This is a genomic window from Pseudomonas sp. BJa3 (genome assembly GCF_026343815.1).
GTDB classification, from domain to species: Bacteria; Pseudomonadota; Gammaproteobacteria; order Pseudomonadales; family Pseudomonadaceae; genus Aquipseudomonas; species Aquipseudomonas soli.
The window spans coordinates 109,263-335,000 of record NZ_JAOXMC010000003.1 but is presented as its reverse complement, the minus strand read 5'-3'; the positions used below and the strand labels follow the sequence as shown (position 1 = coordinate 335,000).

Genomic DNA, 225,738 nt, shown 5'->3' with positions numbered 1-225,738 from the left:
GCCTCGCGGGTGGGCTCCAGGTCCCAGACCTCGCCTTTGACCTGCGGATGTCGGCTGGCGATCTCGGCGAGGTAGGTGCCGTGGCCGCCGGCGAGGTCGATCACCCGACGGGCCTTGTCGAACAGCGGCAGGTCACGCAGCACATCCACCATGGGCTGGCTGAAACGGACCATGGCGTCGTTGAAGGCATCGCGGGCCGCCAGGTCGTGCTTGAAGCGGTTCTCCTGCTGGAAGTCCAGCGAGGCACGGCTGCGCAGGACTTCGTCCAGGCGTGGCCAGTTGTGCCACTGCAGGCGCTGGTGGTCGATGATAGGGCCGATGAACTCGGCGCTGTCGCTGACCAGGAAACGCTGGCTCAGCGGCAGGTTCTCGAAGCCTTGGGCGGTGCGCTTGAGCAGGCCCATGGCCACCAGCGCGTTGAGGAAGATCCGGCCCTTGTTCGGCACCCAACCCAGCGCATCGCTCAAAGCCTCGGCACCGACTGGCTGGCGGGTGTGGTCGAACACGCGCTGGGCCAGCGCCGAATGCAGGATGGCGGACTGGCGGTACTGGTCGGAGAGCTTCACCAGGTCGACCACGCTCTGCAGGCTGCTCACTTCATCGGCATGTTCATAGATGGTCACGGGTTTCTGGGCATTCATGCACTCACATCCCTGTCGAGTTGTTGTTGATGGGCCCATGCCCGGCATTTGCCAGCAAGGTGTTGACGCACTTGCACGCACCCCTCCCTGGGACCGGCAAGCACAGGCTCCGCAGATCAGCCTAGACGCGGATCAAATAAATACAACTAATACCTTTTATATTTTTATCGCATATAAATTTTCTTATCGATAATTGTTCCCCCTTGCACAAATCACCGCGAATCCGGGCTATCCTTCGTCCACTTGCCTGCGCAAAGGATGGCCCAGGAGAGTGCCCGATCCGCTCATTCACGCCCGGTTTCCAGCGCTCCATGACCTCGACCACCGTAGATTCGAACTGCACCGCCGACCGCATCCTGTTCCTGCTCAAGACCCGCGGGCCGCTCAAGACCGCCGACCTTGCCCAATTGCTCGCCATCACCTTCGAAGCCACCCGCCAGCAGGTGCAGAAACTGCAAGCGGCCGAACTGATCAGCGGCATCAGCGTGCCGGCCAAGGGCGCCGGGCGGCCTTCGCAGAAATGGGCGTTGACCGCCGCCGCCCAGCGCCGCTTCCCTGATTCCCACAGCGTGTTGACCCTGCAACTGATCGAGAGCGTCGAGCAAGTGTTCGGCAGCGACGGCGTCGACCGCCTGATCAGCCGCATGGAAGACAGCAACAGCCGCGAGTACCAGCAAGCCTGCGCAGGTGCCGAAAGCCTGGAAGACAAGGTGCGCATCCTTGTGCAATTGCGTGAGCGCGCAGGCTACATGGCCGAGATCCAGGCCGACGGCGACAACTGGCTGATCGTCGAGAATCACTGCCCCATCTGCATCGCAGCCACCCGTTGCCAAGGTTTCTGCCGCAGCGAGCTGCAGGTGTTCCAGGCGGCGATCGGCGAGCAAGGGCTGGTGGAACGCTGCGAGCACCTGATCTCGGGGGACCGGCGCTGCGTCTATCGCATCTCGCCGAAGTAGTCCCCCACGCAGTGCTCGTCACGCTACTCCATCAGATCCGCCGCCTGCCCTTCAGCACCGGGACGGTGGTCTGGGCGATCTCCACCTGTACCTGATCGCGCCGCGTATTGGCCGCCAGTTCCGCCAGCGTCGGCTGGCTGAACAGCAACCTCGCATCGGCGTGCAAGCCGGCCTGGCGCATGCGCGCCACCAGGCTGACCGCCAGCAGCGAATGCCCGCCCAACTCGAAGAAATTGTCGTCGCGACCGACCTGCTCGATCTTCAGCACTTCGGTCCAGATCTGCGCCAGCGTCTGCTCTAGCTCATCGCGCGGTGCCTGGTAGGCCCGGCTGATTACCGCCGCAGCGCCCGGCACCGGCAAGGCGTTGCGATCGACCTTGCCATTGGCGCTCAGCGGCAGCTCGGCCAGCAGCACGTAGGCCGACGGCACCATGTAGGCCGGCAGGCGCGCCAGCAGGTAGGCACGCAACGCTTCCAGCGCGGGCGCGGCGTGGCCATCGCGGCAGCTGGCATATGCCACCAGGCGATGATCGCGCACCAGCACAACGGCCTGGCCCAGGGCCGGGTGGCTCGCAAGTAGCGCCTCGATTTCCCCCGGTTCGATACGCAAACCATTGAGCTTGACCTGGAAATCGTTGCGGCCCAGGAACTCCAGCTCGCCATCGGCGCGGTAACGCACCAGGTCGCCGGTGCGATACAGCCGGTCACCGGCCACGAACGGGCTGGGAATGAAGCGTTCGGCCTGCAGGACCGGCAAGCCCAGGTAGCCACGCGCCACGCCTATGCCGCCGATGTGCAATTCACCAGGGCAGCCCACGGGTACAGGCCGGTCATGCTCATCGAGCACATACAGGCGCGTGTTGGCGATCGCCCGCCCGATCGGGGGAGCGTTGATGGGCAGTGGTTGCCCCGGCTCCAGCGTCCAGACGGTACTGTCGACGGTGGCCTCGGTGGGGCCATAGACATTGTGCAGGCGCACCTGGGGCAGTCGCTCGCGCACCCGCTGCGCCAGTGCCAGGGTCAGTTCGCCGCCACCGCAGAACAGATCGCGCAGGCTGGTGCAGCGCTCCACGCCCGGGGTGTCGAGGAATGCATGCAACAAGGCCGGCACGAACTTCACGGTGGTCACCCTGCGGGCCTCGATCAGTTGCGCCAGGTAGGCCGGATCACGGTGACCGTCGGGACGCGCCAGCACCAGACGCAGCCCCGCGCACAACGGCCAGAACAGCTCCCACACCGAACCGTCGAAACTGAACGGCGCCCGTTGCAGCAACGCATCATCGGCCTGCGGCGGGCACAGGTCGCTGCCCCAGCGCATCAGGTTGCACAGCCCGCGGTGCTCGACCATCACGCCCTTCGGCGTGCCGGTGGTGCCCGAGGTATACATGACATAGGCCAGGTGCCCGCCACCAAGCTCCGCCAGCGCGGGCGCCTGGTCGCTGTGCGCCTGCCAGGCGCCCTGGTCCAGGTCCACCAGCGGTGTTGGCTGGCCATCGAACAGGCCGCGGGTGGCGCCCTGCAACAACAGCGCCAGCGGTGCGCTGTCGGCGAGCAGGTAGTGCAGCCGCTCGTCGGGGTGGTCGGGGTCCAGCGGCACATAGGCGCCACCGGCCTTCAGCACGCCCAGCAGGCCGACGATCAGCGCCACGCCGCGCTCGAGGCATACGGCGACCCGGGTGTCGGGCCGCACGCCGAGGCCGATCAAGTGGTGCGCCAGGCGATTGGCCTGGGCGTCGAGCTCGCGGTAGGTCAGTTGCGTCTGTTCGGTCTGCAGCGCCACGGCATCCGGCGCACGCCTCACCTGGGCGGCGAACAGGGCAGGCAGATGCGGGTACCCAGGGTCCAGCGCCAGCTCGGTGGCGTTGACGATTTCCAGCAGGTAGCGGCGCTCGTCCTCCGGCAAGGTCGACAGCGATTCCAGCGCCACCGGGGCTTCGCTGGCCAGTGCCTCGGCCAAGACCCGCAGCGCGCACGACACATGCCCGAGCACGCGCTCGGCGCCCAGCTCACGGGGTGCGCGCACGCCCAGGCGCAAGGTATCGCCCTGCTCGTCCACGGTCAGCACCAGGGCATGGCTGTGCACCTCGCTGGCCTCAAGCAGCGTCACGCCCGGCAACGATGCAGTCTGCGCCGCGCCATGCCGATAATTGAGCAGGCTGTCGAACAGCGCCACGCCGGCCGGCAGGCCGCTGCAGCGTTGGGCCAGGACCAATGGCGCGTCCTCATGCGCAAGCAACTCCGCCAGCTGGCCGTGGATTCCAGCCAAGGCCTGGGCCACGTTGCGTTCCACCAGTGACACCCGCAGCGGCAGGCTGTTGATGAACATGCCCAGCGCTCGGTCGGCGCCCTCGCCGGCCATCATCCGGCCCAGCAACACGGTGCCGAATACCACTTCGTCACGGCCGCCCAACGCCCCCAGCACCTGCGCCCAGGCCAGATGCATCAAGCTGCCGAGGCCAACGTCATGCTGGCGCGTGCTCTGGCGCAGGGTGGCGGCCAGGGCCTCAGGCAAGTCGACGACGCAGGTTTCGACATGCGCCATCACAGCCGGCCCCTCAGCCATGCCGGCCAACCGCGGCGGCGCCTCTACCCCGGCCAAGGACTCGCGCAGGTAGCGTTCATGGCTCGCCTGCCGGCTCTCATCGCGGCTCAACGCCACATAGTTGCGGTAAGCCACCGGGACAGGCAGTGCATGACCTTCGCCTGCCATCAGCGTCGCCAATTCAGCAAACAGCACCTGTACCGAGACCGCGTCGTTAACCAGGTGGTGGAAATACAGCAGGCCCAACCATCGCGCCTGGGTACTGTCCTCCACACAGCTCAAGGCCATCATCGGCGCCTGGCGCAAGTCCAATCGCAGCCCCTGGTCGCGCAGCCGCACGGCCGCTTCGCCAGGTCCGGGCCCGAGGACGTTCACTTGCAGCCCGGCCTGGCGCCACACCACCTGCTGGGGCTGCGCCAGGCCTTCCCAGGCCAGGCTGGTGCGCAGGATATCGTGACGTTCGATGACCCCGGCCAGGGCCTGGTTGAACGCCTCCAGCGCCGCCCTGCTGTCGAAGGCGAACAGCGCCTGTTGCAGGTAGGGATCGCGCTCGTCGGTGAGATGGTGGTACAGCAATCCTTCCTGCAATGGTGCCAGGGGGTAGATCTCCTGCACATTGGCCGCGCCGCCCGGAACCGTGCCGACGATCTGGTCGATGCTGGCCTGGTCGAGGTGGGTCAAGGCCAGCATCTCGGGGGTGATGCGCTGGCAACCCGGCGGCACACGATTGGCCGGTACCGCTTGTGCGGGGGCGCTGCCCAGCGACGCGGCGAGGCTGGCCAGGGTCGGCTGGCCGAACAGCACCTGGGCATCGGCGTGCAGCCCTGCCTGGCGCATGCGCTCGATCAGGCGTACCGCCAGCAGCGAATGGCCCCCCAGTTCGAAGAAGTGATCATGCCGCCCGATCTGCTCCACCTCCAGCAATTCGGCCCACAGCGCAGCCAAGCGCTGTTCGAGGTCGCCCTGCGGCGGTTCGTGGCTGCGCCGTACCAAGGCTTCACGGTTCGGTGCCGGCAAGGCGCGCCGGTCGAGCTTGCCATTGGTGGTGAGCGGCCAGGCCGCCATCGCCACATAGGCCGTCGGCAGCAAGGCCGCAGGCAAGCGCTTGCGCAGGTGCTCGTGCAGGTCCAGCGGGTCAAGCACCTGCCCTGCTACATACCAGGCCACCAGTTGCCCGTCACGCAGCAGCACCACGGCCTCGCGCACATCCTCATGGCAGCCCAGCGCGCTCTCGATCTCGCCCAACTCCACTCGCACCCCACGAATCTTCACCTGGTCGTCACTACGGCCCAGGTATTCCAGAGTGCCCTCGGGCAACCAGCGCACCAGGTCTCCTGTGCGGTACATCCGCGCCCCGGGCTGCTGGGTGAAGGGGTCGTCGAGGAAGCGTTCGGCGGTAAGTTCCGGGCGGTTCAGGTAGCCACGGGCGACCCCCGCGCCACCAATGTACAATTCGCCGACGGCGCCCACCGGCAGTTGCCGCCCCTGGGCGTCCAGCACGTATAGCCGCGCATTGGCCACCGGCGCGCCGATATGCAGCACCTGCCCCGGGCATACCTCGCCAGCGCTGGCGACCACCGTGGCCTCGGTCGGGCCGTAGTTGTTGATGATCCGGCAACCTCGCTCCCGCGCCAGGCGCCGCAGGCGGTCGCCGCCGACCAGCAAGGTCTGCAAGGTCGGGTGTGGCTCGCCCTGGGCGAAGGCGTGTTCGGCCACGGGCGTGGGCAGGAAGCTGACCTGCAGCGGCTGGGCGCGCCACCAGCGCAGCAACGCATCGATATCCTCGCCCCCCTCGCCCACCGGCGCCAGGTGCAGCGTCGCGCCGGCGCACAGGGCTGGCCAGACTTCCCAGGCCATGGCATCGAAGCCGAAACCGGCCAGGCTGGAGGTATGGCTGCCAGAGCGCAGATCGAAGGCGGCGCAGTGCCAGTCGACCAGGTTGGCCAGCATGCGGTGCTCGACCATCACGCCCTTGGGTTGGCCGGTGGAACCGGAGGTGTAGATCACGTAGACCAGGTTGGCGCCGGACAGCCGCTCTACCTGGGGGTTGGCCAGCCCAGCCGTGGCCGATGGCAGGCGGTCCAGCTCGATAACCGGCACGTTGGTGACCGGCAGGCGGTCACGCAGGTTTGAGAGGGTCAGCACCACCGTCGGTGCGCAGTCATCGATCAGGTACTGCAGGCGCTCGCTCGGGTGCGCCGGGTCCACCGGCACATAGGCCGCGCCGGCCTTGAGCACCGCAAGCAAGCCGACCAGGGTGTCCAGGCCACGCCGGGCGAGCACCGCCACCCGCTGCTCTGGCAGCACGCCCATGGCCAGCAGCTGCACGGCAAGCTGGTTGGCGCGGTCGTTCAGCTCGCCATAGCTCAGGCTGCGCCCCTGATGCACGGCGGCCGTCGCCTCGGCGCGTGTTGCGGCCTGGGCTTCGATACGGCGGTGAATCAGGGTCGGGCCCTCGGGGTCTTGGGCGGTGGCGTTCCACTGGCGCAGGCGCTGGTGTTCCTCGGCAAGCAACAGGTCGTAGCTGTCGATGCCCGCCTGGGGTTGCTCGAGCCCTTGGGCCAGCACATGAAGCAGGCGCGTGCTGAACACCTCGACGTCCTCGGGTGCCAGCCAGCCCTGGTTGTACACCAAGTGCAGCCAGGCCTTGCCATTGTGCGGGTTACTGCGCAGGTAGAGCGACAACGGCGTGGGTTCGTGGTCGTTGCACACCTTGACGCTGTGCGCGCCGAGGCTGCCGTAACGCAAGTCGTGGCGCTCTTGCTCGTAGGACACGGTGATCTCGAACAACTGCCCGCGCGCCTCGCGGGACAAGCCCAGCGCACGGTTTAACTCGCTCAGCGGCAAGCGCTGGTGGCGCAGGTCACGCCTAAGCGCATCGCCGATGCCGCGTACCAACTCGGCGAAGCTCAAGGTCCTGCCGAAGTCCATGCGCAAGGCGTTTACCTGAACGAACAGGCCCAGCGTGGCCTTGGCCCGCGCACTTCCACGGTTGCGCACCGGCAGGCCGACCACCCAGTCGTCGCGCTGCCAGGCCCTGGCGCAGCACACATGCAAGGCTGCCAGCAGCACATGGGCTACCGACCCTTGCAGCGCGTCGGCCAGGTTCTGCATTCGGGCCAGCAGGGCACCATCGAAACTGCGCTCCAGGGCATGGCTTGGCGTGGCGCCAAGGGGCAGCCCCTGCTCTCTGGGCCGCAGCAGCGCATCCGGCAGCTGTGCGTAGCGCCCCAGCCAGTAAGCCAGATCGCGTTGTTGGCGGGCCGATCCCTGGTAGGCCTGGTCATCTTCGATGAACGCCTTGTAGGACGGTGCCGTGCCTGGCAATACCTGCCCCTGCTCAAGCAGGCCGTAGTACTGACCCAGCAGATGGAGCAGTTGCTCAAGGCCCCAGCCGTCGAGGATCAAGTGATGAGCCTGCGCCATCAGCAAGCTGCACTCGGCATCGATGTGCAGCACTGCCATGCGCAGCAGCGGCCCGGTGTCGAGGGTGAAAGGCTGCTGCAGCAAAGTCTTGGCCAGGCACTGCGCAGCTGCGAACGCCGCCGTCTGCCCGCGCAGATCGTGCTCGTCCAGTGGCACCCTCATCTGGGGCAGGAAGCGCTGGCGGGCCACGCCATCCTCCCCGGCCTCAGGCACCAGCACCATGCGCAGCCCGTCGTGCAGCCCAACCAGATGGTCCAGCGCGCGCCGCAGCAGGTCGCAGTCAACAGTGCCATCGAACGCGAGATAGCCGCCGACATTGTAGAGCGGTGAGTCGCCATGGCTGATCTGGTCGAGCCAGATGTCGCGCTGGGCGCAGGTCAGGGGGAATGTGTCGGCGGCGGACATGGCGTGGATCTTCCTTGAAACAGGGGGCGTCCACGGATTCAAGCACCCCCCCCAAGCCCATGTATGGCCCCCCAAACCCGGACAATGGCAAGGGTGCTTTTGCTCGGCCTGAGCCTGCGGAATCTTTTGTAGGACATTGACGCTACCGGGCAGCCGACAGCGGCCTACTCGCATGCGCGAACGTGGCGAACGCCGCCGATCTCGCCGCTTACCAGCACGAATTGTCCGACAATCCATTGATTCACAGGGTCTATAGGCGGCGAAACACCGACTTTTCTTATCGGATTAATTGGCATTTCCTGTCCCCGCTTTCCGCTACAGACGCAGGCTCGGAGCCTGCTATTCAATAGCGCCAAGCCCCAGCACAGAGAGGACTCGACCGCGAGACCCGCCGCGTTACCGGATCAAGGAAGACAAGCACATGAAGCTGATCGACAGCCTCGAACACTGCCACGACCCGCACTTGTACCTGCAACTGGGGGCACTGGTTGCCAGCACCGGCGATAGCACCTTCGCCGAACAGATGCTCCAGCTGATCGGCGACCAGGTGCCGATCCATCGGCTCGACCTCAGCGAGTGGACCCTCGACAGCGACCAGGCCAGCATCCGCCAGGTCAAGGTACTGGGCAGTGCCGGCCGCCCCGAGGAAACACCGGTTCAGGAGCCTCTGCGACACCCCCTGCTGCAAAGCATCATGCGCATGGAAGACCCGCTGCTGATCCAGATAAACGCCCCCGTGCACCAGTGCAACCTGGTATCGCGCAGCGGCAACCGACGTTGGGTCATCTGCTGCCAACGGTTACGCAGCGAGGGAATGTTTTCTTTGGCCGAGCTGTCGCTGCTCAAGCGCCTGTCCGACACACTGCTGCCGTTGGTCGAGCATCACGCCCAGCTGTTCCTGCAGGCGGCCAATCGCCGACCGGGCGGCCTGCTGCCCGATGAGGCCGGGTCGCTGCGCCAGGTGTTCACCGAGCGCCTGGAGCAAGACGCAATCCGCCTGTCCAGCCGCGAGCAGGAGGTGTGCATCGGCCTGCTCACCGGCGGCACGGTGCCACAGATGGCCCAGCGCCTGAACGTGAAGAGCAGCTCGATCGAGACCTACCTCAAACGCGCCACCGCCAAGCTCGGTGTCAGCGGACGCCACGGCCTGGCCCGCTGGATGGCCGGCACCTGAACCCAGAGACCCTGCCATGCCGCGAATCACCCTGCCCTTGCTTGCTCTTGTACTGTCCGGCTGCAGCCTGGCCCCCGACTACCAACGCCCTCCCTCTCCTAGCGCCGAGCAATACCCGAGCGGCCCCGCCTACAGAGGCGGACCGTCTACCACGGCGCTGCCTCGCGACTGGCCGGGAGTGTTCCGCGACCCGGTACTGCGCCAACTGCTGGACACCGCGCTGGCCAACAACCGCGACCTGCGCGTGGCCCTGCTCAATACCGAAGCGTACCGCGCTCAGTACCGCATCCAGCGCGCCGAACTGCTGCCGAAGATCGCCGCCAATGCCCAGGGCACGCGCCAGTATCTGCCCCGGCGACGTACCGGTGACGAGGGCGTGATCAGCACCCAGCAATCGGCCACCGTCGGCATCAGCGCCTACGAACTGGACCTGTTTGGCCGCCTGCGCAGCCTCAGCGACCAGGCCCTGCTGACCTACCTGGCCACCGACGAAGCCCGGCGCGGCGCCGAGCTCAGCCTGATCAGCAGCGTTGCTGGCGCCTACCTGACCTGGCGCGCCGACCAGGAGTTGCTGGCCCTGTCGCGCCAGACCTTGCAGGCCGACGAGAAAAGCCTGCGCCTGACCCAACGCCAGCGCCGCACCGGCACGCTGTCGGCGCTCGACCAGATCCAGGCCACCACCCGCGTCGACAGCACCCGCGCCGCCGTGGCGCGCTATACCCGCCTGGCCGCCCAGGATCTCAACCAGTTGCAGCGCCTGGTCGGCGCGCAGGTCGATGAGCACTTGCCGCCCCTGCCCCTGGCCGACGAGCAGATCGCCCGGGTGCCGGCCGGCCTGCCCGCCGACCTGCTGCAACGCCGGCCCGATATCCGCCAGGCCGAATACCAGTTGCAGGCCGCCAACGCCAACATCGGCGCGGCACGGGCGGCGTTCTTTCCGAGCATCAGCCTGACCGCCAACGCCGGCAGCAGCAGCCGCGAGCTGGCCGACCTGTTCGATGCCGGCACCGGCAGCTGGCTGTTCCAACCGCAAGTGAACATGCCGCTGTTCAATGCCGGCAGCCTGCGCGCCAGCCTCGACTACGCCAAGCTGCAAAAGGACATGCAGGTGGCGCGCTACGAAAAATCGATCCAGACCGCCTTCCAGGAGGTGGCCGATGGGCTGGCGGCGCGTACCACCTACCAGCAGCAACTGCAGGCCCAGCGCGACCTGGTCGAGGCTAGCCAGCGCTATCACGACCTGGCCGAGAACCGCTACCGCACCGGCATCGACAGCAGCCTCACGTTCCTCGATGCGCAGCGCTCGCTGTTCAGCGCCCAGCAAGGCCTGATCAGTGATCGCCTGGCGCAGTTGCTGGCCGAGGTCAACCTGTTCACCGCGCTGGGCGGCGGCTGGGACGAAGCACCGGGGCTGGCCTACCAGCGCTCGGCGGTCCTGCCGAAGTAGACCGATGGCGACACCCCGAGGGTACGGCGGAACATCGCGCTGAACGCGCTTGGGCTGTCGTAGCCCAGGTCCAGCGCCACCTCCAGCACCGACTGCCCGGCCGCCAGGGCATCCAGGCTGGCCAACAGGCGCATGCGCCGCAGCCACTGCACCAGGCTCAGGCCGGTCTCGCGTTGGAAGGCGCGGGTCAGGGTACGCGGGTTCAGGCCACTGTGGGCCGCTGCGCGGGCCAGGCCCCAGTCCTCGGACGGCGCCTGGCGCAGCGCCTCGCACAACCTTTGCAGATGCGCTGAATGCGGGCTTGGCACATGCAGGGCGAACACCGGGAGCACGCGGATTTCATCGAGTATGAGTTGCATGATTCGCGCCTCGCGGCCTTGCGCCGGATGATCAGGAGCTATGTCCATTGCCCGGATGATCAGCTCGCGCAGCAACGGCGAGATCTCGATCACCTGGCATTGGCGCGGCAGGTCCGGGCGCGCGCCCGGGTCGACGAACAGGGTGCGCATGCGCACCACGCCGGCCATGCGCAGTTCGTGTTCGACGGCCGCCGGTACCCACACGCCTCGCCCCGGCGGGACCACCCAGTTGCCCTCGCGGGCACTGACCGTGACCACGCCACTGATGGCATGGATCAACTGGGCGCGATCATGGCAGTGCGGGGCGATGTGCTCGCCATGGCGGTAGTTCTCGGCGAGCGGCAGGATGATCGGGCGCGGCATCGATGCGGGGCCTGGCAAATGTGGATGGAGGATTATGGCGATGCGGCGGGTAAAGGGGAAATCTGGGGATTGCAGATGAGGGAGTGTTTCGAGGTGTTCGGCGAAAGTGTTGCGGCGTTCTTGAGATCGAGCGCCGCGCGGGCGGCGCTCGATCTCACAGGCGCTGCAAGGCAGTCGCCCAATCCCCTGCACAACTCCGAATCAGCAGCCCTTCGCCGCTTCCCGCGCCGAAACCGGCACGTCGAAAACCTTGTCGAAACCCCACTGGAACACGAACGCATAGACGAAGAAGAACACGAACAACGCCAGGTTGGTCACCAGCGCCGCCCACAGGCCGATATCCAGCCAGTACGCCACCAGCGGCAGCAGGATCAGCACCAGCCCGCCCTCGAAACCCAAGGCATGCAGCAGGCGCCGCAGCAAGGTGCGGCTGCGCTGGTGCTGGCGCGCCTCCCAGCGCTCGAAGGCCCAGTTGTAGGCCATGTTCCAGCTCATCGCGATGCCCGACATGAGGATCGACAATACCGTCGACTGCGCCATGCCCGCGCCGAATGCCAGCTCCAGTACCGGCGCCACGCAGGCCACGGCGATGGCCTCGTAAAGGATGGCCTGGACGACCTTGCGCGCCTTGCCTTGCATGTTCAGCTCCCTGAAGAAAAGACCTGCAAAACTACAAGAAGAAAGCCGCAAGAAAAAGTCAGAAATACTTTATTGACTGACCGTTCAATCAAGAAAAATTAGCATAAACGTTTCCGCAACACCCACCCCTGGCGTCCGGCGCCTTCCACCACCGGCATTACCCATGCCCCGCGCCCGCTCGGCCACGGCCTGCCCGGCACTCGCCGCAGGCATGCCGCGCATTGGACAACCCTGTGATCCACTGCTTGTATCTATGACTGCAAGCAGCGACACGTCGTACAACTTCGTCCAGGGAATCGAACGAGGAACTACACGATGGCTTACACCGTGATGATGGTATTCGGTACCCGCCCCGAAGCGATCAAGATGGCCCCGCTGGCCCGCGTTCTGCGCGACTGGCCAGAGGTCGACCTGCAGATCTGCTCCACCGGCCAGCACCGCGAAATGCTCGAACAGGTCCTCACCGCCTTTGGCCTCGAGGTCGACCAGGACCTGCAGGTGATGACCCAGAACCAGACCCTCAACGGCCTGGCCCGCGACCTGCTGGACAAGCTCGACCAGGCCTATGAACAGGTCAGGCCCGATATCGTCCTGGTCCACGGCGATACCACCACCAGCTTCATCGCCTCGCTGGCCGCCTTCCACCGTCACATTCCCATCGGCCATGTCGAGGCCGGCCTGCGCACCGGCAACCTGCAGCAGCCCTGGCCCGAGGAAGCCAACCGGCGCTTGACCGGCGTGCTCGCCGACCTGCACTTCACCCCCACCCGCGACTCCGACGCCAATCTGATCCGCGAAGGGGTGCCGCCCGAGCACATCGAGGTCACCGGCAACACGGTGATCGACGCCCTGCTGTGGATGCGCGACAAGCTGAACAAGGACAACTGGCGCCCCGCCGCCGACTCCCCGCTCAATGTACTGCGCGACGACCAGCGCATGGTGCTGATCACCGGCCACCGCCGGGAGAACTTCGGCAGCGGTTTCGAACGCATCTGCCTGGCCCTGGCCGAACTGGCCCTGCGTTACCCGGACGTGCAGTTCCTCTACCCGGTGCACCTCAACCCGCAGGTGCAGCACGCGGTGTACAGCTTGCTCTCGGGCCGCGACAACATCCATCTGGTCGCGCCCCAGGACTACCCGCACTTCGTCTGGCTGATGAACCGCGCGCACATCATCCTCACCGACTCCGGCGGCGTGCAGGAAGAGGCCCCCGCGCTGGGCAAGCCGGTGCTGGTGCTGCGCAAGGTCACCGAGCGCCCCGCAGTGCTCAAGGGTGGCACGGTCAAGCTGGTCGGCACGCTCACCGAGCGCATCGTCCAGGAGACCAGCCAACTGCTCGACGACCCGGTTGCCTATGAACGCATGGCCCAGGTCTACACCCCCTTCGGCGACGGCCACGCCAGCGAGCGTATCGCCGAACGCCTGAGCCGCTGGTTCGCCGAGCAATCCGCCGCACGGGACAACGCATGAGCCTGGCCTTCATCGATTTCCTCACCTACGTCCTGTTCGGCCTGAAGATCCTTGCCATCATCCTGGCGACACTGATGTTCCTGCTGGGCCTGGACGACCTGTTCATCGACCTGTGCTACTGGGGCCGCAAGCTGATCCGACGTTTCCGCATCTACGACAAGTTCGACAAGGCCGACGAAAAGCGCCTGTTCGAAGTGCCGGAAAAGCCCCTGGCAATCATGGTGCCGGCCTGGAACGAGGTCGGCGTGGTCGGCGAGATGGCGCGCCTGGCCGCCTCGACCATCGACTACGAGAACTACCAGATATTCGTCGGCACCTACCCCAACGACCCGCAGACCCAGGCCGACGTCGACGCCGTGTGCCTGCACTACCCCAACGTGCACAAGGTGGTCTGCGCCCGCCCCGGCCCCACCAGCAAGGCCGACTGCCTGAACAACATCATCGACGCCATCCTGCGTTTCCAGCAGGACGCGCGCATCGAGTTCGCCGGCTTCATCCTGCATGACGCCGAGGACGTCATCTCGCCCATGGAACTGCGCCTGTTCAACTACCTGCTGCCGAACAAGGACATGATCCAGATCCCGGTGTACCCCTACGCCCCGGAGTGGAAGGGTTTCACCGCCGGCCACTACGTCGACGAGTTCGCCGAGAACCACGGCAAGGACGTCATCGTGCGCGAGGCGCTCACCGGCCAGGTGCCCAGCGCCGGGGTCGGCACCTGCTTCAGCCGCCGGGCGATCAGCGCGTTGCTGGAGGACGGCGACGGCATCGCCTTCGATGTGCAGAGCCTCACCGAAGACTACGACATTGGCTTCCGCCTCAAGCAGAAAGGCATGAAGTGCATCTTCGCCCGCTATTCCATCACCGACCCGGCGCTGGCCCTCAAGCAGGAGTGGCGCCCCGGCATGAGCCGCGAGTTCGCCCAGGTGATCTGCGTACGCGAGCATTTCCCCCGTGACTGGCAGCACGCCATCCGCCAGAAATCGCGGTGGATCGTCGGCATCGTGTTCCAGGGCACCAGCAACCTCGGCTGGAGCCGCAAGGGCGCGCTCAACTACTTCCTCTGGCGCGACCGCCGCGGGCTGTTCGCTTACCTGCTGAGCTTCCTGGTCAACCTGTTGCTGCTGGTGCTGCTGGCCATGTGGCTGGTCACGGTGATCGCGCCGGAGTCATGGCGGTTCATGTCGATCCTCAGCGACAGCACGCTACTCAGCACCTTGCTGTGGCTCAACGGCCTGCTGCTGTTCAACCGCCTGTTCCAGCGGTTCTGGTTCGTCACCCGCTACTACGGCGTCTTCGAGGGCCTGCTCTCGGCACCACGGATGATGTGGAGCAACTTCGTCAACTTCTTCGCCAACCTGCGCGCCCTGCGCCAGGTGATGGAGATGGGCGATTCGCGGCGGGTGGCCTGGGACAAGACCACCCACGAGTTCCCTGCCCTCGCCGCGCCGGCACGTACCCCGCTGGGCCATCGCCTGGTAGAGAAAGGCCTGATCAGCGAAGAACAGCTGGAGCAGGCCATCACCAGCCCGGTACGCCGGCGCCTAGGCCGCGAACTGCTGCTGCGCGGCTGGCTCACCAGCGAACAGCTGGTCGAGACCCTGGCCGAGCAACTGGACCTGCCCTGGGCACCGCTCAATCCGTTCAAGATCGCCCCGGCGCTGATCGCCAAGCTGCCGCGCAAGCTCGCCACCCACTACGGCGTGCTGCCGGTGGACGAAGACGGCGACACCCTGGTGCTGGCCAGCGAAAGCCCGGTCAGCCAGGTCTCGCTGGGGGTCATCAGCCGCCAGCTCAAGCGCCCGGTGCGTGCCCGCCTGGCACCGCAGGGGCGCGTGACCCTGGGCCTGCGCTATCACTACCCGAGCCCTTGGCAGAAACCCGAGACCCGCGAAATGCTCGAGGTACTCGAACGCCACCAGGACGATGCCGCGCTGCTGGAGAGGGTCGGTACCCACCAGGTGATGCTCGGTTCGCTGCTGCAAGTGCGCGGCATGGTGCCGGTGACCCTGTTCAACCAGGCCCTGATCGACTTCAACCCTGAGCAGCAGAGCCTGGGCGAACACCTGATCGCCCGCGGCATCATCACCGAGGAGGTGCTGCAGCAAGCCCTCGCCGAGCAGGCCAGCGAACAGCAGGCCGCCTACGACCTGACCCGGGAGGTGGCATGACGCCCCGTCTTTCCCTGACCATCGCAAGCCTGCTGCTGTGTTCTTCCGCCCTGGCCGCGCCGACCAAGCCGATGACCGACTTCCAGCGCTTCACCAGCTACCCGTTCATGGAGCGTGGCTATCGGGAGGCGCAGAAGGACAACTGGGCCGAGGTCGAGCGCCTGACCCGCCACGTGCTGGGGCGCGTGCCGAACAACAACGAGGCCCGCGCCTTGCTGGCCGAAGCCCTGGCCCATCAGCGTCGCTACAAGGAAGCAGAGGCCATCGCCGAAGACCTCGACGACAATCCCGAACACGCCGATGCCCTGCTGGAGCTGCGCCTGACCTGGATCGAACAGGACCCGCCGGCCGCGAGCCAGGTGGAGGCCTGGCTCGCCGACAGCCAGGGCCAGCAGCGCGTGCGCCTGTGGCAGGCCTACAGCGTCAGCCTGGCCAAGTTCGGCGGCGCGGCCAAGGCCCTGGAGTGGCTCAACCATCTGCCGGTACGCGAAGATGGCATGGTGCTGCGCATGACCCGGGCCAACTTCGCCGAGCAGTTGCGCAACTGGGGAGAGACCATCGACCAGTTGCAGCCGCTGGCCGACCAGGGCCAACTGCCCCCGCAGGACTGGCAGCGCCTGGCCAATGCGTATATCCAGCAGCTCGATGAAAAGGGCCTGAACTCACTCCTGGCCAGCGCACCTTCCCAGGACGCGGCGACCCGCGCCCGCCTGGCCATGGCCAACCGCGCCATCGCCATGGGCCACAACCAGCAGGCCGAGCGCTGGCTGCAGAGCCTGCCCGCCGAGCAACTGCAGCACCCCGAGCAGCGCCAGCAGCTGTGGGAGCTGGCCCGTGAAGGTGATGATGCGCCGCTGGTGCGCCAGCTGAGCAATGAACTGCAACGCCCGTGCCTGGAGACCGTCGACTGGCTGTCCCACAAGGACCTGAAGCTGGCCCGCGAGCAGCTCGGCCAATGCCAGGCCCGCGACAATCCGCGCAGCTATGCCATCCTCAGGCAACGCCTGTATGGCGACCCCGCGCAGCCTGCGCAACCGCGCACCGCGGCGCAGTGGGAGCAACGCTACCGACAGACCGGCGATCTCGCCGCCCTGGAACAAGCCAGCTTCATGCTGCTCGAAAGCGGCCAGAGCGAGCGCGCCCGGCAGCTGCTCGACAACGCCTACGCGCGTCATCAGGGCAGGCTGACGCCCTCGCTGCTGCAACGCCTGGGCAACCTCTACGCACGCAACGACGGCCCGCTGGACAGTCCGCGCATGCTTGCCCTGGTGCCACGAGTCGATGCCGTCACCCGTGGCCAGCTACTGGGCCGCCTGGCCGAAGCCGGCCAGTGCGACGCCGTGCGCAAGGCCATCCCGGCCACCCCGGTCGAAGCCGGGCAGTATCGCGCCCTGGGGCGCTGCGCCATGCCTGATCAGCCAGGCGAAGCGGTGGTCTACTACCAGGCAGCCGAACGCCTGGGCGATAGCGGCAGTCGCCTGCCCCTGGCCTACGCCCTGGAAGCCTCCGGCGACTCCCAGGCGGCGCTGCCGATCTGGAACAGCCTGCCGGCCAGCGCCTGGACCGACAATGCGCGCCTGACCGCCGCCCGTGGCGCGCTGAACGCCGGTGACGCCAACGCCGCCCGCCGCCACTGGGATGCGGCGGCGCACCAGAGTGCCGACGACTGGGCGCTGGGCGCCGCCATTGCCCAGCGCCAGGGCGACCCGCAGCAGGCCCTGGCCTTCCAGCGCGAAGCGCTGCGTCATGCTCCGCGCGCCGATCACTACTACGCCGCCGCCGGCACCGCCCAGCAGGCTGGCGACAGCGCCCAGAGCAGCGCCTGGCTGGCCGAGGCCGTGCGCCTGGCGCCCGACCAGCCGCGTTACCGCGCCGACTACGGCATGCGCCTGGCAGGCTCGGCGGACAAGCAGCAACGCCGCCAGTCCATACCCTACCTGGAGCGCGCCACCCGCGACTTCCCCGAGGACTACCGCCTGGGCGAGACCCTGGCCCTGCGCTACGACGAGGTCGAGGACAGTGCCTCGGCCCGCCGCGAGCTGCGCCGGGTACTGGACGTGGAGCGCAACCTGGTCGACGGCGACGATGAGTACGGCAGCCTGGAGGCGCGCAAGTACCGCCAGCGCCGCGCCCATGAATCCCTGTCGCGCCGCGACAGCATCACCCTGGCCAGCACCTGGTCGCCCGCCGGCACCTCGACCAACGACAAGTTCCTCGACACCGGCGAACGCAGCGGCACCTCGCGCCGGGCCCGCTCGCAGAACGTGCAACTGGCGATGTGGGACCACGCCCTGGGCGAAGAGCCCAGCCGCAATGGCAGCACCCTGTCGGTGTATGGCCGCGTGCTGTTCGGTGGCCAGAGCCGCACCGACTACGCGCAGAGCATGGGCACCGGTGTTGGCCTGCGCTACAAGCCGCTCGGCCAGGCCAACCTCAACCTGTACGCCGAGCTGTACCACCAGCGCCAGATCGACAGCACGCACTACAGCGGCCTGAGCCTGGGCGAACTGCTCAGCCCGGCCAAGGTCGGCGGCAACTGGGGCGACCTGCGTCACAACGCCGAATCGAGCAACGACCTGCTGCTGCGCGCCACGGCTTCGTTCCTGGATCAGGGCAAGTACCGCAACGACTGGCGTATCGACGAGGACGACTGGGACGAGCGCTTCCTCTACCTCGACGCCGCCTGGTGGACCCGCGCCGGCGACCATGCCTGGCTGTCGCGCTTCCAGCAGGGCCATGCGTGGAAACTGCCCGGCCAGTCGCCGCAGACGATCATGCCCTACGGCTTCCTCGAGTTTGCCAGCCAGGACCCAAGCAACGACTGGCGCCAGGACGCCCGCGCCGGGGTCGGCGTACGTTGGCAGTGGTGGTTCGACGACGACCGCTACAACGCCTATCGCGGCTCGCTGAAAGTACGCGCCGAGTACCAGCAGGCACTGGGCGGCAACCTCTACGAACGCGGCAACGGCGTGCTGCTGGGTGTGGAGATGAACTTCTGATGCGTAGCTTCCTGGCTCTCTGCCTGCTGATCCTGTGGCTACCCGCCCAGGCCGACCAGCGCCTGTTCTACCAACCGCTCAACCGTGACGCGAACGTCACCCCGGCGCAGTGGCAAAACCTGTGGCGAGCCACCGTGGCCCAGGGCGGCAAGACCCTGATCGTGCAGTGGAGCGCCTACGGCGACAGCGACTTTGGAGGCTCCAAGGGCTGGCTGGCCGGGAGCCTGCGCGAAGCGCGGGCCCAAGGCCTCGAGCTGGTGCTCGGCCTGTACATGGATCCGGCCTACTACCAGCGCCTCGAACAGCTCGACGGCGAAGGCCTGAACAGTTACTTCAAGGCGCAGCTGGGACGCTCGCTCACCCAATACCAGCAACTCAAGGCCGAATGGGCGCTGCCGGTGGCCGGCTGGTACCTGCCCATGGAACTGGACGACCTGCACTTTCGCGACCCGGCCAGGCGCGATGCGCTGCACACGCAATTGCGGGCTTTCAACCGGCAACTGGACAAGCCCCTGCATATCAGCGCGTTCAGCGCCGGCCAGCTGTCGCCGCGGGTCAATGGTGCGTGGCTGGAGCAGTTGGCCAGCCTTGGCCTGAACGTCTGGTGGCAGGACGGCGCCGGCACAGGCCGCCTGGCGCCGCTGGTACGCCAAGGCTACGAACAGGCCCTGCCCTGCCGGGTGGGCATCGTGCGCGAGGCATTTCGCCAGGTCAGCAAACCTGGCCAAGCGTTCCGTGCCGAGCCAGTGGAGCCGATACTGCGCGCTGATTGCCATGCCGAGGCGGTGTTCGCATTACGCTATCGGCCATGGGCGAAGGGCGTACTGCTGCTTAACTGATCGAACAATCACAATGCTGGACCGCGTTCTTTACTTCTTAATCGAGGGGAAGCCGAATCTGGTCAATCTACCAAGGTCGCCCCTACTGTAACGTTTAGGGCCCGCTGGCGGGGTGCGAGGAGGTGATTCGCTCTGGATACTCAAGAGCGGCTCTGGCGTAGGTGACCGTCTTCTGGCACGCTTCTGGGGGACAGGTGGCATTTCCCCGGCCGTGGGTGGCGCAGGAGAAATCACATGCAGCCGCATGTTTTCAGCAGGGCTCTGCTGGTTTTTCCCAAATGCGCGATTATCTTCATGTGCTTGAACACCGCCAGCCACTACAGATACAAACGTCAGGAACGCTGCCCCCGCCTTGGCATATGGCAAACTTGGATGCTCAAATCCATTATCCGACAAAAATTGAGCGACTGTACCAACGGCTCCTGAACCAATCGAAGCCAAGAAAGCAACTTTCGTCCATCCTGAAACGGGCACCCCTCGCCGAGCCATTTCAGTCCACAGCGCTAGCGGCGCTATTACACCAACACTATTAACGGCGTACGAAAATATCCTTTCAGCGGTAGCGCCAGACAGATATCCTTCACTTGAGATAGCGGTAAGCCCTTCCCCATAGCAACCACTTGGATCGCGCAACCCTATCGGGTTCCCCGTGACATATGCATAACTGTTTACTCCTGCACGTCCGAACGGGCTATACCCAAGATCCGGCGAGTGAAAGCGCATGATCACAGGGTTGTAGACACGGTAGCCGTTGCCCAGGAAATACCAACCAACATCAACTTCACAGTGCTGGCCAGTGAATCCCGTTCGCGGCGTAGCCGGCACTTCCCTCTGGCCATAAGGACTATATTGAATGTCGGTTTTATCCATCCCAGACTGAGCGAACAACACGCTTTGGAGATGATCACTGGCGAGAAGCTTTCGTATCTGCATTTTCATATCACCTGGAAGTAATGTTTACTTGCGGTGGTTCAGGTAGAAAAAAACGACATGGACTGCCTGATCAAACTCGCGAAAGTCCAACCCTCTGAGTGCTTCGACATAAATGTCTTTCGCAGATCTTGAGCACGTCGCTGGATAGTCTCCATATCCTCCGGAGACCGCGTATTAACCCACCGCGTAATATCAACCTCAAGAGCATGTATCCTGGAATCGATTTCGCTAAGCGAAAACATTTTCGGCAGAACAACGCTGGAAGCATTTTCACTTTCATTCGCTCTACGCGACCCACGCCACCAGGACATTTCGGCTGCCTGATTCAAGCTATTATTGATACTCGCCTGCAACGTGCCCCTATTTCCACCAAGCGCTTCCACTTCCTGATATAAAGCCCTTAAGTCTTTGGGCAACGCTCCTGATGGAACACTGGAAACAACCGCAATTACATCATTTGCAGGAACAAAGCGTTCATCGTAGATAGTGGCCAGTCTCGGAGGTCGACTGACCTTTGCCCGCTCCCGACCAGTAAGATCCTGCCAGTTAACCGGATCCAGACCACAGTAGGCGTAGGCATTTATCCCCCCCCCCTCAAACGGACTCAACTGGTCGGGTGAAAGAAACACCATCAATGCCGAGTTGTACGCGCGATGACCGTTACCCATCAGGTACAAGCCCGTTGCCTCTTTGCGCTGGCCATTGAACGCCAACACAGCGTGCGCTGTGCAACTTTGGTGCACCCTGGCCGGCTCGAACCCAAATACAGCGTAGCTGCAACTGGATTGCATGCTTGCGCTATGGCGACGCACCACCGAACGTTGGGCATCGACGCACAGCAATTTCGAGGTGCGGTTGCTTGGAGATCCCTCCATCCTGATCATTCACCACGCTGGGAATTGGTGTCTGTTTGCCTGACTATGGTTCTGCACCTGATGCCATGCAACTAGCAAAAATGACAGGTGATTGCCGGTCGACAAAAAACAGCTACCCTCAGCAATTGAGTCGCAGTGATGCTTGCCTGTTGCGCCAACGGTTGGTGCACAACGTGCCTCCAGCATGACTCGTCAGGCCAAGGATCCCTCCTGCAACCATGTACAAGACCCTCGAAGCCCATATCCGCCAACAGGTCGCCCCCGCCGCCCTGCGCGCCGAGTTCCGTCAGCACGAATTCGAGGCCATGCGCCGCTTCTGCCTGCTGATCTTCTGTATCGGCATCGCCATCTGGCTGGTCTTCGACCTGATCGTCAGCTACCTCGGCGGCCAGGGCTTCACCTGGCTGTCCGGGGTGTTCATCGCCTTGCTGTGCAGCCTCACCGTGGTCTTGGCTTTCACCCGCAGGAGCCAGCATTTCGACGTGCTCAACCTGCTGTTCGTGACGGTGATCACCCTGGCCATGCGCCTGGTGATCGAGGGCATCCCCATCGCCCTGCGACCGGTATGGCTGGTACTTGGGGTCTCCACCGTGCTGTACACCGTGTCGGTGCTGCCGGTGCGACGCTGGTCATTCTTCTGCGCCATGGGCATCACCTGGGTCATGCTCAACCCCTTCTTCCACACCCGTATCGAAGCCCTGGAGCTCGAAGGCGCGATGCTGGTCAGCTACGCGGTGTGCCTCAGCGGGCTGGTGATCTACAGCTACCTGCGTATCCGCCAGGCCAAGCTGCACAACTTCTACCTGACCAAGGTACTGCTGGAGCAGGCTTATATCGACGCGTTGACCGACATCCCCAACCGTCGCTCGTTCATGGCCAAGGCCGAAAAGCAGCTGCGACAGGCCGGCGAACAGTACCTGGCGATGATCGACATCGACAATTTCAAGCAGGTCAACGACCGCTTCGGCCATGACATAGGCGACGAGGTGCTCAAGCGCGTGGCGGCGCACATAAAGGCGGCGATGATCGGCTACGAGATCGCCCGGCTGGGCGGTGAGGAATTCGCGATCTTCTTCCAGGGGCTGGATGAAACAGGCGCCGAGCAGCAAGTTGCGAGGTTGTGCCAGCGGGTGCGCGAGGACCTCGGGGCACATCCGGTGACCATCAGCATCGGCCTGGCCCGGATCGATAGCGGCGATACCCTGAGCACGGCGCTGATCCGGGCGGACCAGGCACTGTACGAAGCCAAGCATACGGGCAAGGACCGCGTCGTCCGGTGGACTAACCGGCTGGCAAGCGAATCCTGAACTGCGCCCCACCCAACGCAGATTGCGCCACTGTGAGCGTACCGCCCTGCCCTTCGATGGCCCGCCGGCTGATCGCCAAGCCCAAGCCGAAACCACCCGTATTGCGATCACGGCTGCGATCCAGCCGGTAGAACGGCTGGAAGATCCGCTCACGCTCCTCGACCGGAATGCCGATGCCGTCGTCCTCGACCGTCACCAGGCAGGCGCCATCCTCTTCCAGGCGCAGGCGCAGCAGCAGGCTTTCGTCGCAGTAGCGCATGGCGTTGCGCACCAGGTTCTGTACCGCGCGGGCAGTCAGTCGCGGATCGAGGACGAAGCGTGGCAGGTCGGCGTCGCATTGCACCTCCCACTGGATGCCGCGATCGTCGAGTTCTTCGGCGAAACCACCGAGCACGCTGTCCACCAGCTCGAGCAACGACACCTCGACCCGCTCGCGGGCCTGGTCGGCGCTTTCCAGGCGGCTGTAGGACAGTAGCTCAAGCACCAACTCGTCCAGCTCGCGCACATGGCCCACCAGCCCCAGCAGGCGTTTGCGGCTGGCAGGCGGTACCTCGTCGAACAGCAGTACCAGCCCGAAGTCCAGGCGGGTCAGCGGTGTGCGCAGCTCGTGGGACACCGCGTTGAGCAGTTCGCGCTGCTGGTTGACGTGGCGCTCCAGGTCGCTGGCCATGGTGTCGAACACCCCGGCCAGCTCGCCGATGTTCGAGCGCGGCGAGATATGCGTACGCTCGGACATCTCGCCGCGCCCGAGGCGCCGGGCAGTGTCCTTCAGGCGCTCGAGGTCGCGCCAGTGCGGCCATACCCACAGCAGCAGGCAGCCGAGCATGGCCGCGCCGATCAGCACGGTCACGCCCCAGGACAGCACGTTGATGTCCAACGGGTCGTCCGGCGAGTGCAGGCGCACCAGCCAGTCCTGGTCCAGCGGCGCCAGCGCCGTTTCGTAGTAGCCCCAGTCGGCCATGCGCACCACATACAGGCCATGCTCGAGCCGGGCCTTTTCCTCGCTGCTCAGCTCGGCGTCGTCCATGCGCAGCAAGCGCACCTCCAACGGCTTGAACGCCGCGGCCAGTTCCTTTTCCACCGTCGGCCACTGCTCCCGCGGCGTCTGCTGGAACTGACGCACGATCAGGGTCTGCACGCCCTTGGCCTGGTCGAGGTTGTAGGCCATGAAGCGATCGTGAAACAAGCCGACGATGGTGTCGGGAATCAGCGCGATCGCCCCGGCATAGGCGACGATGATCACCAGGTACAACCGCACCAGGATCTTCAGCATGGCGTATCAGTACTCCCACTCGACGCGGCTGAACAGGTAGCCCTTGCCCCATACGGTCTTGATCTTGCGCGCCTCGCCGGCGCTGTCGTCGAAACGTCGGCGCAGCTTGGAGATGGCCACGTCCACCGAGCGGTCGGTGCCGTTGAACTCGATACCGCGCAATTGCTGGAGGATGCGGTCACGGCTCATCACCTCGCCGGCGTTGCGCGCCAGCACCACCAGCAGGTTGTATTCGCCGCTCGACAGTTCCACTTCTTCGCCGCGCCAGTTGACCGTGCGCTCGGCCAGGTCGATGCACAGGCCGCCGATCTGGATCAGGTCGCAGTCCAGGCGCGGCTCGTTGACGCTGCTGCGGCGCAGCAACGTGCGCACCCTGGCCAGCAACACGCGGGGCTCGCACGGCTTGGTGACGTAGTCGTCGGCGCCCATCTCCAGCCCCAGCACCTGGTCGTGGCTGTCGTCGCGGGCGGTCAACATGAGGATCGGCAGGCTCTGCGTCTCCTGGCGCAGCAGGCGGCATACCTGCAGGCCGTCCAGGCCCGGCAGCATCAGGTCGAGTATCACCAGGTCCGGCTTCTGCCGGCGGAATTCGTCCAGAACATGGTCGCCGCGGGCAATCACCCGGACATGGAAATCGTTGCGTTGCAGGTAGCTGGCGATCAGTTCGGACAACGCGCTGTCGTCTTCGACCAGGAGAATGTTCGGCATAAGGGGATTTGACGAAAGATTGAAGTAAGGCAGGATATAGAATCCCGGGCGGGCCACCGCCGATTGTTCACACTTTTTCACACACGCCCAACACAGCTTAACAGCCGCCACCCGAACGGCTGCTTTAGCATACGCTGGATCAAACCTGGAAGATCCGTATGTCCACGCTCCGTGCTTTGCGCCTGCGCCCTCTGGCGCTGCTGGCGCTGATGACCCTTTCCCTGGCCGCTTGCAACGACGCCGCCGAGCAGGAAGAAAAGGCCCCGCCCTCCCAGGTCCGGGTCGAAACCCTTGCCGTACAGCCGCTGGCCATCAGCACCGAACTCAGCGGCCGCATCCTTGCCCCTCGCACCGCCGAGGTGCGCGCCCGGGTGGCCGGGGTGGTGCTCAAGCGGGTGTACCGCGAAGGCAGCGACGTCAAACAGGGCGATGTGCTGTTCCTGATCGATCCGGCGCCGTTCAAGGCCGACTTCGACAGCGCCCGCGCCACCCTGGCCAAGGCCGAGGCGACGCTGTACCAGGCGCGCCTGCAGGAGCAACGCTACCGCGAACTGGTCGACGACAAGGCCGTCAGCCGCCAGGAGTACGACAACGCCCGCGCCGCCTTCCTCCAGGCCGACGCCGCGGTCGGCGAAGCCAAGGCGGCGCTGGAACGCGCGCGCCTGAACCTGGGCTACGCCACCGTCACCGCACCGATCTCCGGGCGCATCGGCCGCGCCCTGGTGACCGAGGGCGCGCTGGTCGGCCAGAGCGAGACCACGCCGCTGGCCACCATCCAGCAGTTGAACCCGATCCACGCCGACGTCACCCAGTCGACCCGCGAACTCAACGCCCTGCGCCGCTCGCTGCGTGCCGGCGAGCTGCAGCAGGTGGGCCGCGACCAGGTCAAGGCCACGCTGATCCAGGACGATGGCAGCGCCTACCCGCTGGCCGGCAAGCTGCTGTTCTCCGATATCAGCGTCGACCCGAGCACCAACCAGATCACCCTGCGCAGCGAGTTCCCCAACCCGGACCTCGACCTGCTGCCCGGCAGCTATGTGCGCGTGCGCCTGGACCAGGCCGTGCAGCCTCAAGGCATCAGCGTGCCGCAACGCGCCATCCTGCGCGACAGCGCCGGTGTGCCCAAGGTGCTGCTGGTCGACCAGCAGGACCGCATCAGCGAACGCCAGGTGACCCTGGGCAGCGCCCAGGGCGACCGCTGGATCGTCAGCGAGGGGCTGGCCCCAGGTGACCGCGTGGTGGTCGAGGGCCTGCAACACGTCAAGGCCGGCGACCAGGTGCAAGTCGACGAACAACCAGGCGCCACCGCAGTCGCCCAACACAACGGCCAATGAGGGCCTGATCCATGCCGCAGTTCTTCATCGACCGCCCGGTGTTCGCCTGGGTGGTCGCCCTGTTCATCCTCTTGGTCGGCGCCCTGGCCATCCCACAGTTGCCGGTGGCCCAGTATCCCGACGTAGCCCCGCCGCAGGTGGAAATCTACGCCGTCTACCCCGGCGCTTCGGCGGCGACCATGGACGAGAGCGTGGTCAGCATCATCGAGCAGGAGCTCAACGGTGCCGACAACCTGCTCTATTTCGAATCGCAGAGCAGCCTGGGCAGCGCCACCATCACCGCCAGCTTCCAGCCTGGCACCAACCCGGACATGGCCCAGGTGGACGTGCAGAACCGCCTCAAGGTAATCGAGTCGCGCCTGCCGCGCCCGGTCACCCAGCAAGGCCTGCAGGTCGAGAAGGTGTCCACCGGTTTCCTGTTGCTGGCCACCCTCACCTCCGAGGACGGCAGCCTTGACGAGATCGCCCTGTCGGACATCCTCGCGCGCAACGTGATGAACGAGATCCGTCGCCTCAAGGGTGTCGGCAAGGCGCAGCTGTATGGCTCCGAACGGGCCATGCGCATCTGGATCGACCCGGCCAAGCTGGTTGGCTTCAACCTCACGCCCAATGACGTGGCCGAGGCCATCGCCGCGCAGAACGCCCAGGTCGCCCCCGGCAGCATTGGCGACCTGCCGAGCCGACCGACCCAGGAGATTACCGCCAACGTGGTGGTCAAGGGCCAGCTGAGCACCCCAGAGGAGTTCGCCGCCATCGTCCTGCGCGCCAACACCGACGGTTCCACGGTCACTGTCGGTGACGTGGCGCGGGTCGAGATCGGGGCCCAGGAATACCAGTACGGCACCCGCCTCAACGGCAAGGCCACCAGCGCCTTCAGCGTCAAGTTGTCGCCCGGCGCCAACGCCATGGAAACCGCGACCCTGGTCAAGCAGAAGCTCGACGAGCTGGCGCGCTACTTCCCGGCCGGGGTGAAGTACGACATCCCCTACGACACCTCGCCCTTCGTCAAGGTCTCGATCAAGCAGGTGATCAACACCCTGCTCGAGGCCATGGTGCTGGTGTTCGCGGTGATGTTCCTGTTCCTGCAGAACTTCCGTTACACGCTGATTCCGACCCTGGTGGTGCCGGTGGCGCTGATGGGCACCTTCGCGGTGATGAACGTGCTGGGTTTCTCGGTCAACGTACTGACCCTGTTCGGCATGGTGCTGGCCATCGGTATCCTGGTGGACGACGCCATCGTCGTGGTGGAAAACGTCGAGCGGATCATGGCCGAGGAAGGCCTGCCGCCCAAGGAAGCCACGCGCAAGGCCATGGGCCAGATCAGCGGCGCCATCGTCGGCATCACCCTGGTACTGGTAGCGGTATTCCTGCCGATGGCCTTCATGCAAGGTTCGGTGGGGGTGATCTACCAGCAGTTCTCGGTGTCGATGGCGGTGTCGATCCTGTTCTCGGCGTTCCTCGCCCTGAGCCTGACCCCGGCCCTGTGCGCCACCCTGCTCAAACCGCTGGAGAAAGGCGAGCATCATGAGCGCAAGGGTTTCTTCGGCTGGTTCAACCGCCGCTTCGAAGGCATGAGCAATGGCTACCAGCGCTGGGTGACCCACGCCCTGGCCCGCAGCGGTCGCTATCTGCTGGTGTATGCCGCACTGGTCGCCGTGCTGGTGTACGGCTTCAGCCAGCTGCCCACCGCCTTCCTGCCTACCGAGGACCAGGGCTACACCATCACCGACATCCAGCTGCCGCCGGGCGCCAGCCAGGCACGGACCATCGAGGTCGGGCAGCAGATCGAGGCGCACAACGCCGAAGAGCCCGGCGTGGCCAACACCACGCTGATCCTCGGTTTCAGCTTCTCCGGCAGCGGGCAGAACGCGGCGCTGGCCTTCACCACGCTCAAGGACTGGTCCGAACGCGGTGGCGACGACAGCGCGCAGTCGATCGCCGAGCGCGCCACCATGGCCTTCACCCAGCTCAAGGACGCCATCGCCTATGCGGTGTTGCCGCCGCCGGTGGACGGCCTGGGCGAGTCGACCGGTTTCGAGTTCCGCCTGCAGGACCGCGGCGGCATGGGCCACACCGGGCTGATGGAAGCTCGCGACCAACTGCTGGACGCGGCGCGCAAGAGCAAGGTGCTGGTCAACGTGCGCGAAGCATCTCTGGCGGAGAGCCCTCAGGTCGAGCTGGAAGTGGACCGCCGCCAGGCCAACGCCCTGGGCGTGTCGTTTGCCGATATCGGCGCGGTGCTCGACACCGCGGTGGGGTCGAACTACGTCAACGACTTCCCCAACCAGGGCCGCATGCAGCGGGTGGTGGTGCAGGCCGAAGGCGACCGGCGCAGCCAGGTCGAGGACCTGCTGAAGATCCACGTGCGCAACAGCAGCGGCAAGATGGTGCCCCTGGGCGCCTTCGTCAGCGCCCGCTGGCAGTCCGGCCCGGTGCAGCTGACCCGCTACAACGGCTACCCGGCGGTGTCGATTTCCGGCGAGCCGGCGGCCGGCTACAGTTCGGGCGAAGCCATGGCCGAGATAGAGCGCCTGGTGGCGCAACTGCCGGCAGGTGCCGGCCTGGAGTGGACCGGCCTGTCGCTGCAGGAACGGCTGTCCGGCAGTCAGGCGCCACTGCTGATGGCGCTGTCGCTGCTGGTGGTGTTCCTGTGCCTGGCCGCGCTGTACGAAAGCTGGTCGATTCCCACCGCGGTGCTGCTGGTGGTACCGCTGGGGGTGCTCGGCGCGGTGCTCGCGGTGACCCTGCGCGGCCTGCCCAACGACGTGTTCTTCAAGGTCGGCCTGATCACCCTGATCGGCCTGTCGGCGAAGAATGCCATCCTGATCATCGAGTTCGCCAAGGACCTGGTGGACCAGGGCGTCGATGCGGCGGACGCAGCGATCCAGGCCGCGCGCCTGCGCCTGCGCCCGATCGTGATGACGTCGCTGGCGTTCATCCTTGGCGTGGTGCCACTGGCCATCGCCAGCGGCGCCAGCTCGGCCAGCCAGCAAGCCATCGGCACCGGGGTGATCGGCGGCATGCTCAGCGCCACCTTCGCCGTGGTGTTCGTGCCGGTGTTCTTCGTCGTGGTGATGCGCCTGGCCAGGCGCGGCAAGACCAAGGCGGCGCAGGTGGCCAGCCACCAGGCCTGACTGGACAAGCCCTGCGGTAAATGGGAGGGTTCCCGGCATTGACTGCCCGGAACCCTTTTTCATGCCCGACGTTCTTCCCCCCTGCTCCATCCTTATCCTCGCCGGCGGCCGTGGCCAGCGCATGGGCGGGCGCGACAAGGGGCTGGTGCCCTGGCGCGGCGAGCCGTTGGTGGCGCATGTGCAGCGCGCTGTGCGGGCGTTGAGCGATGACCTGGTGATCTCCTGCAACCGCAACCAGGCGGCCTACGCAATCTACGCCGACCAGCTCGTCACCGACGCCGAAGCGGACTTTCCCGGTCCGCTGGCCGGCGTGATCAGCGGGCTCAGGGCAGCCCGGCACGAATGGGTGGTAGTGCTGGCCTGCGATGCGCCGCGCATCGACCGGGCGCTGGTCGAGGACCTGCTGCGCCTGGCCGAGGCGCATGACAGCGCGGCCATGGTGCGCCAGGGTGGGTATTGGCAGCCGATGTTCAGTGTGCTGCCCCGGCGCGTGTTGCCATTGCTGGAGCACGCCTGGCAGGCGGGTGAGCGAAGTTTGCAGAAGGCCTTGCTGCAGGCGAATGTGCAGGGGTTGGCATGTGCCGGGGACGATGCGCGGTTGAGCAACTTCAACAGTCCGGATCTGTTGCGCGATTAACGCTCGCCTGCTCGGCCCTATCGCGGGCAAAAAAAAGGCCCCAAGGCAGGGACACCTGGGGCCAAGCGGTTGGACTTCCCAACCAAAGGAGGCATTTCAACCTTGGGCCGGCCAGCCACCGCCCAAGGCACGGAACAGATCGACCAGTGCCAGCTGGCGCTGGGTGCTGGCCTGGATGAACGCCGCTTCGTTGACATAGCCGTTGCGCTGCGCGTCCAGGTAGCGCAGGTGGTTGTCCACCCCGCCCTCATAGCGCGCCTTGGCCAGCGCCACGGTCGCCCGGCTGGTGTCGGCCAGGGCGCGCCGCGCGGCTTCCTCGCGGCGCAAGGTATCGGTGGCGGCCAGGGCGTCGGCCACTTCGCGGAAGGCGCTCTGGATCGTGCCTTCGTAAGCGGCCACCGCCGAATCCTTGCGCGCCTCGGCCAGGCTCAGGCCGGCCTTGTTGCGCCCGGCGTCGAACAGCGGCAGCGACAGTTGCGGCATGAACGTCCAGCTACGCGAGCCGCCGTCGAACAGCCCGGACATCTGCGCGCTGGAAGTGCCGAAACTGCCGGTCAGGCTGATCCGCGGGAAGAACGCCGCCCGCGCCGCGCCGATATCGGCATTGCGCGCCCGCAGCCGGTGCTCGGCGGCCAGGATGTCCGGGCGGCGCTCGATCAGCGCCGACGGCGCGCCTGGGGCGATGTCCTGCAGGACCATCGGCGCCTGCATCCGCTCGGCGGGAATCGCCTTGGCCGCCTCGGCGCTGCCCAGCAGCAGCGCCAGGGCGTTGTAGGCCTGGCGCTGCTCGCGCACGATACCTTCGAGCTCGGCCCGTGACTGCTCGACCAGCCCCAGCGCCTCCTGGTGGTCCAGCGCCGTGGCCGTGCCAGCGGCGCGCCGCTGGCCGACCAGGGCCAACGAGTCCTCGCGGCTGGCCAGGGTCTGGCGAGTCAGCGTCAGGCGCCGTTCGGCACCGTCCAGGGTCAGGTAGGCCTGGCTGACATCAGCGATCAGCGCGATGCGCGCGGCACGGCCGACTTCCTCGGTGGCCAGGTACTGCTCCAGCGCCGCATCGCTCAGGCTCTTGACCCGACCGAACAGGTCCACTTCGTACTCTGGCAGCGACAGCCCCACCTGGTAACTGCTGCTGACCCCTTCCCTGCCGTTGTTCGACAGGTCCGCCGGCAGGTGCTGGCGGTTACCGGAGGCACCGGCGTTCAGGCCTGGTACCCGATCGGCCCGCTGGATACGGTATTGCGCTCGGGCCTGCTCGATGTCGAGCAGGGTCTGACGCAGGGAGCGGTTGTTGTCCAGTGCCGTGGTGACCAGTTGACGCAAGGCCGGATCGACGATGAACGCCTGCCAGTCCAGCTGCTCCACCGACTTGCCATGATGGCCGGCGGCATCGCCCCAGGCAGCCGCCACCGGCGCCTCCGGGCGCTGGTAGGTCGGTGCCAGGGAGCAGCCGACCAGGGTAACGGCCAGCGCGAACGGGAGTGCACATTTACCCATGACCATCACTTCCTTACCTCGACAGCGTGTTGCACAGGGGCCGGCTTGCGCTTGAGCAGCTTGAGCACCCAGACGAAACAGATCGGCACGAACACCACCCCCAGCAAGGTGGCGCTGAGCATGCCGCCAATCACCCCGGTACCGATGGCGCGCTGGCTGGCCGCGCCGGCGCCAGTGGCGATGGCCAGGGGCACCACGCCGAGGATGAAGGCCATGGAGGTCATCACGATCGGGCGGAAACGCAGGCGCGCGGCTTCAATGGCGGCGTCGCTCAAGCTGTAACCCTTCTCCCACAGTTCCTTGGCGAACTCGACGATCAGGATGGCGTTCTTCGCCGCAAGGCCGATGATGGTGATCAGGCCGACCTTGAAGTACACATCGTTGGGCATGCCGGTGAGCAGTACCGCCCAGACCGCGCCCAAGGCGCCGATCGGCACGATCAGCATCACCGTCAGCGGGATCGCCCAGCTCTCGTACAGCGCCACCAGCAGCAGGAACACCACCAGGATGGCCAGGGCGAACAAGCCGGCGGCCTGGCCACTGGAGACCTTCTCCTGGTAGGACAGGCCGGTCCAGGCATAGCCAATGCCGGGTTGCAACTCGCCGACCAGGCGCTCCATCTCTGCCATCGCCTGGCCAGTGCTGTAGCCGGGTGCGGCGTCGCCGGCGATACGGATCGACGGGTAGCCGTTGTAGCGCACCAGTTGCACCGGCCCTTCCTCCCACTGGGTGGTGGCGAAGGCACTGAACGGCACTTGCTCGCCGCGGGCGTTAGGTGCGTACAGGCGCAGCACGCTTTCCGGGGTCATGCGCTCGCCCTGCTCGGCCTGCACCACCACACGCTGCTGGCGCCCGGCATTGGTGAAGTCGTTGATCACCGCCGAACCGAAGGCGGTGGCCAGCGTGCTGTTGATCGACTCGAAGTTCACCCCCAGGGCGCGTGCCTTGTCGCGGTCGATCTGGACGCGCAACTGTGGTGCTTCTGCCAGGCCTTCCATCATCGCGTACAGGAACACCGGGTTGCCGTTGGCTCGAGCCAGCAACTGGTCACGGGCCGCCAGCAGCGCTTCACGCCCCAGGCCGCCCCGGTCCATCAAGCGCAGGGCGAAACCGCCGGAGTTGCCCAGGCCGTCGATCGGCGGCGGCATGACCGCGGTGATGGCACCGTCGCCGTTGGCCGCGAAGCGCTCGTTGGTCGCGACGATTTCGTCTGCCGCCGATTGGCCCTTGCCACGTTGCGACCAGTCCTTGTAGGTCGGGAAAGCCAGCGCGGCATTCTCTCCCTGGCCCGAGAAACTGAAACCGGTCACCACGATCGAGTTGGCCACTGCCTCGCGAGACATCAGGAACTGCTCGAGCGCTTCGGCGGTATGGTCAGTGCGCACCCGGCTGGCGCCAGGCGGTAGTTGTACGTCGACGATGCCGTAGCCGAGGTCCTCAGCGGGCACGAAGGCCTCCGGGACGCGCAGGTAGGAATAACCCAGCACCACCAGGATGCCGACATAGGCGAGCATCCAGCGCCCGGCACGGGCCACCAGTGCACTGTTCATCAGCGAATAGCGCTCGGTCACACGGGCGAAGCCGCGGTTGAAGGCACCGAAGAAACCGCCCTTCTCGTGGTGCCCATGGGCCACAGGCTTGAGCAGCGTGGCGCACAGCGCCGGGGTGAAGGTCAGGGCCAGGAAGCCGGAGAACAGGATCGACACCGCCAGCGACACGGAGAACTGCTGGTAGATCACCCCGACCGAACCGGACATGAACGCCAACGGCAGGAACACCGCCGCCAGCACCATGGTGATACCAATGATCGCCCCGGAAACCTGCCCCATCGCCTTGATGGTGGCTTCCGCCGGCGACAGCCCTTCCTCGCTCATCAAGCGCTCGACGTTCTCCACCACGACGATGGCGTCGTCCACCAGGATACCGATGGCCAGCACCATGCCGAACATGGTCATCATGTTCACCGAGAAACCCAGCAGCTTCATGACCATCAGCGTTCCCAGCAGGCACACCGGCACCACGATCGACGGAATCAGGGTGTAGCGCACGTTCTGCAGGAACAGGAACATCACCAGGAACACCAGCACCATGGCCTCGATCAGGGTGTGGATCACCTTCTCGATGGCCACGTCGACGAAGCGCGAGGTGTCGTAGGGCACCGAGTATTCGACGCCGTCGGGGAAGAACTGCGACAGCTCGGCCAGGCGCTCCTTGACCAGGGTCGCGGTTTCGATGGCGTTGGCGCCAGGCGCCAGCTGCACAGCGGCGACCACGGCGGGCTTGCCGTCCAGGCGCGCCGAGAGATTGTAGTTCTCGCTGCCGATGGCCAGGCGCGCGACATCGCCAAGGCGCACGCTGGAGCCGTCCGGGTTGGCGCGCAGGACGATGCCGGCGAAGGCCTCGGGGGTTTCCAGGGTGCCCTGCACGGCCAAGGTCGCGGTCAGTTCCTGCTCGCTGGCTCCAGGCGTGCTGCCGAAACTGCCGGCGGGTACCTGAACGTTCTGGCCACGAATGGCGTTGCCGATGTCGTCGATGGACAGGCCGTAGCCCACCAGCTTCTGCGGATCGACCCAGACCCGCATCGCCGCCTCGGAGGCGAAGAACTGCAACTTGCCCACGCCGGGTACGCGCAGCAGCTCGTTGTTGATGTTGCGCGCGGCATAGTCGGCCAGGCTCGTGACGTCGTCACGGCCACCGGTGGCGCTGGTCAGGGCGTACATCAGCAGGAAGCCGGAACTGGCCTGCTCGACCTTCAGACCCTGGGTCAGTACCGCCTGGGGCATGCGCGCCTCGGCCTTCTTCAGGCGGTTCTGCACATCGACCTGGGCCATGTCCGGGTCGGTGCCGGGCTGGAACGTCACCATCACCTCGGCCACGCCGTTGGAGTTGTTGGTGGACTCGTAGTACAGCAGGCCCTTGGCGCCGTTGAGCGACTCCTCGATGATGCTGGTCACCGACTCGACCATCACCTTGGCGGACGCGCCCGGGTAGACGGCATTGATGGAAATCTGTGGCGGCGCCACGCTGGGATACTGGGCCACCGGCAACGCCGGGATCACCAGCAAACCGGCCAGGGATATGAACAGCGCCACGACCCAGGCGAAGTTCGGCCGATTGATGAAGAACTTGGACATCTCGCTACCCTCGCCTTAGTGTGCCGCGGCCTGTTGCGCCTGGGCCGGCTGCACCGGCATGCCCGGGGCAAGGCCGGCCGGGCCGCCGACGATGACCTGGTCACCGGCGCGCAGGCCCTCGGTGATCTGCCAGCGCGAGCCATGCATCCCGCCGGTGCGCACGCTGCGCGCCTCGGCCAGGTTGCCGGTGCCGACCACCAGCACCCGCGCCTCGCCATCGCTGCCGCGCTGCACCGCGCGCTGCGGCACCAGGATGGCCTGCTGGTCGGTACCCTGCGGGGTGCGCACGCGCACGTACATGCCCGGCAGCAGGATGCCGTCGGCATTGTCGAAGCGACCGCGCAAGGTGACCTGGCCGGTGCCACGGTCGACCGCCACGTCGGTGAACATCAGCGCGCCCTGGCGCTGGTAGTCGGTGCCTTCCACCTGGGCGGTCAGCGCCTTGTCGTCGCCAGCGCCGAGCGCGCCGTCCTTGAGGGCCTGACGCAGACGCAGGGCTTCGGCGGCGGACTGGGTGAAGTCGACGTAGATCGGATCGAGCTGCTGGATGCGCGCCATCAAGGTGGCCTCCCCCTGCCCGACCAGGGCGCCTTCGGTGGCCAAGGCGCGGCCGATGCGGCCGGAGATCGGCGCGGTGACCGTGGCATAGCCCAGGTTAAGGCGCGCGGTCTGCACGTCGGCCTGGGCCGAGCGCACGGCCGCCTGGGCGCTGCGCAGCTCGGCGCTGGCGCTGTCGAAGTCCTGCTGGCTGACCGCCTCGATCTTGACCAGCGGCTCATAGCGCTTGACCCGTGCCTGGGCCTCCTGCTGCACCGCCTGGGCCCGCGCAAGGTCGGCCTCGACACGCGCCAGGGCAGCCTTGAACGGTGCCGGATCGATCTGGAACAACACATCCCCAGCCTTGACGTCGGCGCCTTCCTCGAAACGTTTGTGCAGGACAATGCCGGCGACCCGGGCACGCACCTCGGCCACACGCATCGGTTCGACCCGGCCCGGCAGGGTCGAGGCCAGGGCCAGCTGTTCGCTGGCCAGCGTCACGGTCTCCACCGGAAATGCCGTTTCAGTCGCGGCCTGCTGTTCTTCAGCAGCTCCGCAGCCGGCCAGTGCTACCGCCACTGCCAGCCAGCTGACCATCCCTATTGCACGCAAATTGCTCATTAACTCACCCGAGCCGTTAACTAGAATTGGCGCGAATGGTACTTACACATTCGATTTGAGTCAATTTAGTCTCATTTGAAGTTTTTGTGAAATATTGTGATTACCGTCCAATCGTCGGCTGAGCGCAGCCCGCACCCAGTGCAGGCGTCAAATGAACACAACCCGTGAGGAGATCCCCATGACCTTCCATGCCGTGGCTAGCCTCGACCAGCTTGAACAACTCCGTCCCCTGCGCGTTCAGGTTGGTACCGAAGAAATCGTCCTGGTACGCCAGGGCGAGCGGGTGCGTGCCTACCAGGCCAACTGCCCGCATGAGGGCGCGCCACTGGAACAAGGCGCGGTCTGTGGTGGGTTGCTGATCTGCCCCTGGCACAAGGCCGCCTTCGCCGTGGACGACGGCGCGGTGTGCGAGCCGCCGGCGCTGGCCGGTCTGCGCCGGCATGCCGTGCAGGTCAGGGACGGCCAGGTATGGGTGGACGAGCAGCCACTACCCGAGGCTGAAGCGCCGCGCCACAGCGACGCGCGCACCTTTGTCGTGGTGGGCGCCGGCGCCGCCGGGGCCGCCGCCATCGCCACCTTGCTCGACCATGGCTTTGCCGGCCGCCTGTTGTGGATCGACCAGGAACAGCCGAACGCTTACGATCGCACGGCCCTGAGCAAGTTCGTCATCGCCGGGCAAATGCCGGTGGACGAAGTGTCCTCACTACTCGCGCCAGTCGACCTGCGCCAAGGCCAGCTGCAGCGCATTCACGGCAAGGTACGCGCGCTGGATGCCGGCAAGCGCATGATCAGCCTGGCCGACGGCCAGCAGTTGAAATACGACGCCGCCCTGCTGGCCACCGGCGGCAAGCCCAACCGCCCCCAGCTCCCCGGCGTGCAACTGCCCGGCATCTGCGTACTGCGCTCGCGCACCGATGCCGCGCAGTTGCTCGACCTGGCCGAGCCGGGCCAGCCGGTGGTGATCGTCGGCGACGGTTTCATCGGCCTGGAGGCCGCCAGCGCCCTGCTCAAGTACGGCCTGCAGGTGCATGTGGTCACACGCCACGCCATCCCGCTGGCCAGGCAGTTGGGCGAGCGCATCGGCCAGACCCTGCGCGAGCTGCATGAGCGCAAGGGTGTGCAGTTCCACGGGCCGACCGAGGTGATCGGCTTCGACGGCCACGAGCGCGTCGAGGCCGTGCTGCTGGCCAATGGCGAGCGCCTGGAAACCGCGCTGGTGCTGCTGGGCACCGGCGTCACCCCGGCCACCCGTTTCGTCCAGGGCCTGGCCCTGGCCGAAGACCATTCGCTCACGGTGGACGCGCACCTGCAGGCCGCCGACGGCCTGTGGGCGGCCGGCGATGTCGCCACCTTCCCCCTGGCCGGCCGCCCGGTGCGCATCGAGCATTGGCGCCTGGCCCAGCAACACGGCGTGATCGCCGCCGCCAACATGCTCGGCGAGCGGCGCCGCTACGACGACGTGCCGTTCTTCTGGACCTACCAGCACGGGCGCACCTACGAAGTGCTCGGGCATGCCAGCGGCTGGAACCGCATCGAGTACGTCGGCTCGCCGGAACAGGGCGACTTCATCGCCCTGCAGTGCCTGGACGACCAGGTCGAGGCGGTGATCGCCAAGGGCTGTTCACGGGCCATGGCCGTGCTGTCGCAGCGCATGAAGCGGCCGCTGTCGAGCCGCGAGGCGCGTGAGCTGATCGATGCCTGGCCGGATTGAGACCTGGCGTTGACCCGGCAGTGGCACCGATACGGTCCTCACCGTACAGTACGCCGCAGACTCGCCTCATCGCATGGAGATTGACCCAGTGCAACTGGACCGGCACAAAAACCAGGCCCACCTCCTCGCCAGCACCCCGGCGCTGGTAGAGACGCCACAAGTACACCCTTTGGCAGACTACTTCAGCCAGGACGACGGGACACTGCCGGAAATCGAGCTCCACTTTGCCGTAAGCGCCGACATGCCGAGCGCATTCACACGCCTGTTCACCCTCGGTGCCAGGGTGGAGCGCGGTTGCTTGTGGGACAAGACAAGCGGGCGCGAAATACCCTTTACCGGCCCACAGGATGCCTCGCGTGTCAGCGACGGTGTCGTCGAACCGTTTCATGTACTGGCGCAGGGCATCGACATCGATGGCCAGCCCCTCCCTGACCTGGGCGTGATGGTCTGTGAGCACGTCCTGACACTGGACTATTGCATGGGGCCCGACTGGGATGCGCCTCGAATCGACGCCCTGCTGTCGCTCCTGCGCCAACTTCAGCAACAAGGCGGCCAGGTTCGCATCCCTTGGTGGCAGGCAGACGGCGAACAGGAATTTCTACAGGCTCTCTGCTGCGGCGGGGTCGACGGATGAACTCGAGCTCCCCGAATATCCAGCGACTGCTCAGGAAGCGACAACTCAACGTACAGGAACAGAACCTGCTCACTGCCCATCGCATCAGAGAGTCGGCAAGGCCCTGGCTCACCCGTGAGATACCGCCTGCTCTGCTGGGCGTCGCCGAGAACCACGGGATCGACTGGGCACGCTCCTTGCTGCTGGACCTTGAGTTCGACTTCCCCGGCATGGCCAGCCTGACGGGCAGTCTGTTGACCGATACCGAACGCTTCATAGACTTCGAGATCGAAACCGACAGTAGCTACTGCCACCTGCTGTCCGTCGAGTGCTGGGAGGACGTGACGGCCCAGCATGACCACGGGTTGCGCAACCGGGGTACCGGCAAGGGTTATGCAACCATTGCCTTGGAGACAAGGCGCGAACTGCTCGGCCTGCCGACGCGCTGAGTACACGCCCTGCCTTCGCCACCGCGAGCTTTCAATACCGGGGTGAACTGTGTAAAACAAGTTCACCCACACTGTAAGGAAAGGATGACTCGCAATGATCTACCGCCCCCTTGGCCACTCCGGCCTGCAAGTCTCGGCCCTGACGCTCGGCAGCATGATGTTCGGTGAACAGACCAGCACCGAAGACTCGCTGCGCATCATCGACAAGGCCTGGGACCAGGGCATCAACTTCGTCGACACCGCCGATGTCTACAATGGCGGCCGCTCCGAGGAAATCGTCGGCGAAGCGGTGGCGCGCAACCGTCACGAGTGGATCATCGCCTCCAAGGCCGGCTATGGCCCGGTCGATGGCCTGCCGAACCGCAGCGGCCTGTCGCGCAAACACCTGTTCAATGCCATCGAGGCCACCCTCACGCGCATGGGCACCGACTATCTGGACATCTACTACCTGCACCGCGAGGACCATTCGGTACCGCTGGAAGAGACGGTGCGCGCCATCGGCGACCTGCTGGCGCAAGGCAAGATCCGCTACTGGGGCGTGTCCAACTTCCGTGGCTGGCGCATCGCCGAGATCTGCAACGTGGCGCACAGGCTCGGCGTGGCCAAGCCGGTGGTCAGCCAGCCGCTGTACAACATCGTCAACCGCCAGGCCGAGCCCGAACAACTCACCGCCGCCGCCTACCATGGCCTGGGCGTGGTGCCGTTCAGCCCGCTGGCCCGTGGCGTGCTCAGCGGCAAGTACGCGCCAGGCTCCACCCCCGACGAAGGCAGCCGTGCCGGTCGCCAGGACAAGCGCATCATGGAAGTGGAATGGCGCCAGGAATCGCTGGCCATCGCCCAGAAGATCCATGCCTATACCGAGGCCAAGGGCGTGGGCATCGTCGAGTTCGCCATCGCCTGGGTGCTGAACAACCGCCTGGTCAGCTCGGCCATCGTCGGGCCGCGCACCGAGGCGCAGTGGGACACCTATGCCGGTGCGTTGGAGGTCAAGGTCACGGCGGAGGATGAGGCCTTCATCGATTCGCTGGTGACGCCCGGCCATGCCTCGACCCCGGGCTTCAACGATGTCGCCCACTTCGTCAGCGGGCGCCTGGCACGCTGAACCGGCCTGGGCAACTTCTCTGGGAGCGGGCAAGCCGCTCCCTCAGCGGTGCCCAATGGCGGTCCGCGCCGATTACTGGCATTGTGTGTTTTTCCCAGCGCAAAGGACGCGCTCCATGGCCCTGCACCTCTGGTTGACCTTCTCCTTCGCCTACCTGCTCACCTCGCTGCTCCCCGGCCCGAATGTCCTGCTCACCGTGCGCAACGCCTTGCGCTACGGCCCGTCCGGCATGGGCATGACCCTGTTCGGCAACCTCACCGCGCAACTGCTGACGATCACCGCCGTGGCCATGGGCGTGGGCGCCCTGCTGATCTCTTTGCCCACGGCGTTCCTGGCGCTGAAGCTGGCCGGCGCCGCTTACCTGATCTACCTCGGCCTGCGCCAGTTGCTGGGCAAAGGCGCCCCCACCGCGCCGACGGCGCAGGTGGTAGCGACGCCGCCCCAGACGCAATGGCGGATCGCCGTGGAAGCCTTCCTGGTCTCGGCGAGCAACCCCAAGACCCTGGTGTTCTTCTGCGCCTTCCTGCCGCAGTTCCTCGAGCCTGGGCGGCCGATCTTCGGCCAGTTCGCGGCCATGTACCTGAGCGGCTCGCTGATCGTCTGCCTGGTGCACTCCTTCTACTGCTTCACCGCCTGGCGCTTCGGCCTGCGCCTGAAGGCTTCGCCCCTGGCGGCCTGGTTCAAGCGCGCCAGCGGCGCGCTGTTCATCGGCCTGGGCGTGCGCCTGCTCAACACCCGGGCGGTGTAGGCCTCACTCGCTCGCCAGCATGGCCAGGGTGGCGATCATCGCCAGCACGGCGAACCCGCATGCCACGTAGCCCAGGGCGCCCAGGCCCAGGACCTGGATCGACGCGCCGCCCAACGCCGCACCGGCGGCGATACCGGCATTGGCCGCCGACACGTTCAAGGTCCCGGCCAGGGCCTGGGCCTTGGCGCCGGCCTGCATCACCCGCACCTGACAGACCGGGAACAGCGCGGTGTAGGCGATGCCCCACAGCACCAGCGCGCCCCCCAGCAGCCATGCAGTGCCGAGCAACGGGGTGACCGCGCCCATGCCCAGCGCCAGCATCGCCAACAGCAGCAAGGTCGCCCGCAGCGGGCTCCGATCAACAATGCGCCCGGCCAGGCCGTTGCCGAGCATGCCGACCACGCCGAAGCCCATCAGCCACCAGCCCACTTCGCCGGCCGGCACGGCGGCCAGCTGTTCAAGCGTCTCGGCCAGGTAGGTGTAGGCAGTGAACATGGCGGTGAACACCAGCGCCGAGAGCAGCACATGGGCGATGAAGCGGCGGTCCTTGAGGATCACCGTCTGCCGCTCCCCCGGCGCACGGGCGGGTGCCGCCGGCACAGTCGGCAGCCACGCCCACATCAACAGCGCCACCAGCAGGCACAGCCCGGCGAGCAACGCGAAACTGCCACGCCAGCCGACCAGCCCGGCGGCCAGCGTGCCCAGTGGAATGCCGAAGACGAATGCGGCGGTGATGCCCAGGTACACCCGTGACACCGCCCAGCCCTCGCGCCCCGCCCCGGCCAATTGCCCGGCGCTTTCGCTGGCGGTGCCCCAATACACCGGCAAGGCCAGCGCGGCGATAAAGCGTGCCAATGCCAGCACCCAGATGTTCGGCGCCAGCGCCGACAGCGCGTTGGACGCGGCGAACACCAGCAGGATGGCGATGAACAGTCCCTTGCGCGGCACTGCCGACAGCCAGGCGGTGAGCGGCGGCCCGAACAACATCACGGTCACGGCGAACAGCGTGACCAACTGGCCCGCACCCGCAACCGAAAGGCCAAGGTCGCGGGCCAGCGCCGGCAGCAGCCCGAGAATCAGAAATTCGGTGGTCAGCACCGCGAAGCCGCCGATGGCGAAGAGGCCGATGGATAACCCCGTACGCGGCGCTGGGCGCGTGAGGGTGGCGTGGGTCAGGCTGGAAGTGGACATCCGCTGCAATCCTGGTTGAATGGAAGGTCAGCTTAATCTGGAATTTAGTTCCTATTGCTGGTAGTTATTCCTTTATCAAGTGAATCAGATTCATTAATAAAAGACCTCGCCATGTCTGCCTCGGAACGCCTCAAGGACATCGACTTCTTCGTCAGCGTGGCCAACGCTGGCAGCTTCATCGCCGCCGCCGAACGCATGAACCTCACCAGTTCCGCCGTGAGCAAGGGCGTCGCGCGCCTGGAGAAACGCCTGCAGGTGCGCCTGTTCGAACGCACCACCCGGCGCCTGGCCCTGACCGACAGCGGCGCCGACTACTACCGCGCGTGCACCCGCGTGCTGGCGGACATCGAGGAAGCCGAGCTGGCCCTCAACGATGAACACCATACGCCCTGCGGCAAGCTGCGCATCGACCTGCCAGCTACCTTCGGCCGTCTGCACGGCCTCCCTGCCGTACTCGACTTCGCTGCGCGGCATCCACGGCTGCAACCGCACATCACCCTCTCCGATCGCTTCGTCGACCTGGTCGAGGACGCCATCGACATTGTCGTGCGCATCGGCGGACCACAAACCTGGCAGCCAGGCATCGAGCACCGTTACCTGGGCAGCCAGCGCCTGGTGTTCTGCGCCGCCCCCGCTTATCTGGCTCGCCACGGCACGCCCCAAGACCTGCAGCAACTGCAGGCCCAGGGCTGCGTGCTCTATGCCTGCGCAGACGGCAGCACACCGGCCCTGCACTTTGCCGGCGCCCGCCCGGGCCTGACGCAGCTGCGCGGCATGCCCGGGCGCCTGGCCATCGGCGATGCCGAAGGCCAGGCGCTAGCTGTCAGCGCCGGGCACGGCATCGCCCAGTTGCCGACCTGGCTGGTGCAGCGCCAGCTCGATGACGGGACGCTGCAACAGATACTGCCGGCGTACGCGATGGAAGGATTGCCGATCAACCTGGCCTGGCGCCGCAACCGCGGACACCTGCCCAAGGTGAGCGCGATGGTCCAGGCCCTGGCCGAACGCCTGGGGCCGCTGATTCAGGGCTGACCCAGGTCAAGCGCCACTACCGATACTCACAGGAAGGTAAATACCTGCCCCGCCGCCAACCGCGACTTGCTCAGACCGGCATTGAAATCCTCCTCGCTGCGATAGCCCAGGCTCAGCAGCACCACGCTGGTGTAGCCCTGCTCGCGCAGGCCCAGTTCGGCGTCCAGGGCCTTGGCGTCGAAGCCTTCGATCGGCGTGGCGTCCAGGCCGTGGGCGGCGGCGCCCAGCAGCGCGGTGCCCAGGGCCAGGTAGACCTGCTTCTCCATCCAGTGCTGCAGGTCCTTGAAGTCATGGCGGTGCAGGTCGACATAACTGCGGCGGGTCTGGTCCTGGACTTCGCGGGCCTGCTCGTTACGGAAGCGGCCATCGGCGGCTTCCTGCGCCAGCACTGCCTGCAGGTGAGCTTCGGTCATGTTGGTGCGGGCGGCGAACACGATCACATGGGAGGCATCGCGCAGCTTCGGGCTGTTGTAGGCGAATCGAGCATCGGTGGCCTTGGCCAGGCGCGCCTTGCCTTCGGCGCTGTCGGCCACGACGAAGTGCCAGGGCTGCGAATTGACCGAGGACGGGCTGTGGCGCAACTGCTCGAGCAACGCGTCGATGGTGGCCTGGGGGATTTTGCGGCTGGCGTCGTAGGCCTTGGTGGTGTAACGGCGTTTGGCGAGGGCAACGGTGTCCATCTAGGGCAATTCCTCAAGGGTTCGTGAATGAATGGCATCTTATCTTCCCGACCGCAAAGAAAAACCAGCACAATGCAGCAACACTTTCATCCCTGGAGTGAAAATGCTGCGCATCAACGACCTCGAACTGTTCGCCCGTGCCAGCGCCCTGGGCAGCTTCACCGCCGCGGCCCACGAGGCCGACCTGCTGCCCGGCCAGGTGGCCGCGGCGATCAAGCGCCTGGAGCGCGAGCTCGATGTGCGCCTGTTCGCCCGCACCACCCGCAGCCTGCGCCTGACCGCCGAAGGCGAGCTGTACCTGCCCACCGCCCAGCGCGTGATCGATGCCCTGCGCCAGGGCCGCGAGGACCTGCATGGCAGCCACAGCTGCCTGCGCGGCGTGTTGCAGGTGGCGGCGCCCTCGGACATGGGCCGCAACCTGCTGCGGCCCTGGCTCAGTGCATTTCGCCGCGAGCATCCGGGGTTGGGCCTGCGCTTCTTCCTCTCCGACCAGTTGGCCGACCTGTATCGCGATCCGGTGGATGTCGCCATCCGCTACGGCCAGAACGAGGACGCCAACTACATCGCCCTGCCCCTGGCGCCGTGGAACCGCCGGGTCCTGGCGGCCTCCCCGGACTACCTGGCGCGCCATGGCCGCCCGCTGACCCCCGAGGACCTGCAGCAACACGACTGCCTGCTATACCTGCAGCAAAGCCGGGTGTACGACAAATGGCGCCTGGGCAACCGCACCGTGCAGGTGCGCGGGCCGCTGTTCAGTGACGATGCCGACGTGGTGCGGCGCTGGGCGCTGGAAGGCGAAGGCATCGTCTACAAGTCGTGGCTGGATGTCAGCGCCGATGTCGCCGCCGGCGAGCTGGAGCTGCTGCTGCCCGAATACCCCGGCGAGCTGACCCCGGTGACCCTGGTGTGCCCGCACCGCAAGCAGCTCACCCCCGCCGTGGCCCAGTTGCACCTGTGGCTGCGCGAGCGTTTCGCCGCGCTGCGCCCGGACGACATGTTGCAGCCGTTGTCGCCGGGCGTATAGTGCATCCACCCCCGACCGCAAGGAGCTGTCATTCATGCCGAGCCTGGAATTTCTCGTCACCGCGCTGATCATCGTGCTGATCCCCGGCAGCGGGGTCATCCTCACCGTATCGAGCGCCCTGGTGGCCGGGCGACGCGCCTGCCTGTGGACCGCCACCGGCTGCACCCTGGGCATCGTCCCGCACTTGCTGGCCTCGGTGCTGGGGCTCTCGGCGCTGCTGCACACCAGCGCCCTGGCCTTCCAGGGCCTCAAGTTCGCCGGCGTCGCCTACCTGCTGTACCTGGCCTGCGCCACCTGGCGCGACCGTGCGGCCTTCGCCGTGGACGCGCACGCCACCCCCGCCGCCGCCAGCCAACTGGTGATCAAAGCCTGCCTGCTGAATATCCTCAACCCCAAGCTGACGCTTTTCTTCCTCGCCTTCCTGCCGCAGTTCATCGTCCCGCAGGCCGGCTCCGCGACCGTGCAGATGCTCAGCCTCAGCGCGGTGTTCATGGCCATGACCTTCGTCGTCTTCGTCCTCTATGGCCTGCTCGCCCACCTGTTCCGCCGCGCCGTGATCGACTCGCCGAAGGTGCAGGCCTGGTTGCGCCGCGGCTTCGCCGCCTCATTCGCCGGGCTTGGCCTCAACCTGGCACTAGCCCAGCGCTGAAGGCTGCACAATCGTTCTAAACACCTGGGCCGTTTGTGCGCTAAGGTCATCCATCGACCACCCACACGGCCCGCCTCCATGAGCAACTGGATCGATCTCAGACAGGACGCCGACACCGGCATCGAGTCGGTCCGCGCCCATTTTACCGGCCACGCCTACGACCCGCACTGGCACGACAGCTTCCTGGTCGGGGTGACCGAACAGGGCGTGCAGCAGTTCAACTGCCGCCGCGAACGCCATTGCAGCACGCCCGGCCAGGTGTTCGTGCTCGAGCCTGGCGACCTGCACGACGGCCATGCGCCAACCGTGGAAGGCTTCACCTATTCGACCCTGTACCTGGACGCCAACTGGCTGGAAACCGAACTGCGCGCCCTGTTCGAGCAGGCCCCCTCAGGCGCCCTGCCCAGCTTCGGCACCCTGCTGCACCAGGATCCGCGCCTGGCCGGCGCCACCGCCCGGGCCTTCGAGACGGTGCACTACAGCGTCCTGCGCATCGTCCGCCAGACCGCCCTGGACGATCTGCTGAGCTGCCTCACAGGCCACCTGCACTGGCGCAAACGCCTGGACCCAGATCCACGCCTGCCGCTGTGCGCCCAGGTCGCCCGCGACTATCTGCATGCGCACCTGGACCAGGACATCGGCCTGGCCGAGCTGGCACAGGTCTGCGGCGTCGACCGTTTCCGCCTGACCCGGGCGTTCAAGGCAGCCTTCGGCCTGGCGCCGCATGCCTACCTGATCCAGCTGCGCCTGGCCCGCGCGCGGCGGCTGCTGGCCCTGGGCGAAACGCCGGCCAGCGTCGCCACCGCCCTGGGCTTTGCCGACCAGAGCCACCTGGGCCGCTGGTTCCGCCGCGCCTACCGGCTGACCCCGGCGGACTACCGCAAGCGCTGCTCAAACCTTCCAGACTGAAGCCGCGCTGGCCGCGACCATGGTGCCTCGATCACACGGAGCCATGACCATGTCGCACTCGCTGTTGCCCTTCATCCTGTTTGCCCTGGCCGCCAGCATCAGCCCCGGGCCGACCAACCTGTTGATCCTCGCCCACGGTGCCCGGCGCGGTTTGCGCGCCAGCCTGGCACCGATCGTGGCGGCCTGCTGCGCGGCGGCGGCGGTGGTGTGGCTGGTGGGAATGGGGCTCGGCGCGTTGCTGCTGCGCTACCCCCTGGCGCAGTTGGCCATGAGCTGGGCCGGCGCCCTGTGGCTCAGCTGGCTGGCCTGGAAGATGCTGCGCAGCGCCTGCGCCCCCTTGCTGGCGGGCAACGACAGTGGCCTTGGCCCACTGAGCGCGGCGACCCTGCAGGTGGTCAACCCCAAGGTATGGGTGACGGCGGTGGCGATGGTCGGCCTGTTCGCCACCCCGGCACTGCCGATGGGCTGGCTGGCCCTGGTGTTCCTGCTGGTCGCCCTACCCAGCATGACCGCCTGGGCATTGATGGGCATCGGCAGCGCACGCTGGTTGCGCTCGTCGCGGGCCTTGCGCCTGTTCAACCAGGGTCTGGCGGGGTTGCTGCTGGTGTCGGCCTGGTCGGCCTTGCTGGTATGAGCGCCGCTCAGGTGCGCCCGGCGCTGGCGGTGCGCAGGCGCATCCCCAGTCGTGGCCCGAACACGTTGATCAACAGGCCCAGCATCACCAGCAGCGCCCCCCAGCCTTGCGCCTCGCTCAGGCGCTCGCCCAGCAGCAGTGCCGCGGAGCTCAGGCCCACCACCGGCACCAGCAGCGAGAACGGCGCCACCTTGCCCGCCGGGTGGCGCGACAACAGTTTGCTCCACAGGCTGTAGCCGACCATGGTGGCGACGAACGCCAGGTACGCCAGGGCCAGCACCGAACTCCAGCCGATGTTGGCCAGGGCATGGCCAATGCGCTCGGGGCCTTCCAGCCACCACGACAGTGCCAGGAACGGCAGCGGCGGAATCAGCCCGCCCCAGATCACCAGGGCGACCAGGTCCACCTGGCCGAAACGCCGGGTGATGATGTTGCCCATCCCCCACATGGCGCCGCCGCACAGGGTCAGCAGCAGCGCCACCAGCGGCACGTGGCCGCTGTCCTCGCTACCGATCACCGCCAGGCCCCCGGCGGCCACCAGCAGGCCGAGCACACTGGCCAGGCGCAGCCGCTCGCCGAGAAACATGGCCGCGAAGCCCAGGGTGAAGAACGCCTGGGACTGCAGCACCAGCGAGGCCAGCCCAGGCGGCATGCCACTGGCCATGGCCTGGAAGAGGAAGGCGAACTGGCCCAGGGAAATGGTCGCGCCATAGGCGATCAGCCAGCGCCACGGCAGGTTCGGGCGCTTGATCAGGAACACCGCCGGGAAGGCCACCAGCAGGAAACGCAGGGCTCCGAGCAGCATCGGCGGCAGGCCGTCGAGCCCCACCTTGATGATCACGAAGTTGACGCCCCAGGCGATGATCACCACCAGGGCGATCAGCAGGTCCTTGAGTGGCATTGCAGGCATTCCTTCTTCAGGCTTGTTATAGACATATTTGGTTACAGCATACGGGCATCACGCCGCCGCGGACCAGCACAGTTGCGTAGCAGCCTTGTGTAACAGTCGGCTGTGATGGCCGGAGAAAGCACGCGATCACCCTGTGCAAGCTTCACTTGACCAGACTTGTATATACATGATCATATCGGGCTTCGGCCATCCGCCCTGCGTCCCGCCGATAGCCGCCGCCTTTCACAAAAACAACGAAGCGGAGCCTCCCGATGTCCAGCAAACCCGTGATCGAGCGCCGCTCGATCGACTACATCCCCGAGTCTGAGCGCCATGGACGCGTCTACAGCCAATTCACCCTGTGGCTGGGAGCCAACCTGCAGATTACCGCGATCGTCACCGGCGCCCTGGCCGTGGTGCTGGGCGGCGACGTGTTCTGGTCGTTGATCGGCCTTTTGCTCGGGCAACTGGTCGGCGGCGCGGTGATGGCCCTGCATGCCGCCCAGGGTCCGCGCCTGGGGCTGCCGCAGATGATTTCCAGCCGTGTGCAGTTCGGCGTTTACGGCGCGGCCATCCCCATGGCCCTGGTGTGCCTGATGTACCTGGGCTTCACTGCTACCGGCACGGTACTGTCCGGCCAGGCCATCGGCCAGTTGCTGAGCATCAGCGACAGCGCCGGCATCCTCATCTTCGCCGGGGTGATCGTGCTGGCGACCCTGGCCGGCTACCGGGTGATCCACTGGATCGGCCGGGTGGCCAGCGTGCTGGGGATCATCGCCTTCGTCTACCTGTTCAGCCGCATCCTGATGCTGGCCGATATCGGCCAGTTGCTCGACAACCGCCACTTCAGCTGGGCCAGCTTCCTGCTCGCGGTGTCGCTGGCCGCCTCCTGGCAGATCGCCTTCGGCCCTTACGTGGCCGACTACTCGCGCTACCTGCCCAGCCACACCTCGCCACTCAAGACCTTCCTCGCCGCCGGCCTGGGCTCGGTGCTCGGCGCCCAGGCCTCGATGATCCTCGGCGTGTTCGCCGCGGCCATCGCCGGTGGCCAGTTCTCCGGCCGCGAGGTGGCCTATATCGTCGGCCTGGGCGGTGCCGGTACCACGGCGGCGCTGCTGTACTTCTGCATCGCATTCGGCAAGGTGACCATCTCGACCCTCAACAGCTACGGCAGCTTCATGTGCATCGCCACGATCATCAGCGGCTTTCGTGGCCACCTGCAGATCAGCCGCGTGCAGCGCCTGGTGTTCGTGCTCGGCATCGTCGGCGCGGCGACCCTGGTCGCGCTGCTCGGGCAGCACTCGTTCCTCAGCGCGTTCAAGTCGTTCATCCTGTTCCTGCTGACCTTCTTCGTGCCCTGGAGCGCGGTGAACCTGGTGGACTACTACTTCATCACCAAGGAACGCTATGACATCCCGGCACTGGCCGACCCGGATGGCCGCTACAGGCGCTGGAACTGGCCAGGCATCGGCGTGTACACCTTCGGCGTGCTGGTGCAGATGCCGTTCATCGACACCAAGCTGTACACCGGGCCCATGGTCGCGCAACTGGGCGGCGTGGACGTGTCGTGGCTGATCGGTTTGGTGGTACCCAGCGTGCTGTACTACTGCGTGGCGCGCCGTCGGGCGGCCGAGGCACCGGCGAGTATCATCGTGCCGCAGACCCATTGAGCTGAAAGCCCTCAAGCCTGGGAGCGGCGCAGCGCCGCTCCCAGGCTGCATCTGGCCAAAACAGCGCTGTCATCTTTCAGTCAGATCTCTGTCGTAATCTGCGGTGCAACTCGGTGCCACAGGTCTCCGGCATGCCTCGCCTGCTTCCCCTACTGCTGTGCCTGCTTGCGAGCCTGGCTTGCGCCGAGCCGGCGCAACTGCGTATCCAGGGCTCCAACACCATCGGCGCCGCGCTTGGCCCAGCCTTGGTGCGGGGCCTGTTGCAAGCGCAGGGCGCAAGCGCCATCGAGCGCCAGCCTGGTGTCTCCGCCAACGAGACCACGCTTCACGCTGTCGATCGCAACGGCTTGCCCTTGCACATCGACATCGCCGCCCACGGCACCAGCACCGGCTTCGCCGCGTTGGCCCGGGGCGAAGCGGACCTGGCCGCGGCCTCGCGACCGATCAGTGACAGCGAGCTGCAACAGTTGCAGGCCCTGGGCAACCTGCGCGGCGCGGGCTCGGAGCAGGTCATCGCCCTGGATGGCGTGGCGGTGATCACCCATCCGGACAACCCCCTCGCGCAACTGACCACCACGCAATTGGCGCAGGTGTTTTCCGGGCAGTTGCAGCGCTGGGAGCAGCTGGGCGTGCCCGGCGGGGCGATCCACCTGTATGCCCGCGACGACCGCTCCGGCACCTTCGAGACCTTCAATGCCCTGGTGCTTGCCCCGCACAACCAGGCGCTGGCCCCCCAGGCGCGTCGCTTCGAATCAGCCGATGCGCTGGCCGCCCAGGTCATGGCCGACCGCCAGGCCATCGGCTTCAGCGGCCTGGGCACGGTCCACCAGACCAAGGTGCTGGCGGTGGCCGAGGGTGACGCGCCTGCCCTGCTCCCCAGCCGCGCCTTGGTGGCCAGCGAAGACTACCCGCTGTCGCGTCGCCTGTTTTTCTACCTGCCCGCCCACGCCACGCCCCAGGCCAGGGCCCTGGCGGAGTTCGCCCAGAGCCCCGCCGGACAGGCGATCGTCGCCGACCAGGGGTTCGTCTCCCAGCAGATCAAGCCACAGCCGGTACCGGCCCAGGCCGACATGCCGCCGCGCTACCGGGCACTGGCCAGCGAAGCGCAACGCCTGAGCGTCAACTTCCGTTTCCAGGAAGGCAGCGCCAGCCTCGACAACAAGGCCCTGCGCGATGTGCAACGGGTCGGCGACTACCTGCGTCAGGCCGGCAAGCTGCAGGGCAAGGTGGTGCTGGTGGGCTTCGGCGACCCCAAGGAAACACCCGGCCGCGCCGCCCTGCTGTCGCGGCTGCGGGCCATGGCGGTACGTCGCGAATTGGCCCGGGCCGGGGTCCAGGCCAGAGACGTAACGGGCATGGGCGACGAGTTGCCGGTAGCCGACAACGATCTGCAGCAGGGGCGCCTGCGCAATCGCCGCGTCGAGGTGTGGGTGTACTGACCCGCTCAGCGCCCATCGGGCAGTTCGACCCGGGCCACCAGCCCGCCACCCACGCGATTGCGCAGGGTCAGCTCGCCGCCTTGCTCGCGCACGCTGGCACGGGCGGCCGAGAGCCCCAGGCCGACGCCGCCGGTGTCGCGGTTGCGCGATCCTTCCAGCCGGTAGAACGGATCGAACACCCGCTGCAAGGCCTCTTCGGGGATGCCCGGCCCGCGGTCGCTTACTTCGATGACGATGAGGTGCCCGGCATGGCTCAGGGTGATCTGCGGATCACGGGCATACTTCATGGCGTTTTCCAGCAGGTTGACGATCACCCGCTTGGTCGCCAGCGGACGGCCGTCATGCACCAAGTGCGCCGGGCCCTTGAAGGTGACGGCGAGCTGCTGGTCGCGGTAGTCGTCGACCAGGGTCTGCAACAGCTCCGACAGGTCGTAGGCCGTACGCTGCTCCAGCTGCGTGCCTTCGCGAAAGAACGCCAGGGCTTCGTTGATCATGCTCTGCATCTCTTCCACATCGCGGATCAGCTTGTGCTTGTGGTCCAGGTCTTCCATGAACTCGCTGCGCAGACGCATGCGTGTCAGCGGGGCGCGCAGGTCGTGGGAAATCGCCGCCAGCATGTGGGTACGCTCGCGAATGAAGTGCTGGATCTGCGCCTGCATGGTATTGAAGGCGATGATCGCCTGGCGGATCTCCTCGGGCCCTTCGATGTCGATGGGAGGGGCCTGCAGGTCGCCACCGAAACGTCGCGCCGCGCTGGCAAAACGCTGCAAGGGAGCGGCTAGCTGACGAGTGGCGAGCCAGGCCACCAACAAGGTCGCCACCAGCCCCAGGCCGATCACCACCGCCAGGCGCGCCGTTACGCTCAGGCCCCAACTGCGCTCCGGCGGCACGAACAACAACCAGCTGTCATCAGCCAGGGCGACCAGCGCAACATAGTGAGCCTCGGGGCTGCCCTTGGGCCAGTCGTCGGGGTTGTAGACCTCGATGACGCGTGCCGGCCCCAGCAACTGCCCCATCGCCGGTACCTGACCGGAGGTAAACTGGACGCCAGGACCGGGTAGGCCGAAATCGCTGCGCTGGGTGCTCCAGGTCACCTGCAGAGTCGGCGTGCTCGCCGCCAGGGCCAGTTTGCTGCGCAGCGCCGGCGGTGCGCGCTCGATCACCCGCGTGATGACGGCGATCTGTTCGAGCAGGCCGGTGCGGTCGATGGGCGGGCGCGCCCAGCTACCCGCCAGCTGGACGAACAAGGCATTGAGCGCCAACGAGGCCAGCAACGCGACGAAGATGGTCAGGGCGATCCGTTTACGCAAGGTATCGCGGCCCAGCAGGCGACGGATCACGAGCGGCTGACCTTGGCGGTGAACAGGTAGCCGCCATTGCGCACGGTGCGAATCAGATCCGGGCGCTTGCTGTCGGGCTCGATCTTGCGCCGCAGCCGGCTGACCTGCACATCGATGCTGCGGTCGTAGGCGTCATGGCCCTGGCCACGGGTCAGGTCGATCAACTGCTCGCGGGTAAGGATGCGCTGGGGATGTTCGAGGAACACCACCAGCAGGTCGAACTCCGCGCCGGACAGCGGGATCATCACCTGCTCGGGCGAACGCAGCTCGCGGCATGTGACGTCCAGGTGCCAACCGGCGAAACCGATCACCGGCCTGGCCGCCTCGCCGCGCGAAGCCTGCTCGCCGACACGGCGCTGCACGGCGCGCAGGCGGGCCAGCAGTTCACGCGGATCGAAAGGTTTGGTCAGGTAGTCGTCGGCGCCCAGTTCCAGGCCGATGATACGGTCGCTCAGCTCGGCCATGGCGGTGAGCATGATGACCGGCACTCCGACCTGCGCACGCAGCTTCTGGCACAGACTCAGACCGCCCTCGCCCGGCAGCATCAGGTCGAGGATAATCGCGTCCGGGCGCTGGCGCTCGATGGCCGCCCACATCGCCTGGCCTTCGGCGGCCAGGTCCACCTCATACCCCTGCTGGACGAAGAATTGCTTAAGCAGGGCGAGGATTTCCACATCGTCATCGACGATCAGCAGTCTGCTCACGGTGGTACAGGTCCGGATAAAAGGCGTATCTAAAACCATTGCGGCGCCCGGGTCATTTATTTCAATCGGGCAACATTTCGTCACCCCCGACACGATTCGGACATCACCTGGCAAACATTGCCCTGCACCCTGCGGGCCTTCCACTCGCCGAGGGCTCCCCATGAAGATAGCCGACAGCCGCAACAGCACCGACGTTCAAGAAGGTTCCGCCCCCCTGATCCTCAGCCAGCGCCACACCAGCCGCGGCCAGACGGGCTCACTGATCGTGCAGCAAGAGAGCCTGAGCCTGGCGGACAACCTGGGCTACATCATCCTGCGGCGCTACTTCGAGCATTACGATCCGGGCTGTGGCGAATGGGTCGAATACAGCCATACCGTGCCCATCCGTGAGCTGGTCCACTGGCTGATGGCGCATGGCAAGTTGCAGATCCAGGCTTCGCAGGACGCGCCCCCGCCCCAGGCTTGGCAGGCCGCCGCGCAAGAGGAGCGCCGCCCATGAGTCAGCGGCATCTGCTGACGGCCATGCTGACCAGCACGCTAAGCTTATCGGCTTGCAGCAGCCACAAGCCGGCCCCGGCCGGGTTTCTCAAGGACTACGCCCTGCTCACCCCGCACCAGGCGCCGTCTGGCGGTACCCTACTGAGCTGGGCCGACCCTAAATGGCCACGGGGGCGCTACATCGAGGTCTACCTGGCGCCCAGCCGCTTCTACCCGGCACCCGAACCGAGCCCGCGTATTCCCCAGGCTACCCTCGCCTCGATCACCGACTATTACGACGCGGTTCTGCGCGAGGAAATAGGCAAGGTGATGACGGTAGTGGATGCCCCTGGCCCGAACACGCTGGTGGTCAGGCCCGCCATTACCCGTATCAGCGCCGACGCGCAAAGCCTGCGCTACTACGAGTGGCTGCCGATCACCCTGGTCGCGGCTGGAGTAAGCAGTGCCGTGGGGATGCGCGACCGGGACAGCGAGATCGCCACCGAACTGTCGTTCGAAGCCGGCACCAGCGGGAGGGTGGTGGGCGAGGCGATGCTCGCAGGCACTGGCGTGCCGCTTGAGAACGACCGCCAGGTGATGACGGCCGACAACGTCAAGGCCGTGCTCGATGGTTGGGGCGTCGACCTGCGCCAGGCATATGCGGCGCCCCTCAGGTAACGAGCCGCGTCGACTCAGGCCTTCAGCGTGGCCATGTCGATGACGAAACGGTATTTCACATCACCCGCGATCATCCGCTCATAGGCCTGGTTGATGTTGCGGATGTCGAGCATCTCGATATCGCAGCTGATTCCGTGCTCGGCGCAGAAGTCGAGCACCTCCTGGGTTTCTGCGATGCCACCGATCAACGAGCCGGCCAGCACTCGGCGCTTCATCACCAGGTTGGCCGCATGCAACGGCGGCTCGACCGGCTCGATCAAGCCGACCAGGATATGCACGCCGTCGAACCTCAAGGTTTCGAGGTAGGGGTTGAGGTCGTGCTGGACCGGGATGGTGTCGAGCAGGAAGTCGAAGCGGCCGGCCGCGGCGAGCATCTGTTCGGCGTCGGTGGAAACGATCACTTCATCTGCCCCCTGGCGCCGGGCCTCCTCGGCCTTGGCCGCCGAACGGGTGAACAGCGTGACATGCGCCCCCAGGGCCTTGGCTAACTTGATGCCCATGTGGCCCAGCCCGCCCATGCCCAGCACGCCGACTTTGTGCTCCGGGCCAACGCCATGGTGCTTGAGCGGCGAGTAGGTGGTGATGCCGGCGCAGAGGATCGGCGCCGCGCTGGCCAGGTCGAGGCCTTGGGGAATGCGCAGGACGAAATCCTCGCTGACCACGATGCTGCTCGAGTAGCCGCCCATGGTATTGCTGCCATCGACCCGGTCGGGGGTGGCGTAGGTCATGGTCGGACCTTCCAGGCAGTATTGCTCGACGCCCTGTTGGCAGGCTTCGCAGTGACGGCAGGCATCGACCATGCAGCCGACCCCGACCAGATCGCCCACCTGGTAGCGGCTGACCTGCGCGCCAACCGCGGTGACCCGACCGACGATCTCGTGGCCCGGCATCAGCGGATAGACGGCGATGCCCCACTCGTTGCGGGCCTGATGGATATCGGAGTGACACACGCCACAGTAGAGGATCTCGATGGCGACATCGTCGGCCCGCGGGCTGCGACGCTGGAAGCTCATGGGGGCCAGGGGGCTGGTGGGGGACTGGGCGGCGTAGCCGATGGCGGTGTACATGCGGACCTCTCTCAGGTGAAACGGTTCAGGCGGCGCATTTTGCGCAGCCTGGCCTGCCCCGGCCACGGCCGATTCTCCGGCATGCATGCCTGATTCTCCGGACCTGCCCGCTCCCCTCTGGCGCCAGCCAGCTAATCTGCGAAGATGACTTTGTCCGATTCTCTGCCCGGTTTCGCCATGCACCTGACTTGCCACGTGGATGCCAATGCCACGCTCTGCTCACTGATCCGCAGCCTCGCCACGCGCCCCGGGTTCGTGCCCACCGCCCTGCCCCAGGTCCAGGTCCTGACCTGGGACCACTACGTGGCCAGCAGCCCGCAGATCTACGAACCCAGCCTGATCATCGTCGCCCAGGGCAGCAAGCTGGCGCGCCTGGGCCCGCGCACCCTGGAGTACGGCGCCGGGCATTATCTGGTGCAGGCGCTGTCGGTGCCCTTCCTCTGCGAAACCTTCGCCACACCCCAGGCGCCACTGCTGGGCGTGGCGGTGGACATCGATCGCGCCATGCTCGGCGAGCTGGTGCAAGCGATGAACCTGGGGCCGGATGCCGCGGTTCAGGTACAGACCCCGCAGTCTATGACCTCGGCGGCGTTGGACACGGCCATGCGCGAGAGTGTCGAGCGCCTGCTGCGGTGCCTGCAGGACCCGCTGGACGCCAGGGTGCTGGGGCCGGCGCGAGTGCGCGAGGTGCTCTACACCGCGCTGCGCGGCCCCCAGGCCGGGGTGCTGCGGGCACTGGTCGAACAACAGGGACATTTTGCCCGGATCGCCTCGGCCCTGGCATACCTGCGCGAGCACTACGCCGAGCCGCTGGGGGTGGATGAGCTGGCCGGCCGGGCGAACATGAGCGTGTCGACCTTCCATGAGCATTTCAAGCGCTGCACCGACCTCGCGCCGATGCAGTACCTCAAGCGCCTGCGCCTGCTCAAGGCGCAACAGATGCTGATCGGCGAAGGGCTAGGCGTGGCCCAGGTTGCGCATCGCGTCGGCTACCAGAGCACCTCGCAGTTCAGCCGCGAGTACAAGCGCCAGTTCGCCCGCAGCCCAGGCGAGGAACAGACGTACCAGAGCCTGCCGGCTTGACTGCTGGCCTGCGCCGCGCCGGCAGCTACTGACGCAGGACCATCGCCACGATGGTTGCCTGCAATTCGCGCTTGGCGGCCTCGCCGGCCAATTCGCCGGCCGCCGCCGCCAGGGACAGCGCCTCCGCTGCCCCCACCAGCACCCACAGGCCGGCCACGCCGATATCGCCGGTCGGCGCGAACGGCGCCAAGGCTTCCCGGCATTTGTCCATGAAAGGCCCTTCATAGCCGCGCTTGAGCGCCTCGAGCTCCGGCGAGCCGGCCAATGCCGCACTGACACCGGGGATCTCGCGCCCTTGGGTCGCCACGCAATCCACATAGGCCTCGGCGATTACCCAGGCCCGCCCCGGCAGGTCCGCCGGACAACCGGCCAGAGCCGTGTCGAGCATCGCCGTCTGGCGTGCGTCGTACTCCTGGTACAGCGCCAACAGCAATCCGTTGCGGGTTTCGAAGTGGTCATACACCACCGGCTTGGTCACCCCGGCCTGCTCGGCCAAACGCCCCAGGCTCAGGGCATCGGTGCCTTCTTCGCGCACCAGCTGCCAGGCCACATCCAGCAGCTGCCGGCGACGCTCCTCGCGGGACAGGCGTTTGCGCGGCGCGGTCTTTTCCTCGCTTGACATCGATTACCTACCAAAAGTAACTTACTAAGCGCAACTTACTGGGAGTATATAACGCTCCCGAAGCCCCCGCATCCTGATTCTGGAGATTCTGCCATGCATGCCCTGATCGTCATCGGTCACCACGACACCGACTCCCTCACCCATGCCCTTGCCCAACAGGTTGCCGAAGGGTTGCGCGCGGCCGGTCACACCAGCGAGTTCGCCGACCTGGCCCGTGAAGGTTTCGACCCCCGTTTCAGCCTCGCCGACCACGCCGTGCACCGCCGCCTGGGGCCGCCGCCGGCCGATGTGCTGGCCGAGCAGGCGCGCATCGAACGCGCCGACACCCTGGTGCTGGTCTATCCCATCTACTGGTGGTCGCTACCGGCCCTGCTCAAGGGCTGGGTCGAGCGTGTGTTCAGCAATGGCTGGGCCTTCTACCAGGCCGCAGACGGTAGTACCACGAAGCGCCTGCACGGTTTGACCGCGCACCTGATCGGCGTTGCCGGGGCCGATGCCGGCACCTTCGAGCGCCACGGCTACGGCGAGGCCATGCGCGTGCAGATCGAGCACGGCATCTTCGATTACTGCGGCGCTCAAGTATTGAGTTCGACGTTGCTGGACGACAGCGAAGGACAGGATCCGGCACGGCATCTGCGAGCCGCGCGCACTTTGGGAGAAGGGTTGTTCACTCGCGAGGAACGGCGCGAACCGGCAAGCGTGGAATAAGCGTGGGAAGGCGCGGGCCGGCCCGCGCCAGGTGACAGCGTGCGGGCAATCAGCCGCAGTTGACGCGGGTCACCACACCCTTGTCATCGACATTCAGGTTCAATCGCTCGGAGCGGTATTCCAGGGTGATCACATCGTGCGGCTTGAGGATGCGTGCCATCTGCGAGCCGCTGGCCTTGCGCGCCTGCTCCAACAGCTCGGCGCTGGCCGGCTTGCCGACGGTGAAATCGGCGCCACTGGCTTCGCAGCGGCCGTCATTGCCGGCCGGGGCGGCAGGGGCACTGGCGCCCGAAGAGCCACCGGTGCTGCAACCTGCCAGGACGGTAGCCACCAGCAGGGTCGCCAGGGTAGCGCGGGTACGGAACATGAATCCTCCTAAATCGATCCGGGAACTGCCTTATGCGACAGTTCTTCTAACTGTTTGTTGCAAAACCGCAAGATTCTGCCTGACGCAGCCAGTGGATGCGAAACGCAATCGTCACCGGATTTTGCACCGAACCGCAGGTTCGACCAAACGCATGGCTTATGCCTAAGTCGCAGATCCTCTTGCGCCAAGGCATGATTTACTGCAAGAAGTGGCGCAGGAAACACCTCCACTTCGAACGCCAGGACGCGGTATTCGACCTATCATCCAGGCCCAAGCGAGAACCGCCCCATGAGCAGCCACAGCATCGACGCCGATATCAAGGTCAAGTGGGACGAAGGTCAGAGTGCCTACAGCCCGGGAACCCCCGAAGAGCTATTGCTGATCGCCATCGACCTGCTGGTACGCGACCGAGGCAGCGAGGCGGCGCGTAGCTTCATCGACCAGGTGTTCGAGCGCTACGCGCACCACGACACTATTTCAATCGGGCCAGGCGGGCGCTGAGCAGGTCGAAGAAGCCCTGCGCGTCACCCTCTTCGATCCACATCACATTGGCCGGCTGCTTGAGCACGCCGTACCAGTCGGCAATGGTCTGGCCGAAGGTCGGGCCTTCGCGGCTGTCGACCACCATGTGCACCTGGCGACCCTTGAACAGCTCGGGCTTGAGCAGGTAGGCGATGACGCTGGCGTCGTGCACCGGGCCGCCGGGCATGCCGTAGTTGTCCATGTCGAACTTGATGTAGGCGTTGAGGATGTCCACCACCAGCTTGCTGGCATTGTTGTTGACCGCGGCGAGCTGCTTGAGGCGCGCGTCACTGGTGAGCACCTTGTGGGTGACGTCCAGCGGCAGGTAGGTGAGTTTCACGCCACTGGCCAGCACCACCTCGGCGGCGTGCGGATCGGAAAACAGGTTGAATTCCGCCGCCGGCGTGATGTTGCCGCCGTTGAAGTGGGCGCCGCCCATCACCACCACTTCCTTGATGCCGTTGACGATCTCCGGCTTCTGGATCAATGCCAGGGCCAGGTTGGTCTGTGGGCCGAGCATGGCGACGGTGATGCTGTGAGGCTCGGCGGCGCTCAGGGTGTCGATCAGGTACTGCACGGCGTTGCCCTGGGCCAGCGGCTTTTTCGGCTCGTGGACCTGGACGCCGGTCAGGCCTTCCTCGCCGTGCACGTTGGCGGCGTAGATCGGCGTGCGCACCATCGGCCGCCCTGCCCCGGCGTACACCGGGATCTCTTCGCGGCCAGCCCACTCACGGGCCAGGCGAGCGTTGCGAGAGGTCTTCTCCAGGCGCACGTTGCCGGCCACGGTGGTGATGGCGCGGATCTTCAGTTCCTCGGGCGAGGCCATGGCCAGCAGCAGGGCGACGACGTCGTCGGCGCCGGGGTCGGTGTCGATGATCAGGTCGCGGGGCGCGGCCATGAGGGAAGTCGCGGCCAGCGCGGACATGAGGACGGCTCCTTGGAGCAGGTTCTTGAGGGACATTCAGCACTCCTTGTTGCTAGGGGGATGGATTCACAAGGGGCCGCTTCGCGGCCCTTTCGCCGGCAAGCCGGCTCCCACAGCGGCAGCCCGAGGTTGCGCCCGACCTGTGGGAGCCGGCTTGCCGGCGATCGAGGGTGCAAGCCCTCGCATTCGGTCTAGAAAGTGACGCCAGCCACCAGGGCAATATTGCAGTAGGGCTTGCACTCCCCGGTGCGCACCACGGCCCGGGCCTGGCGACACAGGGTCTTGAAGTCGGCATGGCTCAGCGCCTGGCGCTGGCCCAGCTCACCGTCCGCGTGCAAACGTTCGACCTCGGCCAACCCGGGCGGCAGGGCCTGGAACACTTCATCGGCCAGCACATGCCGTTCGACCTGCATCTCGCTCAGTACCACGCGCAACACGCTGGCAAAATCCGGGATACCCGGCGTCAGCGCCAGGTCGATCAGCTCGACGCCTGGCGGCACCGGCAGGCCGGCGTCGCCGATCACCAGGATGTCGCCATGGCCAAGCCCGGCAATGGTTCGCGACAGGGCGATGTTCAACAGCGGCGTCTTCTTCATGGCGCCAGCTCCTTCAACAGGGGAATGGACGGCTGCGCGCCGACCCGGGTCACCGACAATGCGGCGGCGCGCTGGCCGAAGCTGATCGCCTCGTCTTCCGACAAGCCCCGCGCCAGGCCAGCGGCAAAGCCGCCGACAAAGGTGTCACCGGCCGCCGTGGTGTCCACCGGCTGCACCCGTGGGGCCGGGAAGTGCCGGCTGCCGCTGGCGTCGACCAGCAAGGCACCATCGCCGCCAAGGGTGACGATCACCTTCCCCGCCCCCAGCTGGCGTAGCCGCTCGGCCGCGCGACGGGCACTTTCCTGGTCGTTGACCCGCACCCCGGCCAGGGCCTCGGCTTCGCTCTCGTTGGGGATCAGGTAATCGATGTAGGCATACCACTCCGCTGGCAACGGCCCGCTGGCCGGCGCCGGGTTGAGGATCACCGTGCGGCCCAGCTCGCGGCCGCGGGCCAGGGTCCAGGCCACGGTGGTGCTCGGCACCTCCAGCTGGCAGATGATCACTTCGGCGCGCTGCAGCAGTGCATCGAAACGGCTCACCGACTCGGGGCTGAGCAGGCCGTTGCCACCGGGGATCACGACAATGGCGTTCTGGCTGGCGGCATCCACCACGATCAGCGCCACGCCGCTGGACACACCCGGGCACACGCTCACACCCTGGCAATCGATGCCCTCGGTGAGCAGCGCCTGGCGCAGTTGCTGACCGTAGGCGTCGTCGCCGACGTTGCCGACCATCGCCACGCTGGCGCCCAGCCGGGCCACGGCCACCGCCTGGTTGGCGCCCTTGCCGCCGGGCGCGGTGAAGAAACTGTCGCCGGTCAGGGTCTCGCCTGCCCGGGGCAGGCGCTGGGCGCGGGCCACCAGGTCCATGTTGAGGCTGCCGACCACTACCACCTTGGCATCCATGGGCATTCCTTAACGGTAATCGTTGAACAGGTCCGGGCGTGGCCCGGTGGATTCGCGCAGCACGATGCGCGGGGCGACGATGCGCTGTTCGGCAGCGCCGTCGCGGCGCGGCGTGACGATGCGCGACAGCAACAGCCCGGCGGCGCTCTCGCCCAGCTCGCGGATCGACTGGCCGACCGTGGTCAGCGCCGGGTACACGTAGCGGCTCAGTTCGATGTCGTCGAAACCGATCACCGACAGCTCGCCGGGCACGTCGATATTGCGTTCGGCGGCGGCACGCAGCACGCCGAAACCGATCATGTCGTTGCCGGCGAAGATCGCCGTGGGCCGCTCGCCATCGAGCAGGCGCGCCGCGGCGGCATGCCCGCCGAGGCTGGTGAAGTCGCTGTGCAGCACATGGCCCGGGGCAACGCGCACGCCGCCCTCGGCCATCGCTCGGCGGAACCCGGCCAGGCGCAGCTGGCTGACCCCGGTGTCCACCGGGCCGCCGATGGTGGCGATCTCGCGGTGCCCGAGCTCGAGCAGGTGGCGGGTGGCCAGGTAGGCGCCCTGCTCGTGGTCTATGCGCACCAGGTCGGCCTCGACGCCTTCCAGCGCGCGGTCGACGATGACCATCGGCGTACGCACGCCGCTGAGGCTGTCGAGCAGGTCCTGGTCCTCGCCCACCGAGGCGACGATCAGGCCGTCGATGCGCTTTTCCAGCAGCACGCGCAGGTAGCTGCGCTGCTTCTGCGGGTTGTCATCGGAGTTGCACAGGATCACGCAGTAGCCGTTGCGCTCGCAGGCGTCCTCGATACCCCGGGCCAGCTCGGCGAAATACGGGTTGACGCTGTTGGGCACCAGCAGGCCGATGGTGGCGGTGCTGCGTGCCTTCAGCGAACGGGCCACGGCGCTGGGCACGTAGTCGAGCTCGGCAATCGCCGCCTCGACCTTCAGCCTCACCTGCTCGCTTACCGGGCGGGTCTTGTTCAGTACATGGGACACGGTGGTGTAGGAAATACCAGCAAGTGCCGCGACGTCTTTGATGGTTGCCATGGTTTCAGTTCCGCCGGTTCGCACGCCGGCTGCGATAAGTGTCGAGTACCACGGCGATGACGATGACCGCCCCGGTGATGATACGTTTGGTCGGCTCAGAGGCGCCGATCTGGGCCAGGCCGGCGGCCAGCACCGAAATGATCAGCACGCCGAAGAAGGTGCTGATGACCGAGCCGCGCCCGCCCATCAGGCTGGTGCCGCCGATCACCACGGCAGCGATCACCTGCAGCTCCATGCCCGAGCCGGCATTGGGGTCGGCGGCCTCCAGGCGCGAGATCTGGAACAGCGCGGCAAGACCGGCGAGCACGCCCATCAGGGCGAACACCAGGATCTTGTAGGGGCGCGGGTCGATACCGGCCAGGCGCACGGCCTCTTCGTTGGTGCCGATACCGATCAGGTAGCGGCCGAACACAGTACGGGTCAGCACCAGTTGGGCCAGCACGATCACCAGCAAGGCGATGATGAAGGCCGGGGAAATGCCGAAGGCGATCGGGTTGGAGAACCAGGCGAAGGCATCGCCGATATACGCGGTACGCGAATCGGTGAACTGGTACGCCAGGCCACGGGCCATTTCCAGCACGCCCAGCGAGACGATGAACGAAGGGATGCGCCAGGCCACGGTGATGCTGCCGGTGACGGTGCCGGCCAAGGCCGCCACGGCCATGCCGAGCAAGGCGGCGGGCAGCACGCCCCAGCCCCAGCCGAGGATCGCCACGCTGACGGCCGAGGCCGCCAGGGCCAGTACCGAGCCGACCGACAGGTCGATGCCGCCGATGATCAGCACGAAGGTCATGCCCACCGCCAGCACCATCAGGTCGGGGATCTGGTTGGCCAGGGTGCTGAAGGTGGCATAGGACAGGAAGTGGCTGCTCAGCAACGAGAACAGCACGATCATCGCCAGCAAGGCGCCGGCCAGGCCGAGGTAGGTGCCCAGGCCGAAATAGGTGCCGCTGCGGCGCACTGGCGCGGCGTCCGAGGTGTTTGTTGTGGTTTTCATGCGTCCATCCTGGGAGCTGCGTCGTGCAGCAGGGCATCACGTTTCTGGTAGCCGGCGAAGGCGGCGGCAAGCAGTTGGTCCTGGGTCCAATGATCGCGCTCGAAGGTGTCGATCAGGCGGCCGGCGCTGAGCACGGCGATACGGTCGCAGATCAGCATCAGCTCGCGCAGGTCGCTGGACACCACCACCAGGGCCTTACCTTGGCGGGCGAGCTCGGCGAGCAGGCCGTAGATGTCGAACTTGGCACCGACGTCGATGCCGCGGGTCGGCTCGTCGAACAACAGTACCTGGCAGTCGCGCTCCAGCCAGCGGCCGATCACCACCTTCTGCTGGTTGCCGCCGGACAGCTCGCCCACGGCCTGGGCGGGGCTGGCGCTGCGGATGCGCATGGCGCCGATCTGACGCTCGGCCAGCTCACGCTCGGCGTCGGCGTCGAGCACGCCGGCACGGGACACAGCGCCGAGGTTGCCCAGGGCAATATTGGCGCTGATCGACTGGCTCAGCAGCAGGCCTTCGCCCTTGCGGTCCTCGGTAATCAGCGCAATGCCAGCCTTGACCGCCGCCTTGGGCGAATCGATGGTCACCGGTACCGGCGGCTGGCCGAGGGCGACCTGGCCGCTGTCGGCGCGGTCGGCGCCGTAGATCAGGCGCAGCAGCTCGGTGCGCCCGGCACCGATCAGGCCTGAGATACCGAAGATCTCCCCTGCCCTGACCTCGAGCGACACCTCGCGGACCTTGTCGCCCCGGCTGAGCCTGTCGACCTTGAGCAGTGGCGCACCGATCGTGCGCTGGCCCAGGTCGATATGCTCGCCCAGCTCGCGGCCGACCATCAGGTTGACCAGTTGCTCGCTGTTGTAGCGCTGGATCGGCTCGGCGCACACCAGCTTGCCGTCGCGCAGCACGGCGATGCGCTGGGCCACCTGCTGCAGTTCTTCGAGGCGGTGGGAGATATACACGATGGCCACGCCGCGCTGGCGCAGGCGCTCGATCTGGGTGAACAGCAGCTCCACCTCGCGGGCGGTGAGCATGGCCGTGGGTTCGTCGAAGATCAGTACATGGCAGTCGCCGATCAGGTTGCGGGCGATCTCGACCATCTGCTGGTGGCCGATGCCCAGCTCGCCGACGGGGGTGTCCGGGTCGATGGCATCCAGGCCGACCTGGGCCATGGCTGCGGTGGCCAGCTGGCGCAGGCGCTTCTGGCTGATCCAGCCGAGGCGGCTGGGCAGGTTGTCGAGGAACAGGTTCTCGGCCACGGTCAGCGTCGGCAGCAGGTTGAGTTCCTGCATCACCATGCGCACGCCGAGACGCTCGGCCTCGGCGCGGCTGCCGGGGGCGTAGGGCTGGCCGCGATAGAGCATCTGCCCGGTGGTGGGGATCTCCAGGCCGCTGATCAGCTTGGACAGGGTCGACTTGCCCGCGCCGTTCTCGCCGGTCAGGGCCAGCACCTCGCCGCCGCGCAGCTCGAGGGTGACATCGCCGAGTACGGGCTGGGCGTAGGTCTTGCCCAGGCCGCTGACGGCTAGCACGGTTTCATTGGCCGGTACTGACATGGCCATTTTCTCCTAGGACGAAGCATGACACGTTTAGAAGGCGGGCTTTCGTGGGAGCGGGCTTGCCCCGCGAGGCGCCAGGGCAGGCTGTACCTTGCGACACCATCGCGGGGCAAGCCCGCTGCCACGCTCCCGCGAAATCACTTCACTTGGTAATCAGCTTGACTGGCGTCTGGATGACATTGTCGGCATCCACGCCGGGCTGCTCGCCCTTGAGCATCTTCAGCGCCGCTTGGATGCCGAACACCGCCTGCTCGCTGGCAGCCTGGTCGAGGGTGGCCAGCACACGGCCATCCTTGAGCATCGGTTCGATGGCCTTGATGTTGTCGTAGCCAACCACCTGCACCTGGCCGGTCTTGCCGGCGGCGCGCACGGCCGAGACCGCGCCCAGGGCCATGCTGTCGTTGCCGGCCAGCAGCGCCTTCAAATCGGGATATTCGTTGAGCATCGAGGCGGCAACGGCGTTGCCCTTGTCGATCTCCCAGTTGCCGGATTGCACCGAGACGATCTTCATCTGCGCGGCTTCCATGGCGTCCTTGAAACCAGCGGTGCGCTGCTGGGCATTGGTGGTGGTCGGCACGCCTTCGATGATGCCGACCTGGTCACCGGCCTTGAGCTTTTGCTGGGCCAGGTAGTCGCCGACCATACGCGCGCCCTTGCGGTTGTCCGGGCCTACGAACGGCACGCTGATGCCCTTGCTCTTGAGGGTTTCGGGGTCGAGGCGATTATCGATGTTGATCACGATCACGCCTTTGTCCATGGCCTTCTTCACCGCCGATACCAGCGCCTTGGAGTCGGCCGGGGCGATAACCAGCGCCTTGGCGCCCGAGTTGACCATCTGCTCGACGATACGGATCTGCTCGCCAGTATCGGTCTCGTTCTTGATGCCGTTGGCGACCAGCTGGAATTCGCTGGCATGGGTTTTCTGATAATCCTTGGCGCCGTCTTCCATGGTGCGGAAGAACTCGTTGGCCAGGGATTTCATCACCAGGGCGACCTTGGGCGCCTCCTCGGCGTGGGCGACAGGCAGGGAGAATATCAGCGACGACAGAACGGCGAGGGCCAGAGGACGGCCAGAGAACGGCAGCTTCATGGAAATGACTCCGAATCTTGTGGTTTTTATCGGATCGCAAACGTTTGCGGTGGCTAACTATGTAAACAGGCCGCAGGTTTGTCAATCCAGCGCGTAGGAAGCCGCAGCTACGCAAGAGGGATTATCCGCAATTCGTCCGAAAAACCGAACACATTTCCTACTCTCGTTCGGCCAGCCGAATGACCTCACGCAACTTGACCAATTGGTCGGATCGCGTACCTCCAGTCCAGACAAGGGTTTCAAGATGAAATACGACGAACGGTAGTTGATGGTACGAAATCTGCCTTACTGCAGTGCGACTTAACGCACATCTCACCGTGGAAGAGAGAAGCAGAAATGATGAAATCCGCTATCAAGACCTTCGCACCGAGCGCCCTGGCGCTGTTGCTGGTACTGCCGACTACCGTTTCCGCCAAGGAAGCCGCGCAACAACAGAAGCTCGCCAACGTGGTCATCCTAGCCACCGGCGGCACCATCGCCGGCGCTGGCGCCAGCGCGGCCAACAGCGCCACCTACCAGGCCGCCAAGGTAGGCATCGACAAGCTGATCGCCGGCGTGCCAGAGCTGAAAGACCTGGCCAACGTGCGCGGCGAGCAGGTGATGCAGGTCGCCTCGGAAAGCATCGGCAACGACGACCTGCTCAAGTTGGGCAAGCGCGTCGCCGAACTGGCCGACAGCAAGGACGTCGATGGCATCGTCATCACGCACGGCACCGACACCCTCGAAGAAACCGCCTACTTCCTCAACCTGGTAGAGAAGACCGACAAGCCGATCATCGTGGTCGGCTCGATGCGTCCGGGCACGGCGATGTCCGCCGACGGCATGCTCAACCTGTACAACGCCGTGGCCGTGGCCAGCAGCAAGGACGCCCGCGGCAAGGGCGTGCTGGTAACCATGAACGACGAGATCCAGTCCGGCCGTGACGTGAGCAAGGCGGTCAATATCAAGACCGAAGCCTTCAAGAGCCAGTGGGGCCCGCTGGGCATGGTGGTCGAAGGCAAGTCGTACTTCTTCCGCCTGCCGGCCAAGCGCCACACCGTCAACTCCGAGTTCGACATCAAGACCATCAGCAAGCTGCCGGCCGTGGATATCGCCTATGGCTACGGCAACGTGACCGACACCGCCTACAAGGCGCTGGCCCAGGGCGGCGCCAAGGCGATCATCCACGCCGGCACCGGCAATGGCTCGGTGTCGTCGCGCGTGGTGCCGGCGCTGCAGGAGCTGCGTAAGGACGGCGTGCAGATCATCCGCTCCTCCCACGTTAACCAGGGCGGCTTCGTACTGCGCAATGCCGAACAACCTGACGACAAGAACGACTGGGTCGTGGCCCATGACCTGAACCCGCAGAAGGCGCGGATCCTGGCAATGGTCGCAATGACCAAGACCCAGGACAGCAAAGAGCTGCAGCGGATCTTCTGGGAATACTGATCGGCGTGCACTTCGGGTTGGTATGTTGAAGATACCGACCCTATCGCGGGGCAAGCCCGCTCCCACGAGGCACACATGACCTTTGTGGGAACGGGCTGGCGCTGCGATGTCTTCGATTGAACCAATCCCTCTACCACGGTCTTATACGGCTTTCATCCTACCTGCGGTTGCGAAATGGCTTACGGTGAAATACTGTATGCGCATACAGCAAAACAAGGAACAGCCCCGTGGCCAAACCCGCCCCAGCGTCGCCAAGCAGTTATGAACTACTGGGTCAACGCATCCAGAAGATCATCAACAGCCCCACCGCCCAGCGCAGCCGCGCCGCCCTGATCTTCCGCCTGGAGCACGAATCGCCCGATGACTGGGCCACGCTGCTCGAGGAAATCGCCGAGAACGACAACGTCACCCTCGCCCACCGCGACGATGGCGGCGTGCAGGTGTTCTGGACCGTGCCCAAGGAAGACTGATTGCACATGAGAGTTTCGCTTTTCGCTGCCTGCCTGCTGCTGCTCCACCCCCTCGCCCACGCCGACGCCCCGCGTACCTTCCAGGAGGCCAAGAAGGTCGCTTGGAAGCTGTACGCGCCGCAGTCCACCGAGTTTTATTGCGGCTGCAAATACCAGGGCAACAAGGTCGACCTGGCGTCCTGCGGCTATGCGCCGCGCAAGAACCTCAACCGTGCCTCGCGCATCGAGTGGGAGCATATTGTCCCGGCCTGGCAGATCGGCCATCAGCGCCAGTGCTGGCAGGACGGCGGGCGCAAGAACTGCTCGCGCCACGACAAGGTCTACCAGCGGGCCGAGGCCGACCTGCACAACCTGGTACCGAGCATCGGCGAGGTCAATGGCGACCGCAGCAACTTCAGCTTCGGCTGGTTGCCCGAACAGCATGGCCAGTACGGCAGTTGCCTGACCCAGGTCGACTTCAAGGCCAAGAAGGTCATGCCTCGCCCGTCGATCCGCGGGATGATCGCGCGCACCTACTTCTACATGAGCAAGCAGTACGACCTGCGCCTGTCCAAACAGGACCGCCAGTTGTTCGAGGCCTGGAACAAGACCTACCCGCCGCAGCCCTGGGAGCTGCAGCGCAACCAGCAGGTGGCATGCGTGATGGGGCGCGGCAACGCCTTCGTCGGCCCGGTCAACCTCAAGGCCTGCGGCTAAAGGCCCTCAGGCCAGCGTCTGCAGGTAGGCGCTGGCCTGCTGGTACCGGCACAGCCGGGCCACATCGGCCGGGCCTGGGCAAGGGATGCGCGAAAGGTCGCTGTTGTCGGCCAGGTCCGCCAGCTTCACCTGGCGCGCCAAGGGGTCCACACCCAGGCGAATGACGAACGCCTCGTAGCTCTCGCCCTCGCGCCGGCTCAGCGCCAGCAGCGCGGCGAGGATCTTCAGCGGGAAACCTTCACGGGCGAGGTCGGCCAGGGTCAGCGGCGTGTCTTCCAGCACATCGTGCAACACCGCGACGATGCGCTGCTCGGGGGTGATCACCCGCCCCATCACCCGCAGTGGGTGAAGGATGTAAGCCGCCCCGCCTTTGTCGAACTGCCCTTCGTGTGCCTTGATGGCCATCGCGATGGCCCGCTCCAACGTCGCCATGAGGCGCTCCCCCACTCAACCCGCGCACTAGACAGCATAGCCGTTGCGCCACGGGCGTGTTCACCCAGCGCCAGCGCGTCATGCCGGCGAGCTTGCGCCGCCCACACCAAAGCGTTTGCCAGCCTTAGGTTTTTTAAGGCTCATGAGCACAAATTTACTAATTTCTCGATACCCGCCCACCCCGCATCATCGCTCCAACAAGAACGCGTCGCCCCTTGCCGGCACGCACCCGGGCCTCCCCCGATGCCCCACCTTGCCTTGGAGTCAGTCATGACCAGTGCAGCCAATTCGGCCCCCCACACACGATCGGCTATGTGCCGCCGCAAGACCGCCATGGAAAGGTAAGGGATCTGTTCACACTGTGGTTCGGCGGCAACATCGCGCCGCTGCCCATCGTCACCGGCGCACTCGGCGTGCAGCTGTTTCACCTCAATCTGGTCTGGGGCATCGTCGCGATCCTGGTCGGCCACCTGGTAGGCGGCGTGCTCATGGCCCTGCACTCTGCCCAGGGCCCGCAGATGGGCATCCCGCAGATGATCCAGAGCCGCGCCCAGTTCGGTTCGCTCGGCGCCCTGCTGGTGGTGGTCATCGCCGGGGTGATGTACATCGGCTTCTTCGCCTCCAACATCGTCCTGGCCGGCAAGTCGCTGCATGGCGTGGTCGAGACGGTGCCGGTGTCCGTGGGCATCGTCATCGGTGCATTGGGCTCGGGCATCATCGGCATCATCGGCTACCGCTTCATCCACGTGCTCAACCGCATCGGTACCTGGGTGCTGGGCATCGGCATCGTGGTCGGCTTCGGCTACATCTTCAGCCATGTGCAGAGCGACGATTTCCTCACCCGCGGCGGCTTCAACCTGGCCGGCTGGCTGGCCACCGTGTCCCTGGCGGCGCTGTGGCAGATCGCCTTCGCGCCCTACGTGTCGGATTACTCGCGCTACCTTCCGGCTGACGTGAAAGTGTCCTCGACCTTCTGGACCACCTACCTGGGCTCGGCCCTGGGCTCGAGCCTGTCATTCATCTTCGGCGCGGTGGCGGTGCTGGCGATCCCTGCCGGGATGGACACCATGGACGCGGTCAAGCTTGCCACCGGCACCCTCGGCCCGCTGATGCTGGTGCTGTTCCTGCTCAGCGTGATCAGCCACAACGCCCTCAACCTGTACGGCGCGGTGCTGTCGATCATCACCCTGGTACAGACCTTCGCCTACCGCTGGATCCCCACTGCCAAGAGCCGCGCCGTGCTGTCGCTGCTCGTGCTGGCGGCCTGCTGCGTGGTGGCGGTGTTCGCCTCGGCGGACTTCATCGGCCACTTCGTCGACATGGTGCTGGTGTTGCTGGTGGTGCTGGTGCCGTGGACGGCGATCAACCTGATCGACTTCTATGTCATCCACAAGGGCGACTACGACATCGACTCGATCTTCAAGATCGACGGTGGCATCTATGGTCGCTACAACCCCCAGGCGCTGATTGCCTACGCGGTGGGTATCGTGGTGCAGATCCCGTTCATGAACACGCCGCTGTATGTCGGGCCGGTGTCCGCACACATCAACGGCGCCGACCTGTCGTGGCTGGTGGGGCTGGCGATCACCTCGCCGCTGTACTGGTGGCTGGCCAGCCGCGACAGCGCGTATCGTCGTCGGCAGGTGAGTGCGAAGCTGGCGGCGGGGGTCTGAGTCCGCCGGGCTGAAAGTTGACGAGGGGACCCGCTGCGGCGGGTCTTCTGTCGTCAATATCAGCCACCACGACCCAGGCAGGAAACCCTAGCGCTCGCTACGGAGCATCTCCTTCGGCACATACTTGCCAATCTCATACTTGCCGATCGCCGCCCGGTGCACCTCATCCGGTCCGTCGGCCAGGCGCAGGGTGCGCTGCATCGCATACATGTAGGCCAAGGGGAAATCACCGCTCACCCCTGCCCCGCCATGGATCTGGATGGCCCGGTCGATTACCTTCAGCGCAACGTTCGGCGCCACCACCTTGATCTGGGCGATCTCGCTGCGGGCCACCTTGTTGCCGACGGTGTCCATCATGTAGGCGGCCTTGAGGGTCAGCAGCCGGGCCATGTCGATCTCCATCCGCGAGTCGGCGATCTTGTCGACGTTGCCGCCCAGCCGCGCCAGCGGCCGGCCAAAGGCGGTGCGCTCGACCGAGCGTTTGCACATCAGCTCCAGGGCGCGCTCGGCCATGCCGATCGAACGCATGCAATGGTGGATGCGCCCAGGCCCGAGGCGGCCCTGGGCGATCTCGAAGCCACGGCCTTCGCCGAGGAGCACGTTCTCGTAAGGCACTCGCACGTTCTCGAACAACACTTCGGCATGGCCGTGTGGCGCGTCGTCGTAGCCGAACACCGGCAGTGGGCGGACGATCTTCACGCCGGCTGCGTCGGTGGGCACCAGGATCATCGAGTGCTGTTGATGACGCTGGCCATCGGGGTTGGACAGGCCCATGAAGATCATCACCTTGCAGCGCGGGTCACAGGCGCCGGAGGTCCACCACTTGCGGCCGTTGATCACCCACTCGTCACCGTCGCGCACGGCGGTGGCGGCCATGTTGGTGGCATCCGAAGAGGCCACGTCCGGCTCGGTCATGGCGAACGCAGAGCGGATTTCGCCGCGCAGCAGCGGCTCGAGCCACTGGCGCTTCTGCGCCTCGCTGCCGTAGCGCACCAGCACTTCCATGTTGCCGGTGTCCGGCGCCGAGCAGTTGAACGGCTCGGGCCCCAGCAGCGAGCGGCCCATGATCTCGGCCAATGGCGCGTACTCAAGGTTGCTCAGCCCTGCACCATATTCGGATTCGGGCAGGAACAGGTTCCATAGTCCTTCCTCGCGGGCCTTGGCCTTGAGCTCCTCCATGATAGCGGTAGGCTGCCAGCGGTCGCCCTCGGCTACCTGGCGCTCGAACACCGGCTCGGCCGGGTAGACGTATGCATCCATGAATGCGCTGACGCGTTCGCGCAGTACCTGGACCTTGGGCGAATAGGCGAAATCCATCGGGGCTACCTTCCGTCAATGAAGAACATGGACCTGAGCCTAGAACAGCCACCCTTCATCCACCTAGTCTATTTTCTTCGTGTATAAACATTCATAACCAATATATGATCGATCCATAACTCCAACAAAGAGCGGCGCCCATGAACCTCAGCAAGGTCGACCTCAACCTGTTCATCGTCTTCGACGCGATCTACACCGAAGCCAACCTGACGCGCGCCGGGCAGATCGTCGGCATCACCCAGCCGGCGGTTTCCAACGCCCTGTCACGGTTGCGCGAGACATTCAACGACCCGCTGTTCGTGCGCACCGCCCAAGGCATGGTGCCCACGCCCATGGCGCAGAACATCATCGGCCCGGTACGCAACGCGCTGTCGCTGCTGCGCACCTCGGTCCAGGAAAGCCGCATCTTCACCCCGCTGCAGGCGAGCAAGACCTTCCGCATCAGCATGACCGACCTTACCGAAGCGGTGATCCTGCCGCCGCTGTTCCAGCGCCTGCGCCGGCTTGCCCCAGCCCTGGTGATCGAGAGTTTCCTGTGCAAGCGCCGCGAAACCACAAAGGAGCTGGCCGCCGGGCGCCTGGACTTCGCCGTCGACGCGCCGCTTAACACCGATCCACAGGTTCGGCACGTCAAGCTCATGCAGGACCGCTACGTCTGCGCCATGCGTCCCGGTCACCCCCAAGCCGACGATAAGCTGACTCTCGACGGCTACCTGGCCATGACCCATATCCATATCTCCAGCCGCCGCAATGGCCTGGGCTATGTGGACCTGGCCCTTGGCAAAATGGGGGTGCAACGCCGTGTCGCCCTGCGTTCGCAGCACTACCTGATGGCCTCCCAGGTGCTACAGCAGACCGACATGGTGATGACCGTTCCCGAACGTTTCGCCCGCCGCCACCAGTTGCGCCACCAGCCACTGCCAGTGGAAGTTCCGCCGCTGGAGACCCATCTCTACTGGCACGAGAGCACCGACCAGGACCCGGCCAACCGCTGGATGCGCGAGCAGATCATCGAGTTGTGCGAGCGGGTGGTGGCCCAGGACGACCAGGAACAGGCAAGCCCGGCGATCGCATCGGCCTGAGTCGCCTACACTGTCGATGATTGCCTCTGAACCCAGGAGCCACTCATGGACGACAGCCAACATGGCAAGCCACCGACCTTTTGGCAGATGCTGCAGAGCATCCTTGCCGCGGCGTTTGGCGTGCAAAGCGGCAAGAACCGCGCCCGCGACTTCACCTATGGCAAGGCCAGCCATTTCATCGTGATGGGGACAGTGTTCACGCTGATCTTCATCTTCGTGCTGATCGGCCTGGTGCAGTTGGCGATGCACCTGACGGCGCGCTGATCACAGGGCAAATCCGCCAATACTGCTTGCCAAAACGCAATCCGCCCGCGGATATCCCTTCCGCGGGCGGTTCAGGTGCTTCTCACGGTCTTGAGCAGTTATCCGCTATTGATGGCTGACCCAGTACACCGCGGTGACCACCACCAGCACGATCAGACAGAGGATCGCCCAGGCATCGACACTGCTGTCAGCTTTGCGGACCTTGGTAGAGTTTCCCATTGCATTGCCTCTTGTAGTGGTTATGGGAATGCACTTCACAAGCAGCAGTTAAGTCCAGCAATGCCCTTCGCTCAAGCAGGGTCTTTCAATACTCGACGGGTGACGTGAGAAACGGGTAGCGGAAATCTGCCGGTCGCCCTTCGGCACTGAAACGGTGGAAGTCGATACCATGGCCATCCTGCTCCAACAACTCGAGCCAGCGCCGCGCCTTGGCTGAGTCGATCAGTTGCAGAGCCGGCGCGCTGTGCTCGCGCTGGCCATCGCGGCCTACCGCCAGCCCTCGGGCGTCATCGTGCAGCATGACCATGGCCCAGCCACCCAAGGTGAAATGCCCACCCATGAGTACGCTCAAACGCCCGTCGATTCGCGCGCGCAGAGCCTCAGGCGAGCTATTGACCGCACTGAACAGGACATCGCGCCCGGGCACCTTGCCTAGTGCCTGGAACGCCTGCATGGCACCGAATGCCATCTGGTCGTTGGCTGACCATACCAGGCGGGTGTCGGGGTAACGCTCGAGCAGCATCTGCGCTTGTTCGAAGGCACGCTGGCGGCTCCAGCCGCCGTACACCACCTGGCGCAGGCGCACCTGGGGGAACTCGGCCAGTGCCCGGCGCATGCCCTGCACGCGCAACTGCGAGGCCGGCGTGGTCTTGACCCCGGCGAATACCAGCAAGTCGACCGCCCCGGGTGCGGCAGGCAGTTGCGCCGCCAGCGCCTTGAGCATCTGGTAACCAGCCTCCTCGTCGTTGCTGACCAACGAGCCGAGCACTTCAGGATATTTGTCCGGCTGCGCCTGGACACTGTGCGCCTGGCTGTCGGTGAGGCCGTTGTTGACCAGGAACAGCTTGACTCCGGTGCCTCGCGACAAGCGGATGATCTCTGGGGCAACGTACAGCTCGTTGACCAGCACCAGGTAGTCCGGGCGCTGTGGTCCTTGCAGCACCTCACGGGCCTGAGTAAGGGCCAGGTCGGCGCGACGCTCGCTATATTGCACGCGCAAGGTCATGCCGAGGTCGCTGGCGGCGGCCTGCATGAAGCGTGAATAGTCAACCCAGAACGTTTCGTTGGAGTAGCCTGGATTGAGAAACACCACCGAAGCGGCCTGTGCGCTAGCTGCCAGCGGCAGGCTCAGGCACAGGCTCTGGCACAAGGCCTTGAGCATGCTGTTACATCCCTGCGGAGCAAACCCCGGATTATAGCCCCGTGATGTACCGCAGCGGACAAATGCCAGTCAGTCTCACTTAGTCCAAATAGTTCTTTTCATATGCTAAAACATCACTTTAGCGCATAAACCCAGTCTGCTATCGTTTCCCCGCTCCGACCCGGAGTGCGCGGCCGTGCGCGCGATTAGCTGCATGCAGCCTGAGACAGGACTTATATGTACGTATACGACGAGTACGATCAGCGGATCATCGAGGACCGCGTCAAGCAGTTCCGTGATCAGACCCGCCGCTACCTGGCCGGTGAGCTGAGCGAAGAAGAATTCCGCCCTCTGCGCCTGCAGAACGGCCTGTATATCCAACGTTTCGCGCCGATGTTGCGAGTCGCCGTGCCCTATGGCCAGTTGAACGCACGCCAGGCCCGCATGCTGGCGAAAATCGCCCGCGACTACGACAAGGGCTACGCGCATATCAGCACCCGCCAGAACGTGCAATACAACTGGCCGGCGCTGGAAGACATCCCGGACATTCTCGCTGAGCTGGCCACCGTGCAGATGCACGCGATCCAGACTAGCGGCAACTGCCTGCGCAACGTCACCACCGACCAGTTCGCCGGTGTCGCCGCCGACGAGTTGGTCGACCCGCGCCCGTGGTGCGAAATCGTCCGCCAGTGGACCACCTTCCACCCGGAATTCGCCTACCTGCCGCGCAAGTTCAAGATCGCCGTCAATGGTTCGAGCGACGACCGCGCCGCCATCGAGGTGCACGACATCGGCCTGGAGCCGGTGCGTAACGCCGCAGGCGAACTGGGCTTCCGCGTATTGGTCGGTGGCGGCCTGGGCCGTACCCCGGTGATCGGCGCGTTCATCAACGAGTTCCTGCCCTGGCAGGACCTGCTCAGCTACCTGGACGCGATCCTGCGCGTGTACAACCGTTACGGCCGTCGTGACAACAAGTACAAGGCGCGGATCAAGATCTTGGTCAAGGCCCTCACCCCGGAAGTGTTCGCCGAGAAGGTCGAGGCCGAGATGGTCCACCTGCGTGGCGGCAACACCACCCTGACCGAGGCCGAAGTACAGCGCGTCGCCCGCCACTTCGTCGACCCTGAGTACCTGGCCCTGGACAACACCGACTTCAGCGCGTTGGACGCCGAGCACCCGGGCTTTGCCCGCTGGCGCTCGCGCAACACCCGCGCGCACAAGAAGCCGGGCTATGTTGCCGTGACCCTGTCGCTCAAGCCCACCGGCGTCGCCCCGGGCGACCTGACCGACAAGCAGCTCGACGCGGTCGCCGACCTGGCCGAGCGCTACAGCTTCGGCTACCTGCGCACCTCCCACGAGCAGAACATCATCCTCGCCGACGTCGAGCAGCGTCAGCTGCACGCGTTGTGGCTGGAACTGCGCGAGCAAGGCTTCGCCACCCCGAACATCGGCCTGCTGACCGACATCATCTGCTGCCCGGGCGGTGACTTCTGCTCGCTGGCCAACGCCAAGTCGATCCCGATCGCCGAATCCATCCAGCGCCGCTTCGACGACCTGGACTACCTGTTCGACATCGGCGAGCTCGACCTGAATATCTCCGGCTGCATGAACGCCTGCGGCCACCACCACGTCGGCCACATTGGCATCCTTGGCGTGGACAAGAAGGGCGAGGAGTTCTATCAGGTCTCGCTGGGCGGCAACGCTGCCCGCGATGCGAGCCTGGGCAAGATCCTCGGCCCCTCCTTCGCCCAGGACGACATGGCCGACGTGATTGAAAAGTTGATCAATGTGTACGTCGAGCAACGCACTGAAGACGAACGCTTCATCGATACCTACCAGCGGATCGGCATCGACCCCTTCAAGGAACGCGTCTATGCAGCGAATCATTAAGAACAACCAGATCGTCGACGAAACCTGGCACCTGCTGCCCAAGGACGTATCGATCGACGAACTGACCAACTGCGACGACTACATCGTGCCGCTGCAGCTGTGGCGCGACCATCCGAGCCTGCTCAAGGCCCGCGACGGCGGCCTGGGCATCTGGCTGGACAGCGACGAAGAAGCCGAGGAAATCGGCGAGCACGTCGAGCACTTCCAGGTGATCGCCCTTAACTTCCCGGCCTTCACCGACGGGCGCAGCTACTCCAATGCGCGCCTGCTGCGTGACCGCTACAAGTTCAAGGGCGAGCTGCGCGCCATTGGCGACGTGCTGCGCGACCAGCTGTTCTACATGGCCCGCTGCGGTTTCGACGCGTTCGCCATCCGTGCCGACAAGGACCCGGAAGACGCGCTGCAGAGCCTGAAGGACTTCTCGGTGACCTACCAGGGCGCCACCGACGAACCGCTGCCGCTGTTCCGCCGCCGCTGATCGTCGCTTGCAGTACTCCCGGCCCGCCTTCTGGCGGGCCGATTCGTTTCTGCGCCGGCAAGACGACCATTCCGGATAGGCCGAGGAAAAATCCGAATGTTCACTCAGGTTTGCTGATGGCATGCCGATATCAAGGCATATCCTTTTCACTCCGCAAGGAAAGCGACGATGAGCCCAATCACCTCGGCACTGCGATTCACGCCGATCCAAACTCCACCCGCTCCCACGCAGAACCTGATCGTTCGCCAGCCCACGAGCGTCGCCAGCGCCCCAGGCACCCAGGTCATCCTGGGCCAGGACACCCGCGTTCCCGACAGTGAGACCTACACCTCGCGAGGCACGCTGGACAACGCGCAGCCCAGCTACACCTGGGAACAGGACGGGCTGGACAAGCTGAGCATGTACATGTTCAGCGCGGTCAAGTCGTCCTCCACCGCCGCCCGCTTCCAGGGCCTGGGCAGCGCCCTGGTGGAGCAGCTGGCGGCCAGCGGCGGCCAGCGCGTCTCCCAGTCAGCCCTGCAGGTCAACGAGACCGACACCACCCCGCTGAACCTGCAGCAGTCACGCCTGCGCGAGTTCGCCAGCAATACCGTCACCCTCAGCCTCACCACCGCCTCCGGCGCCACGGTGAAACTGGGTTTGTACAACGGTGAGCGGGGCCTGGCGGTCGACGCCGAAGTCCAGGGCGGCGAGCTCAACGCCAACGAGCTCAAGGGCTTGGCCGCCCTGGCCGACGGTTTCCAGTCGGCGATCAATGGTTTGACCCGGCAACCGCCGAGCCTGCAGCTCGGCTCGCTGGTCAAGCTCGATCCGAACCTGTTCAGCGGCCTGCAAATGAATGCCAAGCTGGACTTGCCCAGTGGTGGGCAACAGACCTTCGACCTGCGCCTGGACGGCTCCACCCGCAGCCTGAAACTCGATGGCCCGAGTGGCCAGGTGCAGCTGGACCTCGACTCCCAGGGCGGCGCGCTGCTGGGCGGCAAGGCCCAGCGCCAGGCCGCCCTGGACAACTACCTGACCCAGTTCGACGAGGCGCAGAAGCGCGGCAAGGGCGATGCGCAACTGACCTCGCTGCTCAAGGATGCCTTCAGCCAACTGAACAGCATCGACGACAACAGCCCGCGCCCGGCGGGCCATAACGACGCGGTGAACACCTACAGCCGTGCGTTGCTCAGCGGCCTGGCCGACTTCAAGGCCTCGATCGTGCAACCGTCCAGCCGCCCGAACGCACGGCGCCTGGACGAGGAAGACCGCTTCGCCTACCAGGTGTCGCAATCGACCTCGACCAGTGGCCAAGGCACCACCATCGCCCGTCAGCAACGCCAGGAGGCCAAGCTGGATGCCGCCTGGCATTCGAGCCTGTCGTCCGCTGCCAAGCTCACCGAAGCGGATCCGTTCGACGAGAAGAACTACCGTTACCACACGCTCAGCGAAACGGCGAGCAGCACCACCGAATTGTCGTTCGTCGACAATGTGCTCAAGGAAGCCAAGGCCACCCAGGAGGCCACCAGCACCAAGCGCGTGCTCACCTACGAGGGTGGCAAGCTTGAGTCCGATGTCAGCACGCCCGAGTCGGTGAGCCGCTCGCGCAACCTGCTGAACCTGCTCGACGATCTGTTCAAGACCGATGAGAAGGCCCGGCGCAACGGCAGCCAGTACGACCTCGACGCGCAACTGGCGGCCCATGCCGGGCTGTGGCAGTTGCAAACCGACCCGGCGAAGATCCACGACTGACCGAGGCGCCGCCGCGCAGACAAGCCCCCCCCTGCAAGGACTGCAGAAGCGGGCTCGTCTGCACTCGGCCTTGGCGCTCAGCGTATCGGCACGTAGATATCCGTCTGCCATTGTTCCAGCGGCGTCTGCGGATAGATGCTCAGGTAGTGGAAGAACAGCGGATGATCGCGCAACTCCTCGCCACTGCCCGGTAGCCAATCACGATAGATCGGGTAGATCGTCTCGCCGATATGATCCGGCGAGCCGACATGCCGCACCACCGCGCAGCGCCCCGCAGGCAGGCTCGACTCCCGCACGCCCTGAACGTTCGGCACCACGGCCTCGTGGATTTCCCCGCAGATGGCAAAGCGGAAGTCTTCCGGCGCGGTAGTGTCCGGATTATTGTAGGGGATGCCGAAGCTGCGGCTGCTGGCCACGGGCGATTGCCCGCTGCTCATGCGCCAGTCGATAAACCGGCGCACGCTTTCGCTGACCTGGCTCGGCGGCCCCCGATGTTCGAGCGCGGCAAGGCGCACGGCGGCGAAATCGACGATTCGTACCTGCATGGTGATGCTCCTGGAAAAATGAGGAATGGCAAACACCGTATTCCATACCTGCCAGTCCGGCCGGCGGCGAAACGCGCTGGGCGCATGCCCAAAGGCCCGCCTGAACGCCCTGCTGAATGCCTCGGGGCTTTCGAACCCCGCCGCCAGGGCCGCGTCCAGCACCGAGTGTTCGGGCTGGCCGAGCAACCGATGCGCGGCACGGCGCAGGCGCATCAGTTGCACATAACGGGCAACCGGGACACCCACATAGGCACTGAACTGACGGTGAAAATGAAACGCCGAAAAATGTGCCACAGCGCTCAAGGTTTCCACCGACAGGTCACCTTCAAGGTTGTCCTCGATATAGGCAAGCACGGTCTCGAACCGCTGCTGGTAAAGGGCATTGACTGACAAATCAGGTTGCTCCTGGAAATACGGCAGGCCACAGCTTCGTCGATCCTGCCATGACCCCGCCTAGCCGCACTTGCTCAATCACAACATTCTCAGGTAGTCCTGGCCTGGCCGCGATCACCAGCAAAGCCGGTGCTATCCAGCGTATCTGCCGCACGCGTGTACGCCATTATTGTCACGCTCTGATCACAACCCAACCCCGCATTCATGACTCCAGCTCAAAGGACCTTGTTTTGCCGAGGCCTTAATCAATCCCGCCGAACCGCGCACACTGCAAGCATTCACTCGACAGGAGCACATCCATGAGCATTCCATCCTTTGGCCTGGGTACCTTCCGCCTCACCGGCCAGGCCGTCATCGACTCGGTCAAGTCGGCGCTGGAGCTGGGCTACCGCGCCATCGACACCGCGCAGATCTACAAGAACGAGGCCGAGGTCGGCCAGGCCATCGCCGAAAGCGGCGTGCCGCGCGACGAATTGTTCATCACCACCAAGATCTGGGTCGACAACTACGCCGCCGACAAACTGATCCCCAGCTTGCGCGAGAGCCTGGCCAAGCTGCGCACCGAGCATGTCGACCTGCTGCTGATCCACTGGCCCGCACCAGGCAATGGCGTCGAGCTGCCCGAATACATGCAGGCCCTGGCCGAGGCCAAGCGCCAGGGCCTGACCCGCCAGATCGGCATCTCCAACTTCAACATCGAACTGACCCGCCAGGCCATCGCCGTGGTCGGCCAGGGCGAGATCGCCACCAACCAGATCGAGCTCAGCCCGTACCTGCAAAACCGCAAGCTCAGCGCCTTCCTCGCGGAACAAGGCATCACCACAACCTCCTACATGACCCTGGCCTATGGCAAGGTCCTGAAGGATCCGCTGCTGGCGCAAATCGCCGCCAAGCACAAGGCCACCGTGGCCCAGGTGGCCTTGGCCTGGGCATTGCAACTGGGCTACGCGGTGATCCCTTCATCGACCAAGCGCGAGAACCTGGCCAGCAACCTGCTCGCCCAGAGCCTGCGCCTGGACGCCGACGACATGGCGCGCATCGCCACCCTGGAGCGCGACGGCCGTGAAGTCAGCCCGGACGGCCTGGCGCCGGCCTGGGACTGATATCCTTCGGGCATGGAGGCCCACCTCCCTGATTTCAACCGCTTTTTCGGAGCTCCCAATGAGCACGCTTTCCCCCGGACGGGTGCTGTTCGCCCTGGCCATCGGCGCCTTCGGCATCGGCACCACCGAGTTCACCCCCATGGGCCTGCTGCCGGTGATCGCCGACGGCGTCGGTGCCAGCATTCCCAGCGCCGGCATGCTGATCACCGCCTATGCCATCGGCGTCATGGTCGGCGCGCCGATCATGACCTTGCTGTTCAGCCGCTTCGGCAAGCGTGCCGCGCTGATGATGCTGATGGGCATCTTCACCCTCGGCAACCTGCTGTCGGCGCTGTCGCCGGACTACTACACCCTGCTTGTCTCGCGCCTGATCACCAGCCTCAACCATGGCGCCTTCTTCGGCCTGGGCGCGGTGGTGGCCGCCAGCGTGGTGCCCCGGGACAAGCAGGCCAGCGCGGTGGCCACCATGTTCATGGGCCTGACCATCGCCAACATCGGCGGTGTGCCAGCCGCCACCTGGCTCGGCCAGCAGGTCGGCTGGCGCATGGCCTTTGCCGGCACCGCAGTGCTCGGCCTGCTGGCCATCGCCGCCCTGTGGTATGCGCTGCCCAAGGGCGAGCGCGGCAACGTGCCCCATGTCCGCAAGGAGCTGGCGGTAATCGCCCGTCCCAACGTGCTGCTGGCCATGGCCACCACCGTGCTCGGCGCAGGCGCCATGTTCACCCTGTACACCTATGTCGCGCCGGTGCTCGCCGAGCTGACCGGCGCCTCCGCCAGTTTCGTCACCCTCGGCCTGGTGCTGATTGGCGTCGGCTTCACCCTGGGCAACAGCCTGGGTGGCAAGCTGGCCGACTGGTCGCTGGACGGTGCCGCAAGGATCTTCCTCGGCGCACTGGCGGCGATCATGTTGCTGATGCCGCTGGTACTGGGCAGCCATGTCGGCGCGGCGCTCGCGCTGCTGGTCTGGGGGGTATTCACCTTCGCCGTGGTTCCGCCGCTGCAGATGCGGGTGATGATCGCCGCGGCCGAAGCGCCGGGGCTGGCGTCGTCGATCAATGTCGGCGCGTTCAACCTGGGCAATGCCGTGGGCGCGGCTCTGGGTGGCGCGGTGATCAGCCTGGACCTGGGTTACGCGGCGGTGCCGATGGCCGGTGGCCTGCTGGCGGCGACCGGGTTGCTGCTGGTGTGGCTGGGCGGGCGTGGCAAGGCCACCGACGAGGCCTTGGGCAAGCCGGCCTGAGACAGCCGAAACAAATTAGAACGCCGCCATCCCCAAGGGATGGCGGCGTTCTAGCGTTGCAACCGCAGGCGGTCAGGCCGGGGCCGAAGTGCGGATCAAGTGATCGAAGGCGGCCAGCGAAGCCTTGGCGCCCTCGCCCACGGCGATGACGATCTGCTTGTACGGCACCGTGGTCACGTCACCGGCGGCGAACACACCCGGGATGCTGGTCTGGCCCTTGGCGTCGACGATGATCTCGCCGCGCGGCGACAGCTCCACGGTGCCCTTGAGCCAGTCGGTGTTGGGCAGCAAGCCGATCTGCACGAAGATGCCTTCCAGCGCCAGGTCATGCAGCGCCTCGGTGCTGCGGTCCTTGTAGCGCAGGCCGGTGACCTTTTCACCGTCGCCGACCACTTCGGTGGTCAGCGCGCTGGTGATCACCTTGACGTTCGGCAGGCTGTGCAGCTTGCGCTGCAACACGGCGTCGGCACGCAGCTTGCTGTCGAACTCGATCAGGGTCACCTGGGCAACGACACCAGCCAGGTCGATGGCCGCTTCCACGCCGGAGTTGCCGCCACCGATCACCGCCACGCGCTTGCCCTTGAACAGCGGGCCGTCGCAGTGCGGGCAGTAGGCCACGCCGCGAGCGCGGTATTGCTGCTCGCCCGGCACGTTCATTTCACGCCAGCGGGCACCGGTAGCCAAGATTACGGTCTTGGCCTTGAGCGAGGCGCCGCCGGCCAAGCGCACTTCGTGCAGGCCGCCGTCGCCGGCCGGGATCAACGCTTCGCCGCGCTGCAGGTTCATGATGTCGACGTCGTACTGCTTGACGTGTTCTTCCAGGGCCGTGGCCAGCTTCGGCCCTTCGGTTTCCTGAACCGAAATGAAGTTCTCGATGGCCAGGGTGTCGAGCACCTGGCCGCCGAAACGCTCGGCAGCAACACCGGTACGGATGCCTTTGCGCGCGGCGTAGATCGCTGCAGCGGCACCGGCCGGGCCACCGCCGACCACCAGCACGTCGAAGGCGTCCTTGGCATTGATCTTCTCGGCCTGGCGGGCGCCGGCATTGGTGTCGATCTTGCCAAGAATCTCTTCCAGGCCCATGCGGCCCTGGCCGAACACTTCGCCGTTCAGGTAGATGCTCGGCACGGCCATGACCTTGCGGGCTTCAACTTCATCCTGGAACAACGCGCCGTCGATGGCGACGTGGCGCACATTGGGGTTGAGCACCGCCATCAGGTTCAGCGCCTGGACCACGTCCGGGCAGTTCTGGCACGACAGCGAGAAGTAGGTCTCGAAGGTGAACTCGCCTTCCAGCGCCTGGATCTGCTCGATCACTTCGGCACTGGCCTTGGAGGGATGGCCACCGACTTGCAGCAGCGCCAGCACCAGGGAGGTGAATTCGTGGCCCATGGGGATGCCGGCGAAGCGCAGGCTGATATCAGACCCCGGGCGGTTCAGCGAGAACGAAGGGCGACGGGTGTCGGCGCCGTCCGCGCTGAAGGTAATCAGGTTCGACAGGCCGGCGATTTCCACCAGCAGGTCGTGCAATTCGCGGGACTTCGCGCCGTCGTCGAGGGAGGCAACGATCTCGATCGGCTGGGTGACCCGCTCCAGGTAGGTTTTCAGTTGCGATTTAAGCGTGGCGTCCAACATACGGGCGATTCCTTTTTCAAAACTCAGATACAAAAACGCCCAGGCGAGGTCGCCCGGGCGTTTTTACGGGGCGGTAACTGCTTCAGCTTTGGCGGCTGTCTACCGCCCGCGGGGTGTGCATCGACTTAGATCTTGCCGACCAGGTCCAGCGACGGTGCCAGAGTGGCTTCGCCTTCTTTCCACTTGGCCGGGCAGACTTCGCCTGGGTGAGCGGCAACGTACTGGGCAGCTTTGACTTTACGCAGCAGCTCGGCAGCATCGCGGCCTACACCACCGTCGTTCAGTTCGACGATCTTGATCTGGCCTTCCGGGTTGATCACGAAGGTACCGCGATCGGCCAGGCCGGCTTCCTCGATCAGCACGTCGAAGTTGCGCGAGATGACGTGGGTCGGGTCACCGATCAGTGGGTACTTGATCTTGCCGATGGTGTCCGAAGTGTCGTGCCAGGCTTTGTGGGTGAAGTGGGTGTCGGTGGACACGCCGTAGATTTCCACGCCCAGTTTCTGGAACTCGGCGTAGTTGTCGGCCAGGTCGCCCAGTTCGGTCGGGCAGACGAAAGTGAAGTCGGCCGGGTAGAAGAATACGACGGACCACTTGCCTTTCAGGTCGGCTTCGCTGACCTGGACGAACTCGCCGTTGTGGTAGGCGGTGGCGTTGAACGGTTTGACCTGGCTGTTGATGATAGGCATGAGAGACGCTCCTTCATGGATTGAATTTCAATGGGTTGAAATCAGTTGACGGAGAGAATCCTAACCGCTGGTCCCGTTAAAGGCTCATTGGCAAAGCTCATGCTTGCGATTGGTTTTGGCTATAAGGCGGGATTATTAATAGAAGGGATTGGGCTGAGCAAAGGATTGCGCGGGGTCAAAAGCATCGCGGGGCAAGCCCGCTCCCACGCCCGGCGGTACCTGGCGTAAGAGCGGGCTTGCCCCGCGATAAGGCGTATCAGCGAGTGACGGTACGCATGGTCACGAATTCTTCGGCGGCGGTCGGGTGCACGCCGATGGTTTCGTCGAACTGCTGCTTGGTCGCCCCGGCTTTCAGGGCGATACCCAGCCCCTGGATGATTTCACCGGCATCCGGGCCGACCATGTGGCAACCCAGGACCTTGTCAGTCTTGGCGTCGACCACCAGCTTCATCAGGGTCTTCTCCTGGATGTCGGTGAGGGTCAGCTTCATCGCCCGGAAGCGGCTCTCGAAGATCTGCACCTTGTGCCCGGCGGCCAGCGCCTGCTCCTCGGTCAGGCCCACGGTGCCGATCGGCGGCTGGCTGAACACCGCGGTCGGGATGTTCTGGTAATCGACAGGACGGTACTGCTCAGGCTTGAACAGACGACGGGCCACGGCCATGCCTTCGGCCAGGGCCACCGGCGTCAGTTGCACCCGGCCGATCACATCGCCGATGGCCAGTATCGAAGGCTCGGTGGTCTGGAACTGCTCATCGACTCGGATGAAACCACGCGGATCCAGCTCCACCCCGGTGTTTTCCAGGCCCAGGTTGTCCAGCATCGGCCGCCGACCGGTGGCGTAGAAGATGCAATCGGCCACCAGCTCGCGACCATCCTTGAGGGTGGCCTTGAGGCTGCCGTCATCGAGTTTGTCGATGCGCTGGATATCGGCGTTGAACTGAAGGTCCATGCCGCGCTTTTCCAGTTCTTCCTTCAGGTGCGTGCGCACCGAGCCGTCGAAACCGCGCAGGAACAGGTCGCCGCGATACAGCAACGTGGTAGCGGCGCCCAGGCCCTGGAAGATGCCGGCGAACTCCACGGCGATATAGCCACCACCCACTACCAGCACGCGACGTGGCAATGCCTTAAGGTAGAAGGCTTCGTTGGAGGTGATCGCCAGTTCCTTGCCGGGGATGTCGGGCACCTGTGGCCAGCCACCGGTGGCGATCAGGATGGTGGCCGCCGTGTAGCGCTGGCCCTCGACCTCCACTTCATTGGCGCCGGTGATCCGGGCATGTCCCTGCAGCAGGGTGACGCCACTGTTGACCAGCAAGTTGCGATAGATGCCGTTGAGGCGCTCGATCTCGCGGTTCTTGTTGGCGATCAGCGTACCCCAGTCGAAATGGCCCTCCTCGAGGGTCCAACCGAAGCCCGCGGCCTGTTCCAGCTCGTCGGCCACATGGGCGCCGTACACCAGCAGTTTCTTCGGCACGCAGCCGACGTTGACGCAGGTGCCCCCCAGGTAACGGCTCTCGGCCACCGCCACCCTGGCACCGAAGCCCGCGGCGAATCGCGCCGCGCGCACACCGCCGGAACCGGCGCCAATCACGAACAGATCAAAATCGTAGGCCATGCATTCAGTCTCCTAGGCAGGCGCCCAGCATAGCGCCGTTACCTGCCACAGACAAAAAAGCCACCCCGAAGGGTGGCTCCTGGACCTGCCGGGCGAACTCAGTACGCCTTGCCGGTCTTGTAGTAGTTCTCGAAGCAGAAGTTGGTCGCGTCGATGTAACCCTCGGCGCCACCGCAGTCGAAACGCTTGCCCTTGAACTTGTAGGCGATCACGCAGCCATCCTTGGCCTGCTGCAGCAGGGCGTCGGTGATCTGGATCTCGCCGCCCTTGCCAGGCTCGGTATTGGCGATGATGTCGAAGATGTCCGGGGTCAGGATGTAGCGACCGATGATCGCCAGGTTCGACGGCGCGTCTTCGGGCTTGGGCTTCTCGACCATGTTGGTCACGCGGTAGATGTCGTCACGGATCATTTCGCCGGCGATCACACCGTACTTGTTGGTTTCCTGCGGGTCGACTTCCTGAATGGCAACGATCGAGCAGCGGTACTGCTTGAACAGCTTGACCATCTGGGTCAATACGCCGTCACCCTCCGGGTTGACGCACAGGTCGTCAGCCAGCACCACGGCGAACGGCTCGTCGCCGATCAGCGGGCGGCCAGTCAGGATCGCGTGGCCCAGGCCTTTCATTTCGGTCTGGCGGGTGTAGGAGAACGAGCACTCGTCGAGCAGGCGACGGATGCCGACCAGGTACTTCTCCTTGTCGGTGCCCTTGATCTGGTTTTCCAGCTCGTAGCTGATGTCGAAGTGGTCTTCCAGGGCGCGCTTGCCACGGCCGGTGACGATGGAGATCTCGCTGAGGCCAGCGTCCAGCGCTTCTTCAACGCCATACTGGATCAGTGGCTTGTTGACCACCGGCAGCATTTCCTTGGGCATGGCTTTGGTAGCGGGCAGGAAGCGGGTGCCGTAACCGGCTGCCGGGAACAAGCATTTCTTGATCATATACGTCCTTAACAAGGGCTTTGCGTACGAAATTCGGCGCAGTCTAATCAGGCGGCGGTCACCTTACAATGCCCCCCGCGCTGGCCGATGCCATCATAGAGATATTCCAGTGTAGATAGTTCCGGACGGCCGTGAATTTTAAGCGCCTGGCGGCGTCATGGCGGGGCAAGCCCGCCCCCACGATCATCCCTTGCCGGGCGTGGGGGCGGGCTTGCCCCGCGAGGGTTTCGGCTCAACCGCCGATCCCCTGCCCGATCAACACGCCATCGACTTTCTGCCCATAGAGGTTAACCCCGTCATTGGCATGGAACTTCAGCCGGGTCTTCTCGATAGAGCCCTCGACCAGGCGCGGATCCTGCGGCCGCTCATGGCGATTGATCCAGGCTGCCACGTCCCAGGCCTGCTGGTCGCTCAGGCTACCGGGCTTGCCCAATGGCATGTTGTACTTGATGAACGACGCCGCCGTATTGATCCGGTGCATGCCAGCCCCCCAGTTGTACGAGTCCTTGCCCCACAACGGCGGCATCACGTAGTCCCCGGCCACCTTCTGCCCTTCGCCGTTACCGCCGTGGCAGATCGCGCATTGTTGGTCATACACCTGCTCGCCGCGCTTGAAGTCGTAGCCATCCTTTGGCTTCGGCACTTCCGGGTAGCCGCGACCGGCGATCTCCACCCCCGTCGGCGCCTGGGTCGACAGCCAGTAGGCATAGACGCTCAACGCGGTCATCTGCGGGCTGTCGGCCGCCGGCGGCTTGCCGTTCATGCTGAAGCTGAAACAGCCCTGGATGCGTTCGGCGAAGGTGTTGACCTTGTCGTTTTTCTTGCGATACGCCGGATACATCGGATAGGCGCCCCAAAGCGGCGCGGAATGGAACAGGCGGCCCTGGTCGAGGTGGCAGTTGCTGCAGTTCAGGCCATTGCCGACGGCTTCGGGCATCAGCCTGCGGGTATCGACGAACAGCGCATGCCCTTCACGGACCATCTTGCCAAAGGCGTTGTCCGGAATGGCGCTTTCCGCGGGCGGTACGAATTGCGGGGCCGCCTGCACGCCCGGCACCTTGAGCTGGGACTGGTCTTCCATGGCGATAGGGGTGGCCTGGGCAGCGCCCATGGCCAACAGCAACAGGCTTGGCATAAGGGTTTTCATGGCTTGGCCTCCTGGCTCGCCGGCTGTGCGAAGTAGTCGGCAACCGCCTTGACCTCGGCATCGGTCATCGCTTTGGCGACATCCACCATCAGCTGGTTGGGGTCGTTGCTGCGGCTGCCATCGCGCCAGGCGTTGAGCTGTGCCACCAGGTAGCCGGCCGGCTGCCCGGCCAACGGCGGGAAGTGCTCGCCGACACCGCTGCCACCCGGGCCATGGCACTGCACGCAACCGGGAATCTTGCGGCTCCAGTCGCCATAGAGGGCCAGGCGAGCCACCGGATTGGTGGCAATCTGCTGACGCCGCGTGTCAGGTGCGGGATCGGCTGGCAGCGTGGCCAGGTAGGCGCTGATCGCTTCGATTTCCGCATCGTCCAGGGCCTTGGCCAGTGGTTCCATCACCGCCTGCTTGCGGCTGCCACTGCGAAAGTCCTGCAATTGCTTGCTCAGATAACCGGCAGGCAAGCCGGCCAAGCGGGGAAAGCCGGCGGCGGCGATGCCTTTGCCGTCCGGGCCATGGCAGCCGAGGCAGGCCATGGCGGCGGGATTCTGCCCGCCCTGGTTGAAGATTTTCTGGCCGTCGGCAGCGTGCGCCGAGGGCCAGGCCAAGATCAGCAGGCTGCCGATCACGACATGGCTCAGGGGTTTCATCACGGAGGCTCCATTTCCTTGTTATAAGCTTAGGCTCAAACGATATAAGCCCAGAAATACTAGGCCTATTCCCCGGCCTGCGACAACGTGCCGCCGGGAAGGAAAATGGCAATACGCCAGCTAATTACCGATTAACTGAGCTGGATCAAGAACCGGAGATGCATTGGGTTGCGGCAGTGCGCACGTCGCCCAGGCGCAGCGGGAAGTTGTTCAACCGCTCGTAGACCTTGATCGCGCTGCCGCTGCCGCGCTTGTCGATATCGAGCAGCGCTGCCGGGCCGACGCCAGCCGTAAGCTTCTGCGGCACGGTCAGGCGCAGGTTTTCCCCGCGCACCTCCTCCTGCAACGGATCGCGCGTTTCAGCCAGCTTGCGCTTCACGCAGTCGGCGTATTCACGTGGCGTCTTGCCAGAGATCACGTCCAAGGTGGCGTGGGACTGCTCGAGTTCCGTCACGCTGACACAGCCTCCCAATGCCAGCACCGCTGCCGCTACTACCCATTTCATGCACACACTCTCCAACTTCAAAGTCATCCTCTGACCACGTCCAGGCGTTTTTGCTCCCACGTCTGGCGGAAATCTCCTTGGCTTGGTCAGCCCGGGCGCAAGTGTAACCTCACATCGTGATATCTTTCGCGTTTGCAGAAACAATCCTTGCGGAGCGCCCCATGAAATTCGTACACCAGCGCGAACACCTGAACGAGGACGATATCGTCGTCATCGAGTGTTCCCAGCGCTGCAACATCCGCCTGATGAACGACGCCAACTTCCGCAGCTTCAAGAATGGCGGCCGGCATACCTACCACGGCGGCCACTTCGAGAAATTCCCGGCGAAGATCACCGTTCCCAGCACCGGTTTCTGGAACATCACCATCGACACCGTGACCACCCGCCCGATCTCCGTGACGCGCAAGCCAAGCCTGACCCACAAGATCAAGATCATTCGTCGCTCGTCGTCGAAACTCGGATGAGGCCAGCATGACCCAGACCATCAAGTACGTGATCAAGTACAAGCTCGACGGCGAACGCCGCTGGGATTTCGCCCTGATGCCCGACGCCTCCCTGGAGCAGGCGCAGGAAGCCCTGCGCAAGATCCATGGCGACGACGCTGACAAGATCAGCGACATCCAGGTCAGCAAGGCCCTGTAGCTACTCTGGATCCCACCGCACTCAAGGAGTCGCCCATGAGCACCTGGCAAGACCGCCGCATCCTCGATTTGCTTGGCATCGAGCTGCCCATCCTCCAGGCGCCCATGGCCGGCGCCACCGGCTCAGCCATGGCCATCGCCGTCGGTAATGCCGGGGGCCTGGGCGCCCTGCCCTGCGCCATGCTCTCCAGCGAGCAGTTGCGCGGCGAAATCGACACCTTCCGCGCCGCCTGCCAGGGTCCGCTCAACCTGAACTTCTTCTGCCATCAACCGCCGGCGCCAGACCCCGAGCAAGACGCTCGCTGGAAACAGGCGCTAAAGCCCTTCTACGATGAAGTCGGCGCGGACTTCGAGGCGCCGACGCCGGTGTCCAATCGCGCGCCCTTTGACGAACAAAGCTGCAAGCTGGTGGAGGAACTGCGCCCGGAAGTGGTCAGCTTCCACTTCGGCCTGCCAGCGCCGGCGCTGCTGCAGCGGGTCAAGGCGGCAGGCGCCAGGGTGCTGTCCAGCGCCACCACGGTGGAGGAAGCGATCTGGCTGGAACAGCATGGCTGCGACGCGATCATCGCCATGGGCTATGAGGCCGGCGGCCATCGCGGCATGTTCCTCAGCAACGACATCACCAGCCAGATCGGCACCTTCGCCCTGGTGCCGCAGATCGTCGATGCGGTGAACCTGCCGGTGATCGCGGCAGGCGGCGTGGCCGATCACCGCGGCCTGCTCGCCGCCCTGGCCCTGGGCGCCTCGGCCGTGCAGATCGGCACCGCCTACCTGTTCTGCCCCGAGGCCAAGGTGTCATCTGCACACCGCCGCGCCCTGGACAACGCCCCCGCCAGCGATACCGCGCTGACCAACCTGTTCACCGGCCGCCCGGCCCGCGGCATCAACAACCGCCTCATGCGCGAGCTGGGCCCGATGAGCGCCCTCGCCCCGCGTTTCCCGTTGGCCGGCGGCGCGCTGATGCCGCTGCGCGCGATCACCGACCCGCAAGGCAACAGTGATTTCAGCAACCTGTGGTCCGGGCAGGCATTGCGCCTGGGAAGGCATATGGGTGCAGAGTCACTGACCCGCGAAATTGCAGGCGAGGCCCTCAAGCGGATTGTCCGGTGAACGCGCCACGTTGATAGAGAGGCCCTTGCCGCAATAAACCGGCGTGCGGCGGTATACTCGCCAGCTTTCGAACCTCGCCCGGGAAACCGCCATGCAGCAAGTCCTGCTCATCGTCGATGTGCAATCCACCTTCAGCCCTTCCGAGAAACTGGTGGACGGCATCCGCGTGTTGTCCGCGCACATCCCCACGATCGCTTCGGTCGAACTGCACGACGAGCAGGTCACACCTTTCCAGCGCCAGCTCGGTTGGCACCCGGCCAGCGAGGACGTGGCCCTGGTCGAGGCGGACAAGGTGTTCATCAAGCATGGCTACGGCCAGAGCGCCGAGACACTCGACTACATCAAAAGCCTCGGCGTCGAGCGTGTGTTGGTCTGCGGGCTGCAGACCGAGACCTGCGTGCTGGCCGCAGGCTTCGCCCTGTTCGATGCGGGGCTTACCCCGACACTGGTCACCGACCTGACCATGGGTTCCTCGCTGGACCGCTCCGGGCAGTTGGGCATCGACCTGTGGAAGCACCATTTCGGTCATGTCACCACCGCCGCCGAGGTGCTGGCCGGGCTGCACGATCAGCGAGATGTTCCAAGCCCCTCGAATACGCAGTGATCGGTGCGCAGCCAGCCCGGCCTGGTTTTCGCCCGTTATCCGCCGCGCAAGCTCGCGCCTGCCGTCTCAGGCGGCCATGGAATCAAGGGCACTCGCAGGTCGAAGGCCCGAACACGGGTCCCGCGCAAGGGTCTGTGCCCGGGCCGAACACCGGGCACGACGCCTGGGCCGTCACGGAAAAGCCCCACAGCAGCAGTACAGCCAACATGACTTTCTTCATGGGTAACCTCCTGGTCAATGATTGATGCTTCCCTGCACTTTCACTGTGATCAGCGCTCGCACACGCAGGTCGTCGGGCCCAGCACCGGGCCGGCACAAGGGTCCTCCCAGGGTCCCAGTACCGCGCAGTCGGCCTGCGCTGTCATCGAGCACATCCACAGCAGTATCGCGCCAGCCAGCATTTTCCTGTTCATCCAACCCTCCTTGGGCCCATCCCTGACGATCTTTTCCCAACGGGCGGCAACCGCTCGCCGGGCCAGCAACAGCTAAGACCAACCCTGTGGATTGCGCCACTGTGGTGCATCGTCGCGGTTGGAGTTATGGAAAGTGACCAGGATAAGCCCGGGTCGTGCAGCAACTGCCCCAGCCCCGGTGCAAGCCGCTGTCCCAAAAAGAAAGGGCCGCTTAGGCGGCCCTTGGCATCCAAGACATGATCAACTGTTCAACACGGCCGCTCTCGCCCGTGCGGCATGCAGCTTTTTGTAGCTCTCGACCAGACGCAGGTGACGGTCAAGCCCTTCGAGCCCCATGCTGGTGGGGGTCAAGCCATGGAAACGCACGCTGCCATCCACCGAGCCCAGCACCGCGTCCATCCGCTCATTGCCGAACATGCGGCGCAAGTTGGCCTCGTAGTCGGCCATCTCCAGCTCATCGTCCAGCACCACCTCCAGCACCACGTTCAGCGCCTGGTAGAACAGCCCGCGCTCGACGGTGTTGTCGTTGAACTGCAGGAACATCTCGACCAGCTCCTTGGCGTCCTCGAAGCGCTGCAGTACCAGGTGAATCAGCAGTTTCAGCTCGAGGATGGTCAGCTGGCCCCACACCGTGTTGTCGTCGAACTCGACGCCGATCAGCGTGGTGATGGTGGTGTAGTCGTCCACCTCGGCATTGTCCAGACGCTTGAGCAGCAGCTTCAGCGAGCGGTTGTCCAGCTTGTGCAGGTTGAGGATGTCGGCACGGAAACCCAGCGCCCGGTTGGTGTTGTCCCAGATCAGGTCCTCGACCGGGTAGATCTCCGAATAACCCGGCACCAGGATGCGGCAGGCGGTGGCGCCAAGGTCGTCGTACACGGCCATGTACACCTCCTTGCCCAGGTCCTCGAGAATGCCGAACAGCGTCTGCGCCTCCTGCTGGTTGGAGTCCTCGCCGTGGCCCGAGAAGTCCCACTCGACGAACTCGAAGTCGGCCTTGGCGCTGAAGAAGCGCCACGACACCACGCCGCTGGAGTCGATGAAGTGCTCGACGAAGTTGTTCGGTTCAGTTAGCGCGAGGCTGTCAAAGGTCGGCTGCGGCAGATCGTTCAGGCCCTCGAAACTGCGCCCCTGGAGCAGCTCGGTCAGGCTGCGTTCCAGCGCCACCTCGAAGCTCGGATGGGCACCGAACGAAGCGAACACGCCGCCGGTGCGCGGGTTCATCAGGGTCACGCACATCACCGGGAACTCACCGCCCAGCGACGCGTCCTTGACCAGCACCGGGAAGCCCTGCTCCTCCAGCCCCTGGATGCCGGCGACGATGCCCGGGTACTTGGCCAGTACCTCCTGCGGCACGTCCGGCAGGCACAGCTCGCCTTCGAGGATCTCGCGCTTGACCGCCCGCTCGAAGATCTCCGACAGGCACTGCACCTGCGCCTCGGCCAGGGTGTTGCCGGCGCTCATGCCGTTGCTCAGGTACAGGTTCTCGATCAGGTTGGACGGGAAGTACACCGTCTGGCCGTCCGACTGGCGCACGAACGGCAGCGAGCAGATACCGCGCTCCTTGTTGCCCGAGTTGGTGTCGTACAGGTGCGAGCCGCGCAGCTCGCCGTCGGGGTTGAAGACCTGCAGGCAGTAATCATCGAGGATCTCGGCCGGCAGCGCGTCCTTGGGCCCAGGCTTGAACCACTGCTCGTTGGGGTAATGCACGAACGCGGCGTTGGCGATGTCCTCGCCCCAGAACTGGTCGTTGTAGAAGAAGTTGCAGTTCAAGCGCTCGATGAACTCACCCAGCGCCGAGGCCAGCGCCGCTTCCTTGGTGGCGCCCTTGCCGTTGGTGAAGCACATAGGCGACTGCGCGTCGCGCACGTGCAGCGACCAGACGTTGGGCACGATGTTGCGCCACGAGGCGATCTCGATCTTCATCCCCAGCTCCGCCAGCAGGGCAGACATGTTGGCGATGGTCTGCTCCAGCGGCAGGTCCTTGCCCGGGATGTAGGTGGTGGTGTCCGACACCGGCATCAGCAATGCCTGGGCATCGGCGTCGAGGTTGTCGACCTGCTCGATGATGAACTCGGGGCCGGTCTGCACCACTTTCTTTACGGTGCAACGGTCGATGGAGCGCAGGATGCCCTGGCGGTCCTTCTCGGATATGTCCTCGGGCAGCTCGACCTGGATCTTGAAGATCTGGTTGTAGCGGTTCTCGGGGTCGACGATGTTGTTCTGCGACAGGCGGATATTCTCGGTCGGAATGTCGCGGGTCTGGCAGTACAGCTTGACGAAGTACGCCGCGCACAGGGCCGACGAGGCCAGGAAGTAGTCGAACGGCCCCGGGGCCGAGCCGTCACCCTTGTAGCGGATCGGCTGGTCGGCGATCACCGTGAAGTCGTCGAACTTGGCTTCGAGACGGAGGTTGTCGAGAAAATTGACCTTGATTTCCATGCGAGGGGGTACCAGGAAGCGGGCGAAAATGGCGGGTATTATCCGGGATTCGTCGGCGAATGTCTTGGCATACCGCCTGACGAGCCGCAACGGGGCGCGCGAGGATCTTTCATGGCTTCGCCAGCCCCTACTCCGCCCGGAAGCTCCAGACGATCTCGACCACCCGCGAAGCCAGCACCAGGTAAAGCAAACACAGGATCACCTGCAATGCCGTGTGGTAAGGCAGCTTGGCCAGCCGGTGCAAGGTATCGCTGACGTTCAGCAGCAACAGCAGCGCCGACACCAGGATCAGCCCCCAGCCAGTGAAACTCGACACCCACAAGCCCAGCAGGATCTGCTGGTCACCGTGAATCGCCTCGGTGCCTGCGGCGAACAGCAGCGCGCACACCAGCAGGTTCTTCAAGTTGTCGAACACTTTGGCGCTGAGGTCGGCGTCGAGCAGTGCCAGGTACTTTTGCCAGAGTCTGCGCATGGGCCTCTCCCACGGGATACAGGTGATGTGCGCAAGTCTAGAAGTGATTGGCCAAGTGCACGCTACCCGTGACGCTCGCAAAAGCCGGCCAGGCTCACTACCCTTGGCCAACACACGACTGACAGGGATAGCGAGAGTGCCATGCCCCATCACCAACAGCTGCACCAGGCGGGCTATGCCCTGCTCCGCCAGGCGATCCCGACACAATGGCTGGACGAGCTGCGTCGGCTATTCGAGGCTGGGGTGAAACCCTCGGAGGACTGGCCGGTGCCCCGCGCCAGGGACTGGCGTCATGCGCAACTGGATGGCGCAGCAGCGGTCCAGGCCGTTTGCCGCTTGCCGCAGGTGCTGGCAGCGGTTGGCGCGTTGATCGGCGAAAGGTTCTTCCTCTACCAGGTCGAGGGGCGCGCCCCCGTTGCCGGGGGTGGCCATCAACGCCTGCACCGTGACCTGTCGGCGCAGCGCCCGGGCGACACGGTGGGGGTGATGGTCTACCTGGACGATTACGGCCCGGACAACGGAGCCACCCGTATCGTCCCCTGCAGCCATCGCCCCGCCCCGGACGCGCCACCTTTCGACTTCAGTGACGAATCACGCAGCGTCCAGCTTTCCGGGCGAGCGGGCGACGCCCTGGTGTTCGATGTCGACCTGGTACATGCCGGCAGCCTGAATGCCAGCGGTGCACCGCGCCGCGCGCTGCTGATCGGTTATGCCGCCGACCCGCTGTATGCCGTGTTCGAGGAAACCGCGCATCTGCGTGGCGTCCAAATGGACACACAGCAACGCTTCGAACCCTCGGACTACCCGTTCACGACGCCATGACCTGGCGCTTGGCGTTCTTCTTGACGATAGCCTTCATACGCGCCGCCGCGCGCTGCACGGTCGCCATCTTCTCCGGGCGCTTCATGCCGCGCCATTTACGGATCTCGTCCCGGGTCCGGCCACAGCTGACGCACAGCTCGCTGTTGAGCTGGCATAGCGAGATGCACGGATTATCGATGTCTTTGGCCATGGGGCACTCCGCTGACGGGCGCGTATCATACCGGCTTTGGCCAAGGGGTGCAGGCCAGGGCCTTTGCAGGTGATCCACCCACCGCGCGTACATGCCCCTTCGCCTGCCTGACCGCTATACAATACCGGCCCACCGCCTGAACGGAATCAAGCCATGCCCGCTGCCCTGAAACGCCCTACCCCTGCGCCACTGCTTGCGCCAGGAGAAACCGTCTTGCTGTTCGACGGTGTGTGCAAGCTGTGTAATGGCTGGGCGAAATTCGTGATCCGCCATGATCGCCATCAACGCATCCGCCTGGCCACGGTGCAGTCAGCGCAAGGCCAGGCGCTGCTCGCCTGGGCGGGCCTGCCGCTAGCGGCGTTCGACACCATAGCGGTGATCCGTGACCAGAACTGCTGGGTGCGCTCCGCGGCGTTTTTCGAAATCACCCGGCAACTGCCCGGCGCCTGGCCACTGCTACGGGTACTGCGCATCTGCCCGCAGGGACTACGGGACTGGCTGTACGATCGTGTGGCACTCAATCGCTATCGCCTGTTCGGCAAGCACGACCAATGCCTGCTGCCGAGCCCGGACCACCAGCGACGCTTTCTCCAGGGCCAGCCATGAACCGCCTGCGCCAGGTGCACTGACTGGCGCGCGCCAGCCTGGCGTTCATCTTCGCCTACCACGGGCTGGTGCCCAAGCTGCTGTTGCTCAGCCCCGGTGAGCAGTTGTTGTTGCAGGCTCACGGACTGGGGCACGCAGCCTGGCTGTCACAAATTGCCGGCGTAGCTGAACTGGTACTCGCCGCACTGCTGCTGATGCCGAGCCTGGCCTGGCCGTTGCTGGTCGCCGCGGGCGTGCTGCTTGGGCTGCTGGTGGATGTGGCGGTGATGCAGCCGTCGATGCTGGTGGACGCCTTCAACCCGGTCTCGCTGAACGTGGCAGGCATGGCACTGTGCGCCGTGGCGTGGGCCTCAAGGCAGGGCCATACCTCTGACAGCTGAACGAAGCGCCCTGCGCAGCAGTCGGAACTGCAGGCCCTCAGCAAGGAAACCGCCCCATGGCCGCACTGCTCGCCGCCTTCATCACCCTGTTCATGCTGATCGCAGGCGCGATGGCACAGGCGTCGGAAGGCTTGCGTATCGAAAGCCTGAAGCGTTGCGGTGACCTGCTGGACACCCGGCGCCAAGACTGGTGCCTGACCGTCCGGGGGCTGAGCGCCCAGCCGCCGACACTGAAACTCGGCGACAAGACGATCCCCTCCAGCGCGGTGGTGCGCGAAGGGGATCGGCTACGCCTGCGGCTGGACAGCAGCGAGCGGCAAAGCGGCCCGCTCTGGCTTGAACATGGCACGCGCACCAGCAACGCTGTATGGCTGACACTGCGCAACAGTCACGTACTGGCCGCAGGGCCAGACGAAGTGGCGAGGAACATGGACGGTCTGACTACGTATGTGAACCTGGTGAGTCTGTTGATCGAGGAACGTCATGATGGTCGCCAGGAGGCTGAACGCCTGGCGGGCAAATATGGGGCCAACGTCGTCGGCAGCATTGCGCCGCTGAATCTCTATCAGTTGCGCCTGCCGGCACGCAATCTGGAGCAACGCGATGCCCTGGTGCTGCGCCTGGGCAGCGAGGCCAGCGTGGATGCGGTGGTGATCGAAGAGTCGGCGCCGGAACAGGCCGAACAGGAACGCCCCCACACCCCACCCCGGGACTCTGACGAGTGGGCGGCGAACCGCTTCCTGGACGCGGTCGATTTCTACCAGCGACGCCTGCCTGGCAAGCAGGCTGTCATCCAGCCACAGCCGCTGCGCATCGGCCTGATCGAGCGCGATGTCGACTTCGACAGCCCGGACTTTGCCGATTACCTGGGTGCGTGTGCCATTCCCCGCACGTGCCTGTACGCCCGCGACGCGGACCAGCCAGACACGCATGGCACCACGGTCGCCGGCATTCTTGCCGCCGGCTGGAACAATGGTGGCAACACCGGCTTCCTGCGCGGCCTGGAACCGGCCAGCGGCGGTTTCGAGGTGATCGTCGAGCGCAACTCCGATGCCGGTATCACGGCCAATATCGCGGCCTCGGTCAACCTCGTCGAGGACGGCGTGCGCGTGCTCAACTGGAGCTGGGGCATCCACCGCGTCGGCACCCGCAACGCCGAGGGTGACGAAGTCGACTCCTTGTTGCGCTCAGGGCTTGCCATGGGCGGCTACGAGGAATTGCTGGAAGAGTTCTTTCTCTGGCTGCGCAAGTCGCACCCCGATGTGCTGGTGGTGAACTCCGCCGGCAATGGTTCGACCTTTGCCGGCACCGACGATTACCGCCTACCCTCCTCGTTCATCACCGAGCAGTTGCTGGTGGTCGGCGGCCACCAGCGCGCCCAGGGAGGCGAGCGCGCCGTTGACGACCCGGCCTTTGCCGTCAGGCGCAGCAGCTCGAACATGGACATGCGGGTGGACATCACCGCTGCCGCCTGCGCCCACGCCTCGACCCTCGAAGCAGGGCCGCCCGGCGCAGTGCATTGCGGTACCTCCTATGCCACGCCGATGGTCACGGGCCTGGTGGCGGCGATGTTGTCGATCAACCCGAACCTGCAGCCCGAACAGGTACGCATGCTGTTGCGCCGCAGTGCCATGAGCATTGGTGACCAGCACGACTTCGAACGGATGGATGCCGAGGACCTCACCGCGCCCATCCTGCCGTCGGAGCGCGGCTATCAGCTCGGTGACAAGGATGTCGGGCGGTCGGCGCGGCTGGACATGCAAAAAGCCCTCGACCTTGCGCTGGAAAGCCGTGAGCGGGTGCGCTGACAGGTTTTCGATGGGAATGCAGGCAGCCTAGGTAACGAGTGGGCCCAAAGCGTGGGGCCCTCTGGCCATGGCCGATACCGGGCTGCCCCACCTTGACCTGGCAACATTTGGACGCAAAATGTTGACGCATTCCTGCGATCGGATAGCTAGAATGACCGCCTGGCGTGTGCTGCGTGCGCCCGGGAGCCTTCCCGAATACGGAGAACATTCATTTGTTTTCCGTGAGATTTGTCCATGTTGCACGCATGCCTCCATTCCCCATGGCCCTTCCTGCCCCGTGTCTTCACGGCGTGGGTTGCCGTGCCGCATTCCCCATCCTTCTTCTCGCCCTTCGCCGCAGTGGCACGCCCAGTCCGGAGCCAGCGTCCCGCCGTGCCCGTTGTCCGCCACGCCACTGCCATTGCGAGGGTGATGCCATGAACGAGGACCGTTACATGACTGCACCCCTTCCTACCCTCAAGCCGCGCTCCATGCTGCGTCACCTGCTGGCCACCGAAGCGGCCGGCGGCGTCTTGCTGATGTTCACCGCCGCGCTGGCCATCGTCATTGCCAACAGTCCCTGGGCCAGCGCCTACCAGCACCTGCTGCACCTGCCCGTCGGCCCGGTGCTGACCGAGAAACTCGGCCCGATGACCGTGCACATGTGGATCAACGATGGTCTGATGGCGATCTTCTTCCTGCTGGTAGGCCTGGAGATCAAGCGCGAGCTGGTCGACGGCCGCCTGGCCAGCTGGGAGCAACGCCGCCTGCCGGCACTGCCAGCACTGATGGGCATGGCCGTGCCGGCGCTCATATACCTGGCGGTGGCAGGCGGTGAACCCGGGCTGTCCAACGGCTGGGCGATCCCCGCCGCCACCGACATCGCCTTCGCCGTCGGCGCCCTGGCCCTGCTCGGACGACATGCGCCGCTGTCACTGAAGGTCATGCTGGTGTCGGTGGCGATCATCGACGACATGGGCGCGGTGGCAATCATCGCGGTGTTCTACACCTCGTCGCTGAACCTGCTGGCACTGGCTGGTGCCGCCGGCATCATCGCCATCCTGCTGGCCTGCAACCGCCTGCGCGTGGTCAGCCTGTGGCCCTACCTGATCGGCGTGGCCGCGCTGTGGTACGTGACCCTGCTGTCAGGCGTGCACGCCACCATCGCCGGCGTGGTCGGCGCCCTGTTGATCCCGTACAGCACAGGCAGCAGCGAGGCCCGCGAGGCCAGCCCGCTGCTCAAGCTGGAGCATGGCCTGGCGCCGTGGGTCGGTTTCCTCATCGTGCCGGCTTTCGGCTTTGCCAACGCCGGCGTCTCGTTCGGCGACCTGGGCCTTGACGACATCTTTGCCCCACTGCCGCTGGCCATTGCCCTGGGCCTGCTGCTGGGCAAGCAGCTCGGTGTATTCGGTGGCGTGCTGCTGGCGGTCAAGACCGGCCTGGCCAGCAAACCCCAAGGCGCCAGCTGGCTGCAGATCTACGGCGTGGCGATGCTCTGCGGTATCGGCTTCACCATGAGCCTGTTCATCGGCGAACTGGCGTTCCCGGGCCAGGCCGAGAAGATCGATGCAGCCAAGATCGGCATCTTGCTGGGCTCGTTGCTGTCGGCAGTCATCGCCTGCCTGATCCTGCGATTTGCGCCCAAGCAGGCCGATTGAAGTAGCCACGGCCCGCGCCTGCTCGACAGCTCAGTGGCTGTCGAGCAGGTGCAGAAAGGGGTCGCGGACCTTCATATTGTCACTGTGACCGACGTTGACGTGCACGCCATAGCGCCGAGCAGGCGGTGGACCTGCAATGCCGAAAAGGGTGATATGCCCCAGCATGACATATTATGGCGCGCCTCAGCCGCGCACCACCGATATCCCGCCATCCACCACCATCGCCGACCCGGTCATGAAGCTTGATGCGTCCGAGGCCAGGAACAGTGCCGCCTCGGCGATTTCCTCCGGCCTGGCCAGGCGTTTGAGGGCGTGCAACCCTTCGACATGGGCCTGGGCCTCGGGGCTGCTCATCACACTGCGGCCCATCGGCGTGTCGGTACCGCCCGGCAGCAACGCATTGGCGCGTATCCCGAGGGCACCCTGCTCCGCCGCGATGACCTGGACCAGGCCGACCAGGCCCGCCTTGCTGGCCGCATAAGCAGCCATGCCCGGCATACCCACCGCGTGGCCGACGAAGGTCGAGGTGAAGATCAGCGAGCCACCGCCACGGGCCAGCAGCGCCGGAATCTGCGCCTGGGCGCAGAGGAAAGCGCTGGTCAGGTTGGTGTGCAAGGTATGTTGCCAGGCGTCCAGCGTCAGCTCGGGAACGGCAGCCAGCTCACCGAGGGTGCCTGCATTGTTGAAGGCGATATCGAGGCCACCGAAGCGCGACACTGCCGCGTCCACCAGTTCCCTGGCCAGCGCCGCATCGGTGATGTCACCGGCCACCGTAAAGACCCGGCCGTGTCCGCCTGCCGTGATGTCCGCCGCCAACTGCTCGAGCTCAGCCTGACGCCGCGCTGTGAGCACCAGATTGGCGCCGTGCCGGGCGAACAGTTTCGCCGCCGCACGGCCGATGCCAGAGCTGGCACCGGTGATGATTGCCACTTTGCCTGCCAGTTGCATGATCTGTACCTCGTCCTGAAGGTGATTTGCAGGGTGCGCGGGTACTATCGGGTGCGGTACGGGGGGATGCTCTCCGTTTCTTGCGCACTCTGGCGCCATTGCTTATTTGCCTTGGACATTGGCATCCCAGCCCGGGTCGAGCACACACAGTGCCCCACGTGCAAAACCTGCACGGCCTCACCTCTCCATCACGCATGCCCGTGCATGGCCACATTCGCGCTCAAGTCGCGACAACTTCTTTGGTGCACTGCCTTGTTCAGTTGCGTGAAACTTCCAAGGCATTGACCAGCAGCATGCCAGCAAGCATCGCTGCCACGAACAGCCAGGCCTGCCAATACCCACCCACCAGCAGCACCAACGCAGGACCAGGGCAAATGCCGGCAAGCCCCCAGCCGGCCCCGAAGACCAGACTGCCGCCGACCAGCCGATGATCGACGTCATGCCGCGTTGGCATCTGCATCCGTCCTCCCAGCAACGCCACGGCTTGCCGCCGTGCCCACGTCATGGGCAGCAACGCCATGCCGATGGCGCCGACCATCACCAGTGCCAGCGATGGATCCCACTGCCCAGCAAGGTCGAGAAAGCCAAGGACCTTGGCAGGGTTCGCCATCCCCGACACCAACAGCCCCATGCCGAACAGGGCCCCGGCGAGGAAACCAATGAATCGCTGCATGTTAAGCACCTGCCAGGACATGACGAAGGAGAAAGACGGTGGCAAATCCGGCGCTCATGAAACACAGCGTTGCCACCGCAGAGCGTGGCGATAACCGAGCCAGCCCACACACGCCATGGCCGCTGGTGCAGCCTGCGCCATAGCGTGTGCCGATACCCACAAGCAACCCGGCCACCATTAGCGCCCAGGGCGAGGCGGTGAAATGCACAGGTGGCATCGTCGTAAACACCTGCCACAGCAGCGGCGCGACGAAGATCCCCAGCAAGAACGACGCTTTCTCGCCCCGCCCTTCTGCGCCACGCTGCAACAACGACCCGATCAGGCCACTGATACCGGCAATGCGCCCATTGGCCACGGCAAACAGCCCCGCGGCCAAACCGATCATGGCGCCGCCTGCCAAGGACGACCAAGGGGTAAAATCGTTCATGCTCAACTCCTCAAGGAATGCGACGTACGCGACTCGGGCACTAGCTCAAGGCAGGCGCCTCAACCTGGCAGCCCAGGAACCTGCGCTCATGCCAGGCAGGATCAAGCTGAGCAGTACGCAAGCGATCGCGTGGACGATAATCGTGCCACGTTACTGCAAAGGCAAATCCAGAATCCCCCGTGGCGAGCTTTCCGGGTTGCCCGGCGTAGAGCCTCTTTGGTGGTCTGCTCGACCCGGAGTATTGGAAGCGGCGCCGCCAGCGGCCTGACATTTGTCAACGGTGCAGCGTCGATTCGCCGGGTTTGACCTTTATCAATCGCCTCGCCTGCTGCAGGGATAGAAACAAGCAGCAGGACACTGTTGCGCGCGAGCGCATCATGGCCGGGGGCAGAAACAGCGCCGAGGCGGCTTGACGTTGCTGCTGCAGATCCTTCACCCCACCGGCGATACGTTGACCATCAGCATGCAGGGTCCCTGCAGCCCCGACCCGAGTAACGACAATGCTCACTGTCACGCTGATCAACATGCTGATCGTGATCCTGGTGGTCGTCATTCACTACGAATGCCTGCTGCGCTTGAATGACTGGCTACCGCGCCTGAGGCTGTGGAGTCGGTTCCGTATCGTCGCGGGGGTGTTCGGCGCGTTGTTGGCACATGCTGTGGAGGTCTGGTGCTTTGCCCTGGCCTATTACCTGATGTCCCATGCCGAGGGCTGGGGAACGCTCAGCGGTAATTTCGACGGGAGCTTCCTGGACTGCGTTTATTTTTCCTTCACCACCTACACCACCATTGGCTTCGGCGACATCGCGCCCACCGGTCACCTGAAATACCTCACTGGCCTACAGGCACTGACAGGCCTGGTGCTGATCACCTGGACCGCCTCGTTCCTGTTTCTGGAAATGCAGAAGTACTGGAAAGCCAAATGAATCCCAGCGCGAAACGCCCAGTTGCCTGGCCAGCCATCTCACCTGCTGCTGGCGGGCAGCGGCGCGATCAAGGGTGTTTTCGTACACGACCTTGATAACGGTCAAGCCTGCTTCAGGTCCACAGCCGACGCTTACCTTCCCTAGTTCAATCACTGCCGAGGATATTGCCATGCCCCCCGCCGAGACTTCACGTCAACCCTCCAAATCCATCTTTCCGACACCTGCCGGCGAGCATTGGGTCGAAGCCCTGGACAACGGCACCCACGTGCTGGTCCGGCCGCTGCAAGCCAAGGACCGGACACGCGAAAAGGCCTTCATCGAACGCTTGTCGCCCGAATCGCGGCACTTTCGCTTCCTCTGCCAGGTCAAGGAACCCAGTGACGCCCTGCTCGACCAGTTGATGAAGGTCGACGAGGACCGCCAAGCTGCTTACGTCGCCCTGGCCCACGTCGAGGGTGAATTGCAGGAAGTGGGCATTACGCGCTATGCCGCCGGTGCCGACAAGGCTGAGTGCGAGTGCGCGGTGACGGTACTCGACAGTTGGCAACATCATGGGCTAGGCCGAATCCTGCTCAGCCACCTGATCGATCACGCCAAGGCTCAGGGCTTTCGGCAGATGTACTCGATTGACTCGGCTGCCAACCAGCCAATGCGCGACCTGGCCAAGGCAGCAGGCTTCACCACGGCCGCGGACCCGGATGACCCGAGCCAGGTCATCCATCGCCTCACCCTCTGAGCCGCGCCAGGCCCAAGGCGTGGCCGCACATGGCAATCTCCCGTGCCATGTGCGGCCCCCTTCATTCATACAGCACTCACTTTGTGGTCAAGGCGTGTTCAAATTGCCTGTCTCGGGTAGCAGGTCGAACCGCGCGAGGCAACGCTGCTCGTCGGCGGCGGTCAGCGCCCGCAGGCCACTCACCTGCTGCATCGGTGTCCCGAACAACGCCAGGCGGATCACCCCATTGCGCTCCAGGAAGGTTTGCGCCAGGCAGGCACACACGGGCTTGCCAACCAACGCCGCAAGCCGCGCCTCTTCGGGTACCTGCACCTGTGCCTGCAGGTTCGCCGAGCAGTTTTCCACGATCTGCGCCACGGCGCGCCCAGCCTGCCATACCGTGGCACTGCCCAGAACCGCCAGGAGCAACAGCATGACCATCAGCGTGTTGGATTCCCGGGTGATCGCGCGCAGCAACGCCAGTCTGGCCTGCCCGCCCGTCTCCCGGCTGTTGAAGATCGCTTTGCCGACCGTACGGCGCACTCCGCGCTGCACGACCCAGCCCAGCAACGCGCACAATGCCAGCAGGCTCAGGAGCACGGCCGGATCACGCATCGGCATGCGCCAGCTGGGGCTCACGGCGCGGTAGACAGAGGCTGCCATGAGCAACGCGGCGATGGCCACGATCCAGCCAAGGCTGCCCCTGGGCCGATGCATCCAGGCCCTTAGTTTCGCTCGCGCTTTCGTGTTCATGACTACCTCCCGCGCCGTGCTCAGCGCACAGGGTCGATGGCAACGGTTTCCTGATAGTCCGGTACACACACCTGCCAGCCCAGCTCCAGGCTGATCCGCCGGCGCAAGGTGTCGGCGGCGTGTGGTTCGCCATGGATGACATAGGTCTGCCGCGGTGGCCGGCTGAAGCCGCGCAGCCACTCCATGATCTCGTCGGCGTCAGCGTGAGCGGACAGGTTTTCCAAGGTGTGCACCTGCGCCCGGATGGGCACGTCTTCGCCCTGCAAACGCACGCTGGGGGCGCCCGCGACGATATCCGCGCCACGCGTGCCTCCGGCCTGGAAGCCGGAGAACAGGATGCTGTTGCGCGGGTTGGGAGCCAGTGCCTTCAGGTGGTGCAGCACCCGGCCACCGGTGGCCATGCCACTGGCGGCAATGATCACTGCCGGCTCGCGCAACTGGTCCAGGTGGCGGGACTCATCGACCGAGTGGATGATCCGTGTGCCCTGGCACATCGCGGCGCATTCCTGCGCCGACAGTCGGTGTTCATTTCGGAACTGCTGATAAAGGGCGGTCGCATCGGTGGCCATCGGGCTGTTCAGGTAAACCGGAATATCCGGGATCAGCCCATCACGCTTGAGTTTGTGGAGGTAATACATCAGCAATTGGGCGCGTCCCACCGCGAATGAAGGCACCAGGACGATGCCATGACGCAGGAGTGTCTGGTTGATGACCTGGGCCAGAGATCGCTCGGTCGATTCTGCCGGGTGGTGGCGATCACCGTAGGTGGACTCCACCAACAGCACATCTGCCGTGCGGATCAGCTCCGGCGCCCGCATGATCGGGTCTTGCGGCCTGCCAAGGTCACCCGAGAAGACCAAGGTCTGCCCTTCGGCACTGATCTGCACCGTCGCAGCGCCCAGGATATGGCCAGCCGTACGCAACAGCAGGTCCATGCCCTCCGCGATCGGCGTTGCCTGGTGCAGTCCCACCGGCCGCAACATCGCCAATACCCGCTTCGCATCCTCCTCGGTATAAAGTGGCCGCGCCGGCGTGTGTTTGGAGTAGCCGTGGCGATTGGCATGTTCGGCCTGTTCTTCTTGCAGTCGCGCGCTGTCGAGAAGAAGCACTTCAGCCAGGGCGCAGGTTGCCGGGGTGGCATAGATCGGGCCGTGGTAACCCTCCCTGGCCAGCACTGGCAGGTAGCCGCTATGGTCGAGATGGGCGTGGGTCAGCACGATCGCATCGAGCGCCCGTAGTGCCAGCGGCAAAGGCTCCCAGTTGCGCAGGCGCAACTGCTTGTAGCCCTGGAACAATCCGCAGTCGACCAGGATCCGCGTGCGGTCGCGGGTCAACAGGAATTTGCTGCCGGTCACCGTCCCGGTGCCGCCGAGAAAGGTCAGTTGCATGGCCAAGGCTCCAGGGGTTCGAACACGTGAGGGTGAACCGCGAGTACGCTGCACGGCGGGTGGCCGACGATGCGTTCAGTGGTGTCACCCAACAGCTTATCCATCCCTTTGGGCTGCACCACACCCATCACCACGGCGTCGACTTCCAGGGCGGCGACCTGTTCGCAGATCACTTGCACCGGGCCGCCCTGCATGAAGTGGCGGCAGTCCTGCGCCACGCCTTCGGCTTCAGCCAAGGCGTTGAAGGGTTCCTGAAGCGCCTGGCGCATCTCTTCAATCCATGCCTGGGTGACGCTCATGTCCGCAGCGAATACCCCGCCCAGGTTGTAGGCCGACAACAGATGCAGAGCGGCACCGCACTGCAGTGCCAGAGCCTGGGCGACGCGAATGAGACCTTGGTTGAACTGCTGCTGGGCTGTCGGGGTCTCGCTGAAGCTGGTATCCACGGCGACCATGACGCGCCGGGGTAATGAAACAGCTGCCCTCGGCACGAACAGGGTGAGCCCCTGGAAACCACGCATCAGCGCACAGTCCAGCGGGGTGCCGAACAACCGCGCCAGGGTCGAGGCGCAGTCGCTGTCCTTGATGACCAGGTCCGGCTGCAATTCGCTGATGTAGTCGATGGCGTCGCTGCGGATATCGTCGACGGCGAGGCTGTCGACCGTCAGCACCACACCGTGGCCGCGGTGCCGTTCGACCAGGACCCGCAGTTGCTCACGATAGTGATCGTACTGGCGCTTGATATCGGCTTCGTTCAAGCGCTCTTCGCGCAGCAGAGGTTCCTCACGCGGTTCGAACAACCCCAGCACATGCACGCTGGCGCCGCTGACATGCGCCAGCGCCAGCCCCCTTCGCAACGCGGCGGAATGCGGGTCGACTTCACCAAGCAACACCAGCATTTGTCGATATTGACCCATGGCGGACCTCCGGGCTTGCGCGGCAGGGATGTGATGCTAAGGATTGTCCGGGCGCGCCCGCGCTGGCGTTTGATGCAGATCAGAAAAGGGGCCGTGTCCCGAACTTGACGATTGTCAGAACCGCCGCGGCGAGCCACGTTACAACGCTTTTCAGGTATCTATCCGAGTAACGGGAGGCACGATGAACACGCAGCGGTCCAAGCAGCCGGCCCCCAGTGAGCACTGGGTCGAGAAGCTCGATGACGGCACGCCTGTGCTGATCCGCCCGCTGCGCCAGGAGGACCATGAGCGGAACCGACGCTTTCTCAGCTCGATCGCCCACCAGGCTCGGCGCTTGCGCTTGACCGCTGGGCTCAGCGGCGGCTTGCCCAGCCTGCCCCCGCAAGCGATGCCGGTCGACGACTTCCAGCGCAGAGTCTATGTCGCACTGGCACATGTCGACGGCTGCTTGCAGCAGATTGGCATCAGCCGTTACGCCGGCCTACCTGACAGCCCGCGCTGCGAGTGTGCGATAGCGGTGCGTGAGGAGTGGCAGCGTAACGGCTTGGGTACGCGTCTGCTGCGGCACCTGGTCGACGCGGCGCGGCGCAGTGGCTATGAGTGGATGATTTCCAGGGACCTGTCGACTAACTACGCCATGCACCGGATGACCAAGGCGCTGGGATTCAGCTCACGCTACCTGGGCGGCGACGTCAGCGAGATCCTCCACGAGCTTGACCTGCGAGCCTGAAAACAAGGCCCTTGCGGGCCTTGTGCGCTACCCTTGGGAACGCTCGGGGGAGATCACCAGCACACTGCTGGACAAACGATGCAACATCCGCTCGGCAGTACTGCCGATGAACCAGCCGATGCCATGGTGGTGATAACTGCCCATCACCAGCAGGTCGATATCATTGTTGTCCATGAACAGGGCCAGGACCTTGGCCGGGTCGCCGATGCGCATGTGGCGGTGCTCGACGGCAATACCATTGCGCTCGGCAAGGGCCTTGAAGGCATCGCTCTGAGCTTCATGCAGCGTCTGAGCGAGGTTGGAATCGAACAGGAACGCGTGTTCCCGGTTACCGCTGGCGTCCAGGTACATCGAACCCAGGTCGTAGGCATACAGCAATTCGATCTGCGCGTTGCACTGCAAAGCCAGTTTCAACGCCTCGCTGATGATCTGGTCATTGAAGCCTTCGAACTGGTCTTCGGGCCTGGACAGGTCCACGGCCGCCAGGATCCTGCGCGGCAACGCATGGCTGGCCTGGTGCACCAGGTGCAAAGGAATGCGGGTTTCGCGCAGCAGCTGGATATCCAGGGAAGTGAACATGGCACGCGCCCACCATGGCTCATGCTCGAATGCCTTGATCAGCATGGCAAAGCGCTGCTCTCGCAGGTGCACCAGGATCTCGTTCAAGGGGTGCTGCACCCACACCACCTCGGTGGTGACTGTGACACCGTTGCGCCGCATCGGCAGCGCCTGGGTCTCCAACCACTCGCGGTGTTGCTGTACATAGCCTTCGCGCATCACTGCAAGAGCCTGTTGGTTGACCAGCCCTGCCGTAGCAAGCCCCTCCACGTAGTCGAAAGCCACGATGTGCAGTGCCATGCCCTTGGCCTTGGCCAAGGCTGCGGCTCGGTCGTAGACAGGGGTTCGGCGCATCAGGGGGGATGCGATCAACAGCAGTCTTTGCGGGGTTTCCATGGCACACCTCTGCGGTTGCGATATATACCCGAAGCATCCTGTAGCCCTGCTCTACAGGCTTGATGTTTGTCAACTGACGCCCCTCGGACCGACGGCATGTCTCGCAGCACACAACCTTGACGAGGATCAATGTTTCGCCGATTGCCGGGCGCACGCTACTCCCCTAGCCACAACAACCACCAACCCGGAGGCGTGCCATGGCCCTCATGAAAGCAGCGGTGTTTGTCGAAAAGAACCGTATCGTGGTGGAGGAAAAGCCCATACCCGACATCGGCCCGCTGGACGCCTTGTTACGCATCACTACCACCACCATCTGCGGCACAGACGTGCATATCCTGCGCGGTGAATACCCGGTGGCCAAGGGGCTCATCGTCGGCCATGAGCCAGTCGGCGTGATCGAGAAACTCGGCGCTCAGGTGCAAGGTTTGCATGAGGGCCAGCGCGTCATTGCCGGCGCCATCACCCCCAGTGGCCATAGCAACGCCTGCCTGTGTGGGTGCAGCGCCCAAGACGGCGTTGGCACCGCGCATGGCTTCAAGGCCATTGGCGGCTGGAAGTTCGGCAACATCATCGATGGCTGCCAGGCCGAATACGTGCGAGTACCGGATGCCATGGTCAACCTCTCGCCGATTCCCGATCAGTTGAGCGACGAGCAGGTACTGATGTGCCCGGATATCATGTCTACCGGCTTTTCAGGGGCCGAACGCGGGGGCGTCATCCTGGGCGACACAGTAGCCGTGTTCGCTCTGGGGCCGATCGGCTTGTGCGCGGTCGCTGGGGCCCGGCTGCTCGGCGCGTCCACCATCATTGGTGTCGATGCCGTGGCCGAGCGGGTCAGTGTCGCTCGCCGCATGGGTGCCGACCACATCGTCGATTTCACGCAGGGCAATGTGGTCGAGCAGATCATGGCGCTCACCGCCGGGCGCGGGGTGGACGTGGCGATAGAGGCGCTGGGCACGCAAGCCACGTTCGAGGCTGCGCTGCGGGTGCTGCGGCCGGGCGGCACCTTGTCCAGCCTCGGCGTGTACAGCGCCGACCTGCACATCCCACTGGGCCCGTATGCCGCTGGTCTGGGTGACTACCGCATCATCACCAGCCTGTGCCCTGGTGGCAAGGAACGCATGCGTCGGTTGATGCAAGTTGTAGCCAGTGGCCGGGTCGATGTTTCGCCGCTGGTCACGCACCGCATGCGCCTTGATGACATCGAGGCCGCGTATGAACTGTTCGCCCACCAGCGCAATGGCGTGATGAAAGTGGCAATAACGCCTTGACCCAAGTGCTATGCAGGCACGGAGGCCTTTAGTCCCGCAGTTGTCTTGCCCATGCAGGCTCTGGAGGCCCCATGAATGTCTACGTCGAGAACCACACCGAACACAACCGCTGCTGGGTTCGCATGGACGACTGGCGAGTGAGTTTCAACACGGCCGTTGAAGCCCAACAGTTTGTAGCGCGGCTCAACGCCCGCCTCAACGCGCCCCATTCGCTGGACATGCTGGCGGGTTGGTCGCCCCGTCCAGGCGTGACGGCTCGGGCGGATGTGCCTTGCACGAGGGAGGCCTGAACATGTCGGGCCAACTGAAGGTCTCGCTGCTCGAACAGCCCGCTGCGCCGTACACGCCGCCACCGGTTCACCTGAAACCGCTGGTAACGCTCTGTCGCGATTGTCGGGTCAGCGGCTTGTGCCTGCCCACCGGTCTGCCGCTGGATGACAAACGCTGCCTGGGCGCGTTGATCGGGCCACGCCTACGCATTCGCAAAGGCGCTGCGCTGTTCAACGCCAATGCACCCTTGACGATGCTCTATGCCGTGCGCTGTGGCAGCTTCAAGAGCAGCCTCAACAGCGCCGAAGGCCAGGGGGTAGTGATCAACTTCTGGATGCCGGGTGACGTGCTCGGCCTCGACGCCATCGCCACCGACCACCATGTCTGCGACGCGATTGCCCTGGAAGACAGCGAAGTCTGCCCAGTGCCCTATCATCGCCTGCAAACGCTGGCACGTGACTTCCCGGTATTGCAGCAGAGCCTGAACCGCTTGATGAGCCGGGAGATAGTGCGCGAGCAAGAGCGTGTGTTGATGCTGTGCAACCTCACCGCCGAGCAGCGCCTGGCCAGTTTTCTGATCGGGCTGTCCAAACGCTTCGTCAACCGCGGCTATTCCGCCCATGGCTTCATGTTACGTATGTCGCGCGAGGACATGGCATCGTACTTGGGCCTGCGCCTGGAGACCGTATGCCGTTCGGTCGCCCGCCTGCGTGCGCAAGGCATTGTCAGCCTGCGCGGCAGGCTGGTGGAGATCCACGACATGTCAGCCTTGATGGCGATCGAGCAAGGCGACCCTGACAATGAGCGCAAGCAAAGCCCCAAGGCGCCATGCTCGACACACTGAGTGTTGGCCACGGCGCAGTCGCGCTGGGCATCGGCATGCTGGTTGGCCTTGAGCGCGAACGCAAGAAACGCCGCGACGAGGTACCTGCCGCCGCCGGGCTGAGGACGTTCGCCATCACCGCCCTGCTGGGCTATGTCAGCATGCTGCTGGCAGGACCGGTGCTGGTCGGGACAGCAAGCCTGGGCCTGATACTGCTGCTTTGCCTGCAATACCGCTACTCGCCTGGGAAGGCACCAGATGTGACAGGCGAGATCGCTCTTCTACTGGTACTTGTCCTGGGCGCGCTGAGCGTTGCCGAGCCTGAGCTTGCCGCTGCCGCAGGTGTGGTCTCGACCGTGTTGCTGGCCTTGCGCCGCGAGCTGCATCATTTCGTGCTGCAGCGACTGAGCGAGCAGGAACTGCGCGATGGCTTGACGTTGCTCACGGTGGCCCTGGTGGTATTGCCACTGACACCGGACCGGTTCCTGGGCCCCTACAGCGTGCTCAACCCACGCACTATTTGCACCTTGGTCGTTCTGCTGATGACAGTGGCGGCGTTAGGTCATATCGCCATGCGCCTGGTGGGCCCGCGCTATGGGCTGCCGTTGAGTGCCATCGCTTCAGGCTTTGCTTCCGGTTCGGCGACCATTGCCCTGCTAGCCCATGACGCCAGTCGACAACCTACGGCGGCGCGCTCCTACGCGGCGGCGGCGGTATTGTCCAACTTGGCGACCATCACCCAGTTCGCCTTGGTGCTGAGCATCATCGACCGCCACCTGCTCGGTCCTTTCCTGCCCGCGGTCGGCCTCGGCGCGCTGGTCACCGCGATCTATGGCGTGTTGCTGCTCGCGCCTTGGCGCGCGGCACCGAGCAATTCTACCGCGCACCTCGGCGCAGGTGCCTTCAACCTGTGGACAGCCCTCGTAATCACCCTGGCCCTGACCGGTATCGCACTGCTCTCAGCGTTTCTGCTCGAACATCTGGGACACAACGGGGCCAGTATCGCAGCATTCGTCAGCGGCCTGGGCGATGCCCACGCGGCAACGGCGTCGGCAGCCTCGCTGGTGGTTGCGGGTCGGCTGCAGATGACTGAGCTGATGGTGCCGGGCATGATGGCTCTGACGGGGAACACACTAAGCAAATGCGTGCTGGCGCTCAGCAATGGCGGCTACGCTTTTGCGCGATACCTGGTGCCGGCGCAGCTCATCATTCTAGGGGCGATGTGGCTGGGAACACTGGCGTAAGGTCCAATAGCGGCGGACCTGGACCAAACGACATGCGCATGTGCTTGTCAGCCCTGTCGTAACGCAAATTTCAGATGCTTCCACCTTGCGCAATGATGTGAAGCATCAACCCTAACCAGGTGGGCCATCTCCAGCCAGGGTCTCAAACCTGACCTTGAACCGACCAGATACCGGGTTCGGTTATTTCCGCTGGAACTAAAAAAGGGCCCTAAGGCCCTTTTTTACAACGACTTACAGAGTTCGGTGGAACGCTGTAGATCTATATTTGGAGCGGGAAACGAGACTCGAACTCGCGACCCCGACCTTGGCAAGGTCGTGCTCTACCAACTGAGCTATTCCCGCGTCGTGATGGGTGCCATTCTAGCGATTTACAGAACGGCGTCAACCCCTTGATTCAAAAAAACTTTTACTTCTGCTCCGAACCTTCGCGCAGGTGCGGCCAGGCGGCCACCAGGTAGTGCACCATCGACACCAGGGTCAGCCCCGCCGCCACCAGCAGCAAGCCGTAGCCCAGCACCACCCAGAAGGTCAGCAGCGGCGGGTTGGCCAGCAGGATCACCAGCGCCAGCATCTGCGCGGCGGTCTTCCACTTGCCCAGGTTCGACACGGCCACATGGGCGCGGGCGCCGAGTTCGGCCATCCACTCGCGCAGCGCCGAGACCACGATCTCGCGGCCGATGATCACCGCCGCCGGCAGCGTCAGCCAGAAGTTGGCGTGCACCTGCACCAGCAGCACCAGGGCCACGGCGACCATCAATTTGTCGGCCACCGGGTCGAGGAAGGCGCCGAACGGGGTGCTCTGCTGCAGCCGACGCGCCAGGTAGCCGTCGAGCCAGTCAGTGGCGGCGGCGATGGCGAACACCGTGCTGGCGGCCATGTAGCTCCAGTGATACGGCACATAGAACAGCAGGATGAAGATCGGGATGAGCAGGACGCGTAGAACGGTGAGCAGGTTTGGAATATTCATCGGTACGACTGGCTGCGAGTTGAACCCGACATTCTACTCGCTATGCAGGCTGGCATAAATCGACTCGGCAAGCTTTTTACTGATGCCGGGAGCTTTGGCGATCTCGTCGACGCTGGCGCGATTGAGCTCCTGCAGGCCGCCGAAATGTTTCAGCAAGTCGCGGCGGCGCTTGGGCCCGACCCCGGCGACGTCCTCCAGGCTCGAGGTGCGCCGGGCCTTGCCGCGCCGGGCGCGATGGCCGGTGATGGCGAAGCGGTGGGCTTCATCGCGGATCTGCTGGATCAGGTGCAGGGCCGGTGAGTCGCCCTTGAGAGTGAACTCGTGGGCCACGTCGTTCAGGTAGAGAGTCTCGAAACCGGCCTTGCGGGTCACGCCCTTGGCCACGCCGAGCAGGGTGAGATCGGTAAGGCCGAGCTCCTGCATCACCTCGCGGGCCATGTTCAGCTGGCCCTTACCGCCGTCCACCAGCAGCACATCGGGCAGCTTGCCCTCGCCGTCCTTGATCCGCCCGTAACGGCGCATCAACGCCTGATGCATGGCGGCGTAGTCGTCGCCGGCGGTCACGCCTTCGATGTTGAACCGGCGATAGTCGGATTTGAGCGGGCCTTCCGGGCCGAACACCACGCAGCTGGCCACGGTTGCCTCGCCGCTGGAGTGACTGATGTCGTAGCACTCCAGGCGCTGCGGCACTTCATCCAGGCTCAGAACCTGGGCCAGCGCCTCGAAGCGGGCGGCCATGTGCTGGCGGTTGGCCAGACGGGCGTTGAGGGCCTGCTCGGCGTTGGTCACCGCCAGTTGCTGCCAGCGCGCCCGGGTGCCGCGCACCCGGTGGCTGATGCTCAGCTCGCGGCCGCGCAGGGTCTGCACCGCCTCGCTGATGGCGGCGAAGTCTTCATGCACCACGTTGACGATCAGCTCGCCCGGCAGCTCGCGCTCGGCGTTGCCGAGGTAGTACTGGGAAAGGAACGCGGCCATGACCTCGGCCACCTCCTCCTCGATGCCCACCTGGGGGAAGAAGTTCTTGCTGCCCAGCACCCGGCCGCCACGCACGCTGATCAGGTGCACGCAGGCACCGCCCGGGTTGACGAAAGCCGCCACTACGTCGACATCACCGGAGCCGCCTTCCATGTACTGCTGGTCCTGGACGCGGCGCAACAGGGCGATCTGGTCGCGCAGCTCGGCGGCCTTCTCGAAATTCAGGGCCATGGCGGCCTTTTCCATTTCGGCATTAAGCTCGTTGCCCAGCTGCTGGCTGCGCCCCTCGAGGAACATCACCGAGTGACGCACGTCCTCGGCGTATTCCTCGGGCGTCACCAGGCCCACGCACGGCCCCTTGCAGCGCTTGATCTGGTACTGCAGGCATGGGCGGGTGCGGTTGGCGTAGTAGCTGTCTTCGCACTGACGCACCGAGAACGCCTTTTGCAGCAGGCTCAGGCTCTCGCGAATGGCACCTGCGCTGGGGTACGGGCCGAAGTAGCGTCCCTTGGCTTTCTTCGCGCCTCGATGGATACCCAGGCGTGGGAATTCCCCGTCAGACAGGAATACGTATGGGTAGGACTTATCGTCGCGCAGCAGGATGTTGTAGGGCGGGCGCCATTCCTTGATCAGCGTCTGCTCGAGCAGCAGCGCCTCGGTTTCGTTGGCGGTGATGGTGGTCTCGACCTGGGCGATACGTCCCACCAGGGCAGCCGTCTTCGGCGCAAGACCGGTCTTGCGAAAATAGCTGGCCAGGCGCTTCTTGAGGTTCTTGGCCTTGCCCACGTACAGCAGGCGGGCCTCGCCGTCGAACATCCGGTAAACGCCCGGGCGACCGCTGCAGGTCGCCAGGAACGCACTTGCATCAAAAGGTTGTGACATGAGGTGTGCTTAAAGACTTGCGTCGACCATACCGTGACGGACGGCCAGCAAGGTCAGTTCGACGTCGCTGGTGACCGAGAGTTTTTCGAAGATTCGATAACGGTAAGTATTGACGGTCTTGGGCGACAGACACAACTTGTCAGAGATGATCTGCACCTTCTGGCAGCCGACGATCATCAGCGCAATCTGGATTTCCCGCTCGGACAGCGCATCGAACGGCGACCCCTGGGGCTGGAACGACTTGAGCGCCAACTGCTGGGCGATCTGCGGGCTGATGTAGCGCTGGCCGGCGAAGGCCAGGCGGATGGCCTGGACCATCTCGTCGAGCCCGGCGCCCTTGGTCAGGTAGCCCGCAGCCCCCGCCTGCAACAGGCGGGTGGGAAACGGATCTTCCTCGCACACGGTCACCGCGACCACCTTGGTGTCGGGGTGACTGCGCAGCAGTTTGCGCGTGGCCTCCAGGCCGCCGATCCCTGGCATCTTCACGTCCATCAGCACCACGTCCGGCTTGAGCTCGCGGGCCAGTTTGAGGGCGGACTCGCCAGAGTCCGCCTCCCCCACCACCTGCAGCCCATCGATGTCGGCCAGCATGCGTGTGATGCCGGTACGCACCAGATCGTGATCGTCGACCACCAGGACCCTAATCAAGCAGACACCTCGTTAGTGGGGCGATTGGATCCCGCCACCTTAACAAAATTTTTCACCACGAACCTAGTGTCCTGTCTCGGAAATAAGCTGTTCACTTTTGGCGGCGTCTTGGGCGCCCTGCCCGCGTTGCCACTCCTCGCCATAGCCCTGCTATGACTCGTCGCGGCGCCTTGGCCGAACACCCAAGCCACTCGCCAAAAGAGAACGTATTTCCGAGACAGGACACTAGCGCAAAGCATCATGGAAATATGCCTGCCGGTCAGGCCGGCGCATGCGCAGCCCTTCATGGCCATTTTCTTCACCCGCGAGACGGTTGAGCAGGTGCCACACTGCAGCCTGGTCGGCCGACGGCAGGCGGCGAAAGGCGCCTAGCAGGCGGTTCTCATCAGAGGTCAGGCTGTCCAGGGGCGCAGGGGTGTGCACGCCGCTGAGCACATAAAGCGCATCCACGCCCCGGCTCGCGACCGCCGCGAGGTAGTCCATGCGCGGCGTGCGTTCGCCGCTCTCGTATTTGCCCTGGGCGTTGGGCTCGACACCGCCGATATCGCCAAAAATGCGCTGGGTCAGCCCCAGGCGTTCGCGCTCTTCTCTGAGTCGCGGACCAAATCCGTTCATCTGCTTGCCTCCTTTGCATGAATGGAAGACGGGTGCATCCCGCACCCGAGTGAATGTCTGCACAATCGTCCGGCACTATGCCAATTGGATCCAATCGTTGCAAGCCATCATTGCGCCACGCCCTGAATCAGGGGGACAGATGACATGGCGATCACAGTGGGTTCAGCACTGTCGCCTGCAGGCTTTGCATCGCCCGCGCAAGGGGTTTGCCGGCGATGGCGGACAACACGAAAAAACCTGAATGACATTAATCGGCCTGCAGAAACCGTGCGGGACAAGGCACTGCAAGAACCACGGAAAACCACCGTTTTGACGCCATTATGTCGACACCAATTAGATAATCATTTTTTTGACGCCCAACTTACATCAAACTTTAAATTATTGTTTTTGAAGGATTTTTTAACTAACAAAGCAAAATTTAAGAAAATTCCAAACAAACTAACCAACAACGCTTGCTGCACTATCAGAAAACTCCTTAGGATGTAAAAAGACCACCACGAAACAGCCTGAACCGCTACCTATCTAGCGCGGCTTGATCCTGCGCGTCTGGCATTCGCATAACTTCTTGAACTGAGTATCTCGGCCGGCATTGCGCCGCGCCTGGGGAGAGGGACCTATGAACATCAGTATCTTCGGACTTGGCTATGTGGGGGCGGTCTGCGCCGGTTGCCTGTCGGCGCGTGGGCATCAGGTTCTGGGAGTGGACGTCGCCCAGGCGAAGATCGACATGATCAACCAGGGTCGCTCGCCCATCGTCGAGCCGGGCCTGGAGCAACTGCTGCTCGACGGCGTGCGTCAGGGGCGCCTGCGTGGTACCACCGATGTGCAGGCGGCTATCCTCGCCACCGAGCTGTCGCTGCTGTGCGTCGGCACGCCGAGCAAGGCCAATGGCGACCTCGATCTGGTGTACATGGAGGCGGTGTGCCGCGAGATCGGCGCGGCCCTGCGCGACAAGGCCAGCCGCCACACCGTGGTGGTGCGCAGCACGGTACTGCCGGGCACGGTGAAGAACGTGGTCATCCCGCTGCTCGAGCAGGCCTCGGGCAAGCAGGCCGGGCGCGACTTCGGCGTGGCGGTCAACCCGGAGTTCCTGCGCGAGAGCACGGCGATCCAGGACTACGACTTCCCGGCCATGACCGTGATCGGCGAACTCGACAGCCGTTCCGGCGACCTGCTTGCCTCGCTCTACCAAGGCCTGGACGCGCCGGTGATCCGCAAGTCGATCGAGGTCGCCGAGCTGATCAAGTACACCTGCAACGTCTGGCACGCCACCAAGGTCAGCTTCGCCAACGAGATCGGCAACATCGCCAAGGCCTCCGGGGTCGATGGCCGCGAAGTGATGGACGTGGTCTGCCAGGACTACAAGCTCAACCTGTCGCGCTACTACTTGCGCCCGGGCTTCGCCTTTGGCGGTTCGTGCCTGCCCAAGGACGTCCGCGCCCTCACCTATCGTGCCAGCCAGCTTGACGTGGCGCACCCGCTGCTCGGCTCGATCATGGCCAGCAACCGCAACCAGGTGGCGAACGCGCTCGACCTGGTGACCCAGGCCGGCAAGCGCCGTATCGCCCTGCTGGGCCTGGCCTTCAAGGCCAACAGCGACGATCTGCGCGAAAGCCCCCTGGTGACCCTGGCCGAACAATTGATCGGAAAAGGCTACGAACTGCGGATCTTCGACGCCAACGTCGACCATGCACGCCAGTTCGGCGCCAACCGCCAGTACATCGAGCAACAGATCCCCCATGTCAGCGCCCTGCTGCGCAGCGACCTGCAACAGGTGATCGATGAAGCCGAGGTGATCGTGCTGGGCAACAACGACGAACGCTTCGTGCAGGCGCTCGACGCCGGCAAGCAGGTGATCGACCTGGTCGGCTTCATGGCCGACGGCAGCAACGCCCAACACCACGGCATCTGCTGGTAAGGCACGCCGATGCCCGCCCCTGCGGCGGGCCCCGACCCAAGGAGCTACAGCGCCATGGAACGACAACGACAGCGGCCTTTCGCGGCCCCGGGCTATCTGCGCGCAGCGGCCACCTTCTGTGCCTGGGCAATGCTCGCCGGGCTCATCGCGCTGGCCGCGCAGATGGTCGCGCCGCAGTACCTGGACCCAGGCCATCACCAGTTCATCTTCATCATCGGCATCCTGGGCATGTGGCGCTACGGCAATGCCATCGTCCACTACCTGCGCGGCATGTACTTCCTGCACTGGCGCTTCCCGCGCCTGCGCCGCCAGGTCGAGCGCCTGGGCGACGCAGCATTGCCATCGCACATGTTCATGGTGGTAACGAGCTTTCGCATCCCCACCCATACCACCTTCAAGGTGTACCAGTCGGTATTCCAGGAAGTGCAGCGACTCAAGGTGCCGTGCACGGTGATCGCCTCGATCGTCGAGAAAGGTGACGAGCAGTTCATCAAGGACATCATGCGCGACGAGGTGCAGGGCCGCGACGACATCCGCCTGGTCATCGTCCGCGCCCGCGGCACCGGCAAACGCGATGGCCTGGCCCACGCCTTCCGTGCCCTGTCGCGGCAGATGCCGCTGGAAGATGCGGTGGTCGGCGTGGTCGACGGCGACACCATGATGCTGCCCGGCTGCGTCGAGCGGGCGGTCAAGCTGTTCGCCGTGCTGCCCGACGTCGGTGGCCTGACCACCAACGAGTTCTGCGAGGTCGAGGGCAGCCGCTGGATGCGCCAATGGCACTCGATGCGTTTCGTCCAGCGGCACATCAACATGTGCTCGATGGCCCTGTCGCATCGGGTACTGACCCTGACCGGACGGCTGTCGTTCTTCCGCGCCGGGGTGATGACCGACCCGGCGTTCATCCGCGATGTCGAGGCGGACTTCCTCGAGCACTGGCGCCTGGGCCGCTTCCAGTTCCTCACCGGCGACGACAAGTCCAGCTGGCTGAGCCTGATGCGCGCCGGCTGGGACACCTTCTACGTGCCCGACAGCCACACCCTGACCGTCGAGCACCCGCCCAGCGACAGCTTCTGGGTCGCCACCCGCCAGCTGATGTTCCGCTGGTACGGCAACTCGCTGCGGCAGAACTTCCGCGCCACCGCCCTGCTCAGTCGCACGCGCCTGGGGCTGTTCACCCTGTACGTGCTGCTCGACCAGCGGGTGTCGATGTGGACCTGCCTGATGGGCCTGACCGCTTCGGTGGTGGCCGGCCTGGTGTTCGGCATCCAGTACCTGCTGGTGTACCTGTTCTGGGTGCTGATCTCGCGCAGCCTGGTGACCGTGCTGTTCATCTTCGCCGGGCACCCTGTCAGCCCGATGTACCCCTTCGTTCTCTATTACAACCAGATCGTCGGCTCGCTGATGAAGGTCTACGCGATGTTCCACATGGACCAGCAACGCTGGACGCGGCAGAAGACCACCCTGGCCACCGGCAGCGTCGACTTCGACGCCAACCTCAACCGCTGGTCCTCGAAGGCGATGCTGTGCTCCTCGATCGCCATCTTCTTCGGGGTCATCACCGTGCTTCTAGAACTCACGCAACGTTAAGGAAAGGCGCCTGCACATGAGTACTTCCAATACCCCCGCGGCCCCGGCCAACATCGTCCACGAAGCCATCGACGAGCGTCAGTACGTGCGCACCCGCATGAACGCCCGGGTACGCCTGGCCGGCGCCGGGCGCGAGCCGCTCGAGGCGGACCTGGCCGACATCTCGCTGGGCGGCATCGGCCTGCTGCACGAAGCGCCGTTGACCATCGGCGCGCTGTACGACGCCTCGATCCAGCTGCGCCTGAACCAGGTCGACCTGGCGATCGAAGGCAAGGTGCGCATCGTCTCCCAGCGCGGCAAGGAGGTCGGTGCGCAGTTCGTCGACCTCGACGCGCAGAAGCGCGACATCCTGCGCTACCTGATCAGCGCCTACCTGTCGGGTGAGGTTGCCGACATCAACGGCCTGTTCAACGTGATGCAGCGGGAAAACTACATCAAGGCGCGCAAGCACCAGCAAGCCCGCGCGCGCACGCCGGGCGAGCGCCTCAAGGCCATCGCCGGCACCGCGCTGTACACCGCCGCCGGCCTGGCCGCGCTGGGCTTCGTCGGCTACAAGGGCTACCTGCTGTTCTTCCGCATCCCGGCACTGCAGGCCACGGTGGCGAGCAACGCCCAGGTCATCAGCATGCCGGACAACGGCTACGTGAAGTACCTGCTGCCGGCCGACTCCACCGAGGTGCGCGTCGGCCAACCACTGGCGAACATCTCCACCCAGCTGGCCACCAGCTTCACCAGCCCGGCTGACATGAAGGCCCTGGCCGACCTTGCCCCGGGCGACCTGCAGGCATTATTGGGCCGCGCCAGCGTCGAGACGGTGATCAACAGCCCGTGCGACTGCCAGGTCTGGTACCCGTCGCAACCGCTGGACGGCTATGGCTACAAGGCCGCGCCGATGATGCACCTGCTGCCCAAGGGCGAGGCCATGTTCGTGCGCGCCAACGTGCCGTTCGACAAGCTCGCCGATGTCAGCCGCGTGCGCTCGGTGAACATGCAGGTGTTCGGCCTCGACCAGCACTTCAGCGGCAAGGTGGTGGACGCCCGCTCCGACGAGCTCAACCACAACCTGGCCTTGACCATCCAGCCGGACAGCCCGCTGCCGGCGGCGGCCTACCAGAAGGCCGTGGCGGTCGACCTGTACCTGGGCCTGCCCTTCGGCAGCGGCAACTGAGGGCAGGTCATGAACGCCAAGAACGCCCCGCGCCTGTTGCTGGCCGGCCTCGGCCTGGTCTGCGCCGGCAGTGGCTGGGCCGGGCAGAGCCTGGAGCAGATCCGCTACGCGCTGTACAAGGACCCGGGCGCCGACGTCACGAGCGACCTGCGCGCTCTCGCCGAGCGTGGCGACCTGGCCTCCAAGCAACTGCTTGGCGATGTGCTGTCCAACAGCGACAGTGCCAACCGCCAGGACATCGTCAGCCTGTACCAGGAGGCCTTCGCCGACGGCCACGGCCAGATCCCGGCACTGGCCTCGCTGGCGCGCCTGCTCGACCGCACCCCGCGCCTGCAGCGCAGTCACGAGGCGTGGATGCGCCAGGCCCTGGCCCGCTACCCCAACGACCGTGACCCGCGCAGCACCAGCACCAGCCTGGAGGTATTCCTGGTCTATCCGCAGCTGTTCCCGGGCGAGCGCGCCGCCGAACTGCTGGCGCTGTACGAACAGAGCTGCCTGCTCAACTGCCGCCCTGAGCTGTATCGCGCCGTGGTCGCCGAGCGCCAGGGCGACCGCGCCGCAGCCGAGCGCTGGTACCAGCAGGCAGCACGCATCGACCCACGCGGCATCGAGCGCTACTACCGCTTCCTCGGCGAGCGCCAGGACCCGGCCTTCCTCGCCTTCGCCCGCAGCCTGGAGCCGGAGATGGCCAGCCTGCCGGTGGAGGTGGTGCAGCGCATCGGCGCGCTGCTGGACAGCATCCATGGCACCACCCGCGCCGAACTGGACGCCGAACGCGAGCAGCGCCAGAGCCGCGCCATGGGCGCCAAGGTCGAGCCGACGGCCGAGCAACTGGCCCGCGACAAGGCCGACGACCAGTTGCGCGCCGACGGCATCGCCGAAGCCCAGCGCTGGCTGGACAACGCCGTCGCCCGTGGCTACCTGCCGGCGCTGGTGGCCAAGGCCAACTTCATGATCTCCAACCCCACCGAGCACAACGCCGAGCAGGCCCAGGCGCTGATTACCCAGGTTAGGGCCAAGGACCCGACCCGTGCCAAGGTATTGGATGCCCAGTTCTACATGGTCAATAACTGGCTGACCCTGGACCCGTACAAGGCCCATGCACTGATCGACGAGCTGATCGCCGCCCACTACCCGGACGCCCACCTGCTGCTGGGTGACCTGTACAGCAAGGGCGGCCTCGACCAGCCCGACCAGGAGCGTGCCCTGGCCATCTGGCGGCAACAGGCCGAGCAAGGCTCGACTGCCGCCTGGTACCGCATGGCCACCGTGCACCTGCGCGGCCGGGCCATCTGCCACGACCCAGTCAAGGCCTACACCTACGCCCGCATCGCCCTCGACCTCGGCGAGACCCGCGCCCGTGGCCTGATCAAGCGGCTGGACAAGACCTTGCCCAAGGATGACATCGAGCGCGCCCTGGCCGTGCGCAACGATCTGTTGAAGGAGCCCACCCTGTGAAAGCGCACCCACCCCTGCTCGGCGCCCTGCTCGCCCTGGCGCCGCTGACGGTGCTGGCAGCCGAGGAAGTCACCGGCCCCGACGCCGACAGCCGCGCGCCGATGCGCGTCGCGACCGTCGACGGCAGCGAACCGGTGATCACCTCGGAGTTCTTCAACAAGCTCACCCTGCAGACCGGCTACGGGCCGCTGGACTCCCAGGTCGGCCGCGACCGCGAGAGTTTCTACAGCCTGCGCTACGAGCCGTCGTTCGCCTGGTACTCGCCGGAAAAACGCTGGGCCAGGTGGATGGTCTATGGCCGCTTGTGGCTGAACTACGACTCCAGCCAGTCGAGCAACCTGGCCAACGAGTCGACCAACAACAATGCCCGCGAACAACCCGAGGGCTGGTACGCCGAACTGCGCGAGCTGTACGTCAAACGCAACCTGATCGGCGACGACCCGCGCTTCTCGCTGTCGTTCGGCCGCCAACGTTTCGCCGACGACTACGGCATCTGGTGGGACGACAGCCTGGAGTCGGTGCGCTTCGACTATCAGGACACCTTCTCCGACGCATTCGTCGCGCTCGGGCAGAAATTCCACAACTACAACACCGACGTCAATTCGCTGGCCGCGAGCGAAGAGCGCACGCTGTACCTGATGGGCCAGTACGCCTATCGCTGGAACCCGAATAACCAGGTTGGCGTACGCCTGATGCAGGAGAACGACCGCAGCGACCACGACGTCGACGATCGCTACGACTTCAAGGGCTGGCGCTACGGACTGTTCTTCAAGGGCGACAACCTGCCCCTGGCCACCGACTACCACCTGGAACTGGCGGCCCTGGACGGCAAGATGGACAACACCGCCGGCAACGGCGTCACCAGCACCGGCCACGCCAGCAAGGGCTGGGCGGCACTGGGCGAGGTCGGCAAGCGCTTCGAGACGCTGCCCTGGACCCCGCGCCTGGCGTTGCGCGGCGGCCTGACCGACAAGCCGGACGACGACAACGACGGCTTCCGGCTCAACCCGATCCAGTCCGACCGCATCACTCGCCAGGGCTCGTACAGCACACGCCTGACCAGTGCGTTCGTCGCCCTCGACCTGCGCAACCTGAGTTACTACGGCTTCGCCCTGGAGACCCGCCCCACCGCGCGCAGCGCCCTGGACCTGCGGGTGACCCAGCTCAACCTGCGCGACGAGGGCGGCGCGCTGCCAATCCGCATGGCCGCCGATGCCCGCGCCCGACGCCAGAGCGAACTGAACACCGGGCTGCACGGCAAGGGCGACATCGTCGGCCAGATGATCGACCTCAACTACTACTGGAAGATGTTCCCGGTAGCCCTCGACGGCAAGCGCCTGGACGTCACCACCCTGGTCAGCGCCAGCTACCTCAACGCAGGCAGCGCGCTGGACAGCGGTGACGACTACCAGCTGAGTGTCGGCGTGGTGATCAGCTACTAAGGACGGGCCAGCATGATCTTCGCTTCCAACGTATTCCTGTTCCTCTACCTGCCGCTGTTCCTGGCTATCTACTACCTGGCCCGGCCGCGGTGGCGCTCGCTGGTGATCGTTGCCGCCAGCTACGTGTTCTACGCCTGGTGGCGCCCGGACTTCCTGCTGCTGTTCGTCGCCATCACCGCCTGGAACTACGCGTTCGGCCTGGGCATCAAGGCACGCCTGGACGCCGCGGACAAACCTTGGGCCCTGCGCCTGCTGTGGTTGGGCGTGGCCGGCAACCTGGCGACGCTGGGCTATTTCAAGTACGCCAACTTCGGCGCCGAGATGCTGGCCCTGCTGCTGGCACCGCTGGGCATCGACACCTGGACGTTGGAGAACATCTTCCTGCCGCTGGGCATCTCGTTCTATGTGTTCCACGCGCTGAGCTACATCGTCGACATCTACCGCAAGGACGCCACGCCCACGCGCAGCTTCATCGACTTCGCCGCCTTCGTCGCACTGTTCCCGCACCTGGTGGCGGGGCCGATCCTGCGCTACAGCCAGCTGGCCCCGCAGTTGCGCCAGCGCAGCCACTCGCTGGAGCTGTTCTCGCTGGGCGTGTGCCGGTTCATGCTCGGTTTCATCATGAAGGTGCTGGTTGCCGACCGCCTGGCGCCGATCAACGTGCTGTTCATCGGCGAAGGCAGCCTGCAGTTCAGCGATGCCTGGTTCGGCCTGGTGGTGTCGACCCTGCAGCTGTACTTCGACTTCGCCGGCTACAGCCACATGGCCCTGGGCCTGGCGCTGATGATGGGGTTCCGCTTCCCGGAAAACTTCAACCAGCCTTATGTGTCGCAAAGCATCACCGAGTTCTGGTCGCGCTGGCACATGACCCTGGCGCATTTCCTGCGCGACTACGTCTACATGCCCCTGGTGCGCAAGCGCGTGGCCGGCGCCCTGCCGGCGCTGGTGTGGACCATGCTGCTGTCGGGCCTGTGGCACGGGGCGAGTTTCGCCTTCATCTGCTGGGGGCTGTTCTTCGGCATCGGCATGGTGCTGGAGCGCAAGTTCGGCCTGGCCACCAAGGTCAGCACACCGTACCGCCTGGGCAGCAACCTGCGCACCGCGCTGCTGATCATCCTGAGCATGCCGCTGTTCTTCACCATGGACCTGCGTCACAGCCTCGACATCTACCGGGCGCTGCTGGGCCTGAACGGCTTCGGCTCGCTGGAGCTGTACGTGCTCGGCGCCTCGAAGATGGCCATGGCCTTCGCCCTGGTGGCAGTCGCCTGGCTGATCCTGGCCGGGATCAACAACGTGCGCTTCTACGCCGGCAACCAGGAAGGCTACTTCATGCGTCATGTCGGGGTGCTGCACAGCCTGCTGCTGTGGGCGGGCTTCCTGCTGGCGCTGAGCAGCCTGGCGGCCAGTTCGTTTTCGCCGTTCCTGTATTTCCAGTTCTAGGAGAGTGCCGTGTACCCGGTGATGAAGACGGCCAGCAAGGCCAACGGTGTAATCTTCGCCCTGGCGTTGGCGGCGATGTTCGTCTATTCGCTGCCGCCTGTGCTGAGCTTCGCCCGCGCCCAGACCGACAGCTGGAATCTGTTCGTCGACGGCAAGCTGTTGCGCAAGTTCGAGCAGATCTACGACAAGCGCTTGTTCCTGCGCGAACCCTCGGTGCAGCTGTGGGCCGACGCACGCTTCCAGCTGTTCGGCGAGGGCACCCAGGGCGTGGTGCTGGGCAAGGACGGCTGGCTCTACACCAGCCAGGAGTACCGCGTGCCCAACGACCTGGACGCCAACCTGGCGAGCCAGCTGGCGCAGATCGCCAAGGTCGAGCAGCAACTGGCCGAGCATGGCAAGCACCTGGTGCTGCTGCCCTTGCCGATGAAGCTGGATATCTATGCGACCCATGCCGAGCGCGCCTTCGACCCACGGGTGGCCAGCCTCTATGACCGCTTCGTCGCCGACCTGCAACTGCGCCGCCTGGATGTGGTGCCGCTGCGTGACGCCTATCTGCGCAACCTGGCCGGTCCGCGCCTGTTCCTCAAGTCCGACACCCACTGGAGCCCGGACGGCGCGCGGCTGTCGGCCTATGAACTGGCACGCCAGCGCCCGCGCCTGCTCGGTGACCAGGTGTATGTCTCGCACAAGGCCGGCGACAAGACGGTCAAGGGCGACCTGATGAACTACCTGCAGTTCGACCATGCCCGCCTGGCGCCACAGTTCGGCGCCAATCCGATCGAACTGTACGAGACCCTCAAGGCCGCCCAGAGCAGCGACGAACTGTTCGCCGAACAGACGCAGAGCCTGCTGCTGGTGGGCACCAGCTACAGCAAGATCGACGATTGGAACTTCGTCGGTTTCCTCAAGGAAGCGCTCAACCGTGACCTGTTGTCCGTCGCCGTAGAGGCCCGAGGGCCGTTCGAGGCGATGAACCAGTTCCTCGCCAGCGACCAGTTGCACAACCCGCAGATCGACACCGTGATCTGGGAGTTTCCCCTGCGCACCCTGCTTGCCCATCGCCCCGGCGCGCTTGCCCGCGACGCCCAGCCCGCGCATTTCTGACGTTCCTAGGAGAACCTGATGAAGCTTTCGCCCCTGTTCACCGCCCTGGCCCTGACCGCCGCCAGCCACACCGCCCTGGCCGCCGAAGGCAATGCCGACCTGTACGACGCCGTGGCCCCGGCCGATTCGGCCTTCGTGCGCGTGCTCAACCTGTCCGACAGCAGCATCGATGTGGCCCTCAGCGGCAAGCTCAATGCGCAGAAGGTCGCCCCGGGGCAGCTCAGCGGCTACCGCTTCGTGCCGGCTGGGGTACACCGGATCGGCATCGGCGCCACGGCCATCGAGCCGACCCTGGCGGCCAACGCCGCCAGCACCGTGGTGTACGATGGCAAGCAGCTGCAAGTGATCGCCGACCAGTACGTCAATGAGCCGAAGAAGGCCCAGGTGGCCTTCTACAACCTGACCCCGGCCCAGGCCACGCTGCGCACCGCCGACGGCAAGCACGAGGTGGTCAAGGCCCTGGCCAAGGGCCAGACCGGCGCGCGCATGGTCAACGAAATCAAGATCGACTTCGCCGCCTATGTCGGCGGTCAGGAAGTGGCCAGCTTCGACGAGTTGTTTCTCAAGAAAGGCCGCTCCTACAGCTACGTGCTGCTGCCAGGCAATCGCAGCCTGAGCCTGGCCAACAGCATCGACCCGACCGAGTGATACACCGCCGCAAGGATGACTGGCCCATGAACACTTTCCTCCCCCTTGGCCTGGCGGCCACCCTGGCGCTGACGGCCCTGCCCGGCCAGGCCGCCGAGCCCGCCCGGCCCGGCTGCGAGAACCTGCAGTGCATGGTCTGCCCGGCCCTGGCCGAACCGCAGCACTATGCCGAAGGGCGCATGAAGCTGATGCGCCAGATCGTCCCCGGCAAGGAGCGCTGGCTGTTCCGCTCGATGGTCGACCTGACCAACGACTTCGGCATTCCCGCGCCCATGCGCCCGGAGTTCGCCCGGCTGATGGACGCATTCCATCGCCAGGGCATCCAGGTGGCCATGGCGGTCCAGCCGACCCGCGGCCTGATGCACCGCGACAAGCTCTACGCCGACCAGTTGCATGGTTTCGACTTCGAACGCGCCAGCCGCAACCTCGACACCTACCTGGGGCAACTGCGCCAGGGCGGCGCGGTGGTGGCGCCGATGATGCAGCTGGTGCGCCAGCCGCCTCAGGGCGAATACTTCTTCCGCCGCGACCACCACTGGACCCCGGCCGGCGCCGAGGCCACGGCCAGGTTGATGGCCGAGGAGATCCGCCGCCAGCCGTTCTACAGTGGCTTGAGCAAGAAACGCTACAGCACCGAGCCCGGCGTGATGGTACCCAAGGACGGCACGCTGAACCTGGCCCTGAGCTACATCTGCGGCAACAACTACGGGTTCCAGTACGTACGCGGCTACCAGACCGTGCCCGTGGCCGATAGCAGCGATGCCCTGTTCGACGAAGCGCCCGACCCCGAGGTGATCCTGGTCGGCGACAGCAATGCCGCGGCCCGCGAGGACGAGAGCAAGCAGTTCAACTTCGACGGCTACCTGAAACAGTACCTGCAGGCGGATGTGCTCAACTACGCGCTGCCCGGCGTGGGCGAGGACGGCTCGCTCCTGGAATATCTGCTGTCCGCCGACTACAAGCCCGAGGCGCCGCCCAAGCTGATCGTCTGGGAACTGCCGGCCAACTACCGCCTGGACTCGCCCTTGATGTATCGCCAACTGGTGCCGGCGATACACGGTGGCTGCAAGGCGTCCAGGGAGCTACTGGGCACGAAACTGCAGCGGCCGGCACTGCAGGTCGGCGAGCGCATCGAACTGCTGAGCAATGCCGGCAGTGCCCGGCAGGCGGTGTCCAAGGGCTTTCTCGACATCCGCCTGAGCGACAGGAACGTCAAGGACTTCTACATCATCGTCTATTACGACAACGGCGCCCGCGACAAGGTGTGGTTCCGTCGCGAGGCGGCGGTCGGTGGCGGCCAGTACTACCTGGAGCTGAGCCGGGCGCCCGAGTTCGCCGGCGCCAACCTGCTCTCGGTATTCCTCGAACCGACCAAGGCCGGCACCGCCGCCACCGATGTGGAGACGCGCCTGTGCCTGTGAAATCGCTGCCAAGGGTGCCCCTGCTGCTTGCAATCGCCCTGCTGCCCCTCCCCGGCCATGCTGCGCAAACCATCTGGCCCGCCCGCGCCACCGCGCAGTCGGCCCTGATCGCCGACTACCACAGCCTGACCTGCAGCAAGCAACCGCCACCACCCTATACCGGCAGCCTGCACCTGCAGAGCAAGTACGATCAACGCGACGCCAGCAAGTCGACCTTGCGCGCCGCGCCCGACGCCGACAGCGAGCGCATTGCCCAGCAGGTCAAACAGTTCATCGCAGGCGTGATCCAGGCCGGCAAGCGCTTCCAGAAGGCGAAGAAGCCCCAGGAGGCCAACATGGCCCTGGCCTGCCAGGAGCAGTGGCTGGAGCATTGGGCGCAAGCCGGTGCCCTGCTCGATCCGGATGCCAGCAACACCGGCATGGCGGCGCGCAAGTGGGCGCTGGCGGCCATGGCCGGCGCGGTGCTGCTGACCCAGGCGGCCGCCGACGGCAAGGTCCGCCTCACCCCCGTGCAACACCATTGGTTCAGCCAGCTTGGCGAACAGGTGATGCGCGAGTACGACCCGCGCCGCCAGTCCACCACCGTGTACTTCAACAACCACGACTACTGGGCCGCCTGGGCGGTGGCCGCCGCCGGCATGCTGGTGGGCCGCGACGATTTCATCCGCTGGGCCGACGGCAACCTGCGCCGGGGCCTGGCCCAGGCCGTGCGCAGGGGCGACCAGGCCTACCTGCCGCTGGAGGTGGCGCGCAGCAGGCTGGCTGCCAACTACAGCCAGTACGCCCTGGTGCCGCTGGTGCTGCTGAGCGAATCGGCGCGCGCCAATGGCCTGGCCTGGAGCGACGACGACCAGCGCATCCTCGACCAACTGGCCAGTTTCGCCGCCCGCAGCGTGCTCGCCCCGGACACCCTGCCCGAGCTCAAAGGGCAGCGCCAGGCCGAAGTCGCGCCGTACAAGCTGGCCTGGCTGATCCCGTTCCTCGCCCGCCGGCCAGGGCACGCCCTCGCCCGCCAGCTGTACGACAGCGAGGACGGCGAGGTGGACAACTACAGCCAGATCGGTGGCCTGCTCAAGCCGGCCTACCCCACCCTGCCTTGATCAAGGACGCTTACATGGCACCGTTCAGCCGCTTTTCCCTCTCCTGCCTGGCCGCCCTGCTGCTGGCGACGACCGCCCAGGCAGCGCCGGTGATGGACACCCTGCCCCAGGCGCAGCACCAGCAACAGCTGGACCAGCTGCGTCGCCAGGTCCGCCAGGCCGTAAGCTTCGAACAGGCCCGTCGAGCGCCTCCCGCAGGCCGCGCCAGCGTGAGCCTGCAACCGATGTTCTCGTCCCAGGCCGGCAGCTGGCCGTTCGAGCCGTTCGTCAACAATGGCCTGTTCCGCGCCATCGCCGGCTACCAGGCACACCACCCGCAAGCCGTGGTGCTGCGCGGTGGCAGCATCACCCTGGCGCAACTGCATGACGCGCTGCGCGATCCGCGGGTGCTCAGGCCCTACAAGGATGGCTACCTGCTCAGCTACCCGCTGATGATCGGCGCCGATGCCGGGCTGCTGCTCGAGGGCGCCCATCTCTACCTGTACAGTTTTTCCGGCACCGCGCTGATCAACCAGGGCTGGTTGGGGCTGGAGCGTTCGACACTGGAGAGCGTGGCCGGCGACAAACCGGGCAACACCGATCGCGCCTGGCGCCCCTTCGTGGTGGCCTGGGCCGGCAGCCACACCCAGGTGATCGGCTCGACGCTCCGACGCCTGGGCTACAACGCCAACCTGTCGCGGGGTCTGAGCACCGCGCTGAGTACCCAGCAACCCATCGGTACGCGCCCCGCCACGCTGCTGATCGAAAGCAGTCAGTTCAGCGAATTGTCCAGCGCGGTGGAGCTGCAACACAGCCAGGCGACCATCGCCGGCAGCCGCTTCGAAGGCTCGCAGCAATACGCCATCGACGCCCGCGACAGCCAGTTGCACCTGCATCACAATCAGGTGCGGGGCATCGACAACAACAGCGGCGTGCGCCTGCGCGGCCAGACCCGGGCGCTGGTCGAGGGCAACCTGATACTCGGCGCCGCCAAGGCCGCCATCGAAATCAGCGACCAGCGCGGCGCCGTGTGGCTGGCGGGCAACCGTATCGGCGACAGCCGGGGCAACGGCATCCAGCTGCGCAACCTGGCGCCGACGCCCGAGGCGCCGCTGCTGATCGACGACAACCTGCTGGCCAGCAGCCAGGGCAGCGCGGTGGACGCCAGCGAGGTGGCGGCCCTGGCCCTGGTCGGCAATCGCATCGGCAATACCCCGGAGTACGCCGTCAGCCTGCGCAATGCCACGCCACTGCCGGGCCCGCTGCTGCTCAGTGGCAATCGCCTGGGACAGGTGGGCAAGGCGGTGGTGCGGGTCGAGGGTCTGCGGGAGGTTGAGCTAGGGAACAATACCTTCGACGGCAAGGCGCTGCTGCAGAACCTGCTGGCCGGTGAACTGCTGGCGCTACAGGGACAAGTGCTGGAGGCGACGCTGGTCCAGGGGCGGATGGTGCGGCTGCGTCAGTAGTAGCTCAGGCGACCGGGCGCTGCATCCGCACGAAACACTCGTCCATGCCCACTTCAACGAAGCCCCGGCGCTGGTACAGGCGCCGCGCCGGGTTGCTGGCGAACACCATCAGCCGTAACCATGGCAGCCGGCGTTGCGCCGCCCAGGCGGCCAGTTCCTCCAGCACCCAGCCGCCCACGCCGCGGCCTCGATATTCGGGCAACAGGTGCAACTCGCGAATGAACAACGCCTGGCGATCCTGACTGAGGCTGCAGAACCCCATTACCTGTTCGTCCTCGACCACCAGCCACTGCTCGCGCCAGCCCCAGGCCTCGTCGAAGGCTTCCTCGATCCACAGCAGGTCGAACTCGCGGTAGTACGGCAGCATGGCACGGCGGGTGAGGTCGCGGGCAAACGTCAGGTAGTCATCGCTGGCGGGAATCAGTTCAAGGGGCATAGCACACCGGTGAACTGGCCGGGCCACGGCGCTCCAGCTCATCCTCCAGCCACCGGGCCAGGACCTGGGCATTGTTGTGCTCGGTATCCTTGCCAGCGTAGAGCAAGGTCAGGTTGCCTTTGCCAGCCAGGTCCAGCAACGGATACCAATGCTCGGGGTGGGCGGCCAGTTCCTGCTGATAGCGCTGGACAAAGGCTGCAAAGTCCAATTCACCGGCGTGAAAAGCCTTGCGCAGTGCATCGGAGGGCGCGACTTCGCGCAACCACTGCCCATGCAGGTCTTCCTTGCGCTTATTGCGGGGCCACAGGCGATCGACCAGCACGCGCTGGCCATCCTGCACCTCGACGCTCTCGTAGACGCGTTTGCAGCGAATCATCAGGTACTCCTGCGACATCGTTTCCCTACCAGCCTAAGGCCTTCATTGATCGAGGTCACGGCCCGGTAACGAATTGTTTCTATGCTGTATACCTTCGGCACCACCGCCCGACGCCAACCGGAGCCCTCATGGCAACCCCGTCACTGGCCAGCCAGCCCGACCTGAGCCTGCGCACCCCAGGCCCACCCCTTGCCCACAAACCCGGACGCGCCACCCTCACCTTGTTCTTCGGCCTGCTGCTGGCGGGCCTGGCCTACACCTTCTGGAGCCTCAAGCAGGACGTCAGCGCCAGCGGCACCGTCGTCACCACCGTCACTCCTTTCCTGTTGCTGGGCCTGGCCTTGCTGATCGCCCTGGGCTTCGAGTTCGTCAATGGCTTCCACGACACCGCCAACGCCGTGGCCACGGTGATCTACACCCATTCACTGCCAGCTTCGGTGGCGGTGGTGTGGTCGGGGTTGTGCAATTTCCTCGGGGTGCTGCTGTCCAGCGGCGCGGTGGCCTTCGGCATCATCGCCCTGCTGCCGGTGGAGCTGATCCTGCAGGTCGGCTCGTCGGCCGGTTTCGCCATGGTCTTCGCCCTGCTGCTGGCGGCGATCATCTGGAACCTCGGCACCTGGTGGCTGGGGCTGCCGGCCTCGTCCTCGCATACCCTGATCGGCTCGATCATCGGCGTGGGCGTGGCCAATGCATTGATGCACGGGCGTGACGGCACCAGCGGCGTGGATTGGGCCCAGGCCAGCAAGGTCGGCTATGCCCTGTTGTTCTCGCCGTTGATCGGCTTCGCCTGCGCCGCCCTGTTGCTGCTCGCCCTGCGCGCGCTGGTCAAGCGCCGCGAGCTGTACCAGGCACCAGAAGGCCAGACGCCGCCGCCCTGGTGGATCCGCGGCGTGCTGATCCTCACCTGCACCGGCGTGTCCTTCGCCCACGGCTCCAACGACGGGCAGAAAGGCATGGGCCTGATCATGCTGATCCTGGTCGGCACCCTACCGATGGCCTATGCCCTGAACAAGACCATGCCCAACGAGCAGGCCCTGCAGTTCTCGGCCGTCGCCGAGGTCACCCGCCAGGCCCTGGTACGGGCCGCCCCCGCGCCCGCCCCGGCCGATCCGCGCCAGGTGCTGACCGCGTTCGTCGCCACCCCGAAGGCCAACCCCGAGCTGCTGCCGGCGCTGGCCGCGCTGACTGGCATGATCGGCGAGGAGGTCAAGGGCTATGGCTCGCTCAAGCGCGTGCCGGCCGAGGCCATGGCCAACGTGCGCAACGACATGTACCTGGCCAGCGAAGCCATCCGCCAGATCGACAAGCACCAGTTGGCCCGCTACGACGCCGACACCGCCCGCCACGTGCAGCTGTTCAAGCGCCAACTGGACGACGCCACCCGCTATATCCCGCTGTGGGTCAAGGTGGCGGTGGCCATCGCCCTGGGCCTGGGCACCATGGTCGGCTGGCGGCGCATCGTGGTGACGGTGGGCGAGAAGATCGGCAAGACCCACCTGAGCTATGCCCAGGGCGCTTCGGCCGAGGTGGTGGCGATGTGCACCATCGGTGCGGCGGATATGTTCGGCCTGCCGGTATCGACCACCCACGTGCTGAGTTCGGGGGTGGCCGGGACCATGGTGGCCAACGGCTCGGGGATTCAACGCAAGACGCTGGTCAACCTGCTGATGGCCTGGGTGCTGACATTGCCGGCGGCGATGCTGCTGGCGGGTTGCTTGTACTGGATGTTGAACCAGGTCCTCTGAGGATGTGCGACGGGGGCTGCCGCGCAGCCCCCGACGAGGTCATGCCGGGATCTTCAGGCCACGCTGCACGGCCGGGCGCTCGAGGAACCGCGCCAGCACCCGCTGCACTTCCTTGAACGTGTCGAATTCCACCAGCTCTCGCGCGTTGTAGCGCTCCACCAGGTTACGCACCCAGGGGAAGATGGCGATATCGGCGATGCTGTATGCATCGACCATCCACTCCCGCCCTTGCAGGTGGCGGTCGAGCACCGCCAGCAAGCGTTTGGACTCATTGACGTAGCGGTCCCGCGGACGCTTGTCCTCGTACTCCTTGCCCGCGAAGAAATGGAAGAACCCCACCTGGCCGAACATCGGCCCGATGCCGCCCATCTGGAACATCAGCCACTGCAGGGTCTGGTAGCGCTGGGCCGGGTCCAGGCTCAGCAACTGGCCGCTCTTCTCGGCCAGGTACTGCAGGATCGCCCCCGATTCGAACAATGGCAACGGTTGGCCCCCCGGCCCATTGGGGTCGAGGATCGCCGGGATCTTGTTGTTGGCGCTCAGGGAGATGAACGCGGGGCTCAACTGGTCCTCGGCTTCGAAGCTGACCTTGTGCTCCTCATAGGGCAGGCCGATTTCCTCAAGCATGATCGAGACCTTGACCCCGTTGGGCGTGGCCAGCGAGTACAGTTGCAGACGCTCGGGGTGTCGCGCCGGCCATTTGCCGGTGATGGGAAATGCGGAAAGTTCGGTCATGGGGGTGCCTTCGCGTTGGGGGCGTTCAATCTAGATGATCTCCGGCCATCCTGACCATCACCCAGTCGTGGTGCCGCTCGTCGCCGCAAGGGAAGATAGCCTCGCCCACCTTGCGGAAGCCGTTGCGCTGATAGAAACGGATCGCCCGGGCGTTCAGCTCATTGACTGTCAGGCGCGCCTGGCCATCGACCTGGGCCAGGGTGGTGGCGAGCAACAATTGCCCGGCGCCGCTGCCATGGGCACAGGGTAGTACATAGCAGCGTGAGATTTCCCCCAGTTGATCGGCTTCGGCAATACCCAGCTTGCCGGGCGCCAGGTCGAGCATGCTGTAGCCCAGCACCTGGCCATCCCGTTCGACCACCAGCAACCGCTTGTGCGGGTGCTCCAGGTGCGCCTGGAAATGCTCAGGCTGGAGGTGATGGGCGATGTATTGCTGCTGGGCGCTGACCGCACTATCGGGCGGGCTGGCCAGGGCGAAGGTCGCTTGACCGACGAGGCTCAGGGCCACGCAGTCTTCGTCACGGGCCGGGCGAATCTGGTAGGGCATGGCAACATCCTGTCGGGCAGCCGGGTCACGTTCGACAATGCCAGCCCCACCCCATCGGTGCAAGTTCAGGCGTCGCCATGCGCCTGGCGCTTGAGCTTCTCGGTATCGACCCGCACGAACACCGAATCGGCGGTGACCGTCAGTACATCCCCGGCCCAGACCTCGCAGATCACCCGGGTCTTGCGCCCCAGCTCACCCTCGACCCGGGCCTTGAGCAGCAGCTCGACGCCCATGGGCGTGGGCTTGAGGTAGGTCAGGCCAAGCTGGCCGGTGACACAGTCGATACGCGGCAGGCTGCCAGGTTCGCGGCCTTCGGCACGGTAGTGACAGGCCATGGCGGTCCAGTTGGAATGGCAGTCGACCAGCATGGCCAGCAGGCCACCGTAGACCAGGCCGGGCCAGCCGGTGAAGGTCGGGTCGGGGGTATGCCGGCACGACAGGTGGATGCCGTCGGCGTCCCAGTGGCTCTGCACGTGCAGGCCGCTGGGGTGGGAACAGCCGCAGCCGTAGCAGATGCCTTCGGGGGCGGCGAGTTGTTGCAGGGACAGGGCTTGCTCGGTCATACGCGTCCTTGGCTTGTTAGTGTTGGATAAGGAGGCTGGCTACCGATGGTAGCGCCCTGCGCGGCCTGCGCCAATCCACGCGGCCTGGCCGCAGACAATACCTGCCTGACGGCAACCGCTCTGAACCGCGATTCAGCCACACTCAACCCGCCCATCCAGACGATTGACTCCCTGCCCGTTCGGTGGTCAGATGCGCGCCAGTTTCAGGTGCCCTGCGCCGCCGCGCGCAAGGTGAAACGGGAAGCCGGTGAGTCGATACCACGACAAGTCCGGCGCTGCCCCCGCAACGGTAAGCGAGCGAACCCTTCGACAGACCACTGTGCACACGCATGGGAAGGTGAAGGCTTCACGACCCTCGCAAGCCCGGAGACCGGCCTGAGGCTTCACTTGGCAACCCGCGGTGGGCGGGCGCAGGCCGGTATTCGCGTGCGCGCCTGCGCGCGCTTCGCCGTTGCGTGTTTTCCACCGGGATCCATTCTTTCCTGCAGCAGTGGAACGACATGTCCCGTATCAACAAGCTTCACACCCTGGCGGCCTGCCTGGCCGTGTCCCTGCCGGCGCTGGCCGACGAGCAGCCCAGCCCGGCGCTCACCCTGCCCTCCACGGCGATCACCGACAGCCGCGACCCGCAGACCGTCGACCTGGCCACCCCCACCCAGGCCGGTTCACGCCTGAACCTCAGTGCCCTGGAAACCCCGGCGAGCACCAGCAGCATCACCGCCGCGCAAATCCAGCAGCGCAACAACACCACGGTGCAGGATGCCGTGACCCGCTCGCCGGGCATCACCTTCATCGGTACCCCTGGCGATGGCGGCACCGGCTTGTCGGCGCGCGGTTTCACGGGCCAGAGTTCGGTGATGACCCTGTTCGACGGGTCGCGCCTGTACGCCGGCGCCGGCACCCTCACCTACCCGGTCGATCCCTGGATGGTCGAGCGTATCGATGTAATCCGTGGGCCTGCCTCGGTGCTGTATGGCGAAGGCGCCACCGGGGCAACGGTCAACGTGATTCCGAAAAAACCCTTCAGCGGTGATATCCGCAACCACCTGCGCCTGGGCTATGGCTCCTGGGACCGCCAGCAACTGGGGCTGGACAGCGGCGGCAGCCTGAGCGAGCGCCTGAGCTACCGCGCCACCCTGAACCAGCAGGCGGGCAACGGCTGGGTCGACCGCACCGATTCGCGCAGCCTGGCGTTTTCCGGCGCGCTGCGCTTCGATGCCAGTGACGACCTGAGTTTCACCTTGTCCCACGAACGCGGCGACGCACAACCTGCCAACTACTACGGCACGCCGCTGATCGACGGCCATCTGCGCAGCAGCGTGCGCAACAAGAACTACAACGTCAGCAATGACCAGCAGCGCTACCACGATGAGTGGACACGGCTGACCAGCGACTGGAACATCAGCGACAGCATCAGCGCCAGCAACCAGCTGTACTACATCAAGAGCCGTCGCCACTGGCGCAATGCCGAGGAATACGCCTGGGATGCCGGCGTGATCCAGCGCGGCAGTTTCCTGGAGATCAAGCACAACCAGGAGCAGATCGGCGACCGCCAGAGCTTCACCTTCGATCACTCGCTGTTCGGCCTGGCCAGCAGGACCGTGGTGGGCGTCGAGTACAACAAGATCCGCTTCAACATCGACAGCAACTCGCCCTACGAAGATGGCTACACCGACCCGCTCGACCCTTGGCGGCCGGCGCCCGGCGGGTTCCACAGTGCCGATCCGACGCGCCCGCAGACGCTGTCGAAAACCAGCACCTTCTCGCTGTTCGCCGAAAACCGCACGCAACTGACCGAGCGCCTGTCGCTGGTCACCGGCATACGCCGCGACCAGAACCACATCGACCGCAACGACCTGGTGAAGGACACTCGCGAAGACCAGAGCCTGCGTGGCGGCAACTGGCGCGCCGGCCTGGTGTACGCGCTGACTGACGACCTGTCGGTGTACGGCCAGTACTCCACCAGCGAGGATGGTGTCGGTGACCTGCTGACCCTGCGCCCGGAGCAACGCCTTGAACTGACCGAAGCCAAGCAGACCGAATTCGGCCTCAAGCAACGGTTCTGGGACGGACGCGGCGAATGGACGTTGGCGGCCTACCACATCGTCAAGAAGAAGCTGCCGGTGTACGACGTGGTCTCCAAGCGCAGCCAGCAGGCAGGCCAACAGACCTCCGATGGCCTGGAGGCAAGCCTGGAGCTGGCTCTGGGCAATCAATGGCAACTGTCGGGCAACGCAGCCTTGGTGCGCGCCAAGTACGATGATTTCACTCAACTCAGCCGAGGCGTTTCCTACGACCGGTCTGGCAACCACCCGCAGGACGTCCCACGGCGTACCGCCAACCTGTGGCTGAGCAAAGCCTTCGGGCAAAGCGTCGACACCGGCATCGGCCTGCGCTACGTGGACGCCCGCTATACCAGCGCCGCCAATGACCAACGCGTGCCGGGCTACACCGTGGTCGATGCCAACATCGGCTGGCAGGTGCTGCCCGACGTGCGCCTGGGCCTGCAGGTGAACAACCTGTTCGATCGTGAGTACGCCCAGTCGAGCTACAGCGGCGAACAGTGGCTGCTGGGCGCGCCGCGCTCGTACTTCGCCACGGTGGACTACAGCTTCTAGGTTCTGTACGAGAAGTCTTGAGACGCAGGTCAGGCAAGGCGAAAACAGCCGAGGAACGCCCGGGGTCGCGCCCGACTGTACTGGAGTACATGAGCATTCCGAGGCTGTTTTCAACGCAGCATGAACAAGTATCAAGGCTTTTCGTACAGAGCCTAGGTCGGCCAGGTAACAGCGTGGGAGCAGGCCTGCCCCGCGCCCGCAAGAGCCAGGTCTGACGGCCATCGCGTCGTGCTTGAACATCATCGCGCCACCTGCTCGACTAGGGCCTAAGCCCCGTCCACAAGCAGCGCGCCATGACCGACATCCCGCAGATTCCCGCAGCGCCCGTGCACGCGCTTGACCAGCCGCGCACCTTGCTGTTCCTCGCCTACCCGCAGATGGGCCTGCTCGACCTCAGCGGCGCGCAGACGGTGTTCTGGGCCGCGACCAAGGCCCGCGCCGCGCGCGGCCTGCCCGGCTACCGGGTGGTCACCGCCAGCCTCGAAGGGGGCCTGGTGGCCACCGCCGAGGGCCTGGCCGTCGCCACCGAGCCACTGGCGCCCTGGCTGCACGAGCCCTTCGACACGCTGGTCGTGCCCGGAGCCCCGGAGATCGTCCGCACCCTCCCCGATCACGCCGAACTGGTCGCCTGGCTGGCCCAGGCCGCCCAACGCGCCCGACGTACCGCTTCGGTATGCAGCGGCACCTTCCTGCTGGCCGCCGCCGGCCTGCTCGATGGCCGCCGGGCCGCCACCCACTGGGCGATGTGCGATGCCCTGCACCGACGCTTCCCGGCCATCGAAGTGGATGCCGAATCGATCTTCGTGCAGCAGGATCAGGTATGGACTTCGGCCGGCGTCAGCGCCGGCATCGACCTGGCGCTGGCCCTGGTCGAGGCCGACTGCGGCCGCGAGGTGGCCATGCAGGTGGCCCGCGAATTGGTGGTGTTCCTCAAGCGCCCCGGCGGCCAGGCGCAGTTCAGCGAACTGCTCAAGGCCCAGGGCGAGGACAGCGACGCCTTCGAGACCCTGCACCTATGGCTCAGCGAGCACCTGGGCGACCCGCGGCTGACGGTCGAGCGGCTGGCCGAGCAGGCCCGCATGAGCCTGCGCAACTTCACCCGGGTGTACAAGCACAAGACCGGCCGCACCCCGGCCAAGGCCATCGAGGTGTTCCGCCTGGAGGCGGCGCGCCGCTTGCTGGAAAACTCCGACCAGCATATCGAGCAGGTCGCCCGCCACTGCGGGTTCGGCAGCGAGGAGCGCATGCGCCTGGCGTTCCAGCGTCACCTGGCGGTGACCCCGCGGGACTATCGGGCGCGCTTCGCCCGCGGCGTGCCGCTGGCCGAAATCCAGGGTTCTTTGGCCTAGGGACAAACCTGGGGGGCGCTTAGCATCTGCAGCACGCCTATCGGGCCGTAATCCAGGCTCACTCACTAGGCGTAACCTTTTTCCACTGCCGCAGCGACAACATCGATAATCGCGGCATCCAGGAGCCCCTCATGAAACAGATCCTGATCATTGGCGCAGGCTTCGCCGGGCTGTGGAGCGCCCTCGGCGCCGCCCGCCTGCTCGACCTGCACAAACGCGACGACGTGCTGATCACCGTGCTCGCGCCCCAGGCGGAGCTGCACATCCGCCCACGCTTCTACGAACCCGACGTACACACCATGGCCGCTCCCTTGCAGGCGGTGTTCGACGCGGTCAACGTGCGCTTCGTCAAAGGCACGGCCTACCACATCGACCAGACCAACCAGCAGGTGGCCTACCGCCAGGCGGGTGGCATCGAGGCCAAGCTGGGTTACGACCGCCTGATCATGGCCTGCGGCAGCCTGCTCAACCGCCCGGCGCTGGAAGGCTTCGACCAGCACGCCTTCGATGTTGACAAGATCGACTCGGCCACCCGCCTGGAAGAACACCTCAAGTCCCTGGCCGCCCGCCCCGACAGCCCCGCACGCAATACCGTGGTGGTGGCCGGTGGCGGCTTCACCGGCATCGAGACCGCCACCGAGCTGCCCAGCCGGCTGCGAGCGATCCTGGGCGACAAGGTCAAGCCGCGCATCGTCGTGGTCGACCGCGGCGCGAAGATCGGCGCCGCCCTCGGCGACGGTATCCGCCCGGCCATCGAACAGGCATCGGCGGCGCTGGGGATCGAGTGGATCTGCGGCGCCACGGTGGCCTCGGTGGATGGCGGCGGCGTGCTGCTGGACAACGGTGAACGCATCGCCGCCAACACCGTTGTCTGGACCGTGGGTTTCAAGGCCAACCCGCTGACCGAGCAGATCAGCGGCGAACGCGACCGCCAGGGCCGCCTGCATGTGGATGGCAACCTCAAGGTCATCGGCAACCCGGCGGTGTATGCCGCGGGCGATGTCGCCTACGCTGCCTGCGACGAGGCTGGCAACCACGCGGTGATGTCCTGCCAGCATGCCATTCCGCTGGGCCGCTACGCCGGCAACAATGCCGCCGCCGAGCTGATCGGCGTGGCACCGATGACCTACAGCCAGCCCAAGTACGTCACCTGCCTGGACCTGGGCGCCTGGGGCGCGGTGTACACCGAAGGCTGGGAGCGCACGGTCTCGCCGCCGACGGACAAGGCCGAGGCCAAGCAGCTCAAGCAACAGATCAATTCAATATGGATCTATCCGCCGGCGGCCGACCGCGCGGCAGCGCTGGCGGCAGCCGATCCGTTGATCCCAGTGGCCTGACGGAACATCTGCGCGCGCCTACAGGGCATCTCGAGTACCGACGATGATGCCCTGCTCACGCAACTGTCGCAGCATCTGCAGCCCTTGCTGCAGGTGCTGATCCCCCAGCGCCCGCAAGCGCTCGCGCCCGGTGCCGGGCAAGCCCACCAACAGCTGCCAGGCCAAAGGCGCCAACCGGGCGAAGCGCACCTGCAGGTCGGCGTCGCGGTACACCAGCAACAAGGTGGGCTGCTCCGGCGCCTCGTCGGGTTGATACTCGGGGCCGATACGCTCCACCGGCCAGCGGTAGGCCAGCACCCGGGCCACGCACGACAGCAACGGCTCGCCGGTCAGCAGGTCGCCGGTCGGGTCGTGGGGCGGATCCTCGGCGTCGCTCAAGTACAACTGCGCTTCTATCCATTCATAGTGCGCCAGCTCCAGCTGCCAGGGGGCGTCCGGCGCGACGCCCTGCAGATAGTCAATGAAGGCTTCGGCTATTTCGGTGAACAGCGGCGTCTGGCTACGGTAATGGGCGTAGAAGTCACGCACCCGGGCATGCCAGCGCTGATCGCCGAGGGTCCGGCGCATCACCGGAAAACTGCCGGCCAACAGCCCTTCGATGGCGCCGTAGAACAGTTCGCGGTAGACCTTCAGGCGCCGCGCCTCGATACCTGGCGGCGGCGGGTTGCCGACCGGGTCGCGCAGGTGGCGGGCCAGGGTGAACTGCTGGTGGCGCAGGGTTTCGGTCATGGTCTTACGCTCCATGGGCACGTTGCACGTCGCGAATGCGCGCCGTCTCGGCCAGCAACTCGGCCAGCGGCGGGTAGTTGAAGTCACGCTCGAGTACGGTGGGTTGCGCGCCGAAGCGCTGGCAGGCGTCGGCGAACAAGGCCCAGACATCCTCCTTGACCGGCGCGCCGTGGGTGTCGACCTTCAGGTCCGGCGCTTCGTCATAGTGACCGGCCACGTGCATGCCCACCACCCGCTCGCGGGGAAGGCCGGCGAGGAAGGCCCGGGCGTCGTAACGGTGGTTGCAGGCGTTGACGAAGACGTTGTTGACGTCCAGCAGCAGGTCGCAGTCGGCCTCGTCGAGCACGGCGCGGACGAAATCCAGCTCGGCCATCGCCTGGTACGGCGCGGCGTAGTAGCTGATGTTCTCCACGGCGATGCGCCGGCCAAGGATGTCCTGGGCCTGGCGGATACGGGCGGCCACATGGTGGACGGCCTCGTCGGTGAACGGAATCGGCATCAGGTCATAGAGGTGACCGTCGTCGCTGCAATAGCTCAGGTGCTCGCTGTACATCCGCACCTGGTGCTGGTCGAGGAACTGCCGGGTACGCTGGAGGAAGCCGAGGTCCAGCGGCGCGGTGCCACCCAATGACAACGACAGGCCGTGGCAGGCGATGGCAAAGCGCTCGGCCAGACGCGCCAGGCCCTGGCCGAAGGCGCCGCCGACACCGATCCAGTTCTCCGGGGCGCATTCGAGGAAGTCCACCGCGCCCGCCTCCATGGTCAGCAGGTCGGGCAGCAGGCCGCGGCGCAGGCCGAGACCGGTGTGCAAGGTGTGTTGGGGCATGATCGGAGGGTTCCGTATGGCAGGGGTCGGCATCGGGGGCAGCCCGCCCCCACAGGGCAAATGCCGGTGGGAGCGGGCTGGCCCCGCGACAGGCTTCAGGACCTGGTCAGGTGGCTGAACAGCCCGTCGGGCATCGCCTTGCCATTGGCCTTGTAGATCGCCGCCAGGTGATCGTGGGCTTCCTGCTCGGAAATGAAGCCATCGTGGTTGCGGTCGATCTTGTCGAAGTCGGCCGCCCGGTCCTTGGCCACTGCCAGGAACTCCTCGCGCGAGACCTTGCCATCATGGTTGCTGTCGGTACGGGCGAACGAGGCGTCGCCGCACTTGCCCTCACCGCACTTGCCCTCGGCACCGGCCTTGGCGCTGGCGCCACACTTGCCCTCGCCACATTTGCCTTCGCTTTGCGTGGCCTTGCCGCTGGCACCGCACTTGCCCTCGCCGCACTTGCCTTCGCCAGGGGTCTTGGCGGCGGCCAGCTGGTAGCCCTGGGCCAACGGTTCTACCGCGAAGGCGTTGTTGCCCAGGACCATGCCGCCGAGCAGGGTGGCGCCGAGCAGGCTAAGGGTTTGACGGGTCGTTTTCATGGTGTCGCTCCACTGTGGTTGGAAAGTGGAGCCATTGAGCCGCAGCGGTGTGTCGTCGATGTATCGGAGCGGGCGTGGTTTTGTATGGCAGTGGGTCGAGGCAAGGCGCAGATACACAGGGATACAAGAACGGCCTTCTGCTGGCGCAGAAGGCCGTGACAGAGGCCTCAGTCTTCCAGCGGCTTGGGCGGCGCGGCAGGTTTGGCGGGCTTGCTCGGCTTGGCCTTGCTGTCCTTGGCCTTTGGCTCGGCTGGCGCAGCGGCTACCGGCTCCGGCGCGGTCACCGCCTGCTCGCTGGGCGGCAGCTCATCGACTGCCTTGAAAATAACTTGCGGATCGAGCTTTTCGCCGCTGTCGTCGTCCTTGAGCACATGGCGTTCGCCGTCCTTGCCCACCAGGATCACCTTGGTACCTTTGCTGGCGCCCAGCTTGAGCTCACGGATCAACGCCATGGTGGTCTGCTGCTCGAGGTTCTTGTCCTCGCGCTTGCCCATCATGCTGGCGACGCTGTACAGCACCAGCCCACGTTCCTTGAATCCGGCTTGGGTAGCGGGATCTTTCAGCGCCTGTTCCAGGCCACGCAGGGTCGGGTCGGCCGAACTCGGGGCGATGACCACCAACGGCCTGGCCTTGCCCAGTTCCTTGGCCAGCGGGGCATCGCTGTCGGCGGCGTACAAAGGGCCGGCTACGGCGAGCAAGGTGGCGAGGGTCAGTGACCGAACGAGCATGCGCATCTCCTTATTCTCTCGATAAACCAAAGACTGCAGATCAGGGAGAAAGATCCGGGCCGGGAGCCTAAACCAACTATCCATCCATGTGCTTGGGTCAAAGGTAACCAGTGGTTTCCGCAATCATCGCGGCTCCTGCTGACGCAGTTTCCGGAACCACCGCTCCCGATCTAGAGCATAGTCCAAAGCCATCATGGTCCGAAGCGAACTCAGCGAACGGCCACTTCCTGCTCGGCAACCACCTCCAATGCATGACGGGTCATTTCAAGCATCCTCGTGCGTTCGGCTAGCATCCGCTCCTCCTGTACTTGGCCGATCTGCCCCAGCCGGACAGCTTCCGACAGACTCCGATCCGCCATCAAAGCCTCCATGCGTGCGTGATAGGGCGCATCGAACGCATCGAAGCGGGTTTGATAGGCCTGGCGCAAATGCTGGCACCAAAAATCCCTCTCGGCCAATGAGCGTGCCAGCGTCTCGCTGCCCTCCGCCGCCAGCACACGTTCACGCGCCTGCGCGACCTGCCGCGTACCGACACCCGCGAGGTTGCGAAACAGCATGTCATTGATCCGCAGCGGCAGGTCCAGCTCGCGGCGTAGCGCCAGTCGATACGCCAGGACCACCTCTATTTCGTCCGGATTGCCGCCCGTCGCTCGCTGTGCCTGAACATCTTCCAGGGCGATGCGATCAACCGCCTCCAGCCGCCACAACTGACGCCCAAGATAGAGCAAGGCCCGTTCACGATTCCCGCCAACGTTGCCCTGCTGCGCCCGCCACACCAGTAAACGCACCTCCAGGTCGCTAAAACGCAGAGTAATGCTGTCCTGGCACGTGACATCGCGGGCGCAGGCGAACAGTTCATTGCATAGCCCGGCATCCGCATCCATCGCCTGGAGCATATCCAGTACCCGATAGGCTAGATCACGAGCCCCCGCAGGGCTGCGAAAGTCGGCCGTTTCCGTTAACCCCGTGAGCAGGTGGAAAAACGCTTCGCCGCGCTCGTTGCCGTCCACCTGCGCCCAGGTCGACCCCAGCTCATCACGGTGCCGATCCCCGATCACATCGAGCCAGCGCATGCGCGGCAGGATGTCAGGTTCGATCACTTGCGCAGGTGCCACCTGCTGAGCCACGGCTAACCGCAACCGCTGATGCTGCTCGGACGTCATGGGGTTGCCCTGCAGCCACACCCGCCCCCGGGTCCAAGGCAGGGCTTGGTAGAAGCCTTCGGGCAACGCGGTGATCAGGTTGTTGCGTATATCGAGCGCCACCAGGCGCGGGCATTCAAGCGCGCCATGCGGCAGTGCGCCGATCCTGCAACTGTTCAAGCGCAATTCACTCAGACGCGCCATCGCGCCAACCGAGAAGGTTCGCCCCAGCGGGTTGTAGGAAAGATTGAGATAGGTGAGCGCCTCACAACCGGCAAGCACCGTAATTTGGCCAGGATCAAGCGCGATCTGGTTGTTGTAGAGGTCCAGGCATTCCAACCGTCGCATGTACCGCAGTTGCGCTGGCAAACGGGTCAGTCTGTTGCCAGGCAACTCCAGCACTCGCAGGTTGCCAAACGCCTCGAGAAAACTGTCGGGCACTGCTTCGAGCGCCATACTCCGGAGTGACAGGACCGACACCCGATTGAACCGGATCAGCCGCGGCAGCTCTGGCAGCGTTCCCGGCCTCGTCCCCATCTGGCTCCACCAAAGCTCGATGGGAGGGGAACGATCGACGGACTCCTCGAAGGTACTGCATTGCCAGCAGCGTATAAGCGCATCACTGAAATAGCGACGCTGCTCCTGGGCCTCGCCACGCGAAGCGCTTGTAACCCAACGCTCCATGTGTTCGGCCAACAGTTCGGATTGCCCACGCAGCGTCGTCAGGATCTCCTCGACGCGCCGCCCCGAGGCCTGGACCGCGCTGATCCACGTATCGAGCTCTGCCTGGTCCAGGGCTGGAAACAGGCTGTGCGCCCTGTCGACCAGCGCCTGCGGCCTGCCTCTGCGCCACACCCTGTCGGGCAGGCGGCCGTTCAACAGATAGCCGAAGCGACCGTCCTGCAGCCGCGATGGCGGGCGCATGGCGCCCGGCTGCCTGGGTGACAGCAGGCGTTCCACGGCCGGTCGGTCGGCAACCGCGCGCCGCCTCACCGCCACGCGCAGGCTGGCGGCAGAAGGTGCGTCCAGGCCCAGCTCCATGAGTTGGTCCTCGTCGTAGGCAGCGGCCATGACCTCGAATAATTCACCAATCGCCCCCACGGCGTTGCCATGTGAATCGAGGCGCACATACCGGCCATCAAGGTGCAACAGGCTGGTTGTCATCGCGGGCTCGCCTCCCGCGACCAGCACCGGCCCCCCGACACGCTCGTCCAGCAATCGCCAGCGTATGGGCCTGGAAGCACCCGCCTGCGCTTCGAGCAGCCCGATCACCACCCGCGCAAGATCCGCTGACTGCGGCATGTCGTAATGCAAGGCCTCCAAGACCCGCACCGTACGGATCCGTGCGACGCTCGCCCTCGCACCCTCGGCAAGGCGCATGGCTATCCTGCCAGTCTCGGCCAGGCGTCGGTAGTCGTCGGCATCGGCGCCTTGCAGCAACGCCTGCGCCGCTCGTCTGTGCAAGCCTGTAAAGGCCCGTCGCAACGTGGCGATTGCGACCGTATCGGCTTCCTGCCCACTGTCGTACAGCGCCTGCAGCAATGGTCGGCGGTACAATCCAATCTGCTCGGCAAGCCGGGGCCCCTCAAGCCCAAGCATTTGCGGCCAACGCTGGGCATGCCGCAGCAATTCATGATCCTCGCTACCCACACCAGAGCGCAGATCCGTGATCGCCCGGCTTATGCGTGCCTCCAGTTGCAGGCGTTCGACGCTGTCACAAAGCCAGGGGTCAGGCGCCTGGCTTTCCATGTGCAACGCCCGCAGATTGCTCGCGCCAATCCCGTGAATACTCAGTGCTGCGTCAACCCTGGCAGCATCAAGCTCGTTGAACGGTCTGCCCAATCGACTGAACATCAGGCGTGCACCCTGCCAGCATGACGGCTGCGCACTGGCTAACCGCCACGCGCCCGCACCGTTGCCGTGCACCACAGGACCGAAGCCTGCCTGGGGGCACAATTGCCACGCGCCATCTTCGCTGCGCTGCTGCACCGCATAGTGCTGCCCCTCCATCTCGATGAACGCTTGCCCGGCTTGCCGCTGGACGCCATCGCCCGCCTGCGGCGCAGCCAACAGAGGCGCCTCACTGCGATAGGCCGCCAGGTCCTGGTTCCATAGCTTCGTCTTGCCATTTTCCATTTGCGCCGGCACCAGGCTGTCGACCAGCACTGAACGCCCCCATGCATGACGCACGGCCGAAACCCCGACCGCTGTCACCGCCACCACTGCCAGATCGCGCGCCACATGCGTCAGATGGTCGAGGGCGGCCGAGGTATCGCCGTCATGCCAACTCTCCACGCCATGGAAAACCTCGGTAAGTAGATCCCAGGCAAAGACTGCGAGCAGCCCAGCGCCAACCGCAGGAATGAAGAACCCCGCCAGGCCCGCCAGCAACCACCCCTGCGCCGCAAGGTACCGGTCATGGGCCTGCTGCACGGCTCGATCCAGTTGTGCCACGGGAGGCGCGATCATTGCGGCGTCATCCTTGATCTGCGCGATACGCGCCGCCGCCAGTTGGTCGAACAGCGGGAGTGCAATGGGGTGCATGTGCACCTGAAGGTCGCGGGTGGCCCAGATCGCGACATCCCGGTACAACTCGATGACGGTCGAAAAGAAGCGCTGGCTGTCGCGGCGCCTCAGAAAGCGGCTGAAGAATGTCAGGTAGGCGCCATCGCGCAAGTGGCGACCCAGCCGCTTGCGGCTAAAATGCTCCAGGTCGGGGTGGGCGCTCCAGGGGCCGTGTGGATCACCTGGGATGTAGCAGAAGATGCGTTGGCTGGTATTGCGCAACCAGCCCTGATCAATGACGTCGAACACGATGACCTGCTCCAGCGCGCATCCCAGCACGCGCAGTCGCTTGACAACCACCGGCGCGTCGCCCGGTACCTGCGGATCGCCATCGCTGCACACGCGCAGAAGCAGATCAAGCTCGGCGGCGCTCAGGATTCCGTCGACATTTGCCTTGCACGCGTCGACCACCAGCGTGGAGTGCAGCAACCCCGCCAGCACGGCGCGCATGCTTTGTTCGCCGGGCGGGTCAAAGACCGCATCCAGATGGCGCTGATAGCGCGCGCCAGCATCCAGCTCGCGGCATAACCGGGCAAACTCGGACGCACTGGGCTGATCAAGACGCCCCCCATCCCCCTTTAGCAGGCCATTACCGCGCGGCTGGCCGGTATCCACCGACTCGCTGGCGACGAAATTGCGCATTGCGGCTTCCACCAATGGAGTCTGGGCATAGTCAGTACCCGAAACCGGAACTCGGGTAGTGAAATACTGGCCACGCAACGGCACCGGGTACCCGTGGCGGAACCACAGGGTGGCGACATCCACCTTTGTCGCGAATCGTTTGTCGAAGGCGTCCTGCAAGGCGGCACCGACAAACGCTTCGATGCCCTGCACACGCCTCCAGCGCGCCCGTAGGCGTTGCCGGCAGTCAAGGCTGGTTTTGAGGGCGGCGCACAACGCCGCCAGAGAGGCATCGGCAAGCTCGTGCAACCAGTCAGGCAGCCGCTTGGCGATGAGGTCATCCTGGAACGCTTGCTCGAAGCGGAGCGTGTCGTCGCTTGGCGCAACCGCTGAGTCGCTGTCGGTAGGCATGGGTGGACTCCTTGTGCTGGGGGGCCCAGCCTAGGGATAGCTGCCTTGCCCCGGCACTAGCCCGCTACCACCGCACTCAGAACAGCGCCAGCTGACGATCGATCAGCGCAGCGAAGTCATCACCGACAAAGGGCAGGATGGCATCCGCCACGGGTTGCAACTGGCGGGTCAGGTAGTGGTCGTAGTCCAAAGGTGCCTGGCAGTTTTCCAAGGGCTCCGGGCCGGCCGTGGTGATGACATAGCTGATCCAGCCGCCTCGTTGGTACTGCAACGGTCGCCCGAGACGGGCGTTGTACTCGTCCGCGAGCCGCGCCGCGCGCACGTGCGGCGGCACATTGCGCTGGTAGTCGGCCAACGGCCGGCGCAGGCGCTTGCGGTAGATCAACAATTCATCCTGTTCGCCGGCCAGGGTGCGCTCGATATAGCCGCGCACATAGTCGCGATAGGGCTGGCCGCGAAACACCCGGCCATAGAGCTCCTGCTGGAACTGTCGGGCCAGGGGCGACCAGTCGGTACGTACAGATTCCAGGCCCTTGTAGACCATCTCCTCGCTGCCGTCGACACGCCGCACCAGGCCGGCATAGCGTTTCTTGCTGCCTTCGTCGGCGCCACGGATAGTCGGCATGAGAAAACGCCGGTAGTGGGTTTCGTATTGCAGCTCCAGGGCGCAGTCCAGACCCAGGGTCTCGGCCAGGTGGCGGCGCCACCACTGGTTGACCTCGGCCACCAGCTCGCGGCCGATGCGCGCCGCGCCGTCTTCGTCGTGGGCGCCTTTGAGCCAGACGAAGGTGGAGTCGGTATCGCCGTAGATCACATCAAAGCCCCGCGCTTCGATCAGTGCCCGGGTCTGGCGCATGATCTGGTGCCCGCGCATGGTGATCGACGACGCCAGGCGCGGGTCGAAGAAGCGGCAGCCGCTGGAGCCAAGCACGCCATAGAAGGCGTTCATGATGATCTTCAGCGCCTGCGACAGCGGCGCGTTGCCGTCACGCTTGGCCGCCTCGCGGCCCTGCCACACCCGTTCGACAATCGCCGGCAGGCAATGCTGGCTGCGCGAGAAACGCCCGCCGCGAAAACCCTCCACCGAATGTGTGTCGTCCGGCTGGCGCAGGCCCTCGACCAGACCCACCGGGTCGATCAGGAAGGTGCGGATGATCGAGGGATACAGGCTCTTGTAGTCGAGCACCAGCACCGAATCGTACAGGCCGGGCCGCGAATCCATGACGAAGCCGCCTGGGCTGGCCTCGCCCTCGACACTCCCCAGGTTGGGCGCGACATAACCCAGGCGGTGCATGTGCGGGATGTACAGGTGGCAGAACGCGGCCACCGAACCGCCGCTGCGGTCCACGGCAAGGCCGGTGACCGATGAACGTTCGAGCAGGAACTCGAGCAGCCGGGTATGGGCGAAGATCCGCGTGACCAGTTCGCAATCCTTGAGGTTGTAGCGGGCCAGGGCCGGCTTGTCCTCGGCGAAGCGGCGGTTGATCTCGTCCATGCGCTGGTAGGGTGTGTCGATGGCCTTGCCCTCGCCCAATAACTGTTGCGCGACGCTTTCGAGGCTGAACGAGGGAAAGCTCCAGGTCGCCGAGCGCAAGGCCTCGATACCGTCGATCAACAACCGTCCAGGCGCCTCGGCGAAGAAATGGCTGCGGCTGCCATGCTCGCGCAGGTGCAGCGGCGCACCGTCGCGGCCCATGCACAGCGGCACCTTTAGGCGCTGTGCGTGCTCGTGCAGCAGACGCAGGTCGAACTGCACCAGGTTCCAGCCGATGATCGCATCGGGGTCGTGGCGGGCAAGCCACTGGTTGAGGCAGGTGATCAGTTCGGCGCGATCGCTGCAGTAATGCAGGTCGAAATCCACCTCGCCGGCCTCGCCGTTGGCCGGCCCGAGCATATAGACCTGACGCTGGCCGCAGCCTTCCAGGGCGATGCTGTACAGCTCGCCACGCTCGCTGGTCTCGATATCCAGCGACACCAGGCGCAAGGTTGGGCGATAGTCGGGGTCGGGCTTGAGCTGGGCATCGAACATGGTGCCCTGGTCGTCGGCGCGGCCATCGAAACGCACCGGCGCGGTGATGAATCGCTCCATCAGGTAGCGCTCCGGCGGGCGGATATCGGCCTCGAACACCTCGATGCCCGCGCCGCGCAAGCGTTTTTCCAGGGCGATCAACTGGCGGTGCTGGCGGCAGTACAAGCCCATCACCGGGCGCAGGTCGAAGTCGCGCAGTTGCAGCGGCTTGAGTTCGACGCCCTGTTCATCGGCCAGCAGCAAGCGGGCGTGTTCAGCCTGGGCGGCGGGCAGGAAAGCCACCGAGGGCTGCGGGGCCAGGCGCACGCGCCGGGGCCCCTGGTCGGTGGCCAGCCAGAACTCCACGCAGGTGCCTTCGGGCGTGTCATGCCAGTGGCGGGTCAGGACGAAGCCTTGTTGCAATTGCACTGCGGGGGGACCTCGGATCGCTGCTTTGTTTGCACCTGCTGATTGTAACTGTCCTGTCGTCAGAAATACTGCTTCGCCGATATGAACATCGGGCTAGCGGGCGCCGGCGGCGAACCCGGCTCGGCGTCCGCCCAGCACCAGCAACCATGCCAACCCCACCAGCGCCAGCACCACCGCGCCAAACGCCCCGACCCCGGCGCCCACCAGCAACAGCCCGCCAATGATGCCACCCAGGGCGATGGCGCTGTTCCACACGGTCACCAGCATCGACTGCGCCACATCGCCGCCCTCGCCCGCCGCATCGGCGCAGGCCGTTTGCAGCAGCGTCGGCGCGCCGCCGTAGGTCAGCCCCCACAGCGCCACGCTGACATGCACCAACCAGGGTGCGCCTTGCACCTGCCTCAGCGCCAGGGTCGCCAGGGCGAAGCCGGCCAGGCACAGCAACACCAGCCCGCGCAGATGCCGATCGACTCCCAGGCCGACCAGGGCGATGCCGGCCAGCGAGGCCAGGCCGAAGGTCATCAGTACCTGGCCCACCGCCTCGGCCATGCCCGCCGCGGCAATCAGCGGCACGATGTAGGTGTAGAGAATGTTATGACCAAGTATCCACGCCAGGATCACCAGCAGCACCCGTGCCACACCCGGGGTACGCAACACCGCCAGGGCCGCGGGGCGCTTGCCCGCAGCCTGGCCGGGAAAATCCGGTACTGCCCGCAGCACCCAGGCGGCCAGCAGCAATGCGGCCAGGGTCACCATCACGAAGGTCGCCCGCCATCCCATCAATGCCCCCAGCCAGGTTCCGATGGGCAAGCCCAGCGACAAGGCGATGGGCTGCCCCAGCATCGCCACTGCCATGGCCTTGCCCTGCTGGGCCGGTGCCACCATGCGCCGCGCATGACCGGCGATCAGGCCCCAGGCCAGGCCGGCGGCGGCACCGGTGCAAAAACGCAGGAGCAAGGTGAGCGTGTTGTCCGAGGACACTGCGGTCAGCCCGTTGAACAGGATGAAGCCGCCAATGGCCAGCAGCAGTGCCCGACGGCGCCACCAGCCTTGGGTCAGGGTCACCAGTGGGATGGCCGTGAGCAACGAACCCAAGGCGTAGGCGGTGACCCATTGCCCGGCCATGGCCTGGCTGATCTGCATGCCGTTGGCGATCTGGTCGAGCAGGCCGGCCGGCAGCGTCTCGCTGAGGATGGCGATGAAGCCGGTCAGGGCCAGCGCCAGCAAGGCGCTCATGGGCAGGCGCGTGGCACTGGCGGGGGATGCGCCGGCGCAGGCCGCCGAGGAAGGTGAATGCATGATGGTCTCCGGTTTGTCGAACAGGCAGGCATCTTGCGCCGCTGGGGTATTACGGAAAAAGCCGGGTACAATTCCGCTCAGTCAGGACATCAATGTCCGCAATCGGAGCACAGCATGGACAGCCTCAGTGGCTTCATGGTCTTCATCCGGGTCGCCGAAGCCCGCAGCTTCGTCGCCGCTGGCCAATCGCTGGGGATCAGCGCGTCAGCCGTGGGCAAACGCGTGGCCCGGCTGGAAGAAAAACTGGGAGTGCGCCTATTCCACCGCAGCACGCGCAGCATCACCCTGACCGCCGAGGGTACGCTGTTCCTCGAGCGCAGCCGGCGCATCCTGGCCGAGATCGAAGCCACCGAGCAGGCACTGTCCCAGGCCAGCGGCACGCCGCGCGGGCGCCTGCGGGTTAGCCTGCCGCAGGTGACCGGGCTGGTGATGCCGGCGCTGGCCGAGTTCATGGCGCGCTACCCGGAGATCGAACTGGACCTGGACTTCAGCGACCGCATGGTGGATATCGTCGGCGAGGGTTTCGACGTGGTGATGCGCGGCGGCCAGCCGCTGGATTCAAGGCTGAACGCCAAGTTCCTCGGGCACTTCCAGCATCGCCTGGTGGCGTCCCCCGAGTACCTGCGCGAACGCGGCACGCCGCAGCACCCCCGCGAGCTCGGCGGGCACAGCTGCCTGCACTATCGTTTCCCCAACAGCGGCAAGCTGGAAACCTGGCCGCTGCGCCGGGAACACCCCGAGCAGGACTACGCCATTCCCATCTCGATGGTCTGCAACCATGTCGAGACGCGCATCTGCTTCGCCCTCAACCACCGTGGCATCACCTGCCTGCCGGACTTCAGCGTGCACCGGGAGCTGGCGGCCGGCAGCCTGGTCAGCGTGCTCGACCACTTCATGGAGCGGCGCGGCAGCTTCTACCTGCTGTGGCCCTCAGGGCGACAGATGCCGCCCAAGTTGCGGGTGTTCATCGACTTCATGCTCGAGCGAGTGCTCCCGGCCCACGACTTCAGCCGTACAAGTAGCTGATGTCCTTGTGCGACAGTGGCGGCACCTGGGCCACCAGGTAGTCGCGCAGCTTTTGCATCTGATGCGCCTTGGGGCTGGCCTTGAGCCAAGTCATGTAATAGCCATCGCCGGTGGCCACGGCGTGAGGGAATGGTGTGACCAGATTGCCGGCGGCAAGATCGGCGCTGGCCAGCACCAGATCGACCACCGAGATGCCCAGCCCCTGCTGGGCAGCCGAAATACCCTGGTCGAGGGTGTCGAACACCTGGCCCTGGTCGATGCTGATATCAAGTGCATCCATGCGCGCCAGCCAGCGCCGCCAGTCGCGGCGGTCCGGCGAGGGGTGGAGGAATTCGCAGCTGGAGAGCACCGAGAGCTCCGGCCGCGCCTGCTCAAGGTAACTCGGGTGGCACACCGGAACCAGCCATTCATCGAACAGCTTGAGGCTCTCCACATCCGCGGCAAAGCGCCCGTTACCCAACAGGATCGCGCAGTCATAAGGCTCGGAATAGAAGTCCACCGCGTCGATGTCCATCCACACGCTCGACAATTGCACCGAACAGCTGTTGTCAACCCTCTTGAAGCCGTCCAGGGCCCTGAGCAGCCAGCGCACGGTGAGCGTGGACGGTGCCTTGAGCCGGACGCCGTAGCGGTCCTGGCGTAACAGCGCACAGGCATTCTCGATGATCTTGAAGCCAACCTTGAGCTCCTGGGCCAACAGGCGGCCGTGCTCGGTCAGGCGCAACTTGGGCCCGCGACGCTCGAAAAGATCGCAGCCAAACAGCGCTTCGAGCGTCTTGATGTGATGGCTGACTGCGCCCTGGGTAAGGGCGAGTTCATGGGCTGCACGGGTGAAAGAGCCATAGCGCGAGGCCACTTCGAAGGCCCGCAGGGCGTGCAAGGCTTGAATCCGTTCCGACATGGCGCCTTCCGAGCATGAGTGAAGCTAATAGTAGGTCATAGATCCAGGCGTTTTACAACGCAGGGGGCATCTCCGAAAATGCCGGTAAATAACAATTATATATAACTAACCTGCACGGATATGACGAAAAAGTTCTATTAACGCCACATTCGGATCTACCTGGGGAAATCATGTTTACGGGTTATGGAATCTGCTATCGCCTGGATGCGCTAGAGCTCGCCGACGAACATGTCCAGAACCGACACCACTGGACACACAAGACCATAGAACACTTCAAGGAAACCTTGGCCAACCCTGACTTCCCCTGCCTGTTCGGGCGAAAGGCAGTCAATGCGCGCACCTGCCATATCGTCTTCGCCCGCGCCGCACGTCTGGCCGAGGATATCGCAGGGGGCCTGGCCGACTACATCGCCACCATCACGCCGATCCCGCTCAAGCAGCGTATCGGCAACCCGTTGCTGGTGTTTCTCGAAACGGCCGCCGACTCCTCGCTTGAGGCGCAGCAGACACTGGCCTGGGATGTGCTGCGCGAGGTCCACGCCCGCGACACGCTGCCATGGCCCGAGGAGATCCCGCAGGACCCGCACGACGCACGCTGGTCATTCTGCTTCGCCGGCATGCCGCTGTTCATCAACATGAGCTTCCCCGCCCATCGCCTGATGAAAAGCCGCAACCTGGGCCCGCACATTGCCTTTGTCATCAACCCGCGGGAGAGCTTCGACGAGGTGGCCAGCGCCGGCACCGAGAGCGGCCAGCGCATCCGGGCGCGGATTCGCGAGCGGGTGCGTCACTACAACGACGGCGTCATGCCCGAGACCCTTGGCTTCTTCGGCCAGGACGACAACTTCGAATGGAAGCAGTACCAACTGCAGGAGCCCGGTGCGCCGAGCCCGCCGCGCTGCCCGTTCCACACCCACGCAATGGCTGAATGCCTTACCGAGAACTGAACGTGAATACCGCACTGACCGCCACTTATGCCCTAACCGTCCTGCTGCTGATCGCCACGCCCGGCCCGGTGGTGGCGCTGATCGTCAACACCGCCGCCGCCTCGGGCTCGCGCAAGGCCCTATTCACGGCAGTCGGCACCAACTGGGCCTCACTGGTGCTGATCGGTGCGGCCGCCTGGATCATCCTGACCAGTGCTGCCATCGACAAGGCCTGGCTCAGTGGCATGAGCCTGCTGGGCTGCCTGTTCATCGGCTACATCGCCCTGGGCACCCTTCGCGAAGCGCTGCAGGCCCCGGCCCAGAGTGCCACCCAGGCCACAAGCGGAGCACAACCAGGCCGTGGCGGCCTGCTGCAGGGCTTCATGGTCGGCATCTCCAACCCCAAGGACATCATCTTCTTCATCGCCTTCTTCCCGCAGTTCATCCAGATCACCGAGTCGTTCGGCAAGAGCATGGTGGTGCTGTCGCTGCTGTGGATCGCCATCGATTTCGCCGTCCTCAGCCTGTACATCTTCGCCATCGGCAAGATCGCCTCGCCGCGCAGCAACCGCCTCATCAGCCTGGCCTCGGGCGTCGCCCTGCTGCTGATCGCCGCCGTCGGCCTGGCCTACAACCTCAAGGAGCTGGCTGCCTGAGCCCGCCCTCACAAGAAGGAACGCCCATGACACCGATCGACAGCGATACCCCCGGCAGCATGGGCACCCCCGACCCCCTGGCAGAGGATTACCAGCGCTTCCTGCAACTGGGCAGTCGCCGGGCCCCGCACACGCTGTACGTGCATGAGCGCGGCTACCGCTCCGGCACTATCAATACCGACGCGTTGGGCATGCGCTACAGCCACTGCGCCGGCAAGCGTTTCTCGGTGGCCGAGCGCGGCGGCACGGCGCGGGTCAACCTGCTCGTCGGCGGCTCCACCGCCATGGGCATCGGCGCCAGCTCCGACGAGCACACCGTGGCCTCGTACCTGTCGATGCTGACCGGGGAGATCTGGCTGAGCCTTGCCGGTTGCGGGCTCAATGCCACGCAGGAGCTGCTGATGTTCCTGACCCACCAGCACCGCTTTGGCCAGATCGGCCATGTGGTGGTGCTCAGTGGCCTCAACTCGCTGGCCCAGGAGGCACTGGCCGAGGTTCTGGCCGGTGCACAGGATCCGCATCGGGCACAGGCCTACCAGGACTTTCTCAATCGCTTCAACGAAGGGGTGCAAGCCACCGGCGAGGCACGCCGCGAATCGCTCTGGCAGCGCCTGGGCCAGGTCCTGGCGCCTGCGCGACAACCGCGCTGGCCGGACATCGAGCCGCTGTCCAGCCCCGACAAGCGTCTGATCCGCGCCGCCGATTGCGTCGGCCGGACCCTGCGTCAATGGGATCGCCTGCTGGCCGACGGCCACACCACCCTCACCTTCATCCTCCAGCCACTGCTACCCTGGTGCCGCGAGGTCGTGCCCAGCGCCGAACAGGCCATGCTCGGCAAGCTCGACCGACAGCCATCGAATTTCGATCGTCTGCTCGGCGACACTTTCGACAGCCAGCTGCACATGGCCTTCTTCCGCCGTATCAAGAACCAGGCCGAACCGGTGCCCTGCTATGACATGAACAGCATGCTCAGCAGCTCGCCGGTCTTCAGCGAACATCTGTTCGTCGACCGCCTGCACTTCAACGATCTTGGCAACAACGCACTGGCCAAGGTGATCACTGCCAAACTGGGGCTGGCCCAGGAAAGGCAGGCTCTACGCAAGGTCGCTCCGATCAAGCTGGTCTGATGGCCGTACGCCGGGCTTTCGGGGAAGGGGCGCGGATGGATAGAATACGCTGTCGTCGCTCCTGATTTGCCCGAGGCAACCGCGTAACTGCCATGACCATCCCAGCCGCCCCTTCGTTTTCGGCCCGCCATCAGGGTCGCAGCCATCGCACCAGCCTGGCCGTGGCGATGCCGTTGCTGCTGGCCGCCGTCGGCGCCCAGGCCCTGGAAGTGAACATCGACCCCCATGCCGACCTGCTCTACCGCCAGGCATTGCCCCTGCTGGAACAGGCCGACAACCAGGTCGATAGCGCCAGCCCGTTGCGCACCGCCATTGGCGACCCCGAGCTCAGTCGCCAGGGCCAGGCCATGGCGCACACGCTGCCCACGGCCGTGGCGCTGCTGAAAAAATCAGTCGCCCTCGGCCACCCGGTGGCGCAGTATCGCCTGGCGCTGTACTACACCACCTATTTGCCGGCCAACCAGATCGCCGAGGCCGCCTGCCCCTTGCTCGAGGCCAGCCTCAAGCAAGGTTTTGCTCCACCGGCGCTGGCCATCGCCCACTGGTGCACGGCCTACAATGCCAGCCCGGCCTACCGCGAGGCCCTGGAAGCAGTCCCGAGCATGGCCACCCTGTATGCCGCCTACTATCCGCAGCCGGCCACCCGCCTGGCCTGCAATCGCAGCCGGCCACAGGGCCTGCAGCTGCAGTGGGGCCGCCAGCGTGACTATCAGGCCGAGATCTACCGGCTGCTGGGTGAACTCGATCCACGCCAGCGTCAGACCTTCCTGCAGAAGGCGGTGGAGATCAATGGTTGCGCCGCAGCGCAGCAGCGTCTGACCAGTACCCGCTGAACGCCACTACACAGCGATACATAACACCGCCCTCCTCGACACACTGTCGATACCCCGCCAGCACAGACTTCCGGCCAGCACAGCGCGACGGCAACCCGCCGTCGCCGAGCACGCCGGAAACCCTGCCCATGAAAGCGTTACCACTGCCCTCTGGCTGGAAGCTGTTCCACGCCCTCGCGGCCCTGGCCCTGCTGATGACCGCTGTGGTGCTTGTCACCCATCCGCTGGGGGCCGATGGCCTGCGCAGCGCCATTCGCGCCACGGCACGCAGCTCTTTCGCACTGTTCCTGCTGACCTTCCTGGCCTCGACGCTGGTCACCCTGCTACCCAGCCAGGCCAGCCGCCAATTGCTCCGTGAACGGCGCTACCTGGGCCTGGCTTTCGCCTTCTCGCATACAGTCCATGGCGTGCTGATCTACCTGTATGCGCAACGCTACCCGGAGTTGTTCTGGGCCGGGCGCAGCGCCGTCGCGAACATCCCGGGCGCGGTGGGTTACCTGTTCATTCTGTTGCTGGCCCTGACCTCGTTCAAGGCACCGATGCGCCTGCTCGGCCCACGCCTGTGGAAAGCCCTGCACAGCACCGGCACCTGGGTGCTGGCGGCGGTGTTCTGCCTGTCGTTCTACAAGCGCATCCCCATGGGCGGTTGGTACCCGCTGGCGTTCGCCCTGATGTTCGCCGCCATCACCCTCAAGCTCATCGCCAAGCAGGCCCAACGCTTACGTCGGGCAGCACCTGCCCTGTCGCACTGACCCAAGGAGATCACCATGCTGACAAACACCCTGACTCGCCCGTTCATGGCCCTCGACCGGGCCGGCAGCTGGAGCGCCGACCTGCCGCTGCGCCTGTTCCTGGCCTGGGAGTTCTTCGAATCGGGCCTGGAGAAGTTCAATGGCGCCAACTGGTTCGCCGACCTGCAAGGCAGTTTTCCGTTCCCGTTCGACCTGCTGCCGGCGGGCCTGAACTGGCAACTGTCGATGTGGGCCGAGCTGCTCTGCCCTCTGCTCCTGTTGCTCGGACTCGGCACCCGCCTGGCCTCGGCGGTGTTGATAGTGGTGACGATGGTGGCGATCGCGGCGGTGCACTGGCCGAACCAATGGTCAAGCCTGGCGGAACTGGGGCGGGGGTATGCGATCACCGACCAGGGCTTTGGCAACTTCAAGCTGCCGCTGATCTACCTGGTGGCGTTGTTGCCACTGCTGTTGAAAGGCTCTGGAAGGTTGAGCCTGGACCACTGGCTGTGGCGTCGGCGTTGAAGCATCGCGGGGCAAGCCCGCTCCCACAGTGAATACTTGCGTGGGAGCGGGCTTGCCCCGCGATAGAGGTTCACGCAGTCTCGGCCTCATCACGCCGGTGCGCCCACTGGTACAACGCCGGCAGCACCAGCAAGGTCAGCGCCGTCGACGACAGGATCCCGCCAATCACCACCGTCGCCAGCGGCCGCTGCACCTCGGCACCGGTACCGGTGGCCAGGGCCATCGGGATGAACCCGAGCGATGCCACCAGCGCGGTCATCAGCACTGGCCGCAAGCGGGTCAAGGCGCCCTCCTCGACTGCGGCACGCAGGCCGCGCCCTTCCTCACGCAGGTTGCGGATGAAGGCGATCATCACCAGGCCGTTGAGCACCGCCACCCCGGAAAGCGCGATAAAGCCCACGCCCGCCGAGATCGACAGCGGAATGTCGCGCAGCCACAGCGCCAGCACGCCACCGGTGAGGGCGAAGGGAATCCCGGTGAACACCAGCAGACCGTCCTTGAGGTTGTTGAACATCATCAGCAACAAGGCCATGACCAGCAGCAACGACACCGGCACTACCACGCGCAGGCGCTCGGCCGCCGATTGCAGCTGCTCGAACTGGCCACCCCAACGGGTCCAGTAACCCGGTGGGATCTGCACCTTATCGATCAAGGTCTGCGACGCCTCCTCGACGAACGAGCCCAGGTCACGCCCGCGCACGTTGGCACTGACCACCACCACGCGTTTGCCGTCTTCGCGGCTGACCTGGTTGGGCCCCAGCTGCAGGTTCAGCGTGGCCACCTGGGACAACGGGATGAAGCCGATCTGCGCAGCGCCCGCGGCGGCACTGGCCGGCACCGGGATCAGCAGGCTCGACAGCCCGTCGACATCGGTGCGCAGCGCCTCGGACAGACGCACCACCATGTCGAAGCGACGGTCGCCTTCGTACAGGGTGCCGGCGGTACGGCCCCCCACCGCGATGGCGATGGCATCCTGCACATCGCCCACGTTCAAGCCGTGGCGGGCGGCCTTGTCGCGGTCGATATCGATGGTCAGCACCGGCAGGCCGGTGGTCTGCTCGACCTTCACCTCGGACGCCCCCGTCACTTGCTGCAAGCTGGCGGCGATCTGCGCGGCGGTGCGGTTGAGCACCTCCATGTCATCACCGAACACCTTCACCGCCACATCGCTGCGCACCCCGGAAATCAGCTCGTTGAAGCGCAACTGGATCGGCTGCGACAGTTCGTAGTTGCTGCCCGGAACGCTGGCCGCCGCCTGCTGCACCTCGGCGATCAGCGCGTCACGCGACTTGCCCTGGTCCGGCCACTGCTCGCGCGGCTTGAGCATCACATAGGCGTCGGAAATGTTCGGCGGCATCGGATCGGAGGCGATCTCGGCGGTGCCGGTGCGGGCGAACACTCGCTCGACTTCCGGCACCCGCTCGATGATGGTTTTCTCCAGGCGCTGCTGCATGTCCACCGACTGCGACAGGCTGGTGCCCGGCACGCGCAGGGCCTGCAGGGCGAAGTCGCCTTCGCTGAGGCTGGGGATGAACTCGCTGCCCATGCGGCTGGCCAGCACGCCGGACAGCAGCACCAGGGTGGCGGCGCCGGCAAAGGCCAGGTTGCGCCGGCCCAGCACCCACTCCAGCACCGGGGCATAACGACGGCGGGCGGTGCGCATGACCACGCCCTCTTCTTCCTTCACCTTGCCGGTGACGAACAGCGCGAGGGCCGCGGGGACGAAGGTCACCGAGAGGATCATCGCCCCCAGCAACGCCATCACCACGGTGAAGGCCATGGGGTGGAACATCTTGCCCTCGACCCCGGTCAGGGCAAAGATCGGCAGGTACACCACCATGATGATCAATTGCCCGTAGATCAGCGGCCGGCGCGCCTCGCGGGCGGCGGCAAACACTTCGTGGAAGCGCTCGGAACGGGTGAGCATGCGACCATGATGCTGCTGGGCATGGGCCAGGCGGCGAATGGCGTTCTCGACGATCACCACAGCGCCGTCGACGATGATGCCGAAGTCCAGCGCACCCAGGCTCATCAGGTTGGCGCTGACCTTGTTGCTGAACATGCCGGTAAAGGTGAACAGCATCGACAACGGGATGACCATGGCGGTGATCAGTGCGGCGCGGATGTTGCCCAGGAACAGGAACAGCACCGCGATGACCAGGATCGCCCCTTCGATGAGGTTCTTCTTCACCGTGACGATGGCCTTTTCCACCAGGTTGGTGCGGTCGTACACGGTGATCGCCACCACGCCCTTGGGCAGGCTGCGGTTGATCTCCTCGAGCTTGGCCGCCACCGCCTGGGACACCGTGCGGCTGTTCTCGCCGATCAGCATGAACACCGTGCCCAGCACCACTTCCCGGCCGTTCTCGGTGGCGGCGCCGGAACGCAGCTCCTGGCCCAGGCCGACCTGGGCCACGTGGCTGACGCGGATCGGCGTGCCGTCGACGCTGGAGATGACGATGCTGGCGATGTCCTCGGCCGAAGCCACCTGGCCCGGAGCGCGGATCAGCAATTGCTCGCCGTTGCGTTCGATATAGCCGGCGCCGACGTTGGCGTTGTTGCGCTCCAGGGCGGCGATCAGGTCGTTGAGGGTCAGTTTGTAGGCTGCCAGGCGCTTGGGCTCCGGGGCGATCAGGTACTGCTTGGCGTGGCCGCCGATGCTGTTGACCTCGGCCACGCCAGGCACATTGCGCAGCTGCGGCTTGATGATCCAGTCCTGGATCACCCGCAGGTCGGTGGCGGTATAGGGTGTGCCGTCGTCCTTCAGCGCGCCTTGCGTGGCCTCGACCGTCCACAGAAAGATCTCGCCAAGGCCGGTGGAGATCGGCCCCATGGCCGCCTCGATGCCTTCGGGCAACTGTTCGCGGGCCACCTGCAGGCGCTCGTTGACCAGTTGCCGGGCGAAGAAGATATCGGTGCCGTCATCGAAGATCACCGTTACCTGCGACAAGCCCGAGCGCGACAGCGAGCGGGTCTGCTTCAGGCCCGGCAACCCGGCCATGGCGGTCTCGATGGCGAAGGTGATGCGCTGCTCGGTCTCCAGGGGGGAATAGCCGGGCGCCGCGGTGTTGATCTGCACCTGCACGTTGGTGATGTCGGGCACGGCGTCGATGGGCAGCTTCTGGTAGCTGTGGATGCCCACGGCGGCCATCAGCACCACGGCGAGCATCACCACCAGGCGCTGCTCGATGGCGAATTGGATCAGGCGTTCGAACATGGAAGGCGTCCCCGGTCAGTGGCTGTGTTCGGCCGAGCCTTTGCCCAGCTCGGACTTGAGGACGAAGCTGCCGGCGGCGGCCACTTCGGTACCGGCGGCCAGGCCTTCAAGGATCTCCACCTGGCCGGCATCACGCCGGCCGGGCTTGACCGGGCGGGCCGCGAACCCCTCATCGGTGCGGGCGAACACCACGGTCTGCTCTTCCCAGGTCTGCAGGGCGCTTTCCGGCACCACCACCGCGGCGTCGAAGCGCTCGACGGTGACCGCGATATTGACGAACAACCCGGGGCGCCAGGCGCCATTGGGGTTGGCCAGGGTGGCGCGCACCGTGGCGGCGCGGTTCTGCTCGCCGAGCAGGCTGCCGACGTAGTTGACCTTGCCCTCCACCTGGGCGCCGAGGTCCGGCGCGCTGACGCTGACGCCACGGCCACTGACCACCTTGTCCAGGTCACGCGGGGCCACGGCGAAGGTGGCCCAGACCCGGCTCAGGTCCGATAGCGTGAAGGCATTGCTGGTCTCGTCCACCACCTCGCCCACGGTCAGGTGCTTTTCCACCACCACTGCGTCGAACGGTGCGCGCAGCTCGTAGCGGTTGCCCTTGCCGGCTGGCGCCACCGCGGCGACCTTCTGCCCGGCGTTGGCGGCAGCGATCTCGGCCTCTTGCAGCGCCTGGCGGGCCAGCAGGTAGTCCTGCTCGGCGCTGATGCGCTCCTGCCACAGCTGTTTTTCACGCGTGAAAGTCAGCCGGGCCAGCTCCAGGCGCCGTTGCGCGGCCTGCTGCTCGCTGCGCAGCTCGGAGATCTGCTGGCTGGCGATCACCGCCAGCACCTGGCCGCGTTTGACCGCCTGGCCCAGCTCGGCCTGCACCGACTCGACCACGCCAGGAACCCGTGGCACCACATGGGCGGTGCGGTCTTCGTCGAAACGGATTTCGCCGGGGAAGCTGATGGCGGTGCCCAAGGTGCGCGGACCGGCGGTGGCGAGCTGCACGCCAGCGGCGCGGATCTGCTCGGCAGTCAGGTGCAGCTGGCCCTCCTCCTCGTCATGCTCCTCGCCTGCGGGCTCGCCGTGGCCGTGTCCGTCGTCCTTCTCTTGGTCATGGCCGTGGCCGGCTTCGCCGTGGTCGCCGTGTTGGGCCTGGCCGCTGCCGGCCTTGCCGAGGGGGCCGGTCCAGGCCGCGCCACCGAGGCCGATAATGGCCAGGGCGGCGGCGAGGATGGCGAGCTTGCATGGGTTGGTCATTGTTGCTCCTGCTGAAAAAGTCGTTGCAGTTCAGGGCCTGCCCCGCGATGGGACGAGGCTCAAAGCTCGCCGTAGATCCGCTCCACCTGCGCCCGGGCATCGGTCGCCTGGGCCAGCGCGTCAAGGTAAAGCCCGCGCGCCTCGATCAGCGTGCGCTGGGCATCGAGCACATCGAGGAAGGCGAACTTGCCCATCTCGAAACCTCGGGTGGCGGTGTCCACCGCCTGCTGGGCGGCAGGCAGGATGGTGCGGTCATACGCCTGCACCTCGCCCATGGCCGTGCCCCACTGCTCCAGGGCACTGCGGGTTTCGCTGCGCAGGCGCAGTTCGACGGCGTTGCGCAGGTCACGGGCCTGGTCGGCGCGGCGCGCAGCGGCCAGTACATTGCCCTGGTTGCGGTCGAACAGCGGCAGCGGCATGGACAACCCCACCACATTGACCCGCTCACGCTCCTCACGGCTGTACTGGCTGCCCAGGCTCACGGTCAGGTTGGGGATGCGCTGGGCCTTCTCGGAGCTCAAGCTGGCATCGCCACGCTCGATCTGCGCCGCGGCCAGGCGCCATTCGGCGGTCTGCTCGACCGTGGCCAGCAGGCGTTCGGCCTTGGGCGCCGGGCCTGGCGAGAGCGAGCTGGCGTCGAGCCGGTCGAAGCGGGCCTCGGCGCTGCCGGTCAGCCGCGCCAGGGCTTGGTTGGCCACCGTGCGTTCGGTTCGCGCCCGGCGCACCGCCGCCTCGGCTTGGGCCAACTGCACCTGGGCGCGGGTGGCCTCCACCGGCGAGGACTGCCCGGCGCGCACCCGCCCCTCCACCAACCGCAGGCCGCGCTCGGTCAGCGCCTGCGATTGCTGCGCCAACTCCAGCGCGGTCTGCGCCCGCAAGGCGGCATGGAAAGCCTGGATCACATCGGCGCGCAGGCTGTTGCGCTGACGCTCGAGCTCCAGGCGAGCGACCGCTTGGCCGGCCTCGGCGACCTCGATCCGCGCACCGCGCTTGCCGCCCAGCTCCAGGGCCTGACTAAGAGTCACGGTGGTGGTACTGGTGTCACGGCGGGTGTCCTCTACCTCCCACGACAGCTCGGGGTTGGGAATCAGCCCGGCCTGACGGCGCTCGCCTTCGGCGATGCCGATCTCGCGGCCGATGGCGGCGAAGTCCGGGTTCTGGGCAAAGGCGGCGTCGAGCGCCTGGTCCAGGCTCAGGCCCTCGGCGCCGGCAGGGCCGGCCAGCAACAGGCAGAGCAAGGCGATCTTGCGGGGGATGGGCACGGCGGAAGTCCTCGTCGACAAGCGGCGGAATGCTTTGGCGAGGGACTTTAGGGAGCATTGGTTATCTGGGGGGTGGCATGAAGATTACAATTCTGTAATCGAGCGCTCGGGCGTTCCATGGGGGACTTGGCAGCGCCTGGCCGATCAGAAGCCCTTGCCATCAGACCAATCCCGAAATACTGTATGAATATTCAGTATTCAGCGGAACACCCCATGCAACTCATCGCCAAACTCGGCATCCTCGCCGACGCCGCCAAGTACGACGCGTCCTGCGCCAGCAGCGGCGCGCCCAAGCGCAGCTCGCGCGGCCGCGACGGCCTCGGCGCCACCGATGGCATGGGCATCTGCCACAGCTACACCCCCGATGGCCGCTGCGTGTCGCTGCTCAAGGTGCTGCTGACCAACTTCTGCCTGTACGACTGCCAGTACTGCGTCAACCGCCGCTCAAGCAACGTGCCCCGAGCACGCTTCAGCCCCGAGGAGGTGGTGCGCCTGACCCTGGACTTCTACCGGCGCAACTGCATCAGCGGCCTGTTCCTCAGCTCAGGCATCATCCGCTCCGCCGACTACACCATGGAGCAGCTGATCCGGGTGGCGCGCCTGCTGCGCGAAGAACACGCCTTTCGTGGCTATATCCACCTCAAGACCATTCCCGACGCCGACCCGCTGCTGATCGAGGAAGCCGGGCGCCTGGCCGACCGGCTGAGCGTGAACATCGAACTGCCCACCGACGCCAGCCTCCAGCGCCTGGCCCCGGAAAAGCGCGCCAGCACCATCCGCCAGGCCATGGGTGTGATCCACCACGGCCAGCAGGCCGTCGCCGGCGAGCCGCGGGCACCGCGCTTCACCCCCGCCGGGCAGAGCACCCAGGTGATCGTCGGCGCCGACGCCACCGACGACAGCACCTTGCTGCGCAACGCCGAGTCGCTGTACCAGGGCTATGGACTCAAACGGGTCTACTACTCCGCCTTCAGCCCGATCCCCGACAGCCCCTCCAGCGTGCCCCTGGCCGCACCACCGCTGCTGCGCGAACACCGCCTGTACCAGGCCGACTTCCTCCTGCGCGGCTACGGCTACAAGGCCGGCGAACTACTGGGCGGGGCCGGCAACCTGGCCCTGGACATCGACCCCAAGCTGGCCTGGGCGCTGGCCAACCGCGAGGTCTTCCCGCTTGACGTCAACCGCGCCGAGCCGGCGTTGCTGGCGCGCATCCCCGGTATCGGCCTGCGCAGCGTGCAGCGCCTGGTCGCCCTGCGCCGGGAACGGCGCATCCGCTACGACGACCTGATCCAGTTGCGCTGCGTGCTGGAGAAGGCCCGCCCGTTCATCGTCACCAGCGACTACCGCCCGGCCCAGGCCGAGCTGCGCAGCGGCCTGCTGCGGGCCCGCCTGCGTGAACCCCAGGCGCCTGTGCAGATGGGGCTGTGGGGATGATCGCGCTGGATTGCGGCGATGATTTCGCCATCTGGCGCGGCCAGGCCCGCCAACTGCTCGGCCACGGCATCGACCCGGCCACGGTGACCTGGGGCCAGACCTGGATGGATGACTTGCTGGCCGTGCCCACGCCCCTGCCCGCAGGCCCCGGCCCGTTCCACGCCCGCGTGCCGGCGGCGCTGCTGGCCCAGTTGGAACAGGCCGGGCGCTACCGCGGCGAGCAGCGCTGGAACCTGTTGTACGAGGTGCTGTGGCGCGTCGCCCATGGCGATCGCACCGCGATGCTGGCCGGCGACCGCCTGGGCAGCGAGCTGCAACGGCGCATTCGTCAGGTCGGCCGCGAGGCTCATCACCTGCATGCCTTCGTGCGCTTCGTGCCACTGCCCGAGGCGCTGGCCGAGCAGCTGCAATTGGATCTGGTGGCCTACCACGAGCCCGCCCATGACATCCTCGACAGCGCCAGCGCGCACTTCGCCGAACGCCTCGGCCGCCAGCGCTGGCTGATCGCCACGCCCCAAGACGGCATCCGCTACGACGGCGCGCAACTGGACTACCGCCGCCAGTGCCCGCAAGACTGGCGGCAATGGGCGCGCAACGCCGACGACCCCGGGGCCGAACTGTGGCTGGCCTACTACCGACACACCTTCAACCCCGCCCGGCTCAACCCCGGCGCGCTGCGCCAGCATCTGCCCGGACGCTTCTGGCGCCACCTGCCCGAGGGGCCGCTGATCCCCGAGCTGGTGGGCCAGGCACGGCACGGCAAGCAACGCGACGGCCAGGCGCTGGAAATAGGCAGGCAACAAGGTAAACGGATTGGCGCAGGTGGCACTGATCGATAGGTGTGGCTGTGGGCAAACCAATCCATTCGAATGGAAAATGTGAAAATTTCATCATTTTCAATTCATACACCCTGTTCTTGATCGGGCAATCCCGACATACTTATTGCTAATCGTTCTCATAAGCACTAGTAATAAGGATAAAGCTCGGCATGTCATCGCTCCCCTCGCCCCACCGTTTCGCGCCCACCCGCAACCTGCTGGCCATGGCCATCTGCATGGCGACCCTCACCCCCGCGCTGGCAGCCGAACAGGCCCCCGCCGTGATCGAGCTGGGCGCCACGGCCATCGACGACAGCAGCCTGGGCAGCACCACCGAGGGGTCGAAGTCGTACACCACTGGCGCCATGTCCACCGCCACCAAGCTGCCGCTGACCATGCGCGAAACGCCTCAGGCGGTGACGGTGATCACCCGCCAGCGCATGGACGACCAAGGCATGACCAGCATCAACGACGTCGCCAGGTACACCCCGGGCCTGTTCCTCAACCAGTCCAACGGCCCGGGCCGGCAGACCTACAAGGCCCGTGGCTTCGACGTCGACAACATCATGTACGACGGCATCCCCAGCGCCTACACCGGCTGGGTGGTCGGCGCCCAGCCGAACCTGGCAATGTTCGACCGGGTGGAAGTGGTGCGCGGCGCCACCGGCCTGGTCACTGGTTCCGGCACGCCCTCGGCGGCGATCAACCTGGTGCGCAAGCGCCCGCTGGCGGAGCAGAAAGTCACCCTCACCGGCGCCGCCGGCAGCTGGGACAACTACCGTGGCGAACTGGACGCCTCCAGCCCGCTCAACGACAGCGGCACCCTGCGCGGCCGCGTGGTGGCCTCGTACCAGGATGCCAACGGCTTCCGTGACGGCCAGCAGGAGGACCACGGGCTGTTCTACGCGATCACCGAGGCCGACCTGAGCGAAGACACCACCCTCACCCTCGGCCTCTCCCACCAGAAGGACAAGACCAACGTATTCTGGGGCGCGATCCCCACCGCCCTCGACGGCCACCACCTGGACCTGCCACGCTCCTACAACCCGGCCACCGACTGGGAGGTCAAGGACCAGGAGATCAATACCCTGTTCGCCGAGGTTCGCCAGCGCCTGGCCAATGACTGGAAGCTGCAGGTCAACGCCACCTACAGCGAGCAGAACGCGCTGTTCCGCGGCTCCTACCAGTCGCGCTGGGACCTGGCCAAGCCGCTGAGCCGCACGGTCTACCAGTCGGCCCACGACGAGAACCAGCTGGGCCTGGACACCTTCGCCAGCGGCCCGTTCGAGGCATTCGGGCGCACCCACGAGCTGGTGGTCGGCGCCAGCAAGCGCATCTACGACATGAGCGAGCGCATCTACAGCCCCTACGACATGGACTACCCCATCGACGGCGGCAAGCCCGACTTCCTGCACACCAGCAGCAGTCGCTACCTGATCAACCAGGAAGGCGTGTACACCACCACCCGCCTGAGCCTGGCCGACCCGCTCAAGCTGATCCTCGGCGGGCGCCTGGACTGGTACGACTACGACAAGCGCGGCAGCAACGATGGCGACTACAAGGTGACCCGCAACGTCACCCGCTATGCCGGCCTGATCTACGAGCTGGACGAACACCACTCGGTCTACGCCAGCTATACCGATATCTTCCAGCCACAGGACAGCCAGGACAGCAGCGGCACGCCGGTACGGCCGATCGAAGGCAAGAACTACGAGGTAGGGATCAAGGGTGAATACTTCGATGGCGCGCTCAATGCCAGCCTTGCCGTGTTCCGCATCGACCAGGAAAACCGCGCGGTCGAGGTGAACGACAAGAGCGTCTGCAGAGCGGGCCAGTTCACCTGCTACGAAGCCTCCGGCGAGGTGCGCAGCCAGGGTATCGACTTCGAGGTGCAGGGCGCGCTGACTGAGCAATGGCAGATCGGTGCCGGCTACACCTACGCCCGCGTGCACACCATCAAGGACGCCAAGAACCCCGCCAACGTCAACAAGCCGCTGTCCTCCGACACCCCCGAGCACCAGCTCAAGCTGTTCACCACCTACCGCTTCCAGGGCCCGCTGGAAAAACTGCGCGTTGGTGGCGGCGTCACCTGGCAGAGCCGCATGTACAACGATTTCAGCGTGGCCGATGGCGGCCGCTACCGCCTCGAGCAAGGCGCCTATGCGGTGACCGACCTGATGGCCGGCTACGCGGTCAACCAGCACCTGGACCTGCAGCTCAATGCCAACAACGTGTTCGACAGGAAGTACTACTCGTCGATTTCCAGCTCGGTGAACTACGGGGGCGACACCTTTGGCGATCCGCGCAACCTGATGCTGACCGCCAAGTACAGCTTCTGACCTGCTCAGGCGCAGGGATGCGCCTGAAATCCTGGTTGAACGCAGAGTTTGTAGGCGCTGCGTTATGCCGCCCCCACCAATCCAGGCCCGCGCTCTCGTTCTTCAGGCATGCACCCAGCGTCGATGCAGCGCCCGCGCCAACGTGTCGAGCATGAACCCCAGTGCGCCGATCAGCAGCACCATCGCCATCAGCTCCGAATAGGCCAGCCGGTCGCGGGTGTCGAGGATGAAATAGCCAAGCCCTGCACTCACCCCGAGCATTTCGCACGGCACCAGCACGATCCACAGGATGCCTATGGCCAGGCGCACGCCGGTCAGCACATGGCCGATCACCCCGGGGATGATCACCTTGCACAACGTCTCCCAGCGCGTGGCGCTGAGGCTGCGGCTCAATTGCAGCCAGCGCGGGTCGAGCTGACGCACCCCGGCGGCGGTGTTGAGCAGGATCGGCCACAGCGCGGCGAAGGCCAGCAGGAAGTAGATCGGCTGGTCGCCCACGCCCATCAGCATCACCACCACCGGCATCCACGACAGCGGCGAGATCATGCGCAGGAACTGGAACGCCGGCGTGGTCGCCGCCTCCAGGTGGCGATAGCTGCCCACCAGCAGGCCCAGCGGCACGCCGATCAGCAGCGCCAGCAGCAGGCCGACGAGGATGCGCTCGAGGCTCACCCAGATATGCCCGTAGACCTCGCCCTGCCCCAGCAGCTCGATCAGGCTTTGCAACGTGGCCTGGGGCGCGAAGCGCGCCGACAGGCCATCGGCGGCGCCAAACAGGCGCACCCCCGCCCACCACAGCAACAGCAGCGCCGCCAGGCCCGCCAGGCCCAGGGCGCCATGCACGAAATGCCTGCGCATCAGACCGCGAACTCCTCGCTACGCTGGAAGTTCTCGGCAATGCCGAACGCCGCCGGGCCACCCACCTCGGCAATGGCGTTGCGCACGAATCGATCGTCCACCAGGTCGCGGGCGGTCTGGGCCGGGTCGAGGGCGGCAAGGAAATCGCTCTCGCCGACGATCAGGGTGTTCTTCAGGCGCTTGACCAGCTCCTCGGTGTAGCTGGGGAACGGATAAGGCTGGAAGTCGATGCGTTTCTCGTCCCACTGCTGGTGCTGGATCGCGCCGCTGGCGATGTAGCCGGCACGGTCATCGACCGATGGCGCCAGTACCTTGGTCAGTACCGCAGGTTCGTGCGGGGTGTACTTGTTAGGGCCGGCCTTGGACAGCAACGCCGCAGCCTCGGCGCGGTGCTCGCGGGTCCAGTGCTGGGCCTTGACGATGGCGTTGACCACCTTCTGCGACCACTCCGGGCGATTGTTCAGGTCATGCTCGTGCATGAACACCACGCAGCAGGCGTGGTTGCGCCAAACGTCGCCGGTAAAGCGCTGCACGCGGCCGACCTTGAGGTTCTCGGCCAGGGCGTTGAACGGTTCGGCGACGATATAGCCGGCGATGCGCTTGCTGGCCAGGGCCGGCGGCATGTCCGAAGGCGGCAGCACCAGCAGGTTGACTTCGTTGTCCGCCAACTGCGCGGTGGCGGGCTTGGACACAGGCTTCAGGCCGTTGTCGGTGAGCATCTGCTGCAGCACCACGTTGTGGATCGAGTACCAGAACGGAATGGCCACGGTCTTGCCGCCGAGCTGCTTCATGTCGGTGATGTCCGGGGCCACGGTCAGGCCCGAGCCGCCGACGTGGTTCCAGGCAACGACCTTGGCCGGCACCTTGCTGCCGTAGCGCGCCCACACGGTCATCGGCGACAGCAGGTGGATGACGTTGACCTGCCCGGAGATGAACGCCTCGATCACCTGGGCCCAACTGCGCAGCAGCACCGGGCGCTCGGCCTTGATGCCCTCGGCCTCGAACAGGCCGTTGTTGTGCGCCACCAGCAGTGGCGTGGCATCGGTGATCGGCAGGTAGCCGATGCGCACCGGCGCGTCCGGCTCGGCGGCGGCGCGGGCCTGCAGGCTCGACAGCAATGGCACGGCGCCGGCGGCGGTGAGCATGGCGCTGAGCTTGAGAAAATCGCGACGGGACGTGGTGGAACAGCAGTCATCCATGCACATGGACAGCCTCCGAGGGCAAGGGGGATGGAGTGGGTTCGGCTGTGCGGCTTGCCCGCCGAAGGGTCTTGAGGATTTCGATACGCAGCGCGCCCAGTTCCTCGACCCGCTGCGCGCGCGGCTGCGGCAGGTCGATGTGCCACTGGCCGAGGGTGCGCGCCGGGTGGTTGCCCAGTAGCAGCACGCGATCGGACAGCAGCAGGGCTTCGTCGATATCGTGGGTGATCAGCACGGCGGCGGTATTGTGGGTGGCGATCAGTTGCAGCAGCAGTTGCTGCATGTCGGCGCGGGTCACCTCGTCCAGTGCGCCGAATGGCTCGTCCAGCAACAGCACCTCGGGCTGGCGCGCCAGGCAGCGGGCCAGCGCGGTGCGTTGGGCCATGCCGCCGGACAACTGCGCCGGGTACTGGCAGCGGGCGTGGGCCAGGCCCACCGCGTCGATGGCGTGGTCGATACGCGCGCGCCGCTCGGCCGCCGCCAGCTTGGGCTGGCGGGCGAAGTCGAGGCCGAAGGCGACGTTCTTCTCCAGGCTCAGCCAGGGCAGCAGGCTCGGGTCCTGGAACGCCACCGCCAGGCGCGGGTGCGGCCCCTGCAGCGGCTCGCCGCGCAGCTGCACGCTGCCGCCACGGGCCTGCTGCAGCCCGGCCAGCACGCGCAACAGGCTGGACTTGCCGACCCCGCTGGGGCCAAGGATGGTCACCACCTCGCCTGGCGCCAGCTCCAGGTCGAACTGTTCCAGCACCGCCTGCCAGCCACCGTCGCGCGGGTAGCCCAGGCTGATGTCACGGGCTTCGAGCAGCACCTCGGTCATGCGCTGGCCGCCTGGCGTTGCAGTTCGGCGCGCAGCTGCACCAGGCTCGGGGTGACGATCGGCACGAACGCCGACTCGCGCCAACGCCGGGCGAAGCCTTCGCCATAGGCCGTCAGGTAGGCCTTGCCACCGCTGGCCTGAAGTTCCAGCTGCACGGCGTCGGCGGCACATTCGGCGAGGGTGATGCGCAACTTGAACAAGGCGGCCGGTTGCCCCTGGAAGCGCCCGTCGAGCAACCCCTGCTTGAGCTCGCCGACGGTATTCTCCAGGCGTTCCTTGAGCACCTGGCGGGCCTCTTCGAGGAACGAGCCACGGCCCTGCAGGTGCTCCTGCACTTCATCCAGCGCTCGCCGGGCCAGGCCCATGGCCATGCCGCACTGCAGCGCCAGGAACGCCGGGCGCACCTTGGGCAGAAACTCGCGGGCGTTGTCATGCAGCAGCCAGTCGCGGGCCAGTGGCACCTGGTGGAACGCCAGCGCCGCGGTATTGCTCGACTGCAGGCCCATCAGTTGCAGATCGTCGGAGCGCTCCAGGCCCGGCGCGTTGGAGGGAATGGCGACCACGAACGGTGCACCGCCGGCGTCATCCTCGATGGCCGCCGCCACCACGAAACCGCGCTTGCGCAGGTTGGTCACCCAATGCAGCCGACCTTCGAGGTTCCAGCCATCGGCCGCGAGGCGGCCACGCACCTGCAAGGCCTCGATGCCGGAGAGAAACTTCATGGCATTGGACAGGCCGGTGGCCCCGGCGAGTTCGCCCTTGAGCAAGTCGGGCATCAGCCGTTTGCACAGCTCCCGGTTGGGGCTTTGCAGCAGGTATTCGATGAAGGCGCGCTGGCCCCAGCAGACGAAGGCCGCGGCCAGCGAACGACTGGCGATGGCGGCAATGGCCTCGACCGCCTCGCTGACGTCGCCGCCCGTGCCACCCAGGGCCGGGTCGACGCCGATACGCAGCAACTGCGACTCGGCGATCTGCGCCAGCACCAGGTGCGGATCGCACTGGCCCTGGTCGATGGCCTCGGCATTGGCATCCAGCCACTGTCCAAATGCATGGTCAAGCATGTCCCTAACTCCTTGTGAAACGCCGGGCGCGCCGGCATCAGGCCTCGGTCAGACCGAAGGCTGCCAGCGGTATTTGCCAAGCTCGTCGTTGAGCGGCGTCTGGGCGAACACATTAGCAAAGTTGCACAGGGTTGCGAGGCTGATACCGAGAATCACTTCCAGCGCGTTGCCTTCGCTGAAACCGGCTTCACGGAAGGCCTGGTAGGTGGCGTCGCTGACATTGCCGCGGGTGGCGATCACTTCCCGGGCGAACGCGGCCAGGGTCTCGTAGCGGGCGTCGGGCAGTTCGCCGCGGGCGCGCAGGGCATCGACCACTTCCTGGGGCAGCTTGGCCTTGTTCAGCGCCACGGCGGTGTGGCCGGCGACGCAGAAGTCGCAGCCGTGCTGGGTGGCGGCGATCAGCTGCACCACTTCGCGCTCGGCCAGGGTCAGCTCGGACTTGCCGTTGAGCGCCGAGACGGTGACGTAGGTTTCCAGCGCCGCCGGGGCGTTGGCCAGGATGCCCAGAAGGTTGGGGATGAAGCCGGAGTTCTTCTGCGCGTTCTCGAGGAACGGGCGGGCGGCTTCCGGAGCGGTCTGCAGGCTGTGTAGAGTGATGCGCGCGGACATGGAGTGGTCTCCTTTGATGTAGGTCGCTACAGTCTGTTGGTTATAAGAAGTAGCATCCATATTCATCAGTCGCCTTTCCTTGCTCCAGAGTCCTTGCATTAGATGATTTCTTCCAGCCCCCTCGTCGATTGGTTATTAGATAGCCTGGAGCTCGATGCCAGCCTGTTCCATGTGGGCCGCTACTGCGGCGGCTGGCACGCCAGCACCCAGGGCCTGGGCCGGGCCAGTTTCCACCTGGTGGTGCAAGGCCATTGCTGGCTGCACATCGACGGCCAGGCGCAGCCGCTGCGCCTGGAGAGCGGTGATGCGGTGTTTCTCTTGCGTGACCTGGCCTATCGGTTGTCCGGCGACGAAAATGCCGCCGACGCCTGTGCCCAGCCGCGCCGGAGCATGCAGGCGCTGGACCTGGAAGCCGGGGATGGCGTCGGGCTGGTATGCGGTTTCTTCCACTTCCAGTCGGGGTTGTCGTCGCTGATCGTCGACGGGCTGGCGGACTGGATCCTGCTGCGCGCCAGCGACCCCGCCGGCAGCGCGGCACGGGCGCTGTTCGGGCTGATCCTCGAGGAATGCCGGCGCCCGCAGCCGTCCCAGGCGCTGCTCGAACGCCTGACCCACCTGTTGTTCCTCTATGTGCTGCGCCAGCAGGCACACGATGGCCAGGCGCTGGGCGGGCTGGTCGCCCTCGCCCGCCAGCCGGCCTTCGCCGGGTTGCTGGAGCGCTTGATCGAGGCGCCAGGCCAGGCCTGGACGCTGGAGGCCATGGCGGCCTGCGCGGGGCTGTCGCGCTCGGCGTTCTTCAAGCGTTTCAACGAACTGGCCGGGCAATCCCCCGGACAGGTGCTGCTGGCCCTGCGCATGCGTCATGCCTGCCAGTTGCTCAAGGCCGGCAATACCGTCGAGCAGGTAGGCGCGCAGGCCGGGTATCAGTCAGTGGCGGCCTTCACCAGGGCGTTCGCCAAGGCTGTCGGTGTACAGCCGGGGGCGTACCGCAAGCAGCACGAAGGACGCGTGGGATAAAGGGGCGTTCAACGCCGCCGCTGCATCCAGGCCGCCCCCAGGCCGCTGAGGCAGATCACCGCGATGCCGACCAGGCTGGTGCTGTCCGGTATCTGCCCGAACACCACCAAGCCCAGCAACCCGGCGAACACGATCTGGCAATAGCTGAACGGCGCCAGCAACGCTGGTGCCGCGTAGCGGAACGCCTGGGTCAACAGCAGGTGGGCGGTCATCCCGCAGCCGCCCAGCGCCAGCATAAGCGGTACATGCGGCCACTGCGGCGTCTGCCAGAAGAACGGCACCAGCGCCGTCATGATCAGGGTGTTGCACACGCCCGCGTAGAAATTGCTGGTGGTCGGGCTGTCATGGGCCGCCAGCTTGCGCGTCAGCAACTGGTAGAAGCAAAAACCCAGGGCCGAACCGAAGGGAAACAGGATTGCCGGGGTAAACATCGCGCCGCCTGGGTGCACTACCACCAGCACCCCGACAAAGCCCATGACCACGGCCAGCCATTGTCCCGGGGTCACCCGCTCCCCGAGTAGCGGCACCGACAATGCGGTGACCAGCACCGGGGCGAGAAAGTTGACCGAGGTCGCCTCCGCCAGCGGAAGGTACTGCAGCCCGGCGGTGAACAGCAGGCTGGTGCTGAGCAGGCTCAGCGCACGCAGGGTTTGCAGCAATGGCCGGCGGGTGCGCAGTACCGCCAGGCCAGCCTTGGGCAGGAAGATCCCGGCCATCAGCAAGGTGTGCACCAGGTAACGGACCCACACCACCATGATGACCGGGTAGATCCCGCCGAGGAATTTCGACAAACCGTCGTGGCTGGCGAACAGGAAGGTAGCCACCACCACCAGGGCGATACCGCGCAGCGGCTGGTTGACTCCGGACAACGGTGTACTGGAACTCATGGGGCTCTCGGGCGATTGCCCCGGCATGGCGCCCGGGCATGGACGGATTCTAGAAGAGAAGCCACGGGGTGGACAAAGCATTGTGGTCCAATCAGTACATTCCGTTCGCTGATCGGCCACTTTCTCACATGTCCATCACCGCCCGCGATAATCGCTGGCCGTGAGAACGCAAACCTTGCTGTGCTCGACCCGCAGACCTTCTGTGCAGTCGCTGAGTCACCAGGAAGTTGCACAACAACGGCTCGTCATCCAGGACAATCTCCCGCACGGGCCGTGGCAGGTCGCCCAGTACTGCCTGACAGAACGCCAGGGCCGGGGCATCCTCGCGATAACACCGCACCAACCAGTCGCCTTGACCCTGGCACAGCGTGCGTCGCGCTACCGCCAGGCCCACGCCCTGGCGGCGATATTTCTTGAGCACGAACAGGTCGGCCAGCTCCCAGGCGTCGATGCCGGTCAGTTCACTGCGCTCGATAAGCAGGAAGCCGGCGATGAAACCGTCCACCAGTATCAGGCTGGCGCTCCAGCCCGGAGTTTGCCAGTAGCGAGTGAAGTGCGGCTCGTGGAGGTAGAAGCGCCCGTCCGCCTCGACATCTTCCTGCTCCCAGTCCGAGGACTCGTAGGCGTAGAATTGGTAGAGGTTGCGCACCAGGTCGGCATGCTCGGGGCCGGTCTGGAGCAGCTCGACAGGGAGGGTCATGAAACAGGCTCGATGAATGCGGGAGCGCGAGTCTACCTGGGCGCCCAGGCGTTTGCAGCAGAGGCGGTATCGCATCCACCCTCGCGGCTCGCCGCCAAGACGATGGATGCGGGTTTGTCACGCCTGCGGCAGGGCCGCCACCGCGTCCACTTCCACCAGCATGCCGTCCAGCGCCAGGCGGGGCACCGGGATCAAGGTGCAGGTCGGGGTCATCCGGCCGCCCCAGGCATGCTCGGCCTCGGCCACCCAATGGCGCAGCCGTGCCTCGGAATGGTCAACCACCAGCAGGGTGAGCTTGCATACGTGCTCGAGCGTTGCCCCACGTGAAGCCAAGGCGATCTTCAGGTTCACCAGGGCCTGGCGCGCCTGCTCGTCGAAACGTGCCGACAACTTGCCTTGCAGGTCCTCGCCGCCCTGGCCGGCGATGTACAGCAGGCGGCTGCCCGCGCGTACCTCGGCGACGTGGGAATAGGCATTGCCACTGGGGTCGTAGAGCCCTTCTGGGTTGCTCAGGGCAAAGGCGGCTGGCTGGGTCATGGTATCGCTCCATCAATGGAAAGAGCGGCCGAGTATCAAACCTCAGGTTAAGTCGAGGTCAAGCCCCAGCCACGCCTTGATTGGCGCCTATTTTTCCTGCAGGACCGCCCTGCCCTTCACTGCCCGTGGTCCGCGCCAGGCCCAGAACAACAAGCCTGGGAAAGGTGCATAAACGACGAATACCACCCACAGCATCTTGCGCTCGGCGCGTCGATCACTGCCGATGATGTGCCAGATCGCCCAGATTTCCAGCAGGATAACGACGAGCGCGACAACGAACCAGATTGTTCCGATTTCCATGAGTCTTCTCCTATTGGCTGTACTGGCTTGGTCTTCCGCGCGCGCCGAGGGTTCACTCGGATCTTGTCCGACCCGCGGCCCACTGGCACAGTGACCGGCCGCCCTGCACCGCACCATGGAAGCCCTCATGCCATTCGATCCGACGCTGCTTGCCCAGGCCCGCCACGTGGTGGTGTTCACCGGTGCCGGGGTGTCGGCGGAAAGTGGCATCGCCACGTTTCGCGACAAGCTGACCGGCCTGTGGGCGCGCTTCGATCCGGCGCAACTGGCCAGCGCCGAGGGCTTTCGCGCCGATCCGGCGCTGGTCTGGGGCTGGTACCAGATGCGCCGCGCCGGGATCGCCAAGGCCGAGCCCAACGCGGGTCACCTGGCCATCGCCGCGCTGGCCGCGCAGGTGCCGAAGCTGACCCTGGTGACGCAGAACGTCGACGACCTGCACGAACGCGCGGGCAGCCGTGCCGTGCTGCACTTGCATGGGCGGCTGAATGCCTTTCGCTGCCTGGACTGCGCGCGCCCGGCGGATGAGCCCGTGGCACTGCCCGAGGATGCCGTACACGGCCGCCGCATCGAGCCGCCGCGCTGCGCTTGCTGCGCCGGGCCGTTGCGCCCCGGGGTGGTGTGGTTTGGCGAGATGTTGCCCGAGGCGGTGCTGGAGCAGGCCTTCGCCGCCGCGCGACAGTGCGATGTACTGCTGTCGGTAGGCACCTCAGGCCTGGTACAGCCGGCGGCCTCGATACCTCGCATGGCACTGGCGGCAGGGGCGACGGTGGTGCATGTCAATCCGCAGCCTGTGCCCTGCGAGCATCCGCGGGCGTTCATGCTGCCCGGCAAGGCAGGTGAGGTGCTGCCGCAACTGCTGCGCCAGGCCTTCGCCTGAGCTACCGGGCAGGCCGGTTCAGCGGCCAGCCTGGTCCAACGCCGCCTTCAGGGCATCGGCATCGGCGTAGCTGTTGCGCGCTGCCACCACGCCGTGATCCAGCGCCAGCCACAGCACCTTGCCCTCATCCCCGGCATAGCGGCTGGCAACCCGACCTTTGCGGTCAAGCAGTACCCGGTAGCTGTAGTCGCGCATGGCAGGGATGGCGAACAGCTTGCTGATCAACGCCGGCATGCGCTGGATATCCGCGACGAACACGGCGTGCCGCGCCTCCAGGTAGCCTTTGGGCTGTTCGGCCAGCGCCGCCTTGACCAGCTTGGCACCGTCCATGTCGCGGGCGACCAGCAGGATGCGGGTATCGGCCCCCAGGCTGTAGGGCTGGTCGTACTGATCGAGCAACGTCCAGGGCGCGAGGGTTTCGCCGGGTTGCGCGGCGTGGGCCACGAGCGCCAACAGGCTGAGCAGAAGTGCGGCGGCGTATTTCATGAGGATCAGGTCCGGTTTGTGGGGGCCGTCAGCATAGCCCAACCCGCCGTGCCTGACAGGCTCAACGCAACTGCCCGGCAATCAGCCCCGCGGCAATCAGGATCATCACCGCGCCGGACAACCGCCCCACGGCCTGCGCCGCGGCAGGCCGGGTGCGTAGCACGGCCTTGGCGCCGTAGCCGACCATCAGGTAGATCACCAGCGAACTGCCCAGGTGCACCAAGCCCAGCAGCAGGATCTGCAGAGGCAACGGCCAGCTCGACTGCGGGTCGGTGAACTGCGGCAGCAAGGCCAGGAACAGCAGGAACACCTTGGGGTTGAGGCCGCTGACGCACAGGCCCTTGAATGCCCAGCGCGACCCCGAGTCCTGCCCACCAGCCGCGCCGGCCTCGGGCACCGCCGGGCTCAGCAGCAGGTTGCCGCCCAGCCACAGCAGGTACACGCACCCAGCCAGGGTCAGCAAGGTCAACGCCAGCGGGTGACCGGCGATCAGACTACCGACCCCGGCTGCCACCACCAGGGTGACGAGCAGATGCCCCGACAACATGCCCGCCACCGCCGGCACGACCCAACGCCCACGCATGCCGGCCGAGATGGCGTAGGCCCAGTCGGCGCCGGGGGTCATCACGAACAGCAGGGAAACGGCCCAGAACGCCGTCAGTACACTCATGGCCATTTCGAGCCTTCCTTTCACACAGGTTTCGATGAAAGAAAGACTACGGATATCGCCCGGGGATTTTATTTCGTATATTTCCCGGAACAAGCCAAACAATGGAAGAATCTTCCTAATGGATCGAATCGATCGCAAGATCCTTGCCGAGCTGCAAAAAGACGGGCGCCTGTCGGTGACCGAACTGGCCGAGCGCGTGGGCTTGAGCCTGTCGCCCTGCCACCGGCGCCTCAAGGCACTGGAGGACACAGGCGCCATTCTCGGTTATCACGCCCGCCTGGCCCCGGCGGCCCTGGGCTTGAATTTCGCCGCGCTGGTATTCGTGACCCTGCGCGAGGTGACCCGCCAGCCGGTGGCGGACTTCGAGGCGGCGCTGGCCGAGATCCCGCAGATCGTCGAGGCCCAGCGCCTGTTCGGCGACCCCGACTACCTGCTGCACGTGGTGGCCAGGGACCTGCCGGCCTTCCAGAAGCTGTATGACGAGCAACTGACCAGCATTCCCAATGTGAAGCGCCTGAGTTCGACGCTGGTGATGAAGGAAGTGATTCAGGACCGGCTGCTGCCGATGTGACCCTGCGCCGCTGGCCGAGTACAGCCTACAGGCAGGTGGCGGCTGCCGCGCGTCGGCGCAGGGCCATGCCGTCGTTCTTCTGCGCGTAGTAGTCCACCCGCGTGCCGCCGGCCTGGGCATAGACGTCGACGAACGACTCGGCCTCGCGGGTGTACACGGTGAAACCACCTTGCTTGCGGGCCTCCAGGTAGCCGCTGGCGTCGACCCCGAAGGTGTTTTCTTCCTGCCAGCTGAACTGAATGCACTGTGCCACCAGATCCGGCGTCTTGTGCGAATCCAACTGCGCGGTGGGTGCGCCGTTGCGCGCCGCTTCCATGGTCGACGATGCACAGCCCGCCAGCAGCAGCGCCACGGTGATCGGCAGAATTGCTCGCATGTTCCATCCTCGGGACAAAAAAAGAAGGTGACTCTAGCACTGCCGGGGCACGAGTGTGGTGTTTCACAAATAACGACCATAACTCGCGGCGATTTTTGGTCGTATTTGCAAAACATCACACTAGGTGAATCACCGCTGCCGTTCATCGCCGCCGCAATAAAATCTTGCGCGACAAAGAACCAAACTGATCGCCTCGTGTCTCAGGAGGTACCGCGTAAACCGTTGCGGATCAAGGACCTATAACGTGATGAAACGCCTTGCAAGCCTTTCCATGATCGCCACCCTGCTGCTGCTCGGCGGCTGCTACAGCAATCATTACCACGACGATGACGATGGCTGGCGCGACCGTGACCGCGGCCACCGTCACCACCATCGCCATGACCGCGACGATGACGACCGCCAGTACCGTGACCGCTACTACCGCTGAAGCGTCCTTGCAACCCTGACTCGCCGCGAGCGTGCGGCAATCTACCCCTGATGATTCCCCTGAGGTTCATAACATGCGTCTGACTCTGCCTTCCCTCGCTCTCGGCCTGCTGCTCTGCCAGGGCGCTTTCGCCGGTGACGGCACCGCGGCCATCGGCGGCGGCCTGGGTGGCGCCCTTGGCAACGTCGTGGGCAAACAGATCGGCGGCAGCGCCGGCGCGGCGATCGGCGCCGGCCTCGGTGGCGCGGCCGGCAGCGCGGTAGGCGCGCGCAAGGGCAACCGTACCGAGGCGGCCATCGGCGGCGGCCTGGGCTCGGCGGGCGGTTCGCTGATCGGCGGCAAACTTGGCGGCTCCAACGGTTCGACCATCGGTGCCGGCCTGGGCGGCGCGGCTGGTGGCGCCATCGGTAACCACATGGGCGACAACAACCGCAAGCACAAGCGTCGCCACTGATCCCAACGGTCGAAGGCTCGAAGCGAATCAGCAAAAGGCGGCTGCCCCTTAAGGGACAGCCGCCTTTTTCTTTGGCGCGATTTCAGCGCTAGGCAACGCTCTGCAGAAATTCATGAATCAAAGGAATGACGGCAATCCAATAAATCGTTTGCGGATACCCCCTGCACGCTTCGATATTCACGCCATCGAATCACAGGCGCCGCGCACATGAATCAGCCAAGCATCAGCCAGTCCATTGCCATCGTTCACCCGATCACGCTTTCCCATGGTCGCAATGCCGAAGTCTGGGATATCACCGGCAAGCGCTACATCGACTTCGTCGGCGGCATTGGCGTGCTCAACCTGGGCCACTGCAATCCGGCGGTAGTCGAAGCGATCCAGCAGCAGGCCACGCGCCTGACCCACTACGCCTTCAACGCGGCGCCCCACGGCCCCTACCTGGAGCTCATGGAGCGCCTGTGTGAATTCGTCCCGGTCAGCTACCCGTTGGCCGGCATGCTCACCAACAGCGGCGCGGAAGCGGCGGAAAACGCGCTGAAGGTCGCCCGGGGCGCCACTGGCAAGCGCGCCGTCGTCGCCTTCGACGGCGGCTTCCATGGCCGCACCCTGGCCACCCTCAACCTCAATGGCAAGGTAGCCCCGTACAAGCAACGCGTGGGGGAACTGCCAGGCCCGGTCTATCACCTGCCCTACCCCAGCCCGGACACCGGGGTGAGCTGCGAACAGGCGCTCAAGGCCATGGAACGCCTGTTCAGCGTGGAGTTGGCGGTGGAGGACGTGGCGGCGTTCATCTTCGAGCCGGTGCAGGGTGAAGGTGGTTTCCTCGCCCTTGATCCAAGCTTCGCCCAGGCCTTGCGCCGCTTTTGCGACAGCCACGGGATACTGATCATCGTCGACGAGATCCAGTCCGGCTTTGGCCGCACCGGGCAGCGTTTCGCCTTCCCCCGACTGGGTATCGAGCCGGACCTGCTGCTGCTGGCCAAGAGCATCGCCGGTGGCATGCCCCTGGGCGCGGTGGTCGGCCGCCGGGAGATCATGGACTCGCTGCCCAAGGGCGGCCTGGGCGGCACCTACTCGGGCAATCCGATCGCCTGTGCGGCGGCCTTGGCGAGCATTGCGCAGATGACCGACGACAACCTCGCCACCTGGGGCGAACGCCAGGAACAGGCCATCGTCGCACGCCATGCGCGCTGGAAAGCTGCAGGGTTGCCCAGCTCGCTCGGCCGCCTGACCGGGGTCGGCGCCATGCGCGGGCTGGAGTTCGTCAACGGCGATGGCAGCCCGGCACCGGCGCAACTGACCAAGGTGCTGGAGGCGGCGCGTGCCAAGGGGTTGCTGCTGATGCCAAGTGGCAAGGCGCGGCATATCATCCGCCTGTTGGCGCCACTGACCATCGAGGCCGAGCTGCTCGAGGAAGGACTGGATATTCTCGAGCAGTGCCTGGCTGAACTGGGGTAAGGCTTACAGGCCCAGCTCTTCGGGGGTGGGCATGTCGCATTCGAAGGCGATCCAGCCGCCTTCGAGTTCGGCATGGCCGTTGACGATCAGGCCGTAGTAAGTAAGGCCATTTTCCAACGTGACGCAGATGTGCGTGGCGCCTTTTTCCGGTGCCGCGAGTGTCCCGACGAAATGCACCTTCTTCAGCACTTCGGTTACCGCCTCCAGGCCCACGCGCATGTTGCTGTTCTCCGCAGCCTCGGTATCGCCCCCACGGTCTTCGGCGCTGACGGTCACGGTGGCGATGTAGGGGTATTTGCTGCTCAAGCGGGGTTACCTCGGGGTATGGGGCTGGAAATGGGTGACAAGAGTACGGCAGACGCTCGGGGTTGTCTCTATCGGCTCATCGCGGGGCAGGCCCGCTTCCACGGGAGGCCCTGCGACCTGGCCGACATGGCCTCGCGGGCGCCGATCTGTTAGGGTGCCCGCCGATGCACGCCACACCACGCGAGGATACCGAGTGAGCGCAGAACAACCCCTGATCGCCGACCTGTTCGAGGTCGACAAACGCCTGACCCTCAAGCCCGTCGTGGACTTCAACGCCTACCTGCGTAACGCCTTCGGCGACGGCTCCTGCCGCTGCCACCGCTGCGTCGAGGGCAATGGCGACGAGGGCAGCTACAGCCACCGCCACAGCTTCGAACTGGAAGGCCGCACCCTGCACCGACGCTTTGCCAGCACCGCCGGCAGCGACGTGTTGATGGTGCTGAAGAAGGCCTGGCTGTCCTACACCAAGGCCGAACTGATCACCGTCGGCGCGCTGGACATGGCTACCCTCAAGGCCTTCACCGACGCGACCCTGCACGAACGCCTGCTGGCCCTGCTGCCGGCCAGCGGCCTGGCGCGTGAAGCCGAGGGCCAATGGCAGCTGCAGGTGCTTGCCGACTGACGGTCGCCCCGGCAGGATTCTCCCGCTCTGCTACCTTGGGAGAATCCTCACCCGCAGGTGACCCGCCATGGCCCGCACGACTCCCATCGAGCTGTACCGCAATATCGGCATTGTCGCTCACGTGGATGCCGGCAAGACCACCACCACCGAACGGATCCTGTTCTACACCGGGGTCAACCACAAGATGGGCGAGGTGCACGACGGCGCCGCGACCATGGACTGGATGGCTCAGGAGCAGGAGCGCGGCATCACCATCACCTCGGCGGCCACCACGGCCTTCTGGCAGGGCTCGACCAAGCAGTTCGAGCACAAGTACCGCTTCAATATCATCGACACCCCCGGCCACGTCGACTTCACCATCGAGGTGGAGCGCTCGCTGCGCGTGCTCGATGGCGCGGTGGTGGTATTCAGCGGCGCCGACGGGGTCGAGCCACAGTCCGAGACGGTGTGGCGCCAAGCCAACAAGTACCATGTGCCGCGCCTGGCCTATATCAACAAGATGGACCGCCAGGGTGCGGACTTCCTACGCGTTGTAAAGCAGATCGACCAGCGCCTGGGCCACCACCCGGTACCGATCCAGCTGGCCATCGGCAGCGAGGAAAACTTCATCGGCCAGATCGACCTGGTGAAGATGAAAGCCATCTACTGGAACGACGCAGACAACGGCACCAGCTACCGCGAAGAAGAGATTCCCGCCGAACTGCAGGCACTGGCGGACGAATGGCGCGCGCACATGATCGAAGCCGCCGCCGAGGCCAATGACGAACTGACGGTGAAATTCCTCGAAGGTGAAGAGCTGACCGTCGACGAGATCAAGGCCGCCCTGCGCCAACGCACCATCGCCAACGAAATCGTCCCGACCATCCTCGGCTCGTCATTCAAGAACAAGGGCGTGCCGCTGATGCTCGACGCGGTGATCGACTACCTGCCCGCCCCGTCCGAAATCCCGGCGATCAAGGGCACCGACCCGGACGATGAAGAGAAGCACCTGGAACGCCACGCCGACGACAAGGAGCCGTTTTCGGCCCTGGCCTTCAAGATCGCCACCGACCCGTTCGTCGGCACCCTGACCTTCGCCCGGGTATATTCGGGCGTGCTCAGCTCGGGCAATGCGGTGCTCAACTCGGTCAAGGGCAAGAAGGAGCGCATCGGCCGCATGGTGCAGATGCACGCCAACCAGCGCGCCGAGATCAAGGACGTGTGCGCCGGCGATATCGCCGCACTGATCGGCATGAAGGACGTGACCACTGGCGACACCCTGTGCGACATGGACAAGCCGATAATCCTCGAACGCATGGACTTCCCCGACCCAGTGATTTCCGTGGCAGTGGAGCCAAAAACCAAGGCCGACCAGGAAAAAATGGGCATCGCCCTGGGCAAGCTGGCCCAGGAGGACCCGTCGTTCCGGGTCAAGACCGACGAGGAAACCGGCCAGACCATCATCTCCGGCATGGGCGAGCTGCACCTGGACATCATCGTCGACCGTATGCGCCGCGAGTTCAACGTCGAAGCCAATATCGGCAAGCCGCAGGTGGCGTACCGCGAGAAGATCCGCAACACCTGCGAGATCGAAGGGCGTTTCGTGCGCCAATCGGGCGGGCGCGGCCAGTACGGCCATTGCTGGATCCGCTTCGCCCCGGGCGACGAAGGCAAGGAAGGCCTGGAGTTCATCAACGAGATCGTCGGCGGCGTGGTGCCGCGCGAGTACATCCCGGCGATCCAGAAAGGCATCGAGGAGCAGATGAAGAACGGCGTGCTTGCCGGCTACCCGTTGATCAACCTGAAGGCGGCGGTGTTCGACGGCTCGTACCACGACGTCGACTCCAACGAGATGGCCTACAAGATTGCCGCCTCCATGGCCACCAAACAGCTTTCGCAGAAAGGTGGCGCGGTGCTGCTGGAGCCGGTGATGAAGGTCGAGGTGGTGACGCCCGAGGAGTACCAGGGCGATATCCTCGGCGACCTGAGCCGGCGCCGGGGCATGATCCAGGATGGCGACGAGACCCCGGCCGGCAAGGTGATCCGTGCCGAGGTGCCGCTGGGCGAAATGTTCGGCTACGCCACCTCGATGCGCTCGATGACCCAGGGCCGGGCGAGTTTCTCGATGGAGTTCACGCGCTACGCCGAGGCGCCGGCAAGCATTGCCGATGGCATCGTGAAGAAGAATCGCGGGGAGTAAGCCTTTCTCCTATAACGGCGCTATCGCCGGCAAGCCGGCTCCCACAGGTACTGCAAAGTTCTTGAGTGCAGTGACAATCCTGTGGGAGCCGGTTTGCCGGCGATAGGATCGGTGCAGGCGACCATTGCCTTCAATGCTGCTCCCCCGCCCGCTTCAACAGCTTCTTGCAGCGCTCGGAAAGGTGCACCACCCGCAACTGCTTGCCCGCCTTGGCATAGCGCTCGCGCAGGGTCTTCAGCGCCGCGATCGCCGAATAATCGACAAAGCTCAGGTGCTGGCAATCCAGCGTGACCTTGGCCGGGTCGTTGGCCGGGTCGAACTGGTTGAGAAACGGTGTGGTCGAGGCGAAGAACAGCGTGCCGTGCACCTGGTAATGCTTGCTGCCCTCGGCGTCCTCATGACTGTCGGCATACAGCTCGCGCGCGTGCTGCCAGGCAAAATTGATGGCCGCGATGACGATACCGAACAGCACCGCCGTGGCCAGGTCGGTGAACACCGTGACCACGGTCACGGCGAGGATCGCCAGCACATCGCTCACCGGCACCTTGTGCAGCACCCGTAGCGATGCCCAGGCGAAGGTCTGCTGGGCCACCACGAACATCACCCCGACCAGCGCCGCCAGCGGAATACGCTCGATCAACGGCGACAGGAACAGCACGAACAGCAGGATCATCACCCCCGCTACCACGCCCGACAGTCGGCCACGGCCATTGGAGCTGAGATTGATCACGGTCTGGCCGATCATCGCGCAGCCACCCATGCCGCCGCACAGGCCCGAGACCATGTTGGCCGCACCCAGGGCCACGCACTCGCGATCCGGATAGCCACGGCTCTCGGTGATCTCGTCGGTGAGATTGAGGGTCAGCAGGGTTTCCAGCAGGCCGACCATGGCCATCAGCACCGCATAGGGCGCGATGATCTTCAGGGTCTCGAGGTTCCAGGGGATGTCCGGCAGCGTAAGTGTCGGCAGGCCGCCGGCGATGTGCGCCATATCGCCGAGGGTGCGGGTTGGCAGGCCCAGCAGATAGACCAGCAGGCCGACGCCGAGGATTGCCACCAGAGCCGGCGGCACGGCGCGGGTCAGCCTGGGAAGCACATAGACCACCAGCATGGTCAACGCCACCAGGCCGATCATCAGGTACAGCGGCGCACCGCTGAGCCAGTGCTCGCCTTCCTTGAAGTGCTCCAGCTGGGCCAGGGCGATGACGATAGCCAGGCCGTTGACGAAGCCGAGCATCACCGGGTACGGCACCAGGCGTACCAGCTTGCCCAGGCGCAGCGCGCCGAACAGGATCATCACCAGCCCGCCCAGCAGCACCGTGGCCAGCAGGTACTGGACGCCGTGCTGTACCACCAGGGCGACGATGACCACCGCCATCGAACCGGCGGCGCCGGAGATCATCCCCGGTCGGCCGCCGAACAGCGCGGTCAGGGTACAGATGATGAAGGCGCCGTACAGGCCCATCAGCGGGTTGAGGTGGGCCACCAGGGCGAAAGCTATGCACTCCGGCACCAGGGCGAAAGAAGTGGTGAGGCCGGCGAGCAGGTCGGCGCGTAGGCGTACGGGTTTCATGGGGGTCCTGTAAGCAGCCCCGGCATTACGCTGCGTGGGAGCGTAATGCCGAGGGAATGAGCTTGAAATCGAGGGCCGCGATGTTACGGAATTTACCTGACTGCAACCACTGAAAAGCCGACCTGTGCATGCCGCTGTGATCCACGACCAGCAAGATGCCGACAAATTTGCCATCATGTCCATTCCACCCGCGGAGATCATGGACATGCCGCTACGCCCCCTCCTCGCCTCGCTGCTGCTGGCCGCCAGCCTTACGGCCCAGGCCGCCACCGAGGTCATTGCCCTGCAACATCGCAGCAGCGCCGAACTGCTGCCCGCCGCCCAGTCCTTCCTTGGCAAGGACGGCAGCGTCAGCACCTTCGAGGACAAGCTGATCGTCAACGCCAGCCAGGAACGCATCGACGACCTGCGCGCCCTGCTGCAACAGCTCGATACCGCGCCCAAACGCCTGCTGATCAGCGTCGACAACAACGACAGCAACTTCCAGGACAACCGCGGCAACGCCCGCGTGATCCGCTACGGCACAGCCAACCGCGAAGGCGGCATGCAGCAGGTGCAGGCCAGCGACGGCCAGCCGGCACTGATCCAGGTGGGCCATAGCATCCCTGTCACCAGTAGCTCCACCGATGGTTACGGGCGTATCCAGAACAACACCGAATACCGCAACGTGACCCAGGGTTTCTACGTCACGCCACGCCTTAGCGGCGATACGGTTCGCCTGCAAATCAGCACCAATAACGATCGAATGAGCCAGGAACGTGCCGATGTAGTGAAAGTGCAGAGCACCGACACGACCGTTACCGGCAAGCTCGGCGAGTGGATCACCCTGGCCGGGTTCAACCAGCAGAGCCAGTCCGAGCGTAGCGCGTCAAGCCTCACTTACAGCACCCAGCGCGGTGAAAACATGACTTTGCGGGTCAAAGTCGACCTTCTCGACTGACCCCAGGTAATTCAAGGCCTCGACCAAGGGCCTTGAAACTGACCGCCAAGTCGCATTAGACCAAAGATGTAGTAAGCATAAAAAAGCACTACAAAATGTTTGACAGGCTCTTTTCGCCAAGGGCATGATGGCCTCGCTCCCGCTAATCAGAGGCCCTGGCAAGGGTCTTCGAGGTGCGCTCCTCCCACCGTGGAGGCACCTCGTGTCCATACGGCCCACAAGGCGGTTCGACGGGATTGCGACTGCAACGAAGAAGTTGTCCCGAGGGACGGAAGCGCATCACCGCAGTTCTGGCAATCGCGTCGCACCGCAGCAAGGCATCCACGAGCCAACCTGCAGGGCACACCTTCGCCTGGCCTGCCCACCCTTCCCCTTCGCACTTCCCCGTTCGCCGCCGCACTCCCCCGGACAGCACAGCCTGGCCCTCTGACCCGCGTATCCGAGCATCAGCACAATTACACTCAAGATCGATGCGACGAGGTTTATTTCCATGGCACTGACACGCGAACAGCAAATTGCAGCCCTCGAGAAAGACTGGGCCGAGAACCCGCGCTGGAAAGGCGTGACCCGTACCTACACCGCCGCCGATGTCGTTCGCCTGCGTGGCTCCCTGCAGCCGGAGCACACCCTGGCTCGCCAGGGCGCGGAAAAACTGTGGAAGCTGGTCACCCAAGGTGCCCACCCGTCCTTCCGCCCTGAAAAAGATTTCGTCAACTGCATGGGCGCCCTGACCGGCGGCCAGGCTGTGCAACAGGTCAAGGCTGGCATCCAGGCCATCTACCTGTCCGGCTGGCAGGTTGCCGCCGACAACAACTCGGCCGAGTCGATGTACCCCGACCAATCGCTGTACCCGGTCGACTCGGTGCCGACCGTAGTCAAGCGCATCAACAACTCGTTCCGCCGCGCAGACCAGATCCAGTGGAAAGCCGGCAAGAACCCAGGTGACGAGGGCTACATCGACTACTTCGCACCGATCGTGGCCGACGCAGAAGCCGGTTTCGGCGGCGTGCTGAATGCCTACGAGCTGATGAAGAACATGATCGAAGCGGGCGCCGCCGGCGTGCACTTCGAAGACCAGCTGGCCTCGGTGAAAAAATGCGGCCACATGGGCGGCAAGGTACTGGTCCCGACCCAGGAAGCCGTACAGAAGCTCGTGGCTGCACGTCTGGCCGCCGACGTTGCCGGTGTGCCGACCATCATCCTGGCCCGTACCGACGCCAACGCCGCCGACCTGCTGACCAGCGACTGCGATCCGTACGACCAGCCGTTCGTGATCGGCGACCGTACCCGTGAAGGCTTCTACAAAGTCCGCGCCGGCCTCGATCAGGCCATCTCCCGCGGCCTGGCCTACGCGCCGTATGCCGACCTGATCTGGTGCGAAACCGCCAAGCCGGACCTGGACGAAGCCCGTCGCTTCGCCGAAGCAATCAAGAAGGAATACCCGGACCAACTGCTGTCTTACAACTGCTCGCCTTCCTTCAACTGGAAGAAGAACCTGGACGACGCCACCATCGCCAAGTTCCAGCGGGAGCTGTCGGCCATGGGCTACAAGCACCAGTTCATCACCCTGGCCGGCATCCACAACATGTGGCACGGCATGTTCAACCTGGCGCACGACTACGCCCGCAACGACATGACCGCCTACGTGAAGCTGCAGGAGCAGGAATTCGCTGACGCCAGCAAAGGCTACACCTTCGTGGCGCACCAGCAGGAAGTCGGCACCGGCTACTTCGATGACATGACCACCGTGATCCAGGGTGGCGCTTCGTCGGTTACCGCACTGACTGGTTCGACAGAGGAAGAGCAGTTCCACTGAGTCTGGTGAACTGCTGAACAGGAAGGCCCGGGGCTTGTGAAAGTCCTGGGCCTTTCTTATTGCCTGTACCGACCCTTTCGCGGGGCACAGGCAATACCGCAGATCAGGTCTATGCTTGTGGCTACCCAGCCGCAAGGACCGCCCATGCCTCGTCCAAGCCACCTGATCCTGATCGCCGTCGCAGCCGCTGCCCTCTATATATACGCACTGGCCAGCGACAACGCCCTGCTCGGCCTCCTGAGCAAACCCATCCCGGTCCTGAGCCTGATCGCCTGGCTGGGCAGTACGCCCACCACGCCCTACCGTCGCTGGATCATGATCGGCCTGGCCTTCTCGGTACTCGGCGACATCCTCCTGGCCATCCCCCGCGACCTGTTCGTGTTCGGCCTGGCCGCGTTCCTTTGCGCCCACCTGGCGTACCTTCGCGGTTACTGCAGCCTGACCCAACGCCCGGCCTACCCCTCACTGGCCTTCGCACTGCTGGTGGGCGCCTCGCTGTTCGGCCTGCTCGCCAGCCACGGCCTGGGCCCACTGCTGATCCCGGTGGCGCTGTATGCCCTTGCGATCTGCTGCATGCTCTGGCGCGCCCTGGCGTGTGGCGGTGTCGCCGCAATGGGTGCCTGCGCCTTCGTGTTCTCCGACAGCCTGATCGGCATCGACCGCTTCGTCAGCCCGTTCGCCGCTGCCGAGTACCTGATCATCCTGTCCTACTGGCTCGGCCAGTGGCTCATTGCCGCGTCGGTCAGCCGCGGCGCAAACGACAAAGTATTGATCCAGAGCGGTACCCGCAGCATCGGAAGCTGCTAGAACGAGAGTTTTTCGCATTTGCAAGTGGGCAGATCGGCTGATGAACTTTGCAAGGCCCAGAACAGCTAAAACAATACAGCCCATATCAAATGATATTAATTATCATTACGCAACTAGTCAGTCATTACGCGGGGTAAGAAACATAATTAACAAATCCGCGTGCAATGCCCGAAACTCAAGGCTTTCAGCCAGTTACGAAAGATTTTTGTTCTTAAACCTACGAATAAATTTGCAACGGAAATTTTACTTGCACTGGGTTTACCCATAAAATCAGCGCGATTGATTCAGCTGCGACATTTGGTCACTGCGTCTGCGACACCACGTCGCCGCTCTACTTATTTCAGACTGCAGAGCTGGGTCTCTGTATAAGGATTTCTAGCATGTCCGATTCGGCAGGACTCATCGCCCACAACTGGGGCTTTGCCATCTTCCTCCTGGGTGTCGTCGGCCTGTGTGCCTTCATGCTCGGCCTGTCCAGCCTGCTCGGTAGCAAGGCCTGGGGTCGCGCCAAGAACGAACCCTTCGAATCCGGCATGCTGCCCGTTGGCAGTGCCCGCCTGCGCCTGTCCGCCAAATTCTATCTGGTCGCGATGCTGTTCGTGATCTTCGATATCGAAGCCCTCTTCCTGTATGCATGGTCTGTGTCCGTCCGCGAAAGCGGCTGGACCGGATTCGTCGAAGCACTCGTTTTCATAGCAATTCTGTTGGCAGGTCTTGTCTACCTATGGCGCGTCGGGGCGCTCGATTGGGCTCCCGAAGGTCGCCGCAAGCGGCAAGCGAAGCTGAAACAATGAGGCTTTGGCATGCAATACAATCTCACCAGAATCGATCCGGACGCACCTAACGAGCAGTATCCGGTCGGTGAGCGGGAAACCGTCACCGATCAACTGCTGGAAGACCAGGTCCACAAGAACATCTACATGGGGAAACTCGAGGATGTGCTGCGTGGCGCGGTCAACTGGGGTCGCAAGAACTCCCTCTGGCCGTACAACTTCGGCCTTTCCTGCTGCTACGTGGAAATGACCACGGCCTTCACGGCACCCCACGACATCGCCCGCTTCGGCGCCGAAGTCATCCGGGCCTCGCCGCGTCAGGCCGACTTCATGGTCATCGCCGGTACCTGCTTCGTGAAGATGGCGCCGATCATCCAGCGCCTGTACGAGCAGATGCTCGAGCCCAAATGGGTCATCTCCATGGGTTCGTGCGCCAACTCCGGCGGCATGTACGACATCTACTCGGTCGTTCAGGGGGTCGACAAGTTCCTCCCCGTGGACGTGTACGTGCCTGGCTGCCCGCCGCGCCCCGAGGCGTTCCTGCAAGGCTTGATGCTGCTGCAGGAATCGATCGGCCAGGAGCGACGCCCGCTTTCCTGGGTTGTTGGCGATCAAGGCATCTACCGTGCCGAGATGCCCGCCCAGAAAGACCTGCGTCGCGAACAGCGTATCGCGGTAACCAACCTGCGCAGCCCCGACGAAGTCTGATCCAGCGACCTGCCGCCCGCTCCCCCAGGAGCCGGCGGCCTGGCTTCATTCTTAACGTTGACCCAAAGCGACCGAGACCATGACAGCGGACAACGCTATTTATATTCCGCCTTACAAGGCTGACGACCAGGATGTGGTCGTCGAACTGCACAACCGATTCGGCGCCGACGCTTTCGTCGCCCAGGAAACCCGCACCGGCATGCCGGTACTGTGGGTAAAGCGTGCCCAGCTCAAAGAAGTACTTTCCTTCCTGCGCAACGTCGCCAAGCCGTACAGCATGCTGTACGACCTGCACGGCGTCGACGAGCGCCTGCGCACCCAGCGCCGCGGCCTGCCGGCCGCCGACTTCAGCGTGTTCTACCACCTGCTGTCGGTCGAGCGTAACAGCGACGTGATGATCAAGGTGTCGCTGAGCGAAGGCGACCTCAACCTGCCGACCGTCACCGGTATCTGGCCCAACGCCAACTGGTACGAGCGTGAAGTCTGGGACATGTTCGGCATCGACTTCGCCGGCCACCCGCACCTGAGCCGCATCATGATGCCGCCGACCTGGGAAGGTCACCCGCTGCGCAAGGACTACCCGGCCCGCGCCACCGAATTCGACCCCTACAGCCTGACCCTGGCCAAGCAGCAGCTTGAAGAGGAATCGGCACGTTTCAACCCGGAAGCCTGGGGCATGAAGCGTTCGGGCGCCAACGAGGACTACATGTTCCTCAACCTCGGCCCCAACCACCCTTCGGCCCACGGTGCCTTCCGTATCGTCCTGCAGCTGGACGGCGAAGAGATCGTCGACTGCGTGCCGGACATCGGCTACCACCACCGTGGTGCCGAGAAGATGGCCGAACGTCAGTCGTGGCACAGCTTCATCCCCTACACCGACCGTATCGACTACCTCGGCGGGGTGATGAACAACCTGCCGTACGTACTGGCGGTAGAGAAGCTGGCCGGCATCCAGGTGCCGCAGAAGGTCGACGTGATCCGCATCATGCTCGCCGAATTCTTCCGCATCACCAGCCACCTGCTGTTCCTGGGCACCTATATCCAGGACGTCGGCGCCATGACCCCGGTGTTCTTCACCTTCACCGACCGCCAACGCGCCTACACCGTGATCGAGGCGATCACCGGTTTCCGCCTGCACCCGGCCTGGTACCGCATCGGTGGCGTCGCCCACGACCTGCCGCGCGGCTGGGACAAGCTGGTCAAGGACTTCGTCGAATGGCTGCCCAAGCGCCTCGACGAATACACCAAGGCCGCCCTGCAGAACAGCATCCTCAAGGGCCGTACCATCGGCGTTGCCGCGTACAACACCAAGGAAGCCCTGGCCTGGGGCACCACCGGTGCCGGCCTGCGCTCCACCGGTTGCGACTTCGACCTGCGTAAAGCCCGCCCCTACTCCGGCTACGAGAACTTCGAATTCGAAGTACCGCTGGCCCACAACGGCGATGCCTATGACCGCTGCATGGTCCGTGTCGAGGAGATGCGCCAGAGTATCCGCATCATCGACCAGTGCCTGCGCAACATGCCGGAAGGCCCGTACAAGGCGGACCACCCGCTGACCACGCCGCCGCCGAAAGAGCGCACCCTGCAGCACATCGAGACCTTGATCACCCACTTCCTGCAAGTCTCGTGGGGCCCGGTCATGCCGGCCAACGAGTCGTTCCAGATGATCGAGGCGACCAAGGGCATCAACAGTTACTACCTGACGAGCGATGGCGGCACCATGAGCTACCGCACCCGGATCCGTACCCCGAGCTATCCGCACCTGCAGCAGATCCCTTCGGTGATCAAAGGCAGCATGGTTGCGGACCTGATCGCGTACCTGGGCAGTATCGACTTCGTTATGGCTGACGTGGACCGCTAAGCATGAACAGCACGCTTATCCAAACCGACCGTTTCGCCCTGAGCGAAACCGAGCGCTCGGCCATCGAGCACGAGATGCATCACTACGAGGACCCGCGCGCGGCGTCCATCGAAGCCCTGAAGATCGTGCAGAAAGAGCGCGGCTGGGTGCCGGACGGCGCCATCTACGCCATCGGCGAAGTGCTGGGCATCCCCGCCAGCGACGTCGAGGGTGTGGCCACCTTCTACAGCCAGATCTTCCGCCAGCCGGTCGGCCGCCACATCATCCGCGTATGCGACAGCATGGTCTGCTACATCGGCGGCCATGAGTCAGTGGTCAGCCAGATCCAGAGCGAGCTGGGCATCGGCCTCGGCCAGACCACCGCGGACGGGCGCTTCACCCTGCTGCCGGTGTGCTGCCTGGGCAACTGCGACAAGGCCCCGGCGCTGATGATCGACGACGACACCTTTGGCGACGTGCAACCTGCCGGCGTCTCCAAGCTGCTGGAGGGTTACGTATGACCATCACTTCCTTCGGCCCGGCCAACCGCATTGCGCGCAGCGCCGAAACCCACCCGCTGACCTGGCGCCTGCGCGACGACGGCGAGCCGGTCTGGCTGACCGAGTACGAGTCCAAGAACGGCTATGCCGCCGCGCGCAAGGCGCTGGCCGACATGTCCGCCGACGACATCGTGCAGAGCGTCAAGGACTCCGGCCTCAAGGGCCGGGGCGGCGCGGGCTTCCCCACTGGCGTGAAGTGGGGCCTGATGCCCAAAGACGAATCCATGAACATCCGCTACCTGCTGTGCAACGCGGATGAAATGGAGCCCAACACCTGGAAGGACCGCATGCTGATGGAGCAACAGCCCCATCTGCTGGTCGAGGGCATGCTGATCAGCGCCCGCGCCCTTAAGGCCTACCGTGGTTACATCTTCCTGCGTGGCGAATACACCACCGCGGCGAAGAACCTCAACCGCGCCATCGATGAAGCCAAGGCCGCCGGCCTGCTGGGCAAGAACATCCTGGGTTCCGGTTTCGACTTCGAGCTATTCGTGCACACCGGTGCCGGGCGTTACATCTGCGGTGAAGAGACCGCGTTGATCAACTCCCTCGAAGGCCGTCGCGCCAACCCTCGCTCCAAGCCGCCCTTCCCTGCCGCCGTCGGCGTGTGGGGCAAGCCGACCTGCGTTAACAATGTCGAGACCCTGTGCAACGTGCCGGCCATCGTCGCCAACGGCAACGACTGGTACAAGTCGCTGGCCCGCGAAGGCAGTGAAGACCACGGCACCAAGCTGATGGGCTTCTCCGGCAAGGTGAAGAACCCGGGCCTGTGGGAGCTGCCATTCGGCGTCACCGCCCGCGAGCTGTTCGAAGACTACGCTGGCGGCATGCGCGACGGCTTCAAGCTCAAGTGCTGGCAGCCTGGCGGCGCCGGTACCGGCTTCCTGCTGCCCGAGCACCTCGATGCGCAGATGTATGCCGGTGGCATCGCCAAGGTCGGCACCCGTATGGGTACCGGCCTGGCCATGGCGGTCGACGACAGCGTCAACATGGTGTCGCTGCTGCGCAACATGGAAGAGTTCTTCGCCCGCGAGTCGTGCGGCTGGTGCACCCCTTGCCGTGACGGCCTGCCGTGGAGCGTGAAGATGCTGCGCGCACTGGAGAACGGCCAAGGCCGCGCCGAAGACATCGAGACGCTACTGGGGCTGGTCAACTTCCTCGGCCCAGGCCGTACCTTCTGTGCTCATGCACCAGGTGCCGTCGAGCCATTGGGCAGTGCCATCAAATACTTCCGCTCGGAGTTCGAGGCCGGTGTGGCGCCAGAAAGCGCTGGCACCCTGCGCCCGAACCTGGCGAAGCCGATCGTGGTCGGCGCATAACAAGATGAAACAGCGGATGGTCCGTGCCATCCGCCAGCCTGCTGGCCGGCCCGAACGACTCGAGGCCGGCCGCAAGCTCACCGATTTCCATTAGCCACGCCCGCTCACGCGGGCCAACGAAGAACTTTGAACAATGGCCACTATCCACGTAGACGGCAAAGCGCTCGAAGTCAACGGTGCGGACAACCTGTTACAGGCATGTCTGTCACTCGGCCTCGACATCCCCTATTTCTGCTGGCACCCGGCGCTCGGTAGCGTCGGCGCCTGCCGGCAGTGCGCGGTCAAGCAGTACACCGACGAGAACGACACCCGTGGTCGTATCGTCATGTCCTGCATGACCCCTGCCTCCGACGGCACCTGGATCTCCATCGACGATGAGGAGTCCAAGGCGTTCCGCGCCAGCGTCGTCGAATGGCTGATGACCAACCACCCGCACGACTGCCCGGTGTGCGAGGAAGGCGGTCACTGCCACCTGCAGGACATGACGGTAATGACCGGCCACAACGAGCGCCGCTACCGTTTCACCAAGCGTACCCACCAGAACCAGGACCTCGGCCCGTTCATCGCCCACGAGATGAACCGCTGCATCGCCTGCTACCGCTGCGTGCGCTACTACAAGGACTACGCCGGCGGCACCGACCTGGGCGTATACGGCGCCCACGACAACGTGTACTTCGGTCGCGTCGAAGACGGCGTGCTGGAAAGCGAGTTCTCCGGCAACCTCACCGAGGTCTGCCCGACCGGTGTGTTCACCGACAAGACCCACTCCGAGCGCTACAACCGCAAGTGGGACATGCAGTTTGCCCCGAGCATCTGCCATGGCTGCTCCAGCGGTTGCAACATCAGCCCCGGCGAACGCTACGGCGAACTGCGCCGCATCGAGAACCGCTTCAACGGCTCGGTGAACCAGTACTTCCTGTGCGACCGTGGCCGCTTCGGCTATGGCTACGTCAACCGCAAGGACCGTCCGCGCCAGCCACACCTGGCCGATGGCAGCAAGCTGTCCCTCGACGCCGCCCTGGACAAGGCCGCCGACCTGCTGCGCGGTCGCACCATCGTCGGCATCGGCTCGCCACGCGCCAGCCTCGAGAGCAACTACGGCCTGCGCGAGCTGGTCGGTGCCGAGTACTTCTACTCGGGCATGGAGGCTGGTGAGCTGGCCCGCGTACGCCTGGCGCTGGACGTGCTGAACAACAGCCCGCTGCCGGTGCCGACCCTGCGCGACATCGAAGACCACGACGCCGTGTTCGTGCTCGGCGAAGACCTGACCCAGACCGCCGCCCGTGTCGCCCTGGCCGTGCGCCAGGCCACCAAGGGCAAGGCCGAGGCCATGGCCGACGCCATGCGCGTGCAGCCTTGGCTGGACGCCGCGGTGAAGAACATCGGCCAGCACGCGCTGTACCCGCTGTTCATCGCATCCTTGGCTGAAACCAAGCTGGATGACGTTGCCGAAGAGTGTGTACACGCCGCTCCCGCCGACCTCGCCCGTATCGGTTTCGCCGTGGCCCATGCCATCGACCCGAGCGCGCCTGCCGTTGCCGGCCTGGACGACGAAGCCAAGGCCCTGGCCCAGCGCATCGCCGACGCCCTGGTCGCTGCCCAGCGCCCACTGGTCGTCGCCGGTACTTCGCTGGCCGACCCTGCGCTGATCGAAGCCGCCGCCAACATCGCCAAGGCCCTCAAGCTGCGCGAGAAGAACGGTTCGCTGAGCCTGGTCGTGCCTGAGGCCAACAGCCTCGGTCTGGCGATGATGGGCGGTGAGTCCGTCGACGCGGCGCTGGACGCCGTGATCAGCGGCAAGGCCGACGCCATCGTCGTGCTGGAAAACGACCTGTACGCCCGCGTACCGGCCGCCAAGGTCGACGCCGCGCTGGCTGCGGCCAAGGTGGTGATCGTCGCCGATCACTCGAAAACCCCGACCGTTGACCGTGCCCACCTGGTGCTGCCGGCGGCTTCGTTCGCCGAAGGCGATGGCACCCTGGTCAGCCAGGAAGGCCGTGCCCAGCGCTTCTTCCAGGTGTTCGACCCGCAATACCTGGACAGCAGCATCCAGATCCACGAAGGCTGGCGCTGGATGCACGCCCTGCGCGCGACCCTGCTGAACAAGCCGGTGGACTGGACCCAGCTGGACCACGTCACCAGCGCCTGCGCCGAAGCCGCACCGCAACTGGCCGGCATCGTCAACGCAGCACCTTCCGCCGCGTTCCGCATCAAGGGCATGAAGCTGGCCCGCGAGCCGCTGCGCTACTCGGGTCGTACCGCCATGCGCGCCAACATCAGCGTGCACGAGCCGCGTACCCCGCAGGACAAGGACACCGCGTTCGCCTTCTCCATGGAAGGCTACTCGGGTTCGGCCGAACCGCGTCAGCAGGTTCCGTTCGCCTGGTCGCCGGGCTGGAACTCGCCGCAAGCCTGGAACAAGTTCCAGGACGAGGTGGGTGGCCATCTGCGTGCCGGTGACCCAGGCGTACGCCTGATCGAGACCCAAGGCGACCGCCTGGGCTGGTTCACCGCCATCCCTGGCGCGTTCAACCCGGCTCGCGGCACCTGGACCGCGGTTCCGTTCTTCCACCTGTTCGGCAGCGAAGAGTCCTCCTCGCGCGCCGCTCCGGTGCAGGAGCGCATCCCGGCCGCCTACGTCGCCTTGGCCAAGTCCGAAGCCGACCGCCTGGGCGTCAACGACGGCGCGATGCTGAGCCTGAACGTGGCCGGTGTGTCGCTGCGCCTGCCGCTGCGTATCAATGAAGAACTGGGCGCTGGCCTGGTTGCGTTGCCCAAAGGCCTGGCCGGCATTCCGCCCGCCATCTTCGGTGCAGCCGTCGAAGGCCTGCAGGAGGCAGCACAATGAGCTGGTTCACCCCCGAAGTGATCGACGTGATCATTCAGGTCGTCAAGGCAATCGTGGTGCTGCTGGCCGTGGTGGTCTGCGGCGCGCTGCTCAGCTTCGTCGAGCGTCGCCTGCTGGGCTGGTGGCAGGACCGCTACGGCCCGAACCGGGTCGGCCCGTTCGGCATGTTCCAGATCGCCGCCGACATGCTGAAGATGTTCTTCAAAGAAGACTGGAACCCGCCCTTTGTCGACAAGGTGATCTTCACCCTGGCCCCCGTGGTCGCCATGAGCGCGCTGCTGATCGCCTTCTCGATCATCCCGATCACCCCGGGCTGGGGCGTGGCCGACCTGAACATCGGCCTGCTGTTCTTCTTCGCCATGGCCGGCCTGTCGGTCTACGCCGTGCTGTTCGCCGGCTGGTCGTCGAACAACAAGTACGCCCTGCTCGGCAGCCTGCGAGCTTCCGCGCAGACCGTATCGTACGAAGTGTTCCTGGGCTTGGCGCTGATGGGCGTGGTGGTGCAGGTGGGTTCGTTCAACATGCGCGACATCGTTGACTACCAGGCCCAGAACCTGTGGTTCATCATTCCGCAGTTCTTCGGCTTCTGCACCTTCTTCATCGCTGGCGTCGCCGTGACCCACCGTCACCCGTTCGACCAGCCGGAAGCGGAACAGGAACTGGCCGACGGCTACCACATCGAATACGCCGGCATGAAATGGGGCATGTTCTTCGTCGGTGAGTACATCGGCATCATCCTCATCTCGGCGCTGCTGGTGACCCTGTTCTTCGGTGGCTGGCACGGCCCGTTCGGCATCCTGCCGCAGGTACCGTTCCTGTGGTTCGCCCTGAAGACCGCGTTCTTCATCATGCTGTTCATCCTGCTGCGCGCCTCGATCCCGCGCCCACGCTATGACCAGGTGATGGACTTCAGCTGGAAGTTCTGCCTGCCGCTGACCCTGATCAATTTGCTGGTGACCGCTGCGATCGTGCTCTACAACACGCCAGCCGTCGCGGCCCAGTGAGGATTTGACCCATGTTCAAGTATATCGGCGACATCGTTAAGGGCACCGGCACCCAGCTGCGCAGCCTGGCAATGGTGTTCTCCCACGGGTTCCGCAAGCGCGACACCCTGCAATACCCCGAAGAACCCGTGTACCTGCCGCCGCGCTACCGTGGCCGCATCGTCCTCACCCGCGACCCCGATGGCGAGGAGCGCTGCGTGGCGTGCAACCTCTGCGCGGTGGCCTGCCCGGTCGGCTGCATCTCGCTGCAGAAGGCCGAGACAGAGGACGGCCGTTGGTACCCCGAGTTCTTCCGCATCAACTTCTCGCGCTGCATCTTCTGCGGGCTGTGTGAAGAGGCGTGCCCGACCACCGCGATCCAGCTGACTCCGGATTTCGAAATGGCCGAGTTCAAGCGTCAGGACCTGGTGTACGAGAAAGAAGATCTGCTGATCTCCGGCCCCGGCAAGAACCCTGACTACAACTTCTACCGTGTTGCGGGCATGGCAATCGCTGGCAAGCCGAAAGGCGCTGCACAGAACGAAGCCGAGCCGATCAACGTGAAGAGCTTGCTCCCATAAGGACAGAAAGATGGAATTCGCTTTCTACTTCGCATCCGGTGTCGCCGTTGTCTCCACGCTGCGCGTGGTGACCGGCACCAACCCGGTGCACGCCCTGCTCTACCTGATCATTTCGCTGATCTCCGTGGCGATGATCTTCTTCTCCCTCGGTGCGCCCTTCGCCGGTGCCCTGGAAGTGATCGCCTACGCCGGCGCCATCATGGTGCTGTTCGTCTTCGTGGTGATGATGCTCAACCTCGGGCCGGCCTCGGTCGCCCAGGAGCGTGGCTGGCTCAAGCCGGGCATCTGGGCGGGGCCGGTGATCCTCGCCGCCCTGCTGCTGCTGGAGCTGCTCTACGTGCTGTTCGTCACCCCGTCGGGCGCTGCCATCAGCGGTACCACCGTGAGCGCCAAAGAGGTCGGCATCAGCCTGTTCGGCCCTTACCTGCTGGTGGTCGAACTGGCCTCGATGCTGCTGCTCGCGGCAGCCGTCACCGCCTTCCACCTGGGCCGCAACGAGGCGAAGGAGTAAATCATGGGTGCTATCCCTCTCGAGCATGGTCTGGCGGTCGCCGGCATCCTGTTCTGCTTAGGTCTGGTTGGCCTGATGGTCCGCCGCAACATTCTCTTCGTGCTCATGAGCCTGGAAGTCATGATGAACGCCGCTGCCCTGGCGTTCATCGTCGCCGGTGCCCGTTGGGTCCAGCCCGACGGCCAGGTGATGTTCATTCTGGTGATCAGCCTGGCAGCCGCCGAGGCCAGCATTGGCCTGGCGATCCTGCTGCAGCTGTATCGCCGCTTCCACACTCTCGACATCGATGCTGCCAGTGAGATGCGCGGATGAACCTTATCTTCCTGACGTTCGTATTCCCCCTGATCGGCTTCCTGCTGCTGTCGTTCTCGCGCGGGCGGTTCTCGGAGAACCTGTCGGCGCTGATCGGCGTCGGCTCGGTCGGTCTGTCGGCGGCCACCGCTGCCTACGTGATCTGGCAGTTCAACGTCGCCCCGCCTGAGGGCGGTGCGTACAGCCAGCTGCTGTGGCAGTGGATGTCGGTGGACGGCTTCGCGCCGAACTTCACCCTGTACGTGGATGGCCTGTCGGTCACCATGCTGGGCGTGGTCACCGGCGTCGGCTTCCTGATCCACCTGTTCGCTTCCTGGTACATGCGTGGCGAAGCCGGCTATTCGCGCTTCTTCTCGTACACCAACCTGTTCATCGCCAGCATGCTGTTCCTGGTGCTGGGCGACAACCTGCTGTTCATCTACTTCGGCTGGGAAGGCGTGGGCCTGTGCTCGTACCTGTTGATCGGTTTCTACTACAGCAACCGCAACAACGGTAACGCGGCGCTCAAGGCGTTCATCGTCACCCGTATCGGCGACGTGTTCATGGCCATCGGCCTGTTCATCCTGTTCGTCCAGCTGGGCACGCTGAACGTGCAGGAACTGCTGGTACTGTCACCGCAGAAGTTCCAGGCCGGTGACACCTGGATGGTCCTGGCCACCCTGATGCTGCTGGGTGGCGCGGTCGGTAAATCGGCCCAGCTGCCGCTGCAGACCTGGCTGGCCGACGCGATGGCCGGCCCGACCCCGGTTTCGGCACTGATCCACGCCGCCACCATGGTGACCGCGGGCGTGTACCTGATCGCCCGTACCAACGGCCTGTTCCTGCTGGCGCCGGATGTCCTGCACCTGGTAGGTGTTGTCGGTGGCGTGACCCTGGTGCTGGCCGGCTTCGCTGCGCTGGTACAGACCGACATCAAGCGTATCCTCGCCTACTCGACCATGAGCCAGATCGGCTACATGTTCCTGGCCCTGGGCGTCGGCGCCTGGGACGCGGCGATCTTCCACCTGATGACCCACGCCTTCTTCAAGGCCCTGCTGTTCCTTGCCTCGGGTGCGGTGATCGTTGCCTGCCACCATGAGCAGAACATCTTCAAGATGGGCGGCCTGTGGAAGAAGCTACCGCTGGCCTATGCCAGCTTCGTGGTCGGTGGCGCCGCCCTGGCCGCCCTGCCGATCCTGACCGTGGGTTTCTACTCCAAGGACGAGATCCTCTGGGAAGCCTTCGCCAGCGGCAACAGCGGCCTGCTGTACGCCGGCCTGGTCGGCGCGTTCATGACCTCGCTGTACACCTTCCGCCTGATCTTCATCGCCTTCCACGGCGAAGCCAAGACCGAAGCCCACGCCGGCCACGGCATCAGCCACTGGCTGCCGCTGGGCGTGCTGATCGTGCTGTCGACCTTCGTCGGCGCCTGGATCCACCCGCCACTGGCAGGCGTGCTGCCTGAAAGCGCCGGTCACGCCGGTGGCGAAGCCAAGCACTCGCTGGAAATCGCCTCGGGCGCCATCGCCATCGCCGGTATCCTGCTGTCGGCCCTGCTGTTCCTGGGCAAGCGTCGCCTGGTCACCGCGATCGCCAACAGTGGTATCGGTCGCGTCCTGTCGGCCTGGTGGTTCGCCGCCTGGGGCTTCGACTGGATCTACGACAAGCTCTTCGTCAAACCTTACCTGCTGATCAGCCACATCCTGCGCAAGGATCCGGTTGACCGCAGCATCGGCCTTATTCCTCGCCTGGCTCGCGGCGGTCACGTTGCCATGAGCAAGACCGAGACCGGCCAGTTGCGCTGGTACACCGCTTCGATCGCCGTCGGTGCCGTACTGGTACTCGGTGCCGTGGTAGTGGCCGCGGTATGACCATGAATCTTGCGACTTTGCCAAAGGAAACCAACCCGTCATGATTTTGCCTTGGCTGATCCTGATCCCCTTCATCGGCGGCTTCCTGTGCTGGCTGGGTGAGCGCTTCGGCTCCACCCTGCCGCGCTGGATCGCGCTGCTGACCATGTCCCTGCTGCTCGGCATCGGCCTGTGGCTGTGGGCGAACGGCAACTACACCCTGGCCCCGGCGCCGGGCGCCGAACCGGCCTGGGCCCTCGAATACAAGGTCGAGTGGATCAAGCGCTTCGGCATCAGCATCCACCTGGCCCTCGACGGCCTGTCGCTGCTGATGATCCTGCTTACCGGCCTGCTCGGCGTGCTGTCGGTGCTGTGCTCGTGGAAAGAGATCCAGCGCCACGTCGGCTTCTTCCACCTCAACCTGATGTGGATCCTCGGCGGCGTGGTCGGTGTGTTCCTGGCGCTCGACCTGTTCCTGTTCTTCTTCTTCTGGGAAATGATGCTGGTGCCGATGTACTTCCTCATCGCGCTCTGGGGTCACAGCTCGGCCGATGGCAAGAAGACGCGAATCTACGCGGCGACCAAGTTCTTCATCTTCACCCAGGCCAGCGGCCTGATCATGCTGGTGGCGATCCTCGGCCTGGTGCTGGTCAACTACAACAGCACCGGCGTGATCACCTTCAACTACAGCGACCTGCTCAAGGCCGAGCTGCCGGCTGGCATCGAGTACATCCTGATGCTGGGCTTCTTCATCGCCTTCGCGGTGAAGCTGCCGGTTGTGCCGTTCCACTCCTGGCTGCCTGACGCCCACGCCCAGGCGCCGACCGCCGGTTCCGTGGACCTGGCCGGTATCCTGCTGAAGACCGCGGCCTACGGCCTGCTGCGCTTCGCCCTGCCGCTGTTCCCGAACGCCTCGGCCGAGTTCGCGCCGATCGCCATGACCCTGGGCCTGATCGGTATCTTCTACGGTGCCTTCCTGGCCTTCGCGCAGACCGACATCAAGCGCCTGATCGCCTTCTCCAGCGTCTCGCACATGGGCTTCGTGCTGATCGGCATCTACTCCGGCAGCCAGCAGGCCCTGCAAGGCGCGGTGATCCAGATGCTGGCCCACGGCCTGTCGGCCGCTGCGCTGTTCATTCTGTCCGGCCAGCTGTACGAGCGCCTGCACACCCGTGACATGCGCCAGATGGGTGGCCTGTGGCACCGCATCGCGTATCTGCCAGCCATCAGCCTGTTCTTCGCCGCCGCCTCGCTGGGCCTGCCGGGTACCGGCAACTTCGTCGGCGAGTTCCTGATCCTGATCGGCAGCTTCGCCCACGTGCCATGGATTACCGTGATCGCCACCACCGGCCTGGTGTTCGGCTCGGTGTACTCGCTGATCATGATCCACCGCGCCTACTTCGGCCCGGCCAAGGCCGACACCGTGCTGGCCGGCATGGACAGTCGCGAGCTGATCATGGTGTTGGGCCTGGCTGGCCTCTTGATCCTGCTGGGCGTGTATCCGCAGCCGTTCCTCGACACCTCTGCCGCCACCATGAGCGGTGTGCAGCAGTGGCTCGGTTCCGCTTTCACTCAACTCGCTTCGGCCCGGTAAGAGCGCTATGGAATTCACCACTCAACACTTCATCGCATTGGCGCCGATGCTGATCACCACCATCACCACGGTGGTGGTGATGCTGGCGATCGCCTGGAAGCGCAACCACTCGCAGACCTTCCTGCTGTCCACCGTGGGCCTGAACCTGGCCCTGCTGTCGATCCTGCCGGCACTCAAGGTTGCACCGCTGGCGGTCACTTCGCTTGTGACCATCGACAAGTTCGCCTGCCTGTACATGGCGATCATCCTGGTGGCCACCCTGGCCTGCGTCACCCTCGCCCACGCCTACCTCGGCGAAGGCTCCAAAGGTTTCCCGGGCAACCGGGAAGAGCTGTACCTGCTGCTGCTGATGTCGGCACTGGGCGGCCTGGTGCTGGTCAGCGCCAACCACCTGGCCGGCCTGTTCATCGGCCTGGAGCTGCTGTCGGTGCCGGTCTACGGCCTGGTGGCGTATGCGTTCTTCAACAAGCGCTCGCTTGAAGCCGGCATCAAGTACATGGTGCTGTCGGCCGCCGGCTCCGCCTTCCTGCTGTTCGGCATGGCCCTGCTTTACGCCGACGCCGGCAGCCTGACCTTCGATCAGCTGGGCAAGGCCCTGGCCGCCACCAGCATGCCGAGCCTGCTGGCGCAGTTGGGCCTGGGCATGATGCTGGTGGGCCTGGCCTTCAAGCTGTCGCTGGTACCGTTCCACCTGTGGACCCCGGACGTGTACGAAGGCGCCCCGGCGCCAGTGGCCGCATTCCTGGCCACCGCCAGCAAGGTCGCGGTATTCGCCGTGGTCGTGCGCCTGTTCATGCTCTCCCCCGCCGCCAGCAGCGGCGTGCTGAGCACCGTACTGGCAGTCATCGCCGTGGCGTCGATCATCATCGGCAACCTGCTGGCGCTGACCCAGAGCAACCTCAAGCGTCTGCTCGGTTACTCGTCCATCGCCCACTTCGGCTACCTGGTCATCGCCCTGGTCGCCAGCAAGGGCCTGGCCCTGGAAGCCATGGGCGTGTACCTGGTCACCTACGTGATCACCAGCCTCGGCGCCTTCGGCGTGATCACCCTGATGTCCTCGCCATACGCCGGCCGTGACGCCGACGCCCTGTACGAGTACCGCGGCCTGTTCTGGCGCCGTCCGTACCTGACCGCGGTACTGACCGTGATGATGCTGTCGCTGGCCGGTATCCCGCTGACCGCAGGCTTCATCGGCAAGTTCTACATCATCGCCACCGGCGTCGAGTCGCACCTGTGGTGGCTGGTCGGCGCCCTGGTGATCGGTAGCGCCATCGGCGTGTACTACTACCTGCGTGTCATGGTCACCCTGTACCTGGTCGAGCCGAACCTGCGTCGCCACGACGCCCCGCTGAAGTGGGAACAGCGCACCGGCGGCGTGATGCTGCTGGCCATCGCGATCCTTGCCTTCGTGCTGGGCGTGTACCCGCAGCCGCTGCTGGAGATGGTGCAGCAGGCTGGATTGCAACTGATCGGTTGATCGGCTGACAGCAATACAAGACACCCCGCCTCGGCGGGGTGTTTTTTTGAGGTCCTATAGATCGTCCCCTGTGCTTCGGCTGCCCTTTGCAGCGTCAGACTCCCGCACCCGATCTGGAACCCCGTCCCCATGCGCCCCACCCTGCCCTACTCCCTGCTGGCCCTGTTCGTCGCCGGCACCGCCCAGGCCGCCAACCGCGTCGAGCTCGACCAGGTGCTGATCCAGGACCATCAACAGTCCGAGCTGGAAGCCGCCGCCGATCACCTGCGTTCTATCCCCGGCGCCAGCAACCTGGTGGACATGGACAAGGTGGGCCAGGGCCGGGTGGCGACCAATCAGGATGTGCTGGCCTACCAGCCGGGAGTGTTCGCCCAGTCGGCGGGCAACGACGGCATCAAGCTGTCGATCCGTGGTTCGGGCATCAACCGCGCGCCGGGTGCCCACGGCTCGGGCGTCTACACGATGTTCGACGGCCTGCCGCTGACAGGCCCCGGCGGCACGCCCTATGAACTGTTCGAACCGCTTTGGCTGAGCCGCGCCGAAGTGCTGCGCGGTGCCAACGGTTTCGACCAGGGCTCGCTGGCCCTGGGCGGCGCGATCAACTACGTGACCCACACCGGCTACGATGCCGCGCCTTTGCAGGTGCGCTACGAAGTCGGCAGCCGTGGCTACCAGCGCCGGCACATCAGCTCCGGGCAGGTGCTGGGCAACCTCGACTATTACGTAGCGCTTACCGACGCCGAGTACGACGGCTTCCAGCGGCACAGCAGCGGCAGCGCCAAGGGCATCGCCGCCAACGTCGGCTATCGCTTCAATCCGAATCTTGAGACGCGCTTCTACCTGCGCTACCGCGAGACCGAGAACGACCTGGCCGGGCGCCTGACCAAGGATCAGATCAAGCACGATCCGCGCGCGGCAAACCCGGCCTACCTGGCCCGCGATGACCGCCGCCCGCAACCGGGCAGCACCTGGGTCGGCAACAAGACCACCTTCTTCCTGGATGACGACTCGCGCCTGGAGGCGGGGCTGGTCTATCACGACTATCCCATGGACCTGCGCGAAGGCCCGATGCGCCTGAAGGTCGCCTACACCGATGTCAGCGGCACGCTGAACTACTTGCGGCGTGACACCCTGTTCGGCCATGAGAGCAAGACCACCCTGGGCTGGCGCACCACCAAGCACCTGCCCAACAGCGGCGCCTCGCAGTTCGCCCGCCCTGGCGGCGACAATTTCGGGGCCCGCACCCGCGACTTCAGCTACCAGGGCTCGGACACTGTGTTGCATGCAGGCAACGATCTGGAGCTGATTCCGAACCTGTGGCTGACCACGGGCCTGGCGATGATCTACACCCGCCGTGAAAGCGACGTCACCTATCCAAGCAGTGGCGGCAAGGTCAGCCAGCATGACTGGGATTATGCGCCACGGCTGGGCCTGCGCTACGACATCCGCCCGGACCTGCAGGTCTACGGCAATCTCAGCCGCTCGGTGGAGCCGCCGCACCCGTGGTCGCTGGTCTGGAGCGCGCCGGTAAACAACCAGCCGATGAAGATGCAGAACCAGACCGCCACCACCCTGGAACTGGGCGCCCGCGGTGATTCCGCGCTGGGGCGCTGGAACCTGGCCTGGTACTACGCCCAGGTACGTCATGAGCTGCTAAACGTGGAAGTCGTGCAAGGCTTGCCGTTCAAGGAGTTCAACGCCAGCCCCACCGTGCACCAAGGCATCGAAGCCGGCCTGGACAGCCTCCTCTGGGAACAATCCGGCACCGGCAAGCTCAGCCTGCGCCAGGCCTACACCTTCAGCGATTTCCACTACCGTGACGACGACAAGTTCGGCGACAACCGCCTGCCCGGCATTCCCATGCACTACTACCAGGCCGAACTGCGCTACGACTGGCCGAGTGGTTTCTACGCCGGAATCAACACGCAGATGGCGTCCAAGGTGCAGGTGGACTACGCCAACAGCTACCACGCCGACGCCTACGCACTGCTCGGCGCACGCCTGGGCTGGGATTCGCCCAAGCGCGACTGGCAGACCTGGCTCGACTTGCGCAACCTGACCAACAAGCGTTACGCGGCGACGGTGACCCCGGGGTACAACGATGCCGGGCAGGACATCGCCCGCTCGACGCCGGGGGAAGGGTTCGGGGTTTATACCGGGGTTTCCTACAGCTTCCGGTGACCCCGGGGGCGCCTTGCGCCCCATTCAAGACGGCAACTGCACCTGCGGCTTGGTCGAGGCAAAGATCGCCCAGCTGGAAATGAACAACGCCGCGATCAACGGCCCGATCACAAACCCGTTGAGCCCGAACACCGCCAACCCGCCCAGGGTCGAAACCAATACCAGGTAATCCGGCATGCGCGTGTCCTTGCCCACCAGGATTGGCCGCAACAGGTTGTCCACCAGGCCGATCACCAGCACCCCGAACGCTGTCAGCACGATCCCCTTCCACAGCGCCCCGACCAGCACGAAGTACACCGCCACTGGCGCCCAGACGATCCCCGCGCCCACCGCCGGCAGCAACGACAGGAACGCCATCAGCACCGCCCACACCAGCGCGCTGGGGATATCCAGTATCCAGAAGATCAAGCCACCCAGCGCACCCTGGGTGATCGCCACCAGCAGGTTGCCCTTGACCGTGGCCCGCACCACGCGCTTGAACTTCAACTGCAGCCGGCGTTTCTGCTGCTCGGGCAGTGGCACCGCCTGGCGCACCTTGCGCGCCAGCTCCGCCCCCTCGCGCAGGAAGAAGAACAGCAGGTACAGCATGATGCCGAAGCTCACCAGGAACTCGAAGGTGCCCTGGCCGAAGCTGAAGGCCTGGCCGGCAAGGAACTGGCTGCCCTGGGTCGCCCACTTGGTGATCTTGTCGCGCAGGCCATCGAGGTTGCCCATGCCCATGCGGTCGAGGAAATGCTGGACATAGGCCGGCAACATATCCTTGCCCCGTTCGATATAGCCGGCGATATCCAGCTGGCCACTCTCGATGCGCTGGTACAATGCTGCCCCCTCCTGCACCAGCAGGGCGCTGATGATGATCACCGGCAGCACCGCCACCAGCAGGCAGGTGGCCAGGGCCGCCGCCGTGGCCAGGTTGCGTCGCCCGCCACAGCGCAGCAACAAGTGGCGTTGCAGCGGTGCGAAGAGAATGCCGAGGATCACTGCCCAGAAGATCGCGCCGGAATACGGCAACATGATCCAGATGAAGGCGATGGTCACCAAGGCCAACAACACGGTCAGGGCTTTGTTCTGCAGGACGGTCTCGTTCATCGGCGTTCCTCGTGGGCTCAACCATTTAGTGCACAGCGCATCGGTAAAAGTGCCGTTGATCCAGATCAATACCTGCACGGCGGCGCCGACTTAGCATCCGCGCCTTTTGCCCCCGGTGCGCACATGACCTCTTCCGCCAAGCCCGAACTGCTAGCCCCCGCCGGCACCCTCAAGACCATGCGCTATGCTTTCGCCTATGGCGCCGACGCGGTCTACGCTGGCCAGCCGCGCTACAGCCTGCGGGTACGCAACAACGAGTTCGATCACGCCAACCTGTCCCTCGGCATCCAGGAGGCCCAGGCCCAGGGCAAGCGCTTCTACGTAGTGGTCAACATCGCCCCGCACAACGCCAAGCTCAAGACCTTCCTCAAGGACCTGGCGCCGGTGATCGAGATGGGTCCGGACGCGCTGATCATGTCCGATCCTGGGCTGATCATGCTGGTTCGCCAGCACTTCCCGCAGATGCCCATCCACCTCTCGGTGCAGGCCAACACGGTGAACTGGGCCAGCGTGAAGTTCTGGCAGGGCATGGGGCTGACCCGGGTGATCCTGTCGCGGGAGCTGTCGCTGGAAGAGATCGAGGAGATCCGCCAGCAAGTACCAGAAATGGAACTGGAGGTGTTCGTGCATGGCGCGCTGTGCATGGCTTACTCCGGACGCTGCCTGCTGTCGGGCTACCTGAACAAGCGCGATGCCAACCAGGGCACCTGCACCAATGCCTGCCGCTGGAAATATGAGGCGACCCCGGCCACCGAGAACGCCACCGGCGACATCGTCCGCGAATTCGAACCCACGCTGGGCATCGGCGCCCCCACTGACCAGGTATTCCTGTTGCAGGAGTCCAACCGTCCGGGCGAAGAGATGCCGGCATTCGAGGACGAACACGGCACCTACATCATGAACGCCAAGGACCTGCGCGCCATCCAGCACGTCGAGCGCCTGGCACATATGGGCGTGCATTCGCTGAAGATCGAAGGTCGTACCAAATCGCACTTCTACTGCGCCCGCGCCGTGCAGTCCTACCGCCAGGCCATCGACGACGCAGTGGCCGGGCGGCCATTCGACCGCGGTTTGATGGTCAACCTCGAATCCCTCGCCCAGCGCGGCTACACCGAAGGCTTTCTGCGCCGCCACGTGCACGACGAGTACCAGAACTACCAGCGCGGCAATTCGCTGTCCGAGCGCCAGCAGTTCGTCGGCGAGCTGACCGGGGTGCGCGTGGACGGCCTGGCCGAAGTGAAGGTGAAGAACCGTTTCGCCGTGGGCGACCATCTGGAACTGATGACTCCGCGCGGCAACTACCACTTCGACCTGCACCGCCTGTGCGACCGTCAGCAGCAGGCCATCGAGGTGGCGCCGGGCGATGGCCATGTGGTCTACCTGCCGATCCCCGAGCAGGTGTCCCTGGAATTCGGCTTGCTGATGCGCGACCTGGAAGGCGCCGAGGCCGCTGCCTGACAAATCTGTAATCCACGCCTCAGGTGGCTGACAGGCGCTGGCGGCAAGGATGGTGGCAATTTCGTAGCGAGAGCACGCCATGCCACCGACTCCAACCCGCCGCACCTTCGTCAAGGGCCTGGGCGCCGCCACCGCCCTGGCCGGCCTTGGCCTGTGGCGCCCGCTGGCCCAGGCAGCAGAGGGGCGCTTGCCGCTGCACGACCTGAGTGGACAGCAGTTCGAGCTGTTCATCGGCCAGACCCCGGTCAACATCACCGGCCGTCCGCGCACCGCGCAGACCATCAACGCCAGCCTGCCCGGCCCGCAGCTGCGCTGGCGCGAGGGCGACACCGTCACCCTGCGCGTGCGCAACCGCCTGGACCAGGCCACCTCGATCCACTGGCACGGCATCATCCTGCCGGCCAACATGGACGGCGTGCCGGGCCTTAGCTTCGCCGGCATCGAACCTGGTGGCGACTACCTCTACCAGTTCACCCTGCGCCAGAGCGGCACCTACTGGTACCACAGCCACTCCGGCTTGCAGGAGCAGGCCGGCGTGTACGGCGCCATCGTCATCGATCCCCGCGAACCTGAGCCGCACAGCTACCAGCGCGATCATGTGCTGCTGTTCAGCGACTGGTCGGACCAGGCGCCGGAAGCGCTGATGGCCACGCTGAAGAAACAGTCCGACGCCTTCAACTACCACAAGCGCACGGTGGGTGACTTCATAAACGATGTCGCCGAAAGCGGCTGGCGCAACACCCTCGACAACCGCTGGGCCTGGGCGAAGATGCGCATGAGCCCCACCGACCTCGCCGACATCAGCGCCGCCGGCTACACCTACCTGCTCAATGGCCAGCCACCGGACGGCAACTTCACCTGCCTGTTCCAGCCCGGCGAGACCGTGCGCCTGCGCCTGATCAACGCCTCGGCGATGACCTATTTCGACTTCCGTATTCCCGGCCTGACACTCACAGTGATCGCCGCCGATGGCCTGCCGGTGACCCCGGTGACCGTGGATGAGCTGCGCATCGCCGTGGCCGAGACCTACGATGTGCTGGTCACCGTGGGCGACCTGCCCGCCTATACCTTGTTCGCCCAGAGCATGGACCGCACCGGCTTCGCCCGTGGCACCCTGGCCCGCGCCGCCGGATTGCAAGCTCAAGTGCCCGAGCCGGATCCACGCCCGGTGCTGAGCATGGACGACATGGGGCATGGCGGCATGGGCCAGATGGACCATGCGAACATGCCGGCGATGGACCACGGCAGCATGGCGGGCATGGACCACTCGGCCATGGCCATGATGCAAAGCCATCCAGCCAGCGAAACCGACAACCCGCTGGTGGACATGCAAACCATGGCGCCCCGCGCCAACCTGGCCGACCCAGGCATCGGCCTGCGCGACAACGGCCGCCGGGTGCTGACCTACGCCGACCTGCGCAGCCCCTACCCCGATCCGGACGGACGCGAGCCATCGCGGGACATCGAACTGCACCTGACCGGGCACATGGAACGCTTCGCCTGGTCGTTTGACGGCATCAAGTTCAGCGATGCCGAGCCGCTGCGTCTGAAGTATGGCGAGCGGGTGCGCATCACCCTGGTCAACGACACCATGATGACCCACCCCATCCACCTGCATGGCATGTGGAGCGACCTGGAAGATGAACAAGGGCGCTTCCTGGTACGCAAGCACACCCTCGACATCCCTCCCGGCAGCCGGCGCAGCTACCGTGTGACCGCCGACGCCCTGGGCCGCTGGGCCTACCACTGCCACCTGCTCTACCACATGGAGACCGGCATGTTCCGCGAGGTACGGGTCGATGAATGAGAACCGCAACCGCAGCTTCGCCACCGGTGTCGCGCTGCTGGCCTTGCTGGTCAGTGAACGGGCACTGGCCACGGGTATGGACCACATGAACCATGGCGCCATGCCAATGGATCACGGCCAGGTGAACCATGGCAGCATGCCCATGGACCACAGCCTGATGAACCACGCGGCGACGCCCCCTGACCAACCACGCACACCCTTGCCGGTAGTCACCGACGCCGACCGCCGCGCCGCCTTCCCGCCGCTGCCGGGGCATCAGGTGCACGATCGGGCAACCAATTGGGCAGTGATCGTCGACCAGCTGGAGTACCAGAACTTCGAAAACAGTGGCGCCCTGAACTGGAACGCCACCGCCTGGGTCGGCGGCGATATCGACCGCCTGTGGCTGCGCAGCGAGGGTGAACGTGAACAGGGCAAGACCCACAAGGCCGAGCTGCAGGCACTCTGGGGCCATGCCATCAGCCCCTGGTGGGAGCTGGTCGGCGGTGTACGCCAGGACTTCAAGCCCGCCAGCGGCCAGGCCTGGGCCGCCTTCGGCATCCAGGGCACGCCACTCTACGGCCTGGAGCTGGAAGCCACCGCCTACGCCGGCGAGCGGCAGCAGACCGCGCTGCGCCTGGAGGTCGCTTACGCTATGCTGCTGAGCAATCGCTGGGTCCTCGAGCCGACCGTCGAAGCCAACTTCTTCGGGCGCAACGACGCCGGGCGCGAGCAAGGCGCGGGGCTTGCAGAAAGCGAGGTGGGCCTGCGCCTGCGCTACGAGATCACCCGGGCGTTCGCGCCCTATGTCGGGGTCAGCTTCAACCGCCTGCACGGCAACCGCGCCGAGCAGGCCCGAGCGAATGACGAGGACAGCGGCCAGACCCGGTGGGTGGCCGGGGTCCGCCTGCGTTTCTAAGGTTTGACGCCGGTCCTTTATGAGCCGCTCCTACAGAGTCGGCGCTGATCAACCAGATATGTCTAGTTTCACAGGAGCTTCACCATGCTGCGCAAACACCTGCTCACCCTCGGCCTGCTGGCCATCACCGGCCTGGCCCAGGCCGCCGAGACCATCGACGTCTACCGCGACCCCAACTGCGGATGCTGCAAGGAATGGATCAAGCACCTGAGCGACAATGGCTTCACCGTCAACGACCATGTCGAGCCGGACATGAGCGCGGTCAAGCAGCGCCTGGGCGTGGCGCCACGCCTGGCCTCGTGCCACACCGGGGTAATCAACGGCAAGTTCGTCGAAGGCCATGTGCCGGCCGAGCAGGTACGCCTGCTGGCCAACCGCGCCGACCTCAAGGGCCTGGCCGTGCCCGGCATGCCCATGGGCTCGCCGGGCATGGAGATGGGTGACCACAAGGACGCCTACCAGGTCATCGGCGTGACCCAGGACGACCGCGACACCGTGGTCGCCATCTACTGATGCTCGGCCTTTGGGCGCTGTTCCTCAGCGCCTTCGGCGCCGCGACCCTGCTGCCACTGCAATCGGAGGCGGTGCTGGTCGGGCTGCTGCTTCGCGACCCGCAAGCCTGGGCCACCCTGCTGCTGGTCGCCACGCTCGGCAATGTGTTGGGCTCCATCGTCAACTGGCTGCTGGGCCGGGCCATCGAGCACCTGCGCGACAAGCGCTGGTTCCCGTTCAGCGCCCGCCAGCTGGAGCACGCCCAGCAGCGCTACCAGCGCTGGGGGCAATGGTCGTTGCTGCTGAGCTGGATGCCGGTGATCGGCGACCCGCTCACCCTGATCGCCGGGATCATGCGCGAACCCTTCTGGCGCTTCGTGCTGCTGGTCACCCTCGCCAAGGGTGGGCGCTACATCGTGGTGGCGATGGTCACCCTGGGCTGGTTTCATACTGGGTAACACCTTTCACGGCGGGTAACCGCCAGCGGCTGCTACAGTCGCTCTTTCCCCAAATGGACGGAGTGCTGTCATGCTGCGCGCAACTGCCCTGGCCCTGGCCTGTCTGATTACCGGCGCGGCCATCGCCGCCGAACCGCCAACCTACGGCAAGCAACTCGAAGGCTTCGCCTACCCGTACCCGTTGCAGCACTTCGACTTCCAGTCCCAGGGCCAGGCCTTGCAGATGGGCTACATGGACGTGCCCGCCAAGGGCACGGCCAACGGCCACAACGTGGTGCTGATGCACGGCAAGAACTTCTGCGCCGCCACCTGGCAAACCACCCTCGATGCGCTGAGCCAGGCCGGCTATCGGGTCATTGCCGTGGACCAGATCGGCTTTTGCACCTCGAGCAAACCCGCACATTACCAATACAGCTTCCAGCAACTGGCCGACAACACCCATGCGTTGCTGGCCAGCCTGGGGGTGAACAAGGCCATCGTACTCGGCCACTCCACCGGCGGCATGCTCGCCACTCGCTACGCCCTGATGTACCCGCAGCAGGTGGAACGCCTGGCCATGGTCAATCCCATCGGCCTGGAGGACTGGAAAGCCCTGGGGGTGCCCTATCGCACCGTGGATCAATGGTATGCCCGGGAGCTGAAGCTCGACGCCGAGGGCGTGCGCAATTATGAGCGCGCTACCTACTATGCCGGGCGCTGGAAGCCCGAGTACGAACGCTGGGTGCAGATGCTGGTGGGGCTGAACAAGGGCCCGGGGCACGAGGCGGTGGCATGGAATTCGGCGTTGATCTACGACATGATCTTCACCCAGCCGGTGGTGCACGAGTTCAAGGACCTGAAGATGCCGACGCTGTTGCTGATCGGTGACCAGGACACCACGGCCATCGGTAGCGATATCGCCACCCCCGAGGTGAAGGCCATGCTGGGCAGGTACAAGACCCTGGGACCGCAGGTGGCCGGGTTGATTCCGAAGGGGGAACTGGTGACCTTCGAAGGGCTCGGACATGCCCCGCAGATCGAGCAACCCGAGCGGTTCCACAAGGCGCTGATCGACTGGCTGGGGCGCTGAAGCCCCAGGCCAGTGCTGCCGCTAATGTGGTGTTTTGCAAATACCACCAGTCAGTTGTGAAACACCCTACTAGGCCCCGCGAGCCACGGGCAGCGCCTCGAGTTGGCGAACGGCGGAGGTACACCTTCTCTCCAGCGTATCCGTCATCGCCATCGCCCGGAAACCTGCAAGCGGCACGGGCTCCTGCTTCAGATGCCCGAAAAGCTCGCCGAAGGTATGAGTCTGCCCCAGCGCCGTGTGCTCCAGCACCATCGCGGCGATCTTCTGCTCGGACGCACTGCCCTGCCCTACCAGCGACTCGAAATGCCCGAACAGTCGTGACAGCGGGCCCACAGGATCCTGCAGTGACCTCATCGCCGCGTGGAAGTCATCGAGCTTCGGTAGCTTGCCGTCAGCGCCGAAACCGAACGTCACCTCCTTCAAAACCTTGGCAGCATCAATTGCGCCATCGGTCGGTATCTCGGTTGGCGTAACCCGCTCGATGGCCTGCGCCTGGAATGCATCGTCCAGGCCACTGGCGGCCAGTGCCGGCTCCGTAACCCGCGCCGCCCCGTTCGCCTCTTCGTTGTTGCTTGCCGCTGGCAGCGTAGGCTGTTGCGCAAACCGCTCGATGAACTGTGTTTCGACATCCTTGACGAACGCGACCACTGCGGCGGCCCCAACCTGATCAGGATCAGGGAACTCGGCGAATCGCGCGGCCAGGAATCCGACCGCTTCGAGTACCTTGCCCGCGGCCTGTCGATTACTCTGCATCAGATCTTTATTGTCCTGGGTATTCGATTCGATGAACGAAAATTCCTGGGCGAACTTGAGCTTGTTGATGCGTGTATCTACCTGCAACTCAGGGACGAGGTTCCCAAGCGAGGTGATATTCGAGAACAGGCAACAGGTGCTGCGCATGATATTGCTGCCCTCCAGCTGTTGGCCGTAATTGGCCATGAACTGTTCAAGCGAGACCTCCTCCAGCTTGGCCGTTATGCCTCTGGCTTGCGACCTCGTCACCTCAGGCAGCCCATTGGCCATACCCTCGTTCAACGAACCCATCATATCCGGCGTCGACGTCGTAGCCTGGTTGGCATCCTTCGCCACACCGGTGCGAAAGCCAAGAAATTCAGCAACGGCAATGAATAGACGCATCAGGATGCCGTGTGTTAACGGCGCTTCGTGGTGAGCCAGCCGCTGAGCGGACTCGGAGGTTCTGACCTGTGCGCAGTCACTGCGCTCATTGACTGGGCTGGAGTAAAGCTGATGTACCCCACCCATGGAAATCGCGTCTGGCACTTTACAAACCTCTATCAAATTGTTGAAAAAAAACTACGCCCTGACTCACGCGCGCCTGCATGCTTCCCGGCGAGCTCAAGCCATGACCCCTGCAGCCCTGAATCCTTGGCTGTCGTTACGCAGGATCTCCTGAATGAGCTGACGCACCTGGTCGATCACTTTCGCCAGGTCATCGGTGTTGCGCTGGAACAGCTCCTTCTGGTTGCCAGCAACCGCTGCTTCAAGCTCCTGTTCCTTGGCCCTCGCATCCTGCAGCGACTTCATGGCATGGGCGATGCCGGTGCCGAACGCAGCCCCGCTTTGCGCCACGCCATTGAGTGTGTGCAGGCCAGTGTTACGGGTATCGATGCCGTTCTGCAGATGCTTGACCTCAATCCGGTTCGCGCCGATCTGCTGCTTCGAAGCCACTGCCACCTCGCCAGGCTGAGCGTATCTGGCCGCATGACTGGCTTGTTCCAGCCCCTTGATCGCGCTTGCATCCCTCAGGTTTCTGGCCATGCCGGTAGTGCCGCTGGTCAGGGTGAACATGCCCAATGCGCCACTGACGGCCGCCGAAGCGAACAGCGCGTTGCTGGCGTTTCTCATCCAGCCGATCTGCTCCTTGCCGGCCTGCACGCTGACCTCGGCCTGTGTTCTGCGCCCTTGGGCGTTACCGTCGCGCACCTGCATGGCAGCGCTGAGAATGGCCAGCAGGCAATGCACATCCTGCCTGCAGGGCATCGTCTGTGGCGCATCCAGGCCGATTTGCCCTGGCCGCTCGCCGGTCTTCTCTTGCGCTGCCGGGTTGGGCATGGCCAGCATCGCCCACAAGGGCTTCGGGGCATTGTGCCCCTTGATGAGCGATGACGGAGCTTCCACGGCGGGCGATTGATCGATGTTGGTAATAGACAGACTCATGATTGCTCCTTGATCAGGCGATGACGTTTAGACAGGCGATATCCGCGCAGGCGTTGTGGCGTGCGCTCAGCATTTCCAGCAGTTGCTCGAAGCGTTGCTGCTTCTTTGCGAGTAGTTGGTCAAGTTCCTTGGCCAGCTGCTCGAGATAAGCGTGGCCCTGCTCGAGCACCAGGCGTGTTTCGGCCAGTTGCGCCTCGCTGCGCAGCGCCAGTCCTTGCATGAACGAACTGGCCGCCTCACTCGCGCTCGACAGCGTGGCGGTCGCCATGCTGGCACCGGTCAAGGTCATCTGCAGCTTGGCTTGGGAACCTGCGCTGGCAACCGAGGCGCTCCCGCTGGAGGCCACACTCTGGATTTTCTGGCCCACAGAGAGGGCAACCTGTGCAGCCTTGCCACTCACCTTGCCGGCCAGTTTGGCCGCAACCACCGCAAGGCTACCGCCAACGGTCAGCACCACCGAGGCAAGCGCCAGCGCGACTTCCACAGCCATCAGCACAGGCCCGAGGTATTTCATCACTTCTTTTGAGATATGCCCGTCCTCGGCCGCCTGTTTCAACGACATGGACACTATCCCCATGACGCCACCGGCGATCATCAGGGCGCCCGCCACGGCGCCCAGCCCGGTCGCAACCAGCACCGTGCCGACCACGATGGACACGATGGCCGCCGCCCAGCCGAAGACCTTGTCGAATACGCTCGCCGTGCCGGCGTCCTGGTGACGCTGGTTCACCTCTGCCAATTTCTGCGCGTTGAGCGCCATCTGCTGGCGGTTCTGCTCGGTCATCTGCCGAACCTGCTGCAAATTGAGTTCGGTCTGGCGGGCGCCCAACCGGCTCAGCAATTCAGTGAGGCGGATATCCAGCTCGGCATCGGAGATCTCTCCGGCAAGCTGCCCGAGGATCAATGCCCCGACATCGGGTACCGTGGCCAATGCCGGCTGCATGAGGTGGCCAGGGTCGACACTTTTATCGAGCAGGCCATGAAGGTGTCGTGCTGTCGCCAAGGATTCCTCAATCAACGGAGGGTCCAGCCTGATACTACGATCAGGCTGCGCTGGCATGTCCACCGGGACCCTGCCGGTATCGCCTGGCAAGCGGACGGCAGTGCCAGTCACGGGCGCTTCAATCTCGCTTGCAGCCGCGATCTCCCGTGGTTCAGCGCCAAAATGTTCAATTCGCACGGCGTGTAGCCTCCTTCTGTCGCAATGCCTCGAGCAGCGCCTGCGCCCTGCTCGCCAAGCCGCCATGTTCAACGCTCTCGGCCAAGGCCTGGGCATGTTCGTAGCCGCTGCGCGCCGAAACCAGATCACCCAGATGCTGTTGGCATTCAGCGGCATGCAAGCAAAAGCGCGGGTCCTGCGGCGCGAGCATTGCGCCGTAGGCGTAGGCCGGCAGTGCCTCCTGATAACGCTGCAACCCCTGGTAACTGGCTGCCACCCCGAGAAATGCCCGGGCGTCGTAGTGGTCGAGCGCCGCCAGCCCTTTGAACATCGTCAAGGCATCCTCCAACCGCCCCGCCTGGTAGAAGCCGAATGCCTGGGCATAGAGCGTTTCAAGCTGTGCCGCGCCAATCCCGCGTAACATGGCGAACGTGCCGCCCTCGGCGAAGAAGCTTTCAATCGCCTCGGTCTCGCTGGCATCGGCGCCTGTCGGTTGAGCTGCACTCATCAATCACCTCAGTTCTGCATAATCTTCGACAGCATCGAGAACCACGTCTCGACGAACTTCATCATCACCTCGGTAGAGGTGGTGTAGCGCGACCCCGCGTCATTGAGCAGGGTGGTCTTCTCGGTCACCCTGTCATTGACGATACGCGTGCGATCGCTCAAGGCCTGGGAGAAGTTGGCAAGCGGGTTGTTGTCCTTGTGCCAGGTGTATTCCGCTTTCAGGTCATCCATCGGTCCGCTGACCCTGTGTCGCCGATGAACACTGCTATCGGGCGACAGGCCGGTGGGCTTGGCTGCCAGGAACTGCTGTACCGTCACCGCGGCAGTGCCGTACGAAGCAAGTAATCGATGTTCAGGGCTGGCTTCCCAGGCAGCCGCATCCAGGTCGTACAACTTCGGGTCGAAGAGGTTGAAGCCCGGGTCCTGAAGATCGAAGGTGCCCTTGTCTGCCATGACCACGTTGACCTTGGACTGGATCACGCTGAAGATCTTCAGCTCTGCGGTGAGGCTTTTCAGCTGCTCACTCAGCTCTGTACGCTCGGTTTTCTGCTTGCGCATGCGTAAACCCATCGCCGCCATCACCAGCTCGTCCATGCTTAGCCGTTCGCCCAGGTTCACCAACTGCAGGGGAGCGCCCGGCAACCACGCCGCATAGGCTTGCAGCAACTGGATCAGGGCATCGGCTGGCTCGTCGGGCAGAGGATCGGGCAGCAGGCTGTCGAAGTAGGACCGGCTTTGCGCCAATCGCGCCTGCCCTTCGGGGCCCAGCAAGGTCTCGATGACCTGCCGCCGCTGCTCGCGGCTCAATGGCAGGCCATGATCATCCGCAGCCGTGATCGCTTTCTGGTCGAGAAAGCACTCCACCCTCTGGATATCGACCCAGATCTGCGGGGGTGCCACGCGATCGACAGGCGGCAAGGGGGCTAGGCGGTTGAATGCGTCGATAGAGCTGTTCATCATCTGTTTCCGGTTGGCTGGGTACCCCGTCTCAAGGTAAGGCTGGCCATGACCAGGCTGAGGTACCGACAGATGAAGTCTATTGAGGTGGTGGCGACCATTCCGTCAGGCCCGGTCGCGATTTTGTAGTTCAGGGGTATGGTTTCTGACGCCAGAATGGCGTCAACCAATGCGCCCTAGTGGCTGGATGTTGATCTGCGTCGTGAGCTCCTGAAAGGACAGCACAGGCAGGTCTGAACAAACGCCTTCGACCAACTTGCGCACATAGCGTCGGATGTCCATGGACACCACCAGCACGGGCTTTGCCTGGGCTTCATGCAGGTTGCCCAGCGCTGCCTTTAGCTGGGCGAGAAAGGCATCGCTCTGCGCAGGTTCCAAGGCCAGGTAGCTGCCGGCGCTGGTCTGCCGGATGCCGTTGCGGATCATCTCTTCGGCCGACGGATCGAGCAGGTAGGCCGGCAGCAGGTTGTGGCCACTGGCATACTTGTAGCAGATGTAGCGTTTGAGGCTGCTGCGCACATATTCGGCCAGCTGCACCACGTCCTTTTCCTTCTGCCCCCACTCCACCATGGCCTCGAGGATCGAACGCATGTTGCGGATCGAGATGCCCTCGCTCACCAGCCGCTGAAAGACCTCGGTGATTCGCTGCAATGGCAGGATCCGCTGAACCTCCTTGACCAGCTCACCATAGCCCTGCTCCATCTGCTCCAGCAGGTAGCGGGTTTCCTGGATGCCGATGAAATCCCCAGCGTATTCGCACAGCACATGGGACAGGTGCCAGGCGAGCACCTGGTCGACCGCCAGGAAGGCACAGCCGGCACGCGCCAGGCGATCACGCTCGCTCTGCTCCACCCAAAGGCTCGCACGTCCAGGCAAGAGCGCTTCGCCTTCCACGTAGGGCACGCCGACAAGCTCCAACTGGCTGAGCTTCTCCTGAACCAGAAGACACCCAGGCTTCAGCCTGCCTCGCGCCACCGGCACTTCCTGCAACAGGATGCGGTACTCCCCAGGACCGAGCGCGCTATTGAACCGCAGGCGGATACCAGGGAACGGCACGCCATGGTCCAGATAGAGCGCCTGGCGGACCCGTGCCAGTTCATCGTTCAACGAAGCGGCTTCCAGGGCGGCTTGCAACTCGCTGTCCACATCGATGAGCAAGGGCACCGTCAGGGCAAAGGCCTGCGGATCGCCGCCCGCCTTCGTCTTGCCAGCGGGTTTCAGCGCGGGAGCGCCGGCACCATTGGCCAGCAACGCCGGCAGACCGCCGCCGTGCTGTTGGCCTGCCTCTTCGACCCGCCGCTGGCGAATCGCCCACCAGCCTCCGCCGCCGACCATCAACGCGAGCATGAAGAACGTTACTGTCGGGAAGCCCGGGATGAGTGCGAACAACCCCAGCAAGGCGCCACCGATCAGCAGCGCCTTGGGCTGCGCCATGACCTGGCTGCCGATGTTCGCCCCCAGGTCATGGGCACCTTGACCGTCGCGGGTGACGATGATTCCCGCGGTGATGGCGATCAACAACGCCGGCACCTGGCTGACCATGCCGTCGCCGACGGTGAGCACCGCGTAGACCTGCAGCGCATCAGCCGCGCCCATGCCCTTCTGCATCACGCCGATGGCCAGGCCAGCCAGCAGGTTGACGATAATGATCACCAGCCCGGCGATAGCATCACCCTTGACGAACTTCATCGCGCCATCCATGGCACCGAACATCTGGCTGGCCTTCTCCACCTCGCCACGGCGCTCACGGGCCTCGTTGACGTCGATGACCCCGGCGCGCAAGTCGCCGTCGATGCTCATCTGCTTGCCCGGCATGGCGTCGAGGGAAAACCGCGCGCTGACCTCCGCTACCCGCTCGGCGCCCTTGGTGATGACCAGGAACTGCACGATGGTGATGATCAGGAACAGGATGCAGCCCACCACCAGGTTGCCACCCACCACAAAGTCGCCGAAAGTCTGCACGATCTGCCCGGCATCGGCTTCCAGCAGGATCATCCGCGTGGTACTGATCGACAGCGCCAGGCGAAACAGCGTGGTGACCAGCAGCACCGAGGGGAACACCGAGAAATGCAATGGCGAGACCACATACACCGACATCATCAGCAGCACCACCGCGATGGTGATGTTCAGGGCGATCAGCAGGTCCAGCAGCAGGGGCGGCAGTGGCAGGATCATCATGAACACTACTGCCAGCAACATCACGGCCAGCATCAGGTCCTTGCGCTTGCCGATCCGGCCGAGTATCCGGGTCAGCTGATTCATCGGCGCGCCTCACGACGCAGGTACTCGGCATAGGTGGCCTGGGCCTGCTCCAGTCGGCCAGCCATTTGCTGCGCCTGGCTCAGGCATAGCCACAAGGACGGCCGCAGCTCGCCTGCTTCGCGCAGCGCCAGGCACTGCCGTTCGGCGCTCGCCCAATCGCCCAATTCAAGCGCTGCCACCACTGCGGCCCGGCACCCGACGCGATGCTGGGGAACGGCGCGCAACAGCACCTCCAGCAATACCCGCGCCCGTTCGGGCCGAGCGCATTGCAGATGCAACCAGGCCAACAGCTGCAAGACATCCTGCTGTTCGTTCGACAATTTCATGTGTTCACACCTTGAGCAAGAAGTTAACGCAGTAACCCAGCGTGCGCCGATCGGCCAGCAGCGCTTGCACAAGCGCCGCCGCCTCTCGGTCCCCGGGAATCTGCGACGCAAGCAACTGCTCCATCAACGAGCCCAGCGCACGGGTGAAGCATTGCGGGTCGTACAGGTTGCGCAGGTCATGCTCGGGCCTGGCGTAGGACAGCCGCAGGCGTGCCGCTTGATGCTGCGGGTACAGCTCACGCAAGTGCGCCTGCACCGGGTGCCTCGGCCGAGGCAAAGCCTCGCATCCTGGCGAGGCACGCGCCGCGTCGGCTGGCGCCCACGGTAGCCAGGAATGATTGACCTGCCCGGCCGGTTCGATAAAGCTCATGTCGCCAAAACCTCGGTGCGTACACGCGTCAGCAAGCGATAGGCCAGATGCAAGGCCTGCTCGGTCAAGCCGTGTTCGTCGAGGCCTGCCAGCAGCACCAGACGATCGTCGGCAAGCAGTCCACAGCGCAGCAGGCAACCTGGGGCCTGATGTTCGTACACCTGCCTGAGCGCACACTGCATGGCGCGCTCGAACATCGCCCCGTGCACGGGAAACTCCAGCCACAGCGTCAACTGCCCCCCTCGCCGTTCGAGCTGCAGAACGCCTGCCCCTGGCAGCTCCAGGCGCAGCAACGGCTCCTGCCGATGCGCTGGCGCCACACCCAAATGGCGACAGAACTGGGCAACGGCTGCCGTGCACGGATCCATGCTCATGCCTCCCGCGCGCCGCACAGCAGCGCCTCCTCGTCGTCGATGGCCTGGTCCATGGCCAACTGCCAGATCGTCAGCAGATGCTCGCGATGCGCCTCGTCAGTGAATACTTGCACGGGCAGCAGACGGAAGATCCGCTGCAACTCACGCAGACACTGGATGCGTTGCGCCTGCGGGCCCAGCGGCATCGCCACGAGCAGGCGCTGGATGTCCTGCACTGTCGTCCAGCGTTTATCGATCAGCGCCAGGAGGTCGCCGACCAAGTCAGAAGGTCCGTACGCCACTGGGCTCTCCGGCGAGCTGGCGGAACAGCGCGACAGTGTCGCCTTCCAGTTTCTTGAGCGCCTGCACCAGCTTCATGTCGCTGACCACCTGTTGCAACCGGTTGCTGTCCAGGCTCGAGGACGGACCATTGATATGGCTGGCCAGACCATTGAGCATGAACTGCGCAATATCGGCGATGGCGGCATCGCCAAAGCGTGCACGCAGCTCATCCCAGGCATGCCTGAGCCCGCGATAGTCGCACAGGAAGTCGCAGTACACGCCGCGCAGCGCCCCCACGTCGGCCACCCCCTGGGCCTGCGTCGCCTGGGCCAGCGGACCGATCTCGATGCCCAGTTCGATCGCCTGGCCGTGGCGCTGCATCAGGGTTGCCAAGGCCTGGTCCAGCTTGCCGGCCAAACCATGCGCATCGCCCGACGCGCCCAGCGCGTCACGCGCATACGCCAGCGCCAGGTAGCGATGACAGGCCTCAGCGGCAAATCCATCCAGGCGCGCGTCCAGCTCACCCGGGGTCAGCTGGGGATGCTGGCGCAACCAGGCCACCAGTTCATCCAGTGACCGACGCTGCACATCCGGTACCTTGGCCAACATGGCCTCGGCCTCCTGGCCGGCGCGCGATCCCAGCTGACGCGCATCGGTAACGCGACTGCGGCTACTGAGCCGCGCGTTGGCCAATGACGAGAACGCCATGGACACCTCTTCCGCCATGCTGGCCTGTTGCGCCATCGGTATCACCTGCTGCCCTTGCGAAACCGGCGCCCCTAGCGCCTCCCAACCGGGCACCATCGCCAGCACCGGTTCACTCCGTATAAAGCCGACGCCTTCGCTCATCCCCACCTCGTCGCCACGTCAAAGAATGAGCACCATGCTAGAGGCAAGCCCTGCGCCCCACTGTTGCCACTGGCCGCTTCTTTTTAGCCTGTGGCCAGGTGCGACAGTAGCCGACCGAAAACTAAAAACATGCGCCTCACAGTGAAATCCGCTGCGCAGCAGGCCACCTAGAATGGCGCGCATCTTCGTGCCGTAACCTTTCCCATGCCGCCATCGCTGCTCCAGATTCCCCAGACCCTGCTGGGCGCCGTGAACAACGCCACCTTGGTGCAAGTCAACGGCAAGGTCACCCAAGTCACCGGCACCCTGATACGCGCGCTGGCGCCGGGCGTGCAGGTCGGCGAGCTGTGCCGGCTGCGCAAGCCGGGCGGCCAGCCTGAACTGCTGGCCGAAGTCATCGGCCTGCAGCAGGAGCAGGCGTTGCTCGCCCCGCTGGGCGACATGCAGGGGCTGTGCACGCGCACCGAAGTCTGCCCCACCGGCGGCATGCACCGCGTGGGGGTAGGCGAGCACTTGCTGGGGACGGTGCTGGACGGCCTGGGCAATCCGCTCGACGGCAGCACGTCGGCGACACCACAAGCCTGGTACTCCGTGCATCGGGACGCGCCATCGCCACTGAGCCGCAAGCTGGTCGATACCCCCTTGAGCCTGGGCGTGCGTTGTATCGATGGCCTGCTCACCTGCGCCGAAGGGCAGCGCACAGGCATCTTCGCCCCCGCCGGTGGCGGCAAGAGCACTCTGCTGGCCACGCTACTGCGCAACGCAGAGGCCGACGTGATCGTGCTCGCCCTGATCGGCGAGCGCGGCCGCGAGGTGCGCGAATTCATTCACCAAGAACTCGGCGAGCACGGCCTGCGCCGTGCGGTGCTGGTGGTCGCGACCTCTGATCGCCCGGCCATGGAACGCGCCCGGGCGGCCTTCGTCGCCACCAGCGTCGCCGAATATTTCCGCGACCAGGGCAACAAGGTACTGCTGCTGATGGACTCCCTGACCCGCTTCGCCCGGGCCCAGCGGGAGATCGGCCTGGCCGCGGGCGAACCGCCTACTCGACGCGGCTTCCCGCCTTCCGTGTTCGCCCAGTTGCCGCGCCTGCTGGAACGCGCAGGGCAATCGGCCAAGGGTTCGATCACCGCGCTTTACACAGTGCTGGTGGAAGGCGACGACCTGAACGAGCCGATCGCCGAGGAAACCCGCTCGCTTCTCGATGGCCATATCGTCCTGTCCCAGGCCCTGGCAGCCGCCAACCACTACCCGGCCATCGACGTGCTGCGCTCGGTCAGCCGGGTCATGAACCAGGTGGTCAGCCCGGAACACCGGACCGCCGCCGGCCGACTGCGCGAATGGATGGCCCGGTATGAGGAAGTCGAACTGCTGCTCAGGATCGGTGAATACACGCACGGCCAGGATCTGCTCGCGGACCAGGCCATCGGCAAACGCGAAGCCATCCGCGCCTGGCTCTGCCAGCCTTGCGACGAGAACGTCTCGCTGCGACAGAGCCTCGACCAACTACTCGAGATCACCCGATGCCCCTAACTGCCCTTGCGCACATCAAGCAACGCAGGCTTCAGCGGGCCGAGCGTGAAGCGCGAAGCCAACTGGCCTTTCTACAGAAGGCAGAAAAAGCCAAGGCACAATCTGTCGAGTCGTACCTGGCCTTTCAACGCGGGTCCCGCGAAGAACAACAGCGCCTGTTCGCCGCGCATGTCGGCCAGTTGATCGACTGTCGTGCCTTGGAGCACTGGCGTCGACAGGTCAGCCTGCTCGGTGAGCGCGAAGCGAGCCTGCACGGGCAAGTCGTTGCCTGCGAGGAGGCACTGGCGCGCCAGCACACGGCACACCAGCAGGCCCAAGCGCAGCTCGCCCAGGCTCGACAAAAAAGGGACAGCTTCGTCCAACTACGAGATGAGGCTCACCAACGCGCCGCTCGGCTGGCGGAATGCAGGCAGGAGCTCGAGCTGGAGGAGCATCGCTTACACGGTGGCTTGCAACCATGAA

General features: G+C 65.2%; 208 protein-coding genes, 1 tRNA gene, 1 pseudogene and 1 riboswitch (1 of these 211 cut by a window edge). Of the genes and pseudogenes, 113 read left to right on the top strand and 97 right to left on the bottom strand.

The annotated features are described in order from the left end of the window. Window positions 1-641 carry the 5' portion of a methyltransferase gene (locus tag OH705_RS05095; protein ID WP_023631667.1) on the bottom strand. Its footprint begins 403 nt before the window's first position, so only the first 641 of its 1,044 coding nucleotides appear in the window; its start codon is at window positions 639-641; the stop codon falls past the left edge of the window. 311 nt (window positions 642-952) lie between these two features. On the opposite strand from OH705_RS05095, the gene OH705_RS05090 reads away from it, so the two are divergent. Next, the gene (locus OH705_RS05090) at window positions 953-1,597 is read left to right on the top strand and encodes a helix-turn-helix transcriptional regulator (RefSeq protein WP_038706343.1); all 645 of its coding nucleotides are present in this window, start codon (window positions 953-955) and stop codon (window positions 1,595-1,597) included. Between the two features lie 31 nt (window positions 1,598-1,628). On the opposite strand, the gene OH705_RS05085 is transcribed toward OH705_RS05090, so the two are convergent. Continuing rightward, window positions 1,629-7,970, bottom strand: coding sequence for a non-ribosomal peptide synthetase (locus tag OH705_RS05085; RefSeq protein ID WP_267301225.1), 6,342 nt, complete (start codon window positions 7,968-7,970; stop codon window positions 1,629-1,631). A gap of 421 nt (window positions 7,971-8,391) precedes the next feature. Between OH705_RS05085 and OH705_RS05080 the strand changes: the two genes are divergently transcribed. Beyond that, on the top strand, window positions 8,392-9,144 hold the full coding sequence (locus tag OH705_RS05080) for a helix-turn-helix transcriptional regulator (protein ID WP_104445199.1): 753 nt from the start codon (window positions 8,392-8,394) through the stop codon (window positions 9,142-9,144). A 16-nt stretch (window positions 9,145-9,160) separates the two neighbouring features. Further along, on the top strand, window positions 9,161-10,591 hold the full coding sequence (locus tag OH705_RS05075; RefSeq protein ID WP_267301224.1) for an efflux transporter outer membrane subunit: 1,431 nt from the start codon (window positions 9,161-9,163) through the stop codon (window positions 10,589-10,591). Here OH705_RS05075 and OH705_RS05070 read toward each other — a convergent pair. Together OH705_RS05070 and OH705_RS05065 are read right to left on the bottom strand one after the other, a co-directional pair. Further along, window positions 10,561-11,313, bottom strand: a complete 753-nt coding sequence (locus tag OH705_RS05070; protein ID WP_038706346.1) for an AraC family transcriptional regulator — start codon at window positions 11,311-11,313, stop codon at window positions 10,561-10,563. The genes OH705_RS05075 and OH705_RS05070 overlap by 31 nt on opposite strands. Window positions 11,314-11,514: 201 nt before the next feature. Further along, on the bottom strand, window positions 11,515-11,952 hold the full coding sequence (locus tag OH705_RS05065) for a PACE efflux transporter (RefSeq protein ID WP_023633207.1): 438 nt from the start codon (window positions 11,950-11,952) through the stop codon (window positions 11,515-11,517). Between the two features lie 315 nt (window positions 11,953-12,267). Here OH705_RS05065 and wecB point away from each other — a divergent pair, with 315 nt between their 5' ends. The 4 genes from wecB to OH705_RS05045 are packed head-to-tail and all read left to right on the top strand — an operon-like array spanning window position 12,268 to window position 19,431. After that, complete coding sequence (gene wecB, locus OH705_RS05060) at window positions 12,268-13,422, top strand: non-hydrolyzing UDP-N-acetylglucosamine 2-epimerase (protein WP_267301223.1); 1,155 nt, start codon at window positions 12,268-12,270, stop codon at window positions 13,420-13,422. After that, window positions 13,419-15,593: a cyclic di-3',5'-guanylate-activated glycosyltransferase NrfB gene (gene nrfB / locus OH705_RS05055; RefSeq protein WP_267301222.1), complete on the top strand. Its 2,175-nt coding sequence runs from the start codon at window positions 13,419-13,421 to the stop codon at window positions 15,591-15,593. Before wecB ends, nrfB begins: the two co-directional genes overlap by 4 nt. Further along, window positions 15,590-18,592 (top strand): phage receptor, encoded by a 3,003-nt coding sequence (locus OH705_RS05050; protein WP_267301221.1) that lies wholly within the window; start codon window positions 15,590-15,592, stop codon window positions 18,590-18,592. Before nrfB ends, OH705_RS05050 begins: the two co-directional genes overlap by 4 nt. Beyond that, a complete protein-coding gene (locus tag OH705_RS05045) occupies window positions 18,592-19,431 on the top strand; it encodes a DUF4434 family protein (RefSeq protein WP_267301220.1) in 840 nt (279 codons plus the stop codon). The genes OH705_RS05050 and OH705_RS05045 overlap by 1 nt, the downstream gene beginning before the upstream one ends. A 30-nt stretch (window positions 19,432-19,461) precedes the next feature. Here OH705_RS05045 and OH705_RS05040 read toward each other — a convergent pair whose 3' ends face one another. Beyond that, window positions 19,462-20,364, bottom strand: coding sequence for an RHS repeat-associated core domain-containing protein (locus OH705_RS05040; protein ID WP_267301219.1), 903 nt, complete (start codon window positions 20,362-20,364; stop codon window positions 19,462-19,464). A 38-nt stretch (window positions 20,365-20,402) separates the two neighbouring features. Next, window positions 20,403-21,155, bottom strand: a complete 753-nt coding sequence (locus tag OH705_RS05035; protein ID WP_177410860.1) for an RHS repeat-associated core domain-containing protein — start codon at window positions 21,153-21,155, stop codon at window positions 20,403-20,405. A gap of 302 nt (window positions 21,156-21,457) precedes the next feature. Between OH705_RS05035 and OH705_RS05030 the strand changes: the two genes are divergently transcribed. Then, a complete protein-coding gene (locus OH705_RS05030) occupies window positions 21,458-22,546 on the top strand; it encodes a sensor domain-containing diguanylate cyclase (protein WP_267301217.1) in 1,089 nt (362 codons plus the stop codon). Here OH705_RS05030 and OH705_RS05025 read toward each other — a convergent pair. Together OH705_RS05025 and OH705_RS05020 are read right to left on the bottom strand one after the other, a co-directional pair. After that, window positions 22,521-23,819: an ATP-binding protein gene (locus tag OH705_RS05025; protein ID WP_038706349.1), complete on the bottom strand. Its 1,299-nt coding sequence runs from the start codon at window positions 23,817-23,819 to the stop codon at window positions 22,521-22,523. The genes OH705_RS05030 and OH705_RS05025 overlap by 26 nt on opposite strands. 6 nt (window positions 23,820-23,825) lie before the next feature. Then, window positions 23,826-24,527: a response regulator transcription factor gene (locus OH705_RS05020; RefSeq protein WP_038706350.1), complete on the bottom strand. Its 702-nt coding sequence runs from the start codon at window positions 24,525-24,527 to the stop codon at window positions 23,826-23,828. A 158-nt stretch (window positions 24,528-24,685) separates the two neighbouring features. Here OH705_RS05020 and OH705_RS05015 point away from each other — a divergent pair, with 158 nt between their 5' ends. The 3 genes from OH705_RS05015 (at window position 24,686) to mobA (ending at window position 29,632) form a co-directional block, all read left to right on the top strand. Further along, a complete protein-coding gene (locus OH705_RS05015; RefSeq protein WP_038706351.1) occupies window positions 24,686-25,861 on the top strand; it encodes an efflux RND transporter periplasmic adaptor subunit in 1,176 nt (391 codons plus the stop codon). Window positions 25,862-25,872: 11 nt separating this feature from the next. Then, window positions 25,873-28,995: a multidrug efflux RND transporter permease subunit gene (locus OH705_RS05010; RefSeq protein ID WP_267301213.1), complete on the top strand. Its 3,123-nt coding sequence runs from the start codon at window positions 25,873-25,875 to the stop codon at window positions 28,993-28,995. Window positions 28,996-29,056: 61 nt separating this feature from the next. Then, complete coding sequence (gene mobA / locus OH705_RS05005) at window positions 29,057-29,632, top strand: molybdenum cofactor guanylyltransferase MobA (protein WP_104445189.1); 576 nt, start codon at window positions 29,057-29,059, stop codon at window positions 29,630-29,632. 96 nt (window positions 29,633-29,728) lie between these two features. Here the strand turns inward: mobA and OH705_RS05000 are convergent, their stop codons facing one another. Genes OH705_RS05000 through OH705_RS04990 form a run of 3 tightly spaced genes read right to left on the bottom strand, consistent with a single transcriptional unit; the run spans window position 29,729 to window position 35,418 of the window. Next, window positions 29,729-31,132, bottom strand: a complete 1,404-nt coding sequence (locus OH705_RS05000) for an efflux transporter outer membrane subunit (RefSeq protein ID WP_267301211.1) — start codon at window positions 31,130-31,132, stop codon at window positions 29,729-29,731. After that, on the bottom strand, window positions 31,132-34,260 hold the full coding sequence (locus OH705_RS04995) for a multidrug efflux RND transporter permease subunit (RefSeq protein ID WP_267301210.1): 3,129 nt from the start codon (window positions 34,258-34,260) through the stop codon (window positions 31,132-31,134). The genes OH705_RS05000 and OH705_RS04995 overlap by 1 nt, the downstream gene beginning before the upstream one ends. A gap of 15 nt (window positions 34,261-34,275) precedes the next feature. Next, window positions 34,276-35,418, bottom strand: a complete 1,143-nt coding sequence (locus OH705_RS04990; RefSeq protein WP_038706355.1) for a MexC family multidrug efflux RND transporter periplasmic adaptor subunit — start codon at window positions 35,416-35,418, stop codon at window positions 34,276-34,278. 178 nt (window positions 35,419-35,596) lie between these two features. Here OH705_RS04990 and OH705_RS04985 point away from each other — a divergent pair, with 178 nt between their 5' ends. From OH705_RS04985 to OH705_RS04965, 5 genes are all read left to right on the top strand, one after another. Beyond that, window positions 35,597-37,129 carry an apoptosis inducing factor family protein gene (locus tag OH705_RS04985; protein WP_094011422.1) on the top strand — a complete coding sequence of 511 codons (1,533 nt, stop codon included), beginning with the start codon at window positions 35,597-35,599 and terminating at the stop codon, window positions 37,127-37,129. Window positions 37,130-37,217: 88 nt separating this feature from the next. Next, entirely contained in the window at window positions 37,218-37,763 is a 546-nt protein-coding gene (locus OH705_RS04980; RefSeq protein ID WP_232888060.1) for a hypothetical protein, read from the top strand. Beyond that, window positions 37,760-38,191, top strand: a complete 432-nt coding sequence (locus OH705_RS04975) for a hypothetical protein (RefSeq protein WP_094011421.1) — start codon at window positions 37,760-37,762, stop codon at window positions 38,189-38,191. Before OH705_RS04980 ends, OH705_RS04975 begins: the two co-directional genes overlap by 4 nt. Before the next feature lie 94 nt (window positions 38,192-38,285). After that, on the top strand, window positions 38,286-39,293 hold the full coding sequence (locus OH705_RS04970; RefSeq protein ID WP_038706357.1) for an aldo/keto reductase: 1,008 nt from the start codon (window positions 38,286-38,288) through the stop codon (window positions 39,291-39,293). Between the two features lie 115 nt (window positions 39,294-39,408). Continuing rightward, window positions 39,409-40,041, top strand: coding sequence for a LysE family translocator (locus tag OH705_RS04965; protein WP_038706358.1), 633 nt, complete (start codon window positions 39,409-39,411; stop codon window positions 40,039-40,041). Window positions 40,042-40,044: 3 nt separating this feature from the next. Here the strand turns inward: OH705_RS04965 and OH705_RS04960 are convergent, their stop codons facing one another. Next, entirely contained in the window at window positions 40,045-41,232 is a 1,188-nt protein-coding gene (locus OH705_RS04960; protein ID WP_094011420.1) for an MFS transporter, read from the bottom strand. A 111-nt stretch (window positions 41,233-41,343) separates the two neighbouring features. On the opposite strand from OH705_RS04960, the gene OH705_RS04955 reads away from it, so the two are divergent. Then, entirely contained in the window at window positions 41,344-42,264 is a 921-nt protein-coding gene (locus OH705_RS04955; protein ID WP_094011419.1) for a LysR family transcriptional regulator, read from the top strand. A 26-nt stretch (window positions 42,265-42,290) separates the two neighbouring features. Here the strand turns inward: OH705_RS04955 and nfsB are convergent, their stop codons facing one another. Then, window positions 42,291-42,944, bottom strand: coding sequence for an oxygen-insensitive NAD(P)H nitroreductase (nfsB, locus tag OH705_RS04950; RefSeq protein ID WP_267301208.1), 654 nt, complete (start codon window positions 42,942-42,944; stop codon window positions 42,291-42,293). A gap of 103 nt (window positions 42,945-43,047) precedes the next feature. On the opposite strand from nfsB, the gene OH705_RS04945 reads away from it, so the two are divergent. The 4 genes from OH705_RS04945 (at window position 43,048) to OH705_RS04930 (ending at window position 46,160) form a co-directional block, all read left to right on the top strand. Further along, a complete protein-coding gene (locus OH705_RS04945) occupies window positions 43,048-43,968 on the top strand; it encodes a LysR family transcriptional regulator (RefSeq protein ID WP_102682842.1) in 921 nt (306 codons plus the stop codon). Between the two features lie 34 nt (window positions 43,969-44,002). Continuing rightward, window positions 44,003-44,617 (top strand): LysE family translocator, encoded by a 615-nt coding sequence (locus OH705_RS04940; protein WP_267301205.1) that lies wholly within the window; start codon window positions 44,003-44,005, stop codon window positions 44,615-44,617. A gap of 78 nt (window positions 44,618-44,695) precedes the next feature. After that, entirely contained in the window at window positions 44,696-45,526 is an 831-nt protein-coding gene (locus OH705_RS04935) for an AraC family transcriptional regulator (protein WP_267301203.1), read from the top strand. A gap of 49 nt (window positions 45,527-45,575) precedes the next feature. Next, window positions 45,576-46,160 carry a LysE family translocator gene (locus OH705_RS04930; RefSeq protein WP_094011416.1) on the top strand — a complete coding sequence of 195 codons (585 nt, stop codon included), beginning with the start codon at window positions 45,576-45,578 and terminating at the stop codon, window positions 46,158-46,160. A gap of 7 nt (window positions 46,161-46,167) precedes the next feature. Here the strand turns inward: OH705_RS04930 and OH705_RS04925 are convergent, their stop codons facing one another. Then, window positions 46,168-47,061: an EamA family transporter gene (locus tag OH705_RS04925; RefSeq protein ID WP_267301201.1), complete on the bottom strand. Its 894-nt coding sequence runs from the start codon at window positions 47,059-47,061 to the stop codon at window positions 46,168-46,170. A gap of 260 nt (window positions 47,062-47,321) precedes the next feature. Here OH705_RS04925 and OH705_RS04920 point away from each other — a divergent pair, with 260 nt between their 5' ends. Together OH705_RS04920 and OH705_RS04915 are read left to right on the top strand one after the other, a co-directional pair. Continuing rightward, window positions 47,322-48,719 carry a purine-cytosine permease family protein gene (locus OH705_RS04920; RefSeq protein ID WP_267301199.1) on the top strand — a complete coding sequence of 466 codons (1,398 nt, stop codon included), beginning with the start codon at window positions 47,322-47,324 and terminating at the stop codon, window positions 48,717-48,719. 131 nt (window positions 48,720-48,850) lie between these two features. Beyond that, window positions 48,851-50,158, top strand: a complete 1,308-nt coding sequence (locus OH705_RS04915) for a phosphate ABC transporter substrate-binding/OmpA family protein (protein ID WP_267301197.1) — start codon at window positions 48,851-48,853, stop codon at window positions 50,156-50,158. 5 nt (window positions 50,159-50,163) lie between these two features. Here the strand turns inward: OH705_RS04915 and OH705_RS04910 are convergent, their stop codons facing one another. After that, window positions 50,164-51,498, bottom strand: a complete 1,335-nt coding sequence (locus tag OH705_RS04910; RefSeq protein ID WP_023631984.1) for an ATP-binding protein — start codon at window positions 51,496-51,498, stop codon at window positions 50,164-50,166. Continuing rightward, a complete protein-coding gene (locus OH705_RS04905; protein WP_052062214.1) occupies window positions 51,495-52,241 on the bottom strand; it encodes a response regulator in 747 nt (248 codons plus the stop codon). Before OH705_RS04905 ends, OH705_RS04910 begins: the two co-directional genes overlap by 4 nt. A 121-nt stretch (window positions 52,242-52,362) precedes the next feature. Here OH705_RS04905 and OH705_RS04900 point away from each other — a divergent pair, with 121 nt between their 5' ends. Then, window positions 52,363-52,701, top strand: coding sequence for a hypothetical protein (locus OH705_RS04900; protein WP_023632737.1), 339 nt, complete (start codon window positions 52,363-52,365; stop codon window positions 52,699-52,701). After that, window positions 52,698-53,357, top strand: coding sequence for a DUF3313 domain-containing protein (locus OH705_RS04895; protein WP_023632738.1), 660 nt, complete (start codon window positions 52,698-52,700; stop codon window positions 53,355-53,357). Before OH705_RS04900 ends, OH705_RS04895 begins: the two co-directional genes overlap by 4 nt. 14 nt (window positions 53,358-53,371) lie before the next feature. On the opposite strand, the gene OH705_RS04890 is transcribed toward OH705_RS04895, so the two are convergent. Then, window positions 53,372-54,424 carry an NAD(P)-dependent alcohol dehydrogenase gene (locus OH705_RS04890; protein ID WP_104445347.1) on the bottom strand — a complete coding sequence of 351 codons (1,053 nt, stop codon included), beginning with the start codon at window positions 54,422-54,424 and terminating at the stop codon, window positions 53,372-53,374. Between the two features lie 177 nt (window positions 54,425-54,601). Here OH705_RS04890 and OH705_RS04885 point away from each other — a divergent pair, with 177 nt between their 5' ends. After that, window positions 54,602-55,507 carry an AraC family transcriptional regulator gene (locus OH705_RS04885; protein ID WP_094011410.1) on the top strand — a complete coding sequence of 302 codons (906 nt, stop codon included), beginning with the start codon at window positions 54,602-54,604 and terminating at the stop codon, window positions 55,505-55,507. A 25-nt stretch (window positions 55,508-55,532) separates the two neighbouring features. Here OH705_RS04885 and OH705_RS04880 read toward each other — a convergent pair whose 3' ends face one another. Continuing rightward, window positions 55,533-56,129: a TetR/AcrR family transcriptional regulator gene (locus tag OH705_RS04880; protein ID WP_094011409.1), complete on the bottom strand. Its 597-nt coding sequence runs from the start codon at window positions 56,127-56,129 to the stop codon at window positions 55,533-55,535. A gap of 93 nt (window positions 56,130-56,222) precedes the next feature. Between OH705_RS04880 and OH705_RS04875 the strand changes: the two genes are divergently transcribed. Then, window positions 56,223-56,837 (top strand): NAD(P)H-dependent oxidoreductase, encoded by a 615-nt coding sequence (locus OH705_RS04875; RefSeq protein WP_267301192.1) that lies wholly within the window; start codon window positions 56,223-56,225, stop codon window positions 56,835-56,837. A gap of 49 nt (window positions 56,838-56,886) precedes the next feature. Here the strand turns inward: OH705_RS04875 and OH705_RS04870 are convergent, their stop codons facing one another. Then, the gene (locus OH705_RS04870) at window positions 56,887-57,204 is read right to left on the bottom strand and encodes an I78 family peptidase inhibitor (protein ID WP_023632516.1); all 318 of its coding nucleotides are present in this window, start codon (window positions 57,202-57,204) and stop codon (window positions 56,887-56,889) included. Between the two features lie 288 nt (window positions 57,205-57,492). Here OH705_RS04870 and OH705_RS04865 point away from each other — a divergent pair, with 288 nt between their 5' ends. Then, window positions 57,493-57,705 carry a hypothetical protein gene (locus tag OH705_RS04865; RefSeq protein WP_023632517.1) on the top strand — a complete coding sequence of 71 codons (213 nt, stop codon included), beginning with the start codon at window positions 57,493-57,495 and terminating at the stop codon, window positions 57,703-57,705. Here the strand turns inward: OH705_RS04865 and OH705_RS04860 are convergent. The 7 genes from OH705_RS04860 to OH705_RS04830 form a co-directional block, all read right to left on the bottom strand. Then, window positions 57,677-58,687: a nucleoside hydrolase gene (locus OH705_RS04860; protein ID WP_267301190.1), complete on the bottom strand. Its 1,011-nt coding sequence runs from the start codon at window positions 58,685-58,687 to the stop codon at window positions 57,677-57,679. The two genes, OH705_RS04865 and OH705_RS04860, sit on opposite strands and share 29 nt — an antisense overlap. Before the next feature lie 155 nt (window positions 58,688-58,842). Then, entirely contained in the window at window positions 58,843-59,247 is a 405-nt protein-coding gene (rbsD, locus tag OH705_RS04855; protein ID WP_267301189.1) for a D-ribose pyranase, read from the bottom strand. Further along, complete coding sequence (rbsK, locus tag OH705_RS04850; RefSeq protein ID WP_094011406.1) at window positions 59,244-60,152, bottom strand: ribokinase; 909 nt, start codon at window positions 60,150-60,152, stop codon at window positions 59,244-59,246. Before rbsK ends, rbsD begins: the two co-directional genes overlap by 4 nt. Before the next feature lie 9 nt (window positions 60,153-60,161). Continuing rightward, on the bottom strand, window positions 60,162-61,187 hold the full coding sequence (locus tag OH705_RS04845; protein WP_038706375.1) for a LacI family DNA-binding transcriptional regulator: 1,026 nt from the start codon (window positions 61,185-61,187) through the stop codon (window positions 60,162-60,164). A gap of 4 nt (window positions 61,188-61,191) precedes the next feature. Then, window positions 61,192-62,184, bottom strand: a complete 993-nt coding sequence (locus tag OH705_RS04840; protein ID WP_038706376.1) for an ABC transporter permease — start codon at window positions 62,182-62,184, stop codon at window positions 61,192-61,194. After that, complete coding sequence (locus OH705_RS04835) at window positions 62,181-63,734, bottom strand: sugar ABC transporter ATP-binding protein (RefSeq protein WP_038707570.1); 1,554 nt, start codon at window positions 63,732-63,734, stop codon at window positions 62,181-62,183. Before OH705_RS04835 ends, OH705_RS04840 begins: the two co-directional genes overlap by 4 nt. Window positions 63,735-63,879: 145 nt before the next feature. Then, window positions 63,880-64,827: a sugar ABC transporter substrate-binding protein gene (locus OH705_RS04830; RefSeq protein ID WP_023631211.1), complete on the bottom strand. Its 948-nt coding sequence runs from the start codon at window positions 64,825-64,827 to the stop codon at window positions 63,880-63,882. A gap of 339 nt (window positions 64,828-65,166) precedes the next feature. Here OH705_RS04830 and OH705_RS04825 point away from each other — a divergent pair, with 339 nt between their 5' ends. The 3 genes from OH705_RS04825 to OH705_RS04815 all read left to right on the top strand — a co-directional run bounded on the left by OH705_RS04825 (window position 65,167) and on the right by OH705_RS04815 (window position 67,421). Then, window positions 65,167-66,255, top strand: a complete 1,089-nt coding sequence (locus OH705_RS04825; protein ID WP_094011449.1) for an asparaginase — start codon at window positions 65,167-65,169, stop codon at window positions 66,253-66,255. A gap of 227 nt (window positions 66,256-66,482) precedes the next feature. Then, a complete protein-coding gene (locus OH705_RS04820; protein ID WP_046855153.1) occupies window positions 66,483-66,725 on the top strand; it encodes a DUF1654 domain-containing protein in 243 nt (80 codons plus the stop codon). Between the two features lie 6 nt (window positions 66,726-66,731). Next, window positions 66,732-67,421 carry an endonuclease I family protein gene (locus OH705_RS04815; RefSeq protein WP_267301188.1) on the top strand — a complete coding sequence of 230 codons (690 nt, stop codon included), beginning with the start codon at window positions 66,732-66,734 and terminating at the stop codon, window positions 67,419-67,421. A gap of 6 nt (window positions 67,422-67,427) precedes the next feature. Here OH705_RS04815 and OH705_RS04810 read toward each other — a convergent pair whose 3' ends face one another. Further along, window positions 67,428-67,853: a bifunctional (p)ppGpp synthetase/guanosine-3',5'-bis(diphosphate) 3'-pyrophosphohydrolase gene (locus OH705_RS04810; RefSeq protein ID WP_023631215.1), complete on the bottom strand. Its 426-nt coding sequence runs from the start codon at window positions 67,851-67,853 to the stop codon at window positions 67,428-67,430. A 270-nt stretch (window positions 67,854-68,123) separates the two neighbouring features. On the opposite strand from OH705_RS04810, the pseudogene OH705_RS04805 reads away from it, so the two are divergent. Beyond that, window positions 68,124-69,526 (top strand): annotated as a pseudogene (locus OH705_RS04805) (purine-cytosine permease family protein). 87 nt (window positions 69,527-69,613) lie between these two features. Here OH705_RS04805 and OH705_RS04800 read toward each other — a convergent pair. Continuing rightward, window positions 69,614-70,843, bottom strand: coding sequence for an acyl-CoA dehydrogenase (locus tag OH705_RS04800; RefSeq protein ID WP_038706377.1), 1,230 nt, complete (start codon window positions 70,841-70,843; stop codon window positions 69,614-69,616). A 140-nt stretch (window positions 70,844-70,983) separates the two neighbouring features. On the opposite strand from OH705_RS04800, the gene OH705_RS04795 reads away from it, so the two are divergent. Both OH705_RS04795 and OH705_RS04790 read left to right on the top strand, forming a co-directional pair. Further along, window positions 70,984-71,925, top strand: coding sequence for a LysR family transcriptional regulator (locus tag OH705_RS04795; protein WP_023631014.1), 942 nt, complete (start codon window positions 70,984-70,986; stop codon window positions 71,923-71,925). 45 nt (window positions 71,926-71,970) lie between these two features. Further along, a complete protein-coding gene (locus OH705_RS04790; RefSeq protein ID WP_094011402.1) occupies window positions 71,971-72,189 on the top strand; it encodes a DUF2970 domain-containing protein in 219 nt (72 codons plus the stop codon). A 304-nt stretch (window positions 72,190-72,493) separates the two neighbouring features. Here OH705_RS04790 and OH705_RS04785 read toward each other — a convergent pair whose 3' ends face one another. After that, a complete protein-coding gene (locus OH705_RS04785; protein ID WP_267301187.1) occupies window positions 72,494-73,570 on the bottom strand; it encodes an ABC transporter substrate-binding protein in 1,077 nt (358 codons plus the stop codon). Window positions 73,571-73,786: 216 nt separating this feature from the next. Between OH705_RS04785 and OH705_RS04780 the strand changes: the two genes are divergently transcribed. From OH705_RS04780 to OH705_RS04770, 3 genes are all read left to right on the top strand, one after another. Further along, a complete protein-coding gene (locus OH705_RS04780; RefSeq protein WP_023629995.1) occupies window positions 73,787-75,439 on the top strand; it encodes a nitrite/sulfite reductase in 1,653 nt (550 codons plus the stop codon). Beyond that, window positions 75,423-75,917: a DUF934 domain-containing protein gene (locus OH705_RS04775; protein ID WP_023629994.1), complete on the top strand. Its 495-nt coding sequence runs from the start codon at window positions 75,423-75,425 to the stop codon at window positions 75,915-75,917. Before OH705_RS04780 ends, OH705_RS04775 begins: the two co-directional genes overlap by 17 nt. A 168-nt stretch (window positions 75,918-76,085) precedes the next feature. Then, window positions 76,086-77,651 carry a hypothetical protein gene (locus OH705_RS04770; protein WP_094011400.1) on the top strand — a complete coding sequence of 522 codons (1,566 nt, stop codon included), beginning with the start codon at window positions 76,086-76,088 and terminating at the stop codon, window positions 77,649-77,651. A 77-nt stretch (window positions 77,652-77,728) separates the two neighbouring features. Here the strand turns inward: OH705_RS04770 and OH705_RS04765 are convergent, their stop codons facing one another. After that, on the bottom strand, window positions 77,729-78,589 hold the full coding sequence (locus OH705_RS04765; protein WP_256586239.1) for an AraC family transcriptional regulator: 861 nt from the start codon (window positions 78,587-78,589) through the stop codon (window positions 77,729-77,731). Window positions 78,590-78,888: 299 nt separating this feature from the next. Between OH705_RS04765 and dkgB the strand changes: the two genes are divergently transcribed. Together dkgB and OH705_RS04755 are read left to right on the top strand one after the other, a co-directional pair. Beyond that, window positions 78,889-79,692 carry a 2,5-didehydrogluconate reductase DkgB gene (gene dkgB / locus OH705_RS04760; RefSeq protein WP_094011398.1) on the top strand — a complete coding sequence of 268 codons (804 nt, stop codon included), beginning with the start codon at window positions 78,889-78,891 and terminating at the stop codon, window positions 79,690-79,692. A gap of 58 nt (window positions 79,693-79,750) precedes the next feature. Next, complete coding sequence (locus OH705_RS04755) at window positions 79,751-80,932, top strand: MFS transporter (protein WP_094011397.1); 1,182 nt, start codon at window positions 79,751-79,753, stop codon at window positions 80,930-80,932. Window positions 80,933-81,004: 72 nt separating this feature from the next. Here OH705_RS04755 and ahpF read toward each other — a convergent pair whose 3' ends face one another. From ahpF to OH705_RS04720, 7 genes are all read right to left on the bottom strand, one after another. Beyond that, window positions 81,005-82,567: an alkyl hydroperoxide reductase subunit F gene (gene ahpF, locus OH705_RS04750; RefSeq protein WP_110604506.1), complete on the bottom strand. Its 1,563-nt coding sequence runs from the start codon at window positions 82,565-82,567 to the stop codon at window positions 81,005-81,007. A gap of 125 nt (window positions 82,568-82,692) precedes the next feature. After that, entirely contained in the window at window positions 82,693-83,256 is a 564-nt protein-coding gene (gene ahpC / locus OH705_RS04745) for an alkyl hydroperoxide reductase subunit C (RefSeq protein ID WP_023631141.1), read from the bottom strand. A 256-nt stretch (window positions 83,257-83,512) separates the two neighbouring features. Then, a complete protein-coding gene (gorA, locus tag OH705_RS04740) occupies window positions 83,513-84,868 on the bottom strand; it encodes a glutathione-disulfide reductase (protein WP_267301185.1) in 1,356 nt (451 codons plus the stop codon). Window positions 84,869-84,966: 98 nt separating this feature from the next. Beyond that, window positions 84,967-85,806: a UTP--glucose-1-phosphate uridylyltransferase GalU gene (galU, locus tag OH705_RS04735; protein WP_023631140.1), complete on the bottom strand. Its 840-nt coding sequence runs from the start codon at window positions 85,804-85,806 to the stop codon at window positions 84,967-84,969. 232 nt (window positions 85,807-86,038) lie between these two features. Then, a complete protein-coding gene (locus tag OH705_RS04730; RefSeq protein WP_104445171.1) occupies window positions 86,039-86,953 on the bottom strand; it encodes a c-type cytochrome in 915 nt (304 codons plus the stop codon). Beyond that, complete coding sequence (locus tag OH705_RS04725; RefSeq protein WP_267301181.1) at window positions 86,950-87,600, bottom strand: c-type cytochrome; 651 nt, start codon at window positions 87,598-87,600, stop codon at window positions 86,950-86,952. The genes OH705_RS04730 and OH705_RS04725 overlap by 4 nt, the downstream gene beginning before the upstream one ends. A gap of 145 nt (window positions 87,601-87,745) precedes the next feature. Then, window positions 87,746-88,105: a hypothetical protein gene (locus tag OH705_RS04720; protein ID WP_023631137.1), complete on the bottom strand. Its 360-nt coding sequence runs from the start codon at window positions 88,103-88,105 to the stop codon at window positions 87,746-87,748. Between the two features lie 161 nt (window positions 88,106-88,266). Between OH705_RS04720 and OH705_RS04715 the strand changes: the two genes are divergently transcribed. The 4 genes from OH705_RS04715 (at window position 88,267) to OH705_RS04700 (ending at window position 90,460) form a co-directional block, all read left to right on the top strand. Next, window positions 88,267-88,569, top strand: coding sequence for a DUF1883 domain-containing protein (locus OH705_RS04715; protein ID WP_023631136.1), 303 nt, complete (start codon window positions 88,267-88,269; stop codon window positions 88,567-88,569). A gap of 7 nt (window positions 88,570-88,576) precedes the next feature. Continuing rightward, complete coding sequence (locus tag OH705_RS04710) at window positions 88,577-88,747, top strand: hypothetical protein (RefSeq protein ID WP_094011390.1); 171 nt, start codon at window positions 88,577-88,579, stop codon at window positions 88,745-88,747. A gap of 35 nt (window positions 88,748-88,782) precedes the next feature. Continuing rightward, the gene (locus OH705_RS04705) at window positions 88,783-89,856 is read left to right on the top strand and encodes an NAD(P)H-dependent flavin oxidoreductase (RefSeq protein ID WP_267301180.1); all 1,074 of its coding nucleotides are present in this window, start codon (window positions 88,783-88,785) and stop codon (window positions 89,854-89,856) included. Window positions 89,857-89,947: 91 nt separating this feature from the next. Further along, window positions 89,948-90,460, top strand: coding sequence for an isochorismatase family protein (locus OH705_RS04700; protein WP_094011388.1), 513 nt, complete (start codon window positions 89,948-89,950; stop codon window positions 90,458-90,460). Between the two features lie 82 nt (window positions 90,461-90,542). On the opposite strand, the gene OH705_RS04695 is transcribed toward OH705_RS04700, so the two are convergent. The 4 genes from OH705_RS04695 to OH705_RS04680 all read right to left on the bottom strand — a co-directional run bounded on the left by OH705_RS04695 (window position 90,543) and on the right by OH705_RS04680 (window position 93,784). Further along, window positions 90,543-90,680, bottom strand: a complete 138-nt coding sequence (locus OH705_RS04695; RefSeq protein WP_023630031.1) for a PA0050 family protein — start codon at window positions 90,678-90,680, stop codon at window positions 90,543-90,545. A gap of 49 nt (window positions 90,681-90,729) precedes the next feature. Further along, window positions 90,730-90,873, bottom strand: a complete 144-nt coding sequence (locus tag OH705_RS04690; protein WP_023630030.1) for a PA0050 family protein — start codon at window positions 90,871-90,873, stop codon at window positions 90,730-90,732. Between the two features lie 240 nt (window positions 90,874-91,113). After that, the gene (locus OH705_RS04685) at window positions 91,114-93,312 is read right to left on the bottom strand and encodes an OsmC domain/YcaO domain-containing protein (protein WP_267301178.1); all 2,199 of its coding nucleotides are present in this window, start codon (window positions 93,310-93,312) and stop codon (window positions 91,114-91,116) included. Window positions 93,313-93,439: 127 nt separating this feature from the next. Beyond that, on the bottom strand, window positions 93,440-93,784 hold the full coding sequence (locus OH705_RS04680; protein ID WP_023630028.1) for a hypothetical protein: 345 nt from the start codon (window positions 93,782-93,784) through the stop codon (window positions 93,440-93,442). 141 nt (window positions 93,785-93,925) lie between these two features. On the opposite strand from OH705_RS04680, the gene OH705_RS04675 reads away from it, so the two are divergent. Next, window positions 93,926-94,606, top strand: a complete 681-nt coding sequence (locus tag OH705_RS04675) for a phytanoyl-CoA dioxygenase family protein (protein WP_094011387.1) — start codon at window positions 93,926-93,928, stop codon at window positions 94,604-94,606. Here the strand turns inward: OH705_RS04675 and OH705_RS04670 are convergent. Then, complete coding sequence (locus OH705_RS04670) at window positions 94,593-94,796, bottom strand: DUF1289 domain-containing protein (protein WP_023631435.1); 204 nt, start codon at window positions 94,794-94,796, stop codon at window positions 94,593-94,595. The two genes, OH705_RS04675 and OH705_RS04670, sit on opposite strands and share 14 nt — an antisense overlap. A gap of 153 nt (window positions 94,797-94,949) precedes the next feature. Here OH705_RS04670 and OH705_RS04665 point away from each other — a divergent pair, with 153 nt between their 5' ends. The 4 genes from OH705_RS04665 to nhaA all read left to right on the top strand — a co-directional run bounded on the left by OH705_RS04665 (window position 94,950) and on the right by nhaA (window position 99,227). Beyond that, a complete protein-coding gene (locus OH705_RS04665) occupies window positions 94,950-95,402 on the top strand; it encodes a thiol-disulfide oxidoreductase DCC family protein (protein WP_104445170.1) in 453 nt (150 codons plus the stop codon). Window positions 95,403-95,425: 23 nt separating this feature from the next. Continuing rightward, window positions 95,426-95,782 carry a DoxX-like family protein gene (locus OH705_RS04660; RefSeq protein WP_267301243.1) on the top strand — a complete coding sequence of 119 codons (357 nt, stop codon included), beginning with the start codon at window positions 95,426-95,428 and terminating at the stop codon, window positions 95,780-95,782. Between the two features lie 92 nt (window positions 95,783-95,874). Then, on the top strand, window positions 95,875-97,590 hold the full coding sequence (locus OH705_RS04655) for a S8/S53 family peptidase (protein WP_267301242.1): 1,716 nt from the start codon (window positions 95,875-95,877) through the stop codon (window positions 97,588-97,590). 434 nt (window positions 97,591-98,024) lie between these two features. Next, complete coding sequence (gene nhaA / locus OH705_RS04650; protein ID WP_038707571.1) at window positions 98,025-99,227, top strand: Na+/H+ antiporter NhaA; 1,203 nt, start codon at window positions 98,025-98,027, stop codon at window positions 99,225-99,227. A 183-nt stretch (window positions 99,228-99,410) separates the two neighbouring features. On the opposite strand, the gene OH705_RS04645 is transcribed toward nhaA, so the two are convergent. From OH705_RS04645 to OH705_RS04630, 4 genes are all read right to left on the bottom strand, one after another. Continuing rightward, entirely contained in the window at window positions 99,411-100,175 is a 765-nt protein-coding gene (locus tag OH705_RS04645; RefSeq protein WP_094011383.1) for an SDR family oxidoreductase, read from the bottom strand. A gap of 256 nt (window positions 100,176-100,431) precedes the next feature. Further along, on the bottom strand, window positions 100,432-100,848 hold the full coding sequence (locus OH705_RS04640; RefSeq protein ID WP_094011382.1) for a DUF6691 family protein: 417 nt from the start codon (window positions 100,846-100,848) through the stop codon (window positions 100,432-100,434). A 1-nt stretch (window position 100,849) separates the two neighbouring features. Continuing rightward, complete coding sequence (locus OH705_RS04635; RefSeq protein ID WP_023629269.1) at window positions 100,850-101,275, bottom strand: YeeE/YedE family protein; 426 nt, start codon at window positions 101,273-101,275, stop codon at window positions 100,850-100,852. A gap of 274 nt (window positions 101,276-101,549) precedes the next feature. After that, complete coding sequence (locus tag OH705_RS04630; protein ID WP_267301172.1) at window positions 101,550-101,801, bottom strand: hypothetical protein; 252 nt, start codon at window positions 101,799-101,801, stop codon at window positions 101,550-101,552. Here OH705_RS04630 and OH705_RS04625 point away from each other — a divergent pair. Both OH705_RS04625 and OH705_RS04620 read left to right on the top strand, forming a co-directional pair. Further along, window positions 101,776-102,201, top strand: coding sequence for a potassium channel family protein (locus tag OH705_RS04625; RefSeq protein WP_267301171.1), 426 nt, complete (start codon window positions 101,776-101,778; stop codon window positions 102,199-102,201). The genes OH705_RS04630 and OH705_RS04625 overlap by 26 nt on opposite strands. A 169-nt stretch (window positions 102,202-102,370) precedes the next feature. Further along, window positions 102,371-102,937, top strand: coding sequence for a GNAT family N-acetyltransferase (locus tag OH705_RS04620; protein ID WP_023629267.1), 567 nt, complete (start codon window positions 102,371-102,373; stop codon window positions 102,935-102,937). 87 nt (window positions 102,938-103,024) lie between these two features. Here OH705_RS04620 and OH705_RS04615 read toward each other — a convergent pair whose 3' ends face one another. The 3 genes from OH705_RS04615 to OH705_RS04605 are packed head-to-tail and all read right to left on the bottom strand — an operon-like array spanning window position 103,025 to window position 105,974. After that, window positions 103,025-103,669, bottom strand: a complete 645-nt coding sequence (locus OH705_RS04615) for a hypothetical protein (RefSeq protein WP_267301170.1) — start codon at window positions 103,667-103,669, stop codon at window positions 103,025-103,027. A gap of 20 nt (window positions 103,670-103,689) precedes the next feature. After that, complete coding sequence (locus tag OH705_RS04610; protein WP_094011381.1) at window positions 103,690-105,057, bottom strand: MBL fold metallo-hydrolase RNA specificity domain-containing protein; 1,368 nt, start codon at window positions 105,055-105,057, stop codon at window positions 103,690-103,692. Continuing rightward, window positions 105,048-105,974 (bottom strand): universal stress protein, encoded by a 927-nt coding sequence (locus OH705_RS04605; protein WP_023629264.1) that lies wholly within the window; start codon window positions 105,972-105,974, stop codon window positions 105,048-105,050. Before OH705_RS04605 ends, OH705_RS04610 begins: the two co-directional genes overlap by 10 nt. A 181-nt stretch (window positions 105,975-106,155) precedes the next feature. Here OH705_RS04605 and OH705_RS04600 point away from each other — a divergent pair, with 181 nt between their 5' ends. Next, on the top strand, window positions 106,156-106,704 hold the full coding sequence (locus OH705_RS04600; protein WP_267301169.1) for a GNAT family N-acetyltransferase: 549 nt from the start codon (window positions 106,156-106,158) through the stop codon (window positions 106,702-106,704). Window positions 106,705-106,731: 27 nt separating this feature from the next. Here the strand turns inward: OH705_RS04600 and OH705_RS04595 are convergent, their stop codons facing one another. Next, on the bottom strand, window positions 106,732-107,658 hold the full coding sequence (locus OH705_RS04595) for a universal stress protein (RefSeq protein ID WP_023630309.1): 927 nt from the start codon (window positions 107,656-107,658) through the stop codon (window positions 106,732-106,734). A gap of 197 nt (window positions 107,659-107,855) precedes the next feature. On the opposite strand from OH705_RS04595, the gene OH705_RS04590 reads away from it, so the two are divergent. The 4 genes from OH705_RS04590 to OH705_RS04575 all read left to right on the top strand — a co-directional run bounded on the left by OH705_RS04590 (window position 107,856) and on the right by OH705_RS04575 (window position 111,266). Beyond that, on the top strand, window positions 107,856-108,929 hold the full coding sequence (locus tag OH705_RS04590; RefSeq protein ID WP_094011378.1) for an NAD(P)-dependent alcohol dehydrogenase: 1,074 nt from the start codon (window positions 107,856-107,858) through the stop codon (window positions 108,927-108,929). Window positions 108,930-109,000: 71 nt separating this feature from the next. Beyond that, complete coding sequence (locus OH705_RS04585) at window positions 109,001-109,219, top strand: hypothetical protein (protein WP_094011377.1); 219 nt, start codon at window positions 109,001-109,003, stop codon at window positions 109,217-109,219. A 2-nt stretch (window positions 109,220-109,221) separates the two neighbouring features. Next, complete coding sequence (locus OH705_RS04580; RefSeq protein WP_023630306.1) at window positions 109,222-110,043, top strand: helix-turn-helix domain-containing protein; 822 nt, start codon at window positions 109,222-109,224, stop codon at window positions 110,041-110,043. After that, on the top strand, window positions 110,028-111,266 hold the full coding sequence (locus tag OH705_RS04575) for an MgtC/SapB family protein (protein WP_023630305.1): 1,239 nt from the start codon (window positions 110,028-110,030) through the stop codon (window positions 111,264-111,266). Before OH705_RS04580 ends, OH705_RS04575 begins: the two co-directional genes overlap by 16 nt. A gap of 266 nt (window positions 111,267-111,532) precedes the next feature. On the opposite strand, the gene OH705_RS04570 is transcribed toward OH705_RS04575, so the two are convergent. The 5 genes from OH705_RS04570 to OH705_RS04550 all read right to left on the bottom strand — a co-directional run bounded on the left by OH705_RS04570 (window position 111,533) and on the right by OH705_RS04550 (window position 115,353). Next, a tRNA-Gly gene (locus OH705_RS04570) sits at window positions 111,533-111,608 on the bottom strand. 64 nt (window positions 111,609-111,672) lie between these two features. Next, a complete protein-coding gene (gene pgsA / locus OH705_RS04565) occupies window positions 111,673-112,233 on the bottom strand; it encodes a CDP-diacylglycerol--glycerol-3-phosphate 3-phosphatidyltransferase (RefSeq protein ID WP_038706385.1) in 561 nt (186 codons plus the stop codon). 33 nt (window positions 112,234-112,266) lie between these two features. Continuing rightward, window positions 112,267-114,090 carry an excinuclease ABC subunit UvrC gene (gene uvrC / locus OH705_RS04560; protein WP_267301167.1) on the bottom strand — a complete coding sequence of 608 codons (1,824 nt, stop codon included), beginning with the start codon at window positions 114,088-114,090 and terminating at the stop codon, window positions 112,267-112,269. Window positions 114,091-114,099: 9 nt separating this feature from the next. Then, window positions 114,100-114,738 carry a UvrY/SirA/GacA family response regulator transcription factor gene (gene uvrY, locus OH705_RS04555; protein WP_023631421.1) on the bottom strand — a complete coding sequence of 213 codons (639 nt, stop codon included), beginning with the start codon at window positions 114,736-114,738 and terminating at the stop codon, window positions 114,100-114,102. A gap of 225 nt (window positions 114,739-114,963) precedes the next feature. After that, complete coding sequence (locus OH705_RS04550) at window positions 114,964-115,353, bottom strand: helix-turn-helix domain-containing protein (RefSeq protein ID WP_023631420.1); 390 nt, start codon at window positions 115,351-115,353, stop codon at window positions 114,964-114,966. Window positions 115,354-115,969: 616 nt separating this feature from the next. Between OH705_RS04550 and OH705_RS04545 the strand changes: the two genes are divergently transcribed. From OH705_RS04545 to OH705_RS04495, 11 genes are read left to right on the top strand one after another with little or no spacing between them, the layout of a single operon-like run. After that, window positions 115,970-117,271, top strand: a complete 1,302-nt coding sequence (locus OH705_RS04545; RefSeq protein WP_038706387.1) for a nucleotide sugar dehydrogenase — start codon at window positions 115,970-115,972, stop codon at window positions 117,269-117,271. Between the two features lie 54 nt (window positions 117,272-117,325). Next, window positions 117,326-118,858 (top strand): glycosyltransferase, encoded by a 1,533-nt coding sequence (locus tag OH705_RS04540; protein WP_267301166.1) that lies wholly within the window; start codon window positions 117,326-117,328, stop codon window positions 118,856-118,858. Window positions 118,859-118,874: 16 nt separating this feature from the next. Continuing rightward, complete coding sequence (locus OH705_RS04535) at window positions 118,875-120,026, top strand: PilZ domain-containing protein (protein ID WP_267301165.1); 1,152 nt, start codon at window positions 118,875-118,877, stop codon at window positions 120,024-120,026. A 9-nt stretch (window positions 120,027-120,035) separates the two neighbouring features. Beyond that, window positions 120,036-121,484, top strand: a complete 1,449-nt coding sequence (locus tag OH705_RS04530) for a tetratricopeptide repeat protein (protein ID WP_094011373.1) — start codon at window positions 120,036-120,038, stop codon at window positions 121,482-121,484. Next, complete coding sequence (locus OH705_RS04525; protein ID WP_267301164.1) at window positions 121,481-122,926, top strand: alginate export family protein; 1,446 nt, start codon at window positions 121,481-121,483, stop codon at window positions 122,924-122,926. The genes OH705_RS04530 and OH705_RS04525 overlap by 4 nt, the downstream gene beginning before the upstream one ends. Before the next feature lie 12 nt (window positions 122,927-122,938). After that, window positions 122,939-124,366, top strand: coding sequence for an MBOAT family O-acyltransferase (locus OH705_RS04520; RefSeq protein ID WP_267301163.1), 1,428 nt, complete (start codon window positions 122,939-122,941; stop codon window positions 124,364-124,366). 9 nt (window positions 124,367-124,375) lie between these two features. After that, entirely contained in the window at window positions 124,376-125,470 is a 1,095-nt protein-coding gene (locus tag OH705_RS04515; RefSeq protein WP_267301162.1) for an alginate O-acetyltransferase, read from the top strand. A gap of 18 nt (window positions 125,471-125,488) precedes the next feature. After that, window positions 125,489-126,118, top strand: coding sequence for an alginate O-acetyltransferase AlgF (locus tag OH705_RS04510; RefSeq protein ID WP_267301161.1), 630 nt, complete (start codon window positions 125,489-125,491; stop codon window positions 126,116-126,118). A gap of 26 nt (window positions 126,119-126,144) precedes the next feature. Beyond that, complete coding sequence (locus tag OH705_RS04505; protein WP_267301160.1) at window positions 126,145-127,539, top strand: alginate O-acetyltransferase AlgX-related protein; 1,395 nt, start codon at window positions 126,145-126,147, stop codon at window positions 127,537-127,539. Then, on the top strand, window positions 127,530-128,639 hold the full coding sequence (locus tag OH705_RS04500; RefSeq protein WP_267301159.1) for a polysaccharide lyase: 1,110 nt from the start codon (window positions 127,530-127,532) through the stop codon (window positions 128,637-128,639). The genes OH705_RS04505 and OH705_RS04500 overlap by 10 nt, the downstream gene beginning before the upstream one ends. A 14-nt stretch (window positions 128,640-128,653) precedes the next feature. Then, window positions 128,654-130,084 (top strand): right-handed parallel beta-helix repeat-containing protein, encoded by a 1,431-nt coding sequence (locus tag OH705_RS04495; protein WP_094011368.1) that lies wholly within the window; start codon window positions 128,654-128,656, stop codon window positions 130,082-130,084. A 4-nt stretch (window positions 130,085-130,088) separates the two neighbouring features. Here OH705_RS04495 and OH705_RS04490 read toward each other — a convergent pair whose 3' ends face one another. Together OH705_RS04490 and OH705_RS04485 are read right to left on the bottom strand one after the other, a co-directional pair. After that, window positions 130,089-130,520, bottom strand: coding sequence for a GNAT family N-acetyltransferase (locus OH705_RS04490; protein ID WP_110604522.1), 432 nt, complete (start codon window positions 130,518-130,520; stop codon window positions 130,089-130,091). Then, a complete protein-coding gene (locus OH705_RS04485; protein ID WP_023632656.1) occupies window positions 130,510-130,896 on the bottom strand; it encodes a DUF488 domain-containing protein in 387 nt (128 codons plus the stop codon). Before OH705_RS04485 ends, OH705_RS04490 begins: the two co-directional genes overlap by 11 nt. Window positions 130,897-131,024: 128 nt before the next feature. Here OH705_RS04485 and OH705_RS04480 point away from each other — a divergent pair, with 128 nt between their 5' ends. Then, on the top strand, window positions 131,025-132,641 hold the full coding sequence (locus OH705_RS04480; RefSeq protein ID WP_267301157.1) for an inorganic phosphate transporter: 1,617 nt from the start codon (window positions 131,025-131,027) through the stop codon (window positions 132,639-132,641). Window positions 132,642-132,680: 39 nt separating this feature from the next. Here the strand turns inward: OH705_RS04480 and OH705_RS04475 are convergent, their stop codons facing one another. The 3 genes from OH705_RS04475 to OH705_RS04465 form a co-directional block, all read right to left on the bottom strand. After that, on the bottom strand, window positions 132,681-133,376 hold the full coding sequence (locus tag OH705_RS04475; protein WP_267301156.1) for a glutathione S-transferase N-terminal domain-containing protein: 696 nt from the start codon (window positions 133,374-133,376) through the stop codon (window positions 132,681-132,683). 25 nt (window positions 133,377-133,401) lie between these two features. After that, the gene (locus tag OH705_RS04470) at window positions 133,402-133,923 is read right to left on the bottom strand and encodes a GNAT family N-acetyltransferase (RefSeq protein ID WP_267301155.1); all 522 of its coding nucleotides are present in this window, start codon (window positions 133,921-133,923) and stop codon (window positions 133,402-133,404) included. 65 nt (window positions 133,924-133,988) lie between these two features. Beyond that, window positions 133,989-134,486, bottom strand: coding sequence for a PaaI family thioesterase (locus OH705_RS04465; RefSeq protein WP_023631478.1), 498 nt, complete (start codon window positions 134,484-134,486; stop codon window positions 133,989-133,991). Window positions 134,487-134,674: 188 nt separating this feature from the next. Then, window positions 134,675-134,880, top strand: a riboswitch (cobalamin riboswitch). A gap of 106 nt (window positions 134,881-134,986) precedes the next feature. On the opposite strand from OH705_RS04465, the gene OH705_RS04460 reads away from it, so the two are divergent. The 3 genes from OH705_RS04460 to OH705_RS04450 all read left to right on the top strand — a co-directional run bounded on the left by OH705_RS04460 (window position 134,987) and on the right by OH705_RS04450 (window position 139,790). Further along, window positions 134,987-137,104: a TonB-dependent receptor gene (locus tag OH705_RS04460; RefSeq protein ID WP_267301153.1), complete on the top strand. Its 2,118-nt coding sequence runs from the start codon at window positions 134,987-134,989 to the stop codon at window positions 137,102-137,104. Window positions 137,105-137,397: 293 nt separating this feature from the next. Continuing rightward, on the top strand, window positions 137,398-138,453 hold the full coding sequence (locus tag OH705_RS04455) for a GlxA family transcriptional regulator (protein ID WP_263157896.1): 1,056 nt from the start codon (window positions 137,398-137,400) through the stop codon (window positions 138,451-138,453). A 131-nt stretch (window positions 138,454-138,584) separates the two neighbouring features. Further along, window positions 138,585-139,790: an NAD(P)/FAD-dependent oxidoreductase gene (locus tag OH705_RS04450; RefSeq protein WP_104445156.1), complete on the top strand. Its 1,206-nt coding sequence runs from the start codon at window positions 138,585-138,587 to the stop codon at window positions 139,788-139,790. A gap of 18 nt (window positions 139,791-139,808) precedes the next feature. Here the strand turns inward: OH705_RS04450 and OH705_RS04445 are convergent, their stop codons facing one another. The 7 genes from OH705_RS04445 to OH705_RS04415 form a co-directional block, all read right to left on the bottom strand. Then, entirely contained in the window at window positions 139,809-140,519 is a 711-nt protein-coding gene (locus OH705_RS04445) for a DNA-binding domain-containing protein (protein WP_110604528.1), read from the bottom strand. Window positions 140,520-140,523: 4 nt separating this feature from the next. Continuing rightward, window positions 140,524-141,345, bottom strand: a complete 822-nt coding sequence (locus tag OH705_RS04440) for a DUF692 domain-containing protein (protein ID WP_038706400.1) — start codon at window positions 141,343-141,345, stop codon at window positions 140,524-140,526. 95 nt (window positions 141,346-141,440) lie between these two features. Then, window positions 141,441-141,929 (bottom strand): hypothetical protein, encoded by a 489-nt coding sequence (locus tag OH705_RS04435; RefSeq protein ID WP_031315297.1) that lies wholly within the window; start codon window positions 141,927-141,929, stop codon window positions 141,441-141,443. A 167-nt stretch (window positions 141,930-142,096) separates the two neighbouring features. Beyond that, a complete protein-coding gene (locus OH705_RS04430; protein ID WP_023630983.1) occupies window positions 142,097-142,657 on the bottom strand; it encodes a DUF4174 domain-containing protein in 561 nt (186 codons plus the stop codon). Between the two features lie 209 nt (window positions 142,658-142,866). Further along, the gene (locus OH705_RS04425; protein WP_267301147.1) at window positions 142,867-147,396 is read right to left on the bottom strand and encodes an NEL-type E3 ubiquitin ligase domain-containing protein; all 4,530 of its coding nucleotides are present in this window, start codon (window positions 147,394-147,396) and stop codon (window positions 142,867-142,869) included. A gap of 76 nt (window positions 147,397-147,472) precedes the next feature. Continuing rightward, window positions 147,473-149,833 carry a DNA polymerase II gene (locus tag OH705_RS04420; protein ID WP_267301146.1) on the bottom strand — a complete coding sequence of 787 codons (2,361 nt, stop codon included), beginning with the start codon at window positions 149,831-149,833 and terminating at the stop codon, window positions 147,473-147,475. Between the two features lie 93 nt (window positions 149,834-149,926). Continuing rightward, the gene (locus OH705_RS04415) at window positions 149,927-151,132 is read right to left on the bottom strand and encodes an MFS transporter (protein ID WP_267301145.1); all 1,206 of its coding nucleotides are present in this window, start codon (window positions 151,130-151,132) and stop codon (window positions 149,927-149,929) included. 114 nt (window positions 151,133-151,246) lie between these two features. On the opposite strand from OH705_RS04415, the gene OH705_RS04410 reads away from it, so the two are divergent. Next, window positions 151,247-152,158: a LysR substrate-binding domain-containing protein gene (locus OH705_RS04410; protein WP_267301144.1), complete on the top strand. Its 912-nt coding sequence runs from the start codon at window positions 151,247-151,249 to the stop codon at window positions 152,156-152,158. On the opposite strand, the gene OH705_RS04405 is transcribed toward OH705_RS04410, so the two are convergent. Continuing rightward, window positions 152,139-153,059, bottom strand: coding sequence for a LysR substrate-binding domain-containing protein (locus OH705_RS04405; RefSeq protein WP_267301143.1), 921 nt, complete (start codon window positions 153,057-153,059; stop codon window positions 152,139-152,141). The two genes, OH705_RS04410 and OH705_RS04405, sit on opposite strands and share 20 nt — an antisense overlap. A gap of 170 nt (window positions 153,060-153,229) precedes the next feature. On the opposite strand from OH705_RS04405, the gene OH705_RS04400 reads away from it, so the two are divergent. The 6 genes from OH705_RS04400 (at window position 153,230) to OH705_RS04375 (ending at window position 157,857) form a co-directional block, all read left to right on the top strand. Then, the gene (locus tag OH705_RS04400; RefSeq protein ID WP_094011357.1) at window positions 153,230-154,006 is read left to right on the top strand and encodes a YqcI/YcgG family protein; all 777 of its coding nucleotides are present in this window, start codon (window positions 153,230-153,232) and stop codon (window positions 154,004-154,006) included. Window positions 154,007-154,008: 2 nt separating this feature from the next. Further along, a complete protein-coding gene (locus OH705_RS04395; RefSeq protein WP_031315284.1) occupies window positions 154,009-154,641 on the top strand; it encodes a LysE family translocator in 633 nt (210 codons plus the stop codon). A gap of 26 nt (window positions 154,642-154,667) precedes the next feature. Further along, window positions 154,668-155,768, top strand: a complete 1,101-nt coding sequence (locus OH705_RS04390; RefSeq protein ID WP_244891320.1) for a hypothetical protein — start codon at window positions 154,668-154,670, stop codon at window positions 155,766-155,768. A gap of 167 nt (window positions 155,769-155,935) precedes the next feature. Continuing rightward, window positions 155,936-156,601, top strand: coding sequence for a hypothetical protein (locus OH705_RS04385; protein WP_038707575.1), 666 nt, complete (start codon window positions 155,936-155,938; stop codon window positions 156,599-156,601). A gap of 128 nt (window positions 156,602-156,729) precedes the next feature. Continuing rightward, window positions 156,730-157,353 (top strand): ferric reductase-like transmembrane domain-containing protein, encoded by a 624-nt coding sequence (locus OH705_RS04380; RefSeq protein ID WP_104445149.1) that lies wholly within the window; start codon window positions 156,730-156,732, stop codon window positions 157,351-157,353. Window positions 157,354-157,368: 15 nt separating this feature from the next. After that, on the top strand, window positions 157,369-157,857 hold the full coding sequence (locus tag OH705_RS04375; protein WP_094011355.1) for a DoxX family protein: 489 nt from the start codon (window positions 157,369-157,371) through the stop codon (window positions 157,855-157,857). 70 nt (window positions 157,858-157,927) lie between these two features. On the opposite strand, the gene OH705_RS04370 is transcribed toward OH705_RS04375, so the two are convergent. The 3 genes from OH705_RS04370 to OH705_RS04360 are packed head-to-tail and all read right to left on the bottom strand — an operon-like array spanning window position 157,928 to window position 163,578. Further along, the gene (locus OH705_RS04370; RefSeq protein WP_094011354.1) at window positions 157,928-161,074 is read right to left on the bottom strand and encodes an efflux RND transporter permease subunit; all 3,147 of its coding nucleotides are present in this window, start codon (window positions 161,072-161,074) and stop codon (window positions 157,928-157,930) included. Window positions 161,075-161,089: 15 nt separating this feature from the next. After that, window positions 161,090-162,316 carry an efflux RND transporter periplasmic adaptor subunit gene (locus OH705_RS04365; RefSeq protein ID WP_267301140.1) on the bottom strand — a complete coding sequence of 409 codons (1,227 nt, stop codon included), beginning with the start codon at window positions 162,314-162,316 and terminating at the stop codon, window positions 161,090-161,092. A gap of 59 nt (window positions 162,317-162,375) precedes the next feature. Beyond that, complete coding sequence (locus OH705_RS04360; protein ID WP_267301138.1) at window positions 162,376-163,578, bottom strand: TolC family protein; 1,203 nt, start codon at window positions 163,576-163,578, stop codon at window positions 162,376-162,378. A gap of 213 nt (window positions 163,579-163,791) precedes the next feature. On the opposite strand from OH705_RS04360, the gene OH705_RS04355 reads away from it, so the two are divergent. The 3 genes from OH705_RS04355 to OH705_RS04345 all read left to right on the top strand — a co-directional run bounded on the left by OH705_RS04355 (window position 163,792) and on the right by OH705_RS04345 (window position 168,169). After that, window positions 163,792-165,012 (top strand): putative DNA modification/repair radical SAM protein, encoded by a 1,221-nt coding sequence (locus OH705_RS04355; RefSeq protein WP_263157888.1) that lies wholly within the window; start codon window positions 163,792-163,794, stop codon window positions 165,010-165,012. Then, on the top strand, window positions 165,009-165,851 hold the full coding sequence (locus OH705_RS04350; protein WP_038706409.1) for a TIGR03915 family putative DNA repair protein: 843 nt from the start codon (window positions 165,009-165,011) through the stop codon (window positions 165,849-165,851). The genes OH705_RS04355 and OH705_RS04350 overlap by 4 nt, the downstream gene beginning before the upstream one ends. A gap of 149 nt (window positions 165,852-166,000) precedes the next feature. After that, window positions 166,001-168,169 carry a TonB-dependent siderophore receptor gene (locus OH705_RS04345; RefSeq protein WP_267301134.1) on the top strand — a complete coding sequence of 723 codons (2,169 nt, stop codon included), beginning with the start codon at window positions 166,001-166,003 and terminating at the stop codon, window positions 168,167-168,169. 102 nt (window positions 168,170-168,271) lie between these two features. Here OH705_RS04345 and OH705_RS04340 read toward each other — a convergent pair whose 3' ends face one another. From OH705_RS04340 to OH705_RS04320, 5 genes are read right to left on the bottom strand one after another with little or no spacing between them, the layout of a single operon-like run. Beyond that, a complete protein-coding gene (locus OH705_RS04340) occupies window positions 168,272-169,027 on the bottom strand; it encodes an ABC transporter permease (RefSeq protein ID WP_038706411.1) in 756 nt (251 codons plus the stop codon). Continuing rightward, window positions 169,027-170,232 (bottom strand): ABC transporter substrate-binding protein, encoded by a 1,206-nt coding sequence (locus OH705_RS04335; RefSeq protein WP_094011348.1) that lies wholly within the window; start codon window positions 170,230-170,232, stop codon window positions 169,027-169,029. The genes OH705_RS04340 and OH705_RS04335 overlap by 1 nt, the downstream gene beginning before the upstream one ends. Continuing rightward, complete coding sequence (locus OH705_RS04330) at window positions 170,219-171,040, bottom strand: ABC transporter ATP-binding protein (protein WP_267301132.1); 822 nt, start codon at window positions 171,038-171,040, stop codon at window positions 170,219-170,221. Before OH705_RS04330 ends, OH705_RS04335 begins: the two co-directional genes overlap by 14 nt. Further along, window positions 171,037-172,101 carry an acyl-CoA dehydrogenase family protein gene (locus OH705_RS04325; RefSeq protein ID WP_023633026.1) on the bottom strand — a complete coding sequence of 355 codons (1,065 nt, stop codon included), beginning with the start codon at window positions 172,099-172,101 and terminating at the stop codon, window positions 171,037-171,039. The genes OH705_RS04330 and OH705_RS04325 overlap by 4 nt, the downstream gene beginning before the upstream one ends. A 48-nt stretch (window positions 172,102-172,149) precedes the next feature. After that, window positions 172,150-172,710 carry a carboxymuconolactone decarboxylase family protein gene (locus OH705_RS04320; protein WP_038706414.1) on the bottom strand — a complete coding sequence of 187 codons (561 nt, stop codon included), beginning with the start codon at window positions 172,708-172,710 and terminating at the stop codon, window positions 172,150-172,152. Between the two features lie 102 nt (window positions 172,711-172,812). Here OH705_RS04320 and OH705_RS04315 point away from each other — a divergent pair, with 102 nt between their 5' ends. Continuing rightward, the gene (locus tag OH705_RS04315; RefSeq protein WP_104445145.1) at window positions 172,813-173,727 is read left to right on the top strand and encodes an AraC family transcriptional regulator; all 915 of its coding nucleotides are present in this window, start codon (window positions 172,813-172,815) and stop codon (window positions 173,725-173,727) included. A gap of 8 nt (window positions 173,728-173,735) precedes the next feature. Here OH705_RS04315 and OH705_RS04310 read toward each other — a convergent pair whose 3' ends face one another. The 4 genes from OH705_RS04310 to OH705_RS04295 form a co-directional block, all read right to left on the bottom strand. Further along, complete coding sequence (locus OH705_RS04310) at window positions 173,736-174,614, bottom strand: DMT family transporter (RefSeq protein ID WP_023631060.1); 879 nt, start codon at window positions 174,612-174,614, stop codon at window positions 173,736-173,738. Window positions 174,615-174,738: 124 nt separating this feature from the next. Further along, window positions 174,739-175,314, bottom strand: a complete 576-nt coding sequence (locus OH705_RS04305; protein ID WP_267301128.1) for a GNAT family N-acetyltransferase — start codon at window positions 175,312-175,314, stop codon at window positions 174,739-174,741. Between the two features lie 117 nt (window positions 175,315-175,431). Continuing rightward, window positions 175,432-175,851 carry a RidA family protein gene (locus OH705_RS04300; RefSeq protein WP_267301126.1) on the bottom strand — a complete coding sequence of 140 codons (420 nt, stop codon included), beginning with the start codon at window positions 175,849-175,851 and terminating at the stop codon, window positions 175,432-175,434. Window positions 175,852-175,938: 87 nt separating this feature from the next. Continuing rightward, window positions 175,939-176,151 carry a PLDc N-terminal domain-containing protein gene (locus OH705_RS04295; protein WP_031315336.1) on the bottom strand — a complete coding sequence of 71 codons (213 nt, stop codon included), beginning with the start codon at window positions 176,149-176,151 and terminating at the stop codon, window positions 175,939-175,941. Window positions 176,152-176,278: 127 nt separating this feature from the next. Between OH705_RS04295 and OH705_RS04290 the strand changes: the two genes are divergently transcribed. Further along, window positions 176,279-177,028: an SIR2 family NAD-dependent protein deacylase gene (locus OH705_RS04290; RefSeq protein ID WP_094011345.1), complete on the top strand. Its 750-nt coding sequence runs from the start codon at window positions 176,279-176,281 to the stop codon at window positions 177,026-177,028. An 18-nt stretch (window positions 177,029-177,046) separates the two neighbouring features. Here the strand turns inward: OH705_RS04290 and OH705_RS04285 are convergent, their stop codons facing one another. Together OH705_RS04285 and OH705_RS04280 are read right to left on the bottom strand one after the other, a co-directional pair. After that, window positions 177,047-177,514 (bottom strand): FAD/FMN-containing dehydrogenase, encoded by a 468-nt coding sequence (locus OH705_RS04285; protein WP_094011446.1) that lies wholly within the window; start codon window positions 177,512-177,514, stop codon window positions 177,047-177,049. Between the two features lie 61 nt (window positions 177,515-177,575). Beyond that, entirely contained in the window at window positions 177,576-178,190 is a 615-nt protein-coding gene (locus OH705_RS04280) for a LysE family translocator (RefSeq protein WP_038706417.1), read from the bottom strand. Window positions 178,191-178,302: 112 nt separating this feature from the next. On the opposite strand from OH705_RS04280, the gene OH705_RS04275 reads away from it, so the two are divergent. Next, a complete protein-coding gene (locus OH705_RS04275; protein WP_038706418.1) occupies window positions 178,303-178,755 on the top strand; it encodes an Lrp/AsnC family transcriptional regulator in 453 nt (150 codons plus the stop codon). A gap of 25 nt (window positions 178,756-178,780) precedes the next feature. Here the strand turns inward: OH705_RS04275 and OH705_RS04270 are convergent, their stop codons facing one another. Beyond that, window positions 178,781-179,131 carry a hypothetical protein gene (locus OH705_RS04270; RefSeq protein ID WP_023632956.1) on the bottom strand — a complete coding sequence of 117 codons (351 nt, stop codon included), beginning with the start codon at window positions 179,129-179,131 and terminating at the stop codon, window positions 178,781-178,783. 247 nt (window positions 179,132-179,378) lie between these two features. Between OH705_RS04270 and OH705_RS04265 the strand changes: the two genes are divergently transcribed. From OH705_RS04265 to OH705_RS04255, 3 genes are all read left to right on the top strand, one after another. After that, window positions 179,379-179,558, top strand: coding sequence for a hypothetical protein (locus OH705_RS04265; protein ID WP_031316984.1), 180 nt, complete (start codon window positions 179,379-179,381; stop codon window positions 179,556-179,558). 73 nt (window positions 179,559-179,631) lie between these two features. Further along, window positions 179,632-180,012: a glycine zipper domain-containing protein gene (locus OH705_RS04260; RefSeq protein ID WP_094011343.1), complete on the top strand. Its 381-nt coding sequence runs from the start codon at window positions 179,632-179,634 to the stop codon at window positions 180,010-180,012. Window positions 180,013-180,219: 207 nt separating this feature from the next. After that, window positions 180,220-181,470, top strand: coding sequence for an aspartate aminotransferase family protein (locus OH705_RS04255; RefSeq protein ID WP_094011342.1), 1,251 nt, complete (start codon window positions 180,220-180,222; stop codon window positions 181,468-181,470). Window positions 181,471-181,473: 3 nt separating this feature from the next. Here OH705_RS04255 and OH705_RS04250 read toward each other — a convergent pair whose 3' ends face one another. Then, window positions 181,474-181,776 (bottom strand): hypothetical protein, encoded by a 303-nt coding sequence (locus OH705_RS04250; RefSeq protein ID WP_023630477.1) that lies wholly within the window; start codon window positions 181,774-181,776, stop codon window positions 181,474-181,476. A gap of 193 nt (window positions 181,777-181,969) precedes the next feature. Here OH705_RS04250 and OH705_RS04245 point away from each other — a divergent pair, with 193 nt between their 5' ends. Next, on the top strand, window positions 181,970-182,398 hold the full coding sequence (locus tag OH705_RS04245) for a hypothetical protein (RefSeq protein WP_104445143.1): 429 nt from the start codon (window positions 181,970-181,972) through the stop codon (window positions 182,396-182,398). A 67-nt stretch (window positions 182,399-182,465) separates the two neighbouring features. Then, a complete protein-coding gene (fusA, locus tag OH705_RS04240) occupies window positions 182,466-184,577 on the top strand; it encodes an elongation factor G (RefSeq protein ID WP_104445142.1) in 2,112 nt (703 codons plus the stop codon). Window positions 184,578-184,707: 130 nt separating this feature from the next. Here fusA and OH705_RS04235 read toward each other — a convergent pair whose 3' ends face one another. Next, window positions 184,708-186,150 carry a SulP family inorganic anion transporter gene (locus OH705_RS04235; protein ID WP_104445141.1) on the bottom strand — a complete coding sequence of 481 codons (1,443 nt, stop codon included), beginning with the start codon at window positions 186,148-186,150 and terminating at the stop codon, window positions 184,708-184,710. Window positions 186,151-186,325: 175 nt separating this feature from the next. On the opposite strand from OH705_RS04235, the gene OH705_RS04230 reads away from it, so the two are divergent. The 17 genes from OH705_RS04230 (at window position 186,326) to OH705_RS04150 (ending at window position 207,229) form a co-directional block, all read left to right on the top strand. Beyond that, window positions 186,326-187,090, top strand: coding sequence for a secretin N-terminal domain-containing protein (locus OH705_RS04230; protein ID WP_177182911.1), 765 nt, complete (start codon window positions 186,326-186,328; stop codon window positions 187,088-187,090). 490 nt (window positions 187,091-187,580) lie between these two features. Further along, window positions 187,581-188,906: an isocitrate lyase gene (aceA, locus tag OH705_RS04225; RefSeq protein WP_023630475.1), complete on the top strand. Its 1,326-nt coding sequence runs from the start codon at window positions 187,581-187,583 to the stop codon at window positions 188,904-188,906. Between the two features lie 144 nt (window positions 188,907-189,050). Beyond that, entirely contained in the window at window positions 189,051-189,713 is a 663-nt protein-coding gene (locus tag OH705_RS04220) for a lysoplasmalogenase (protein WP_038706423.1), read from the top strand. A 380-nt stretch (window positions 189,714-190,093) separates the two neighbouring features. Then, the gene (locus OH705_RS04215; protein ID WP_011534614.1) at window positions 190,094-190,507 is read left to right on the top strand and encodes an NADH-quinone oxidoreductase subunit A; all 414 of its coding nucleotides are present in this window, start codon (window positions 190,094-190,096) and stop codon (window positions 190,505-190,507) included. A gap of 9 nt (window positions 190,508-190,516) precedes the next feature. Then, the gene (locus OH705_RS04210) at window positions 190,517-191,194 is read left to right on the top strand and encodes a NuoB/complex I 20 kDa subunit family protein (RefSeq protein WP_008096180.1); all 678 of its coding nucleotides are present in this window, start codon (window positions 190,517-190,519) and stop codon (window positions 191,192-191,194) included. Window positions 191,195-191,273: 79 nt separating this feature from the next. Further along, window positions 191,274-193,055, top strand: coding sequence for an NADH-quinone oxidoreductase subunit C/D (gene nuoC, locus OH705_RS04205; protein WP_094011339.1), 1,782 nt, complete (start codon window positions 191,274-191,276; stop codon window positions 193,053-193,055). 2 nt (window positions 193,056-193,057) lie between these two features. Continuing rightward, complete coding sequence (nuoE, locus tag OH705_RS04200; protein WP_012313767.1) at window positions 193,058-193,555, top strand: NADH-quinone oxidoreductase subunit NuoE; 498 nt, start codon at window positions 193,058-193,060, stop codon at window positions 193,553-193,555. Beyond that, window positions 193,552-194,913: an NADH-quinone oxidoreductase subunit NuoF gene (gene nuoF, locus OH705_RS04195; protein WP_094011338.1), complete on the top strand. Its 1,362-nt coding sequence runs from the start codon at window positions 193,552-193,554 to the stop codon at window positions 194,911-194,913. Before nuoE ends, nuoF begins: the two co-directional genes overlap by 4 nt. Window positions 194,914-195,046: 133 nt before the next feature. After that, window positions 195,047-197,761: an NADH-quinone oxidoreductase subunit NuoG gene (nuoG, locus tag OH705_RS04190; RefSeq protein WP_038706424.1), complete on the top strand. Its 2,715-nt coding sequence runs from the start codon at window positions 195,047-195,049 to the stop codon at window positions 197,759-197,761. After that, window positions 197,758-198,765 carry an NADH-quinone oxidoreductase subunit NuoH gene (gene nuoH, locus OH705_RS04185; protein WP_267301115.1) on the top strand — a complete coding sequence of 336 codons (1,008 nt, stop codon included), beginning with the start codon at window positions 197,758-197,760 and terminating at the stop codon, window positions 198,763-198,765. The genes nuoG and nuoH overlap by 4 nt, the downstream gene beginning before the upstream one ends. 11 nt (window positions 198,766-198,776) lie before the next feature. After that, a complete protein-coding gene (gene nuoI, locus OH705_RS04180) occupies window positions 198,777-199,325 on the top strand; it encodes an NADH-quinone oxidoreductase subunit NuoI (RefSeq protein WP_016488223.1) in 549 nt (182 codons plus the stop codon). Between the two features lie 10 nt (window positions 199,326-199,335). Continuing rightward, window positions 199,336-199,836: an NADH-quinone oxidoreductase subunit J gene (gene nuoJ, locus OH705_RS04175; protein WP_023631348.1), complete on the top strand. Its 501-nt coding sequence runs from the start codon at window positions 199,336-199,338 to the stop codon at window positions 199,834-199,836. A 3-nt stretch (window positions 199,837-199,839) separates the two neighbouring features. Beyond that, window positions 199,840-200,148, top strand: coding sequence for an NADH-quinone oxidoreductase subunit NuoK (gene nuoK / locus OH705_RS04170; protein WP_023631349.1), 309 nt, complete (start codon window positions 199,840-199,842; stop codon window positions 200,146-200,148). Further along, a complete protein-coding gene (nuoL, locus tag OH705_RS04165) occupies window positions 200,145-201,998 on the top strand; it encodes an NADH-quinone oxidoreductase subunit L (RefSeq protein WP_267301111.1) in 1,854 nt (617 codons plus the stop codon). The genes nuoK and nuoL overlap by 4 nt, the downstream gene beginning before the upstream one ends. A gap of 40 nt (window positions 201,999-202,038) precedes the next feature. Further along, a complete protein-coding gene (gene nuoM / locus OH705_RS04160; RefSeq protein ID WP_038706425.1) occupies window positions 202,039-203,571 on the top strand; it encodes an NADH-quinone oxidoreductase subunit M in 1,533 nt (510 codons plus the stop codon). Between the two features lie 7 nt (window positions 203,572-203,578). Further along, window positions 203,579-205,048: an NADH-quinone oxidoreductase subunit NuoN gene (gene nuoN / locus OH705_RS04155; protein ID WP_038706426.1), complete on the top strand. Its 1,470-nt coding sequence runs from the start codon at window positions 203,579-203,581 to the stop codon at window positions 205,046-205,048. 129 nt (window positions 205,049-205,177) lie between these two features. Continuing rightward, window positions 205,178-207,229 (top strand): TonB-dependent receptor family protein, encoded by a 2,052-nt coding sequence (locus OH705_RS04150; RefSeq protein WP_267301108.1) that lies wholly within the window; start codon window positions 205,178-205,180, stop codon window positions 207,227-207,229. Window positions 207,230-207,253: 24 nt separating this feature from the next. Here OH705_RS04150 and OH705_RS04145 read toward each other — a convergent pair whose 3' ends face one another. Continuing rightward, window positions 207,254-208,318, bottom strand: coding sequence for an AI-2E family transporter (locus OH705_RS04145; protein WP_023631352.1), 1,065 nt, complete (start codon window positions 208,316-208,318; stop codon window positions 207,254-207,256). A 123-nt stretch (window positions 208,319-208,441) separates the two neighbouring features. Here OH705_RS04145 and yegQ point away from each other — a divergent pair, with 123 nt between their 5' ends. The 6 genes from yegQ (at window position 208,442) to OH705_RS04115 (ending at window position 214,500) form a co-directional block, all read left to right on the top strand. After that, a complete protein-coding gene (gene yegQ / locus OH705_RS04140) occupies window positions 208,442-209,776 on the top strand; it encodes a tRNA 5-hydroxyuridine modification protein YegQ (protein ID WP_094011335.1) in 1,335 nt (444 codons plus the stop codon). 79 nt (window positions 209,777-209,855) lie between these two features. Then, entirely contained in the window at window positions 209,856-211,583 is a 1,728-nt protein-coding gene (locus OH705_RS04135) for a copper resistance system multicopper oxidase (RefSeq protein WP_104445137.1), read from the top strand. After that, window positions 211,576-212,481 carry a copper resistance protein B gene (locus OH705_RS04130; protein ID WP_267301104.1) on the top strand — a complete coding sequence of 302 codons (906 nt, stop codon included), beginning with the start codon at window positions 211,576-211,578 and terminating at the stop codon, window positions 212,479-212,481. The genes OH705_RS04135 and OH705_RS04130 overlap by 8 nt, the downstream gene beginning before the upstream one ends. A gap of 84 nt (window positions 212,482-212,565) precedes the next feature. Then, the gene (locus tag OH705_RS04125) at window positions 212,566-212,994 is read left to right on the top strand and encodes a DUF411 domain-containing protein (RefSeq protein WP_094011333.1); all 429 of its coding nucleotides are present in this window, start codon (window positions 212,566-212,568) and stop codon (window positions 212,992-212,994) included. Beyond that, on the top strand, window positions 212,994-213,431 hold the full coding sequence (locus OH705_RS04120) for a YqaA family protein (RefSeq protein WP_023629647.1): 438 nt from the start codon (window positions 212,994-212,996) through the stop codon (window positions 213,429-213,431). Before OH705_RS04125 ends, OH705_RS04120 begins: the two co-directional genes overlap by 1 nt. Before the next feature lie 70 nt (window positions 213,432-213,501). Beyond that, window positions 213,502-214,500, top strand: coding sequence for an alpha/beta fold hydrolase (locus OH705_RS04115; RefSeq protein WP_023629646.1), 999 nt, complete (start codon window positions 213,502-213,504; stop codon window positions 214,498-214,500). A gap of 69 nt (window positions 214,501-214,569) precedes the next feature. On the opposite strand, the gene OH705_RS04110 is transcribed toward OH705_RS04115, so the two are convergent. The 11 genes from OH705_RS04110 to sctW all read right to left on the bottom strand — a co-directional run bounded on the left by OH705_RS04110 (window position 214,570) and on the right by sctW (window position 223,743). After that, window positions 214,570-215,637 (bottom strand): hypothetical protein, encoded by a 1,068-nt coding sequence (locus tag OH705_RS04110; protein WP_267301102.1) that lies wholly within the window; start codon window positions 215,635-215,637, stop codon window positions 214,570-214,572. 219 nt (window positions 215,638-215,856) lie between these two features. Beyond that, window positions 215,857-216,678 (bottom strand): hypothetical protein, encoded by an 822-nt coding sequence (locus OH705_RS04105; RefSeq protein ID WP_023629644.1) that lies wholly within the window; start codon window positions 216,676-216,678, stop codon window positions 215,857-215,859. A gap of 13 nt (window positions 216,679-216,691) precedes the next feature. Next, window positions 216,692-217,696, bottom strand: a complete 1,005-nt coding sequence (gene sctE, locus OH705_RS04100; protein WP_267301101.1) for a type III secretion system translocon subunit SctE — start codon at window positions 217,694-217,696, stop codon at window positions 216,692-216,694. A 151-nt stretch (window positions 217,697-217,847) separates the two neighbouring features. Continuing rightward, window positions 217,848-218,345: a SycD/LcrH family type III secretion system chaperone gene (locus OH705_RS04095; RefSeq protein ID WP_094011329.1), complete on the bottom strand. Its 498-nt coding sequence runs from the start codon at window positions 218,343-218,345 to the stop codon at window positions 217,848-217,850. 8 nt (window positions 218,346-218,353) lie between these two features. Beyond that, window positions 218,354-219,301 (bottom strand): virulence-associated V antigen, encoded by a 948-nt coding sequence (locus OH705_RS04090; RefSeq protein WP_267301100.1) that lies wholly within the window; start codon window positions 219,299-219,301, stop codon window positions 218,354-218,356. A 162-nt stretch (window positions 219,302-219,463) separates the two neighbouring features. Next, a complete protein-coding gene (gene sctV, locus OH705_RS04085) occupies window positions 219,464-221,563 on the bottom strand; it encodes a type III secretion system export apparatus subunit SctV (RefSeq protein WP_094011327.1) in 2,100 nt (699 codons plus the stop codon). Next, a complete protein-coding gene (locus tag OH705_RS04080; protein WP_023629638.1) occupies window positions 221,560-221,889 on the bottom strand; it encodes a hypothetical protein in 330 nt (109 codons plus the stop codon). The genes sctV and OH705_RS04080 overlap by 4 nt, the downstream gene beginning before the upstream one ends. Window positions 221,890-221,893: 4 nt before the next feature. Continuing rightward, window positions 221,894-222,259, bottom strand: coding sequence for a hypothetical protein (locus tag OH705_RS04075; RefSeq protein ID WP_267301098.1), 366 nt, complete (start codon window positions 222,257-222,259; stop codon window positions 221,894-221,896). Then, entirely contained in the window at window positions 222,256-222,627 is a 372-nt protein-coding gene (locus OH705_RS04070; RefSeq protein ID WP_094011325.1) for a hypothetical protein, read from the bottom strand. Before OH705_RS04070 ends, OH705_RS04075 begins: the two co-directional genes overlap by 4 nt. Before the next feature lie 2 nt (window positions 222,628-222,629). Next, window positions 222,630-222,893, bottom strand: coding sequence for a TyeA family type III secretion system gatekeeper subunit (locus tag OH705_RS04065; protein ID WP_052062219.1), 264 nt, complete (start codon window positions 222,891-222,893; stop codon window positions 222,630-222,632). Window position 222,894: 1 nt separating this feature from the next. Continuing rightward, window positions 222,895-223,743, bottom strand: coding sequence for a type III secretion system gatekeeper subunit SctW (gene sctW / locus OH705_RS04060; protein ID WP_267301095.1), 849 nt, complete (start codon window positions 223,741-223,743; stop codon window positions 222,895-222,897). Between the two features lie 204 nt (window positions 223,744-223,947). On the opposite strand from sctW, the gene sctN reads away from it, so the two are divergent. Continuing rightward, window positions 223,948-225,276: a type III secretion system ATPase SctN gene (sctN, locus tag OH705_RS04055; protein WP_267301094.1), complete on the top strand. Its 1,329-nt coding sequence runs from the start codon at window positions 223,948-223,950 to the stop codon at window positions 225,274-225,276. Continuing rightward, window positions 225,267-225,737 (top strand): type III secretion system stalk subunit SctO, encoded by a 471-nt coding sequence (gene sctO / locus OH705_RS04050; protein WP_267301093.1) that lies wholly within the window; start codon window positions 225,267-225,269, stop codon window positions 225,735-225,737. The genes sctN and sctO overlap by 10 nt, the downstream gene beginning before the upstream one ends. The last annotated feature ends 1 nt before the right edge of the window (window position 225,738 follow it).

Bases quoted from the DNA above. Each gene is read 5' to 3' on its own strand.
- nuoG (WP_038706424.1), top strand. From the start codon at position 195,047: ATGGCCACTATCCACGTAGACGGCAAAGCGCTCGAAGTCAACGGTGCG.
- OH705_RS04070 (WP_094011325.1), bottom strand. From the start codon at position 222,627: ATGGATCCGTGCACGGCAGCCGTTGCCCAGTTCTGTCGCCATTTGGGT.
- OH705_RS04995 (WP_267301210.1), bottom strand. From the start codon at position 34,260: ATGTCCAAGTTCTTCATCAATCGGCCGAACTTCGCCTGGGTCGTGGCG.
- OH705_RS04845 (WP_038706375.1), bottom strand. From the start codon at position 61,187: ATGGCAACCATCAAAGACGTCGCGGCACTTGCTGGTATTTCCTACACC.
- OH705_RS04480 (WP_267301157.1), top strand. From the start codon at position 131,025: ATGGCAACCCCGTCACTGGCCAGCCAGCCCGACCTGAGCCTGCGCACC.
- OH705_RS05065 (WP_023633207.1), bottom strand. From the start codon at position 11,952: ATGCAAGGCAAGGCGCGCAAGGTCGTCCAGGCCATCCTTTACGAGGCC.
- OH705_RS04600 (WP_267301169.1), top strand. From the start codon at position 106,156: ATGAACACGCAGCGGTCCAAGCAGCCGGCCCCCAGTGAGCACTGGGTC.
- OH705_RS04440 (WP_038706400.1), bottom strand. From the start codon at position 141,345: ATGCCCCAACACACCTTGCACACCGGTCTCGGCCTGCGCCGCGGCCTG.
- OH705_RS04520 (WP_267301163.1), top strand. From the start codon at position 122,939: ATGATCTTCGCTTCCAACGTATTCCTGTTCCTCTACCTGCCGCTGTTC.
- sctN (WP_267301094.1), top strand. From the start codon at position 223,948: ATGCCGCCATCGCTGCTCCAGATTCCCCAGACCCTGCTGGGCGCCGTG.
- OH705_RS04435 (WP_031315297.1), bottom strand. From the start codon at position 141,929: ATGAAAACGACCCGTCAAACCCTTAGCCTGCTCGGCGCCACCCTGCTC.
- OH705_RS04930 (WP_094011416.1), top strand. From the start codon at position 45,576: ATGTCGCACTCGCTGTTGCCCTTCATCCTGTTTGCCCTGGCCGCCAGC.
- OH705_RS05015 (WP_038706351.1), top strand. From the start codon at position 24,686: ATGTCCACGCTCCGTGCTTTGCGCCTGCGCCCTCTGGCGCTGCTGGCG.
- OH705_RS04460 (WP_267301153.1), top strand. From the start codon at position 134,987: ATGTCCCGTATCAACAAGCTTCACACCCTGGCGGCCTGCCTGGCCGTG.
- nuoE (WP_012313767.1), top strand. From the start codon at position 193,058: ATGAACAGCACGCTTATCCAAACCGACCGTTTCGCCCTGAGCGAAACC.
- OH705_RS04445 (WP_110604528.1), bottom strand. From the start codon at position 140,519: ATGACCGAAACCCTGCGCCACCAGCAGTTCACCCTGGCCCGCCACCTG.
- OH705_RS04110 (WP_267301102.1), bottom strand. From the start codon at position 215,637: ATGCGTCTATTCATTGCCGTTGCTGAATTTCTTGGCTTTCGCACCGGT.
- OH705_RS04455 (WP_263157896.1), top strand. From the start codon at position 137,398: ATGACCGACATCCCGCAGATTCCCGCAGCGCCCGTGCACGCGCTTGAC.
- OH705_RS04125 (WP_094011333.1), top strand. From the start codon at position 212,566: ATGCTGCGCAAACACCTGCTCACCCTCGGCCTGCTGGCCATCACCGGC.
- OH705_RS05090 (WP_038706343.1), top strand. From the start codon at position 953: ATGACCTCGACCACCGTAGATTCGAACTGCACCGCCGACCGCATCCTG.
- OH705_RS04870 (WP_023632516.1), bottom strand. From the start codon at position 57,204: ATGTTCCGTACCCGCGCTACCCTGGCGACCCTGCTGGTGGCTACCGTC.
- OH705_RS04610 (WP_094011381.1), bottom strand. From the start codon at position 105,057: ATGCAACTGACCTTTCTCGGCGGCACCGGGACGGTGACCGGCAGCAAA.
- OH705_RS04080 (WP_023629638.1), bottom strand. From the start codon at position 221,889: ATGAAATTGTCGAACGAACAGCAGGATGTCTTGCAGCTGTTGGCCTGG.
- OH705_RS04270 (WP_023632956.1), bottom strand. From the start codon at position 179,131: ATGCGAGCAATTCTGCCGATCACCGTGGCGCTGCTGCTGGCGGGCTGT.
- OH705_RS04830 (WP_023631211.1), bottom strand. From the start codon at position 64,827: ATGAAGCTGCCGTTCTCTGGCCGTCCTCTGGCCCTCGCCGTTCTGTCG.
- OH705_RS04825 (WP_094011449.1), top strand. From the start codon at position 65,167: ATGAAATCCGCTATCAAGACCTTCGCACCGAGCGCCCTGGCGCTGTTG.
- OH705_RS05050 (WP_267301221.1), top strand. From the start codon at position 15,590: ATGACGCCCCGTCTTTCCCTGACCATCGCAAGCCTGCTGCTGTGTTCT.
- OH705_RS04430 (WP_023630983.1), bottom strand. From the start codon at position 142,657: ATGCTCGTTCGGTCACTGACCCTCGCCACCTTGCTCGCCGTAGCCGGC.
- OH705_RS04410 (WP_267301144.1), top strand. From the start codon at position 151,247: ATGGACAGCCTCAGTGGCTTCATGGTCTTCATCCGGGTCGCCGAAGCC.
- OH705_RS04220 (WP_038706423.1), top strand. From the start codon at position 189,051: ATGCCTCGTCCAAGCCACCTGATCCTGATCGCCGTCGCAGCCGCTGCC.
- OH705_RS04490 (WP_110604522.1), bottom strand. From the start codon at position 130,520: ATGCCCCTTGAACTGATTCCCGCCAGCGATGACTACCTGACGTTTGCC.
- OH705_RS04090 (WP_267301100.1), bottom strand. From the start codon at position 219,301: ATGAACAGCTCTATCGACGCATTCAACCGCCTAGCCCCCTTGCCGCCT.
- OH705_RS04550 (WP_023631420.1), bottom strand. From the start codon at position 115,353: ATGAACGGATTTGGTCCGCGACTCAGAGAAGAGCGCGAACGCCTGGGG.
- OH705_RS04675 (WP_094011387.1), top strand. From the start codon at position 93,926: ATGCCCCATCACCAACAGCTGCACCAGGCGGGCTATGCCCTGCTCCGC.
- OH705_RS04945 (WP_102682842.1), top strand. From the start codon at position 43,048: ATGCTGCGCATCAACGACCTCGAACTGTTCGCCCGTGCCAGCGCCCTG.
- OH705_RS05000 (WP_267301211.1), bottom strand. From the start codon at position 31,132: ATGGTCATGGGTAAATGTGCACTCCCGTTCGCGCTGGCCGTTACCCTG.
- OH705_RS04655 (WP_267301242.1), top strand. From the start codon at position 95,875: ATGCTGATCGCAGGCGCGATGGCACAGGCGTCGGAAGGCTTGCGTATC.
- OH705_RS04865 (WP_023632517.1), top strand. From the start codon at position 57,493: ATGAGCAGCCACAGCATCGACGCCGATATCAAGGTCAAGTGGGACGAA.
- OH705_RS04255 (WP_094011342.1), top strand. From the start codon at position 180,220: ATGAATCAGCCAAGCATCAGCCAGTCCATTGCCATCGTTCACCCGATC.
- OH705_RS04860 (WP_267301190.1), bottom strand. From the start codon at position 58,687: ATGTCCCTCAAGAACCTGCTCCAAGGAGCCGTCCTCATGTCCGCGCTG.
- OH705_RS04385 (WP_038707575.1), top strand. From the start codon at position 155,936: ATGCCGTTGCTGCTGGCCGCCGTCGGCGCCCAGGCCCTGGAAGTGAAC.
- OH705_RS04770 (WP_094011400.1), top strand. From the start codon at position 76,086: ATGAGCCCAATCACCTCGGCACTGCGATTCACGCCGATCCAAACTCCA.
- OH705_RS04645 (WP_094011383.1), bottom strand. From the start codon at position 100,175: ATGCAACTGGCAGGCAAAGTGGCAATCATCACCGGTGCCAGCTCTGGC.
- OH705_RS04400 (WP_094011357.1), top strand. From the start codon at position 153,230: ATGTTTACGGGTTATGGAATCTGCTATCGCCTGGATGCGCTAGAGCTC.
- OH705_RS04725 (WP_267301181.1), bottom strand. From the start codon at position 87,600: ATGAAACCCCTGAGCCATGTCGTGATCGGCAGCCTGCTGATCTTGGCC.
- OH705_RS04990 (WP_038706355.1), bottom strand. From the start codon at position 35,418: ATGAGCAATTTGCGTGCAATAGGGATGGTCAGCTGGCTGGCAGTGGCG.
- OH705_RS04630 (WP_267301172.1), bottom strand. From the start codon at position 101,801: ATGTTGATCAGCGTGACAGTGAGCATTGTCGTTACTCGGGTCGGGGCT.
- OH705_RS04955 (WP_094011419.1), top strand. From the start codon at position 41,344: ATGTCTGCCTCGGAACGCCTCAAGGACATCGACTTCTTCGTCAGCGTG.
- OH705_RS05035 (WP_177410860.1), bottom strand. From the start codon at position 21,155: ATGCAATCCAGTTGCAGCTACGCTGTATTTGGGTTCGAGCCGGCCAGG.
- OH705_RS04585 (WP_094011377.1), top strand. From the start codon at position 109,001: ATGAATGTCTACGTCGAGAACCACACCGAACACAACCGCTGCTGGGTT.
- OH705_RS04595 (WP_023630309.1), bottom strand. From the start codon at position 107,658: ATGGAAACCCCGCAAAGACTGCTGTTGATCGCATCCCCCCTGATGCGC.
- OH705_RS04285 (WP_094011446.1), bottom strand. From the start codon at position 177,514: ATGAAATACGCCGCCGCACTTCTGCTCAGCCTGTTGGCGCTCGTGGCC.
- OH705_RS04885 (WP_094011410.1), top strand. From the start codon at position 54,602: ATGCACCTGACTTGCCACGTGGATGCCAATGCCACGCTCTGCTCACTG.
- nuoL (WP_267301111.1), top strand. From the start codon at position 200,145: ATGAACCTTATCTTCCTGACGTTCGTATTCCCCCTGATCGGCTTCCTG.
- OH705_RS05075 (WP_267301224.1), top strand. From the start codon at position 9,161: ATGCCGCGAATCACCCTGCCCTTGCTTGCTCTTGTACTGTCCGGCTGC.
- OH705_RS04695 (WP_023630031.1), bottom strand. From the start codon at position 90,680: ATGAAGAAAGTCATGTTGGCTGTACTGCTGCTGTGGGGCTTTTCCGTG.
- OH705_RS04730 (WP_104445171.1), bottom strand. From the start codon at position 86,953: ATGAAAACCCTTATGCCAAGCCTGTTGCTGTTGGCCATGGGCGCTGCC.
- mobA (WP_104445189.1), top strand. From the start codon at position 29,057: ATGCCCGACGTTCTTCCCCCCTGCTCCATCCTTATCCTCGCCGGCGGC.
- OH705_RS04230 (WP_177182911.1), top strand. From the start codon at position 186,326: ATGTCCATTCCACCCGCGGAGATCATGGACATGCCGCTACGCCCCCTC.
- OH705_RS04800 (WP_038706377.1), bottom strand. From the start codon at position 70,843: ATGGATTTCGCCTATTCGCCCAAGGTCCAGGTACTGCGCGAACGCGTC.
- OH705_RS04495 (WP_094011368.1), top strand. From the start codon at position 128,654: ATGGCACCGTTCAGCCGCTTTTCCCTCTCCTGCCTGGCCGCCCTGCTG.
- OH705_RS04280 (WP_038706417.1), bottom strand. From the start codon at position 178,190: ATGGCCATGAGTGTACTGACGGCGTTCTGGGCCGTTTCCCTGCTGTTC.
- OH705_RS04815 (WP_267301188.1), top strand. From the start codon at position 66,732: ATGAGAGTTTCGCTTTTCGCTGCCTGCCTGCTGCTGCTCCACCCCCTC.
- nuoK (WP_023631349.1), top strand. From the start codon at position 199,840: ATGGGTGCTATCCCTCTCGAGCATGGTCTGGCGGTCGCCGGCATCCTG.
- OH705_RS05040 (WP_267301219.1), bottom strand. From the start codon at position 20,364: ATGCAGATACGAAAGCTTCTCGCCAGTGATCATCTCCAAAGCGTGTTG.
- OH705_RS04215 (WP_011534614.1), top strand. From the start codon at position 190,094: ATGTCCGATTCGGCAGGACTCATCGCCCACAACTGGGGCTTTGCCATC.
- nuoM (WP_038706425.1), top strand. From the start codon at position 202,039: ATGATTTTGCCTTGGCTGATCCTGATCCCCTTCATCGGCGGCTTCCTG.
- OH705_RS04915 (WP_267301197.1), top strand. From the start codon at position 48,851: ATGCCTCGCCTGCTTCCCCTACTGCTGTGCCTGCTTGCGAGCCTGGCT.
- OH705_RS05070 (WP_038706346.1), bottom strand. From the start codon at position 11,313: ATGCCGCGCCCGATCATCCTGCCGCTCGCCGAGAACTACCGCCATGGC.
- OH705_RS04370 (WP_094011354.1), bottom strand. From the start codon at position 161,074: ATGTTCGAACGCCTGATCCAATTCGCCATCGAGCAGCGCCTGGTGGTG.
- OH705_RS04275 (WP_038706418.1), top strand. From the start codon at position 178,303: ATGGATCGAATCGATCGCAAGATCCTTGCCGAGCTGCAAAAAGACGGG.
- OH705_RS04485 (WP_023632656.1), bottom strand. From the start codon at position 130,896: ATGATTCGCTGCAAACGCGTCTACGAGAGCGTCGAGGTGCAGGATGGC.
- nuoC (WP_094011339.1), top strand. From the start codon at position 191,274: ATGACAGCGGACAACGCTATTTATATTCCGCCTTACAAGGCTGACGAC.
- OH705_RS04920 (WP_267301199.1), top strand. From the start codon at position 47,322: ATGTCCAGCAAACCCGTGATCGAGCGCCGCTCGATCGACTACATCCCC.
- OH705_RS05025 (WP_038706349.1), bottom strand. From the start codon at position 23,819: ATGCTGAAGATCCTGGTGCGGTTGTACCTGGTGATCATCGTCGCCTAT.
- OH705_RS04290 (WP_094011345.1), top strand. From the start codon at position 176,279: ATGCCATTCGATCCGACGCTGCTTGCCCAGGCCCGCCACGTGGTGGTG.
- OH705_RS04905 (WP_052062214.1), bottom strand. From the start codon at position 52,241: ATGGTTTTAGATACGCCTTTTATCCGGACCTGTACCACCGTGAGCAGA.
- OH705_RS04810 (WP_023631215.1), bottom strand. From the start codon at position 67,853: ATGGCGACGTTGGAGCGGGCCATCGCGATGGCCATCAAGGCACACGAA.
- OH705_RS05030 (WP_267301217.1), top strand. From the start codon at position 21,458: ATGTACAAGACCCTCGAAGCCCATATCCGCCAACAGGTCGCCCCCGCC.
- OH705_RS04840 (WP_038706376.1), bottom strand. From the start codon at position 62,184: ATGAAAACCACAACAAACACCTCGGACGCCGCGCCAGTGCGCCGCAGC.
- OH705_RS04590 (WP_094011378.1), top strand. From the start codon at position 107,856: ATGGCCCTCATGAAAGCAGCGGTGTTTGTCGAAAAGAACCGTATCGTG.
- OH705_RS04425 (WP_267301147.1), bottom strand. From the start codon at position 147,396: ATGCCTACCGACAGCGACTCAGCGGTTGCGCCAAGCGACGACACGCTC.
- OH705_RS04960 (WP_094011420.1), bottom strand. From the start codon at position 41,232: ATGTCCACTTCCAGCCTGACCCACGCCACCCTCACGCGCCCAGCGCCG.
- OH705_RS05080 (WP_104445199.1), top strand. From the start codon at position 8,392: ATGAAGCTGATCGACAGCCTCGAACACTGCCACGACCCGCACTTGTAC.
- OH705_RS04710 (WP_094011390.1), top strand. From the start codon at position 88,577: ATGACCCAGACCATCAAGTACGTGATCAAGTACAAGCTCGACGGCGAA.
- aceA (WP_023630475.1), top strand. From the start codon at position 187,581: ATGGCACTGACACGCGAACAGCAAATTGCAGCCCTCGAGAAAGACTGG.
- OH705_RS04510 (WP_267301161.1), top strand. From the start codon at position 125,489: ATGAAGCTTTCGCCCCTGTTCACCGCCCTGGCCCTGACCGCCGCCAGC.
- OH705_RS04505 (WP_267301160.1), top strand. From the start codon at position 126,145: ATGAACACTTTCCTCCCCCTTGGCCTGGCGGCCACCCTGGCGCTGACG.
- OH705_RS04315 (WP_104445145.1), top strand. From the start codon at position 172,813: ATGATTTCTTCCAGCCCCCTCGTCGATTGGTTATTAGATAGCCTGGAG.
- sctV (WP_094011327.1), bottom strand. From the start codon at position 221,563: ATGAATCAGCTGACCCGGATACTCGGCCGGATCGGCAAGCGCAAGGAC.
- yegQ (WP_094011335.1), top strand. From the start codon at position 208,442: ATGACCTCTTCCGCCAAGCCCGAACTGCTAGCCCCCGCCGGCACCCTC.
- sctW (WP_267301095.1), bottom strand. From the start codon at position 223,743: ATGAGCGAAGGCGTCGGCTTTATACGGAGTGAACCGGTGCTGGCGATG.
- OH705_RS04145 (WP_023631352.1), bottom strand. From the start codon at position 208,318: ATGAACGAGACCGTCCTGCAGAACAAAGCCCTGACCGTGTTGTTGGCC.
- gorA (WP_267301185.1), bottom strand. From the start codon at position 84,868: ATGGCCTACGATTTTGATCTGTTCGTGATTGGCGCCGGTTCCGGCGGT.
- OH705_RS04210 (WP_008096180.1), top strand. From the start codon at position 190,517: ATGCAATACAATCTCACCAGAATCGATCCGGACGCACCTAACGAGCAG.
- OH705_RS05020 (WP_038706350.1), bottom strand. From the start codon at position 24,527: ATGCCGAACATTCTCCTGGTCGAAGACGACAGCGCGTTGTCCGAACTG.
- sctO (WP_267301093.1), top strand. From the start codon at position 225,267: ATGCCCCTAACTGCCCTTGCGCACATCAAGCAACGCAGGCTTCAGCGG.
- OH705_RS04785 (WP_267301187.1), bottom strand. From the start codon at position 73,570: ATGCTCAAGGCCTTGTGCCAGAGCCTGTGCCTGAGCCTGCCGCTGGCA.
- OH705_RS04835 (WP_038707570.1), bottom strand. From the start codon at position 63,734: ATGTCAGTACCGGCCAATGAAACCGTGCTAGCCGTCAGCGGCCTGGGC.
- OH705_RS04790 (WP_094011402.1), top strand. From the start codon at position 71,971: ATGGACGACAGCCAACATGGCAAGCCACCGACCTTTTGGCAGATGCTG.
- nuoN (WP_038706426.1), top strand. From the start codon at position 203,579: ATGGAATTCACCACTCAACACTTCATCGCATTGGCGCCGATGCTGATC.
- wecB (WP_267301223.1), top strand. From the start codon at position 12,268: ATGGCTTACACCGTGATGATGGTATTCGGTACCCGCCCCGAAGCGATC.
- OH705_RS04405 (WP_267301143.1), bottom strand. From the start codon at position 153,059: ATGTCGGAACGGATTCAAGCCTTGCACGCCCTGCGGGCCTTCGAAGTG.
- OH705_RS04545 (WP_038706387.1), top strand. From the start codon at position 115,970: ATGAACATCAGTATCTTCGGACTTGGCTATGTGGGGGCGGTCTGCGCC.
- nhaA (WP_038707571.1), top strand. From the start codon at position 98,025: ATGACTGCACCCCTTCCTACCCTCAAGCCGCGCTCCATGCTGCGTCAC.
- OH705_RS04690 (WP_023630030.1), bottom strand. From the start codon at position 90,873: ATGAACAGGAAAATGCTGGCTGGCGCGATACTGCTGTGGATGTGCTCG.
- OH705_RS05010 (WP_267301213.1), top strand. From the start codon at position 25,873: ATGCCGCAGTTCTTCATCGACCGCCCGGTGTTCGCCTGGGTGGTCGCC.
- OH705_RS04115 (WP_023629646.1), top strand. From the start codon at position 213,502: ATGCTGCGCGCAACTGCCCTGGCCCTGGCCTGTCTGATTACCGGCGCG.
- OH705_RS04105 (WP_023629644.1), bottom strand. From the start codon at position 216,678: ATGAGTCTGTCTATTACCAACATCGATCAATCGCCCGCCGTGGAAGCT.
- OH705_RS04720 (WP_023631137.1), bottom strand. From the start codon at position 88,105: ATGAAATGGGTAGTAGCGGCAGCGGTGCTGGCATTGGGAGGCTGTGTC.
- OH705_RS04235 (WP_104445141.1), bottom strand. From the start codon at position 186,150: ATGAAACCCGTACGCCTACGCGCCGACCTGCTCGCCGGCCTCACCACT.
- OH705_RS04135 (WP_104445137.1), top strand. From the start codon at position 209,856: ATGCCACCGACTCCAACCCGCCGCACCTTCGTCAAGGGCCTGGGCGCC.
- OH705_RS04875 (WP_267301192.1), top strand. From the start codon at position 56,223: ATGCATGCCCTGATCGTCATCGGTCACCACGACACCGACTCCCTCACC.
- OH705_RS05085 (WP_267301225.1), bottom strand. From the start codon at position 7,970: ATGTCCGCCGCCGACACATTCCCCCTGACCTGCGCCCAGCGCGACATC.
- OH705_RS04940 (WP_267301205.1), top strand. From the start codon at position 44,003: ATGCCGAGCCTGGAATTTCTCGTCACCGCGCTGATCATCGTGCTGATC.
- OH705_RS04345 (WP_267301134.1), top strand. From the start codon at position 166,001: ATGTCATCGCTCCCCTCGCCCCACCGTTTCGCGCCCACCCGCAACCTG.
- OH705_RS04640 (WP_094011382.1), bottom strand. From the start codon at position 100,848: ATGCAGCGATTCATTGGTTTCCTCGCCGGGGCCCTGTTCGGCATGGGG.
- fusA (WP_104445142.1), top strand. From the start codon at position 182,466: ATGGCCCGCACGACTCCCATCGAGCTGTACCGCAATATCGGCATTGTC.
- dkgB (WP_094011398.1), top strand. From the start codon at position 78,889: ATGAGCATTCCATCCTTTGGCCTGGGTACCTTCCGCCTCACCGGCCAG.
- OH705_RS04580 (WP_023630306.1), top strand. From the start codon at position 109,222: ATGTCGGGCCAACTGAAGGTCTCGCTGCTCGAACAGCCCGCTGCGCCG.
- OH705_RS04680 (WP_023630028.1), bottom strand. From the start codon at position 93,784: ATGCGCAGACTCTGGCAAAAGTACCTGGCACTGCTCGACGCCGACCTC.
- OH705_RS04260 (WP_094011343.1), top strand. From the start codon at position 179,632: ATGCGTCTGACTCTGCCTTCCCTCGCTCTCGGCCTGCTGCTCTGCCAG.
- OH705_RS04340 (WP_038706411.1), bottom strand. From the start codon at position 169,027: ATGCGCAGGCATTTCGTGCATGGCGCCCTGGGCCTGGCGGGCCTGGCG.
- OH705_RS04900 (WP_023632737.1), top strand. From the start codon at position 52,363: ATGAAGATAGCCGACAGCCGCAACAGCACCGACGTTCAAGAAGGTTCC.
- OH705_RS04705 (WP_267301180.1), top strand. From the start codon at position 88,783: ATGAGCACCTGGCAAGACCGCCGCATCCTCGATTTGCTTGGCATCGAG.
- nuoH (WP_267301115.1), top strand. From the start codon at position 197,758: ATGAGCTGGTTCACCCCCGAAGTGATCGACGTGATCATTCAGGTCGTC.
- OH705_RS04575 (WP_023630305.1), top strand. From the start codon at position 110,028: ATGCTCGACACACTGAGTGTTGGCCACGGCGCAGTCGCGCTGGGCATC.
- OH705_RS05045 (WP_267301220.1), top strand. From the start codon at position 18,592: ATGCGTAGCTTCCTGGCTCTCTGCCTGCTGATCCTGTGGCTACCCGCC.
- OH705_RS04530 (WP_094011373.1), top strand. From the start codon at position 120,036: ATGAACGCCAAGAACGCCCCGCGCCTGTTGCTGGCCGGCCTCGGCCTG.
- OH705_RS04965 (WP_038706358.1), top strand. From the start codon at position 39,409: ATGGCCCTGCACCTCTGGTTGACCTTCTCCTTCGCCTACCTGCTCACC.
- OH705_RS04540 (WP_267301166.1), top strand. From the start codon at position 117,326: ATGGAACGACAACGACAGCGGCCTTTCGCGGCCCCGGGCTATCTGCGC.
- OH705_RS04075 (WP_267301098.1), bottom strand. From the start codon at position 222,259: ATGAGCTTTATCGAACCGGCCGGGCAGGTCAATCATTCCTGGCTACCG.
- ahpC (WP_023631141.1), bottom strand. From the start codon at position 83,256: ATGCCTATCATCAACAGCCAGGTCAAACCGTTCAACGCCACCGCCTAC.
- OH705_RS04620 (WP_023629267.1), top strand. From the start codon at position 102,371: ATGCCCCCCGCCGAGACTTCACGTCAACCCTCCAAATCCATCTTTCCG.
- OH705_RS04795 (WP_023631014.1), top strand. From the start codon at position 70,984: ATGAACCTCAGCAAGGTCGACCTCAACCTGTTCATCGTCTTCGACGCG.
- OH705_RS04265 (WP_031316984.1), top strand. From the start codon at position 179,379: ATGAAACGCCTTGCAAGCCTTTCCATGATCGCCACCCTGCTGCTGCTC.
- OH705_RS04095 (WP_094011329.1), bottom strand. From the start codon at position 218,345: ATGAGTGCAGCTCAACCGACAGGCGCCGATGCCAGCGAGACCGAGGCG.
- OH705_RS04985 (WP_094011422.1), top strand. From the start codon at position 35,597: ATGACCTTCCATGCCGTGGCTAGCCTCGACCAGCTTGAACAACTCCGT.
- OH705_RS04890 (WP_104445347.1), bottom strand. From the start codon at position 54,424: ATGTACACCGCCATCGGCTACGCCGCCCAGTCCCCCACCAGCCCCCTG.
- OH705_RS04325 (WP_023633026.1), bottom strand. From the start codon at position 172,101: ATGCTTGACCATGCATTTGGACAGTGGCTGGATGCCAATGCCGAGGCC.
- galU (WP_023631140.1), bottom strand. From the start codon at position 85,806: ATGATCAAGAAATGCTTGTTCCCGGCAGCCGGTTACGGCACCCGCTTC.
- OH705_RS04150 (WP_267301108.1), top strand. From the start codon at position 205,178: ATGCGCCCCACCCTGCCCTACTCCCTGCTGGCCCTGTTCGTCGCCGGC.
- OH705_RS04635 (WP_023629269.1), bottom strand. From the start codon at position 101,275: ATGAACGATTTTACCCCTTGGTCGTCCTTGGCAGGCGGCGCCATGATC.
- OH705_RS04355 (WP_263157888.1), top strand. From the start codon at position 163,792: ATGCAACTCATCGCCAAACTCGGCATCCTCGCCGACGCCGCCAAGTAC.
- OH705_RS04625 (WP_267301171.1), top strand. From the start codon at position 101,776: ATGCTCACTGTCACGCTGATCAACATGCTGATCGTGATCCTGGTGGTC.
- nrfB (WP_267301222.1), top strand. From the start codon at position 13,419: ATGAGCCTGGCCTTCATCGATTTCCTCACCTACGTCCTGTTCGGCCTG.
- OH705_RS04665 (WP_104445170.1), top strand. From the start codon at position 94,950: ATGCCCGCTGCCCTGAAACGCCCTACCCCTGCGCCACTGCTTGCGCCA.
- nuoI (WP_016488223.1), top strand. From the start codon at position 198,777: ATGTTCAAGTATATCGGCGACATCGTTAAGGGCACCGGCACCCAGCTG.
- nfsB (WP_267301208.1), bottom strand. From the start codon at position 42,944: ATGGACACCGTTGCCCTCGCCAAACGCCGTTACACCACCAAGGCCTAC.
- OH705_RS04390 (WP_244891320.1), top strand. From the start codon at position 154,668: ATGACACCGATCGACAGCGATACCCCCGGCAGCATGGGCACCCCCGAC.
- OH705_RS04450 (WP_104445156.1), top strand. From the start codon at position 138,585: ATGAAACAGATCCTGATCATTGGCGCAGGCTTCGCCGGGCTGTGGAGC.
- rbsK (WP_094011406.1), bottom strand. From the start codon at position 60,152: ATGGATGCCAAGGTGGTAGTGGTCGGCAGCCTCAACATGGACCTGGTG.
- OH705_RS04335 (WP_094011348.1), bottom strand. From the start codon at position 170,232: ATGTGCATGGATGACTGCTGTTCCACCACGTCCCGTCGCGATTTTCTC.
- OH705_RS04465 (WP_023631478.1), bottom strand. From the start codon at position 134,486: ATGACCGAGCAAGCCCTGTCCCTGCAACAACTCGCCGCCCCCGAAGGC.
- OH705_RS04925 (WP_267301201.1), bottom strand. From the start codon at position 47,061: ATGCCACTCAAGGACCTGCTGATCGCCCTGGTGGTGATCATCGCCTGG.
- OH705_RS04780 (WP_023629995.1), top strand. From the start codon at position 73,787: ATGTACGTATACGACGAGTACGATCAGCGGATCATCGAGGACCGCGTC.
- OH705_RS04380 (WP_104445149.1), top strand. From the start codon at position 156,730: ATGAAAGCGTTACCACTGCCCTCTGGCTGGAAGCTGTTCCACGCCCTC.
- OH705_RS04970 (WP_038706357.1), top strand. From the start codon at position 38,286: ATGATCTACCGCCCCCTTGGCCACTCCGGCCTGCAAGTCTCGGCCCTG.
- pgsA (WP_038706385.1), bottom strand. From the start codon at position 112,233: ATGAATATTCCAAACCTGCTCACCGTTCTACGCGTCCTGCTCATCCCG.
- OH705_RS04755 (WP_094011397.1), top strand. From the start codon at position 79,751: ATGAGCACGCTTTCCCCCGGACGGGTGCTGTTCGCCCTGGCCATCGGC.
- OH705_RS04365 (WP_267301140.1), bottom strand. From the start codon at position 162,316: ATGACCAACCCATGCAAGCTCGCCATCCTCGCCGCCGCCCTGGCCATT.
- OH705_RS04350 (WP_038706409.1), top strand. From the start codon at position 165,009: ATGATCGCGCTGGATTGCGGCGATGATTTCGCCATCTGGCGCGGCCAG.
- uvrC (WP_267301167.1), bottom strand. From the start codon at position 114,090: ATGTCACAACCTTTTGATGCAAGTGCGTTCCTGGCGACCTGCAGCGGT.
- rbsD (WP_267301189.1), bottom strand. From the start codon at position 59,247: ATGAAGAAGACGCCGCTGTTGAACATCGCCCTGTCGCGAACCATTGCC.
- OH705_RS04975 (WP_094011421.1), top strand. From the start codon at position 37,760: ATGAACTCGAGCTCCCCGAATATCCAGCGACTGCTCAGGAAGCGACAA.
- OH705_RS04535 (WP_267301165.1), top strand. From the start codon at position 118,875: ATGAGTACTTCCAATACCCCCGCGGCCCCGGCCAACATCGTCCACGAA.
- OH705_RS04895 (WP_023632738.1), top strand. From the start codon at position 52,698: ATGAGTCAGCGGCATCTGCTGACGGCCATGCTGACCAGCACGCTAAGC.
- OH705_RS04375 (WP_094011355.1), top strand. From the start codon at position 157,369: ATGCTGACAAACACCCTGACTCGCCCGTTCATGGCCCTCGACCGGGCC.
- OH705_RS04615 (WP_267301170.1), bottom strand. From the start codon at position 103,669: ATGAACACGAAAGCGCGAGCGAAACTAAGGGCCTGGATGCATCGGCCC.
- OH705_RS04670 (WP_023631435.1), bottom strand. From the start codon at position 94,796: ATGGCCAAAGACATCGATAATCCGTGCATCTCGCTATGCCAGCTCAAC.
- OH705_RS04475 (WP_267301156.1), bottom strand. From the start codon at position 133,376: ATGACCGAACTTTCCGCATTTCCCATCACCGGCAAATGGCCGGCGCGA.
- OH705_RS04775 (WP_023629994.1), top strand. From the start codon at position 75,423: ATGCAGCGAATCATTAAGAACAACCAGATCGTCGACGAAACCTGGCAC.
- nuoF (WP_094011338.1), top strand. From the start codon at position 193,552: ATGACCATCACTTCCTTCGGCCCGGCCAACCGCATTGCGCGCAGCGCC.
- OH705_RS04685 (WP_267301178.1), bottom strand. From the start codon at position 93,312: ATGGAAATCAAGGTCAATTTTCTCGACAACCTCCGTCTCGAAGCCAAG.
- OH705_RS04295 (WP_031315336.1), bottom strand. From the start codon at position 176,151: ATGGAAATCGGAACAATCTGGTTCGTTGTCGCGCTCGTCGTTATCCTG.
- OH705_RS04120 (WP_023629647.1), top strand. From the start codon at position 212,994: ATGCTCGGCCTTTGGGCGCTGTTCCTCAGCGCCTTCGGCGCCGCGACC.
- OH705_RS04330 (WP_267301132.1), bottom strand. From the start codon at position 171,040: ATGACCGAGGTGCTGCTCGAAGCCCGTGACATCAGCCTGGGCTACCCG.
- ahpF (WP_110604506.1), bottom strand. From the start codon at position 82,567: ATGTTGGACGCCACGCTTAAATCGCAACTGAAAACCTACCTGGAGCGG.
- OH705_RS04470 (WP_267301155.1), bottom strand. From the start codon at position 133,923: ATGCCCTACCAGATTCGCCCGGCCCGTGACGAAGACTGCGTGGCCCTG.
- OH705_RS04605 (WP_023629264.1), bottom strand. From the start codon at position 105,974: ATGGGTCAATATCGACAAATGCTGGTGTTGCTTGGTGAAGTCGACCCG.
- OH705_RS04880 (WP_094011409.1), bottom strand. From the start codon at position 56,129: ATGTCAAGCGAGGAAAAGACCGCGCCGCGCAAACGCCTGTCCCGCGAG.
- OH705_RS04415 (WP_267301145.1), bottom strand. From the start codon at position 151,132: ATGCATTCACCTTCCTCGGCGGCCTGCGCCGGCGCATCCCCCGCCAGT.
- OH705_RS04700 (WP_094011388.1), top strand. From the start codon at position 89,948: ATGCAGCAAGTCCTGCTCATCGTCGATGTGCAATCCACCTTCAGCCCT.
- OH705_RS04320 (WP_038706414.1), bottom strand. From the start codon at position 172,710: ATGTCCGCGCGCATCACTCTACACAGCCTGCAGACCGCTCCGGAAGCC.
- OH705_RS04130 (WP_267301104.1), top strand. From the start codon at position 211,576: ATGAATGAGAACCGCAACCGCAGCTTCGCCACCGGTGTCGCGCTGCTG.
- OH705_RS04935 (WP_267301203.1), top strand. From the start codon at position 44,696: ATGAGCAACTGGATCGATCTCAGACAGGACGCCGACACCGGCATCGAG.
- nuoJ (WP_023631348.1), top strand. From the start codon at position 199,336: ATGGAATTCGCTTTCTACTTCGCATCCGGTGTCGCCGTTGTCTCCACG.
- OH705_RS04715 (WP_023631136.1), top strand. From the start codon at position 88,267: ATGAAATTCGTACACCAGCGCGAACACCTGAACGAGGACGATATCGTC.
- OH705_RS04300 (WP_267301126.1), bottom strand. From the start codon at position 175,851: ATGACCCAGCCAGCCGCCTTTGCCCTGAGCAACCCAGAAGGGCTCTAC.
- OH705_RS04305 (WP_267301128.1), bottom strand. From the start codon at position 175,314: ATGACCCTCCCTGTCGAGCTGCTCCAGACCGGCCCCGAGCATGCCGAC.
- OH705_RS04310 (WP_023631060.1), bottom strand. From the start codon at position 174,614: ATGAGTTCCAGTACACCGTTGTCCGGAGTCAACCAGCCGCTGCGCGGT.